The following is a 226299-nucleotide window of genomic DNA, read 5'->3' on the forward strand; positions in this document are numbered from 1 at the left end:
GGATCTTGGTCAGCTTTTCCTTGTTCTCCGGCTTGATGAGCTCTTCGACCGTGCCCTTGGGCAGCGCGTCGAAAGCTTCGTTGGTCGGAGCAAAAACCGTGAACGGACCCTTGCCCTGCAAGGTCTCGACCAGGCCGGCAGCCTTGACGGCGGCAACGAGCGTGGTGTGATCCTTCGAGTTTACCGCGTTCTCGACGATGTTCTTGTCTTCGAACATGGCCGCACCGCCGACCTTCGGGTTTTCGGCATAGGCGACCGTGGCGAGAGCGGAGAGCGCGACTGCGCCGGCGAGAATGGTGGAGGTGAATCTACGCATTTTGTAACTCCCTGGGTTATTCCACATTCGGTGGATGCAAGGAGTTACGGGGATGAAAAGAGTAAGTTTCGGCGCTTGCGAAAAAATATTTATTTCTTTCCGGAATTCATAAAATATCTCGCACCAATTCACGCCCTATATTTCCGCATATAATTAGCGTTACCTAATTATATATTCTCTTATACTTCACGATAGAGTGATAACGGCGAGAAGAGCTTTGTTTAAATATTCTTCAGATCGCCCGCTGCGACCACCGGCCCGGTCGGCTGGCCGGTCGGCGAACCGCCCGACGGCTCGAGGCTGACGGCCAGAACCGCGCCTGTGGCGAGCTTCTTCTGAAACTCGGGCGAGATCTTCAGATGAATGGTCGATCCGACCGGGATGACGCCCATGGAGACCGGCGCATTGGTTCCCTCGATCATCCAAAGCTCGAAATCGCGGCCCGCTGCGCGTTCACCCGATACGTGCGACAGACCCACATCGCCTTGAGCGGCATCATAGACGGCGAGGTAACGCACATCGCTGCCATCCGCGGCAAGCGAGGCGACGAGGCGCCTCTCAGGCACAGGAGCCGGCGGATTGATGTAGGGCACGGCGATATAGATCGCGAGCGCGGCGATGGCGGCGGCAGCCAAGCCACGCCAGAAGGCGAGGCTCGACCACATGCCGGCTTGCCGCGCGGCCTGGGATTGCGCGGCCCCGGAGAACAGCCGCCGGTCGACGGCGGGCTTCACGGACGTCGGCGCCTCGATTTCGGGATAGGCTTCGGCGAGCGGGGACAGGTGAACCTCCCAGCGATCGACGAGACGCGCGAACTCAGGCTCGCCGTCGATGCGGCGGGCAGCTCCCTGCCTTTCATCGTTCGGCAGAACGCCAAGAACGTATTCGGCAGCGATCATGGCGTCGCCGCCACGTTCCGGTTCGTTGTTGTCCGCCAGCGTCATCGCTCGAGGCATTCCCTCAGTTTAAGCAGGCTGCGGCGCAGCCAGGTTCGCATCGTGTTCAGCGGTACGCTGTAGCGCGCCGCCAGCTCGGCATAGCTTTCGCCCTTGAGATAGGCGCCCCGGACGGCCGCCGCCCGGTCCTTTTCCAGTTCTTCGAGACAGTGGTGGATGCGCTCGTTTTCGCCGCCAGCCACCGCCGCCGCCTCTGGCCCGGGCGCCGGATCGGCCACGTCGAGCGCGGCGTCGATATCGACGGCAGGCTGGCGTCGCGCCCGGATGCGATCGATCGCGTGATTACGCGCAACCGCCACCAGCCACGATATCGGGCTCAAATCCGAGACCGCAAAGCGATCGGCCTTCGTCCATATCTTGACGAAAACCTCCTGCAACGCTTCCTCGGCTTCTGCGCGATCGTTCAAGACACGCAGGCAGACGCCGAAAAGTTTCGCGCTCGTCTGCCGATACAGCAGGTCGAACGCCGCCCGGTCCTTCATCGATGTCCGGACGATCAGCTTTGTGATGTCTTGTGGCGTCATCGAAGCCAAACTAGGGCTTTGCAGTTGATTTGCAACGGCACAGACGCTGTTTCCGCGCCGGCGCGCAGGACAGCAATTTCAGCGCTGCTTCATCAGTTGCGGCAGCTCTTTCAGGAACATCTCCCGCACCTTCGGGCCTTTCGGAGAGTCGGCGCTGTCCGCGCCCACCTGCATGCGCGCGAAGACGACTTTACGGCCGTCCTTCTCAGCCCAGCCGACGAACCAGCCCAGAGGCTTGTTCCTGTTCGCCTTGCCTGCATCATCGCCGAGCCTGCCGCTGCCGGTCTTGCCGTGGACGGTCCAGCCGTCCTGCGAGGCGAAACTCGGGATGACCGCCCGGGTCATGTCGTTAGCCTTGCCTGAGACCGGCAGTTCGCCGGCAAGAAAGCTGCGCACGAGCGCCGCCTGTTCGTCCGGCGAGATCTTCAGCGACGACTTCAGCCAGGAGTGCGTCAGGCCATTGTTCTTGCCGGCATCGCCGGAGACATCCATGTTGCCGTAGCCGAGCTTTTTGACGTAGGCGGCGAATTTCTCCTTGCCGAGCCGTCGCGTGATTTCACGCGAAAACCAGAGAACGGAATCCTTCTCCAGATCGTCGGATCGACGGTCTTCCGGTCGCGCTTCACCGCATCGAATTCGGGCTTGTAGTCCCAGGCAGGCGTGTGTTCGCCCTCAAGTATTCCCGCGTCGTAGCCGATCAGCGCCAAGGGAAACTTGAAGGTCGAGAACGGGTTGAGACGCTTGTCGCAAACACCCTCGCGATAAACGACATCCCCCGAGGCGGCATCCAGTATCACCGTGCATTCGGGGGCTTTTTTCTGCGAAGCAGCCGCGGCTGGAAAGGTGAGGCCGGCCGCAAAGGCAAGCAAAAGCGCGGGCATCCTGAGTTTGTCGATCATTGTTCGAAATCCGTTCGGCTGGGTGCAGTGCAGGCCCGCACGGAACCGCTAACTGGTTACCGATGTGTTGACGCCGCTTCGGTTTGAACATCTATTTTCGCTTGACCTCAACTGCGCTTGAGGTCCTACAAACCCATTCGACCTATCGGGAAAGTCCCGAACCAGGGAGAATGTTATCATGCAAGCAGCAGTTCAGAACGACGACCTCGGCCCCGTCGTCTTCATCAACATCTTCACCGTGAAACCGGGCAGGCTCGACGATTTCATCGCGATCCAGAAGGCCAATCTCGATGGATCGGCGGGCGTCGTCAAAGGCTGGCGCGGCAGCCGCCTGCATCGCGCCACCGACGGCCGGACGGCGATCATAATGAGCGCCTTCGACACGATCGGCGACCACAAGCGCGTGCACGAAACCAGCCGTTTCGCCGAACACGTCCAGAAGGTCAGGCCGCTGATCGAAAGTGCGGGACCGGGTTATTACCAGGTTGTCCACGAAGTCGGACAGATATAGGCGGCGTGACGCGCGGCAAGCCGCCAACATCGCCCGATCTTCCCTTTCCTCCGCGAGCGGCTGCGGGCGCGCAATTTGCAAGGACTGTCCTGTTCGTTGTAGCCATTCTGATCGCTTGATCCTGGAGGAGGCGCAGCATGGACCGATTCACCGGCGGTTGCCTGTGCGGCAACGTCCGACTTGTGGCGTCGGGTACGCCTTACCGGGTCGGCATTTGTCACTGCCTCGACTGCCGCAAGCATCATGGTGCGCTTTTTTATGCTGCCGCGATATTCCCTCAGGAGGCGGTGACGATCGATGGCGAGACACGCGACTACGCCGGGCGGTTTTTCTGTCCTCGTTGCGGCTCATCCGTTTTTGCACGCAGCGGGGACGAAATCGAAGTGCACCTGGGCGCCCTGGATGCCCCCGACCAATTGATGCCAACCTACGAAAGCTGGACCGCGCGTCGCGAGTCCTGGCTGCCGCCATTTCCGCACATGAGACGATATGAGCGTGATCGTGAGGCGAAGGGTCGCTTTGAGGAGTAGGCGGCACGAAGGGTCCCGGTTTCAAGCTCTTTCACATACCACTTCTCAGTCAAACCAACCCCTGGAGACGTCCATAATCGCAGGAGAACTACTTATTCGCTTGCTCTCCTATTGTAGTTTTCAATGACATGTAGTGCGTAACCGTTCATCTTGAAATTGGCGCAGCCACAAAAGCATAAGAATAATTTCTCGAAGATCGCTCGTGAACGTATCAACTCGACGTAGGTCAGATTATGATCCGATATCAGTCTCCCGTGAACGATAGCGTTTCGTGCTCCAATCATACGCGCTAAGTTAACGAACAATTGGTTTGTATTGGAGTGAAGCTTATATCTCTTCGCCATTCTCAGAATCCGTTCTTCCAGTTCGAGACTCGGCGGATGGCTTAGTTGTTTTTTGAGTCGCGCCGCGACAGCGGCTCCTATCGGGAGAGTAGAAACGGTATCCTTGAGGACCTTAGCTAGAGGCTTCCACTCTTTAGTCGGGATCAGCTCGCGGGAAATCAGCATTGTTTTCTCGAAAACACTGACCAACCGTTCTATCGCCTCTACACAGCTGGTTAATCCCGCCTCCCACATCAGCGGGTCAAACGAATTTATATAGCCGTGTGCAGCAGCGTGGAGTAGTTCCTTTTGTTTTGAGTGGGTCGATAACGACACTGCTCCCCTCTTGAGATAAGTCTCGAGTCGTTGACCATAGTAGATGTTGTCGGCGGGATGTCCTGTTAGCCTCTCCCTCGGCCGAACCGCAACAGAGTGCCAAGTATTAGATACCTCATTCGGTGAAATTCGATCCTCTCGTAAGGTAGCGATGTGTTGTCGAAGTTCAACTGTAAGCAAGATTCGCAGCAAATGCCAAAGTTCATCTGATGAAGCGTAGAAAGTCTCTGGGCTTATGTTCGAGTCCGTTGGTTCAATCTGAATGCCAGGAATTTCCAAAGTTTCTTTTTCGATTGATAAACGTGGATCGTCGCGATCAAGTGACCACGAAATTACTCTGAACTTGAGTGGAAGGAACCCCAAAGAGGTCCAGTCACCAGTTTTATAAGCTCGATCTTTTTTTCCGAGGCTGCGGGGGTATACGCGCCAATGCCGAGGTCTTTGCAAAAACCAATAGGTCGCACGCAAAGCACCGCCAAGACCATCACCACGATAGCATTCAGTTGTCTTGAGAAGACGTATCTCAGCAACGGTCTGTATGGTCTCTTCATCGATATTTAGTCCGGCAGCCGCGCCGCTTGAGTAGAGATGTCCTGACCCTGTAGTCGTCGAGTCATAAGTATTGTCTGATCCATACGGCCAACTCGGGTTACTCGTGGCTTCCCATGTTAGGTCTCCTCCAACATCCAGTCTCATTGTCTCGAGTTCGGCTTCCCGATTGCCGAGAACGTATATGAGGTTAGGATGTAGATAATGCTGTTCTTGATGAAAAATCACAGAAGCAGAAATGGCACCATCATTTCCGAATATTCGTACTTTGGATGGAGTGTCATTGTCTCGTCTCGGCATGAGCAAAACCAGTAGTTCCCAAAAGCGTCAGTCAGTTGCGTCAAGGCACTAGCCTACAATCATCTCCACCGGCAAGAACAGCCTACAGTTCCTCTTGGTTACTCCAGGAGCGTCGAGCGGAGAAGATGTCTGCGTCGAAGCCTGCTCGACATGGCGTGCCCCGCATCACTCGGGCAGTCCCGCCTTGCGAAACCCATCCACGAAATGCTCGAGCGTCTTCGCGTCGCGGAAGGGCTCCGTCGCGGCCCAGTGGCGGGTCGTGAAATCCGGGTTGCTGACGAGGAACAGTTCGGCCTCTGCGCGCGCCTCGTCGAACCGGCCGAGTTGGGCAAGGCTTGCCGCCAGGAAGCGGCGTGAGCTTGTGTGGTAGGTCTCGTCCCGGCGTAGGGTCTCTACAGCGGCTTCGTATTCTCGGTGTGCATATTGCGCCTGGCCGAGCGTCAGATAGTACCAGCTTGCCGGAAACGGGTTCAGCCGGAACGCCTTGGCGATATGCTCGAGGCCGTGCTCGATCCGCCCGGCCAGCACCGCGATGTCGGACAATGCCGCCCAGGCGTCGGCCTCGTTCGGGTCGAGTGCGATCGCACGCTCGAACTCCGCGTCCGCCTCGGCGAAGCTGCGCTCATAGGCAAGCAGGTAAGCCAGGACCCAGCGGCAGCCGGCATCGTCGGGATCGATCGCAACAGCCTTGCGCGCCAGTTCCAGGGCAACGCTGCGGTCGGCTTCCGTTGGTCCGCCGGAATGCACCCATCCCATCCAGTGGTTCATGGCGAGCCAGCGATAGGCTTCGGCATATTCCGGATCGAGCGAGACCGCGCGCGTCAGCATCAGATGCGCTTCCCGCGCACTCTGCGGCGTGTCATCCATCAGCCTGCGCGCCCGCACGCAGAGATCGTAAGCCTCCAGATTTTCTGGCCGCTTGCGCGGTGGGAGTGCGCGCAGGCGGCCAAGCAACGCCTCCACGATCTTGGCCGTCACCTCGTCCTGAACGGCAAAGATATCTTCCAGGCTGCGATCGAAACGTTCCGCCCAGAGATGCTCGCCACTCACCGCGTCTACCAGTTGCGCGTTGATGCGCACGCGCCCGGCGGCGCGTCTGGCACTTCCTTCCAGCACGTAGCGCACGCCAAGCTCCTCGGCGATCGCGCGCACGGCAAGCGCCTTTCCCTTGTAGGCAAAGGCCGAGTTGCGCGCGATGACGAACAGGCCGGAGATCCTGGACAGGTCAGTGATCAGGTCTTCGGTCAAGCCATCCGCGAAGACGCCCTGCTCGGGATCGTTGCTGAGATTAAGGAAAGGCAGCACGGCTATCGATGGTTTGTCGGGCAGCGGCGAAGGTTTTCGCTTCGCGTCCATGAGCTGCTCGACGGCACCCGAGAAGCGGTAGCCGACACGCGGAACCGTGACGATCCATTCCCCGCCTTCAGCGGTAGGGCCAAGCAGCTTTCGCAGCTGCGCGATCTGGACGGTGAGGTTACCTTCCTCGACGGCCGTAGCCGGCCACGCCGCATCCATCAACTCGGCCTTGCCGAGGATTTCACCCGGCCGCCCTACGAGTGCGGCAAGCAGCTTCAGCGCACGGTAGCCAACGGCAACGGGAACATCGTCCCGAAGGAGCGTTCCCGCACCCGGATCAAGCACGAATGGACCAAAGGCAAAGCGCGATCCCTGCATGCGGCGCATCTTTAGCCCGTTTGGACATTTTTGCGAACTGCTGGAGAGCCTGCGCTTTTCCTATCCTGCTCGACCCATTTCAATTCGAGCGATGGGGCCAAAAGCGCCGCCCCGCTAGTCAAGCACGACCACCGCCTCCACCTCGAATAGCATAGGGTCGATTGCGAGCTTCGGCACGGGGATCAATGTCTGGGCCGGCAGCGCCTCGCCGAACATTTCCTTGACGTTCTCGGTCAGCACCCCAAGCTTCGACATATCGTGATCGACCACGAAGACCGTGAGCTTGGCAACCTGATCCGGCCTGGCACCGAGCGCGTCGAGGGCGGTGCGCAAATTTGCGTAGGCCTGCTTAACCTGGACCGCGAAGTCTGGAGACAAGGCTCCTGTGCCGTCTTGGCCGCCCTGTCCGGAGATGTAGGCCACCCGGGCTGCGCTGGGCACGATTACCGCCGTGCTGTAGCCATTCGGCGAAGGGTCATAGAGGTTTGGTGGATTGACGATGGTCAGCTTGAGATCATTCTCAGCCGCAGTCGCCGCAGCGGGAATTCCCATGGTCATGATGATTAGCCCTCCGACAAGCAGACGCTTGATTGCGCGTGACATGTTTTTCTCTTGGCTCTGCGGACTGCGAGCAACGTCCCCTCGCGGCCGGCATGATTGAACTTTTAGCCCATCGCCCATAGGACTCGTGCGATGTACGAGTCATCCTATGGTACGTCGTACGAGTCAAGCGTTCAAGATCGACATTCCTGACGTTGCCTGCCAAAATCGACGTTCTGAGCAGCGGGGAAGACGAATGGCAGCCAAACGCAGCGGCGCCCAGGGCAAACGATCTCAACGGAAAAGCGAGCGGCCGCTGCCCGTGCAGGAGCAGCGCGGTGAACCGCCGCTTTCGCGCGAACGTATCGTGGCCACCGCGGTAGACCTGCTGGATGCTCAAGGGCTCGACGGAATGACGATGCGTCGGCTGGCCGATCGCCTCGGCTCGGGCGTGATGAGCCTGTATTGGCATGTCGACAACAAAGAAGATGTCTTCGATCTGGCACTCGACTCGGTGCTCGAATATCGCGGACAGCCGCAAACGGCCGAGCCTCAAGACTGGCGCCAGGAAGTCGTTCATATGCTCGATGACTGGCGCGCCAGCATGCTGCGCCATCCCTGGTCGGTATCGCTGTTGCCGCGCCGGGCGCTTGGCCCGAACATCCTCAGTCTCCTGGAACTGCTGGGCAAGACCTTGTCCAAAGCCGGTGTAGCGGACGCAGATATGAACGCCGCGATATGGTCGCTCTGGAATTATGTGATGGGCGCTACCATAACCCGAGCGAGCTTCGACGTCTCGGACGACGACAGGGCGGCCGCGCAGCAGCGCCTTACACGTCGCAGCGAACTCTACCCGACGATCGAACGCTCGCGCCTGCTGTTGGATAACGATTGGGACGGTGCTTTCCGGAAAGGCCTCGGCTTCCTGCTCGATGGCCTCTCTCCAAAGCCGGGGCTCAAACCTGCCGGGCGATAGCGCCGATCGCGTTGACGAGAAGGCGCGCGGCGGTCAGGGCCGACAGGCCATCAATGTCGGCGGGCGGATAGAGCTCGACTAGATCGAATCCTGCGATCCTGGCGCGCCTGCCGAGGCCCGCGATCAGGTCGATAACCTGTGTGTAGGTGAGGCCGCCGGGCGTACGCGCCGCCACGCCCGGCATGATGCCGGGATCGAGGCCGTCGCAGTCGAGGGTGACGATGACACGGGCTCCTTGCGGAATATGCCGCAGAGCGGTGTCGATGCCCTCGGCATGAACCTCGCGGGCGGTGACGAAGCGGCTGCCGTAGCGCTGCGCCGCTTCAATCTCGGCGAGGCGCGCGCTGCCGACGCTGCGCAGGCCGACCTGCACCATGCCGGCGACATGCGCCATCTCGCTCGCCCGCCGCATCGGGTTCGAATAGCCGTAGCGCTCGCCCTTCACCTCATCGCGCCAGTCGATATGGGCGTCGATCTGCAGGATCCAGACCGGACCGTGCTCGGCGAAGCCGGCGAGGAAGGGAATGACCACGGAATCATCGCCGCCGATGAGGATCGGCACCGCCGGCAAGGCCAGGACCTCGCGCGTCTTGGCCTCGATCCGGGCCCGGTTGCCGGCATTGTCATGCATGGTGGTCGCGATGTCGCCGGTGTCGATGCAGCAGGCCGGCTTGCCGTCGAACAGCGGACCGCCGAGATCGAAATCCCAGTGCTCGACCAGCGCGGCATCCGCCTGGCTCGCAGCGCGGATGGCGTTGGCGGCCAACTCATAGCCGTTGCTGTCCTCGCCGGGATAGGTGCTGCCGTGAGCGGCTCCGAAGATGACCGCACGGGGCATGAGGCCATCAGCGAGGCGATCAGGAAGGCCGAGAAAGGAAGGTGAGCTGGTCATTTCTTGATGATCTTGATGATTGAGGGGCGGGATGGAGGCCCTTTGCGGCAGGGGCGAAATCCTGCGCCAAGCCTATGAAGTCGCAAGATTAGCCCGTTTGGAAGTTTTTGGAACTATTTGTGCGCGCTTAATTACGGCGCTGTTCGCATCCTGCAGAATTCAGCCTCTTTCAGGTCAAGGGCTCCGGCCCTCAACCATAGGAGGTTGCCATGAACGATACATTTGCGTCCGCCCCACGAAGCATCATCGCGACCTGGAGCGAGCGGATACGCTTTCGCTGGAACCTTGAGAAAATGGCGAAGGCCAATCCCCATTTGATCGAGGATATCGGCCTGACGAAACGACAGGCCGAGGCTGAGATCGCCAAGCGCTTCTGGCAAGCATAGGCGAATGCCGCAATGAAAGCCGGTCGCAGTTTCTACTTGCCGCTGTGGTTCGCCGGCAAGGTCTGCGAGACCGGCTCGTCGTTCAGCCGCCGCGAACCGCCAGCGCGATCGCCTCGCGCAGTTCCTCCATGCCGTCGCCCTTCTCCGAAGAGGTGGCGATGACGGTGGGAAAGGCAGCCGCACGCTTGCGAATCTTTTCCAGCGTCTCGGTGATCAGGCGCGGCACGCCGGCCGCCTTGATCTTGTCGGTCTTGGTCAAAACGATCTGGTAGGAGACGGCGGCCTTGTCGAGAAGGGTCAACACGTCCTCGTCATTCTTCTTGATGCCATGGCGCGCATCGATCAGGACATAGACGCGCTTCAGCGTGACCCGCCCCTTGAGATAGTCGAAGACTAGCTTGGTCCATTCGTCGACCTGATCCTTCGGCGCCTTGGCGTAGCCGTAGCCCGGCATGTCGACCAGCGCCATCGGCGGAAGATCGTCGCCCACCCCCGAAAAGCCGTCCGGCACGAAATAGTTGAGCTCCTGCGTACGCCCGGGCGTGTTGGACGTGCGCGCAAGGCCCTTCTGCCCGACCAGCCCGTTGATCAGCGAAGACTTGCCGACATTGGAGCGCCCGGCAAAGGCGATCTCGGGCGGACCTTCCGGCGGCAGGAACTTCATCGACGGGACGCCGCGGATGAAAATCCATGTGTTGGTGAAGAGGCTGCTCGCCACCGGCAGGCTCGACTTTGTGTATTCGCTCAATTCGCTTGCTCCAGCCGGGAAATGTCGGCGCCGCGTATGGCATCAAGGTTACGCGTCACCTTGTCAACCGGCCAATCCCACCAGGCCACCCTCAGCAGGCGATCGACGGTCCTTCTGTCGAAGCGCGTCTTGACGACTTTGGCCGGATTGCCGGCAACGATGGAGTAAGGCGGCACGTCATGAGTAACGACTGCACGCGCGGCAACGATCGAGCCATCTCCGATGGTGACGCCCGGCATGATCAGCGCCTCCATGGCGATCCAGACGTCATTGCCGATCACAGTATCGCCGCGCACCTCCTTGGACCATGTGGCGGGGTCAAACCCCTCCTCCCAGCCGTGGCCGAAGATGTTGAACGGATAGGTCGAAAAGCCGGACATGGCATGGTTGGCGCCGTTCATGATGAATTTCGCGCCTTCAGCGATTGCGCAGTACTTCCCGATGGTCAGCTTGTCGCCGATGAAGGGGTAATGATGCAGCACGCATTTCTCGACGAAGCGGTCGGGACCTTCGGGATCGTCGTAATAGGTGAAATCGCCGATTTCGATGTTTTCAGCGTCGACAAGCGCCTTGAGGAAGCCGACGCGCGGGTGAAGCGGCATCGGGTGTTTGATGGATGGATTGGGACCAGTCATGGCAAGTTCCGTCGAGATGGGTTCGCAAGGGGTGAAATGATGCGATCCGCTCCGGCGCATTTGACGCCTGACGAAAACGGATCTCGCTTAACCGACCATCGAAACAACTCCTGTTGGTGACCTGTTTAGCCGGGAGACCCCGGTGCGTCCACAATGAATTGCCGATCGCTGCAGGAACGGCATTTATGCGACCGCTGTTGCTTCTGGAGAATTTCGGCTACTTTCAGCGGCAAGTGCGCGGAAAATTCCATGCTCGCAATATCTTCAATAGCAGTTGCGCTCATCGTCGCCGGTCTTGTCATCGTGATTCTGACCGACATACGAACGGACGGCGCAGTGACCTGGATCGGTACGCTCCGGGAATGGCAAACCATGCTCGGAACGCTGATAGGCTTTGCGACGGCAGCGGGCATTCTGGCGCTAAGCACTGCTTTCCAGCAGGAAACGACGGCTCAGCGAAACGCCGAGGCAACCGTCCATGCCGGCCACGCACTCGCCGTTGAGGCCAGAAGCATGAACGACGTGCTTCAGAGGGTACGACAAACCGCGGCAACCTTTCACGCCGTCAGCGGCGATGCGGCGGCGGTCGGTTCAGCCGGCTGCTCCGGCGTCATCGAAGAACTGGACAACGCCTTCGTGCGGTCCACCCCGATCTACGATTCGATAGCACCCAAGCTGGCGGATTTCGGCGATCCCAACCTTGCTCTTTTCGTGAATTTCTACGCGACCCATTCCGGCATCCTCCGCGATGCCGACTACTACGTCAGCAAGGGATGCCCGCCTACCAGACCCGAGGTCGCCACGCAGTTCATGAAAAGGCTGGATGACGCCAACGACTATTATCAGCGGATCGCCAAGATCTACGGCATTAATTGAGCGGTTCAAGGAACGGCAATCCCTTGATGCTACGAAACAAAAAAGCCCCGGCATGCCGGGGCTTTTTCGATCGGGGGTCCCGCTATTCAGCGGGCGACGGTTTCTTCTTGAACAAGGCCACGAGGTTGTCCCAGAGCTCGATCTTGGCGCCCTGGCGCTTCATGATGATGCCCTGCTGCAGGATCGACAGCGAGTTGTTCCACGCCCAGTAGATGACGAGGCCCGCCGGGAACGATGCCAGCATGAAGGTGAAGATCACCGGCATCCAGGTGAAGATCATCGCCTGCGTCGGGTCCGGCGGCGTCGGGTTCATGCGCATCTGCAGGAACATGGTGACGCCCATGATGAGCGGCCATACGCCGATATGGAGGTACTGCGGCACCATGAACGGCAGCAAGCCGAACAGGTTGAACAGCGAGGTCGGATCGGGCGCGGCCAGATCCTGAATCCAGCCGAAGAACGGCGCATGGCGCATTTCGATAGTGATGTAGAGCACCTTGTAGAGCGCGAAGAAGACCGGGATCTGGATCAGCACCGGCCAGCAGCCGGCCAGCGGATTGATCTTCTCCGTCTTGTACAGCTCCATCATCGCCTGCTGCTGCTTCATCTTGTCATCCGCGTATTTCTCGCGGATTTCCAGCATCTTGGGCTGCACCATCTTCATGTTCGCCATGGACTTGTAGGACTTGTTGGCGAGCGGGAAGAAGATGGCCTTGACGATAACGGTGGTGGCGAGGATCGACAGGCCGAAATTGCCGAGCAGCTTGTAGAGCGTGTCGATCAGCCAGAACATCGGCTTGGTGATGAAATAGAACCAGCCCCAGTCAATCAGGAGATTGAACTGGCGGATGTTGCGGTCCTTCTCATAGCCATTGATCTTGGCCACTTCCTTGGCGCCGGCGAAGACCATGGTCTCAACGGTTGCCGACTGACCGGCATCGACGGTCAGCGGGTCGGTCATGTAGTCGGACTGATAGCGCGGGCGGCCTTCGCTGAAATAGCTGAAGCGCGGCTGAAACGCCTGCTTCTCGGAAGGCACCATGGCCACGGCCCAATATTTATCGGTGATGCCGAGCCAGCCATCATTCGACTTGCCGGGAACGACCTGCTTGTCCTTCTCGATCGCCGAATATTTGATCTCGTGCAGGCCGTCTTCGCCGGTCACGCCGATCAGGCCTTCATGCAGCACGTAGACGCTTGCCGTGGTCGGCTTGTCGAAGCGAATGACGCGGCCGTAGTTGGAGAGCGTCACTGGTGCCTGACCAGCGTTGGAGACCGTGTCGGAGACCGTGAACATATAGTCGGAATCGACGCTGATCGTGCGCTTGAACGTCAGGCCCTTGTCGTTGGTGTAGGTCAGCGTGACGGGCGATGTCGGGGTCAGCGTAGCGCCGGCGTCGGCGGTCCAGACCGTATCGGGACCGGGCACAGCCCCCGTTGCCTCGTTGCCGACGAAGCCGATCTCGGCGTAGTAGCCGTTCGGCAATGCGGCCGGATTGAGCAGATCGATCTCGGGCGAGCTGTTGTCGACCGTCAGGTGATAATCCTTCAGGAGAAGATCGTCGATGCGCGCGCCGGTCAGATTGATCGAGCCGGCAAGGCTCGGCGTGTCGATCTTGACGCGCTGCGAGGAACCAACGGTCTGGTCGCGGCTCACCGAGGTGGCGCCGTCGACGCCCGGAATAGCGGGAACCGCGCCCGGCGTAGCAGGAACATCAGCGCCCGTAGCGCCCTGACCGGCCGGCTGCTGGGCCTTCTTTTCGGCTTCGACGCGCTGGGCTTCGATCTGTGCGGTCTGACGCTCGCGCTCGATGCGCGGGTTCATGTAGAACACCTGCCACAGGGTCAGGATCAGCACCGAAAGCGCGATCGTGATGAAGAAATTCCGGTTGTTTTCCATCGAAAACCCTTAACGCGTTCCGCGAATTCGTCGTTTGAGCTCGGCAGCAAGCTCATCGAAAGGAGCCGTCAGGATATCTTCCCGCCCGACGATCACATAGTCCTTGCCAGGCTGCATGTCACCTGCGGCATGGACGCGAACCGCCTCCTTGAGGCGGCGGCGGATGCGATTGCGAACAACCGCATTTCCGACCTTCTTGGTGACCGTGAAGCCGACTCGCGGTGCTTCCGTCACGCCGCGATCCAGGACTTCCATGAGGAAAAGCCGCCCGCGGCGCTTTTCACCACGCCGGACGGCAAGAAATTCAGCTCGCTTGCGAAGCCGCAGCGGAGGCAGAAATTCTGACTTGCCGTTATCCGGCAACGGTCTCTTCTCTTCTTCTTATGCGGACAGCCGCTTGCGGCCGCGGTTGCGGCGAGCTGCGACGACGCCGCGACCACCCTTGGTGGCCATGCGCGCACGGAAACCGTGCCGACGCTTACGGACGAGTTTAGATGGCTGATAGGTACGCTTCATTTGTTTTAATACCGCGGTGTGCGGCCCTTCTTGTATCTGTCACTCATGTAACAGGAGCTGTGCCGGGCTTATCTTGGCGCAATGCAAATTGCGCCGGACGAAGGGCCCGAGCGTGTGCGGGCTTATAGAAAGAAGGTTTCGCTGAGTCAATCGCCGGATTTGCGGCTGCCACCGCACCGTAAAATGCGTCACGGCGGGGTGAGCATTTCGTGAAACGCGATCAACAGACGGTGAGTTTATACGAGAACTGCTTGCTTCGGCGGCTTTTGTCTATCAACTGAACCCAGGCGGACCGGCCTCTTGCCGCGGTAACCCGCGCAGGACGATGATGGAAGCGAGACGGTGAACCAAAAGGCTGCCGGAGCCAATATTAGCGGAAACTGCGATGGCGGCATGCCCGAACCGGGGCGCTGGCATTTTGTTCCGCTCGCAATCATAGCTGCAGGCCTCGTGCTTGGCTACGCACTGGGCTGGCACCAATATCTGTCGCTGGACTATCTTGGCCAAAGCCGGCAAGCCTTGAAGGCCTTCGTGGCGGCCAATCCTGTCATCGCGCCGCTCGGCTTCGTGGTCCTCTATACACTTGCCGTCGCCTTCTCCTTTCCGGCCGCTTCCGTCCTGACGATCTTCGGCGGCTTCCTGTTCGGCTGGCTGTTTGGCGGCGTGCTCGCCATTGTCGGCGCGACGGTTGGCGCCACGATCATCTTCATGGCAGCGCGCACCTTCTGCTCCGGCTATGTGAGAGAGCGCGTCGGCAGCGTGGCAACCAAACTCTCGCGCGGCTTCGAAAAGAATGCCTTTGCCTATCTCCTCGTGCTGCGGATAGCACCGTTCGTGCCGTTCTTCATCGTCAACATCGCCCCGGCGCTGTTCAAGGTACGCCTGCGCACCTACATCGTCGCAACCTTCATAGGCATCATGCCGGGCGCATTCGCCTATGCCTGGCTCGGGCAGGGCTGCGACAGCGTGCTCATCGCGGCCAGGAACGCCGGCCAGCAGGCAACCATACGCGACCTGGTCACACCGCAGATCACCATCGCCTTCGTGGCCCTTGCGCTTGTCGCGGCACTTGCCGCCGTCGTAAAGAAGGTATGGATATCACGCATGCTGTGACTCGCGGCAGCCGGAATTCGATCCGCATCCGCCTTCCTGCCCTGCTTTCACAAGGGACCTCATGACGCAAACGCTTACCCCGGACATCTGTGTGATCGGCGCCGGGTCAGGCGGTCTGTCGGTCGCGGCGGCAGCCGCTGCGTTCGGCGTCCATGTCGTTCTGATCGAAAAGGGCAAGATGGGAGGCGACTGCCTCAACTATGGCTGCGTGCCCTCCAAGGCACTGATCGCGGCTGCAAAACAGGCGCATGCCATGCGAGGCGGCGCCGGGTTCGGCATCGCTCCGGTTGAGCCGGAAATCGACTTCGAGGCGGTGCATCGACATATCCACGAGGTGATCGCATCGATCGCTCCCAATGATTCCGTCGGACGGTTCGCCGCACTCGGCGTCCATGTGATCCAAGCGGAAGCCCGCTTTAAGGATGCCCGGACGGTCATTGCCGGTGATGTCGAAATCCGCGCCCGGCGCTTCGTCGTAGCCACAGGCTCTTCGCCGCTGATCCCACCGATACCGGGGCTCGATTCAACAGATTACCTCACCAACGAGACGGTATTCGACCTCACGCAGCGCCCCGGCCATCTCATCATCGTCGGCGGCGGCCCGATCGGCATGGAATTGGCGCAGGCTTACCATAGGCTTGGTTCGGACGTGACGGTCATCGAGGCGGAGCGCGCGCTCGGCAAGGAAGACCCCGAGATTTCGGCTATCGCGCTCGCGCGTATCCGCGCCGAAGGCGTCGATATCCGCGAAGGTGCGAAGGTCACGCGCGTCGAAAGCCTTGGTGAAGCCGGTGTGCGCCTGTTCCTGGAGACTGCTGCCGGTGCGAAAAAGATCGATGGCTCGCATCTTCTGCTGGCGGCGGGACGCTCGGCCAATGTCGCCGGGCTCGACCTCGACAAGGCAGGCATCCTCCGCGACCAGAAGGGCATCAAGGTCGACGACACGCTGCGCAGCAGCAACCGCCGCCTCTATGCCGTCGGCGATGTCGCGGGCTCGCTGCAATTCACCCATGTCGCCAACTACCATGCCGGGCTGGTGATACGGGCCATGCTGTTCCGGCTCTCGGCGCGTGAGAACCTCGACATCATTCCGCGCGTCACCTTCACCGACCCGGAAATCGCCCATGTCGGCCTTTCCGAAGCCGAAGCCGCCAAAAAGCAAAAGACCATTCGCGTGCTGCGCTGGCCCTATGCCGAAAACGATCGCGCCCAGGCGGAGCGAAAGACGCATGGCCATATCAAGCTGGTGACCGATGGGAGAGGCAAAATCCTTGGCGTCTCGATCGTCGGTTCTGGTGCCGGCGAAATGATAAATTTCTGGTCGCTGGCGCTGTCGAAGAAGCTGGGCGTTCGCGACATCGCCGGCTTTGTCGCGCCTTATCCCACCATGGGCGAAATTGGCAAACGCGCCGCAATCACCTACTTTACTCCCGCCACGCGCAAGAAGCTGGTTCGGCGCCTGATCGCCTTTCTACGGTATTTCGGCTAGATAGGCGGCGAATCGAGAGTTTGAGACAGGTCGGATGGCAGACAAAACCGTTGGCGATGCCGATGAAAGCCCCGGCATGAAAACGGGACGCTCCGTGCCCCTTTCGCGCGGCCTGTCGACCAAGCTGCTCGTGCTGACCATCATTTTCGTGCTGATCGCGGAAGTGCTGATCTTCCTGCCGTCGATCGCCAATTTCCGCCTGCGCTGGCTGGAAGAACGGCTCGGCACCGCCGCCGCCGTTTCCATCGTGCTCGTTCAGACCGACCCCTCCGACCTGTCGCGCGAGGTGCAGCAGGACGTGTTGAGATCGATCGGCGCCAAGGCGATCGCTGTGCGCGACGGCGGCGTGTCGCGCCTTCTCGTCGTCGCGAAAATGCCGCCGCAGGTGGATGAGCATATCGACCTTGCCAATACCGGCCCGATGGAAGCGATGAACAGCGCGCTGAGCACGCTGTTTACAGGCGGCGACCGCATGCTGCGCGTGTTCGGTCCCGTCGGCGACAGCGAGAAGGAATTCGAGCTGATCATTCCGGACTACAAGCTGCGCAAGGCGATGCTGGTCTATTCGCGCAACGTCGCCTTCCTGTCGCTGCTGATCTCGCTGTTTACCGCAACGCTTGTCTTCTATGCGATCGACCGGATCATGATCCGCCCGATCCGCGCCATGACGCAATCCATGCTGGCCTTTTCGCAGGCGCCTGACGATCCAAGCCGCATCATCGAACCGGAAGACCGCGGCGACGAGATCGGCGTTGCCGAGCGCAAGCTTTCGGACATGCAGCAGCGCCTGCAAAAGACGCTCAACGAGCAGCGGCATCTCGCCGACCTTGGCCTTGCGGTCTCGAAGATCAACCACGACATGCGCAACATACTGGCCTCGGCGCAGCTGATGTCGGACCGGCTCGGGATGGTCCGGGACCCCACCGTTCAATCCCTCGTTCCCAAGCTGGTGCGCGCACTGGACCGCGCCGTTTCCTATTCGGAAGGCGTGCTGACCTATGGCCGCACGCAGGAAGCGCCGCCGTCGCGCCGGCGCCTGCGGCTGCGGCAGACCGTCGAGGATGTACAGGGCCTGCTCGGCATCGATCCCGAGGGCGAGATCGAGTTCATCAATGACGTCGAGCCGAATTTCGAAGTGGATGCCGATTCGGAACAGCTGGTGCGCGTGCTCACCAATCTGTGCCGCAACTCCATCCAGGCGATGGCCGCCGATACCGAGGGCGCCATCGTCCGGCGGCTCTCCATCTCTGCCGACCGCACCGGCAGCGTCAGCCGCATCCTGGTGACCGATACCGGCCCCGGCCTGCCGCAAAAGGCGCGCGAGAACCTTTTCGCCGCCTTCCGCGGCTCGGCGCGCAGCGGCGGCACCGGCCTTGGGCTGGCGATCGCCCACGAACTGGTGCGGGCCCATGGCGGCGCGCTCGACCTCGTCGAAAGCGTCGGCGGCCGCACGGTGTTCTCCGTCACCATACCCGACCAGCCCGTCCGCCTCGACGAAGCGCGCCATCACCTGCGCCGGCCGGCCTGAGACTAGGCGGCACGGACCGGCCACTGGTGCCGGCGCAACGTCGATACGACAGCATGTCGGATGCGCGCAGGCTGTGGACCGATTTCAACGACGAAAAAAGTTTGCCGGCACCCGCTTGCTTTTCATTCCTTCAATCGCTAGGTAGCACTTCTCATCGCGGTGGGGACAAAATCCCTGCCAGCGGCGATCGTGTGAAACACGGTCGATTGCGCGCCCGTAGCTCAGCTGGATAGAGCACCAGACTACGAATCTGGGGGTCAGAGGTTCGAATCCTTTCGGGCGCGCCAATTTTCTCAAACTTGACCGTTTGCCGCGCCGCTAAAATCAGAATTAGCACGCCGAATTTCTATATTTAGCTGCTGGCCCGCCTGAGGCCAACTGCGTAAAGCGCGCCGCCTCCCCTGGCTCCAACCTACTGCTCTGCATTCTCGCTTGACTCATTCATATCTCGGCGGTTATTGGTTTCAATCAATAGCCCATGAGTTATGAATTGCGATGACGCAGCTCCACGATGTCCTTTTCAGAACGCTTGCCGACCCGACGCGGCGGGCCATCTTCGAGCGGCTGTGTCGCGACGGAGCCCAGACGGTCGTCGCGCTGACGGCTCAGGCCGGGGTCTCGCAACCTGCCGTATCGAAGCATCTCGGGGTTCTGAAGCGGGCCGGGCTGGTGCATGACCGCCACGAAGGCCGCCAGACGCATTACAGCGCGCAGCTCGGCGCCCTGGCCCCGTTGATCGACTGGACAAACCAGATGGGCGGGTTTTGGCAAAGCCGGTTCGACGAACTCGAAGACCTGCTCAAAAGGATGGATCAATGAGTAATACAGCGACCGAAACCCTCTCCGTCATTGTCGAACGGGAGGTGCCTTTTGCACCGGAAAAGATCTGGCGCGCGCTCACCCAGCCGCACCTCATCGAGGAGTGGCTGATGAAGAACGATTTCAAGCCGGTCCTGGATCACCGTTTCAATCTCAGCGCAGACTGGGGCAGCGTGGATTGCCGGGTACAGACAGTCGAGCCGAACAGGAAGCTGTCCTACACCTGGGAGACCAAGGATCTCGAAAGTGTCGTCACATGGTCTCTCATCCCGACGAGCACGGGGACACGCCTGCGCATGGAGCAGACTGGCTTCCGGCCGGATCAGCAGCCTTACTACCGGGGCGCCACGGTCGGCTGGCAAAGGTTCTTTGCGGCCCTGGAGCAGGTCCTGGCACGGCCGGATTGAAGCGCACGTCCAAGCTTCGTTCATGTGAAAAGGAGGATCTCATGAAGTGGAATTTTTGGATTAGGCAGTTCCATCGCTGGACGTCGATCATCTTTACAGTGATCGTCGCCGCCATCTTCATCACATTGGGCGTGGGGAAGGAGCCCGTCCAGTGGGTGTATTTCCTGCCGTTGTTCCCGCTTGCCTTGCTCGTGTTCACCGGGCTGTATTTGTTCGCGCTGCCCTATGCCGCCAGGTGGCGCAACGGGCAAGGCACCACCAGTGAGGCGTGAACATAATGGCCGATGAAAAGCCCGGCACAGCGCGGAAACCGCCCGCCAAGCCGCGAAAACCAGCACCAAAGCCGGAGCCCGGCAAGGTCGTGCTTCTCTCGGGCGGCAACCCGCAGATCGCCAAGGGATATGGCGACGCCCCGGTGCAGGCCTATATCGCGGCCATGCCGGGCTGGAAAAGCGACCTCGGCCGCCGCCTCGACGCGCTCGTCGAACGCACCGTCCCCGGTGTGAGCAAGGCCGTCAAATGGAACTCGCCATTTTACGGCGTCGAGAGCGGAAGCTGGTTTCTGAGCTTTCACTGCATGACCAAGTACATCAAGGTTGCCTTCTTCAAGGGCGCGTCCCTGCATCCTCTCCCGCCCGGCACCTCCAAGCAGAAGGACGTGCGCTATCTCGACATCCACGAGGACGATCCGTTCGATGAGGCCCAGTTTGCCGACTGGGTGAAACAGGCCAGCCAATTGCCGGGCGAACGAATGTGAGCAGGAGGTGGCAAGGCGCGAGCGCAGCGTGAGCCAGTGACGTTCCGCCCAAGTCGACCGCTGTCCAAAAAAATTGAGGACCCGTGTCGGATTGACGAAACCCCGTTCGTCCTTGGAGCATAGACCGGCAAATCAGCTACAAGGATAAGCGACATGCCCAGCACTGTACGTTTGCATCGCGTTCTGGCAACCAGCCCGGAAAAAGTCTATCGCGCATTCCTCGAGGGAGATGCGCTCGCGAAATGGCTTCCGCCCAACGGCTTCACCTGCACGGTTCATCATCTGGAAGCAAAAGTCGGCGGCACCTTCAGGATGTCGTTCCGCAACTTCACAACGGGCGATAGCCACGCGTTCGGTGGCGAATATCTCGAACTCGTTGCGGGCGAACGCGTGCGTTATACGGACAAATTCGACGATCCCAACCTGCCGGGCGAGATGGAGGTGACGGTGACGTTGAAGAAAGTATCGGTCGGAACCGAGCTGGACATCACGCAGGCGGGCATCCCGGACCTCATTCCAGCCGAAGCTTGTTATCTCGGTTGGCAGGAGTCATTGCGAAACCTGGCACGGCTCGTCGAGCCGGAAATCAAACAATAGAACGCTGTCTCCAAGGTCGAAAGTCTCGCTGAAATCGACCAACTCCACTCCTGATCCGTGCAGTCAGGAGTGGCCAAAACAGCGAGCAGGCCGCACCCTGCCCTGCGACCGTATTAGGCGATGAAGTCGATGCACTCCTGCGGCCGTAGCGTCTGCGGCCAGGCCGAGACGCTGGACGCAGCTATCGGATCGGCGACGAGAGGAGAACACCATGACCCTTCCAATGCTCCCCACCATTACCGCCTTTGAACGGTCGCCCGACCGTGGCAAGGGCCTTGCGCGTGACATGCGCGTTCGCTGGGCGCTTGAAGAAGTGGGCCAGCCCTATGACGTGCGCCTTGTTTCGTTCGCCGGGATGAACGAGCCGGCACATCGCGCGCTCCATCCTTTCGGGCAGATTCCGACCTATGAAGAAGGCGGGCTTGCTCTGTTCGAGTCCGGGGCGATCGTGTTCCATATCGCGGAGCGCCACGCGGGCCTGCTGCCAGACGATGCGAATGCCCGGGCGCGCGCGATCACATGGATGTTTGCCGCGCTCAGCACGGTGGAACCGCCGATCGTTGACCTGCAGATCGCCAAGCTCGTAGAGCACGACAAGCCGTGGTCCGAGCAGCGCCTGCCTCTCGTCAAGAATCGCATCCGGGAGCGGCTGGGCGAACTTTCCGACCGCCTTGGCGATGCCGAATGGCTCGATGGTGCGTTCAGCGCCGGCGACCTGATGATGGTGCATGTGCTGCTCAGGCTGCGGGGATCGGGCATACTCGACGAATACCCGACCCTCTCCGCCTATGTCGCCCGCGGCGAGGCACGGCCCGCCTACAAGCGCGCTTTCGATGCTCAATTGGCGGTTTTCACCGCCGGATCGAACGGCTGACAAGCCTTCTTCGGCTCACCCGCTCATGGTGCCTGCACGGGAGAAAGCTGCCCGGCGGTTGACCAGAAAGAGGACGAGGTCCGTCTCCCGGGTCGCCGTCACCTCGGGCGCGAACTCATCGGCGCCGATGGTCAACGCTACATGCGTTTCGGCTTGCTTGTCTCCGACCGAGACCTCGCCACGGAACACATACAGCCAGCGATCGAACCCCGGCATCGTCGGCAGGTCGATGCTTTCCCCCGCCGACAAATGGGTGTCGTAGAGGTAGACGGCCTGGCGCACGAAGCTCGGTGCCGCCGAGCCCATAGGTCCCGCCAGCAGCCGCCAGCGATCTGTGCTCTCGGTTTCGTCGAGGCCGACGAACTGGACCCCTGGCTCCATATTGGCTGCTTCGGGCCGCACAAAGATCTGCAGCATTTCGATCGGATCATCCCCGATCACCGCTTCTTCATGCGAAAAGCCGGCACCGGCGTTCATCACCATCAAGCGATTGGGCGAGATGACCTCGCTGCGACCGGCGGAATCCGTGTGCTGCATGCGGCCTGAGCGCAGATAGCTGATGATCTCGTCGTTACGATGCTCGTGCATCCTGACGACCAGGCCGGGCTGCAACCGCGCATGGTCAATGAGGCCGAGCCCGCCGAAACCACCATCGTCTGGCCGGCCCAACGCAGCACCGGGGTGGATGCGGCGGAGTTTGAAGGGGCCGTGGTCCCTTACCAGATGGGTGTCGGGCGAGACGAATTTCACCGCCTCTTTGGTCGCTGTTTCTATAGTCATCTTCTTTACTCCGTAACTGCGTGCGAGCCCGCTCTTGAAACGGTCTTGCGGATCAGATCGGCGACGAATTCGGGCCTCTCTTCAGGCACCCAATGGCCGCAATTTTCAACGATCCCGGCATCGACTTTCTCGGCGACCAGCTTGGCAGCATTGCCCGAGTAGTCAGCCATCACCATTGCCCCGCCATAGGATGCGACGGGAACGGTAAGCTTTTGCGCGCTGAGTTCCTTGAGCTGCTCACCGATCTCGGGGATCGCGTGATACTGCATCAGGCTCGCGCGCAATGCGCCGACCCCGCTATAGGCGCGGATGTAGTCCGCGGCCTCGTTGGGCGTGATCGCATTGGGATTGAAGGCGAAGTCCCGGTAGAAATGGTTCAGATAGGCCGGGATATCACTCCCGATCATCTTGGTGGCCATATCCACATCCTGATGAAATTTCAGATGCCAGAACAACGTCGCCAAATCGGGTACCTCATCGCTGACGATGCCCCAAAGGGGCGCTTCGATCAGGGTGAGGGACTTGCAGCGATCGCGGTACTTTGCGGCGAAGGCGTAAGCCACCGGCCCGCCGAGATCATGGCCGACGAGATGGACGCGCCCGACACCGAAATGCTGAATGAGCGCCAGGATATCGTCGGCCTGGGTCAAAGCATCATAGCCTGTCATAGGCTTGAAACTGTCCCCACAACCGCGAAGATCAGGCGCAATAAGCCGGTAGTCGCCGTCGAGCAGGGCGCTGACGCGGTCCCACTCCCGGCTTGTCTGCGGCCAGCCATGCAGAAGCACGATCGTTTCATCGCCATGGCCGGACGACAAGGCATGCAAGAAGCCGCCCTCGACGGGAACGCGGTGACTGGTGCGGCTCATCACAAAGTCCTCCGCAACACGGCGTTTCGGCGGTCACAACATACATCGGTCATGGAATCTGATCCTTTTCGGTGGTTGCATTTGGCGCGCCGGGCGCGCCTTGGCGCAGGTCAGTCAATCGGCGGGCCGACGAATTCGACGCTGTATTTCGCAGCGATCTCGTTCACCCGGTCCATATCGTTCTGTGGCGACAGCCCCTCTTTTGCGACTTCGCGGAAGAAGCCTTCGCCGTGCCCCGGCGACAGCATGATGAGCACGCGGGACAGGCCGGGGCCGATGCCCTTGAAGGCGTGGCGCGCGCCGGGCGGGATCAACGCGGTTGTCCCCACCTCGGCCACGGCTTCCGTGCCGTCACAGTGGAACTTCACCGACCCGGACAGCACCGTGAACATCTCGTACTCGGTATGGTGTATGTGCAAAGGGGGCCCCGCCCCTTCCTCGATTTCCTCTTCGAACACGCAGAAGGCACCGCCCGTATCTTCGGGCGTGATCCGGAAATGGCGCTTGAAACCAAAGACGCTGTTGGGCTCGCCCGAAGCGATGGCATTGACGATCGGAAAATGTTTCTGGGTCATGTTCTTTCCAATTCCTTGATCGATGGTGGGTCGATGGGCGCATGATCTTCAACGCCCCGGTGACGATCCACCGTTCGGCGTCTCCTGCATCATACGCCGCGTCAATCACGCCGCGCGGTTACGCGTGGACAGGGGGCAAGACCTCGGTGAAGAGCAACTGGATGAGCTGCTGGCCCTTGGGCGAACCCCAGTTCTGGGCGAGTTCGGCGATCATGGTGTTGGTTGCGGTCAAAATGACGCCGGCGTCCTGCATGCGGCGGCGCGACATGTCCTCGGAAAGCTCGTACGGCGATCCCGAAGCGTCCATGACGGCCTGCACATTATAGCCTTCGCCGACCGCGTCGATCGCCGGGAACACCAGGCAGACGTCGGTGGTCACACCGGCCATGATCAGGTTCTTGCGGCCCGTCGCCTCGACAGCCGCCTTGAAGTTGGCGTCGGTCCAGGCATTGACGATGCCTTCGCGCTTGACGCGCTTGTCGAAGGCGTCGGGCAGGATCTCCTTCAGCTCCGGCAGCAGCGGACCCTGCAAACGGTCCTCCTGGCTGGAGGTGAGCACGGTCGGGATGCCGAGGATGCTGGCGGCCTTGGCCAGGGCGAGCGACATGCGCTTGGCCTGCTCGACGTCGATGTTCTTGATGAGCTGCATGGTGCCGACCTGATGGTCGATCAGCAGAAGTGCCGAGTTCTCTGCGGTGAATAGCGTGGTCATGTCTGATCTCCTCTGCCCGCGACGAGCTTGATTGCTCGTTGTGGAAGATACGGATGGAACGAGGTGTTGAGGAGACTTGATATTTGTCGTCATCACGTTCCATAAATGAAACATGAAGGCGGGTCGTCGTAACGTTGAGGTGTAACTGACGTTGGGCGCGCCGAGCCACCTGCCATATGGCAAAGCCTGAGCCGCTATTCAGGACAAGGATCGTTCGCCAATGCCTTCGACGACAATGCGGATGAGGCGCCGGATATCATCCTCACTGAACGGCCCACCGGAAAGGGCCGTAAGCATGGCCTGCGCATAGATACCGAGTAGAACCAGCGACATGAAATTGGGATCCTCGTCCTTGCGGATGACACCCTGTCGTTGACCAAGCACCAGAAGGTCTCTTACGAGCCGCTGGAACGTCGGGCGACCAGTCGGCGGTTCGAAAGACGGTCTCTCTGTGGGGGCAAGGGCAAGCCTTGCAATCGAGGGATTGGCCAGGCACCAGCGCGCGCTGTCGAGAAAGACAAGCTCCAGGAGAACAAATACGTCTTCGTTCGCCTCCATGTGGGCGCGATAGATTGCATCGCCCGCTTCCACGCGGGCGATAAGCTGCAAGGCGATTTCCTCTTTCGAGCTGAACAGATTGTAGACCGTCTTGCGGGTCAAGCCGGCGCGCGTTGCAATTTCCTCCACGGACGTGTCGGCAAACCCCAGTTCCCGGAATGCCAGGTCGGCGGCATCGAGGATGAGTGTTCGCGACCGTTCCGTTCGCTTCGGTATTGCCATTTTTATACTCTAGTGTAAATTTACTCATATGTAAATTTTTAGATCGATCGGGAACTTTGCAGGAAATGGTTGCTGTTCTCAAGGAATTCGGTCCCGATATCTGGATCGCAGACGGTCCAACCGTCACCGCCGCCGCCGGCTTTCATTACCCCACGCGCATGGCTGTCATCAGATTATCCGGCGGGGAACTCTTCATATGGTCGCCGACGCAGCTCTCAGACGATCTTCGCGCAGAGGTCGACGCTTTGGGCGAGGCGCGCTACCTGATCCCACCCAATTCTCTTCATCACGTATTTCTTGGTGACTGGCAGCGCGCCTACCCGGCCGCCAAGGTGTATGTGCCACCGGGCCTGCGGCAGAAGCGCAAGGACATCAGGTTTGATGGCGACCTGGACGATGTCGTGATTGCGGACTGGGTGAATGATATCGACCTGGTCATAATGCGCGGCAGCCGGATCACAACCGAAGTCGTCTTCTTTCACCGCAAAAGCGCAACGGTGCTGTTCACCGATCTCATTCAGCACTTCCGCCCCAAATGGTTCAAGGGCTGGCGAGCAATCGTAGCCCGGCTGGATCTGATGGTGGCCGCCGAACCATCAGTGCCGCGAAAATTTCGTGTCGCCTTTACCGACCGACACGCCGCGCGCGCCTCCATTCGGCGGATTTTGGCTTGGCCCGCCGAAAAAGTGCTGATGGCCCACGGAGACCCGATAACCGAAGGTGGCCAGGAATTCATCCGTCGCGCCTTCCGCTGGCTAACCGGTAGTCGTGCAGCATAAGCATCTCTATTCAGCCGCGGAGGCGCCAACTTAAAAAGTTAGCGGCACCTCCGCCGATCGCATGCGGCAGTGGATGACAATCGCTCACCCATCTCCCGCACTTGTCGTATCAAGGAGATACTTCCTCCAGTTGCCGACCTGACGTTTCGACTGCGAAAAGCATCGCAACGACGCCGCCGGCTATAGCGACGAGCGCGAGCATAGCGAAGACGACGTCGAGGCCGCCGCTGGCGATCAGGCTACCGATGATTGTCGGCCCTGCTATCGATGCAATGCGCAGCCAACTACTGGCTGCGCCCGAGGCGAAGGCACGCATGCGGGTCGGGTAAAGCTCCGGCGTATAGAGATAGAGCATGGTAGCCACCGATGCGATGAAGAAGTACCCGGAAGACGCCGTCATAAGAACGATGCGGACATCGCTGACGCCGACGAAGTAGGCCACGCTGAGCAGCACGCCACCAACGATCAGCCCCACGGTCATCCATAGACGCCGGCCGACCTTGTCGATCAGGAAAGCGCAAAGGGCCGATCCAAGGAAGCCGGCGAAGCTCGTGAGAAGCCCGTATTGCAGCGCCGTTTCGACGGGCAGCTTGAAGACCGTGCGATAGACCGTCGGCAGCCAGGCCGTGAGGCCATAGGTGATGAAATAAGCGCTGATCCATATAGCCCAGACCGTCAGTGTTCGGCCGAGATATGGAGCACGCAGGAGTTCCAGACGGCGTGGTGCCTGCACGTCGGGAGCGACGATCTGCATGGGCGCAGCAGCTGCTGCTGCGGCGTGAGACGGTGTCACGCCCGCAGACCGTTCGATCCGCTCAAGTGCGGCGCGGGCCTCCGTCAGGCGGCCCTTGTCGATCAGCCAACGGGGCGATTCCGGCAAAGCGCGGCGAAGGAACAGCGCCAGAAATGCGGGCAGCGCGCCGATAACGAACATGGATTCCCAGCCGAAACGCGGGACCAGCCAAGACCCCAATCCCGCCGCCAGCAACAGGCCAAGCGGGAAGATCAATTCATAGATCATGAAAAAGCGACCGCGGCCGCGGGCTCGGGAAAGCTCGTTGATATATGCCGCCGCGACCGGCACCTCACCACCGAGTCCGACACCCTGAATGAAGCGAAGTGCCAGCAGCCAGCCATAGCTGGGGGCAAAGGCGCAGGCGAGGCTGAAAACGCCGAAGATCGCGACCGTAACCGTTGCCACCGGCAGTCGTCCTACACGCTCGGCAAGCCAGCCGAAAAACAGGGCTCCGATCAACTGACCGGCAAAACCGGAGGAGATCAGCAAGCCGATTTGCTGCGGCGTCAGTTCCCAGAGGCCGACCAATGTCGGCAGTACATAGGCAATCGCCAGAACATCAAACGCATCGAAGAATGTCGCAACGCCGATTAGCACCCTGGCGCGCACCAGCACTCCGCGCGGCGGCAGGCTTTCCACCCGGGCAAGCAAGCCAACCGCGTCGCCTTGCTCACGCAGCACGCCGCGCGTGCCGGTGATCCCTCCCTCACTCATCAGTGCAGGGTTAGATATGGTCATGATTTCCCTCCCATGGGCATCTGCAGAGAACCCCGCGATGCGGGGCCGATTTACTGAACTGAATTCACCACGCGGCCTAAGCCCTGAATTTCCACCTCGACGACATCTCCCCCCTGAAGAAATATGCGAGGCGTGCGCCCGACCCCGACCCCCGCCGGAGTTCCGGTCAAAATGACGTCGCCCGGCCGCAGCACGTACCAGCGGGACAAATGCGCAATGATCTGCGCGACAGAGAAGATCATCAGGCGCGTATTGCTCTCCTGCATGACGCTTCCGTTCACGCGGGAGCTGATCGGCAAAACTTGAGGATCCGGGATCTCGTCGGCCGTCACCAGAACCGGGCCCAGGGGGCAGAAGGTCGGGAAAGATTTTCCCATCATGTTCCGGTCCCAATTGACGATCGGCTCCATGATTCCAGGATTCTGGAAAACAGGATCCAGCCAATCTCTCGCTGAGACATCATTGGCGACCATGTAGCCCGCCACATATGAGAGAGCGTCGGCTTCCGACACGCGATGGCACTCGACACCTATTACGACCGCCAGCTCCGCTTCCCAATCCACCATTCCTGTGTGGCCGACCGGCCGGGCGATCGCCGAACGCGGCCCCGTGATGGATGCAACGCTCTTGTGAAAAACATAGGCCTCTTTCGGAATCGGGCTGCCCATTTCCTCAAGATGATCGAGATAGTTCAGCCCGGCTGCAAACATGGTGCCGGGGATCGGGATGGGCGCCAAAAGAAGGTCTTCGTCATAAGGCCGCAATGCTCCTGCGGCGCGTAGCGTTGCAAGACGAGCTTTGTCATTGCCCAATCGCGCGATTGCGTCGGCCAGGCGCTGCATAGTCTCCGGGCCATCGTGCAACAGGCCGATCACGGTGCTCGGAAAGCCGGCAAGCTGCGGGTCGCCGTGATCGCCGGAAAGGACAAGCAGCTCGTCCCCTACCATCACGGCCGCCACGGGCCAGTTGCCTTCCTGGATAGTCGCCAGCTTCATCGAACCAATGCCCTCCGCACTCGATACTCGCTATCTCGTGAAATATTTCACGTAATTTGCGAAACGTCAAGTAAGGGCCGCCGCGCGCGGCGAAAACCGAAATGGCGAGGAGTGACCTCCGCTACCGCGCGAGACGGTTCGACCGCGCCTTCTCAGGTTGCAGACGGACATATGCTGGCATTGAAGAAGTAAGTACGATTGACGGCCGGGCAGGCCAGCGTCACACGCGTCGCGCCATCAATCGGGAAGACCTAGAGCAACCGCCCAGCTTGAGAGGCGGTTTTTAGCGGCAGATTCTCCACCGCATTCTTGAAGGCGTTTTCCGTCGCCTCCTGGGTTTGCGCATCGCGCATCCCCCTTGGAATGACGGTCGTCACGCAGCAGGCTACTTCGCCGCTGTCGTCGAACAGTGGCATGACTGCGCCGTTGTGCGAGATGATCGCACGGTTGCTCCAGTAGACGTCCGTCTTTCGGATTTCCTTCAATTGAGCCTCGATCCCGGCGACGTCGATCGAAATGCCGTCGCGGGCGGCCATCGAGACCTCTTCGTCGAACAAGGCTTGTGTCTTGTCCCGACTTGTCCAGGCCAGAAAAACAAGTCCGGTGATCGAGTCTGCCAATGGCAAAGCCGTGCCGGGCCGGATCATCACCGGGAAATAGTGGATGCCCTGCTCCGAAGCTATGAGGGTGGGGCCCCGGGGCGTCCAGACATAGAGATTGGTTTGATTTCCGGTCGCATTGCGGATCGCGACGGTCGCCTCTCTCACACCCCGGATAGGATCGTACCGCCTCAGAGCGGAAAGACCCAGCGCATAGGCTTGCGGGCCAAGATCATAAAGACCGGAGTTCTCGGCCTGGGAAAGAAAGCCCCTCTCCCGAAAGCTTACCAGATACCGGTGGAGCCTGTTCGGCTTCTCCCCCGTCAGGCGCGACAAATCTGAGAGACCTATCGCGCCGTGATGTTCCGAAATCACCCGGAGGATCTCGAGACCCACATCCAGCGCTGCAATTCCGGAAGGATTGTCGTCACTGGCGCGGGGGCGTCCACGCACCGGCGCCAGGCTTGTCATGGGACTGCGTATTGACATTGTCTCTCGTCCCTTATGGAGCGCGCGACGTCAACCCGGCTGGTACCCGTACGCCTCCATGGCATGGCTGAGACTGATGTATCCGTTACGAATATCAGCTTCAATAGCTTCGTGCGCTCTGGTGCGCGGATCGCCAAAACCTCCACCCCCGCCCGTCTCGACCCTGATCTTGTCACCGGGATTGAGAAGCACGTTTGCGACCTTGCCGGAATCCAGCTCCTGCCATTCACTATTTCGGTAAAGCGTCACGCGGTTGGCCATCGCATCGGCTGCCCCAAGGATGCCCCACGGCTTACATCGCGTACGCTCGACAGGTGTGCTGACCTCCACCGGCGAGAGCGCCTGGATAATGATGTCGGCGCCAAGGCCGCCGCGATATTGACCGGCTCCGCCGCTGTTCTCGCGCAGGCTATACCGCTCCACGAGCAGAGGATATTTCGCTTCGATGCGCTCGGTCGGACTGTTGTGCGTATCGCCGTCGTTGCTCGCGACGGTGACAGGGTGGCCATCTTCCTGGGCCTTGGCGCCCCACCCGCCACCAGTCGGGCCGATCGCCGCCACGAAATATCGGCCGGTCTGGGGATCGATGCCGCGAAACTCGATGACGGCAAGGTCGGAGTGGTGCCCTCCTGCGGCTCTTTGCGGTATGACCGGCGCAAGAGCCTTGATGATGGTATCGACCACGGTCATCGGTATGGCCATCCACCAGCGCATGGCGGCAGGACGCTTGGCGCTGACCACGGTTCCTTCAGGGCAGATCACCTTCAGGTTCCGGAAAGCGCCATCGTTGACCGGATAGACCTCTGGCGTGGTCAGGCATTTATAGGCAACCTGCGCACAGGCGATGCCTGTTGCTCCAGCGGAATTATAGTAACCGCGGACCTGTGGGCTGAGACCGGAAAGGTCGATCGTCACCTCGCCTTTTTTGACGATGACCTTGACGCGGATCGGGATCGGAACACCCTTGCTGATGCCGTCGTCGTCCATGAAGGATTCAGCTTCATAAATGCCGTCTGGAATTTCCGCTGCACGAGCGCGCGCCGTCCGGTCGCTGTGGTCCATGATGGCGTCGATGGACTGAAGCACGCTGTCGCCGCCGTAACGGGTCATCATCTCGAGCATGCGCCGCTCGCCGGTTTCCACGGCGGACAGCTGTGCCCGAAGATCGCCGATCGCCAGATCCGGCATGCGGACATTCATGCGGATGATGTCTACCAGCAGTTCGTTGACCTGGCCGTTGGAGATATATTTGCAGATCGGAACCTGCAGCCCCTCGGAGAAGATGTCGGAGGTGATGTCGCCTTTGGCTCCGCCGATATCCACCCAATGCGCCATGCAACAGGCGTAGGCCACGATCTGCCCGTTCCAGAAGATCGGCTTGGTCAAGGTAATGTGGTTGAGATGGCTTCCGGTAACGTAGGCATCATTGGTGACCAGAACATCTCCGGGGTGAATACCGTCCGGTCCGAAGTGCGCGATCTTGGCTTTCACGGTTTCTGACATGCCCCGAACAAAGCTCGGAAGCCCCAGGCCGATCGATACCGTTTCGCCCGTAGTGGAATAGAGGCCGACGGTGAAATCCAGCGCCTCGTAGATGATCATGTTGTAGGCGGTGCGCATCAGGTTGATCTTCATCTCCTCGGTCAAGGAGATGATGCCGTTGCGCACGATTTCGACGATGACGGGACTGACGTCGGCCGAAGCCGCCGGCAGCATGGATTCCTGTTTGACAAGCAGCATCAGATCTCTCCAATCGTTATGTCGATGTTGCCGAAGGCATCGATGACCAGCGCATCGCCGGGCCAGATGACGGTTGTCGAAGCGTGCTCCTCGATGAGCGCCGGGCCCTCGAGCTTGGCGCCGGGTACAAGGCTTTCCCGCAGGTGGACCGGAGTCTGAAGCCAGCCTGCCGCGCCGAAGTGCACAGGTTTCACGCGCGAGGGGACGATATCGCCGGGCACGTCCGAAAGCGGGCGCGGCTTGAGTTCCGGGGCCAGCATGCGCCCATAGGCGGTTACCCTGAGGCTCACGATTTCTGCCTCCTCGCGGGGAGCGGATGTGCCGTAGCGCTGTAGATGCTCCGCATCAAAGGCAGCTTTGATGCGATCGGCGTCACGCGAGAAGCTGAGTTCGGCAGGAAGGTCGACCGTCACGGCGTGTTCCTGGCCGCGGTAACGCATATCCGCCGAGCGCGCCAAAACCACCGGCAGTTCGCCCGCACTGGCGTTGTCGACGGCGGATCGCCCCTGCTCCTCGAGCACCAGGAATGCATCCTCCAGTTCACCAAGGATCGTTGGATCGAGTGTGCGGAACACCGAGCGCACGAAATCGTAGCGAAGATCGCCAAACAGCATGCCGTAGGCCGAGAAATGCCCTGGCGAATAGGGAATGATCACTCGGCCGATGCTGAGTTCACGTGCGATGGCCGAAGCATGCAGCGGCCCTGCGCCACCATAGACCAGCATGGCGAAACCGCCGGGATCGAGGCCCCGCTCCGTGGTCACGCCCTTGACCGCGTAAGACATGGTCGTCGCCGCGATCTGCAGGATGCCCTCGGCGGCCCCCTCTATGGAAATGCCGAGAGGATCCGCGATCTTTTGCCTGATGGCCTCGGTCGCCGCCTCGTGACTGAGCTTCATGGCACCGCCCAGGAAATGGTCCGGATCGAGACGGCCCAGCACCAGATTCGCGTCGGTCACCGTCGGCTCGGTCCCGCCTCGGCCGTAGCAGGCAGGCCCGGGCGCCGAACCGGCGCTGCGCGGACCGACGCGCAGCGCATTCATGGCCTCGACGCGCGCAATGCTGCCGCCGCCGGTTCCCACTTCGAAGATGTCGATCATGGGCAGTTGGATCGGCAGATCGCTGCCGTAAGCGCCGATTTTTGCGGAGCTCGTCGTGAGGGGCTGTCCATTGCGGATCAGGCCGGCTTTGGCCGTTGTCCCGCCCATGTCGAAAGCGATGGCATTCTTGAGATCGAGATGCTTGGCCACGGCGCTGACGCCGATGACACCGGAGGCAGGCCCCGACTCCAGCATGTTCACGCACATGCGGCGCGCATCCGAGACCGGGAAAAGACCTCCGGTGGACTGAACGGCAAAGAACCGCCCCTTGAAGCCATCATCGGTAAGATGAGATTCCAGTTCGCCGAGATAGCCCTGCACCCGCGGACCGACATAGGCATTCGCCACGACCGTGGAGGTCCGCTCGAATTCGCGGTACTCCTGGCTGAGCTCGGAGGATACGGAAACGAAAACGCCGGGAAGCTCTTCGGAAAGGATTTCCTTTACCCGATTTTCGTGCGCGGCATTTCGGTAGGAATGCAGAAGCGCAACCGCCACGGCCTCGACGCGACGCTCTTTCAGCTCTTTGGCGACGGAGCGAACCTGATCCTCATTGAGCGGCTTGAAGACCGCGCCGTTTGCCAGCAGCCGTTCCTCGATCTCGAAGCGATCCGCGCGCGCCACCAGCGGCTGATGTTTCTTGAAATGCAGGTTGTACGCATCGGGGCGGTTGATGCGCCCGATCTCGTAGATGTCACGAAACCCCTCCGTAATCAGGAGAGCGGTCCTGGCGCCGGTGCGCTCAAGAAGATTGTTGATGACGATCGTAGACCCGTGCAGGAAGAGAACCCCCTCGCCGGCATCGACCCCGGCCTCCGACATTGTGTCGGCGATGCCGCGAACAAGATCGTCGTAAGTCGAAAGCGCCTTGCCGAAAGCCAAGGTTTTCCCGCTTTCGTCGAAGGCTGCCAGGTCGGTAAATGTCCCGCCAATGTCGACCGCGATACGAAGTTTTCTGGTCGCCTGATTGTCCACTGTTGAGTCCTCCATTTTCTCGTGAAATATTTCACGAGAAAGAAAAAGTCAACGGCTGGCCGGCTCCTGAGCGAAACTGTACCGGCCATTACAACTGGAGTGCCGAAGGGCGCATTGCGGGGTTGAGATGGAAGCTCGCCTGGTCAGTCGCTCGCTGCGGTCAGGCTGCCCGCGCAATCCACCAGGGTCTCTTCTATCGGTCGCGGGACGATGCCGAGCACCCGCCGCGCCTTACCGGTATCCATCTCGAACTTTCGCCCAACCAGGGGTGCCAGAGTTCGAAGATCGGCCATGAATGGCACCAGGAGCCGCACAACCCAATTGGGCAGCACCCGCGTCGGCGTCTTTGCACCGAGCTTCTCTCTCAGGATCTTTGCGATTTCCGCCATCCACAGGAAGCTTCCGGCAACGATGAACCGCTCGTTCCCTGCCTTCGCTGAGGTCATAGCCCTTACGTGTGCGTCCGCCAGGTCGCGCACGTCCACGACCCAGAAGCCGAGCTGCGGCATCGCGGCCGGTCGCCCTGCCAGCAAGTCCTTGATGATCTTCACCGATCCGATGCTGCCCGTCGTGAGCACCGGGCCAAACACCGCTCCCGGAAGGATCGTCGCCAGCTCGGTCTTGCCGCCCGAGGCGCCGATGAATTCCCACGCCGCTTTCTCGGCCCTGATCTTTGACACCCGATAGGCATCGAACTGCGGGTCGGCAGGGTCGGCCCACATCGTTTCGTTGCTCACCGTGTTCGAGCTCAGCGGCTGGCGCGTCGTCGCCGAAGCCGACGTCATCACCACCCGCTCGACGCCTGCCTTAACCGCTGCGCGCAAGACCCGCAGGGTGCCATCCCTTGCCACCGGCACCAACGCCTCGCGATCGAGCAAGGCGCCCATCGGCAGCGGCGAGGCGACATGCAGAACATAATCGACGCCCACCATCGCTGCGTCCCAACCGCCGTCCTGCATCAGGTCAGCCACCACGAAGTTCAGCCGGTCTGTGCTGGTTTGCGTGCCGACCGCCGCGCGCGCCGTTTCTGCCTTGCCCATATCCCGAACGGTGGCTCGAACGGCAAAGCCCTGCCGGAGCAGCTCGACGATGCACCATCCCCCGACAAATCCGTTCCCGCCCGTTACCAGCACCGCCTGCGTCATCACGTTCACCATTGTTAGATAAGTCTACATGTGTATACTTCCGTTTGACAAATAAGTCTACACCTGTAGAGTTTCAAGATGACGATCAGACCAGAATCCCGCAAACGCAACGCCGCATCCACGCGCGAGGCGATCCTAACCTCGGCGCGCAAGGTCTTCGCCCGGGCCGGCTATGATGGGGCAGGCGTGCGCGAAATCGCGGCGGGAGCCGGCGTCACCGCGATGCTGGTCAACCGTTACTTCGGCGGCAAGGAACAGCTGTTTGCCGAGGCGATTGCGGCGGCAAACGCCACGCCCACGATCGCCACGGACGCTGTGTTTGGATCGGAACATCCGGGCGAAGCGATAGCGCGCGCGCTGGTCGAAATCACCCGCGCAGGCGACACGCCGCTTGAAGGTTTTCTTATTCTCTTGAATTCGGCATCGAGTTCACGCGCAGCCGAGATCGGGCGAGCGGCAATCGAAGCCGGCCACCAGAAAACGATCGCGAACGCACTTCAAGGGCGCCACGCAGAGCAGCGTGCCGCTCTGATCCTGTCGCTGGTCGCCGGGTTTCAGATGATGCGCCAGTCGATCCGCCTCGACGCGTTGGCTGAGGCCGATCCGGAGGTCCTGGCAAAGCTGCTCGCGCCATTGTTCGAGCAGTTGGTGAAGGGCGAATAGGTCGCCACGCCCTCCCCCATGCTGACCCCGAGTCTTCGGGTCAGCATGGAGGCGGGGAGTCCGCCGCAGCTTACTTGGCCCCGGCGGCCTCGAGGGCTTCTTTCGCGCTTTCCAGATCCTGGTCGGCTGCCTGGCGCCACCAATAGATCGCCTGGTCCGTATCCTGGGCGACCCCCAGCCCCAGATTATACATCACGCCGAGATTGTATTGCGACTTCGCATATCCTTGCTCGGCCGCCATCTGGAACAGGGTAACCGCCTGGGCTTCGTCCTTGGAGACTCCATTGCCGGCAGCATATTGGAGCCCCAGATTGTCCTGGGCTACGTCATAACCCTGGTCAGCCGCCTTTCGATACCATTCGACAGCCTGGGCTGCGTCTTCCGGCAATCCGCCGCGCCCTTCGAGATACATGTTGCCGATGCTCATCTGCGAGCGGGCATCGCCCTGTTCCGCTGCCTTGCGATACCAGATAGCCGCGTCTTCATCGCTTTGGGAAACGCCGTTGCCAAGCTCATAGGAAAGCCCAAGAGCGTTCTGGGCTTCGACATTGTCCTGCTCGGCCGCCTTGCGATACCAGGTCACCGCCTGCGCGTCGTCCTGCTCCACGCCGTAGCCGTTCAAATAGACGTTGCCGAGATAGTATTGAGCCCATGCATCATTCTGGTCTGCGGCCTTGCTGAACCACGTAAGGGCCTGCGCATCATCCTCCTCGACGCCAATGCCGTTCGAATACATGAAGCCGAGGTTACGCTGGCCCTTGGCCAGTCCCTGATCTGCAGCCTTGCGGAACCAGGCGACGGCTTGTGCCGGATCTTCTTCGACGCCGAGCCCTATCTGATACATATGACCCAGCGCGTTCTGCCCCAGGGCATATCCTTGGTCCGCAGATTTCCTGTAGAGATCGAGCGCCTTGGCGGCGTCCTGCTCGACACCGGTGCCGCCTTCGTACAAAAGCCCGAGACCATATTGCGCAGCCGCCTCGCCTTTGTCCGCTAACGGTTGCCAGTACTTTAGTGCTGTCTCATATTCACCCTTGTCGAAGGCCACCATGCCGTCATCGGCATGGGCATATGTCGCCAGGGAAAAAGCCAGACCAACGGCAAGAATCGCAACCTTCAGTTTCAACGTATTCACTCCATGACGCCAGGGATATCGGGCGTCATGCGCCTACAGATTCGCGCAGGAACCTGCAAGCCTGAAGGCGACAATCAGGCCGTCCAAGGCAGAGTAACGAGAAGTTGAAGCACCATGGCCTGATCACGGAAACGTTCTCCTGATTGCCCGATTTGCAGCACTTTTTGAACACGTTTTCGTCATCATGCAGTCGCGTGCAGCCTGCGTATGCCAGTGCATCGTTCAAGGCTGCTGACGCAACATTGAACGCCGTTCAAGCCATACTTAAATCCCGCATACGGGGATGAGCATCCAGCTTCGAGCGGGCGGCTGTCGCATGGCTGTCAGATTCAATTGTTGGCGTTCAGTGGGGTCCGGAAGAATGACCAGCAAGAGCTTGCGCATGGCTCGGCTTCGGAATGCGTTTTGATAACTGCAGTGGCTTCGTTGCTTGTTGAGGCAGCATCCGCCACTGAATGGAGGGCTCACGATGAACGTACCTGTCCGCTACCTTGAGTCTGCGCAGGCCGAGCGGCTCATCAGTCACGAGACAGGTGTGGAGTGGTTCAAGCAGCGCATGCGCATACTGAGATGCAATCCCGCTTTCGCGGCGGCGGCGTCGGACTATGCCCGCAATATGGTGGACCTGTACAAAGGGCGCTATCTGATCAACAGGGCGATCGCCAACGTGGCGCGACAGACGATCTGCACGGCAATCCTGTCCTTCTATTTCGAACAAACGGAAAAGACCGGCCCCTTTCTCTCCTCCATACAAAACCTGACAACCGCGATGAACCTATGCAGCAGGAATACCACCGCAGCAAACATCGTGCTTCTGGAGCGGGTCGGCCTGGTAACGCGCACGGAAAATTCCAGGGATCGCCGGTGGCGAAGCATTCGCCCCACCGAACAGCTCATAAAGGAGGTCGAAGGCTTTCTTCGTGCCAATCTCGCCGTCGCCGACGCACTGTTCCCCGCCAGAAGATATTGTGAACTGATCGATACGAATGAGGACGTGCTGGAGCGCTCCTTTGCCAACAGCATTCATTCTCTACTAATCACCAATTCGTTTACCCGCGACCTTCCAGGCTCACAGATATTCGACACTTCCGACGGCGGGAAGATACTGCTGCTCAAGCTGATGTCTCTGAAAGGTACGAGCCAATCTACTGCCGATGATATCGTCGAGTTCCCCTTCGAAGAAGTCGGGTCCCTGTTTGGACTGTCGAGAACACACGTAAGGCGCCTGATGAAAAAGGCGGAGGCCGGTGGGTTTGTAAGCCTGCTGGAAGACGGTGGCCGCCGCGTTCAGATATTGCCGCCGCTTGAGGCTTTCTTTGAGAACATCGTTGCACTGAATGTCGCGCGGGCGCAGTTCGATCTTCATCTCGCCAATGGTGACTATGACCTGCTTCCCATAGACCCATTTCGGGTTCATTAGAATCTTTCGCCCTAGACCCTGAAACGAAAGAAGCCCCGCTCAGGGAAGAGCGGGGCTTTGGTGCGTTGACTGGAGGTCAGAACGCATCAACCGCCTTCCAACTCAAGCAGTCCTTCTACGTGAGCCAGAGGCAAACTTATATTGCGCCCCTGCCTATGGCCAGTCAAAGGACATATTTGGTTGTTGTTTTTCAGAAAATACTCTGCCTGAGGAAATAAGTTAGACTACGATTGGCCAACTTTGAGTGCGCGGCGGTGGCCAAGCGCCTTCGCCTCCGGAGATCAGCGGCCGATCCAATGAAAGCCGCAGCCTTCGCCATTTTAGGAAATGTCTATTTTCGTCTATATTACATACACTTAATCCGCCTTAGGGTACGCTCGCCACGCTCCGATACGTTGCATAATTGTCACGCTTAGTGCTCCAGCAGATACCCCCAATCTTGTCCTTTGATCTAGCGCCAATGTTAAAGGTAGGCATTGAGTAGCGGCGGTTGGTCCGCTTGCGATTTTAACTGGAGGTTAATTGGTATGAATATTAGAGGGTTACTATTGGGATCAGTTGCGGCCCTTACCGCAGTCTCAGGCGCCCGCGCGGCTGACGCTGTCGTCGTCGCCGAGCCGGAGCCGATGGAATACGTTCGCGTATGCGACGTCTACGGCGCCGGCTTCTACTACATCCCCGGCACCGAGACCTGCCTGCGCGTCGGTGGCTATGTCCGTTACGACATCGGCATCGGCAAAGGTGATTACGGCGGCTTGACAGATGTGGCCGACAAGCTGGATCTCCTGGACGGCCGGGTCAAGCTGAACGACACCTACTACAAGCGCGCTCGCGCTGCTCTGCAGCTCGATGCTCGTTCGGAGACTGAACTCGGCACCCTGCGCGCCTACATGCACCTCAACTTCGACTGGGATTCCCGCAAGGTCGACGGTGAGCTTGCTGATGGCTCGATCGTCAGCCTCTCTGACGCCGGCGGTACCACGGCCAAGATGAACCACGCCTATATCGAACTCGGCGGCTTCCGCGTTGGTAAAACCGACTCGATGTTCACGACGCTGGTCAACAATCTCTATGCAGGCGACGTGATTGCTGATGACATGCTCGGCGGCTACGGTCCGTGGGACACGCACCAGATCTCCTACACCTACACTGGTGCCAACGGCTTCTCGGCTGCAGTCGCTCTTGAAGAAGGCACCGACGACTACACGCTCGACGACTACATTCCGCACGTCGTGGTCGGCGCAGCCTATACGCAGGGCTGGGGCGGCGTGTCCGGCGTCGTCGGTTACGACTCGGTCTACGAAGAATGGGCCGGTAAGGTTCGCCTCGACGTCAAGGCTACGGAGACCATCAACCTGTGGGTCATGGCCGGCTATGGCTCTGACGACAATGTCACCCGCAGCTGGTACAAGACCTGGGGCGGCAACTGGGCTGTCTGGGGTGGCGGTTCGGCCAAGCTGAACGAGAAGGCTACCTTCAACGTTCAGGCATCGTACTTCGAGAACGAAGACGTCACCGTTGCTGCCAACGTTGCCTACGAACTCGTTCCGGGCCTGAAGATCACCCCGGAAGTGACCTACTTCTCCGCTCACACGGACGACAAGGTCAAGCTCGACGACGGCTTCGGCGGCTTCCTCCGCTTCCAGCGCAACTTCTAATCGGCTTCACAGCCAAGGTTGAAGTGAGGCCCGTGACCACCAGGTCACGGGCCTTTTTTTTGTAAAGATGGTTTCTTGAGTACAAGCCAGGCTAAAAGCGCGAGCATATGCTGACTTCGCTTTAGTGCAGAAAGCACAAGCCACCTGAGCACTGTCACACAGCTTCGTGCTGCCAGGTGCCCGGACAAGCTAGTTCAGCGGAGCTCGAAACGCAGCAACCTTTTGCCGAGTACGCCGAAAAGCATGATGAGGACCGTGTCCATTGTCGCACGCTCGATGCCGGCTGCCACCCGCTGTCCGGCAAGCTCAAGAAGCTTCCGACGATAGGTTTCAAGGGCGCTCGCATTCGTCAGCGACATCAGGCACGAATGCAACTCTATCGGTTGCCTCTCGAGGTGCCGGCGTATCACCGCATAAGACGTCGTCGTGTCTTCGCTGGCCGCCCTTCCCTTTTCCGCGACCAGGAACACGGCGTCGATCGCTGCGATGGAGCGGTCGATCAGCGCCTCGATCAGGGATGCCTTGGACGGGAAATGATAGAGCACGCCGCCTTTGCTGAGGCCGGCTGCCTTGGCCACCGCATCGATGGTCAGCGCCGAACCACCGCGCTCGGCAAGTATCGCTTCGGCAACGGAAAGGATGCCGCCCCTGCTGTTGCGGGCGGCATCCGGCGTCGCCGATCCTTTGGGTCGCTTAGCCCGGCGCTGCTGTTTCTCTAGCAAGTCTGGTAGCCGGCAAACTCCGGCCCGCGCCCGGTCATTGGATGCTTGCCCCCACCTCATGCCCGCCGCCGACTGGCTGCGGTGCGACAACCCCCTTCTTGTCCCGGCCGCCGATCAGCTTGAAGAACAGCGGAATGAGGAAGATGGCAAGGAACGTTGCCGCGAGCATTCCGCCGATGACGCCGGTGCCGATCGAGTGACGGCTGGCCGAGCCCGCTCCCGTGCTGATCGCCAGCGGCAGCACGCCCAGGATGAAGGCAAGCGAGGTCATGATGATCGGACGGAAACGCAGGCGCGCAGCCTCGATCGCGGCGTCGAAGGCACTGAGACCTTCCTGCCGCTTCAGCACCGCGAACTCGACGATCAGGATGGCGTTTTTCGCTGCGAGGCCGATGAGCGTAACAAGGCCGATCTGGAAGTAGACGTCGTTGCTTAAGCCCCGCAGCCAGATCGCCACCAATGCTCCGAACAATGCGAACGGCACCGCAAGGATGACGGCAAGCGGAAGCGACCAGCGCTCATACTGGGCGGCAAGGATCAGGAACACCATGACGATGCCGAAGAGCAGCGCCTGCATGCCGGTGCCGCCGGTTTCGATCTCCTGATAGGCCGTGCCGGTCCAGGCAACGGTGTAGCCTTCCGGCAGGGCAGTGGCCGCGACCTTCTGGATCGCCTGCAATGCCTGACCCGACGAATAGCCGGGGGCAGGATCGCCCATGATCTTGGCGGCCGGGAAGTTGTTGAAGCGCTCGAGAAGATCAGGACCGATCACGCGCTTGACCTCTACCAGGCTGTCGAGCGGGATCATTGCACTGCTGGTTTGCGAGCGTACGAAGATCTGGCTCAGGTCCTCGGGCTTTTCGCGGAAGTTAGCCTCCGACTGCAGCTTGACCTGGAAGTTGCGGCCGTAGAGCGTGAAGTCATTGACATAGACATTGCCGAAGGTCGCCTGCATCGTCGAGAAGATCGACGAGAGCGGCACGCCAAGCGCGGTCGCCTTTTCGCGATCGACGTCGATCTTGTACTGCGGCACATTCATCGACATCGTCGTGCGCACATTGGCGAGTTCGGGATGTTCCGCAGCAGCGGCAACGACCTGCTGCGTCGCGTTCATGAGAGCCTGGGGGCCCGCGCCTGTCCGGTCCTGCACGTATAGCTCAAAGCCGCCGGTCGTGCTCAGCCCCTGGATCGGCGGTGGGTTGAAGGCGAGAACCATGCCGTCCTGTATGCCGGCGTTCATGCCCATGACCGCTCCGGGCAAGACACGCGCGTCGAGTTCCGGGGCCTTGCGTTCCGACCAGTCCTTCAGCTTGATGAAGGCAGCACCAGCGCTCGGCGATTGCGAGCCGGCCAGCAGGTCGTAGCCGGAAAAAGCCAGCACGTTCTCGACCGCCGGGTTCTGCATGACGTTGTCGCTGACAGTCGACATCACCTCATTGGTGCGCGAGAGCGCGGCGGCTGGTGGCAGGATGCCGACGGCAAGGATTACACCCTGATCCTCGTTCGGCACCAGCGCACTCGGCAGCGTGTTGAACAGATGTGCCATCGCGCCGACCATGATGGCAAACAGCGTGAGGGCAAGAAGCGCGCGCTTCAGGAAGAAGCGGACACCTGCCGTGTAGGCCGAGGTGAGGCTATCGAAAGCGCGGTTGAACCAGCGGAACGGCGCCCACGGCTCATGGTGGCCCGCCTTGAGCAGGATCGCGCAAAGGGCGGGCGTCAGTGTCAGTGCAACGACACCGGAGAGCGTCACCGAGACGGCGATGGTGATGGCGAACTGGCGGTACATTTCGCCGGCAAGACCGCCCATGAACGCGACCGGCACGAAGACGGAGACCAGCACCAGGACGATGGCGATGACAGGCCCGGTCACCTCACCCATCGCCTTGATGGCAGCTTCGCGCGGTGGAAGCTTCTCGGTCGTCATGATGCGCTCGACATTCTCCAGCACCACGATGGCATCGTCGACGACGATGCCGATGGCCAGGACGAGACCGAACAGCGTGAGCATGTTGATCGAGAAGCCGAGCAGGTACATGCCCGCGAAGGTGCCGAGGATGGAGACTGGGACGGCGATGAGCGGGATGATCGTTGCCCGCCAGTTCTGCAGGAAGACGAAGACCACGACCACGACGAGGACGAGCGCTTCGATGAAGGTCTTTATGACTTCATTGATGGATTCCTGTACGAACAGCGTCGTGTCGTAGGGAATTTCGTAGGTGACCCCATCGGGAAACCGTGTCGCCAATTCGTCAAGGCGTGCTTCAACCGCCGCCATCGTGTTGAGCGCGTTGGCGCCCGGTTGCAGGTAGATGCCGATCGGAACCGTAGGCTTACCCGCCTGTATGGCTCGGAAGCTGTAGTCCTGGGCGCCAAGTTCTATGCGCGCAACGTCCTTGAGGCGCAGCGTGGCGGCATTTTCATCGGCGCGCAGAATGATATTGCCGAATGCTTCCGCATCGGGCAGGCGTCCGTCAGTCGTCACAGCATAGGAGAAGGAGAGCTTGTTCTGCGTCGGCGGATCACCGACGCGACCGGCCGAATATTGAGCATTCTGCTCGCTTATGGCCGTAGCGACGTCTGTGGTGGTCAGATTGTATTGCGCGAGCTTGTCCGGCCTCAGCCAAACGCGCATCGAATAGTTCTCGCGGCTGAACAGGCTCGCATCACCGATGCCGGGTGTCCGCTTCAGTTCGTCGATGACGTTGAGCAGCGCGTAGTTGGCAAGATAGACGGAATCATACTGGGCATTCGATGAATTGAGCGAGATGACCGCCAGGATCGAACTCGATTGTTTTTTGACCGAGACGCCCAGACGCTGGACCTCCTGCGGCAGGGACGAAACAGCACGCTGCACGCGGTTGTTGACATTGATAGTGGCCTGGTCGGCGTCCGTGCCCGTAGCGAAGGTTACGGTCAATTGCATCGTGCCGGAGCCCGAATTGACCGACTGCATGTAAAGCATGTTTTCGACGCCGTTGATCTGCTCCTCCAGGGGAGCAGCAACGGTTTGCGTCAGGACCTCGGCGCTGGCGCCCGGATAGGTCGCCGACACCACGACCTGCGGCGGCGTCAATTCCGGATATTGCGCGATCGGTAGCACGCGCATGGCGACAACGCCGGCCAGCACGATGACGATCGATATGACCGCCGCAAAGACCGGCCGGTCGATGAAGAAACGATGGTTCATTACTCGGCCTGGGCTGTCTGGAGTATGGACTTGGTGGCTGCGACGCGCGTGCCGGGACGCACCTTGATGACGCCGCTGGTGACGATGCGGTCGCCCGCTTTCAGGCCATCGGTGACAATCCATCCATCTTCGACGGACCGGCCTGTCGTAATCGGCTGCATGGCCGCGGTCTGGCTATCGTCGACGGTATAGACGAACTTGCCGTCCGGCCCCTGCATGACAGCCACCTCCGGCACGACAATGGCCGAAGGCACCGTCAGGCCGCCAATCCTGATGCGGACGAACTGGCCCGGGATCAGGCGGGAGTCGGGATTGTCGAAGACGGCGCGAACCCGCATCGTTCCTGTCTGGGTGTCAAGGCTCGGCGCGGTGAAGTCGATCACGCCCTTGCGGTCGAGTGCAGTGCCGTCGCCGAAAACGATCGAGGCCGAGAGCCTGCCGTCATCCAAACCATTCTGGTCGATGATGCGCCGGATTTCCGCTGCATCTTCGCTGGCGTAGGAGAAGTTGACGTAGACGGGGTCGAGACGGGTGATCCGGGTCAGCAGGCTGTCGCTGCCGCCGGTGCCGATCAGGCTGCCTTCCGGCACGACATCGAGGCTGGTGACGCCGTCGATGGGCGCCCGCACCGTGGCGTGGTCGAGGTTGATCTGGGCAGTCTTCACCTGGGCTGCTGCCACCGCGACGGCGGCCTGCGCCAGTTCCACGGCGGATTTCGCGTCATCAAAGGTCTTTTGCGTGCCCACCTTGCGATCGAGCAGTTCGGAGGCCCGCTGCTGATCGCGCTTGGCCTGGGAAAGCTGCGCCTGGGCTGTCTGCAACTGCGCCGAGGCACGCGCGGCTTCTGCCTCGAAGCTGGCCGGGTCGATGCGGAAGAGGACGTCGCCGGCTTTCACCCGGGCGCCTTCCACATAGGCTCGTTCTTTCAGGATACCACCGACCTGGGCACGGACTTCGACTTCACGGAAGGCGGAGACACGGCCGGCATAGGTGTAATCGAGCGGCACCTCCCGCGCGGCAACGGTCGTGACCTCGACCGAGGGCGGCGGGGGCGCACCGGCTTGCTGGGCCGAGGAAATATTGGGCACTGCCGTTAGAAGACTGGTGCTGACAGCCAGGACGGCTATGGTTCGAGCAGTGGAGGACAACAATTTCATGATGCACCAGGTCAACGGAAGGGGTCGCTATATTGCGGTGCAACATATATACAAACAGAAATGTATGTAAAGGGAGGCCGAAATCATGCGACGCACGAAATCGGAGTCGGAAGAGACGCGGCAACATATTGTTGATGCCGCCGAGACGGTGTTTCTTGACATGGGCGTGTCGCGGGCTTCGCTGGAACGCATCGCCCATGAGGCCGGGCTGACGCGTGGGGCGATCTACTGGCATTTCTCCAACAAACAGCAGCTTTTCAACGCGATGACGGACCGTGTGCGCTCGCTTCACAGCGCACTGCTGGAAACGCAGATCGAAGAAACCTCGACCGATCCTCTCAGCTTTATCGAGGAACGCGCCTTCGAGATTATCAGGCTGTTCGAGGAAGACGAGCACACCCGCAAGGTCTATCAAATTATTGTGACGCGCTGCGAATATGTCGGTGAGATGCAGGAGGCCCTCGTTTGGCAGCGCTCTCTTCACGACACGATGGCGGCTGTGTTCGACCGAGCATTCGAACTGGCCGAATCAAGAGGTGAGTTGGCGAACGGCTGGGACGCCAAGTCGGCGTCGACCATGTTTCATTGCTTCATATCGGGCATGCTGAACGATTGGCTGCGCTACGATTTCAATTCGGAGTTCGCCAAATCCGTTCGGTGCTCGCTGCGGTGTCTCCTGAATTGCTTTGGCGTCAGCCCAAGGTGATTTGCGCTTCGGGTCGTTGAGTGCTTCCCGAAGCAGGCCGCTGACCCTGTGAGGTTCGCCAGAGCACTCCTGTCAAGCCGAGACTCGCAGCCCATTCCTGGCCATCCGGCCACGCGCCATGATGACGGACATGTGTGCGCCGTCGCCCTGCAGCAGGCTGATGTCGGACAGAGGATCGCCATCGACCACCAGAAGGTCGGCGGCGGCACCCGTTGCGATGACGCCGGCCTCTCCTTCCAGGCGACAGAGTCTTGCGCCGATGACGGTTGCAGAGCGAATGATCTCGGCGGGCGTCAGCACCTTGGCGAGAATCTCGAATTCCATGCAGTGATATTTGCGCAGCTGGCCGAGCAGGTCGGAGCCGAAGGCCATGGGCAGGCCGGCATCGCGCATGATTTCGAGCGACCGCAGGCCGCCATTGCGCACGATGTCGATCTTGGCGAACTCGGCAGCGCCCAGGCCCAACGCCTTGCCTTCCAGCGCCAGCGCGTCATAGGCAACCAGTGTCGGCACGGCGATGCAACCCTTCTCGGCAGCGAGACGCGCAGTCTCGGGCTCGATCAGATTGCAATGCTCGAGCGAATGGACGCCAAGCTCGACGCAGCGGCCGATCGACTTGTCGGTGTAGACATGCGCCGAGACATAGAGGCCGGCATTGTCGGCTTCCTCGACCATAGCCAGGATTTCGTCGCGCGAATACTGGATGGAATGGATCGGATCGTTCGGCGAGGAGACGCCGCCATTGGCCATGACCTTGATGAAATTCGCACCTTCCTTGATCATGGTGCGGCAGGCGGCGCGGACATTGTCGACGCCATCGACGATCAATCCCATCGAGCCGACGCGGTCGGAGAACAGGCCGGGCCGATCGTCGGTGCGGGTGCGCAGGTCGGCATGGCCGCCGGTCGTGGTCAGGCCCTTGCCGCAGATGACCAGACGCGGGCCGACAATCAGCCCTTCATTGACCGCGCGCACGAGGCCGTAGTCGGCGCCACCGAGATCGCGCAGCGTGGTGAAGCCTCGCATCAGCGCCTCGTTCATCACGCGCGCCGAGCGCAGTGCAGCCAACGATGACGGTGCCGTCATGTTGGCCCAGAGGTCGAGCGTTTCGGCGACGACATGGACGTGGCAGTCGATCAGCCCCGGCATGATGGTGCGGCCGCCAAGGGCGATTTCGGTCGTGTCGGATGGTGCGTGGATGGACGAGCCGACAGCGGCGATCCTGTCGCCGGTGACCAGTACATCGATGCCGTCGCGCAGCACGCCTGCTTCCGGATCGAGAAGGCGGCCGCCGGTGAAAAGAGTGCTCTGCGTCATGGCAAATTCCGAAGGGCTTGAGGTTACTTGTTGTGGCAGGCGACCAGCTGGCCGCCTTCCCGCTCGGTCAGCGCCGGCTCGACAGTGCGGCAGACTTCCGTCGCCAGCGCGCAGCGGGTGTGGAAGGCGCAGCCGGAGGGTTTGCGGGTGGCGCTGGGGATGTCGTCATTGCTGGCGCTGAACTTGTGGCGCTTGCGCGGGTCCATCGATGGCGCCGAGCTCATCAGCAGTTCGGTGTAGGGATGGACCGGCGCTGCAAAGATGCGTTTCTTGGGAGCTATCTCGACGATGCGCCCCAGATACATCACCGCCACGCGGTGGGAGATGTATTCGACGACGCCAAGATCGTGCGACACGGCGAGATAGGATACGCCGAGGTCACGTTGCAGATCGCTGAGCAGGTTGAGGATCTGCGCCTGAACGGACACGTCGAGTGCCGAGACAGGCTCGTCGCAGACGATGATATCAGGCTTGAGCGCAAGCGCGCGGGCGATGCCGATACGCTGGCGCTGACCGCCCGAGAACTGATGCGCGAAATTGTCGGCTTGGTCGGGGCGCAGGCCCACCCGCTGCATGAGCTCAGTGACGGTGGAGCGCCTCTCCTCCATGGTTCCGACATTGTGGATGTCGAGCGGGGCGCGGATGATATCGCGGACGCGCTGGCGCGGGTTGAGCGAGGAGAACGGATCCTGGAACACGATCTGCATGCGCTTGCGGTAGCTCTTGAGCGCCGCGCGACCGAAGCTTTTGATCTCCTGGCCATCGAAATGCACGGTTCCGCCGGTCGGCTTGACCAGCCCCATGAGCGCAAGGCCGGTCGTTGACTTGCCGCAGCCGCTTTCGCCCACGAGGCTGAGCGTTTCGCCACGGCCAAGGGTGAAGCTGACACCGTCAACCGCCTTGACCGAACCGACCTGGCGCTGAAACACGCCGGCGCGGATAGGGAAATGGACGGCGAGATTGTCGACGCTGAGAAGCGGGGCGCTATCAGGCTGCATCGGCGTGCTCCCAGCAGGCGGCCCAATGGCCGGGGCGCTTTTCTTCGAATGGCGGACGTTCTTCGAGACAGCGCGCAGAGGCATTCGGGCAACGCGGCGCGAAGGCACAACCCTTGGGCAAATCCCACAACGGCGGCACGGTGCCGGAGATGTCGGCGAGGCGGTCGTCTTCTTCGCTCGACGCGCCCGCGCGCGGCACGGCGCCCATCAGGCCGATCGTATAGGGATGGAGCGGCCGGTCGAAGAGATCGTAGATGCTGGCTTCCTCGACCTTGCGGCCGGCATACATGACGATCACCCGGTCGGCGACTTCGGAAACCACGCCGAGATCGTGCGTGATCAAAATCTGCGCCGTGCCTAGGCGCTTCTGCAGGTCGGAAATCAGCCCCAATATCTGCGCCTGAATGGTGACGTCGAGCGCCGTCGTGGGTTCGTCCGCGATGATGATCTTGGGATCGCAGGCCAGAGCCAGGGCGATCATGGCGCGCTGGCGCATGCCACCCGACAGTTCGTGCGGGAACTGCCCTGCCCTGCGGCGCGGATCGGGCATCTGCACCAGTTGCAGCGCCTCGATGGCGCGTTCATAGGCTTGTTTGCGGCTAACGTTGCGATGCTGCCGCACAGCTTCGGCAATCTGCTCGCCGATCCTGAGAACCGGATTGAGTGCCGTCAGCGGCTCCTGGAAGATCATGGCGATCTGCTCACCGCGCATATCCTCGACCTGCCGCTGGCCCATTGCCAGGAAATCCACGCCGTCGATCAGGATCTTGCCGGAAGCCACCTCCGCCGCATCGGGAAGCAGGCGCAGCAGCGACAGCGCCGTCATGGATTTGCCGCAGCCGCTTTCGCCGACGATGCACAGCGTTTCGCCGGTATGAACCGAGAAGTTCATGTCGGAAACGACCGCGAACGAACCGTTCGCCCCGCGAATCCGGATTTCGAGATCCTGGACCGCGAGGACCGGCGCTGTTGTCGCGTTGGGTGCAGCACTCATCGTTGTCTTTTCCCTGCGAGGGCACCGCAGCCGGAAAGCCGCGATGCCGGTGCCTGCCGTAGGTTCAGTCGGTCGCGCCTTCGAGGTTGCCGACCATGAAGCCATAGTCGCCGCTGGCAACGAGGTTGCGCGTCAAATGCTGCATGATCATCACGCCGTTTTCGAAGGGTGTCGGGATTTCCTCCAGCACTTCGAAGCTGTATGGGCTGACGACGCGGCCGAGCAGCTGGCCGCCCTTGATGACCTCGCCATTGGCCGGAGCCAGCGGTTCGAGCCAGCCTGCCTGGGTCGGGCGAATGCCGGCCAGTTCGTTGACCACGATCTGCTTCGGGTTCTGCCACGGGTCGCCCGGAATGGCTCCAGCGGTGCGCAGCATGTTGAGCACGCCATCGACCGTGCGCTTCAGGTACGGCGTCTGGTCGACGATGCCGCCGCCCAGCTCGATCACGGCAACCGGGATGTTGCGCGTGTCGATGGTCACAGTCTTGGTGGTGCCGCCGAACACGGTGCCCTGCTTGTTGTCAACCGGGCGATAGAGCAGCTTGGAGCCGAAGGCGCGCGAAAGTTTCTCGTCATTCCAGATATAGACATAGTCGACGGTCGGGCGGTCGGTGCCGGAATGAAGGTCGATATGCACGTCAATGACGTTGAGAAACCGCTCGGTCAGCGCATGGGCCAGTTGCTGGCTGTAGGTGCCCTTGGGATTGCCGGGGAACTGGCGGTTCAAGTCAACCTTGTCGATGGTGGAGAAGCGCTCGTTGACGGCAAAGGCATGAGGGTTGGCGACCGGCAGCAACAGGATGCGGCCCTTGAGCGGCGTGTCCATGAGGATGCGGAAGAGCTCCAGGATAGCCTGCGAGCCGGTGTTCTCGTTACCGTGGATCGAGGCCGAAATGCCGATGGTGGGACCATCCTGCTCGCCCACCAGTTCGTGCATGAACAGGACGGCGTCGCTGCCGTCGGCGTGGGTGGTGAACTTCGGACGAAGCTGGTTAATCGACTTGACCATACGATTATTCCTTCAGTGTTATTTGGCCTTGCCGGCCTTTGCCTCGCCACGCGAAAGCTGGCGTGGATCGAGAATGTCCCTCAGCCCGTCGCCGAGGAGATTGAAGCCGAGCACGGTGATCATGATGGCCGCACCGGCGATGATGGAGAGCCAGGGCGCATCGCGCATGAACTTGGTGCCGTAAGACAGCGTCCAGCCCCAGGTCGGCGTGGGCGGCGGCAGGCCGAAACCGAGGAAGCTCAGCGCCGATTCCGCGATGATGGCCGTGCCAAGCCCCAGCGAGGCAAGCACGATGATCGGCCCCAATGCGTTGGGCAGGATTTCCCTGAACAGAATGCGCGCCGGACTGGCACCGAGTGCGCGTGCCGCCTGCACATAGTTCTGCTCGCGCAACACCAGCGTGGTCGAGCGCACGACGCGGGCATATTCGGTCCATGCGACGACGATGATGGCGATGGAGACATTCAGCACGCCGGGGCCGAGCACCGCGACAATGGCCAACGCCAGCACGATCGCCGGGAAGCCCAGGAAGATATCGGTGATGCGCATCAACACCTGATCGACCCAGCCGCCGAAATAGCCGGCGACCAGACCGACCACCGTGCCGATGAGCGTCGAACAGAACACCGAGATCACGGCGATGGTCAGCGACACGCGCGCGCCGAAAACGGTGCGGGACCAGAGATCGCGGCCGAAATTGTCGGTGCCGAGCCAATGATCAAGCGACGGACCGGCAAAGCGGTTGCGCATATCCATCTGCTCGACGCCATGGGTTGCGACATAGGGAGCAAAGACGGCGCACAGGATGACGACGAGCGAGATCACCGCGCCGACGACGAAAGACGTGTTCCTGAGGGGTTTGGGGATGCGCATGACGGTCAGCTCAGGCGGATGCGCGGATCGACCGCGGCGTAGAGGAGATCGACCACCAGATTGACCAGCGCAAAGATGATGGCGAAGGTCAGCACGATGCCCTGAATGAGCGGCAGGTCGCGTTGCGATATGGCCGCGATGGTCAACTGGCCAAGCCCCGGCCAGGCGAAGATGCTCTCGGTCAGGACCGCACCACCCAGCAGCGCCCCGAAGCGCAGGCCGATGACGCTCAGCACCGGCAGAAGCGCATTGCGCAGGGCATGGCGGACGACGACACGGTGGCGGCGCAATCCCTTGGCGTAGGCGGTACGAACAAAATCCTCGCGCAGGACTTCCAGCATCGATGCGCGCACCAGCCGGGAAATGATGGCGGCCGAATTGGCGGCCAGCGCCAGTGCCGGCAAGGCAATGTGGCTAAGCGAATCCCAGAGCACCTGCGGCCGGCCGCTGAAAGCGGCAAACAAGGCCTCATGCAGTGGCACGCCCCGACCGATCGCCGGCAGCCAACCCAGCTTCACCGCAAACAGAAGCATCAGCAGCAGGCCGAGCCAGTAGACCGGCATCGAAACGCCGATCTGGGCGAAAAGCATGGTGACGGTGTCGACCCACGAGCCCTGGCGGATCGCGGCATAGACGCCAAGCGTGAGCCCGATGATCGCGGCCAGCAGGAGAGAGACGACGGCGAGTTCGATCGTCGGACCGAGGCGGCCGAGGATGATTTCCGACACTGGCTGGTTCTGGAAGATGGAGCGGCCCATATCGCCATGCAGCAGTGCGACGAAATAGTCCCACAGGCGGATATACCAGGGATCGTTCAGGCCCAGGCTATTACGCAGATTGACGATGGCCTCCGGCGTGGCGTCCTGTCCCAAAAGAACGGCTGCCGGGTCGCCGGGGATGAGCAGCAGCAGGCCAAAGGTGACGATGACCATGCCGATGGCCATCGGGATCAGCATCAGCAGCCGGCGGACTACATAGGCGATCATGTCGTCGGCTCCCCTTGGTTGGTCGGTTGAAGGACGGCGATCATCCCGGTCAGCCGATCACGACGTCTTCGATCCTGCGCGGATAATGGGTCATGGAGTCTGGCCCTTCCGCGGTGATCAGGACGGTGTCGGCGATGCGATATCCGGCAAAATCGGGCACGAAGATCGCCGGTTCACTGGAGGTGATCATGCCGGGCGTCAGGATGGTCTGGTCGCCCGCCTCGACCCAGGGCGGCTCGTGGAACATCACGCCCATGCCGTGGCCGACGCGGTGGAGCAGATAGTCGCTCATGCCGCTGTCGCGGATATAGGCCAGCGCCAGATTGTCGGCGGAAGCACAGGTGTGACCGGCAATCAGTGCAGCGGTAGCCATCCGCTGAGCCTCGAACGCGACGGCATAGTGGTCCTGCTGTTGCGCGGTCGGCTCGCCGATGAACAGAGTCCGCTCGCTTTCGGCAGCACGTCCGCCGACGCGGCAGCCGAGCGACAGGATGATGCTTTCTCCGCGCTTCACCGGATTGCCGGTAGGCATGCCATGCGGAAAGGCGGAACGTGCCCCGGAATAGACCAGCCCGCTCGCCAGTCCTTGCACCAGCATCACGTCGGCATGGTCCTCATGCATGATCTTCATGGCATGGCGCGAAACGAAGGATTCGATCTCGATTTCGCTCGGCAGCGTGCCACCCTTACGCATGGCCTCAGCGATGAGGCCGACGCCTGCAGTGACCATCTCGTCGGAAATCCGCGCGGCTTCCCGGTGCAGCACGATCTCCTCGGGATATTTGATCAGCCGCATCTTCTGGACGATGTCGGACGGGATCACGCGGGCAGCATTGGGAAAGGCCGCCTCGATCTGCCCGACACGGGCCAGCGAAATGGCGTGGCTGTAGGCAACCGTGCCTTTCATGTCGGGAAAAGCTCGGCCCAGAACGCTGAAGGGTCGGTCGACGCCCGGAAACTCGAAATAGACGATCGGTTCGGCGGCAATGTTCTGATGCGCGGCGTGGCTGCGCTCGAGTTCGGGCAACAGCAGGAATGCGCCGGTTCGGGTGATGGCAAAGACGACGGGGCGTTCGGTCGTGTAGTGCGAAAAGCCAGTCGTGTAGATCACATCGTCGTTGGAATCGAGCAGCAGCAGGTCAATGCCGGCTTCCTCCATGTGGCCGCGGATGTCCGCATGCACCTTGGCATAGTATTCGTGGCTGAGGACTTGATGAAAGGCCATCGCTGATCTCGCTGGAAACTGGAAAAGCCGGTCGGCATCAAGGCTGATGCCGACCGCGGGTGTCATCGCTCAATCGGCAAGCCCGATCAGCCCGCGCATGTTGCCGCGTGGCGTCGCCTGCACCTCGCCCAGCTTCTTCGAGTAGAACAGCTGGTAGCCCTGCGCCGAGACGATGAAGTAAGGCAGGTCCTTGGCCAGGATGGTTGCTGCATCCTGGTAAAATTTGGCGCGTCCGGCCTGATCGAGCGTCGAGCGCCCGGCCTGCAGGAGCTTGTCGACTTCCGGATTGGAGTAGCCGCCCCAGTTGGTCGAGCCGCCCGTCGTCAGCTGGGCAAACATCAGCCGGTCGGGATCGACGATGTTGAGCCAGCCGAGCAGTGCGATCTGGTGCTGGCTCTTTTGCACGTAATTGGTCGAGAAGGACGGCCAGTCGCTGATCTTGGCGTCCGCCTTCACGCCGGCCTGCTGGAACATCGCCTGCATGAATTCGATGGTCTGGACGCGGTTGGGGTCTTCGCTGTGGGTGGAGAGCGTCACCTCCAGCGGCTTGCCGTCCTTGTCGAGGATGCCGTCGCCGTTGCTGTCCTTCCAGCCCATCTCGTTGAACAGGGCGACCGCGCCCTGCACGTCGAAACCGGGCTGCGAAATCTTGTCCGAATAGGCCCAGGACGATGGCAGGATGATCGAATGCGCGACCTGATCGACGCCGTGATAGATGTCGTTGACGATCGTCTGCTGGTCCACCAGCATCGAGAAGGCTTGGCGCATCTTCGGGTCGGCCAGAAGCGGGTCCTTGGTGTTGAAGTTGAGATAGTTCACGCCCAGCCCGGCCGTGATGACATTGCCGAAGCGATCGTCGGCCTTGAGCCGCTCGATATCCTGCGGCGACAGCGGCGACTGGATGACGTCCAGGTCGCCGGCTTCGAAAGCCTGCGCGCGGGCAGAATTGTCGCCGATGATCTTGACGGTGGCCTTTTCGACTTTACCGGCATCACGCCAGTAATTTTCGTTGGCCTCAAGCACGATCTCGCTGCCACGGTTCCACGAGGCAAGCTTCATCGGGCCGGCGCCGACCGGCTTGAGGGCGATGTCCGCGCCACCCTCGACCAGCTTCTTGGGCACGATGCCGATGTCGAGATAGCTCAGCAGCGGCGCATAGGGCGCGCTCAGCGTGAACTTGACGGTCTGCGGATCGACGGCTTCGACAGCCTTGATCGGCGAGTACAGCGCACGCTGCGGCGCATTGAAGGCCGGATCGATGATGGTGGTATAGGTGAAGACCACATCGTCGGCGGTCAGCGGCGAACCGTCGGAGAATTTGAGATCGGGCCGCAGCTTGAAGATGAAGGTCTGCGGATCCGGGTTCTCCCAGCTCTCGGCAAGGTCCGGCACCGGCTCGAGCTTCGGCGTGATGTGGACCAGACCGGCATAGATAAGATCGCCGACGCGGGCGGCCGTGGTATCGCGGGCAAGACGCGGATCGAGGGTGCCGGCATCGACGTCGGTGCCGATGACGATGGCTTTGCCATCCTGGGCCATCGACGGCTGGATCGCAGCCAACGCCAGAGCCAGAACTGCACTGGTGGTCAATAGAAGTTTCTTCATTGTTTGTTCCCCTTTTTTTGTTTTGCGAGACGGCTTTCAGGCAATGACCGGCATTGCCGATGGCGCGCCGGGCTGAGAGCCGGCGTCCTGCGCGATCTTCATCTGCCGAAGCTCGGCGAGATGCGGGATCAGCGCATTTTCCAGCGCGCCCGGATCGGGCGCGTGGCGGTATTCGAAACAGGACACATTGGTCGGCACCAGGTCGGCGACATGGTCGGCGCCGGAGGCATAGATCACAGTGTCGCAACCGGCGATGATCTCGCGCAAATCCGGCGCGGACGACCATGTCACCCGGATATCCGAGACATGCGGCGCGAACTCGCGCACGCTGGGACGCATGATCGCGATGTATTCCTGAAAATGGGTGACGGCGGCAACGCGGGCGCGCGGATCGAGGCCTGCGAGGTTCTGCCGGGTGCGCTGCGACGGGATAAAGCGAAGGCTCAATATGTTGGCCGCGCCAACCAGCGATCGCACCTCTGCCTCGCGATGAAGAAAGGTGAGGACCAGATCGGCCTTTATGCAGGCTTCCCGCTCCGGGCCGGGATTGCTCAGACTATCGAGCGTCACAAGCTGCACGGTATCGCCGGCGCCCAGCTTGGGGCGGATTTGCTCGACATAGTCGCGCCCCGGACCCTCGAATATGCAGACGAAGACAATCGACAGAGCGGCACCCGGGCGACGCAGCTGCGCGCGGGCGTTGATCATCGAGACCAGCGCCATCGGCGACACACCCAGGGCCTCGGCCTTGGCAATGATCGCCTCGATGTCGCTGCGCAGCGCGTTGATCGGCAGCTTGTCGTCCGACTGCATGCGCGGATCGCGGGTGGTGAAGGCACCAAGCCCCTGGCGCATCTCGATCAGGCCCGCATCGCGCAGCTGCTGATAGACCAGACTGACGGTCATAGGCGCAATGCCGAGCTCGGCTGCGAGCTGGCGAACGGACTGCAGCTTGGTGCCGTAGGGCATGTCGCCAAAGGCAAGCGTATAGCTCAGCAGGCCATGGAGCTGCGTGCCCACCGGCACGGGCAGCGACTTGTCGATACTGGAGGCGTCAATGGGAAACATGTGTTCTACCAGTTCAGTACACCTAACCGTAACACCTGATTTTCTGAGCGCAATAGGGTCTGGGATTTTTTTGAACACGGTTTGCATTCGCCGAAATTCTATGCAGTTATGCCCGAGGAAATAAGGCTTTTTGGGCTGAAACGACGCCATAGGCCACGATTTCCTTATGGCCGAAGGCGAGCTTATGACTGCAAGAAGGGTGTTCTAGTGGAATATATCAACCTAGGTCGAACCGGCCTCAAAGTGTCGCGCCTGGCTTTGGGCTGCATGACTTTTGGTTCACCCGACTGGGCACCCTGGGTGCTGGACGAAGCCGGATCGCGACCGATCATCGACAAGGCGGTCGAACTGGGCATCAACTTCTTCGACATGGCCGACATGTATTCGCTGGGCGCAGGCGAAGAGGTGGTCGGCCGCGTGCTGGCAGGCCAGCCGCGTCACAAGCTCGTGCTGGCAACCAAGCTCTACAATCCGATGAGTAATGACCCCAACGACCGCGGCCTGTCGCGCAAGCACATCTTCGAGGCCGTCGATGGCAGCCTCAAGCGCCTTGGCACCGACTATATCGACCTCTATCAGCTGCACCGCTTCGACTACGAAACACCGCTGGAGGAGACGCTCGATGCGCTCGACGACGTCGTTCGTATCGGCAAGGTGCGCTATCTCGGCGCCTCGTCCATGCATGCCTGGCAGTTCATGAAGGCGCTCGGCATGCAGCGCGCCAATGGCTGGGCGCCTTTCGTGTCGATGCAGCCACACTACAATCTGATGTATCGCGAGGAAGAGCGCGAAATGCTGCCGCTGTGCCGCTCGGAGGGTGTCGGTGTCATCCCATGGAGCCCGCTTGCCCGCGGACGGCTTGCCGGACGGACCGGCGATGCGGCCAGCTCCCCGCGGGCGCAGACCGACAAGACGGCCGGCGCGCTTTACGATCGCTCGAGGGAGCAGGACGAGGCAGTGATCGCCGCCGTCCGCAAGGTTGCTGAGCGGCATGGCCGGCCGCCGGCGCAGATCGCCTACGCCTGGGTCGCCAGCCGGCCTGGCATCACCGCGCCCATCGTCGGCATCTCCAAGCTGCACCAGTTCGACGATGCCATCGCAGCACTGGAGGTGAAGCTGAGCGAGGAGGATGTCGCCGCGATGGAAGCGCCATACCAGCCAAAGTCCGTCGCCGGCCACCAATAGCGGCGGCATTCAAGACTCGGGAGGTCTCATGAAACTGGGCAAGGAACTGGCCGAGCTTACCGCCGGCATCGATCAACTCTATCGCGCCACGCCGCGCAGCGACGGCTTTCTCGACCGCGAGGGGCTCATTCCGGTGGCGGTAGCGCCTGTCGAGCCGCGCCCGTTGAGCGGCTATCAAGAAGCTGTCGAGGCCCTCACCTCCCTGCAGAAGCGGCTTGACGGCGAAGCCGAAAGCGCGCTCAGGCGCGACTATCTGGCGGAGATGATCGACTCGCTGCTCGCCCTCATCGCCACCTTCGGCGAGGAAGAAATTTCCTTCGCCGATCGGGTCCGCCGGCAGATCCGCGTCGACACGCAGTTGATCAACGACGCAGTCCTCGACGGCTATCGCGCGACGATCCGCGAGAAGCTCGACGAAATGTGCTTTTCCGGCGGCGGACTGGCGGAAGACCTGGCGCGGTGGGAGGCGAAGGTGCGGGTGCCGGTCGAGGCGGTGCTGGAGACGATGCGCGAGCTGACGCTTGAGGCCCGCCAGCGGGTGACCGCGACCATGTACCCAATGGACGACCAGTGGATGGAGCCGGAGGGCGTGCGCGCCACCCCGTTTTCCGCCTATTGCGACTATCCGGCCCGCAAGGTGCTGATGAACCTCGATTTTCCCTACACCCGCTTTGCGCTGAAACACCTCGCCACGCATGAGGTGTTTCCGGGGCATCTCGTGCATCTGGCGCTGCGCGAGCGTTACGCGGCTGAAGGCCGCATGCCGCTGGATGGTGCGCAGGTGGTCACCAGTTCGGCCAGCAGCGCGCTGTTCGAAGGCATAGCCGACAATGGCCTTGCCTTCCTCGACTGGATTGAAGGCCCGGAGGACGAACTCGGCATCGCATTGCAGCGCCTGCGGAGCGCGCTACGCTGCAATGCCGCCTGGATGATGCACGCACAAGGCAAGTCGCTTGACGAAATCGTGCCGGTTGTTGCCACAGGCGGTTTTCAGGACCAGGTCACAGCGCGCTCGCGGCTGGCCTTCCTCGGCCACGACCTGCGCGCGCCTTTCGTCTACGCCTATTGGTGTGGCGACATGGCCGTCGATGCGGTCTGGAAGACTGTGCCCCGCGAGCGACGTTCCGAATTCTGGGCCTATCTCTACGGCAACATGCATACGCCCCGGACACTGGCCAAGCACTGGACGCTGTGAATCAACAGTTGGGTTGATATACATTCAGCCATGCCTCGTTTCACGGATACCCATGTCTTTCGAGCACAGATTTTCAGTCTCGGCATCGATAACGAGACCGGAGGCTTCTATCTCTCGACACCCATAAACGAAGCGTTCAGGGCGGCTGAATTCGAAGCCTACTACGCGATTTCAGAGGCGGAGTATCGCCTGTTCGCCGGCGATCCGGCCCTTGCCGGTTCATTCACCGAAGATTGCCGGATGGGCCGCGGGAAATCGCGCCGCCTGGCCTGAGGAAATAGCGGATCCTGTTCCCAATCCTGTGCCTGCGTGTTCACGTTCACCCATCGCTCTTTCTTCATTTGTGACGAAGCGAATCTTGGTCTCGCCCACTTCTGCGGCTGAAACAGCGGCATCAAGCAAGGAGTTACGAGCCCATGATCGCTCACAAATTCGACCAGCCGCTGTCAATCTTCGTCGGCCTTGGCTTTCCCCGTGACGTCGAAACCGTATTGGACGCCTACGATATCCTGCTCGAATGGAACGGCATTCCCGACCTCGACTATCACGGTGCTCTTGAGGTTTGCCGCAAGGCCATCAATGGCGAGAGAACCGCGGCAGATGTGCGCGAGGCGTTCGAAAACTTCGCGCGCAACAAAGGTATCCTTTCAGAGGAAGCGCTCGATCGCGCTGCCAGCAGCCTTGCCCGCGAATGGGGACGACTGAGCGCCTGACGCTCTGCTCCATCAATAGCCGAAACGGAACAGTCAAAAAAACTGTCACACCCCGCGTGTAGGAACAGTGGTGAACATGAGCATCCGCGACTTCGCGGTCAGCGTTGGCCCGAAGGCCAGCCCCAGGCAACCAGGTTCTCCACACAGCGTCGCAGATCAAGAGGAGATATTCGCCATGGCATACATTCCCGGCACCGATAATGACGACACGCTATACGGCACCAACGATCCCGATCAGATCCTGGGGTTCGGCGGCAACGACCTGCTCGTCGGCCTCAACGGCAATGACGTGATCCAGGGCGGCAATGGCGACGACCGGCTGGAGGGTGGCGAAGGCGACGACGATCTCTGGGGCGATGCCGGCGTGGACACGCTCGTCGGCGGGGCAGGTCAGGACCGGCTGATCGGTGATGCAGACGGCGACAAGCTGAGCGGCGGCGATGGTTTCGACACCGCCGACTATGTTCGCTCCGGGGCGGCCATCACGGTCGATCTCGTGGCCGGCACCGCGATGGCTGCCGGTGGCACCACGCATGACCGGCTGGCCGGCATCGAGGCGGTCGAAGGCTCCTTCTACAACGACGAACTCTCGGGAAATGACGGCTACAACCTGCTGCGTGGCAATGGCGGCAACGACGTGATCCACGGTCTCGGTGGCGCCGACGTTCTCGACGGCGGCTTCGGCGACGATCAACTGTGGGGCGGCGACGGCGAAGACACGCTGACCGGAGGCGCTGGCAACGACAGTCTCTTCGGCGAAGCCGGCAACGATACGCTGAAGGGTGGCGACGGCAACGACGAGCTCTATGGCGGGGCCGGAAACGATAGTCTCGAGGGTGGCCTCGGCGGCGACCGGCTTGACGGCGGCGCCGGCATCGACACGGCGACGTACGGCTATTCCAACATCGGCGTGTCGGTGTCTCTCTGGGCCGGACGCGCAGATGACGGCGACGGTCCTGACGACGCTTTGCTCAACATCGAGAATGTCGACGGATCGGCTTCGGGCGACTCGCTGTCGGGAGACCAGAAAGCCAATATCCTCAAAGGCCTTGGCGGCAATGACTGGCTCGTCGGCGACCTCGGCAACGACACGCTCGACGGCGGCAGCGGCCGCGACAAGCTTTACGGCGACAGCGGCAATGACATCCTCGATGGCGGCGCCGAGGGCGACAAGCTGTATGGAGGGTCGGGCAACGACACCTATGTCATCGACAGCATCGATGACCGCGTCGACGAAAGTGTTGCCGATTCGCAGGGAGTCGCTTCCGGCGGCATCGACACGGTAAGATCGGGCTATTCGGTATCGCTCTCCAACGCCACGATCTTCAAGGGCGACATCGAGAACCTGACGTTGACCGGCACGGGCAATTTGAACGGCAGCGGCAACGGCCTTGCCAACATCCTGACCGGCAACACCGGGATCAACACGCTTGCTGGCGGCGCGGGCGACGACACCCTGGCAGGCGGGTTCGGCAACGACACGCTGATCGGAGGAGACGGCAGCGACACCTTCCTGTTCAACGCAGCGCTCAATGCCGTCAGCAATGTCGACACCATCACTGACTTTTCGGTGCTCGACGACACGATCAACCTTGAGAATGCGATCTTCACGGCATTTACCACGCTCGGCGCATTGGTCGCAGACGCCTTCCACATCGGCTCGGCCGCGCAAGATGCCGACGACCGCATCATCTACGATCCAACCACCGGTGCCCTGACCTACGATTCAAACGGCAATGCCGGCGGCGGAGCGGTCCAGTTTGCAACGCTCGGCGCCGGCCTTGCGCCGACCAACGCGGATTTCTTCGTGGTGTAGAAATCAGAAACGGCCTGGGATCGGAAGCTGTGGCAAGCGCGATGGCACAGCCCGATCCCGACCGAATTGTGCGCTGCGTGCAAGACATCTGGTGGATTCATGCCCCGAGTTCCCGCTCCGAACAGATTGGGACAATCGGACGCGGGCCATCTTCAAATGTCGGATCAATTCTTGTCTATCCTGTTACCGAAGCACGCTTGATTCCCGGTTTCGGCGCACTTGTTGAAGACGAGCAGCCCGCAATGCAGCCATGTTTTCAATTACATGACAACAATGTGGACCTGCGGCCTGAAAACACTTTGACCGCCGTCGGAACCATGGCGAGACGCCCTGCCAGGCCGGGCCGACGACCAACGACAAGCTGGTCGCCGTCCTCACCTCGCCTCTATTGGCCCGATAGAAAACGCCTGAAATCAAGCGTGATCGCGCGCCTATTGCAGTGCAGCATAGCGGCAATTAAATTGCTGCAGCGCGATCAGCGACGTGATCGGCAAGCACCGTCAGCTGAGTGCACGAGTACCCGACGCGCGGATTGCCGCCGCGTTCAATCCTGATTGGAGTACGGTTTGATACCGGCGGACATCGCTTTCACGACTGTCGATCTGAAGAGGATCAATCGATTTAAGATCGGATTCGCGGTGCGCGCAACCAGGACCACCATCGCCATATGACGAGCATCACCGGCCGGCTAATCAAGGGAAGCATGTGGCTGAGCCTGTCCCGCGCGATCGTGAACGGGCTGGCGACGCTGAGCACTTTCGTGCTCGCATGGAACCTGACGCCTTCCGATTTCGGCGTCGTCGCGCTGGGCACGACGATGCTGCTGATCGTCAGCACCGTCACCGAACTATCGCTGACCGAAGCGCTCATTCGCCACAAGGCTCCCGACGAATCGCATTTCAGTGCCGCCTGGACGCTCAACGCCACGCGCGGATTGCTGCTCTGCCTGCTTTTTGCGGTCTGCGCCTATCCGGCGTCGGTCCTGTTCGAAGAGCCGAGGCTTACCGGCGTCATGCTCGCGCTTGGCCTGAGCATGTTCATGGGCGGCCTGATCAATCCGCGCCGGATATTGCTTCAGCGCGACCTGATCTTCTGGCAGGAATTCGTCCTCAGCGTCTCGCAGAAGTTCACAGGCTTCATCGCCGCAGTTGCAATCGCGATGATCTATCACAGCTATTGGGCGCTGGTGATCGGAACGCTGGTGACACAGGCGACGAACGTCATCGTCTCCTATCTCGTGCTGCCGTTCCGGCCGAGGGTCACCTTCCAGCATATGCGGGAATTCTTTTCCTTCTCTGCGTGGCTCACAGCCGGCCAGATCGTCAATACGCTCAACTGGCGGTTTGATTACCTCCTGGTCGGCAAGATGCTCGGCGGGACGGCGCTCGGCTATTATTCGGTCGGCAGCAACCTCGCCATGATGCCGACGCGCGAAGCGACGGCACCGCTGACGCAGACGATCTATCCCGGCTTCTCCAGCATCAGCCACGATCCACCGCGCCTCGCCGCCGCCTATCAGCGCGTGCAGGCACTTGTCGCCGCGATCGCGCTTCCCGCCGGCATTGGGGTCGCGGTGGTCGCCGATCCGCTGGTCAGGCTCGCGTTGGGGGAGAAATGGGTGCCGATCGTGTTCGTCATCCAGTCTCTCGCGTCGGTCTTCGCGCTCCAGACGCTGGGCTCGCTGGTGCAGCCGCTGGGCATGGCAAAGGGCGAAACGCGCCTGCTGTTCATCCGCGATACGCAGATGCTGCTGGTCCGGGTTCCGATCATGGTCATCGGCCTGCTGCTCTACGGACTTCCGGGCATCGTCATCGGCCGCGTGTTCACCGGCCTGTTCAACGCGCTCGTCAACATGATCCTCGTCAAGCGCTTCATCGGCGTCACGGTGCTGAAACAACTCTCGGCGAATGTGCGTGCGCTTGCGAGCGTCGTGGTGATGGCGGCAGGTGTTACGCTCGCCGCGCGCTATCTGGGCCACACGGCCGACAAGATGATGCTCGTGCAGCAACTGGCGCTCCTGGTGACGCTGGGGGGCGCTTTGTATTGCGGGTCGAGCCTGCTGCTCTGGATATTGATGAAGCGACCGCCCGGCCCCGAGATGGAGATCCAGAAGATCCTTGGCAAAATCCTGTCGAAAGTTCGCCCCGCTTGAAGGCTACGCTGCAATTTCCCGCCGCATGCACGGCTTGCACGCCAGATGGAGAATGAGAAAATGAGCTCGAAATCAAATCTGGTCCTGATCGCCGAATTGCAGGACATGATCCACGATTGCCTGAAGGACTATGTCTCCGGCGACGAGCCGGTGGCGATGGTCGATTTCCCCGACTACAAGAATGTCGGCGATTCCGCGATCTGGCTGGGTCAGATGGCCTATCTCTCTTCCCGGTTCGACAAGGCGCCCACCTACATATCGTCGCTGCAGGACCACTCGCACGAGAAGCTGAACGATGCGGCCCCGTCCGGGCCGATTCTCATCACCGGCGGGGGAACGTTCGGCGACATCTGGTCGGGACATCAGGAGCTTCGCGAGAGCATCCTGGAGCGCTGGCCCGGCCGTCTGGTCGTGCAACTGCCGCAGTCCATTCATTACAAGTCGCAAGACCACGCCGATCGGATGGCGCGGGCGATCGCAAAGCACAAGAACTTCGTCCTGCTCGTGCGCGACGAGGAATCGAAGGCGTTCGCCGAAAAGCACTTCGATTGCCGCGTACATCTCTGCCCGGACATGGCGTTCGGCATCGGCCCGATCCAGCCGCTGGCCGCAACCGAATTTCCGGTGCTGGCAATGCTGCGGGCGGATCAGGAAAAGGCCTCGAATTACGATTTTTCCGCCTATCCCGATGTTCCCGTGGAGGACTGGATCAGCGAATCCCGCACCCCGGTGCGCATCGCCAAGGCGCTTGGTGCGGCGAAGGCAGTGGTTTCGCTGGATCCCGAGCGTATCCGCGGCGCCAAGCTCAACGCTGCCGCGCACAACCGCTTCCGCCGCGGCATCCGGCAGATTTCGCGCGGGCAGGCCATCGTCACCGACCGCCTGCATGTCCACATCTGCGCGCTGCTCCTCGGTCGGCCGCATGCCGTCCTCGACAACAGCTACGGCAAGGTGCGCCGATTCATGAACGCTTTCTCCGGCGGGACGGACCTGTCCTACAAGGCGGAATCGCTCGACGACGGGATCGCCTGGGCGCGCAGTCAGGCCGGCCTCGGAGCCGCCGCATGAGGCCGTGCGTCACGCGAACAGATATCCGCGGAGGTGAAATCCGATGACCACGGTCACCTTCATCATTCCGGTCCGCCATCAGGACAATGCCCGCGACTGGAGCCTTCTCAAGGCGAACCTTACCCAGACCATGGCCTCGATCTCGAACCAGACCAATGGAGATTGGCGCGGCATCATCGTGGCGAATGAGGGCGCCGATCTACCCGATTTGCCGGAGCGTTTCGAGGTGGAGCGCGTGACGTTTCCGCCAAACAATCTTCACGAAATCGACGAGGCCGACATCGAGGCTGTCTACGATGCCTTCCGCGCCGACAAGGGGCGCCGGGTGCTGATGGGCATGCTGCGCGCGCGCGACAGCCGCTTCTTCATGATCGTCGACGACGATGATTTCGTGAATGCCGGCATCGTCCAATATGCGTCGGAGAATCCCAACGCGAACGGATGGGCGATCGACCGCGGCTATATCTGGGACGATGGCGGCAAACTGCTGCTGGGGTATGACGAGTTCAACCATCTCTGCGGAACGTCATTGATCGTCCGCTCGGATCTCTATGGCCTGCCGGAAAGCTTCGAGGATGCCTCGCTCGACTGGATCAAGACGATGCTGGGCAGCCATGTCCGCATCGCCGACATCCTCGCGCAGCGCGGCACGCCATTGGGAACGCTGCCGTTCCGTGGCGCCGTCTACCGCGTCGCCCATGCGGGTTCGCACAGCAAGGCGCCCGGCATCCTGGTCAAATACTTCCTGAGCTGGGAAGCGCTCAAGCGGCCCCGCCGTCTGCTGCGCAATCTGGGCAAGCTCCGGCTGGTCGACGAGACCGCAAAGCGCGATTTTTTCGGCCAGCGCATCTAGCGCAAAGGCGCCGGACCGGGCTGGATGGCTCACTCAGGCGCTGGCTACGGGTCAGCCGTCAAGCGGCTGGATATCCGCGTCGGCCAGAACATAGGTCGCGTAGCGGAAATCGCGGATGTTCGCGACGTTTTCGCCGAGCCATTCAAGCAGCATGAAGCCGCGCACACCGGCATCCGGCGCCTGCGGATCGCGGATGAGGATGGCCGGCCGGCCATCGACGAAGCCGAGCGACAGGGCCCAGTCGTCGGCGCGGCTGTAATTGCCGTAATAGTTCGACACCTGCGCCTTGCCGCGCATGCGGGTGCGGTTGACGACTTCAAGCTGGATATCCTCGCCGACCAGCGCCCGCACCGCGTCGAAGTCGCGCGCGTTGAACAGGTCGACATAGCGGCGAAGGCGTCGCTCGTCTTCGGCGCCCAGCGTCGGCTTGACGACCTCTTCCGGTTCCTGCGCCAGCAGGCGAAGCTGTGCCCGCCCGCGATGCAATGCCGCTTTCGTTGCGGCAAGCGTCGCGCCGGTCGCCTCACAGGCTTCATGCAGGCTGAGGCCGAGCACGTCGACCAGGATCACGGCGCTGCGCTGCTGCGCGGAGAGATGCATGAAAGTGCGAAGGCCTATCTGGGCGATATGCCGGCTGTCGGCGGCAGCAGACGGGTCCTCGATCATGGATGTATCGGCCTCGCTCATGCGCGATCTTTCCCGGGTGCGTCGGCGCAGATAGTCATGGGCGGCATTGTGGGCGACGCGAAACAGCCACTGCTCCGGCTGCTCGACCGTGACATTACCGTCGAACGCCTGAAGCGCCTTCGCAAGCACCTCCTGCACGACATCCTCGCCGTCGATCACGGAACCCGCCATGCGGGCGCAGTAGCGATGCAGCCGGGGGCGTAGGTCGACCAGCATGGCCTCGAAAGCCGGCCGGTCCAGTTTCTGCGGTGTTGAGCTCATTGCGTCCCGTGCTGTTTCCGATTTTCTGCAATTTACCCTACCCGGGTCGGAACCCTAGGTCGTCGGTTTCGGCCCTGCAAGCATGCGGTAATTGCCCATGACCTTCGCCTGCGACCGCATCACCGGCGTAGAGCGTCGCTCAGCATGGTTTTCCGTGAACGCCTTGAAGGCGGCGAACCCGGGCAATGGCGAGGCAGCACTTTCGTCCTGCGTGCCAATAACGTGGATGAACTCCCCGTCATCCAGTTCGAGCGCGAGATATTGCAACGCTTGCGGCGCGGACCGGTCGAGTTCTTCGAACACACCTGCGATCAGCGCGCGGTTCTCCTCCAGCCTGCCGTCTTTCACGCTGTAGCGAATGACTGCGTAACCCATCGTCGTTCTCCTGATGCTTGTCCTGCTACCAAGACGCCGGAGGCCCGCAAAAAGATTCTCGAGGCCAGAGAATCTTTTTGGCCATTCGCATCGTCTTTCACGTGAAGGGGCCTGCAAGCGCAGGAAAACCGCTTCGAACAAAGAGGAGAGAAGAATGGCTTATATCGAAGGACGCGTCGCTGCGGTGCCCGCCGCCAACAAGGAAGCCTATCGCAAGCACGCCGCGGACGCCGCGGCAATCTTCAGGGAATACGGCGCAACCCGCGTCGTCGAGACCTGGGGCGACGATGTGCCGGATGGCACGATCACCGACTTCAAGGGCGCGGTGAAGGCAAAGCCGGACGAGATCATCGTCTTTGCCTGGCACGAATATCCTTCGAAGGAAGTGGCCGACGCGGCCAACGAGAAATTCATGAGCGACCCGCGCATGAAGCAACTTGGTGCAACGATGCCCTATGATGGCATGCGCATGATCTTCGGTGGCTTCACGTCGGTTCTCGACGAAAACGCCAAGGGCAAGATGGGCTATGTCGATGGCTCGCTGGTGCCCGTGCCCGCCAGCAACAAGGCTGCCTATCATGAACTGTCGGCCAAGCTTATCCCGGTTCTGATGGAACATGGCGCGACGCGTGTCGTCGACACCTGGGAAGACGCCATTCCCGACGGCAAGGTCACCGACTACAAGGGCGCGGTGAAGGCCGCAGGCGACGAGAAGGTCGTCTATTCCTGGATCGAATGGCCGTCGAAGGAAGTCCGCGACGCAGGCTGGGAGAAGGTGATCGCCGACCCGCGCATGTATGCGGATTCAGAGCCCTACGACAACAAGCGCAGGGTCCATGGCGGTTTCCTGCCGCTTATCGACGCCTGAAATTGCCCGTTGGATTCAGAGCAAACGTGCCGTCCATTCGGTGCGTTTGCTCGCATTGTTTCGTCGCGTTGGCTTGAGGCGTTCTGAGCCTTGCCCAAACTCAGACCCGGGGCATTCCCCTTGGCCGCATGTGCCGCTTCTGCGCGGCAATGCGGAAGGGAGCGTTGGCCGCGCCATAGCCCTTGTAGCCGCCGCGCCGCTCGACAATCTCGAAGATGAAGCCCTCGCCCCAGGTCGGGGCATAGAGCTGGAAATACTCGCCATGCTCATCGCGGTCGTAGAGCATGTTCTCCTCGCGCAGGCGGTCGGCAAGCTCGGGCTCCAACCCGAAGCGGGCTTCGACGTCGTCATAGTAGTTCGGCGAGATGGCAAGCGTGGCGAAGCCGTTCGCCTTCAGCGCGGCGGCCGTGGCGAAGATATCGTCGGTCGCAAACGCCAGATGCTGGGTGCTTGAGCCGAAACTCTCGGCGATGAAATGGCCGGCAAGCGTGCGCCGGTTTTCCGCGCCGTTGAGGGTCAGCCGCAGCGAGCCGTCGTCGTTTTCGATGACCTGGCTGCGCACGATGCCGGCCGGGTCGATGACGTCGACCATCGGCGTCTTACGCGTCCGGAAAATAGACGTGTAGAACAAAAGCCAGGTCAGCATCTCGTCATGGCCCATCGTCTGGCCGACGTGATCGATCTGCTGCAAACCGACCGGACGCGCGGGAACGGGATCGTCGGTTGGAACGAACTCGACTTCCCACACCCGCGCCAGTTCCGACGTGCGGTCGACAAAATGAACCACGCTGCCGCCGACGCCACGAATGGCGGGCAGCGTCAGTTCACCAGGCCCAACCGCCTGTTCAAAGGGTTCGGCGCCCAGCGCCCGCGCACGCGATACGGCCGCATGCGCATTTTCCACACCCAGCCCGATGGCGCAGACCGAAGTGCCATGCACGGTGAAGGAGGAATGGGCAAAACTCTCACGCTCGGTGTTGATGACCAGATTGATGCCGCCCTGCCGGTAGAGCGTCACGTTCTTGGAGACATGGCGGCCTTCCCTATGGAAACCGAGCGCGCCAAACATCGTCGCCAGGCTCGCCGCATCAGTCTCGTCGGCGGCGAACTCGACGAACTCCACGCCATGAACGCCGACCCGGTCGGGAATGTCCGGCGTGGCGAGCGCGATGTCGGGCTCCTCGCGCCGCACCTGGTCCATCAGGTAGACGAGCGAGCGGTGGCCGTCGACGGAGATCGACTTGGCCGAGCCGCCACGAAACTGGTCGTTGAATATCTCCAGCGAAAGATAGCCGTCATAGCCTGTCGCAGCGACCGCGCGCATGAAATCCTTGACCGGCAGGTCGCCCTCGCCCGGCATGTTGCGGAAATGGCGGCTCCAGTAGAGCAAATCCATGTCGATGGCCGGTGCGTCGGCAAGCTGGACGATGAAGATCTTGTCCTTCGGAATCGAACGGATCGACCCCACATCGATCTTGCGCGCCAGCGTGTGGAAGGAATCGAGGATGATACCGATGTTGGGGTGATTGGCGCGCCGCACGATCTCCCACGCGTCGCGATGGTCGTGGACGTGCCGGCCCCAGGCGAGCGCCTCATAGCCGACGCGCAGCCCCCGCTTTGCCGCCCGCTCGCCCAGCTCGAAGAAATCAGCCGCCGCGCGGTCGATGCCGCCGAGCGAAACCGGCGAGACGCTGGAGCAGACCAGCATCAGGTCCGTGCCCAATTCCTGCATGACGTCGAACTTGCGCTCGGCCCGGTCGAAGGCGCGGCCGCGCTGCGGCTCGGGCAGGCCTTCGAAGTCGCGGAACGGCTGGAACAGCGTTATTTCCAGCCCGGCATCGCGCACCATCGCGCCGACATCGCGCGGCGAGCCGTCGAAGGCCAGAAAATCGTTCTCGAAGATTTCGATGCCGTCGAAGCCGGCCGCCGCAATCGCTGCAAGCTTCTCGCCGAAATCGCCCGATATCGATACCGTCGCTATCGACGTCTTCATCATGCAAAAGTCTCCGAATAAAAGTACGAACCAGTTCGTCTAGAACAACGCCTGCACAAATGCATCCCGCAGCGATGCAAAACCAGCCGAGCCGCCATCACTCCACGAGGTTTTCGCTGCGCGTCGCGAAACGGACGACCATATCGACAGCATTGCGGCGCAGCCTTTCAAGCTGGTCCTCAGCGCCGAAATCACGGCCGAAAATCTTCGAGAAGGTGGCCCGGCAAGCACAGCCATTTACCGGCGACGCTCGGTCAAACACAAGAGCGGCAGACTGCCGCTTCGGCTATATCGCCTCGGGGAGGAGTTGAGTGCCCGTTTCTGGCGACAGGATCATCGACGTGCTGCGCGCACTGACCGCACATCAGGCCGACCGCCGCGATCGTGATCAGCCTGATCGGGCCACGCATGAACGCGAAGGCGCGCGGCGCGGCATGCGCCCAACGCGTCGGCGAATATCGAGCAGAGCCTTCGGCGTGCTTAGCCCCGCCGTTCGGGAAAGAGTTCGCGCAGGCCTTCGCGCGAGGCCTTGGCGACGCCGCGCTCGGTGATGAGGCCAGTGACCAGTCGCGCCGGGGTCACGTCGAAGGCGGGGTTACCGGCCGTAGTGCCTTCGGGCGAGACGCGCACCTGCGCGATTTCGCCCGAAGCCGTCTTGCCCCAGACCAGCGAAACCTCATCGCCGGAGCGCTCCTCGATCGGGATTTCCTTCAGGCCGTCGCCGACGGTCCAGTCGATGGTAGGCGACGGCAGCGCGACGTAGAACGGCACGTCATTGTCGCGCGCAGCAAGCGCCTTGAGATAGGTGCCGATCTTGTTGCAGACATCGCCGTCCGCCGTTGTGCGGTCGGTGCCGACGATGACCATGTCCACTGCGCCGCGCTGCATCAGGTGCCCGCCGGCGTTGTCGACGATCAGCGTGTGCGGCACGCCATGGCCGACCATCTCCCACGCCGTGAGCTGTGCGCCCTGGTTGCGCGGGCGCGTTTCATCGACATAGACGTGGACCGGAATGCCCTCCTCCGCTGCCAGATAGATCGGCGCGGTCGCGGTGCCATAGTCGACGGTTGCCAGCCAGCCGGCATTGCAGTGGGTCAGGATGTTGACGGTCTCGCCGGGCTTCTTCTTCGCCGCGATCGCGCGGATGATTTCGAGGCCGTTGCGGCCGATGCCGCGGTTGAGCTCGATGTCCTCGTCGGCGATCTCGGCGGCGCGCTTGTAGGCAGCCTTGGCCCGCTCGGCCTCGGACAGCGACCGCAGCAGATTGCGCATCTCATCGAGCGCCCAGCGCAGGTTGATCGCGGTCGGCCGCGTCTCGTGCAGCCTCTCCCAGGCAGCATCGAGTGCGGCGTCAGACGGGTCGTCAAGCGTCTGCAAGGCCATGCCGTAGGCCGCCGTCACGCCGATCAGCGGCGCGCCGCGCACCCACATGTCGCGGATCGCCGTTGCAATGCCGTCCACCGTGCCGACAGTCTCGATGCGAAAATCATGTGGCAGCCAGCGCTGGTCGATGATGTCGACGGATTTTCCGTCTTCATTCAGCCAGATCGTCCGGTAGTGGCGGTCTCCGACATTCACGCGACTTTCTCCTTTTCGATCAGACCGGCCAGCGCATTGATTTCATCGAGGCTGTGGATGTTGCGGCGGTTGACGACGAGATGCCGGCCGAACTTCAGCGCCTTCGTCTCGCAGGCCGCGCGCAGATCCTCATCCTCGATGGCCTCGAAATCGGCATTGTGGGCGAGGCCGAGAATGCGGCGGTGAATCTCGACGCCGGCAAAGCCCAGCATGTCGGTCCAGATGCCGTGCAGCACATGGTCGAGCGCCTGCTCGCTGCCGAAGACATCGCCGCGCTCCTCGAACAGGCTTTTGGCGTAGAGCATGCCGCTGCGTTCTGTGCGCCACAGATGCGCGAATTCGGTGCGGAAGACCGACCATGTCTCGACGATCACGCCGAGCAGATAAGCGCGCTGAGCCTCGCGATTGCCGTCCTGCTCGTGGCCGCGTTGCGAGAAGAACGCCATCCAGAAATTCGCCAGCAGCATGCCGACATCGAATGCCATTGGCCCATAGAAGGCGAATTCGGGATCGATGATCCGCGTGTCCTCGTCGGTCACCATGATGGAGCCCGAGTGGAGATCGCCATGCAGCAGCGTCTCGGCATTGGCCGCGAAGAGATGCTTCAGCCTCTGCGCCTCGACCTTGAGGTCGCGGTCGGCGCGCAACTCGGCGACGATGCCGTCGAGCTGCGGCGTGGTGTGGCGGTTCATCGCCGCTTCGAAATAGGGATCGGTGAAGACGAGATTCTCGGTGATGTCGCAAAGCTCGGCATTGTCGGCAAACAGCGCCAGATCCTCCTTGCGCGCCCGCGCCTTCATATGGAGGTCGGAGCCGCGGAACAGCGTGCGGGCCATGAACAGGCCGAGGTCGCGCGCGATCTTCGGCGGCGTGCGCCCCTCGATCAGCGCCCGGCGCAGAATGATATGCGGCGACAGATACTCCATGACGATCAGCGCCTGCGCCTCGTCGAAATGGTAGATCGCGGGCACCGTGCCCTTGCCGGCGCGGGCTTCCTGTCTTGTCAGCGCGTGATATTCGAAGAAGGACCGCTTGAGTGGCAGCGGCCAGCTGTCACCGACGAGCCGCACATAAGGCAGCGCCTGCTTGACGACCACGCTGCCCTTCTCGCCCTCGACGATGAAGACGAGATTGAGATTGCCGTCGCCAACCTCGCGTACCTTCCACTTGCCGGTGTCAGTGCCGATGCGTGCGGTGACCGCCTCCGTGCCACCCAGCCGCGACGCCAGCGTCTCGATCGACAATGCCTCGAATGTCATCACTTTCGTCACCGGTTCCTCCCGTCGCCTGCCTGCGCCAAGCATGACGGACCAGACAAGACCATGAAAGGGGTAGCTCACCATTCTGTCAAATGTCAATCGTATTGACATTTGATGATGCGCTTCATAGCATCCTTGTCATTGGGAGGAAATGAATGGTCGAGGGTGCCGTGTTCCGCGCTGCGGGCCTGAAGAAATCCTTTGGTCCCATTCAGGTGCTTGGCGGGGTCGGGCTGGAACTTCACGCGGGTGAGGTGACGGTGCTGATGGGCGCCAATGGCGCCGGCAAGTCGACGCTGGTGAAGATCGTCAGCGGCGTCTACAGCCTCGATGAAGGCGAAATCACCCTCGACGGAAAACCCTTTCAACCGGCCACTCCTGCAGAAGCCATTCGCGCCGGCGTGGTGACGGTGCACCAGAACATTGCCGACGGCGTGGTCGCGGCCCTCGATGTCGCCACCAACCTCACGCTCGACCGGCTGAACGGCAAGGGCGCTCCGCTGCTCTTCAATCCGCGCCGCGTGCGTCGTGAAGCGCGAAAAGTCGCCGATGCGATGGGCCTGTCGATTGACCTCGACGCCCAGATCGCAGACCTGTCGCTGGCCGACCGGCAGATGGTGGCGATTGCGCGCGCCATGGCGCATGAGCCGAAGGTGCTCATTCTCGACGAGCCGACTTCGTCGCTCTCCAGCGCCGAGGCGAACCGCCTGTTCAAGCTGATCGACCATCTGCGCGGGCGCGGCGTGGCGATCCTCTACATCTCGCATCGCATGTCCGACATCCGCCGGCTTGCCGACCGCATCATCAGCCTGCGCGACGGCGTCATTGCCGGTGTGTTCGGGGAAAAGCCGCTCGACTACGAAGGCGCGGTCAATGCCATGCTCGGCCAGAAGATCGGCCTCAGCGCGGTTGCCGTGCGCCATGCCGACGGGGCGATCTTCTCAGCCGAGCACCTGCGGATCGCCGAAGGATCAACACCCTTTTCGCTGACCCTCGGCGACGGCGAGATCGTCGCCATCACCGGCCTTGTTGGCGTCGGCAAAACGGCGCTGGCCGAAACGCTGTTCGGCCTGCGCAAGCCTTTGGCCGGCGACATGAATCTGAATGGCCAGTCCTATGCGCCGAAATCGACCAGCGAGGCCATCAATGCCGGTGTGTTTCTCGTCGCCAAGGACCGAGCCGAGAACGGCATCGTCCACGACTTCAATATCTACGAGAATATGAGCCTGCCCTTCCTCCAGCGCCTGTCGCGTTTGAGTGTGTTGAAGCGCGGCGCCGAACGCGTCACGGCGCGTCAGCAGATCGCCGATCTCGGCATCGTCTGCCGCACCGAGCGCGACGAGATGGGCACGCTTTCGGGCGGCAACCAGCAGAAGGTGATGGTGGCGCGCTGGATGTCGCAGACTGCACGGCTGTTCATTCTCGACGAGCCGTTCCAGGGCGTCGACATTGCCGCGCGCCGCGACATCGCCGCCAAGCTGCGGGCGAGTTCCGCCGGCCGCGCCACGCTCATCTTCGTCACCGAACTCGATGAGGCGCTGGAAACCGCCGACCGCATTCTGGTGATGTCCGAACACTCGATCGTCGGCGAACACCGCAATGCCGAAGTCGACATGGACCGGCTGCTCGCCGAGATCGCGGGCCAGCCGGTGCGGGGCGCGGCATGAGGCTGCAAATACACAGGAGCCAGGACGGAATGCATTTCATGACGATTTCGGCGCGCGCCGGCGGAGGCTGCGCAGAATGACAGTGCGTGACCTTGCAATACGCTACGGCTTCCTCGCGCTTCTGGCGGCGATGATCGCCTATTTCGCCATTTCGGCCAGCGGTTTCGTTTCGCCGCAAAGTGCGGTCTTCATCTTCCAGTCGGTGGCGATCACCGGCGTTCTGGCGCTCGGCGTCACCGCCACGCTGGTCGTCGGCGGCTTCGACCTGTCCATCGGCTCGGTCGCCACGACGGCAATGATGGCTGCCGCCTATGTCATGGTGGTGCTGGAGCAGAATGCGCTTGTCGCCGTCATCGTCTGCCTGGCCATCGGCGTCATCGTCGGCCTGATCAACGGCTTCCTGATCGTCTATATGCGCGTGCCGGACCTGCTTGCGACCCTCGGCATGATGTTCCTGCTGGTCGGCCTTCAGCGCATCCCGACCGAGGGCCGCTCGATCGCCACCGGCATGACCATGCCCGACGGTTCGGTGGCGAGCGGCACCTTCAGCCCGGCCTTCCTGGCGCTCGGACGCCACCGCTTCGATTTCTTCATTCCCAACCTCGTCCCGGTCTCGGTCGTGGTGCTTCTGATCCTCGCCGTGCTGATCTGGTTCTTCCTCGAATACACCCGTTTCGGGCGCATGATGTATGCGGTGGGCAGCAACGAACGCGCCGCCCAGCTCGCCGGCGCGCCTGTCAAGGCATACAAGATCTGGGCCTATGTGATTTCCGGCATTTTCGCCTCAATCGGCGGAATTTTGCTCGCGGCGCGACTTGGACGCGGCGACATCGCTTCGGGTAACAATCTGCTGCTGGATTCCGTTGCCGCCGCACTCATCGGTTTTGCCGTTCTGGGCGCTGCAAAGCCCAACGCCTTCGGCACCGCGATCGGCGCGCTCTTCGTCGGCATCCTGTTGCAGGGGCTGACGATGATGAACGCGCCCTACTACACGCAGGACTTCGTCAAGGGCGTGGTTCTGGTGGTTGCGCTGGTCTTCACCTTCGCATTGTCGAGGAGTGGCCAGAGATAGAGCATCGGACCGAAAAGTGGGTACCGGTTTTCGGTCCGATGCTCATTCTAAGTGCTAGATCGTCCTTTGTGCGTCCAAATGGACGCACGGCGATCTAGGTCGATACTTTGAAGTCAGGTTTTCAGTGGAGGAAAGTCATGAAGATCGATCGCAGAACTCTCGGTAAAATGGCAATGGGCCTGGTCGGCGCCACCTGCCTTATGCAATTGCCGGCCATGGCCCAGGAAAAGCCCGCGCCGTTCGACAATCCCGGCAACGTCAAGATCGCGCTGGTGCGCTATCTCTCGACCGGCGATTTCTTCCAGGCCTATCTGTCAGGCGTGGAAAGCCAGGCCAAGGCGCTGGGCGTCGACCTGCGCGTGCTCGACAGCCGGCAGGATGCCGCCCTGCAGGCCGACATGGTCGACCAGGCGATCGCGCTTGGCGTCAACGGCATCATCATCCAGCACGGCCTGACCGAATCCATGAAGGAAGCGGCACAGCGCGCTGTCGATGCCGGCATCAAGGTCGTGGCCTTCGACGTCAATGTCGAGAACGACAAGATCCCGCAGATCGAGCAGTCGGACCGCGACCTCGCCCGGCTGGCGCTGGAGCAAGCGATCAAGGACAATGGCGAAAGCTGGAAGGCCGGCTATGTCTATGTCGCCGGCATCGCCCCGCTCGACCGCCGCAACGAGACCTGGGTGGACTTCAAGAAGAAATATCCGGGCATCGAGGAGAAAGCGATGTTCGGCACGCTGGACAATCCGATCGCCAATTCGGTCGCCAACCAGGCCCGCTCGGTGATCACCGCCAATCCCGACATCAAGGTGATGTTCGCCCCTTATGACGAGTTCGCCAAGGGCGTGAAGATCGCGGTCGACGAGGCCGGCCTGTCCTCCGACATCAAGATCTACTCGGCCGATATCTCGACCTCCGACATCGCCGCGATGCGCGAGTCGGGCAGCGCCTGGGCCGCAACCGCCGCCACCAACCCAGCCGTCGTCGGCCAGGTCTCGGTGCGCGCGCTGGCACAGCTTCTGGCCGGCGAAGACCCGGGCAAGAGCGTCATCGTGCCGCCGACGCTGATCACCCAGAAGGACCTCAACGACAACGACATCAAGAACATGGAAGACCTGTCGGCCAAGCTGCCGCAATTCGCCCATGCCGATGTCGCCATGCCGGCCTGGATGCCGAACCCGAACAAGTGATCTCTTGCGAAATCGCAAGAAAAACGAGGGGCGGCCTGATTGGCCGCCCTTCTGCTTGTAGCGATTTGCCTTCAGAATTTCAGGCCGCACGCCTTTCTGATCGCGATCTGAACCGGTGATGGCGGCAGAGACGGATCGAACTCGCCCTTCGGCAGCAGCGGCGGCTGCGCCATGAAACGCGGCTGCGTTCCGCGATGCGGCTGCGCGGTGTGAACGATGAAGGGATGGCACAGGAACACCGTTCCGGCCCGGCCGGTCGCCAATACCTCGTCGCAGGTCTCCGCGCCGCCAAAGCCATCCTGCGCCAACTCCTGCAGCGTCATGCCTTCCGGCCCCCGAGGCAGGAGACGGCGCGCGATCATATGATGCGAGCCGACGCGAATTCTCGTCGGCGCATCGTCAGGCCCCACGTCCGAGAACAGGAACAGCATCAGCAACGCGCGTCCCGTGCTTGTGACATTGCTCCGCCACTGCATGAAATCCGGATTATCGGTTCCGAAGCTCATGTCGACATGCCATCCCGTGTCGCCCGGATCGTCGTGGGAGGGAAAGCGGACGGGAAATGTCCCAAGCCCTTGCGGCGGTATCCAGCGGCCCTCGCCCGCAAGCGCATCGTAAGCGGCGTGCAGGCGCGAGGTGTTGGCGGCCTCGACGAAGGGTTGCTGCGTCATGAAGCCCAGGCGAATGACGGGCTGCCTCCATTCTTCCGGACGATCCGGCGAGAGCCCCATTGCCGTCCACATAATGTCGCGGCACGCCCGGGCAACGCTGCTGCTGAAGGCACCCTCCAGCGCGACATAACCATGATCAATGAATTTATCGACCTGAGCTTCACTCAGGCCGTATTGGCTGGATTTCGGCATTGTCCAATTATCTCCGTTTGGCGACCAACCACGCGGCGCCATCAAAACCTGCTCGGCGCACAAGGCGCCCCGGAACGTTGCTCCGGTCAGGCCAGCGGGAAGAATGTGGACATAAACATCATGTACCCGACATAGGCCGGCGTTGCCTGCGAGGCAAGAGCGCCGGCCAGAGCCGTGGAGATTGCAGGCAGCACTCGGCTGCCCTCAAGCGATCATTACCGCAACGCCGCCGCGATATTCCCGCCGTCGACGGTGGTCACATCAGCCGTCGTGCGTTCGGCCAAGGCCTGATGCAGGAAGGCGAGTGCGACGTCCTCGGCTGTCACTTCCTGCCCGAGCAGATTGCCCGACATATAGTCCTTTTCCGACAGGCCGCGCGCGGTCGAGCGGCTGGCAATCATAGCGTCGGTGAGCAGGCCGGAGCGGATGCGGTCGGCGTTGACCGCGTTGGAGCGGATGCCGAGCGCGCCATATTCCAGCGCATATTGCCGTGACAGGAATAGCGTTGCCGCCTTGGGCAGGCCGTAGGCGCCGAATTTTGCGCCCGGATTGACCGCCTGCTTGGACGCATTGAACAGAAGTACGCCGCCTGTACCCTGCTCCCTGAAGATGCGCACGGCGTTCTGCGCCACGCTCTGGTGAGCGAAGAAGTTCAACTCGAAGCTCTTGCGCAGCAGCGCATCGTCGATGTCGCCGATAGCGCCTTCCCAGGCAGCACCTGCATTCGATACGACGATGTCGACGCCGCCATAGGTGGACACCGCCGCGTCGAAGGCTGCGCGAACGTCTTCCGGCTTGGTGATGTCGCCCCCGACACCGATGGAATTGTTGCCGGCCTTCTTGGCGACCTCTGCGGCCTTGGCCGCATCAAGATCGACGACCACGACATGTGCGCCGGTCTGCGCGAAGAGTTTCGCCGTCGCAGCCCCGATCGCGCCTGCACCGCCCGTCACCAGCACCACCTGTCCGGTCAGCGGCTTGGGCTTGTTGGAGGCAAGCTTGGCCTGCTCCAGCGACCAATATTCGAGGCCGAACAGTTCGGCCTGGCTGAGCGGGTGGAAGTCGCCGACGGCTTCGGCACCGCGCACCGCCTCGATCCACATCTCGCCGACATCGGAAGCGATTTTCGCATCCTTCAGCGTGCGGCCATGACCGAACATGCCGAGCCCCGGCACCAGCGACAGGCGCGGCATTGGATCGAGCATGGTGCGTTCGACATCGTCCAGCGCATTGTTGGTGTCGAAATAGCTGCGGTAATCCTTCTCGAAGGCTGCGACATGCTCGCGGATCGCCTTCTTGTAGTCGCCGAGTTTTTCGGCGTCCGGCGCCGGCAGCACCATCGGCCCGGTCTTGATACGGATCGACAGATCGGGCGTGCTGACGCCCTGCTTTGCAAGGGCCGCGAGATTGGGCCGGTTGAAGAACTCGACGATCGCGGGCGAGGTGCGGAAGTCACTGACCATGCGATCGAAGCGGCCCTCGCCACGGTCGAAGGCAACCGCGCCGCGCAGGAAAGAGGCAAAGTCGGCCGGCTTGGCGAGCGTCTTCGGAAGCTCGATCGGCTTCGGCGCAGGCTTGCCACTTTTGGCGATGAAATCCTCGGCTACCGTCACATGATGGATCATGCGATCGTAGGCTTCCTTCGCGTTGTCGCCGAAGGTGAAGATGCCGTGCTTGTCGAGGATCAGGCCTTCGACGCTGGTATCGGCCTCGAACACTTCGGCTGCCGCCTTGGCGAGATCGAAACCGGGCTTGATGTAGGGCACATAACCCATCTTCGGGCCGAACACCTTGCGGATCAGCGCCTCGCTGTTCTCGCCCTGATCGACGATGGCAAGGACGGCGGTCGAGTGGGTGTGATCGACAAATTTATGCGGCAGGAAGGCGTGCAGCAGCGTTTCCACCGACGGATTGGGCGACGAGGGATCGATGAGGTTGGCGCGCTGCAGCGTCACCATATCCTCGTCGGACAGTTTGTCGAGCGCACGCGCTTTCAGCAGCGATCCCATCTTCACCGCCGGCAAGCCCTGCGGCTCGATGACGGCCATGTCCCAGCCGCTGCCCTTGACGCACAGCACATCCCATTCGTCGCCGATCAGGTCCTTGACCCGCATCTTTGCCGAGGTGTTGCCGCCGCCATGCAGCACCAGCCGCGGCTCGCCGCCGAGCAGGCGCGTGGTATAGACGCGCAGCGCCAGATCGCGCGCGACGCCTTTCTTAACATAGACCTCGACAAGCGCCTCGGCGTCGGCGTCATTCCACAGGTTCTTCATTGTCTCTTCCCGTATTGCGTGTTCGCTTGAAGGTTTGTTGATTTTCGCGTCAGGCAGAGGCCCTGACAGAAGGCTTTGCGGCGCGTGCCAGCAGCCGCCGGGCCATTTCAGCGGTGATCACCAGATGGGAGCACAAGCCGCCGGCAAGGGCTGCGAGCAGCGGTTCGAGCTTGCTGTCTTCCTGGATCACCACCATGCGCCGCCTGATTGCCCGGATCGAATTGAGGTCTGCCGAAATGACCCGGCGATTGTAGTCGCAGTCTAGCAACTTTCCGTGACGGTCGATCATCTGGCCGGCGACGACGCCGGCCGCGCCATTGTCGCGCAGCGCATGCACCTCGCTCGGGCTCATCGCGCCGCATTTGACGACATGGCTATCCTCATCGACTGTGCCGATCGAATAGAGCGCCAAGTCGCAGTCGGCCACGCTTGCCAGCTGTTCGCGGATAACCGGCTCGTCGCGCAATTCCTGCGCCAGCCGCTCGGAGCTCAGCACCAGCGGCGCATAAAAGTTCAGGCCCTTGGCGTTGAGCCGGCGGGCGATCTCCATGGTGCACTGGTCGGGCCGGTAGGAATAGGGCGCGCCGAGATTGCCGCAGAGCTGCACGACCGTGACATCCTGAAGGTCGGCGAAGGGCATGACGTCGGCCATGGAGTAAACCGTGCGGCCCCAGGCCACGCCAATGCGCTGGCCGCGCTGGACCAGTTCGAGAAAGACGCTCGCCGCCACGACCGGCACTTCGGCAGCGGCATCAGGGGCATCGCGCTCGGGCGAGACCACCCAGACAGTATCGAGGCCGAAGGCGTCCTCGACCTCGCGCGCCAGCACGTCCTGGCTGAAAAGCTGCGTCGAAGTCGATATGGTGACGATGCCGGTGTCGCGCGCCTTGCGCAGATACATGGCGACCGAAGCGCGCGAAATGCCGAGCTGCTTTGCGACCTCGTCCTGGCGAAGGCCATGCGTATAATAGAGCCATGCGGCCTTGTGGATGATCTGATCTGTCGCCCGGATCGCCATCGCTCCGCTCTCCCATTTTTTACATTATTCACCGAGGCTGACAAAAGTCAATCGACCGCGCTTCGGTCGGGCGAAGGGTATTCTCCGACAGGTTTGAGTGGTGGAACCACCCCCACCCCTAACCCCTCCCCGCAAGGGGGAGGGGGACGATTTCGTCGTTTTAGCCACCACGAACGTTGACGATTGAGGCTGGGCGGGCGTGCAACAAAGTCCCCCTCCCCCTTGCGGGGAGGGGCTAGGGGTGGGGGTGGTTCCGGAGGCAATTGTTCTGTGATTGAGCGCGAAACCCACGCAACGCCAAGGCTTCCGGCGGTCTACTTCCGCTTCATCGCCTCGGCCAATGCCGCGCCGAAAGCGCCGTGCCCGCCCTTGTCGGATGAAGCCGGCTTGCTGAACGATTTGCCACCACCACGCGGTGGCGAGCGATCATCCCGGGACGGCGCTGCCGGTCTCGCCGCACCATCGTCATGCTTGCGCATGGTCAGGCCGATGCGCTTGCGCTTGATGTCGACATCGACGACGCGCACCTTGACCACGTCGCCGGCCTTCACGACCTCATGCGCGTCCTTCACGAAGCGGTCGGCAAGCTGCGACAGATGCACCAGCCCGTCCTGATGCACGCCGATATCGACGAAGGCACCGAAGGCCGCCACATTGGTGACGGTGCCTTCCAGCACCATGCCCGGCTTCAGGTCCTTGATGTCATCGATACCGTCGGCGAAGGTCGCGGTCTTGAATTCCGGGCGCGGGTCGCGGCCCGGCTTTTCCAGCTCGGCGATGATGTCGCGCACCGTCGGCAGGCCGAAGCGCTCGTCCACGAACACACGCGGGTCGAGCGCCTTGAGGGCGGCGCTGTCGCCCATCAGGGTGCGCAGGTCGCGACCGCAGGCCGCCACGATCTTCTTGGCGACGCCATAGGCTTCGGGATGGACGGCCGAAGCGTCGAGCGGCTCGGCGCCGTTCGGAATACGCAGGAAGCCGGCGCATTGCTCGAAGGTGCGCTGGCCGAGCCGGCTGACCTTCAAGAGGTCCTTGCGGCTGGCGAACGGCCCCGTCGCGTCGCGATGGGCAATGATGGCTTCGGCAAGCGAGGAACCAACGCCCGACACGCGCGCCAGCAGGGCGGCGGACGCCGTGTTGAGATCGACGCCGACGGCGTTCACCGCATCCTCGACCACGGCCTCCAGCGAGCGGCCAAGCCGATACTGGTCGACGTCGTGCTGGTATTGGCCGACGCCGATGGACTTCGGCTCGATCTTGACGAGTTCGGCCAGCGGGTCCTGCAGACGGCGTGCGATGGAAACGGCACCGCGCAGCGAGACATCGAGGTTGGGGAACTCGTTGGCGGCCATTTCGGACGCGGAATAGACCGAAGCGCCGGCCTCGCTGACGATCACCTTCAGCGGCTTAGGCGAAGGCATGTCCGACAGCATGTCTGCGACGAGGCGCTCGGTTTCGCGGCTGCCGGTGCCGTTGCCGATGGCGACCAGCTCGACCTTGTGCTTTGAAATCAGCCGCGCCAGTTCGGCCTGCGTACCACGCACATCATTGCGCGGCGGGAAGGGATAGACCGTCGTGGTATCGAGCAGCTTGCCGGTCTGGTCGATGATGGCGACCTTGACGCCGGTGCGGATGCCAGGATCGAGCCCCATCGTGGCGCGCGAGCCGGCAGGCGCGGCGAGCAGCAGGTCCTTGAGATTGCGGGCAAAGACCTTGATCGCTTCCTCCTCGGATTTTTCGCGAAGCTCGCGCATCAGGTCGAGCGAGAGCGAAAGCGACAGCTTCACCCGCCATGTCCAGCCGGCGACTTCGGCCAGCCACTGGTCGCCCGCCCCTGCCCGGCCGATGCCATAGGCGTCGGCGATCATGCGTTCGACCGGCTTTACCGGTGAGGTGTCGTCGGCATCGACCTCGATGTCGAGCGACAGGAAATCCTCGTTGCGGCCGCGCAGCATGGCGAGCGCGCGGTGGCTCGGCACATTCGCCCAGCGCTCGACATGCTCGAAATAGTCGGAAAACTTGGCGCCGGCCTCCTGCTTGCCGTCCACGACCCTGGCGCGCAGGAAGGCGCGTTCCTTCATGTGGTTGCGCAGGCGCCCCAGCAACTCGGCGTTTTCGGCGAACTGTTCGGAAATGATATCGCGCGCGCCATCCAGCGCGGTCTTCACATCCGGCACGTCGACGGTGATGTAGGCCGCCGCCAGTTCGGCAGGCACCGCCGCGCGATCGGCGAGGATCGCCTCGGCCAGCGGCGCAAGGCCACGCTCGCGGGCAATTTCGGCGCGGGTGCGACGCTTGGGCTTGTAGGGGAGATAAATATCTTCCAGCTCGGCCTTGGTGGTGATGGCGGCAATCGCCGTTTCCAGTTCCTCGGTCAGCTTGCCCTGGCTGCGGATCGATTCGATGATGGTGTCGCGGCGCGCATCGAGCTCGCGCACATAGATCAGCCGCTCGGCCAGAAGCCGCAGTTGCGTATCGTCGAGCCCGCCGGTCACCTCCTTGCGGTAACGCGCGATGAACGGCACCGTCGCACCCTCGTCGAGCAGGCTGATGGCTGCCGCGACCTGTTCGGCCCGCGCGTTGACTTCGGTGGCGATGATTGCGGCGATGCGTTTGACGTCTGCGGCCATGTCTTTCTCACTGTCGGCAATGGGGCGGCGACCATAGGTCGGTTCGCAGGCGAAAGCCAATCACGCAAAAGCGCCGTCAAAATGCCGCTCCACAGGAAAGCGCCGCGACATCGTGGTCGCTCCTCGGCAGGTGCCAGCACCCTGAAGCCACGCTATAGCTGAAACGACACCCGTTCTCACGCGATGAAAGCGAGAAAGATCATGCAGAAAGACGGTTTTCTAGTCGGGGCCGGCGGCCTGTGCGGCGTGGCCGGCGTAGCGCTCGCGGCATCGGCTGCCCATGCGGGCGGTGCGTTCACCGGCACGGTGTCGTCCTTCCTGATGACGCATGCGCCGGTGTTTCTGGCGATCGGCCTGTTTGCCGGCGGGCGGTTCCTGCGCATCGGCGCGATTGTGCTTCTGGTCGGGCTGGTGCTGTTTGCCGGCGATCTTCTGGCGCGCGATTTTCTCGGCGGGCGGCTGTTTCCCTTCGCAGCGCCCATCGGCGGTACTTTGCTGATTGTTGGCTGGGTTCTGATCGCGGCGTCAGCATTGCTGCCGTCTAGTGCCGAATAGGAGCCTACTCGACCCGCGCCAATCCACGTTTGGCGCGCCGGGTCGGCCTCCGTCCAAGAAGCTTTACGCCGACGATTGCAGCCACCGTGCCGCCGACCGTCATGAATATAGCTAGGCCGAGCCAGCCCGTCTCGGACATTGTGCGGATATCGGCCTCCATCAGGCCATGGACCGCCAAAAACCCGGGCGCGATCATCACCGGCGCCCAGACGGCGGCAGAAAACATGTTGGCAAGCTGGAACCGCCGGCTGTCCATGCCCATCATTCCGGCGACCACGGGAATCGTGCAGCGGATCGGCCCGAAGAAGCGCCCGAAAAACACCGCCGCAAAACCATAGCGCCGGAAGAACAGCCGCGCCCTGGCAATGCCTTCGCGATAATTGGACAGCGGCCAGCGGTAGACGAGGCCCGGGCCAAAACGGCGGCCCAGCAGATAACCGACGAAATCGCCGGCAACGGCGCCGGTAAAAGCGCCAAGCAGGACCGGCAGCGGATCGACCACGCCCGAAGCGATCAGGCCGCCGACCAGCAGCAGGAACGGCGTCGCCGGAATGAGGACGCCGACGATGATGGTCGATTCCCCGAAGGCGACCAGCGCCATGACGACACCGGCCCAGGCCTTGTTGGCCTCGATGAAGGTTCCGAGATCGGCCGCGAATTCCTGCACTGTTTCTCCACTCGCCGTTTCGCGAGCCAGGATGATCCGCGTTCGCGGCAGACAATCGGGAAGCGCACCCGCCGCGTCAAGGCGCTATAGGACGCATGCGCCAGCCAAAAACTTGACTTTTCAGCACTAGTTTTTGTAGAAATCAACCCAGGCAGGGCCGGAAACACAGCCAATGACATTCCATCCCAAAATGCAGAGCAGGATCGAAGGGATCACCGTCGTCGGCGACCTTCGCTGGCGTGCATGGAACGGGGTGATCGCCGATGTCTGGAGCGTCGAATGTACTGAGGGTGCGGGCGGCGAATATGTCTCGCCGGACCCGCGCCTCATCGTCGTGCTCGACAAGACAGGCGATGGCGGCATCGATGTCGTGACAGCGCCGGGGCGTTACCGGGGCGATCCCGCGGAAATCGGCAATCCGCTCTGCTATGTTCCGGCTGGCTTGCGGGTCTGGTCGCGGGTGGAGAACCTTCGCGCCCTCAGGCATCTCGACCTGCATTTCGACATGGCCACGCTCGGCGCCCGCTTTGCCGACGAACTCGACGGCCACGCGGTCGAGACGCCGCGCCTGATGTTTTCGGACGAAAGGGTGCAGAGCCTCGCCCGGTTGATTGCCGCCGAATGCACCAACCCAAGCGGCCTCAACGATCTCTATGGCGATGGGCTGACGACGGCGCTGTTCTTCGCTTTGCTCCAGATCGGGCAGCGGAAGGAGCGCAAGCGCAGCCAGCTGGCGCCCCGCCAGCTTCGCCGCGCGATCGACTACATCGAGGACAATTGCCTGCGCAACATCCGCCTCCAGGAACTGGCCGACCTGACCGGCCTGTCGCAATCCTATTTCAGCCACGCCTTCAAGGCCTCGACGGGCATGGCGCCGCACAAATGGCAGATGCGTGCGCGGATCGCTCGGGTGAAAAAACTGCTCGAGCGGCCCGAAACTTCGCTGACGGACGTGGCAACCGCTGCCGGCTTCGCCGACCAGGCGCATTTCACCCGCGTTTTCAAGCGCATGGTCGGAACCACGCCGGCAAGCTGGCAACGCGGTCACGCTGCGTAGAACAGCCCAAAAACGTTCAATCCGCGCCAGTAACGTTCAATCCCGTTCAAATAACTTGATATAGACACTCATCTTATATTAGTCAGGCCGCAGACGGTTCCCCTCGAGAGGTTCGGGGCCTTTCGGCCCTATTCCGGGGTGGGTGACAATGACGGGCATTTCCAGACGCAACTTTGCGACATTTCTCCTGAGCAGCACGGCAGCTCTTGCCGCGCTGTGGCCAATGGCAGCTTCGGCACAGCAGGCCGATAGTGCGATCGTCCTCGACCAGGTGGTCGTCGAGGGGCAGACGCAGGATGGCTCTGCCACCGGCCCGGTGAAAGGCTACGTCGCCAAGCGCACGGCGACCGGCTCCAAGACCAACACGCCGATCGAGGAAATCCCGCAATCGGTCTCCGTCATCGGCCGCGAAGAAATCGACGACCAGGGCGCACAGAAGGCCGACGAGGCGCTGCGCTATACGGCGGGCGTCTTCTCCCAGCCCTTCGGCCCGGACAGCGACACCAACTGGATTTTCATTCGCGGCTTCCAGGCGACCGCTACCGGCATCTATCAGGATGGCTTGCAGCAATACAGCTATGCCTTTGGCGGCGTCTTCGTCGACTCCTACAATCTGGAGCGCATCGAAGTGCTGAAGGGAGCCGCCTCGGTCCTCTATGGCGGCAGCAATCCGGGTGGCCTGATCAACTATGTCAGCAAGCGTCCGACCGGCGAGCGCCTTCGCACGATCGAAACCGGCGTGAACGACGCCGGCAACGTCTATCTCGGCTTCGACATCGGCGACAAGGCCAGCGACGTGGTCGATTACCGGGTGAGCGGCCGCATCGCCGGCGGCAACACCTATTCGGATTTCGCGGACGGATTTCGCGGCTCGGTTTCGCCAAGCCTGACCTGGAAGCCGGATGAACAGACCAGCTTCACTCTGTTGTCGAACTTCACCTATATCGACGAAATCCACAATGGCGGCGCCTTCCTGCCCTATATCGGCACCGTGGTCGATGCACCGTTCGGCCGCATCCCGCGTGACGCCAACTACACGGAGCCGAGCCTCGATTCCTATCTGCGCAAGCAGGCGTCGATCGGCTACGAATTCGAGCACACTTTCGACAATGACTGGACCGTGCGGCAGAACGCCCGCTACCTCCACGCCGACATCAGCGAAGTCAGCCTCTACCCCAACGGCTATGCCAGCCCCACCGAACTCGCCCGGATCAATTTCGGCCACGACACGCAGGTCAACAGCTTCCTCATCGACAATCAGATACAGGGGAAGGTGCAGACCGGCGCGATCGAGCACACGATCCTCGCCGGCATCGATTACAAATATTACAATATCGATCAGGTGCAGTCGTCGGCGATATTTGGCACGACCACGCCGATCGATGTTCTCGACCCCATCTACGGCGTGCCGCAAACCCCTCGCGTGAGTTACCTCAACCAGGATCTCAAGCAGAGCCAGCTCGGCCTCTATGTTCAGGACCAATTGCGCTTCGCAGACGGCTGGCTGGTCACGCTCAACGGGCGTTATGACCAGGTGTGGACCGACGCCAAGAACCGTCCCACATTCTACGCACCGACGCAGAACAACACGATCAGCAGTGATGATGGCGAGTGGTCCGGTCGTGCCGGTCTGGCCTACGAGTTCGACAACGGCATCACGCCCTATGCCAGCATCGCCACGTTCTTCAATCCTACCATCGGCACTAACGCGGCTGGTGCGCTTTTCCAGCCGGAAACCGGCACGCAATATGAGGTCGGCGTCAAATATGTGCCGACATCCTTCGACGGCCTCTTCACCGTCGCCTTGTTCGACCTGACCCGGCAGAATGTTCTGACTGCCGATCCAAACAATATCTTCGCGCAAGTCCAGACGGGTGAGGTCCGCTCACGCGGCATCGAACTCGAAGGCAAGGCAAACGTCACTGACAATCTGAAGGTGACGGCGGCATTCACCGCAATGGACATTCAGATAAGAAAAGACACGAATCCGGCAGTAATCGGCAAGACGCCCTTCATCGTGCCGGAGCAGCAGGCATCGCTCAGCCTCGACTACACTTTCGACCAGGATACTGCACTGGAAGGCTTCAGCGTCGGCGGCGGCGTGCGCTATGTCGGCTCGTCCTGGGCCGATAACGAGAACACCTTGAAAGTGCCGTCGGCAACCGTCTTCGACGCCAAGCTCGGCTACAAGAAGGACAATTGGGGTGTCGACCTCAACGTCACCAACGTCTTCGACAAGGCCTATGTGGCGAGCTGCCAGACGGAGCTCTCCTGCGGCTATGCCGAAGGGCGATCGTTCAAGCTGAAGGCCAATGTCAGCTGGTAACAAGCCATCATCCGAAGCTCTGCCGCGGGGACGGGTAACACCGTCCCCGATGGCTTATGGAAAAGGCCGGACTGCGATAACCAGACGCCAGGTCCTGGCCGCTGCGATGGGCGCATTTTTCATGCCGCTTCCTGCGCGTGGATCCGGCAGGCGCGTCGCGGCGATCGACTGGGCCGTCCTGGAAACAGCGCTTGCGCTCGGCGTCGTGCCGGTCGCTGCGACCGAACTCATCCAGTTCCGCAAGATCGTGGTGGAGCCGGAGGTTCCCGAAAGCGTCGCGGACATCGGCCTGCGCGGCACGCCGAATTACGAATTGCTGCGCACTCTGGCGCCAGACCTCATCCTCAGCTCCAATTTCTACGAAGGCCAGCGCGGCAGCCTGGAGCGCATCGCGCCGGTGTTTTCCGTGCCGGTCTATGTGCCGGGCACGCCACCTTATGCACTCGCCGAAGAAGCCACGCGCGCGCTCGGCAAAGCGCTTGGCTACGAGACGGAGGCCGACAGGCTGATCGCCGAAAGCGCCGACCAGATCGCAGGCCTGCGCCAGGCACTTGCCGAATATGCCGACCGCCCGGTCTTCGTCGTCAGCATCGGCGACGCACGCCATTTCCGCGCCTTCGGTGCCGATTCGATGCCGGGCGACGTGCTTGCGCGGCTCGGCTTCGAAAACGCCTGGAAGGACGCCACCAGCTATTCCGCCGCCGCACCCGTCGGCATCGAGGCGCTGGCGCGCGTGCCCGAGGCATCGCTGGTCATCGTCTCGCCGGTGCCGCCCGAAGCGCGCTGGACGCTCGGTGAAAGCGCGCTGTGGCAGGCGCTGCCAATGGTCCGCGAAGGCCGCGTGGCGACGATCGAACCGGTCAACCATTTCGGCGGCCTGCCGTCAGCGCGGCGTTTTGCCCGGTTGTTCGGCGAAGCGATGCTCGCACGCAAGGCGACTGCAAATGGCTGAGCGCGCAACGTTCGCCTTGCGGCCGCCGCTGCTCTGGGGCGCTCTCGCCGTGCTGGCAGCCGGCCTGCTCGGCGTGCAGGTTTCAAGCCATCTTGCGACAGCCCGCATCTCCGCGCCCGACATTGCCGCCCTCGACAACGTCATCCTGTTCTACAGCGTGCTGCCACGCGCCGCCGTCGCTCTCATAGCTGGGGCCGCACTCGGTCTTTCCGGCCTGCTGTTGCAGCGCGTGCTGCGCAACCCGCTGGCCGAGCCTTCGACGCTCGGCGTTGCGGCGGGCGCGCAACTGGCGATGGCGGCGGCAACCCTCTATGCGCCGGTGCTGATGGAGAATGCCCGCGAAGGGGTAGCGCTGGCAGGCGGCATCACGGCCGTCGCGCTCATCCTGGCGCTGACATGGCGACGCGGGCTCGAGCCCGTCTCGGTGGTGCTGGCCGGCATGATGGTGGCGCTGACGGCCACGGCTGCAAGTGCTGCGCTCATCCTCGCCAATGGCGAATACATGTTCTCGCTGTTCATCTGGGGCGGTGGCGCGCTTGCCCAGCAAAGCTGGGGGCCGACGATCGACATCGCCATCCGGCTCGTGCTGGCCGCAATCGCGGCAACCCTGCTTCTGCGCCCGCTCACCATTCTCGGGTTGGACGACGCCAATGCCCGCAGCCTCGGCGTCGCCCTGCACGCGACGCGTTTGCTTGTCATCGCCATTGCCGTTTGGCTGGCAACGACGGTGACGGCGCAGGTCGGCGTCATCGGTTTCGTCGGGCTTGCCGCGCCGGCGCTCGCCCATCTCAGCGGCGCGCGTTCGCCGCGCGAGAAGCTGATCGCCGCGCCCCTCATCGGCGCGATCCTGCTGTGGCTGGCCGACGGGCTGGTGCAGCTTTTCGCGGGCGGTGGCGGCGAGCGGGTGCCAACCGGTGCCGCGACAGCACTTCTCGGCGGACCGCTGCTGTTGTGGCTGCTGCCGCGCCTCAGGATGTTCGAATGGCCAGCTATCAATGCACGGCAGCAGATATCGCGCCGGACACATCGGCCATTCATCCTGCTCGCAGCTCTCGCTCTGTGCACATTGGCCTTTGCCGGCATCGCACTCGCCGTCGGCCGCGACCCGGCCGGCTGGAGCCTCGCGACCGGCGATCTCCTTGCCGACCTGTTGCCGTGGCGTGCGCCGCGCGTGGTGATAGCGGCTGCCGCAGGTGCCATGCTGGCCGCTGCCGGCACGATCCTGCAGCGCGTCACCGGCAATCCGCTTGCCAGCCCCGAAATCCTTGGCGTCGGCACCGGCGCTGGTGTTGGTCTCGCCGCCGTGCTTTTCCTGTTCGCCGCGCCCGGTCTCGATATCCAGCTGGCCGGGTCGGCTGTGGGCGCCATCGCGGTTCTGGCGGCGATGCTGGTCATCGCCGGCCGCAGCGGCTTCGGCCCGGAGCGCCTGCTGCTTGCCGGTGTCGCCATGGGCGCGCTGTGCAGCGCCGTGCTCACCGCCATCATCGCCACCGGCAACATGCAGGCGTTCAGCCTGCTGCGCTGGCTCAGCGGCTCGACCAATCAGGCGACGCCGGACCAGGCATGGTTCGCAGTGCTTGCCACCGTCCTGCTGCTGGCTCCGCTGCCGCTGATGGCGCGCTGGCTGGAAATACTGCCGCTCGGCTCGACAACGACGCAGGCGCTTGGCCTGCCCGCGCGCGGCAGCCAGATCGCGCTGACGCTCGCTGCCGGCCTGCTGACGGCAACCGCCTCGCTGTTCGTCGGCCCGCTCAGCTTCATCGGGCTGATCGCGCCGCATCTGGCGCGGCTCATCGGTCTTGTCCGCGTGCTGCCGCATCTGGCCGGCGCGATCCTCATCGGGGCAGCACTTATGATCCTTTCCGACTGGCTGTCGCGCATGGCGGCCTTCCCCTACCAGCTGCCGCTAGGCTTGTTCGCCTCGCTGCTCGGCGGTCCCTACCTCGTCTGGCTGCTCGGCAGAGGCCACAGCCAGAACTGACATGAAAGCTTTGCCATGAAAAACGAACCGATCTTCAAGGCCTCCGCCCGCGTCCTCCTGACCGCGCCGGGCGACGTCATGAAAAGGCTTTGCGACCACATGGCCGAGCATGGCGACGTTTCTTTCAGCGACCGCAAGGCGCGCATCGACACGTTCTACGGCTCCGCCGCTCTCGAGGCGCATGACGATGCGCTGACCCTTCATGCCGAGGGCGACGACGAGGTCAACTTTGCCTATGTGAAGCTGTCACTGGCCGAGCACCTGCTGGAATTCGCACCGGGCGAAAATCCTAGCATCATATGGTCCGGCGACAGCTTTGCCGGTGCGCCCCTGCCCTATTTCCGCGAAATGCGCGTCGTTCGCGCGCACAGCGTCACCCCGCATATGCGGCGCGTGACGCTTGCCGGCGAAAACCTTGCCCGTTTCGAGACCGGCGGCCTGCATATTCGGCTGCTGTTTCCGCCCAAGGGCGTCGAGACGCCGCAATGGCCGGTGACCGGCGAAGACGGCCGCCCAAGCTGGCCCAAGGGCACGGAGCGCCCGCAGGCGCGCGTCTACACCATCCGCGCCATCGATGCAGCGAAGGGCGAAGTCGAGATCGACATGGTCCTTCATGAAGGCGCGGACACGCCCGGCGCGACATTCGCCGCTAACGCCGTTGCCGGCGACATCGTCGGCATGACCGGTCCGGGCGGCGGCTGGATCGAGGAGGCCAATTGGCATCTGCTGGCCGGCGACGAGACCGCACTTCCGGCCATCGCCCGCATTCTCGAGCATCTGCCTGAGACCGCCAGGGTCACCGCACTGATCGAGGTCGCCGACGCAACGGAAGAACAGCCACTGCCGACATCCGCGAAGCTCGACCTGCGCTGGCTGCACCGCAATGGCGCGCAAGCCGGCACGACCACGCTGCTGGAAGACGCCATCCGCGCGGTGGAATGGCCGGCTGCCGAGGACGGCAAGCGCGTCTACGCCTGGGTCGGCTGCGAGCACAAGGCCTTCCGCGCCATCCGCAAATATCTGCGCAGCGAGCGCAAGCTTGCCCGGGAAGATCACCTCGTCGTGGCCTATTGGCGGCGCGGTTTCGATGGTGACAATGCGAGGAATGAAGAATAAGGCCTGTCCGTCAGCGTCACGGACGACGCCACATTCCAGCCAATCCGGACTGCCGAAACCACATCATGCTTCGCCGATTTTTCTCCTACTACAAGCCCTATAAAGGGCTGTTCATCCTCGACTTCTGCTGCGCGGTCCTTTCGGGCCTGCTGGAGCTTGGCTTTCCGATGGCGGTAAAGCTCTTCGTCGACGAGCTTCTGCCATCGCAGGAATGGACGTGGATCATCGCCGCCTCGGCAGCCCTCCTGGTGATCTATTTCGTCAACACCGGCTTGATGGCGGTGGTGGTCTATTGGGGCCACATGCTGGGCATCAACATCGAGACGGAGATGCGCCGCAAGAGCTTCGACCATCTGCAGAAACTCTCCTTCCGCTTCTACGACAACCACAAGACCGGCCATCTGGTCGCCCGCGTCACCAAGGATCTGGAGGAGATCGGCGAGGTCGCCCATCACGGACCGGAAGACCTGTTCATCGCAGTCATGACCTTCTTCGGCGCCTTCGCGCTGATGTTCACGGTCAATGCGAAGCTCGCCCTGATCACGGCGGCGATCGTGCCGGTGGTCGCCTGGGTGACCAGCCACTACGGCGCCCGCATGACGCGCAACTGGCAGGCGCTCTACGGTCGCGTCGGCGATTTCAACGTCCGCATCGAGGAAAATGTCGGCGGCATGCGCGTCGTCCAGGCCTTCGCCAACGAGGACCATGAGCGCAGCCTGTTTGCCCGCGACAACGCCAACTACCGCCGCACCAAGCTCGACGCCTACAAGATCATGGCTGCGTCGACCTCGCTCAGCTACATGAGCATGCGGCTGATCCAGCTCGTCGTCATGATCGCCGGCAGCTATCTGGTGCTCACCGGCGAGCTCAGCAATGGCGGCTTCGTCGGCTTCCTGCTGCTGGTCAACGTGTTCTTCCGCCCGATCGACAAGATCAACTCGGTGATCGAGACCTACCCGAAAGGCATTGCCGGCTTCCAGCGCTACACCGCCCTGCTCGACACCGAGCCGGACATTGCCGACGCGCCGGACGCGATCGTGGCACCGCAATTGACCGGCGAAATCCGCTATCAGGGCGTCACCTTCGGCTACAGCGGCGAGCGGCCTATCCTCAGAGGTATCGACCTCACCATCGAAGCCGGCAAGACCGTCGCCTTCGTCGGCCCCTCGGGCGCCGGCAAGACCACCATCTGCTCCCTGCTGCCGCGCTTCTATGAGGTCGATGGCGGCATGATCACCATCGACGGCATCGACATCCGCTCGATGACGCTGGCCTCGCTGCGCGGCCAGATCGGCATCGTCCAGCAGGACGTGTTCCTGTTCGGCGGCACCATCCGCGAAAACATCGCCTATGGCCGCCTCGATGCCAGCGAAGGTGAGATCATCGAGGCGGCGCGGCGCGCACGCCTCGGCGAGATGATCGACGCCATGCCGCTCGGCTTCGATACGGTAATCGGCGAACGCGGCGTAAAACTTTCCGGCGGCCAAAAGCAGCGGCTGGCGATTGCCCGCATGTTCCTGAAGAACCCGCCGATCCTGATCCTCGACGAGGCGACCTCGGCGCTCGACACCCAGACCGAACGCGAGATCCAGCAATCGCTGTCGGAGCTTTCGCAAGGCCGCACGACACTGGTCATCGCCCACCGTCTGGCGACCATCCGCAACGCCGATCGCATCGTTGTCGTCGACGATACCGGCATTGCCGAACAGGGCCCGCATGAGGAGCTGGTGGCAAAGCGGGGGCTCTACAGCAGGTTGCACAAGGCCCAGCATGGAAACTGAGCCTTCAACCGACGGCTCTCCCAAAGGGTTTGCTTTAAAGTTCGCATAAATATGACTGGTTTTATCCAGATTTTTCTTGTCGTCTGGGGCAAGGCGCATTAGAGCATGATCCCGAAATGCGACGAGCGGTTTCGGGATCGAGAGCCGACGGAGGGATAAGCTCCCGATTCGACACCAGCCGCCTTGCGCCGCAGGAACGAACACCTGATCGACAGGAAAAGCTTGTGTTGAGACGTCTGATTTTTGCCGCCGCCATCATCTCCTCTGCGGCCGTGTGCCTCCCCGCTGCCGGCCTCGCCCAGCAGGAACCGGTCAATCCGGCCCCGTCGGCCCAGCCGGCAACGCCAGCCCCTTCGGCAGAGCCCGCACCGCCAGCCATGACCGCTCCAGGCGCAACGACAGCGCCGGCAGCCCCTGCGCAGCCACAGGCCGCGCCCGAGGCCTCCAGCACCCCCGGCGCGGAAGCCGCGGCTCCGGCAGCGGAACCGTCGGCAGTGGAATTGAACCTCCCGCATGACCTTTCGCCCTGGGGCATGTTCATGGCCGCCGACATCGTGGTCAAAGGCGTGATGATCGGCCTGGCCTTCGCCTCACTCGTCACCTGGACCGTGTGGCTGGCAAAGTCGCTGGAGCTGGCAGGTGCCGTCATGCGCGCCCGCCGTGCCGTTGCCATCATCGTTGGCGCGCGCAGCCTGAGCGAAGCCAGCCGCCAGCTGAACGGACGTGGCGGCGCAGGCGCGCTGCTGCTGCGTGCGGCCGAACAGGAAGTGGAAATGTCGGCCGCAGCCATAGACCACGCCAAAGGCGATGGCCTGAAGGAGCGCGTTTCCTCGCGCCTGTCGCGGATCGAGGCGCAGGCCGGCCGGCGCATGTCGCGCGGCACCGGCGTGCTCGCCACCATCGGCTCGACGGCACCCTTCGTCGGCCTGTTCGGCACCGTCTGGGGCATCATGAACGCCTTCATCGGCATCAGCGAATCGCAAACGACAAATCTCGCCGTCGTCGCGCCCGGCATTGCCGAAGCGCTGCTCGCGACCGCGCTCGGGCTGGTCGCCGCCATTCCTGCGGTTGTCATCTACAACGTCTTTGCCCGCTCGATCACCGGCTATCGGCAGGTACTGGCAGACGCGTCGGCGGGCGTTGAGCGGCTGGTCAGCCGCGATCTCGATTTCCGTCACCTGCCCGTAAGAGCAGCGGCGTAGGAAAGGCTAAGACCATGGCCGGAAAAATCCGCGAGAGTTTTGGCGACGATCTCGAGGAAAACCACGAGATCAACGTTACGCCGTTCATCGACGTGATGCTCGTCCTCCTGATCATCTTCATGGTGGCGGCACCGCTCGCCACCGTCGACATCAATGTCGACCTGCCGGGCTCGACGGCCACGCCGGCACCCCGCCCGGAAGAGCCGCTGTTCCTGACGCTGAAGGACGATCTCAGCCTCGCAGTCGGCAATGAAATCGTCGACCGCCCCGCCTTCGGGCAGACGCTCGACCGGCTGACGAAAGGCGACAAGGAAACCCGCATCTTCCTGCGCGCCGACAAGGTCGTTGGCTATGGCGAACTGATGGAGGTGATGAATCTCCTGCGCAACAGCGGCTACCTCAAGATCGCTTTGGTCGGCCTGGAAACCTTGCCTGCCGGCGAGGCACCGGCAGCCGCGCAATGACGGCGCGGGCCGACACCCATATCGCCTTTCCGGCGCTGCCGAGCCTGCGGGAATTCAGCCTGTGGGCAGCAGCCGGTCTGGTGGTGCTGACCACGCACGCCTCCGTGGCCTATTATCTGTCCACCCGGCCGCCAGAGCTCAGCACCGAAGCAGCCGAGCCGGCGATGATGATCGAGCTCGCCCCGCTGCCCGTTTCTGTTCCGGAGGAAGTCGAGCCGGAGAATCTGGTCGAGGAAGCGCCCAACCAGACGATCGAACCGGTCGACGAGCAGCAGGAGGAAGTGGCCGAAACGCCGGTCGAAGAACCTGTCCAGCCCGACGAGGTGGAGCCCATTGAAACGCCTGAGCCGGAAACGGCGACCGAGGCCGAACCTGTTGAGGAAATCGAGCCGGAGGTCGTAGAGGCGATAACCCCGGAAGTGGCGATCCCCTTGCCGCAGCCTCGCCCTGTGGTCCGCGAAGAACCAAAGAAGCCGGTCGAGAAGAAAAAGGAAGTCGTCAAGAAGGAGAAGCCCGCGCCGAAGAGACAGGCAGACGTTGCCGAAAAGGAAACGAAGCCGACTGAAAAGCGCGTGGTTCAGAGACAGGCTTCCACGGCCCCAAGCGTCAGCCCGGCGAAGTGGTCATCGAAGGTGCAGGCGTGGATCGCGCGGCGTGCGCGAAGAAGCTCGGCCAAGGACACCGGCACAGCACAGGTGACGTTCAGGATCGACGTCAGCGGCAATGTCGTTTCGGCGAGGCTTGCCCGGTCGTCCGGAAGCAGCGAACTCGATCAGGCGGCGGTCGACCTGATATGGCGCTCCTCTCCAGTGCCGGCACCGCCGGAACCAGCCTTTGCCAGAAACCCGATTTCCCTCCCGGTGAAATTCCAGTGAAGTGAGCGCCGATCGATACTAGTCTCGGCGCTAGCGAGCGGCGTTAAGCCGCCCTCGGCAAGTCCTGCTCTACGATCGCCAGGTTGCGGCCGCGGTTCTTCGCCTCGTAGAGGCGGCGGTCGGCCACACGCATCAATTCCGAGACATTGGCATTGGCCGGACAGAGCGTTCCGCCGATGCTGACCGTCAGCGGGATCGTCCGTTCGTCGACGGGACGGAACCTCGTCAGCTCGACCTCGCGCCGAATCCTCTCCGCCACATAGGCCGCCTCCTTGTCGCTGGCGCCGATCAGGAAGGCGCCGAATTCCTCGCCGCCGATACGGCCGACAATATCGCCCGAACGCACGCCGCGCGTGATCGCCGCGGCGATTTCCATCAGCGCGTCGTCTCCGGTGAGATGGCCGAAGCTGTCATTGATCTTCTTGAAATGGTCGGCATCGATGATTAGCAGCGCGCCCCGGTCGGACTGGCGCCGCGTTGCATCAAGTGTGGCAAAAAAGCTCTCGCGGTTGAGCATGCCGGTCATGTCATCGCGGCTTGCCTTTTCCTCGAGACGCCGATGCGCGGCGGCAAGCTGGGCGTGGGTTCTTGCGAGTTCGCGGTGCGCCAGCTTGAGACGATCGCTCTGCCAGAAGGTGTAGGCGCTGGCCGGCCAGGCCGTCGCCAGCGGGCACAGGATGCACATCATCCAGGCATTGCCGTCGATCACGCCGCCCAGTGCGGGAACGACTGCGAGCACAATGAGGACGGAAGCAATAGCGGCGGAGACGGCAACAAGTGCCGACCTGAGAATTAGGCTCTTCATTGCTTTCCCCCTGCTACGGGCCTCGTTTGACAGGAAGCGTTGAAGGTCTCGTTTCAGGCTTGGCTAAAATTTGAACCATTGCGCGATCGGGTCGTCCTGGCTCACAAATTTTTGTCCCGAGCCCCGGCACAACCGCGCGGAACCGTGCCATAAGGCCTTTATGACACAGTCTCCCGAGCCCGCCCTCTTTGCCCATGTCACCGACTGGGTGTTCGACCTCGACAACACGCTCTATCCGCATCACACCAACCTGTTTTCGCAGATCGATGTGAAGATGACGGCCTATGTGTCGGAGCTGCTGCAATTGCCGCGCGAGGAGGCGCGCAAGCTGCAGAAGGAGCTCTATCTGGAATATGGCACGACGCTTAAGGGCCTGATGGAACGCCACCAGATCGATTCCGACGACTTCCTCAACAAGGTCCACGACATCGATTATTCCTGGCTGAAGCCCGACCCGGCACTGGGCGAAGCGATCAAGGCGCTGCCCGGCCGCAAGTTCATCTTCACCAATGGCGACCGCGGCCACGCCGAGCGCACGGCGGGCGAGCTCGGCATCCTCGACAATTTCGACGACATATTCGACATCGTCGCGGCGGGGCTGACGCCTAAGCCCGCGCCCGAAACCTATGACCGGTTCCTGGCGCTTCACGGCATCGCCGGGCCGAACGCGGTGATGTTCGAAGACCTCGCCCGCAACCTGATCGTGCCCAAGGCGCTGGGCATGAAGACCGTGCTGATCGTGCCCAACAATTTCGAGCCGACTTTTTCCGAAATCTGGGAACGCGACCCGGCTTTCGATGACGCGGTCGACTTCGTCACCGACGATCTCGCCGCCTTCCTGCGGACGATCGTCAATCCTGCGCAACCCTGATTCAGCCATATTGGCCCTGTTTCTGAGCATCAGAACGGGGACGAATCGAGTGGCTCGATCGCTGCATTTCTTTTGAGACGCTTCACATCGCTGGAAGCCCGCATCGACGCCGGCGCCCATGCCGTGCTCGACCGGCTGCCGGCCAGTGGGCTTTATGGCGGGCTGGTCGAGTTTCTCGTCTTTGGGCTGAAGCAGGCCTGGGCCTGCCTGTTCGGCGGCGCGATGCTGGCGCTGATCATCGCGACAAAACTTTTCTGGCCCGATGGCATCGCGCTCGCGCGCTACGATTTCCTGTTTCTGGCAGCCCTGGCCATCCAGCTTTCGATGCTCATCTTCAGGCTCGAGACCGTTTCGGAAGCCAAGGTCATCCTGATCTTCCACATCGTCGGCACACTGATGGAGATATTCAAGACGTCGGCGGGCTCATGGATTTATCCCGAGGAAAGCTTCTTCCGGCTTGGCGGCGTGCCGTTGTTCTCCGGCTTCATGTATGCCGCCGTCGGCTCCTATCTGGCGCGCGTCTCGCGCATTTTCGACATGCGCTACAGCAACTATCCGCCTCTATGGGCAACGGCGCTGCTGGCCGCCGCGATCTATGCCAACTTCTTCGCCCATCATTTCATTGCCGACATGCGCTACGGCCTGTTCGCCGTCACGGCGGTGCTTTTTCTGCGAACGACCGTGCATTACCGCGTCTTCCGCTTCCGCCATCGCATGCCGCTGCTGCTGGGTTTCCTGCTGGTGGCGCTGTTCATCTGGTTCGCCGAAAACATCGGCACATGGTCGCGCGCCTGGATCTATCCCGGCCAGCATGAGGGCTGGACGCCGGTTTCCATCCAGAAACTCGGCGCCTGGTATCTCCTGATGATCATCTCGTTCGTGCTGGTGACGCTGGTTCACAGACCGCAGCGTTACGAGATACCGGCGGCCACCTTGAAACCAGCGGCCGCCGAGTAGCGCGCAAACTTAGTGCTCGGAGTGATCGTCGCCGCCGGACGCAGCCTTGACCGGCAGCGTCACCTCGACCTTGCCGGCCTTCTCGAATTCCAGCGTGACGGGAACCGAGGCGCCTTGCTTGAACGGCTCCTTGACGGCCATGAACATCAGATGCTCCCCGCCCTGCTTCAGCTCGACGGTGGTGCCTGCCGGAATCTCCAGCCCGCCCTCGACCGGGCGCATCACCATGACATTGTCCTTCATCGACATGGTGTGGACCTCGACCTTGCCGGCGGCAGGCGAGGAAGCGCCGATCAGTCTGTCAGCGGCAGCACCCTTGTTGACGACCGTCAGATAGGCGCCGCCGGTCGGCTGGCCGGGCAGCATGGCGCGCGCCCAGGCGCCGTCGATTTCCAGATCGCCCGCCTTGACGGGAGCCGCCATATCATGACCGGCATGGCCGCCATGCCCGCTCTGCGCGGCCAGGATGGTCACAGACGGAGCCGGATGTTCGAGCGAATGCGGATCCTGTCCCTCAGCCGGCTCCTGGTCCCATGTCACCTGGCCCTTGTCGCAAATCTGCTTGGCCTTGAAGAACAGTGTCTGCCCTTCCTCGACGCCGGCCAGCGTGCCGCTGACGACGAACTCGTCGTAATACTCGTCCGGCAGGAAGCCGCCGCTCCAGGTCACGGATTTGACGCCGGACTTCACCTCCTGGCCGTGAAGCTTGTAGGTCTTGGCGAAATCACCCTTCTCGGTGGCGAGCGTCCAGTTCGCTTTCGGCATCGGCTTGGCGTCTATAAAACCTTCCGGGATGTCGATGCGCACCGTGGTGGTGGCCTGGCCGTCACAGCCATGCGGGATTTTCAGCACGGCCTTATAGGAGCCGGGCGTGGCCTCGCTCTTTTCGAGCGACGCATGGGCGTGGGCGGTGATGATCGAAGCGGCCGTCAGCGCGCAGGCTGCGGCAAATGGCAAGATAAGTCGGCGCATTGGGTTTTCCTCTCGCGTCCAAAAACAGTTTCTCCCGCATTCTGCGGAAGCAGGCTTGTTTCAGGCGAGAATGGATGGCGGTGCGCGGATTGCCGGCGGCGGCTCATTCAGCCGGTCCGGCGGAATTTTCGCTTCGAACGAGGCGAACAGCTGGCCGCGACTTTCGACCAGCGCCGGAAACGCCGCCTCAAAGGACGGCTCGATCTTGAGCGGTGCTGCCATGCCGGCGCACGGCCCGCCGATGCAGGTCGGGCAGTCGTCAGCGGCACCGATAGGCGGCAATTGCTTGCCGTCTGGCGTCGCCGTCTGCATCCCGAACGTGGTGCAGATGATCCAGGCGTTGGCGGTATTGGCAGCCCTCGCCTCGGCGAGCGGCTGGAACACATGCGCCACCAGAACCAGCGTTGCTGCAAGTGCAAACAGCCGGCGGTCGCGCCGAAGCGCGGCAAACCATCCCGTCGATGCTTGCTTCAATCCCATGACGAAAAGCTCTAGCCGAACGGGCAGCCGCTTTCCAGCGTTTCCCGATGCGGCATCGCCGCGCGGCCGGTTTCGGAGGGCAGTGCTGGGCAGAAATTGCCCTCGCTCTTGCCGGTAGGGCAATCGCACATGGCACAGCCTACCCCCACTCCGTCTCGGCTTCGCCGATCCACCTCTCCCCCTCAAAAGGGGAGAGGAAGGACGCCAACCTTGCAGACGTTTCCTCTCCCCCGTCGAACGGGGGAGAGGTGGATCGGCGAAGCCGAGACGGAGTGGGGGTCGAATTCTATGCAATTGGGCGAGGAAGTGGTCAGTCACCTCAGACCACCAAAACTCCCCCTAAAGCTTATAAAACTCGGCGATGATCTCCCACGCCTCGTCTGCCGTATCAACGAAGTCGATGATGTCCTGATCGCCGGGCGAGATCGTGCCTTGTTCGGCGAGGTAATCGAGATCGATGGCGCGCTTCCAGAATTCCTTGCCGAACAGGATCACCGGCACCCGTTCCATGCGGCCGGTCTGGATCAGCGTCAGCGTCTCGAAGAACTCGTCCATGGTGCCGAAGCCGCCGGGGAACACCGCCACCGCCTTGGCGCGCATGACGAAATGCATCTTGCGGATGGCGAAATAGTGGAAGTTGAAGCACAGTTCCGGCGTGACGTAGATGTTCGGCGCCTGCTCATGCGGCAGCACGATGTTGAGGCCGATCGACGGCGCGCCGACATCGGCCGCACCCCGGTTGCCGGCTTCCATGACGCCCGGTCCGCCGCCGGTCACCACGACATACTCGCGATAGTGGGATGCCTCCGAATGGCGCGAGCAGATCTGCGCGAATTTGCGCGCCTCGTCGTAATATTTGCTGTTCTTTTCGAGGTTCTTCTTCTGCGTCTCGTCCTTGGCGGCCCAGGCCTCGCCGCCCGGCTCGGGAATGCGCGCGCCGCCGAACAGGATGACTGTCGAGCGGATGCCGCGTTCGGCCAGGATCATTTCCGGCTTGAGCAGTTCGAGTTGCAGGCGTACCGCGCGCAGCTCGCGGCGCGTCATGAACTCTTCGTCGTTCCAGGCAAGACGATAGGTCGCGGCGCGCGTCTGCGGCGTGTCGGGAACCGCCTTTGACCGCTCCAGATCCTCGTCTGAATGCGGAAGCGGTGTCCATCCCGCCTTTTCCATAGGATTCATATGCTTTTTCCGTCCAATTCCTGCCCGCGAGGCGGTCCCCGCGACAATGCGATGATTGACCCTTTGTAAGCCCTGACATAGGGTCCGCGCGACCTTAAAAACAGTCTAACGGCCTGCGCCTTAACAGCACGTATCACGGAGCCTTTCATGTCGAAAACCGACCTTGCCAGCCTCGAAGCGACAATCGAAAAGGCGTTCGAGGAACGCGAGGCGATCACCACCGCCACGCGCGGCGAAGCGCGCGAGGCGATCGAGAGCGCACTGGATCTTCTCGACCGGGGTGCTGCCCGTGTTGCCGAGCGTCAGGATGACGGCGCTTGGAAGGTCAATCAATGGCTGAAAAAGGCGGTGCTTTTATCCTTCCGCCTTAACCCGATGGAGATCGTCAAGGGCGGTCCGGCCGATTCGGTCTGGTGGGACAAGGTTCCGTCGAAGTTTTCCGGCTGGGGCGCGATCGATTTCGAGAAGGCCGGCTTCCGCGCCGTGCCCAACTGCGTCGTGCGCCGCTCGGCCTATATCGCGCCGAATGCCATCCTGATGCCGTCCTTCGTCAATCTCGGCGCCTATGTCGATTCCGGCACCATGGTCGACACCTGGGCTTCGGTCGGCTCCTGCGCGCAGATCGGCAAGAATGTTCACCTGTCAGGCGGCGTCGGCATCGGCGGCGTTCTGGAACCGATGCAGGCCGGCCCGACGATCATCGAGGACAACTGCTTCATCGGCGCGCGCTCCGAGGTCGTCGAAGGCTGCATCGTGCGCGAGGGTTCGGTGCTTGGCATGGGCGTCTTCATCGGCAAGTCGACCAAGATCGTCGACCGTGCCACCGGCGAGATCACCTATGGCGAAGTGCCGGCCAATTCCGTCGTCGTCGCCGGCTCGCTGCCGGGCAAGCCTTTCCCCAACGGCGAACCGGGACCGGGCCTCTACTGCGCCGTCATCGTCAAGCGCGTCGATGCCCAGACCCGTTCCAAAACCTCGATCAACGAGCTGTTGCGCGATTGAGCGGGGCATAAGGGTGAACCGCCAGCAGATTCTCTGGGTCTTCTTCGGCTTTTCCGGCCGGATCAGCCGGCAGGCCTTCGCGCTTGCCGGACTGCTTCTCTATGTGATCAGGCTCTATCCGGTCTATCGCATGATCGCGGCGGAAGGGGACGAAACAGTGATAAATCACTGGGCAAGCGTGTTCATCGCCATGTTCGCCGTGCTGATCGTTTCCCATATCGCGCTCGCCGTGAAGCGGCTGCATGACTTCGACCGTTCCGGCTGGTGGAGCCTGCTCTTCCCGATCGGAGACATCATTGCCTTCATCCTCCTCTGCTTTCCCCCGGGAACCGCTGGAGCGAACCGCTATGGACAACGCACCGACTCGGCGAGCTAGAACCAACAGACAGTCATCCATCGGGCACAGCGCATGACAGGCTACCGCACGCTCGATCCGGCAAAGATCATCGCCACCGCGGAGGCGCTGGAGCTGCGCGTTGCCGAACGCTTCCCGGATTCGGGCCTGCGAAAAGTCGCGACCGAACTCGTTTCGCTGTCGCGCGACCTGACCGGCACGGCGAAAGCGCTTGAAGCGCCGATCTGGTGGCTGCGCGCGCTTATCGGTTTTGCCATCCTCGCCGGCGGTTCGGTCTTTCTGTTCGTCGGCACCTTCCTGTCCTTCGACCGCATCTCCACCGGCGCCTTCGATTTCGTCCAGGGCATCGAGGCCTCGCTCAACACGCTGATCCTCGCCGCCCTCGGCTTTCTGGCGCTCGTGCGCGCCGAGGAGCGCATCAAGCGCAAGCGCGTCTTTCGCGCCCTGCATGGGCTGCGCTCGCTGATCCATGTCATCGATATGCACCAGTTGACCAAGGACCCGGTTGTGCTGTCGGCCAATTTCAAGCCGACGGCAAACTCGCCGGCGCGCATCACCAACAAGGCCGATCTCGCCCGCTATCTCGACTACTGCTCGGAAATGCTGTCGATCACCGGCAAGCTCGCCGCCCTCTTCGCACAGTCGGTCAATGACGACGTGGTCGTCGATGCCGTCAACGACATCGAAAGCCTTGGCTCCAACCTGTCGCGAAAGATCTGGCAGAAGATCATGATGATCGAGGATACGGCCCGGACAAAAGCCGGCTAATCAACCGGCTTTCAGCGCCTCAATCAGCCCTGCGAGCTCTCCAAGATGCTCCAGTCGCCGGAACCGTGGCGCATCGGTCGGCTCGTCGACATGTTCCAGCACCCAGGTCAGGTCGTGCGGGACATAAACACCCCAGCTTCCAGCCTCGATCGCCGGAACGACATCGGATTTGAGCGAATTGCCGATCATCATCGCACGGTCCGGTCCGTCGCCATGGCGGGTAAAGATGCGCTCGTAAGTCGAGGCGGTCTTGTCGCTGACGATCTCGACGGCGTCGAACAGTTCGCCCAGACCCGACTGCGCCAGCTTGCGTTCCTGATCGAACAGATCGCCCTTGGTGATCAGCACCAGGCGGTAGGCTCCCGCCAGTTCCTCCAGCGTCTCGCGCACATTGGGCAAGGTCTCGACCGGATGGCTCAGCATATCCCGGCCGGCGGCCAGGATCTCGCGGATGACGCTGGCCGGTACGCGGCCCTCGCTGATCTCCACGGCCGTTTCGATCATCGACAGCGTAAAACCCTTGATGCCGAAACCGTAGAGGACGAGGTTGCGCTTCTCCGCCTCGAGCAGCCTTGCGTGGATGTCGTGACCCTCGGCATGCTCGGCCAGAAGGGAAGCAAAATGCTGCTCGGTCGTGCGGAAGAACTGTTCGTTCTGCCACAGCGTGTCGTCGGCATCAAAACCGATTGTGGTCAGCGGTTGTTTCGAGGGCAGAATCGTCATCGGCGCAACATATGTTTGCCGTCGCCCTGGCGCCAGTGGCAGTCGCCGTGCAACGGCCCTGCGGCCGGCGTGAAGGCGCAAAGCGCTAGCCGCCGGAAATGGCCTCCGGCGACAGCCCCGGCGGGCCGGCCTTTTTCGCTTCGGCGTCGTGGATCAGGGCGGCAACCCGCGCATTGACCGGCGCAGGCGTTCCGGTGTTGCGCGCCAGCGCCAGCACCTTGCCCTGCAGGTACTCGATCTCGGTCGGCCGTCCTCGCGCCAGATCCTCCCACATGGAAGAGCGCGCGGAGGGGTCCACTGCCAGCATTCGCCGCGCTAGCCGCAGAAACAGCCAGTTGGGCAGCCGCAACAGCGTGGGTATCAGCGCAGGCGGCGGTCCCGTGACCCTCCCCGGCTTGATGCCGGCAGCCCGCATCGTCGCAAGGCCCTCGGCCATCTGCGCCGCCAGCAACCGGCGCCAGCGCCGGTCGGACAGCATGGTCGCAAGCGGCAGGTCCGAGAGGGCGACGAGCGCGTTGCCGAGGTTGAACAGCAGCTTGCCCCATTGCACGGCTTTGATGTCACCATGCTCGGCGATGGCAAAGCCTTCGACATTCAGCAGTTCGGCGAGACCCTCGATCAGCACCGTTCCGCTGGTGGCGCGGTGGACGCGCAGGGGACGCTCGCTCTCACCGGACTGGATCACGTTGAACGGCACCATGCCCGCCAGAACATTGCGCCCGCCAAGCGCTAAGCGCAGCCTGTCGACATTGTCGACGCCATTCTGCAGGCTGACAATCACGGCCTGCTCGGGCGCATGAGTCGCGATCAGCCCGGCCATTTCCTCCGTCGCCCCGCTCTTGACCGTCACCAGAATGACATCGGCACCGGCAAGCGCCGCCTTCGGATCGTCTGTGACGGTTAAACTGCCGGCCGGCAGAAGCCGGTCCAATCCGTCGAGATCGGAGACTTGCAATCCGCCGTCCTCGATCGCCGAGACGACCCGCGGCCGCGCCAGCAGCGTGACCTTGCGCCCGGCCAGCGCCAGGCAGGCGCCGGCATAGCAGCCAATGCTGCCGGCACCGGCAATGACGATCGAAGCGCTGTTTGAGACCATCGGAAAATCCTGCTGCGCCGAAGACTATAGGGCGCAAGGACTTTTAAACACCATCCCAGACGCAACGCGAGGTCTGAGCGGCTTCCCGGAGCAAAGTCGTCAGGGGATCAGAACAACCTTGCCGGTCGTGCGCCGTTCCTCGATTGCCTTGTGTGCCTCAGCCGCCTGGTCAAGCGGATAGCTTACGCCTTGCAGAACTTTGAGCCTGCCGCTCGCGGCCTCCTCGAAGAGTTCCGCGAGATCGGATTTAAGGTTGGCTGGCGTCAGCAGAGGAAGCAGGGCGAAGCCGCGCAGAGACTGGTTCTTGTTGAACATTCCCTCCAGATCGGCGGCATCGAGATCGAACCTGCCCAGCGCCCCGAAGACAATTTCGCCGCACGGCGCCAGAGCCTCAAGAGAAGCCCTGGTGAGCGCCCCGCCGACAAATTCGTAGACGATATCGGCACCGATGCCGCCGGTCGCATCGCGGACACGGCCGGCCCAATCGGATGCGGTGTAATCGATCGGGATATCCGCGCCCAGCGAGCGCGCCAGATCGCGTTTCTCCTGCGTGCTCGCCGCAGCGATGACGCATTTCGCGCCGGCGCGTGTTGCCAGTTGCACGAGCAGCGAACCGACGCCGCCGGCTGCGGCATTCACCAGCACCGTCTTGTCCTTCGGCGGGCTCTGCCGGATGAGATGCAGTGCCGTCAGCCCCTGGATCATCAGGGCAGCCGCGTCTTCGAAGGACAGGTTGTCGGGCAGTCTCACCACGGAAGCGGCGTCGACGGCGACATATTCCGCATATCCGCCGGAGCCTCTGCCGATGGCGAACATCGGGACCGCGACGCGCGCGCCGATCTCGACGGAACCGACATCTGCCCCGAGCGCCTCGACGACACCGGCAACCTCGGCGCCGAAGATCATCGGCAGGTCCGGCGTCACGGCGTAACGATCCCGGCGCATCAGCACTTCGAAGAAGTTCACGCCGGAGGCGCGCACCCGGACCAGCACCTCGCCGGGAGCAGGAACCGGTGCTGGGACTTCAATGATTTCAAGGACATCCGGGCCACCGAAGCGGCTTAGCTGAACAGCTTTCATGGCAAATCGACCTCACGATATTGGCTTGGTGTTTGCCCTTACCTATGTGTACAGGCGTAGCCGGTTCTACACACCCTTTCGTTCCATACAGACCAGAAGGTAACCATGGCCGAGATCATCAAAAGGCTGCCGGCGCTTCCGGCAGAGCGAGCATTGAGGGTGATTTCCGGGCGTTGGAAGCCGGTGATCCTCTATCATCTGTTCGAAACGCCCAAACGGCTGTCGGAGCTCAAGCGGCTGATCCCGGATATCAGCCAGAAGGTCCTGATCCAGCAGCTTCGCGAAATGGAAGAGCACGGTCTCGTCCATCGCGAGATCTTCCGCCAGGTTCCGCCTCGCGTCGATTATTCCGCGACGGCCCTTGGACTTAGTCTGCAGCCCGTGCTGCTCGCGCTCTGCGAGTGGGGCCAGCGACATGCCGCCGAACTGAATGAACTGGACCGAATCGCCGAATGCGTGATCAAGCCGGTGCGCGCCGCCAGCGATCACTTTGACGGCCGAAATCGCCGCGAACCCCACACTTCGTTAACCTGACCCCGTGACAAGCCCCTGATGGACCAATGCCGGCGCCTCATCGTCCGTGACAGAACGCGCGCTTTGCATTATCTGCCTTGTTCATGAGCATGCCCAAAGATCCCGCCGAAAACCTCGCCGCCCTTATCCGCTGCCCGTCGGTGACGCCCGCCGAGGGCGGCGCGCTGAGCGCGCTCGAAACCTTGCTGAAGCCGCTCGGCTTCACGGTCGAGCGTCCGACATTTTCCGAGGACGGCACGCCTGACATCGAAAATCTCTACGCCCGGCTTTCCGGCAACGGCCCGCATCTGATGTTTGCCGGCCATACCGACGTGGTGCCGGTCGGCGACGAGGCCGCCTGGACGCACCCGCCCTTTTCGGCCGACATCCACAATGGCGAGATGTATGGGCGCGGCGCGGTCGACATGAAGGGCGGCATCGCCTGCTTCGTCGCCGCCCTTGCCCGCCATGTCGAGAAGCACGGCAATCCGAAGGGCTCCGTGTCGCTGCTGATCACCGGCGACGAGGAAGGCCCGGCGGTCAACGGCACGATCAAGCTGCTGGACTGGGCCGCCGGCAAGGGCGAGCAGTGGGACGCGGCGATCGTCGGCGAGCCGACCAATCCCGACAAGCTCGGCGACATGATCAAGATCGGCCGGCGCGGCTCGATCTCCGGCATCGTCACCGTGCATGGACGCCAGGGCCATGTCGCCTATCCGCATCTTGCCGACAACCCTGTGCGCGGTCTGATGACGCTGGTCGATGCGCTGACCAATCCGGCCTTCGACAAGGGCACCAAGGATTTCCAGCCGACCAACCTCGAAATAACCTCGATCGACGTCGGCAACCCTGCCGCCAATGTCATTGCCGCCAAGGCGACGGCGGCGTTCAACATCCGCTTCAACGACACATGGACCGCCGAGACCCTTCAGGCCGAGATCCACAACCGGCTCGATGTCGCCAGCGGCCGCAAGAAATACCGCAAGGGGCGCAAGGAGCCGATCGAGTTCGACATCACCTGGCGCGACCGGCCTAGCCATGTCTTCCTGACACGCGACGACAAGCTGATCGAAACGCTGAGCGGCTCGGTTCATGCCGTCACCGGAGCCAAGCCGGCGCTTTCCGCCTCAGGCGGCACCTCCGATGCCCGCTTCATCAAGGATTATTGCCCGGTCGTCGAGTTCGGCCTCGTCGGCAAGACCATGCACATGGTGGACGAGCGCGTACCGCTTGCCGACCTCGAAACCCTGACCGAGATATATGGCAGGTTCATTCAAGACTGGTTCGAACGGGGCTGACGCGATGCCGCCCGGCGACGACATCCAGCGATATCTGGCCGGGGCCTGGCGGCTGATGATGGGCAAGCGCGACGGCGTCGCCCTGCTCGATCTTTCCGCCGACGGCTTCTGGAATTCGTTCTTCGCCATCGTCATTGCACTGCCGCCGCTGTTCGTCGGCTGGGCCGGAACGGCAAGCGAGCTCGGCGCCGATCCGATGGCGTCGTCGAGCCGGTTTTCCTATTTCCTGCGTCTTGCTGCGGTCGATCTGGGCGCCTGGGTTCTGCCGCTGGTCGCACTGGCCTTCATCGCGCCCATGGCCGGCATCCGCGACCGCTTCGTGCATTATGTCGTGGCCACCAACTGGGCTTCGGTAATCCTGTCCTGGCTGGTGCTGCCGGCGGCACTCCTGCGGCTGTTCACGACAGCGGACTCACAATTGGTGGTCGCAGTATCCTTCGCCGTCTTCGTGCTTTCCATGGTGCTGACCTGGCGGCTCACCAATGCCATCATCGCCAAGGGACCGGCTGTCGGCAGTGCCGTCTTTGCCGGCATGTTCGTCGCCTCGGTCGTCGTGCTCATCGCACTTCAATCGCTGCTCGGAATATCATTTCCTCAGTAATCGACCTTGGTCAGATAGAGCCCAAAAGGCGGCGCCACTGAGCCGCAGGCGGCTCGATCCTTCGCCTCGAGCGCGGCTTTAACATCGGCAGCCGACCACGCGCCCTCGCCGACCCGCTTGATGGTGCCGACCATCGAGCGCACCTGATTGTGCAGGAAGGAACGCGCAGCCGCGTGGATTTCGATCTCGTCGCCTTTGCGCACGACATCGAAGCGCTCAAGCGTACGCAGCGGGCTCGAAGCCTGGCACTGCAGCGAGCGGAATGTCGTGAAATCGTGCCGCCCGACCAGAACCTGTGCTGCCTCATGCATGGCGTCGGCATCGATCTTCTTCTGCACCACCCAGACCCGGTTGCGCTCGAGCGCTGCCGGCGCGCGGCGGTTCAGTATGCGGTAGAGATATTGCCGGCCGGTCGCCGAAAAGCGGGCATCGAAATCGTCCGGCACGGCATATGCAGCGAGGATCGCCACGGCCGCCCCTGCCATCTGCAGATGAGCGTTGATGGCATCGCGCACCGTATCGTCGCGCCATGCCTTGGTGAGATCGACATGGCCGACCTGCCCGGTCGCATGAACGCCGGCGTCGGTGCGACCAGCACCGCGCAGCGTCACGTCCTCGCCGGAAAAACCCTTGATCGCCTGTTCGATCGCGCCCTGCACAGTGGCAGGCCCGTCCTGCCGCTGCCAGCCGGCATAGGCGGTGCCATCATATTCGATGTCGAGGCGGTAGCGCGGCATACTTTTAACTCACAACGCGCTGAAGGCAGGCGCGTAGATCAGCCTGCCGGTCGATGGCGCTTCGCTCCAGGCAAGCGCCTGCAACGCATCGCACTGATAGTCGCTGTCGAATTTCTCGGCGCCGGACCGGTGATAACCGAACCGGCCGTAATAGGCCGGATCGCCAAGCACGATCGAAAGCTTTTCGCCGGCCTGCTTCAGCCGTTCATGTGCTTCGCGAACCAGCGCACCGCCGATGCCCTGGCAGTGCAGATCGGGATCGACGGCAAGCGGGGCCAGCGCCACGGCGGCAAAGCCCTCGCCATTCTCTTCAACCGTTAGCCGGGAAAACAAGACATGGCCGACAATACGGTCTTCCTTTTCGGCGACCAGTTCCAGCACCACGTCGCCATCCGCCACCAGCCGGTCGACCAGCGTCGCTTCGCCAGCCTGGCCGAAGGCGCGTTCCTCGACTTGGTGAATACCCGCGCGGTCGCGTTCTTCTGCCGGCCTGATGACGACATCGTTCATAGGAGCCTCGCGCCCTTGCCGAGCTTTGCGCCGCGCAAAAACTCTTCCGCGTTGACCGCCTTGCCGCCTGCGCGCTGCACTTCCAGCAGTCGCACGGCACCGTCTCCGCAGGCAATGGCCAGACGTTCGTCCAGGATTTCGCCCGGAGCGCCCGAACCATTGGCCAGCGTCGTGCGCAGCAGCTTCAGCCGCTCCACCTTGCCGCCGGTCTCCATCTCGCACCACGCGCCCGGAAAGGGCGACAGGCCGCGAATGCCGTTGTGCACATCACGCGCCGGCTGATGCCAGTCGATGCGGGTCTCGGCCTTGTCTATCTTTTTCGCGTAGACCACGCCGTCTTCCGCCTGTGCGGTAAGCGGCAAGTTATTCTGCTCCAGCCTGCCCAGCGCCGCGACCATCAATTCCGCGCCGACGCTCATCAACCGATCATGCAGTTCGCCCGCCGTCATGTCCGGGCCGATCGTCACGCGTTCGGTCAGCGCCACCGGCCCGGTGTCGAGGCCGATATCCATCTTCATGACCATCATGCCGGTCTCGGGATCGCCCGCCATGATCGCCCGCTGGATGGGTGCCGCCCCGCGCCAGCGCGGCAGAAGCGAAGCGTGGCCGTTGTAGCAGCCGAGCCTTGTCCCCTCGAGAATCGGCTTCGGCAGCAGCAGCCCATAGGCGACGACGACGGCGACATCGGCATTCAACGCCCAGAACGCCGCCTGCTCGGCCTCGCCTTTCAGCGACACCGGAGAACGCACTTCCACGCCCAGCCTTTCGGCCTCGCGCTGCACCGGCGACGGCGTCAGTTCCAGCCCGCGCCGGCCCGCCGGGCGCGGCGGCTGCGTGTAGACGCAGACGATCTCGTGCCCGGCTTCAGCGATGGCGCGAAGCGTGGGCACGGAAAAATCCGGCGTTCCCATGAAGATGACGCGAAGGGGCATTCTGTCGTCCGGTTGTTCCTGTTGCGACGGCGCGGCCTTGACCGTGCCGTCACGCCCCCGCTTCAAACGGGTTTACGAGCTTCAGGTCAAGCCCGTCGAAGTCACGGACATTGCGCGTGGCCAGCGTCGCGTCATGCGCAAGGCAGATCGCGGCGATCATGGCGTCGGGCAGGCTTATCGGTCGTCCGGACTTTTCTCTTACTGCCCTCAGCTTTCCGGTAAGACGCGGAACCGAGCCGCTAAACTCGATAATACGGCCTGCGAACTGCTGGGAAACGACATGGTCGAGCACGCGGATATAACGGTCAGACCCCGTCCTGTTCAGGAACTTCTCGGCGCCGTAGGCTTGTTCCATGACCACCGGCCCGCAAAGATAAAGATCGAGAACGTCCTGTTTCTGGAACCAGATCAGAACATTCGCGTCGGGCTTGGGTTTGCTTGCCTCAGAAACGAGATTCGTATCGAGAACGATCATTGATCGTCATCGTCCCTGCCGAAATCCACCGGGCGGCCAAAGTCACGTTTCCGTTCCGCTTCGATCTCGTCCATGATTTTTGGGAACTCGTCACCAATGGCCCCTGCTTCCTCGAACGCGGAACGCAACGCATCCCACGCCGAACGGCCAGACGATGATGCACTGCGTTCAGCGACGATGCCCTTGTGCAAAAGCTCGATAGCCTTTGCGGACAGGCTCAAGCCACCTTGTTGTGCAGCCTGGGTAATCTCTCTTTTAAGTGGCTCGGGAATACCCCTGATCAGCATGTCGCCCATGACAGCCTCCATCGTTTGATATCAATGATATCAAACTTTGCGAAAATCGCAAACCGGGTGGAAATCAAGCGCGGGAGGCAGCCAGAAACGGCCGCCCTCACCCCACCATGCGGCTCGGCGGGCGGTCCTTGGCGAGTTTCTTGAACTTCTTCACCACCATGTCGCGCTTGAGCTTGGAGATGTGGTCGATGAAGAGCACGCCGTTGAGATGGTCGATCTCGTGCTGCAGGCAGGTGGCCAGCAGGCCGTCGGCGGTGACTTCCTGTTCCTTGCCGTCGCGGTCGAGGAATTTCAACCGCACCGAAGCCGGACGCTCGACCTCGGCATAATAATCCGGGATCGACAGGCAGCCTTCTTCATAGACCGAGCGCTCATCCGAACTTTCCAGCACTTCCGGATTGATGAACACCTGCGGCGCCGGCTTCTCGTCTTCCTTGGCGAGATCGATCACCAGCATGCGCAGCGGCTCGCCGATCTGGATCGCTGCCAGCCCGATGCCCGGCGCGTCATACATTGTTTCCAGCATATCGTCGGCCAGCTTGCGCAGCGAATCGTCGACGCGCTCCAGCGGCTTGGAAAGCTGGCGCAACAAGGGATCGGGAAGGATGATCAGCGGCTTTATCGTCATGTCGCCTCACCTAAGACGTCGCAAGAAAAGCGTCAACTGTTTGCCTTTCATGATGTTCTCGTTTTGATCTGGTTTCTACAAACGAATCGCGTATCCTGCGGCAATGACAGACCTGCTATCCGAGCCGATACTGCGTCTTGGTGCCAGCGTGTTCACGCTCGGCCAGTTGCTTGCCTTTGGCGGAGCGCTGTTTCTCGTCCTGTTTCTTGTGCTCGTCGCGGCACTCTGGCGGTCGGCAAGGGCGCGGGCTGAGGCCGCACTTGAAGCCGCCGATCGTGCTCACGAGGCCGACGCCCGTATGACCGCGATCCTGCAATCGCAGGCCGAGATGCAAGGCCGCATGGGCGCGATGGCCGAAGTGTTCGGCTCGCGGCAGGCCGAACTCACCCAGTCGCTCAGTCAGCGCCTCGACGCGATGACCGGCCGGCTCGGCCAGACCATGACCGAACAGACCAAGTCGACGCATGAAAGCCTCGCCAAGCTGCAGGAACGACTGGCCGTCATCGATACCGCGCAGGGCAACATCCAGTCGCTCGCCGGCCAGGTGGTGCAGCTGCAAGCCATTCTCTCCAACAAGCAGACGCGCGGCGCCTTCGGCCAGTCACGCATGGAGGCGATCGTCGCCGACGGCCTGCCGCACGGCGCCTTTGAGTTCCAGGCCACGCTTTCCAACGGCAACCGGCCGGACTGCCTGGTGAAGATGCCGAACGGCTCGCCGTCGCTGGTCATCGATGCGAAATTCCCGCTGGAAGCGTGGAACGCCATTCGTGCTGCGGAAGGCACTGAGGCGAGCAAGCTTGCGGCACAGGCCTTCCGTCGCGACGTCGAAATCCACATCCGGGATATTTCGGAAAAATACCTGATCAATGGCGAAACGCAGGACACGGCCTTCATGTTCGTGCCCTCGGAATCGGTGTTCAGCGAAATCCATGAGAATTTCGAGGCGCTGGTCCACCGCGCCCACCGTGCCCGCGTCGTCATCGTCTCACCCTCGCTGCTGATGCTGTCGATCCAGGTCATCCAGGCGATCCTGAAAGATGCGCGCATGCGCGAGCAGGCGCATCTCATCCAGGGCGAGGTCATTCGCCTGATGGAGGATGTGTCGCGTCTCGACGAGCGTGTGCGCAAGCTTCAGGTCCATTTCGGCCAGACGGCGAAAGACGTCGACGACATTCTCGTCTCATCCAACAAGGTCACCCGGCGCGGCCAGAAGATCGAGGCGCTGGAGTTCGGCGACGGCCACGCCGACGAAGCAGCCGCTCCGCCTCCGGCACCCGCACGAACCGCCGAATCCAAGACCGGGCAGTTGCGGCTGCGCGTCGTTGAAGAACGGGAATGAATTTTTCGACGTAAAGCTGTTGAAGACGGCAGTGACATGCAAGAAACAATTCCAGTATATGAATTGCATCGCATACAAATTCTCTGCACGAATCCAGTAACGACCTGACAATACTCGTTTCCGCATTTCGTCCCTCTGGAGGGAAGCGACGCAGTGAGCAGCAGTGAATCGGGCAAAGGCAGCAAACCGGGCAAGATCGAGATGCCCGAAGGGCCGGGCATTGCCGCCTACCATGCCGAACATCCGGACAATTGGTGGGGCGAAAAGAACCGGATGCGCACCGACCGCCAATCCATCCTCCAATACGAACAGCAGATCATTCGCCGGCGGCGCGCCAAGCATAAAAATGGCAGTTCTTCCGCTGCCCCGGCCGAAGGATCCCAACCCAAGCTGGTGGTCCAGAGCCCCGTAGGCACCAAGCCGGCAGAGGACCAGCCGGGCGACGAGCGCAAATTGCTCGACGATCTCACCGGCCTCGCGCTGTCGGGCGGCGGCATCAGGGCAGCGACCTTTTCGCTCGGCGTCCTCCAGGCGCTGGACCGCTACGGCATCATCAACCGTCTCGACTATCTGTCGACCGTCTCCGGCGGCGGCTATATCGGCAGTTCGCTCAGCGCGACGCTGGTCAAGGGAAACGGCGAGTTCGCCTTCGGCTCTTCACCGCAAGGCACCTCGCTCGGCGCCAAGCCCTCCAAGATGCTCAGCGCCTCCGAGCTTGCCGACAGCGACGCCGTCGGGCATCTGCGCAATTATTCGAACTTCCTCATTCCGAAAGGCCTGGGCGACGTGCTGACCGCGGCGGCAGTCGTGGTGCGCGGCCTTACCGCCAATGCGGCGCTGATCCTGTGGATTCCGCTTCTTCTGGCAGCCCTGACCGTCTTTTCCAATCCGACACGCGCCGATCTCGTCAAGTCGGACCTGTTCGGCTTCACGCTCTACTGGCCTCCCGTCCAGCATTTCGCGGTCACGCTGGTCTTCCTCGCCAGCGCCTTCATCTATTTCTTCGTCTGGGCGCTGCTGCGCTCGGCCGTGCGGGCGCAGATGCTCGCCGACGCGGTCGGGCGCGCGCCGTTTTACGGCGCGCTGGTGCTGATCGCGGTGGCGCTGGTGGCTTTCATCGAGTTCCAGCCCCTGGCGGTCAATGTGCTGTTCGACGCCATAGCGCCGCCCAAACCCATGCCCGGCGCGCCCGTAGCCGAAGGCGGAAGGAGCTTTCTCACCTGGCTTGGGCTGATGCTTGCGCCGATAACGGCCGTCATCACCTTCTTTCGCCAGACGCTGAAGTCCTATCTGGCCGATACCTATTACAGCAAGACCTACGCCGCATTGCTGGCGCGGGGAACGGCCACCCTGATCCTGTGGATCGGCGCGCTGGCACTGCCCTTGCTGATCTGGATCTTCTACCTGCATCTCAGCTACTGGGCGATCGCCGACGGCGACGACCCGGCCACGCGCTTCGCGCACAGCCCCAACTGGTTCCTGTGGCTCAAGGAGTATCTCGGCGGGATTGCCTGGGTACCCTATCTCGTGCTCGGCCTGCTGTTGTTCTTCTTTTCTTTCTGGCTGAAATCGAATGCCAATTCCCTGCATCACCTCTATCGCGACCGGCTATCACGCGCCTTCCATTTCGACCCGCAGTCGTTTCGTCCCGGCAAGCCGGACCCCGACAGCTATATTCCGCAACTGACGGAACTGGCATCGGAAGACACGCCCTATCACCTCATAAACACCGCCATAAACGTGCAGTCGTCGGCGGAGGCCAACCGGCGCGGGCGCAATGCCGATTTCTTCCTGTTCTCGCCACTGTTCGTCGGCAGCCGTGTCACCGGCTATATCCCGACGCGGGCCTATGCCCACAAGAAGATCGACAATCCGCTCGACGTAGCGACCGCCGTCGCGATTTCGGGTGCATCGGCATCGTCCAACATGGGATCGCAGACGATAAGGGCGCTATCGCCGACGCTTGCCATGCTCAATGTGCGGCTCGGCTACTGGCTGCGCAACCCGAGCAGCGTGTTGAAGCTTATCGGCGGCGAGCCGCTGGAAGAGACGGTGCCGATGTCGGACATGGTCCGCAAAAGCCGGTCATTCCTGCGAAAGCTCAAGGAAATCCTCGGCACCAATGGCCATTTCTTCCTGTTCTTCGAAATGTTCGGCTTCCTCGACGAGGAGAGCAGCTACGTCTACCTCACCGATGGCGGCCATATCGAGAATCTCGGCATCTATGAACTCCTGCGCCGCCGCTGCAAGGTCATCGTCGTCGTCGACGCCGAGACCGATCCGCAGATGCGCTTCGGTTCCTTCATCGCCTTGCAAATTCATTCACGGATCGATCTTGGCGTACGCATCGACCTGCCCATGGAAGCGATCCGCAAGGCGACGCTGGACACGCAGAAGACTATCTCCGCCGACGCCGCCGGCACCGCTCCCGCACCCCTGACGCCGGAAAAAGCCGCAGAAAACGGGCATGCCAAGCCTTTGATGCCGCATATCGCGATCGGCCAGATTCATTACGGCAAGAACCATTCCGGCACGCTCGTCTACATCAAGGCATCGCTGACCGGCGACGAGAACGACTATCTGCTGGATTATGCGCGGCGCAACCCGACCTTCCCACATGAATCGACCGGCGACCAGTTCTTCACCGAAGAGCAGTTCGAGGTCTACCGCGCGCTCGGCTTCCACATCACCGACCGGTTCTTCGGCGCGAAGGACGATGCCATTGCCATGACGGCCGACAAATGCGCTGCCCGCAAGGTCAAGGACACGATGGACCCGCGCATCGCCGACATCCACAACTGCCTGCTGCCGTAAGGCATCGACGACGAGCGCAGTGGGCAGGCCCCGGGGAAACCTACTGCGTCTCCACGGTCTCCATGGCCTCGAATTCCGGCAGCCAGTGCAGCGCCGAGCGATGCCAGAACTGCCTTCTCGGCACCAGCTCCTCGCGCTGCCTCACCGTGCCCACCCTTATTCCGTAGACCTTCGGCCCCTCGTCGGCCGAGGTGGCGAAGAGATGCGAGCCGCAGTTCTCGCAAAAACCCTGCGCGCGCCGGGCGCCGTTGGCGCCGATCTTGACGTATATCTTCGGCGTTCCCTTGGTGATCTCGTACTTGTCTTCCGGCGCCCGCACACTGACCCGGAAGGCCGTGCCGGTGAGTTGCTGGCAATCCGTGCAGTGGCAGATCGTCGTCTTCTCGGGATCGACCTCGGCCCGGTAGGTGATGGCGCCGCAATGGCATCCGCCGTCTATTCGCATCGTCGCTCCTCCTTGATAGTCGCTCGCGCGGCTATTCCTTCGCCTCGTCGACAATCGCCTTGCGCCGGCGCTCCCAGGTTCCCGTGGTCTGCGGCTTGACGAACAAGGCGGTGATCTGAGGCATCTCCTTGCGCAGCTTCGCCTCCAGGCGCTCGACGCAGGTTTCGATCTCCGGCGCCGTCATATGGTCCTCGAATTCGAGGCTGAGCGCGGCGACGATCTCTTCCGGCCCGAGGTGCACGGTCAGGATGCCATTGGCGCGCTGCACGGCGGGGTCTGCCTGCGCCAGCGCCAGCACCGCCTTCTGGACCTCCGGCAAGGCCGCCTCGCCCATCAGCAGGCCCTTGCTCTCGCGGGCGAGAAAGATCGCCGTCGATGCGAGGATGATGCTGATGCCGATGGAGGCGACGCCGTCGAGTTCCGGCATGGCGAATATCTGCGCGCAGAAAATGCCGACGAAAGCGATGATCAGCCCGAGCAAGGCAGCGCTATCCTCGAACAGCACCGTGAACACGCTCGGATCCTTGCTCTGGCGCACCGCGTCGAGATAGCCGAGCCGGCCCTTGGCCTGGCGGAACTCCTTCAGCGCCACCCACCACGATGCGCTTTCGAACAGGAAGGACAGGCCGAGCACGACATAGTTGACGGTCGGGTTGCGCACCGGCTCCGGGTCGAGGATGTGGATGACGCCCTCGTAGAAGGAGACGCCGGCGCCGAGCGCGAAGACCAGCAGGGCGACGATGAAGCTCCAGAAATAAAGCTCCCGGCCATGGCCGAGCGGGTGGGTCGCATCCGGCGGCCTGTTGGCGCGCCTCAGCCCGTAAAGCAGCAGTCCGCCATTGCCGGTATCGACCAGCGAATGCACGCCTTCCGACAACATGGCCGAACTGCCGGTGAAGAAAGCGGCTATGAATTTGGTGACCGCGATGGCGAGATTGCCGGCAAGTGCCGCGTAGATCACCTTCTTGGAGCCGGAATGCGCAGCCATGGCCTGTCCCTCGTTTAACGAGAGAGTAGCGCATGCACAGCTTTGCTCAAGACGCGGGCATCAGAACCCCTTGCCCTCGCCACGATCTGTTGTTTCACTCTGTCACCCGACAACAGGAGGAGCGAATCATGGCCAAGGGTCAAATGCGCAGCAACAAGGAAGCTCGCAAACCGAAAAAGGATGCGAAAAAGCCCGTAGCCGAACCGGCGCTGAAGGCGGCACCGGTTCAGGCGATACGGCTGAAAGAAAAGAAGTAAGGAATACGCGCACGAAAGCAGCGCGGCGGCCCGGGCCGTCGCGCTGTTGCCCGACATGACGTCAAGGCTGGATCAGTTTAGCCTTACGGCCTGGGCGGCAGCGGCATACGGCCGCCGCGTGCTTTGCGCGCGGCATAGCGCGCGTCGCGCTTGGCCTTGCGTTCGGCTTCGTCGGCGAGCAACCGCGTGATGCGGTCGGTCTCTTCCGCTTCGCGGATTTTCGCTTCCGCAGCCGCAGCTTCCTCTGCTGCGATGCGGGCAGCTTCAGCCGCCGCTTCGCGCTCGGCCTTTTCGATCGCCTCGCGAGCCAGCCGCTCCTGCTTCAGCTTTTCCTTTTCGGCATTGCGCTTTTCGCGCGCCTCGAGGATCGCCTGACGCTCGGCCTTGCGAGCCTGAACCTCCGGATCGTCTTCAGCCGGACGTGACTTGAAGCGTTCCAGCAGGGCTTTTCTTGCTTCGTTTGCGGCATTGCGCCGCTCGGAGAAATCTTGTTCCTTGTAGATAGCCAATTTTCGCCTTCAATTTTTTCTTATCAGTACGCGCCGCTTACATACGCACGAGAGCCAAGAGTTCAAGCGCCAATTCGGCATGTCTGCCATGTAATCGCCAGATGTTGCCCTGAGGGAACGGTTTACGGCGCCAATTCCGATATTCACTGTTCACAACCCGGCCACTGGCGAGCGAGCCGGGGCGTCGCTACCTGTAGCCCAACAAACCCCATTTTCGAGGACAGATCATGGAACTCGGCCTCTATACCTTCGCGGATGTCAGCCTGAAACCCGGGCCTGACGCCATCTCGCCACATCAGCGCCTACGTAACCTCGTCGAGGAAATCGAACTTGCCGACCAGGTCGGGCTCGACGTGTTCGGCCTGGGCGAACACCACCGCCCGGACTACGCGGCTTCCGCACCCGTCGTGGCGCTGGCAGCCGCTGCCGAGCGCACCAAGCGCATAAAGCTCACAAGTGCGGTCACGGTGCTGTCGTCGGACGACCCGGTGCGCGTCTTCCAGCAATTCTCGACGCTTGACCTGCTTTCGGGCGGGCGGGCCGAGATCATGGCGGGGCGAGGCTCCTTCATCGAATCCTTCCCGCTGTTCGGCTACAATCTGGAAGACTACGACCAGCTCTTCACTGAGAAGCTCGACCTGCTGCTGGCGTTGCGCGACAGCGAGCGCGTGACCTGGACGGGCGAGATGCGCGCGCCGATCAACGATCGCGGCGTCTATCCCCGCCCCTTCCAGGACAAGCTGCCGATCTGGATTGCTGTCGGCGGCACGCCGACTTCGGTGGCGCGCGCCGGCGCACTCGGCCTGCCGCTGGCGCTTGCCATCATCGGCGGCGAGCCGGCGCGCTTCGCACCTTTGTTCGACCTCTACCGTCAGGCGGCATCGCGTGCCGGTCACGATCCGGCGACCCTTGCCACCAGCATCAATGTCCACGGCTTCGTCGGCGAGACCACCGCGCAGGCGGCAGACGACTTCTACGAGCCGCAGGCCGAGGTGATGAACCGCATCGGCCGCGAGCGCGGCTGGGGTCCGACGTCGCGGGCGCATTACGACCAGTCGCGGTCCCAGAGCGGCGCGCTGTTCGTCGGCAATCCCGAGCAGGTCGCCGAAAAGATCGTCGCCAATCACAAGCTGTTCAAGAACGACCGCTTCCTGCTGCAGATGGCCATCGGCATCATGCCGCATGCCAAGATCATGAAGGCGATCGAACTGTTCGGCACCAAGGTCGCCCCTATCGTTCGGCGCGAGACGGCGGTGAAGGAGCTTTCGCTGGCCGAAGGCTGAGCCGCCTATATTAGAGGCTGCGGAACTTTCCGACTTCAGGCGCATTGTTGCGCCTGAAGGGATTTTCGCGTCGCCAGATCGTTCTGGCGTCCGCGAAGATCGGGGATCGACAATGAAAACTGAAACGGCCAGCCCTGCCGCCGATCCGTCGGCTGCGGCACGAACAGCGTCGGACACAAGGCTCATGCGCTCGCTGCTCATCGGCATCTTCATGTTCATGGCAATCTACGCGCTCTATTTTGGGCGCGATTTTTTCATGCCGGTCATTCTGGCCTGCCTGCTGGCGCTGATGCTGACGCCGATCGTGCGCTTCCTGCGCAAGCGCGGCATTCCCGAAGCCGTGTCTGCCACCATACTGGTCGTCGTTTCCGTGCTCGGCATCGGCCTCGCCGGCTATCTGCTCAGCGGCCCGGTGATCGCGCTGGTCAATGATGCGCCGGCGATCGGCCGCCAGTTGACCGAGCGCCTCGCCCATCTGCGCCACCCCTTCGAACAGATGATAAGCATTTCCCATCAGGTCGAGCGCGTCACCGAAACCGCGCAGGAGCCGGGCGTGCAGAAGGTCGTCGTCGCGCAGCCCGGCATCATATCGCAGGCAGCCGGCAACCTGCTGTCCGCCGGCACGACGACTGCCATCACCTTCGTGCTGTCGCTGTTCCTGCTCGCCTCGGGCACGATGTTTTATGAGAAGATCATCCAGTCCTTCACCCGCCTCAGCGAGAAGAAGCGGGCGCTGCGCGTGGTCTATGATGTCGAGCGCGAGATTTCGCGCTACCTGCTCACCGTCGCGCTCATCAATCTTGGTCTCGGCGTCGCTATCGGGCTTGGCCTGTGGGCTATCGGCATGCCGAACCCGTTCGTCTGGGGCGTCGCCGCCACGCTGCTGAATTTCCTGCCCTATATCGGCGCATTGATCACCATCCTGCTTGTCGCGGTGATCGCCATCGTCAGCTTCGACAGCCTGTCCTATGCGATGGTCGCACCGCTCTTCGTGGTCTGCTGCAACATCATCGAAGGCCAGTTCATAACCCCGCTCGTGGTCGGCCGAAGGCTGGAGATCAACGCGGTGGCGATCTTCGTCGCGGTTGCCTTCTGGTCATGGCTGTGGGGCTTCGTCGGCGCGCTCATCGCGGTGCCGCTGCTCGTCATCGTCAAGGTCTTCTGCGATCATTTCGAGAGCCTGCATCACGTCGGCAATTTTCTGGCCGCCCAGCAAACCGCCGAGCCGGAGGAAGAAGAGGCAGAGGAACCGGCAAAAGCGGCCTGATGCCCTTTGCGAAGCAGGCCGGGCGTTCCTATATCCGAGCTTCCTGCCGCCCGGAGACCTGCCCGTGATTCCACTTTCCGTTCTAGACCTGTCGCCGATCACCGAGGGCAGCACCGCCTCGCAATCGCTCGCCAACACGCTCGACCTGGCCCGCCACGCCGAGCGGCTCGGCTATAACCGCTACTGGCTGGCCGAGCATCACAACATGGCGGGCATCGCCAGTGCCGCCACCTCCGTGGTGATTGCCCATGTCGCCGGCGGCACCAAGACGATCCGCGTCGGTGCGGGCGGCATCATGCTGCCCAACCACGCCCCGCTGGTGATTGCCGAGCAGTTCGGCACGTTGGCTGCCCTTCACCCCGGCCGCATCGATCTCGGCCTTGGCCGCGCGCCGGGCACCGACATGAACACGGCCCGCGCGCTGCGCCGCAATCTCGAGGCCGGCGTCGACAATTTCCCGCAGGACGTGGTCGAGCTCATCAATTATTTCGCGCCTGCCGAGCCCGGCCAGCGCGTGCGCGCCGTGCCCGGAGAAGGCCAGAACGTGCCGGTGTGGATACTCGGCTCCTCCACCTATGGCGCGCAGCTCGCCGCCATGCTCGGCCTGCCCTATGCCTTTGCCTCGCATTTCGCCCCGGCAGAACTGGAGCATGCGATCGATATCTACCGCTCGCGCTTCCAGCCGTCGCAATTCCTGGACAAGCCTTACGTCATGCTCGGCCTGAACGTGTTTGCCGCCGAGACTGACGCGGAAGCAAAGTTCCTGTTCACCTCGCTGCAGCAGGCCTTCGTCAATCTGCGCACCGGCCACCCCGGCCCGCTGCCGGCACCTGTCGAGAACTACGACGCCGACCTCGACCCGATGGCCAAGGCCATGCTGGCGCAGGCGCTTTCCTGCGCCATCGTCGGTTCGCCGCAGACTGTGCGTACCGGCCTCGACGCCTTCATCCGCCGCACCGGCGCTGACGAGCTGATGGTGACGGCGCAGATGTTCGACCATGCCGCGCGGATCAGGTCGTTCGAGATCCTTGCGGAAGCGCATAAGGAGCTGTCGCAGGCGGCTTGAGGGCCGGCGCTCACCTCCCCCTTGAGGGGAGGTCGCTGACTGAGCGAAGCGAAGGAAGCGGGTGGGGTCGTCGCGGCAGTGCTCTACGTTCCTATGCGCCGAGCACTGCCGCGACGACCCCACCCGGCCCTTCGGGCCACCCTCCCCCCAAGGGGGAGGGAACTCAGCGCATCGCTTCAACCAACCCCTTGTCCGGATAACACGTCGCCGCGCGGCCGTTCTTGGCCTGCCAGACGCCGATCGAGCGGCGCGTCTTGAAGCCGGGCAGGCCGTCGGCGCTGCCGACATCGTAGCCGGCCTTTTCAAGACCGCGCTGCATCGCCGCCACGTCCGACCGGTAAAGCCCGCCGACCTTGCCCCAGGCACCGGAAAACCCCTTGTCGCCATGCGCGATGCGATCAGCACCATGGCCGATGAACAGCGCATAGAGATCGCTCATATTGTATTCCTTGAGCACATAGAAATTCGGCGTGACGATGAAGGCCGGGCCGCTGCGTCCCGCCGGCATCAGCAGGAAGCCTTCGGCCTTCAACTCACTGGCCGGAAACGGCTTGCCGCCGATGCGGGCAATGCCCATCGCCGCCCATTGCGATATTTTCTTGCCCTGATCCGGCCCTTCGAGCGAGCAAGAGACGCTGTCCGGCACGGTTACCTCGAACCCCCAGTCGCGGCCTTTCACCCAGCCGTAGTGGACGAGGTAATTGGCGATGGAGGCCAGCGTGTCGGGCACGGAGTTCCAGATGTCGGGATGGCCGTCGCCGTCGAAATCGACCGCATGCTTGAGGAAGGACGTCGGCAGGAATTGCGGCTGGCCGAGCGCGCCGGCCCATGACGATTTCATCTGGCCGGGATCTGCAAGCCCGCGCTGGACGATTTCGAGTGCGGCCAGCACCTCCTTGCGAAACATGTCCTTGCGGGTCGCCATGAACGCCTTGGTGCCCAGCACCTCGAAGGCGTTGTAGGGGATTTTCGCCGTACCAAAGCCCGACTCGCGGCCCCATATCGCCAATACCACCTCGCCCGGCACGCCGTAGCGCTTCTCGATCGCAGCCAGCGTCTTGGCATATTGCCCGGCGCGCGAGCGGCCGCCGGCGGTGACATTGCCGATCGGCGCGAAATAGCTGCCCGGCGAGCCGAACTCGGCCTGATGCTGCTTCTGCGGCGTCTTCGGCTTGGTGCCCGGCATGACCAGATCGGGCAGCTTCAGATCGGGCGAAACACCGGAAAAGGCAGCGTCGAAGGTCTTTTGGGAAATGCCGCGACTCTTGGCTTCGGGCCAAAGATCGCTCTTGAGCCATGCCTGGAACTGGTCATCGATCCTGGCGGCGGAAGCGGGAAAAGCAGCAAAGGCTACGGCAAGGGAGAACAAGATCGCGGTGAGATATCTCATCATTGGTTCCTGCCTCCAAATCTTGTCAAAACACCGTCCGCGATTTCAGCGCCGCTGCAAGCGTGCCCTCGTCCAGATAATCGAGCTCGCCGCCCACCGGCACGCCATGCGCCAGCCGGGTGATCTTGACGCCGAAATCGGCGAGCTGGTCGGTCAGGTAATGCGCCGTGGTCTGGCCCTCGACGGTGGCGTTGACGGCGATGATGATTTCCTTGATCTCGCCTTCGGAGACACGGCTGACGAGTTGCTTGATGTTGAGCTGGTCCGGGCCAATGCCGTCGAGCGGCGACAGCGTGCCGCCAAGCACATGATAGAGCGCGTTCATGGCGCCGGCGCGTTCCAGCGCCCAGAGGTCGGCGACATCCTCGACGACGATCAGCGTCGTGCCGTCGCGGCGCGGGTCGGTGCAGATGGTGCAGGGATCGACGGTGTCGACATTGCCGCAGTTGGAGCAGATGCGGACCTTGTCGACCGCCTCGCCCATGGCGTCGGCCAGCGGCACCAGCAACTGCTCCTTCTTCTTGATGAGATGGAGTGCCGCCCGCCGTGCCGAACGCGGCCCAAGCCCCGGCACCTTGGCCAGGAGCTGGATCAGGCGTTCGATTTCAGGGCCGGCGATTCGCTTGGACATGAGGGGGTTATAGAGTGAGTAGTGATCGAAGAGAATCCGCTACTCACTAATTCACTATTCCCTACTCACTAAAAGGGCAGCTTCATGCCGGGCGGTATCGGCAATCCCGCCGTCAGCGCCTTGGTCTTTTCCTGCATCACCGTCTCGACCTTGACCTTGGCGTCGTTATGCGCGGCAAGGATCAGGTCTTCGAGGATCTCGACATCGTCTTCCTTGAACAGCGACGGGTCGATCTTCAGCGACTTCATCTCGAACTTGCCCGAAATTGTCACCTGCACCAATCCGCCACCAGCCTGGCCGGTTGCCTCCAGCGTGGCGATTTCCTCCTGCATGGCCTGGAACTTGGCCTGCATTTCCTTCGCCTTGCCCATAAGGCCGAGAAGATCCTTCATGATCCCAATCCTTTGTTCGTCAGTTCTCGTCGTCGTCTTCGATCGGCGGCTCGGCCGGCATGTCGGCATCGGCTTCCGTATCCGGCGCATCGGGGATGCGCACGTCGATGATTTTTGCGCCCGGGAAACGGGCGAGGATGGCGGCGACCGTCGGGTCGGCCTTGGCATCCGAGAAGGCGTTATCGCGCTTTTCCGTTTCCATCTCGGAAAGCGTCTGCCCGCCCTCCTCGCGCGAAAGCGACACCATCCAGTGCCGTCCGGTCCAGGCCTTCAGCTTCACGGTCAGGTCGTTCAGCAGCGTCTTGGGCGCATCCGGCGTCAGGCTGACATCGAGCCGGCCCGGCTCGACCTTGACCAGCCGCACGCAGCGCTTGACCTGCACTTTTAGCGCCATGTCGCGGTTGGCGTCGCAAAGGTTTGCGACGTCCGCCAGCGATTTGATCGGAACGCTCGGCGTTTCCTCGACCACCGGCGAAGGCACGAAGGCTGCCGGGGCCGTTTCCGGCTCGCTCGCCACCAGCCGCATCGTCTGGCCGCCGCCATTGCTCGACGGCATCCGCGCCTGCGAGACGGCACTTGCGCCATTGCCGGGGCCGGAGGGTGCCGAAGACGTGGACGGACGCGGCGCAGCGCCATTGGAAGCTGTGCCGTCGCCGAGCGATTTGATCGCCTCGTCCAGCGTCGGCAAGTCGGCGGCATGGGCGAGCCTGATCAGCACCATTTCGGCGGCACTGATCGGACGGTTGGAAGACTGCACCTCGGGAATGCCCTTGAGCAGCATCTGCCAGGTGCGCGAAAGCACCCGTATCGACAGCGTCTGCGAAAATTCGCGACCGCGCACGCGCTCGTCTTCGGAAAGGGCGGCATCGTCACCGGCAGACGGCACAAAGCGCAGCCTGGTTACCAGATGGTTGAACTCGGCAAGGTCGTTGAGCACGGCGACGGGATCGGCTCCAACATCATACTGCGCCCGCAGATCCTGAAGGGCGGATGCCGCGTCACCCTTCATCACATGTTCGAACAGATCGACGATGCGCGCCCGATCAGCCAGACCAAGCATCGCGCGCACCGCTTCGGCGGTGACTTTGCCGGCGCCATGGGCGATTGCCTGGTCGAAGATCGACTGGGCATCGCGCATCGAGCCCTCGGCAGCGCGGGCGATCATCGAAAGCGCGTCATCTTCGACCTCGACGCTTTCCAGCCCGGCGATGCGTGCGAGATCGGCCTTGATCATCGACGCATCGATGCGGCGCAGGTCGAAACGCTGGCAGCGCGACAGGACCGTGATCGGAACTTTCCGGATTTCGGTGGTGGCGAAGATGAATTTCACATGCGGCGGCGGCTCTTCCAGCGTCTTCAACAGGCCGTTGAAGGCCTGCGTGGAGAGCATGTGCACTTCGTCGATGATGTAGACCTTGTAACGCGCCGAGACCGGGGCGTAGCGCACCTGCTCGATGATGTCGCGAATGTCGTCGATGCCGGTATGCGAGGCGGCGTCCATCTCGATCACGTCGACATGGCGGCCTTCCATGATCGCCTGGCAGTGTTCGCCGGGAATGGTGAGATCGACCGAAGGCTGGTTCACCTCGGCGGTCTTGTAGTTGAGCGCGCGCGCCAGAATGCGCGCGGTCGTCGTCTTGCCGACGCCGCGAACGCCGGTCAGCATCCAGGCCTGCGCAATGCGGCCGGAGGAAAACGCGTTGGTCAGCGTGCGGACCATCGGCTCCTGGCCGATCAGCCCGGTGAAATCGTTGGGACGGTATTTGCGCGCGAGCACGCGGTAGGCGGCGGTCTTGCCTGATGGTTGGTTTCCGGCTTCGCTCATCCGCCTGGCTTGCTCCCTTGGCCGCTCGGGTGCGACCGATTCCTCGGACAGAGTTTCGCCCGCACGGCTTGACGCCGTCAATGTCGCGGAAGAAGGGCGAAGAAGGTGGGAGGCTGGAACATGACCCGTTCCGGGCTCGTTAGGGCTGCTTCCTTCCGGACCTGACCCGGTTGGCGAGTGGATCGTCCACCACCAACCTCCCGGCTCTCATATCGGCAATTGCGCAATTAATTGCAAGAGCGAAGGCAAAAGCATGCGTCAAAAGCTTTCCCGGCCAATGAATCGCTTGCAGGTCGCAGGCCAGCACTCTAGCCTCCACGCAAAATTCGAGGAAACGCCAATGATGCCTGGCCTGAAGGCCGGATTTGAGCTGAACGCCCGACTGGAGGCGGACAGCGAGCCCCTGATGTGGCTCGGTCTGTGCGAGCTGCGCATCATGAATGACAGCCGCTGGCCCTGGCTCATCCTCGTGCCGCAACGACCCGGCATCGAAGAAGTGCATGACCTGACGCCGCTCGACCAGGCGATGCTGACCTTCGAGTGCAACACGGTGGCGCAGGCCCTCAAGAAGAGCACCGACTGCACCAAGATCAACACCGGCGCCTTGGGCAATATCGTGCGTCAGCTTCATATCCACGTCATCGCGCGATTCGAAGGTGACGCCGGCTGGCCCGGCCCTGTCTGGGGCCACGGCATGCGCGAACCCTATAAACGGTCTGACCTGCATGGTTTTTGCGAGAAGATACGGTCGGCACTACAGTAATCTTTTGAGCCATCATCGGACCCTGCATGACTTTTCGTCTATTCGACGCGCCTGAGCGCGAAGCGAGCCAATTCGTCGGCTTTGCCGGCAACCTCATAGATCGCCAGTCGGAAAACCGCAGCGACGATTCGGCCAGCAAGGCGCTGGCCGATCCGGCCGCGCGGCTGATGCTGGTGCGCGATGGGCGGCTTTTCCTGAAACTGACCGAGGGCGCCTTCGACGGTTATTTCAGCACCGACGAAATCCCCGCCTTTCAGCCGGTGCTGGATCAGGCGATCCTGCTCGGCTTTTCGGAAACCGGGCCGGTGCTGGCGGCTCCCGCCGGGCTCGACATCGAACAGCTTCCCGAAACGGTCAAGGCGATCGACTACCGCTCGGTCAACATGCAAGGCCTCATCGATCAGTCGGCGGTGGGCGCCATGGCGCAGGCTGCCGCGCTGCTTGCCTGGCATTCGACGCACCGGTTCTGCGGGCGCTGCGGCCACGAGACCGAAATGCGCGCCGGCGGCTACAAGCGCCATTGCCCGAACTGCAATGCCGAGCATTTTCCGCGCACCGACCCCGTCGCCATCATGCTGACGGTGACGCCGGAAAAATGCCTGCTCGGGCGCAGCAAGCATTTTGCGCCCGGCATGTATTCGGCTCTCGCCGGCTTCATCGAGCCCGGCGAGACGATCGAGGCGGCGGTGCGGCGCGAGACGCTGGAGGAAGCCGGCATCAGGCTCGGCCGCGTGGTCTATCACGCCAGCCAGCCCTGGCCGTTCCCCTATTCGCTGATGATCGGGTGCTTCGGCGAGGCGCTGAACGAGGATATCCGCATCGATGCCGAGCTCGAGGACTGCCGCTGGTTTTCCCGCGACGAGGTCCGCGACATGCTGGCCGGCAACCATGCCGGCGGCATTCTCGTGCCGCCGAAATCCGCCATCGCGCATCACCTGATCAAGGCGTGGGCCGAGAGCTGAACCGCCCCGGCCTATTTCGTCACGGAATACCGGACGATGAGGCTACCGTTCGAAAGTGGCCGCGATTCGGCCAGAGTAAGCTCGTGGCGAGCCCCCTTCTTGAACAAAAGCGTGCCTGATCCGAGAAGCCGCGGCACGACGCACAACAGGATCTCGTCGACCAGCCCCTGCTCCAGCAGCGAATGGATGAGGTCGGCGCTGCCGAAGACGTAGAGATCACGCTCGGCGTCCGCTTTGAGCCTGGCGATCTCGCCGCCGATGTCGGCCGTCACCCGCGTGTTGTTCCAGTTCGATGATGTGAGCGTGCGCGAAGCCACCAGCTTCGGCAAAGCGTTCATGAAGTCCTTGACGGGTCCTTCGTCTGTCGTGGTCGTCCAGTAGTCGCGCATGCCTTCATAGGTCACGCGGCCGAACACCAGGGCCTCGGCGCTGGCTCCGAACTCCAGCGACATTTTCTCGAGCTCCGGTCCCCAGGCCGTGTTGTGGAAATCGAGATCCCACTTCTTGTCGCCCTCGAAATAGCCGTCCAGCGTGACGAGGTTCCAAACGATAAGCTTTGCCATTTTTCTATTCCTCCAAAACCGGTTGCAAAACCAAATCGGTTTTCTTTGTAGCAAACTGATAGTGAATTGCAACCGGTTTTTGCAAACGTCGAACAGGAATTTGCGCCCGGCAGATTGCCTGACCAATGTCAGATAAATCTTGATCTCCATACATTGCCTGACTAAAGTCAGGTAATGAGCAAATCGCAAGTCGACCAGATCCGCAGCTTCAACCGCACGGTGACCCGCCGCATCGGCGCGCTGGAAGACAGCTATCTGCGCCGCGGTCGCCCGCTCGGCGAGGCGCGGCTGCTTTTCGAGATCGGGCCGGAAGGCGCGGGGCTGGGCGCGCTCCGCTCCCAGTTGGGGCTTGATTCCGGCTATCTCAGCCGCATGCTGCGTTCGCTCGAGACGCATGGCCTGGTTTCCGTCGACAAGCTTGACGGCGATGCCCGCAGCCGCCACGCGACCTTGACCGAAAAGGGCCGCGCCGAGCACGCGGCCTACGACGCCCTGTCGGACGATCTGGCGAATTCCATTCTCGAGCCGCTTTCGCCGGCAGCGCAGGACCGGCTCGTGGCCGCGATGGCGGAGGTCGAGCGCCTGCTGACCGCCGCTGCCGTCACCATCGGCGAGGAAGACGCCAATAGCACTGATGCCCAGCAATGCATGGCGCTCTATGTCGAGGAACTGGCGACGCGCTTCGAAGAAGGTTTCGACACCAGCAAGGGAAACAGCGTGAGGGGCGACGAGTTCATCCGCCCGCACGGCAGCTTCCTGATCGCCCGGCTCGACGGAAACCCTGCCGGCTGCGGCGCGGTACGCATGCTCGATGCCACGACGGCGGAGATCAAACGGATGTGGGTCGCACCCTCCGCGCGCGGGCTCGGCGTTGCCGGCCGCATGCTACACAGGCTGGAGGCGATAGCCCGCGAACTGGGCGCGCAAACGGTCTATCTCGACACCAACCGCGCGCTTAGGGAAGCGCAGTCGCTCTACAAGCGCGACGGCTATGCGGAAATCAAGCCGTACAACGACAATCCCTACGCCGATCACTGGTTCGCGAAGCGGCTGTAGATCATCGCTTCGGCGGGGCAATCGCATACGGCACAACAGACCCCCACTCCGTCTCGGCTTCGCCGAGCCACCTCTCCCCCTCAAAAGGGGAGAGGAAGGGAGCCAGCCTTGCGGCCGTGCGTTTCCTCTCCCCCGTCGATCGGGGGAGAGGTGGCTCGGCGAAGCCGAGACGGAGTGGGGGTCGAATTCTTATACGATAGCCTAAGCCGCCTTAGCTCAGTCGCTCATATTCCAGCTCTGGCGCTCGTCATTCGCCGGGTAGACGCCGAGAATGCGGACTTCCTTCGAGAAGAACCGCAGTTCCTCGAGCGCGTTCTTGAGACCCTGGTCTTCCGGGTGGCCTTCGACGTCGGCGTAGAACTGCGTCGCGGTGAAGGCGCCGAGCTGGTAGCTTTCCAGCTTGGTCATGTTGATGCCGTTGGTGGCGAAGCCGCCCATCGCCTTGTAGAGAGCGGCCGGCACGTTGCGGACGCGGAAGACGAAGGTCGTCATCATCTTGGCGTCGGGGCGCGGACGCTCCACCCACTGCTTGTTCTTGGTCAGGACGACGAAGCGGGTGACGTTGCTGTCGGTGTCCTCGACGTTTTCTTCCAGTATATCAAGGCCGTAGAGGCTGGAGGCCAGCCGCGGCGCCAATGCGCCCATCGTCCGGTCCTTCACCTCGGCCACCAGCCTGGCAGCACCCGCCGTGTCGCCGGCGACCACCGGCTTCCAGCCGTTCTTGCGGATGTATTTGCGGCACTGGCCGAGCGCGTGGATGTGGCTGTGGATCGTCTTGATTTCCTGCCGTTTCACGCCCGGCAGCACCATCAACTGGAAATGGATCGGCAGAAAATATTCGCCGACGATGTGCAGCTTCGATTCGGGCAGCAAATGGTGGATGTCGGCGACGCGGCCCGCGATCGTGTTCTCGATCGGGATCATGGCGAGATCGGCCTTGCCGGTTTCGACCGCGTTGAACGCATCCTCAAAGGTCGGGCACGGCAACGGCTCCATATCGGGATAGACGTTGCGGCAGGCCGTGTCGGAATTCGCGCCCGGCTCGCCCTGGAAGGAAATGCGGTTGGTCTTGTCGGGCATGGTCAGGCCTTGTCTTTATCTGGATAGAATTTCGCGGGCACGTTCGAGGTCTTCGGGCGTATCGACGCCCAGCGGCACGGTCGCCACGATCTCGGCATCGATGCGCATGCCGGCTTCCAGCGCGCGCAGTTGCTCCAGCTTTTCGCGCTTTTCCAGCGGCGACGGCTTGAGCTTGACGAAACGCTCCAGCGCCAAGCGGCGATAGGCATAGAGCCCGATGTGATGAAAAAGCGGCCCCTCGCCCCAGGGCGCGGTGGCGCGGGTGAAATAGAGCGCGCGCAGGCGATTTTCCGAAAGCGGCGAACCGACGATCTTGACCACGTTGGGATTGGTCTTCTCGTCGTTGCGGGTGATTTCGACGCCCAGCGTCGCGATATCGACCGCCGGGTTCTCGAACGGAGCAAGGGCCGCGCGGATCGTTTGCGGGTCGATCGTCGGCAGATCGCCCTGGACATTGATGATGGTCTCGACCGCACCGTCGGGGTCAACCGTCGTCAGCGCCTCGAAAATCCGGTCGGAGCCCGATTCGTGCTCGACGCGGGTCATGACGGCCTCGAAACCATGGGCGCGGACCGCATCCGCCACCTCCGCCGTATCCGTCGCCACCACGACGCGACCCAGTCCGCTTTCCCTGGCGCGCTCGGCAACATGGACGATCATCGGGCGGCCGCAGATGTCGGCGAGAGGCTTGCCCGGCAGGCGCGTGGCGCGCATTCGCGCGGGAATCAGGATGAGTGGTGACATGGAAGCTACAAATCGATCCGAAAGGGCAGTGGTTAAAGTGGCAAAAGGTCTCACTGGAACCGCCCTTATAGGTGTTGCAACGGTCGAGCAAAAGACCTAGTTTCCGCCCAATTCTGCCGGTCCCGACCGGTGGGGACGCAATGCCGTCGGCACCGGAAGCGACACTTCCGCTGGCAAGCCGGCCAAGGGAGACTGGGGCGAATGGACTCATTCGAATTCAACAAATTGATCGGCGGCCTCTTGGCTACCGTTTTCGTCGTCTTTTCGATCGCCCTCGCGTCCGATGCGATCTTCGCTTCGCCCGCTCCTGAAAAGCCCGGCTTCATCGTCGAGGCGGCCGAGGAAGCGCCTGCCGAAGGTGGCGCTGCCGCTCCGGCTGCCAAGCCGATCGCCGAGCTGCTTGCAACCGCCAATGCCGAAGCCGGCGCGGCCGTGTTCAAGAAGTGCCAGGCCTGCCATTCCGGCGAAAAGGGCGGCCCCAACAAGGTCGGCCCCGATCTCTGGGATGTCATCGACCGCCCCGTCGGCGAGCATGAAGGCTTTGCCTACTCGGCCGGCATGAAGGATTTTTCGAAGAACGGCGGCACGCACTGGACCTACGACAACCTCAACCACTTCCTCACCTCGCCCAAGGGCTTCGTGAAGGGAACGGCCATGGGTTTCGCCGGTATCAAGAAGGATGACGAGCGCGCCAACCTGATCGCCTATCTGCGCACGCTGTCGGACAGCCCGAAGCCGCTGCCTGAAGCGGGTGCGGCTCCGGCCGAAGGTGCGGCGCCTGCGGAAGGTGCGGCTCCTGCAGCCCCGGCTGAGGGTGCTGCTCCCGCCGCACCGGCACCGGCTGCTCCGGCACCAGCGCCCGCGCAGTAACGAAATAATCATCGCACAATCATGAAAAAGCCGGGTTCAGCCCGGCTTTTTTGTTAGCGTTTTCGCATATGGTCGCGAATACTGGACAAACATGGTTTCCATTTCGGCGCGACGCCCTACACTGAAGACCTGACGGAAAGGATGACGATGAAGGCAGGATTGACGCGAACGATCGGCAAACTCGGGCTTCTACCGGCCCTGCTCGCGGCAAGTCTTCTTTCGGCATCGGCCGACGAATGGCGGACATCGTCGACGCTCGGCGACGACACCAAATACGGCAGCGAATTCAAGCAGTACGACTACGTCAATCCGAACGCCCCCAAGGGCGGCACGCTGAACAGCATCGCGACGGGCACGTTCGACAGCTTCAACCCCTATATCGTGCAAGGTTCGCCTGCGGCCGGCTTTGCCGGCTTCGGCGGCGGCCTGCTCTATGAAATGCTGATGGAGCAGTCGATCGACGAGCCCGGCGTCAGCCATCCGATGATCGCAGACGCCTACAAATACCCGGACGACTATTCCTCGGCGACCTACCGGCTCGATCCCCGCGCCAAATGGCACGATGGCACGCCCATCACAGTCGACGATGTCGTCTGGTCGTTCAACACGCTGAAGGCCAACAGCCCGCAATACAGCCGCTATTACGTCAATGTGAAGGAGGCGGTCGCCATCTCGGATCGCGAGGTGGAATTCCGCTTCGACCAGAAGGGCAACCGCGAACTGCCCAAGATCATGGGCGACCTCGCTATTCTGCCCAAGCATTGGTGGGAAGGCACGGACAAGAACGGCAAGAAGCGCGACATCACCAAGCCGACGCTGGAAGCGCCGCTCGGTTCGGGCGCCTACAAGATCGAGAGCTTCAAGCCGGGCTCCGAAATCATCTGGAGCCGCGTGCCCGACCACTGGTCGGCCAATGTCGGCGTCAATGTCGGCCGCAACAATTTCGACCGCCGCCGCTACGTCTACTTCCTTGACGATACCGCCGCATGGCAGGCATTCACCAAGGGCGGTATCGAGGACATCGAACGGGAAGCCAGCGCGCGCCGCTGGATGACCGTCTACAACTTCCCGGCGCTGAACGCCGGCGATGTCATCAAGCGGGAATTCAAGGCGACCGGCCTGCAGAACATGCAGGCTTTTGCGATGAACCTGCGCCGGCCGCTGTTCCAGGATAAGCGCGTGCGCGAGGCGCTTACCTACGCCTTCGATTTCGAGACCATGAACCGCACCCAGTCCTTTGGCCTGAACGTTCGCACCAACAGCTACTTCATCGGCAGCGAGCTTGCCTCGAGCGGCTTGCCGCAGGGCAAGGAGCTGGAAATCCTCAACCAGTACAAGGACAAGCTGCCGCCGGAACTGTTCACGCAGGAGTTCAAGCTGCCGGTCTACGAGACGCCGCAGTCCGAGCGCGAGAACCTGCGCAAGGCGATCGCGCTGTTTGCCGAAGCCGGGTGGAAGATCCAGAACGGCAAGATGACCAACGAGAAAGGCGAGCCGTTTACCTTCGAGATCATGGACAGCCGGCAGGGCGTCGAGCCGACGATCAACCCCTACATCGCCATGCTGCGCAAGATCGGCGTGACCGCCTCGCTTCGCATCGTCGACACCAGCCAGTACATAAACCGCGTCAACGATTTCGATTTCGACATGATAACCACGGTTCTTCCGCAGTCGAGTTCGCCGGGCAACGAACAGCGCGATTACTGGAGCACCAAGGCAGCCGATTCTCCCGGTTCGCGAAACTACTCCGGCATCAAGGATCCGACCGTGGATGCGCTGGTCGACCGGGTCATCTTCGCCACCGACCGCGAAGACCTCGTCGCCGCCACCCACGCGCTCGACCGGGTGCTGTTGTGGAACTACTACTACATGCCGCAGTTCAGCCGGCCCGATGTCTGGCTGGCCTACTGGAACAAGTTCGGGGTCCCCGACAAGCAGCCTGACTATATCGGTCCCGACATCGATTCCTGGTGGATCGACCCCGAGAAGGAAAAGGCGCTGGCCGCAAAATACAAGAGCGGCAATTGATGGCGGCGAGGCTCGCTCGACGAACATTTCTGGCCGGGGCCGCATCGGCCGTTGCAGCGCCCCTGCTGCCCGGCCTTGCCTTCGCTGAAACGCCCACCGGCACCAGGCTGCACGGGCTATCAGCCTTCGGCGACCTCAAATATCCGGCGGATTTTACCCATTTCGACTACGTCAACGCCGACGCGCCAAAGGGCGGCATCTTCAATTTCTCGCCGCCCAGCTGGTTCTACAATCAGAGCCCGCTGACCTTCAACACGTTGAACTCCTTCACCGCCAAGGGCGACGCGCCGCCGCGCATGGAAATGTGCTTCGATTCGCTCATGACCGGCGGCATGACCGGCGCGCTCGATGAGCCCGACGCCGTTTACGGGCTGCTTGCGGAGAGCGTGACCCTTTCGGAAGACCGCAACACATTCGAATTCGCGCTGCGCCCCGAAGCAAAATTCAACGACGGCACGCCGCTGACGGCCGAGGACGTCGCCTTTACCTTCAACCTCTACAAGGACAAGGGCCACCCCGACCTGCTGCTGCCGCTGGCCCAGATGACGCAAGCCGTGGCCGTCGATGCCCGCACCTTGAGGCTCAGCTTTAACGGCAAGCAATCCGCCCGCACGATCCTCAACGTCGCCGGCTTCCCGATCGTGTCGAAGGCCTATTTCGAGGCCAATTCCTTCGACAGCGCCAATATGAAACCGCCGCTTGGCTCCGGGCCCTACAAGGTCGGCCGTGTCGCTCCCGGCCAGACCATCGAATATGAGCGCGTTGCCGATTATTGGGGCCGTGACCTTCCGGTCAATCGCGGCCTCTACAATTTCGACCGCATCCGCATCGAGTTTTACCAGGACCGGCAGGCCGGCTTCGAAGCCTTCAAGAAGGGCGACGTGCTCTATCGGCAGGAATTCACCGCTCGCGTCTGGGCGACAGGCTACGACTTTCCCGCCCTCAACCAGGGCAAGGTGGTCAAGCGCGAATTCCCGGCCGAGAAGCGTCCTTCCATGCAGGCCACCGCCATCAATCTGCGCCGCGAACGCTTCCGCGACAGGCGCGTGCGGCTGGCGATCAACATGTGCTTCGACTTCGAATGGACGAAGCGCAACCTGTTTTACGGTTCCTACGACCGTTCGCAGTCCTGTTTCGAGAAGTCGGACTATCGCGCCGAAGGCATGCCTTCGCCTGAAGAGCTGGCGCTGCTGGAGCCGCTGCGCGGGAAGATACCGGACGAGGCCTTCGGCGAGGCCGTCGTGCTGCCGGTGTCCGACGGCTCAGGCCGCGACCGCAAGCTGCTGGGTGCGGCCTCGAAGCTTCTGACTGAAGCCGGCTGGAAACGCTCCGGGCAGTTCCTCGCCAACGACAAGGGCGAGAGCCTCAGCGTCGAACTCCTCGTCGATGACGAAGGCTGGATCAGGATCGCTTCACCCTGGATCGAGAACATGAAGGCGATCGGCATCGACGCCTCGATCCGCAGCGTCGATTCGGCGCAATATGGAGCGCGGCAGGCGGAATTCGATTTCGACCTGATCGTGATGGCGCTGTCCTTCGATGCAACGCCGACGCGTGAAAGCCTGGAAGGCATTTTCCATTCGCGCTCGGCCACGCTTCCCGGCTCGCGCAATCTGCCTGGAACGGCCGACCCCGGCATTGATGCCCTGGTGGAGGCTGCCGGCACCGCGACAGACCGCAAAACGCTGACGACTGCACTGCGCGCACTCGACCGGGTCTTGCGCGCGCGGCAAGACTGGATTCCAAGTTGGTACCTGGCGAATCATCGGGCAGCCTTCTGGGACATGTTCGGCTACAAGGAGCCAAAACCCGACTTCGGCTTTCCGGTGGAAGCAATGTGGTGGTTTGACAAGGACAAGGCGGCAGCGATTGGCAAGGCCTAGGTTTATAGTTTTGGGAATAGACTGCATCCCTTCTAGCTCGTCGATGGGGCTTGCCTGATGGGCGCCTATATCCTCCGGCGCATTCTGCTGATGATCCCGACGCTGCTCGGCATCATGGCGATTTCCTTTGCGGTGGTGCAGTTCGCGCCGGGTGGCCCGGTCGAGCAGGTGATTGCCAAGCTGACCGGACAGGGCGGCGATTCGAGCGACCGCATCTCAGGCGGCAGCGGTGCGGATGCCGGCGTCACCAATTTCGACGCGAGCGGCGTCACCTCCTCCAAATATCGCGGCGCGCAGGGGCTCGACCCCGAATTCATCGCCAAGCTCGAAAAGCAGTTCGGCTTCGACAAGCCGCCGCTCGAACGCTTCGGCCTGATGCTGTGGAACTACGCCCGCTTCGATTTCGGCCAGAGCTATTTCCGCGATATCGGCGTGCTCGACCTCATCATCGAGAAAATGCCTGTGTCGATCTCGCTGGGGATATGGCTGACGCTCATCTCGTACCTGATCTCGATCCCGCTCGGCATCCGCAAGGCGGTGAAGGACGGCTCGACCTTCGACACCTGGACCAGCGGCATCATCATCATCGGCTACGCGATCCCTGCCTTCCTGTTCGCCATCCTGCTGATGGTCCTGTTTGCCGGTGGCTCCTTCTTCGACTGGTTTCCGCTGCGCGGCCTGACCTCGGACAATTGGGACCAGCTCTCCTGGGGCGGCAAGATCGTCGACTATTTCTGGCACCTGGCCCTGCCGATGACGGCCATGGTGCTGTCGCAGTTCGCGGTGCTGACGCTGCTCACCAAGAACTCCTTCCTCGATGAAATCCGCAAGCAATATGTCGTCACCGCCCGCGCCAAGGGGCTGACGGAACGCAGCGTGCTTTACGGCCACGTCTTCCGCAACGCCATGTTGATCGTCGTCGCCGGCTTCCCCGGCGCCTTCATCTCGGCCTTCTTCACCGGCTCGCTTTTGATCGAGAACATCTTCTCGCTCGATGGGCTCGGCCTGCTCGGCTACAAATCGATCCTCGACCGCGACTACCCGGTTGTCTTCGCCAATCTCTACATCTTCTCGCTGATCGGCCTGTTCGTCAGCCTGCTTTCTGATCTCACCTATACATGGATCGACCCGCGCATCGATTTCGAGCGGAGGGACGTCTGATGGCCGTCGTGGAGGACGTCACCACCCGCCCGGTTTCAAAGCCGTGGCTGTCGCCGCTCAACCAGCGGCGCTGGGCCAACTTCAAGGCCAACCGCCGGGGCTACTGGTCGCTGTGGATTTTTCTGGTCCTGTTCGTGCTGTCGCTGTTTGCCGAATTCATCGCCAACGACCGGCCGATTCTGGCCTCCTACAAGGGCGAAATCCTGTTTCCGGCGGTGATCGACTACCCGGAAGAAAAATTCGGCGGCTTCTACGCCGTCACCGACTATCGCGACCCGGTGATCAGCGACGAGATCACCTCGAACGGCTGGATAATCTGGCCGCCGATCCGCTACCACTACCGCACCGTCAACAACGAGGTCCCGGAAGCAGCACCGGCCAAGCCGTCCTGGATGTACGACAAGCAGACGCGCTGCCAGCGCTACCCGAAAGGGGTCGATGACGAGAACTGCAACATCGGCAACTGGAACTGGCTCGGCACCGACGACCAGGCCCGCGACGTGCTTTCGCGCTCCATCTACGGCTTCCGCATTTCGGTGCTGTTCGGCCTGATCCTCACCGCCGGCTCCGCCCTCATCGGCGTCTCGGCCGGCGCCATGCAGGGCTATTTCGGCGGCTGGACCGACCTTCTGTTCCAGCGCTTCATCGAGATATGGTCGGCCATTCCGGTGCTCTACCTCCTGCTGATCATCTCGGCGATCCTGCCGCCCGGCTTCTTCATCCTGCTCGGCATCATGCTGCTGTTCTCCTGGGTCGCCTTCGTCGGCGTGGTGCGGGCCGAGTTCCTGCGCGCCCGCAACTTCGAATATGTGAATGCCGCCCGCGCGCTCGGCGTGCCCAACCGCACCATCATGTTCCGCCACCTGCTGCCCAACGCCATGGTGGCAACGCTGACCTTCCTGCCCTTCATCCTCAACGGCTCGATCTCGACCCTGACCTCGCTCGACTTCCTCGGTTTCGGCCTGCCACCCGGCTCGGCCTCGCTTGGCGAGTTGCTCAAGCAAGGCCAGCGCAACCTCAACGCGCCCTGGCTGGCGCTGTCGGGCTTCGTCGTGATTTCGCTGATGCTGTCGCTGCTGATCTTCATCGGCGAAGCCACCCGCGACGCCTTCGACCCGAGGAAGACGTTCAAATGATTTCTCGTTCATGGTATAATTTCGCCAGTTTTCTACCATGGAGACGATCATGGGCATGAACATCAAGAGCGAAAAGGCACAACGCCTGGCACGGCAGCTGGCCGACGAGACCGGACAGAGCATGACGGCCGCCGTCGAACAGGCGCTGGAGGCCGAAATCGCGCGGCTGCATCTGCAACGGGATATTGCAGAGCGCAAACGGCGCGTTCGCGAGATCGTCAAGAGCTTCGGACCGGTTCCCGAAGGCGTAACCAGCGATCACTCTGACCTGTACGACGAATGGGGATTGCCAACGTGATCGTAGATGCGTCGGCACTTCTTGCGATCATTTTCGACGAGCCTGACGGCGAGCGCATGGAGAACATGCTCATCGAATCGCAGCAGCGTCCGGTGATGTCGCCGGTCAATTTCCTCGAAGCAACGGTTCGCGTCGATCAGATGAAGTCGGAAGCAAAGTCGCGGAAGCTGGACGAGCTCTTCAAAGCCCTGGCCATCGAGATCACGACAGTTACGCCCGAACAGGCTTATCTTGCCCGCGAAGCCTACCAGAAGTTCGGCAAGGGCAATCACATCGCCAAGCTCAACCTCGGCGATTGCTTCGCCTATGCGCTGGCCAAGGCGCGAAACGAACCGCTCCTGTTCAAGGGCGACGATTTCAGGAACACCGACATCGAGGCCGCCATTTGACCTCCCCCCTCCTCTCCGTACGCGATCTTTCCGTCGCCTTCACGCAAGGCGGCAAGACGCAGACCGCGGTCGACCGCATTTCCTTCGATATCGCCAAGGGCGAGACCGTGGCGCTTGTCGGCGAGTCGGGCTCGGGCAAGTCGGTCTCGGCGCTGTCGGTGCTGAAGTTGCTGCCCTACCCGGCCGCCAGCCACCCGTCCGGGCAGATCCTGTTCGACGGGGCCGACCTGCTCGCGCTCGGCGAGAAGGATCTGCGGCGCGTGCGCGGCAACAAGATCACCATGATCTTCCAGGAGCCGATGACCTCGCTCAATCCGCTGCACACGATTTCGCAGCAGATCGTCGAAATCCTGAAGCTGCATCGCGGCATGGCCGACAAGCCGGCGCGTGTGCGAACGCTGGAACTGCTCAACGAGGTTGGCATCCGCGATCCGCAGAAGCGCCTCGACGCCTATCCGCACCAGCTCTCCGGCGGCCAGCGCCAGCGTGTCATGATCGCCATGGCGCTCGCCAACGAGCCGCAACTGCTGATCGCCGACGAGCCGACCACCGCGCTCGACGTCACCGTCCAGGCACAGATCCTCGAGCTTCTCGACGGCCTCAAGAAAAAGAACGGCATGTCGATGCTGTTCATCACCCATGACCTCGGCATCGTGCGCAAGGTCGCCGACCGCGTCTGCGTCATGACCAAGGGCAAGATCGTCGAGACCGGCCCGACCAAGGACATCTTCGCCAATCCGCAACACGAATACACCCGCCATCTTCTGGCGGCCGAGCCGAAGGGCAAGCCGCCGCTCGCCGACGATACGGCAAAGACCGTCATGTTGGGTCGCGACATCAAGGTGTGGTTCCCGATCAAGGAAGGCTTCTTCCGCAAGACGGTCGATCATGTGAAGGCGGTCGACGGCATCGACGTGACGGTACGCGCCGGCCAGACGCTCGGCGTCGTCGGCGAATCCGGTTCGGGCAAGACGACGCTCGGTCTGGCGCTCGCCCGCATGATCTCCTCCAGCGGCAAGATCAATTTCAACGGCCGCGACATCAACCAGCTCTCCTTCAACGACATGCGCCCGCTGCGGCGCGAATTGCAGATCGTCTTCCAGGACCCGTTCGGCTCGCTCAGCCCGCGCATGTCGGTCTCCGACATCATCGAAGAAGGGCTGAAAATCCATGAGCCGAAGCTCTCCGACGCCGAGCGCGACAAGCGCGTGGTCGACGTTCTCAACGAAGTCGGCCTCGATCCCGAAACGCGCTTCCGCTACCCGCATGAGTTTTCCGGCGGCCAGCGCCAGCGCATCGCCATTGCGCGGGCCATGGTGCTGAAGCCGCGCTTCGTCATGCTGGACGAGCCGACATCGGCGCTCGACATGAGCGTGCAGGCGCAGGTGGTCGACCTGCTGCGCGAGCTTCAGGCCAAGCACGACCTCGCCTATCTCTTCATCAGCCATGATTTGAAGGTCATTCGGGCGCTCGCCAATGACGTCATCGTCATGCGCAACGGCCAGATCGTGGAATCCGGCCCTTCGCGCCAGATTTTCGAACAGCCGCAGTCGGACTATACTCGCGCCCTGATGTCGGCCGCGTTCAAGATCGAGACCGCGCCGGTCGGCGTCGTCAGCGAGTAGACACACAAGAAAAGCAACAGAACGGGGAAACGTCTGGCATGCAGAAGGGCCGCATCCTGCTTTCGGTCACCGGGTTCAATCCGCAACGATGGCACGAGCTTTTGTCAGCGAGCCGCGAGGTGGTGCTGAAACCGGATGGGCCGGAAGACCCCTCCATCACCTATGCGGTGGTGTGGAAGCAGCCGGCCAACATCCTGGCGAAACTGCCCAATCTGCGCGCGGTCTTCTCCATCGGCGCCGGCGTCGATCACCTCTTCAACGATCCCGGCTTGCCCGATGTGCCGATCGTGCGCGTGGTGGCCGACAATCTCACCCAGCATATGGTCGAATACATCGTGTGGCGGGTCATGGATCATCACCGCCAGGGCGCGCTTTTCCGCAACCAGCAGCAGAAGAAGATCTGGCACGAGCCGCCGCAGCGGCTGGCCGGCGACATTTCGGTCGGCATCATGGGGCTCGGCGAACTCGGGCGCGCTGCCGCAAGCGTGTTGCTCGGCCTCGGCTTCCGCGTCAATGGCTGGGGCCGCACCGATCGGCCGATGGCCGGCGTGGAGACCTATCACGGCGATGCCGGGCTGGTGCCCTTCCTCAACGCCACCGATATCCTCGTCGTGCTGCTGCCGCTGACGCCGGCCACCAAGGGCATCATCGACTACGGCGTGCTGCGCCAGCTGCGCCGCCGCAACGGGCTCGGCGGTGCTGTGCTGATCAATGCCGGGCGCGGGCGGCTGCAGAAGGACGTGGACATCGTCCGCGCGCTGGAAGACGGAACGCTGAAGGAAGCGAGCCTCGACGTGTTCGAGGTCGAACCGCTGCCCAAGACCAGCCCGCTGTGGTCGCATCCCAAGGTGTTCGTGACCCCGCATTCCGGCGCCACCTCCGACCCTGCCCATCTTGCAGCACCAATGCTGGCACAGATGGACGCCTTCGAGCGCGGCGAGCCGCTGCAGAACGTCGTCAACCGCGAGGCGGGCTACTAGGCGCGCACCTTACTGTGAATCCGAAAGCTGCGCTTCGATGGCGGCCTTGTCGATGATCGACCATACGTTCTCGATGCGGTTTTCCCGAAACTCATAGAATACGTTCTCGGCAAACGAGACCTTCTTGCCGTTTACGGGGAGGCCGAACAGCATGCCTTTCGGCGTGCAGTCGAACTGCAGGCGGCTGGCTATACGCGGCGGCTGCGCAATCAGCATCTTGATGTCGAAATAGAGATCCGGAATCGCCCGAAAATCGCCCTCCAGCATCTCGCGATAACCCGCCAGCCCGATCCGCTCGCCGTTGTAATGAGCCTCCTCGTGAACAAACTGCCCCAGATTCGCCCAGTCCTGCTTGTTCAGGCAGGCAATGTAGCCGCGGTAGATATCGGAGAGGTCGGGTGTCGTCATGGGTGTGCATTCCGTGCTGCCAAGGTTCCTGGTGCAAGGTAGGCGAGGACGCCACAACCGTCCAAAGCATTATGTGGCCGGTCCTGATGTTGACGCGCGTTCTGCGCCGTTGAGGCTCATGCTACGCCCGGGATGACGAAGAGACGGCGGCGCCTTTAGCGGGAACCTTGGCGATTAGCAGCGACAGCCATGAAGTCGTCATCCCGGAAACCGCAGCGAAGCGGAGGTTATCCGGGACCCATTGGCCTGATCGTCGTCAAGCACGGCCCGGTCCTGATATTGACGCGTTCTGCGCCGCTGAAGCTCTTTTGCATTCCGGCATGGATCCCGGGTCTCCGCTTCGCTCCGCCCGGGATGACGAGGTGGTGGGTGTCGCCGCTAATCGCAAACGTTGTTGACTGCCGCACAGCAGGCGCGGCTACCGCGCCGGAGACGTAACTGCCGCGCGCCAGCGTTGACGATTAGCGAAGACCTAACATGCCGTTCGTCATCCCGGGCGCAGCATGAGCGAAGCGCATGCGGGGGTCGCTCTTGCGACGGATCCATGCCGGACCATCGATGACGGCTGCTGCGGTGCAGAACTGCCGAAGCTGAAACCAGCGGAAACTGTGGGGGAAAGATTCACCGCAAATTTCCCGCCAACCCATTGTTTCCACTCACCCCACACATTTTTTCACTCCCAATCTTTCCACACCCTCAAACACCGCCCGCATAATCCCCCCATCGCTCCTGCGGGACCGGGTCTGGAACCGGGATCAAGGGGGAGTGGCGGTGACCTCCCGCCCTGGTGTGGTAGCCAGGGACCCGAGGGCCCGACACAGGTCGGCGTGGAACGAGCACGGCGCAAATGCCACTGCCCAAAACCATGCGGAGAACCCGCGGCGTCTTGTCCATGGAATGTACATGGAGCGGGCGTTGTGACCGGCCGACTTCGGGACAGACACCGAGACGGGCGCGGAAGTCGCGCCACGTACTAAACATTAGGAAGGCACGGCCAAGCGCCCCGCTTCCCGATCTTTGACAATGGCCAGATGCGAAAGCAGGCGTGGCGATGAACAGGTGCGTCCTTCGAGGCTCCCCTTCGACAAGCTCAGGATCGCACCTCAGGATGAGGGAGGGTGTGCCGGCAGAAGCCCCTTTTCATGAAGGGTAGGAACGTCTCAGGATCAGGAATAGCGCCAACCTCCCTCATCCTGAGGTGCGAGCAGAGCGAGCCTCGAAGGACGCGCCGGAATGCACCGGGGACAGGGCGTGGCGATGATGAAGTGCGCCTCTCCTTCTCCCCTTGTGGGAGAAGGAAGGGTGCAGCCTCAGCCCTACGGCCTTCTGAATCCCGTCGGCCCGCCATAGAGATAGCCGATGCGGGCGATGGCTTCTTTGAGTCCCTCGCGCGAAACCATCATGGTGTGGCCGTTGGCGTGGATCATGTTCTCCGTGTCGGTCATGATGGCGACGTGGCCTTTCCAGAAGACCAGGTCGCCGCGCCGCAGGCCCGAAAAATCTGGCCCGACGTCAAGCGGTTCGCCGAGCCCCGCCGCCTGCATGTCGGAATCGCGCAGCACGTCCCTGCCTGTCATGCGCATGGCCAGCTGGACAAGGCCCGAGCAATCGATGCCGAAGCCGGACACGCCGCCCCAGAGATAGGGCGTGCCGATGAACATCTCGGCGACGCTGACATAGTCGGCGGCAAATTCGCCGATCGGGCGCAGGTGGCCGGCGATCATCCCCTCGCCCGACGCCAGCACAGAATAGACCGTGCCGCGCGTTTCGGCGGCCCCGGTGACCGTGACCGTCGATCCCATCGACAGGTCGGCGGTGCGGGGGAAGCGCAGGTCCGGCCCCGGATAGACGAAGGTTCGCGCCACCGAAACGATATGCGTCGGCACGGCGTCGCGAGAAATCAGGGCCGTATCAGTGACATAGCCGACATAGCCGTCGCGCTCGGCCTGCACCCAGGCCCAGCCCTCTGCCTCCTCGAACACCGTAACATCGTCGCCAAGCAGCAGTTGCGTGTTGACGCCGGCGTCCGGCCGCGGCGCCTTTCGCATATCGGCAACCGGCACCGATATGCGCGCCGGCCTGCCGGACACGAAGCGCTCGGCTGAAACCTCGCCCTGCAGCCGGGCATCGGCAAGATCGGCACGGAAGGCATGCAGGCGGGCATCGTGGGCGGTCAAAGCGGCAACTCCATTGCTTTGGCAATGATAGCATCGCCCAGCCGCTCGACATAGAGCGCGCCCTCGATCGTGCGCTTGATCAGCACGTTGCGCTTGTCGAGTTCGTCGCGGTGGCGCGACACCAGCTTCATCGCGCCCATCGTGTCGAGGGCGCGGGTGATCACCGGCTTGGTGACGTTGAGCTTCGCGGCAAGGCCACGCACCGTGTGCGGCGGCGGATCGAGATAGATCGTGAGCAGGATCGCCGCCTGGCGCACGGTCAGATCAGGCGCATCGTCGCGCACTTCGAAGAGCATGACCTGCTGCCAAAGCCGCAAAGCCTGGCTGGGACGCAAATGGACTGACATCGCGCCAGCATGACGGCAAAACGTTTCGGTTCCGTTTCAGCCCGGCAAGAAGCGGCTCTGTTCCGGCTCAGCCGTAGCGATCCGAAATCACCTTCTCCAGCGCGCGAATCGCCTGCGCCTCACCGCCTGCCGGGCCATAGGACCGGTCAGCCGGGTTCCAGGCGTAGATGTCGAAATGCGCCCAGCTTGCCGCCTTCTCGACGAAGCGCTGGAGGAACAGGGCCGCCGTGATCGAGCCGGCGAAACCGTCAGCGGTGACGTTGTTGATGTCGGCGACCTTGGACGACAGCTTGGCATCGTAGGGCTTCCACAGCGGCATGCGCCACAGCGGGTCCTCGACGGAGAGAGCCGCCGCGGCAAGATCGGCGGCAAGCGCATCGTCGCCGGTGTAGAAGGGCGGCAGATCCGGCCCGAGCGCGACGCGAGCAGCGCCCGTCAGTGTCGCCATGTCGACCAAAAGCTGCGGCTCTTCTTCGTCGGCCAGCGCCAGCGCATCGGCCAGCACCAGCCGGCCCTCGGCGTCGGTGTTGCCGATCTCCACGGTGATTCCCTTGCGGCCGGTCAGGATGTCGCTCGGCCGGAAGGCATTCGCCGAGATGGCGTTCTCAACCGCGGGGATGAGCACGCGCAGGCGAACCTTCAGGCCGGCACTCATGATCATCGAGGCAAGGCCGAGCACATTGGCGGCACCGCCCATGTCCTTCTTCATCAGCAGCATGCCGCTCGAAGGCTTGATGTCGAGGCCACCGGTGTCGAAGCAGACGCCCTTGCCGACCAGCGTCACCTTGGGTGCATTCTTCTCGCCCCAGACGATGTCGATGAGACGCGGCGCTTCCGCCGAGGCGCGGCCAACGGCGTGGATCATCGGGAAATTCTGCTTCAGCAGATCATCACCCTTGATGACCTCGATCTTTGCCTTGTGCTTCTTGGCCAGCTTGCGCGCGGCAGCCTCCAGCGCGTCCGGTCCCATGTCGTTGGTCGGCGTGTTGACCAGATCGCGGGTCAGGAAGACGCCCTCCGCGATGCGGCTGACCTGTTCGAGGTCGGCGCCGGCGGGGAGTGAAAACCGCAGTTCCTTGCCGGGTTTCTTGCCGTAGCGGGTGAAGACGTAACCGCCGAGAACGAGGGCGAGCGACGCAAGCGCCGGGTTGCCGGGCGACGACGCAAAATGCCAGTCGCCTTCCGGCAGCGCCTTGGCAAGCGCGCCGATGGCAAGCGCGCCGTTGCTGTCGTCCGCCTTGCCGAGACCGAACAGCGCGCCGGCGATAGCACCGTCGGCGCCGGGAAGCACCAGCGTGCGGCCGGCCTCGCCCGAGAACCCGTTATGCTTGGCCCAGGCACTGGCCGCCGGATCAAGGCCTGCGGCTTCAAGCTCGCCCTTGGCGACGAGGTGGACCGGGTTCGAGTGCTTCAGCTTCTTCTCGGTGAGGTCGAGCGGCATGCGTGGTTCCTTGACTGTTCGACGGCGGCGCGAGCGGTTTTTTAACCGTCCGTTAGGGTTAACAGAATATTTCTCCAGAGGGGAAAGATGGCCGAAGCGTGGCCATCGATACGGATGGAGACGTGAGCCGATGTTGACCAATCACTCGCCGAACGCAACCGGGAAAAGGCTGGCGACGGCCGCTTTGCTTCTGGCACTCGCTGCAAGCGTCGCCGGCTGCGCCACCGACAGGATGACGACCGGCTCCGTGTCGCGCGCCTCCGGCAAGTCGGTGGACACCATGTCGTCAACCGAGCTTGGTTATGCCTCGGCCTCTCTCGGCCAAGCCTACACCAAGAACGTCAACGACAAGACCACGGCCCTGCGTTACGCCAGCGTGCTGCAGATGAACGGCCAGTCGGATCAGGCTTTGGCCGTCATGCGCAAGCTCGCCATCGCGCTGCCCAGGGACCGCGACGTGCTCGCCGCTTATGGCAAGGCGCTGGCTTCCGTCGGCCAGTTCGAACCGGCGCTGGACGCTGTGCGCCGCGCACAGACGCCTGAATATCCGGACTGGAAGCTGGTTTCGGCGGAAGGTGCGATCCTCGACCAGCTCGGCCAGTCCGACCAGGCGCGCCAGCTCTATCGCAAGGCGATGGACCTGAAGCCGAACGAGCCGTCGATCCTGTCCAACCTCGGCATGTCCTACGTGCTGTCCGGCGATCTCAAGACCGCCGAGACCTATATGCGTTCGGCATCCTCCGCGCCCGGCGCCGACAGCCGCGTGCGCCAGAACCTCGCTCTCGTCGTCGGCCTCCAGGGCCGCTTCCAGGAAGCCGAGCAGATCGCCCAGCAGGAACTGTCGCCCGAGCAGGCGCAGGCCAACGTCGCCTATCTGCGCAACATGCTGGCGCAGCAGAACGCCTGGAACCAGATCAAGAACGAAGACAAGAAGAAGCCGTCGACGAACTGAGCCGCGACGTCCAAACCGCCTTGCAAAGACCGCGCAGCATCTGTGCGGTCTTTAGTTTTTAGTGCGGAGTTTTCAGAAGATGCCGCGCTCGCTGACCTGAATGCCGGCGGGGCCGAGGATGACGGCAAACAGCACCGGAAGGAAGAAAAGGATCATCGGCACGGTGAGCTTCGGCGGCAGGGCTGCTGCTTTCTTTTCGGCGGCGTTCATGCGCATGTCGCGGCTTTCGCTGGCCAGAACGCGCAGGGCGTGAGCGATCGGCGTGCCGTAACGCTCGGCCTGGATCAGCGCCTGTGACACCGACTTGACCGATTCAAGACCCGAGCGGCTGGCAAGGTTTTCATAGGCCTGCCTGCGCTCCTGAAGATAGGAAAGCTCGGCATTGGTTAGTATCAGTTCCTCGGCCAGTTCCACCGACTGCGTGCCGATCTCGTCGGCTACGCGGCGGATCGCTGCCTCGATGGACATGCCGGATTCAACGCAGATCAGCATCAGGTCGAGTGCGTCCGGCCATGCCATCTGGATCGACTTCTTGCGCTTGGTGGCGCGGTTGTTGACGTAAAGGATCGGCGCGTAGAAGCCGGCATAGGCCACCAGAATGCACACGAACAGCTTCACGAAAGGTGGCTGATCCGGCAGACCGCCGAGAACGAGAATATAGACGCCGGCCATTATGAAGCCGACAAATGGGAGAACCAGCCGGAAGAACAGGAACTTGGTCAGAGGATTTTGACCGCGGAAGCCGGCGATCTTCAGCTTGTTCAGCGTGCCCTCATCAACCAGCGCGCGCTTGAGGTCCAGCCGCTCGACGATGTTGCGCATGCCGATCGATTGTTCTTCACGCAAGCCCTTGCGGCGGCGATCGGCTTCGGCGGCAAGGCGCATGCGCTGCTTGGCACGCAGTTCGTCGCGCTCCAGCGCCACGGACTTCATACGCGACTTCAGCGTATTGCCGCTCAGCGCCGGCAGTGCGGTGAAAATGGTCGCAAAGACCGCAACCCCCACCAGCAGGGCGATGAGGAAGGACGGATCGGTCAGGGCCTTGACGACTTGGTCGGTCATATCAGTCTAAACCTCGAAATCCATCATCTTGCGCATCACGAAAATGCCGATCGACATCCAGAAACCGGAAACACCCAGAATGAGATGGCCGGTGCTCGTGGTGAAGAGCGGCATGATATAGGCCGGGCTCGACAGGTAGACGAGGAAGGCAACGATAAACGGCAAGGCGCCGATGATGACGGCCGACGCCTTGGCTTCCATGGACAGCGCCTGCACCTTGGCCTTCATTTTCTTGCGGTCGCGCAGAACCTTCGAAAGGTTGCCCAGCGCTTCCGACAGATTGCCGCCGGCCTGGCTCTGGATCTGGATCACGATGCCGAAGAACCCGGCCTCCGGACAAGGCATGGTTTCGCCCATGCGCAATGCGGCGTCGGGGATGGACAGGCCGACCTGCTGCGCCTCGACGATGCGGCGGAACTCAGTCTTTACCGGTTCCGGCGATTCATTGGCGATAAGGCGAATGCCGTCATTGAGCGGCAGGCCGGACTTGACTGCGCGGACGATAACGTCGAGCGCGTTGGGAAATTCATTCAGAAACGCCTTGACCCGGCGCGCCCGCAGGAAGGAAACGAACCAGCGCGGAACACCGAACGCGCCGGCAAGCAGTGCGCCGGGCAGGACGAAAAGCGGAGCGCCAAGCATGTAGGTGGCGATGGTCAGCACAAGGCCGCAGATCACCGAATAGACATAGAACCTCTCGACCGTGACCTGCAGCCCCGCCTGCCGCAACTGGATGCGCAAAGGCGGCTTCTTGGTATTCTTGTTGTTGGCTTTCTGCTTTTCGTCGAGTTCCTTGAGCGAGTCCTGAACGGATTTGCGGCGCTTGGCGGCTTCGCTCACCCGATCCCGCGCAGCTTTCACGACAGACCGATCGGTCTCGGCGGCTTTGATTGTGTCGAGCCGCTTGCCAACGTTCTTCTCGTTTTCGATCGACTTGAACAGAAAGGCATAAGCGACCGCGCCGGCGCTGACGCCGGCCAGAAGAATGAAGATCAATACGGTGCTGTCTATGCCGAACATGCGGTTTTCGTCTCTCAGTCAGCCCGCTTTTCCATGGCTTCCAGTGCAGTTGCCAGGCGCTGCTCCTCGCCGTAATAGCGCGCGCGATCCCAGAAATGCGGGCGCCCGATTCCCGTCGAGACATGCTCGCCGAGCAGCCGTCCCGAGGCGTCCTCGCCCTTGATGTTGTAGAGGATCAGATCCTGCGTGATGATGACATCGCCTTCCATGCCGATCACTTCGGTAACGTGGGTGATACGGCGCGAACCGTCGCGCAGGCGGGCAGCCTGGATGATGATATCGACCGAGCCGACGACGATTTCGCGCACGGTCTTCTGCGGCAGCGTATAGCCGCCCATGGCGATCATCGATTCGATACGGTTGAGGCATTCTCGCGGCGAATTGGAGTGGATCGTGCCCATCGAGCCGTCATGGCCGGTGTTCATCGCCTGCAGGAGATCGAAGACCTCCGGTCCGCGCACTTCGCCGACGATGATGCGTTCGGGCCGCATGCGCAGGCAGTTCTTGACCAGGTCGCGCATGGTCACCTCGCCCTCGCCCTCCAGGTTCGGCGGGCGCGTTTCGAGGCGCACGACATGCGGCTGCTGCAATTGAAGCTCGGCCGAGTCTTCGCAGGTGATGACGCGCTCGTCGCGATCGACATAGTTGGTGAGGCAATTGAGCAGCGTCGTCTTGCCGGAGCCGGTGCCGCCCGAAATGATGACATTGCAGCGGACGCGGCCGATGATCTTCAGCACCTCCGCGCCTTCCGGCGAAATCGCCCCGAAGCGGACGAGTTGGTCGAGGGTGAGCTTGTCCTTCTTGAACTTGCGGATGGTGAGCGCGGTGCCGTCTATGGACAGCGGCGGCGCGATGACATTGACGCGCGAGCCGTCGGGAAGGCGCGCGTCGCAGATCGGCGAGCTCTCGTCCACGCGGCGGCCGACCTGGCTGACGATGCGCTGGCAGATGTTGAGAAGCTGCTGGTTGTCGCGGAAACGAATGCCCGTCTGCTCGACCTTGCCGTTGACTTCGATAAAGACCTGCTTGGCGCCGTTGACCATGATGTCGGCGATGTCGTCGCGGGCCAGAAGCGGCTCCAGCGGACCATAGCCCAGAACGTCGTTGCAGATGTCCTCGAGCAGCTCTTCCTGCTCGGAAATCGACATCGCGAAGTTCTTGATCGCGATGATATCATTGACGATATCACGGATTTCCTCGCGTGCGCTGTCGGGATCGAGCTTGGCCAACTGCGACAGGTCGATCGTGTCGATCAGCGCGGAAAAGACCTGCGACTTGGTATCGTAGTAGCTCTCGCTGCGTTCGCGTGGCGCCTTGCGCGGCTCTGGCGCAAGTGGCGGCGCTTCGACCGGGCGGCGCGCCGGTGCGGCAGACGTCCGTGCCTCGACGACCGGTGGCGGCGGAGCGGCAAGGATGACGCCAGCCGACGGCGCCACCGCTGCAGGTGAGCGGAACTCGGGCTTGGCCCGGCTTCCATCTTCATTGCCTCTTTTACCGAACATGCTCGACTACCGATCCGCTGCCTGACAATTATTTCTTGCGCTTGAGCCTGCCGAGAAGGCCCCCCAGACCGGCTTTTTTCCTGGACTTGATCTCGCTTCTGCCGGTCAGGACATGGGACATGTCGTTGATGATCTGCACGATCGGATTTTTCGCATCCATCTCGCCGAGCATCCGGCCATTGTTGGAAGCGTTGCCGAAGAGCAGCGGATCAAAGGGAATGACGGCCATCGGCGTGATGCCGAGCGGCTCGGCGAAATCCGACGCCGAGATCTCCGGCCGTTTCGGCACACCTGCCTGATTGAGAATGAGCTTCGGCGGCCCGTCATTGGGGCGAAGCTTCTTCAGCATGTCGATAAGGTTCTTGGTGTTGCGCAGATTGGCCAGTTCCGGCGTCGCCGTGATGACGATATCGTCGGCCTTCATCAGCGTGTTCTTCGACCAGCCGCTCCAGATATGGGGAACGTCGAGCACCAGAAGCGGCGCACTGCGTTGTGCGGTATCGATGATCTGGGCAAAGGCTTCCGGATCGAAATCATAGACGCGGTCGAGCGTGGACGGTGCTGCGAGAAGCGAAAGCCGTTCGGCGCATTGCGCCAGCAGGCGGTCGAGATAGACCTCGTCGATGCGCTCGGGCGCGAAGACAGCCTCGGCGATGCCTTGCGCCGGGTCCTGATCGAAATTGATGTTGGCGGTGCCGAAGGCGAGGTCGAGATCGGCCACCATCACTTCCGAGCTGAACAGCGTCGACATGCTCCAGGCGATGTTGTGCGCTATGGTCGAGGAGCCGACACCGCCCTTGGCGCCGATAAAGGCGATGGAGCGCCCGATGGGTTCGGCTTCGGGATCGACGAACAGCGAGGAGATGACGCTGACGATATCGACCATCGAGATCGGAGCGACGACATATTCGGAAATGCCCGACCGAATCAGCTCGCGATAAAGGCCCACATCGTTGTAGTGGCCGATGATCACGACCTTGGAACTTGGGTCGCAATATTCCGAAAGCTCCTGCAGCGATTGCAGCAGTGCCTTGGGCTCGCTGCGCGATTCCAGGATGATGAGGTTGGGCGTCGGGGCCGTCTGGTAGAACTCGATAGCCGTCGCCACGCCACCCATGTGAACTTTGAGATGGGCCTTGGCCATGCGGCGATCCTCGCCGGCACGCTCGATCGGGCCTGCGATGCTGTCGGTTTCGCAAAAGGCCTGGATCGAGATGCGCGGAACCGGCCGCATCGCGCTCATGGCGGCCACGTCCTGCTGAGCAGCGTCGCCACCGTCGGGGTTGGTGTCGTAAGCCAGGTTGTTCATGACCATTTTCTTTCCAAGACCCTTACTGGCTGTATTCCACTTCGGAGTTTCTCAGGAACTCGTTCGAAATATCCCTGTCGCGATAGACATCGATCACATTGCCCCGATTTGCGGCGTCGATTTCGCTCGGCTGGCGCGGCCCGAGAAGATCGGCCGGATTGGCGATCTGCGCGGCGAGATTGTTCTGATAGGAGCAGCCGAAATTCGCGTAGTGCTTGTTATCGCTGGTATCAGCAATGTCGGCAGGCCAGCGACCGCACGGACCGGTCTGGGCCTGCATCGCCGTATAGGTCACCCGTATCGGCGCCGAGGCCTCTATCGAAGACGGCTGATAGGGCGAAACGATGATGCGGCTTTCATGAACACCTCTAGACCGCGCGAAGCGTGCGAAGTCTCGTGCAGCATCAGTGGCTGCCACTGCATTCGGTGTTCCGGAAGGGGTCAAAATGGTGAGAACGGGTGCTGCACTCCGGTCATAATTGGCCAGGAACCCCTGCAGAGCCACACGCTGAACACGCGTCATGCCGCGCTCGCTGGCGCCGACGGGCAGGTCGAGCACCTGCTCCTTCTCGGCAATCACGATCGGATGATTGGTGCGATAGTCGTCCGGGATTGCGCCGACGGTGATGCTGTCGCGCTTTGCGGCGCAGCCGGCAAGCAGTGCGACCGCGATCGCGGCGAGCACCGGTCGCACTATCCACGCGCGGCGAGGGTGCCCAACCTCAGTGGTGATGCTGGTATCAAACGTTGCCTTTTCCATGCCCCGTTTCCCCGATCATTTGTAAATGTAGCCGACGACGCCGTGATAGCGGCCGTTCGGTCTGTTGGTCTGCATGGTGCCGTAAACGCGATTGACCTTGCCGAGGAACATCCCGGCGCCGTCGCTGGCGGCATTGAAATTGTCATCCGGCTTGGCGAGCGCGTTGCGGGCAACCGGCTTGGAAAGATAGGGCGTGATGATGATGACGAGTTCGGTCTCGTTGCGCACGAAATCCCGGCTGCGGAACAAGGTGCCGAGCACCGGAATCTTCGATAGGCCAGGCAGGCCATTGACCGCCTGGCGAACGTCATCGCGCACCAGGCCGGCGATCATCATCGAGCCGCCGGAAGGCAATTCGACGGTCGTGTCGGCAAGGCGCTTGCGGATGGAAATCAAGTTTGTGCCGATCATCGTGCTCGTTCCCCCCATCTGGACCGAACCTTCGTTTGTCGGCTCCGAAACAGAAGTTCGTACCTTCAAGCTGATACGACCCGGAGAAAGAACTACCGGCTGAAACTCTAGCCCAATACCGTATTCGAGCTTTTCCACTTTGTAAGCGACCGTACCGGTCTGATTCTCGTCAGAAACCGCATTTGTACGCTCGGTCACAAGATTAAATTCACCGCCGACCTTGAAAGTTGCTTTTTCACCCGAGACAGCCGTAAGCGTTGGTTCGGCGAGCGTTTTCATCACACCCGACTGTTCCATCGCGTTAATGTAGGCCTTAAGCATCGAGGTACCGATCTCAGCACCGCCCTGAGAAAGTGGCTTTCCTAACCCGAAAGCATTATCGCCGATGGCGCCCCATGTAATACCGTTGCTATCGCCCCCGGCGATCATGTTGACGCCGAGCTGCTTCATGACATTGCGGCTGACTTCGGCCACCGTGACCTTCAGCGTGACCTGATCCTCGCCGATGATCTGGAGGAGGTTGACGATCTTGCTGACGCGGCGTTCGGAGTCCGGATTGTTGATGTCAACGCCGCCGTAGGTGGAGCCGCCCGTCGCGGTTTGCGCATACTGGCCGGTCGTGGCTTCACCGCCCGAGACGAAAATCCCGGCAAGCTCGGCCGCGCGCTTTGCGTCCAGCGGCGTTTCGACGGTGCCGGTGAGGACGACGTTGTCGTTTATCAGTTCGACCTTGATCTCTGAGCCGGGAATGAAGCGCTTGATGTAATCTTCGAGACCGGCAACGTCGCGTTCGACTGCAAGCTCCAGGCTGACGATCTGTTCGCCGTTCGCGCCGAAGACGAAGATGTTGGTTTCGCCGACCGCCTTGCCGAAGAGATAGATGCGGCGTGCGGTGCGGGTGACGGCATCGGCGACCGCCGGGTTCGCAACGAGAATGTCATAAGCATCGGCTGGCAGGTCGATGACGATCGACTTGTTGAGGCCGAGCTTGACCCGCTGGTTTTCGCGCGTGGAAGATCCGACCTGCGCCTTGCCCGCTGCCTGGGCAACCGCGACGCCTTCCAGGCCCGCAGTGCCAAACAGCATCGCAAAGCTCGTGGCCAGCGTGACCGCGTGCCTCAAGGCACGTGTTCCAATGGCGGGATTTGACTTGCTCGAGCTCATTTCCTGGCTCCCACTTCGGTCACTTCGCCCGACTTGATCAGGCGTATGGTGCCGCGCCGACCATTTCCCGAAACGAGGTAGTCGGCCTCGTCGCCCGCTTTTTCCTGCGCATCGGCAACCGAGCGCAGGGAAAGGGTCAGCCGATCCGCCATCTGCTGGGCGACCGTTATGATCTCGGCCTGCTGCGGGGTCAGTTCGAGCGTTGCGGTCTCGCCAACCTTCACGCGCCGGCCTTCCTCGTCTTCCTGGATAGCCTGGTCGATCGCCAGGATCTTGATGTTCCTGAGGATGGTCTCGGTGATGAAGCCGGAGCCGGAATTGCTGGCGTCGGCGCGGCGGGTCATGATCACGTCGACGAAATCGTTGGGCAGAATGAAGCCGCCAGCCGAGGTATCGGCTGCGATGCGTGTGGCGATGGCGCGGGTGCCGGATGGCAGGATTGACGACATGAAGCTCTGGCCTTCGCCGACCAGCTTGGAGCGCCGCAGCGGCTCGCCGCTATACATGGCGACACGCGCCAGGGACGCCTTCAGCTTGTCGAGGGCTTCAGGCTCGGCTGCGCGTGTCACGAAGTTGGCATTGACGTTGTCAGCCGGCCAGGATTGCCAGGAAAGACGATCGCCCACCACCTCGCCCATCGGCACGTCGCCGGACAGGACGAGCACGTCGGCGAGCTGGATTGCAGGCTGCTGCGGGCCGGATTCGACCGCGATTTCCTGCGGCGGCGTCGCCATGTTCTTGGCAACGTAACCCGCGCCGCCTGCAGCGGCGACCGCCACGCTCAATATAATCAGTCTGGATGCAACCATTCGTCCAAACCTCGCCCTTTGCAACCCTCATAGCCAAGGCGGAGATTGCACAGCCAATCGTCAAATTAAGGTTAATGGATTGCTTATGGTCGTGATTAATTTAGTGTTTACGCAAGTAAGAGCTCTGGGCACAAACACTCCGTGCAACGGATTGTTTCGAGCCGTTGCGTCAGACAGTAGGTACAGGGAATTTACTTTGCGGCGAGCTGCCCCAACGCCCAGACCATCAGCGGGGAGCCCGGATAGGCAATCAGCCCGCCAAGCCCAAGCGCAATGCCGTAGGGGACGCCGACCGACTTATCGGCAAAGTTTCGCAGGAACATGTTCCTGGAACTGAACAGAGCCAATCCCGAGGCCCGGAAGCTCAGTATGGCTATCGTCAGCAAGCCGCCTAGAAAGGCGGATATGACGAGATATTCGACGAGATGCGTGCTCAGGCCCATCCACAAAGCGGTCGCAGCCAGCAGTTTCGCGTCGCCGCCGCCCATCCCGCCCAGGGCAAACAGGGCAAAGGTCACCAGCAATACGATGCCGCCTGCGGCGAAGTGCAGTCCGTAGGCCGCCCAGTCCATGCCGGTCAGTGGCGCCACGATGGCAAAGACGATCACGAGAACGATCGACACCGTGTTGGCGATCGTCATCGACAGCATGTCGGAGATTGCCGCGAAGAGCATGCAGAAAGGAAAGACGACGAAGATCAGTGCTTCAAGCATCGGCGCCACGCACGAAGTGAGTAAAACGGTCGAAACTCATCTTAAGCCGGTCCGATTAAGGATTGGTGAGTTGAGCGTCCGGCCGAAAACAAAAAGGCCGCCAATGCGGCGGCCCTTTCGTGCATTGAAATGCAGTCTTGATGCAGCTCAGGCGCCGTTCAGCGTCGAAGCGATGCTGTTGAACTTCGCGCTGATGGTGTTGCCGAGTGCGCCGGCGCCAGCCATGATGGCGAGAGCGATAAGGGCGGCGATCAGACCGTATTCGATGGCGGTCGCGCCGGATTCGTCTTTTACGAAACGTGCAAAGATCTTGGACATATGAGAGCTCCTACTCCACGTGTTACAGCACTTCCGTCAATTTTTCTGGTGCATTGATCGGATGATCACAATCTAGCGAGCAGCTCTTTCCATCGACTTAACAAACAGCCTTACCGAATTCTTTCCAGCTTCAGACAAGTTGTGTGGTTAATCACACGCTAAAGCTCAAAAGGCTCAAAAGCCGCGTAATGACCGGCATTTCGCGAAGTCCGTGAGTTCTCGAAGGCATCAAGGCATCGCCCCGGTGCCCGTAGAGCAGGTGTTGTTGCAACCATTTAACCGTTGGTTCACCAATATCGTTCATTTTCCGTTGAAGACTTCATTCATCGGAGCGCCGCATGGCCAGGTCGCAGTCATACATTTGTGTTGCCGGCGCTCTTGCCGGGCTGGTCGCCGCGATGGCCCTTGCCACGCCGGCACAGGCGGGCGCGGGCATAGAAGTCATCATGAACCAGGCCAAGATCGTCAAACTGTCCCGGCCGGCCGACACGATCGTCGTCGGCAACCCTGCGATTGCCGATGCTTCGGTTCAGGATTCCACCACCATCGTGCTTACCGGCAAAGGTTTCGGCGTCACCAATCTGGTCGTGCTCGACCAGCAGGGCAGCCCGATCGTCGACGAGCAGGTTACAGTCGGCCGCCACGACGCCTCCTCCGTGCGGATATATCGGCGTGCCGACGTGCAGACCCTTTCCTGCACGCCTTACTGCGAGAGTTCCTACAAGAGCGAAGCCGAGCGGACATCGGAAGTGGAGATGAGCTCCGGCCAATAAGGCCCGATCTCAGCATTCCATTTCGGGATATTGCCGCGACCGGCATGGTTTCTGCCCGGTAAACAAGCCCCCGCGAAATTTATACGTCATCCAAACCGGGCCTCAACGGATTTGCGTTAGGGTCTTTCCGATAGCAGATGGAAATCGGCGGGGAACGGGCATGAAAGACAACTCCGAAGCGGGGAGCGGCCCAGGTCGTGCAAGACGTCGCGGCGTCTTCGGGCGGTTCTGCCGTGACCGGAGCGGCGCGACCGCGATCGAGTTCGCGATGCTCGTCATCCCGTTTTCATTGCTTGTCTTTGCTATCTTGGAGAGCTGCATCGCCTTTGCGGCCCAGCAGGTCATTTCCAACGCCACCGACGACGTCGCACGGCAATTGCGCACCGGCCAGATCAGACCGGGCGTCGGAGCGGATAAGCTGGATGAAGCCAAGCTCAAGACATTGCTCTGCGACCGCATCAAGATCATGGTGGCCAAGGACTGCCCGGGCCTCGTTGTCGATCTGCGCAAATATGACACTTTCGCCGATGCGGCTGCTGCAGGTTTCAAGATCGTCAACAAGGAAATCGTCCTGACGAAGAATGGCGTAGCCGACCCGACGACGTTTTCCGTAGATCCGGGCGCATCGAAAACCAAGAACATGCTGCGCGTCTTCTACAAATGGCCGGTCATTACAGATTTCCTGCGGGCCTCGATGTCCAACCTCAGCAATGGCAAGACGCTGCAGTTCGCCACCGTGACCTGGCAGAACGAGCCTTTCAACGACTGAGCACGAGATGACGGGAAACGGTTCCAGTCAAATGAAGGGGCAAGGAATGTTCATGGGTGCGGGGGCACATTCAGTTCTGGCAAGGCTTTGCCGCAAGGCGGCAGGCCTTTGTTCGGATCGACGGGGACTGGCTGCGGTGGAGTTTGCGCTCATCGCGCCGTTGCTTCTGTCGATGTATTTCGTGACCATGGAAGTGTCGCAAGGCATCGAGGCCAACAAGAAGGTCGGACGCATCGGCAGCATGGTCGCCGACCTCGTCACACAGCAGACTTCGGTGACAAAATCGGTGCTGGAATCGATCATGCAGATCGGCCAGTCGAGCATCCAGCCCTACAACCGTTCGAAGCCGAAGATCATCGTGACCGCAATCGAAATCACGGACGAAGACTCCCCAAAGGTGCTTGTCGCGTGGTCGCGGCAGATGATCGATGGGGCCTTTTCCGAGCCATACCCGCCCAAGCCGGCGAAACAAGAGACCACGGTCCCGGCCGAACTCAAGATCAGGAATACGTTCCTTGTTCGGGTCGAAAGCGACCTCGGCTATAAACCACTCATCGTCTGGACGGCGGAGCAAAAGCCGGTGCTTGGGCTCGCGGCCGCCTTCGACGGCATCTCGATGAGCGAAACCTACTACCTGCGGCCTCGCATAACCAAGACCATCACCTGCACCGACTGCTGATCCGCGGCGTGGGTCTTTATCCCACGATAAAATGCCCTGGTGTTTCCGAATTGCCATTGCGCAAGAGCGCCCCTATGTCTTGCGGGTAACCTCGGTGATTGCACAACATGCCTGAACTGCCCGAAGTAGAAACGGTCCGGCGCGGATTGCAGCCGGTTCTGGAAGGCGCGCGCATCGTCAGCGTAGAGACGCGACGGCCGAACCTACGCTATCCATTCCCGGAGCGCTTCGCCGAGCGACTGCAGGGCCGGAGGGTAACCGCGCTCGGCAGGCGGGCGAAATACCTGACCGCCCATATCGAAGATGGACCGGTCCTCATCTGCCATCTCGGCATGTCCGGTTCGTTCCGGATCGAGGCGGACGGCGCCCTCGATACGCCCGGCGTCTTCCATCATGAGCGTTCCAAGGCTTCCGCGCATGATCACGTCGTCTTCAACCTGACCACGTCGAAAGGCGCCCCGGCCCGCATCGTTTTCAACGATCCCCGGCGCTTCGGCTTCATGCTTTTTGCCGAAGGCCTGGCTGAAGACCATCCGATGCTGGCCGGCCTCGGCGTAGAGCCCACCGGGAACGCGCTGGACGGTAAGCTGCTTGCCGATCTGTTTCGGGACAAGAAAACGCCGCTGAAGGCAGCCCTTCTGGACCAGCGCCTTATCGCAGGGCTCGGCAACATATACGTCTCTGAAGCGCTGTGGCGCGCCGGCTTGTCTCCCCTGAGGGCTGCCGGAACGATTGCCGTGCGCGGCAAGAAAGCCGCCGAGACAAGTGAAAAGCTGGCCGATGCGATCCGTTCGGTGATCGCCGATGCAATCGCGGCCGGCGGCTCCTCGCTTCGCGACTATGTCCACACCGACGGGTCGCTCGGCTACTTCCAGCATTCCTTTTCAGTCTACGACCGGGAAGGTGTCGCCTGCCCGACGCCTGGATGTGCCGGACATATCGAACGGGTTGTGCAGAGCGGCAGGTCCACCTTCTATTGCCCCTCCTGCCAGCGCTAGGTAAATCGGTACAAGGCCGTCTTCGGCTATCCGCAACAATCAGGAGGACTTCGCCAGATGGCTTATGAAACGATCGTCGTCGAAACGCGCGGCAAGGTCGGTCTTATCACGCTGAACAGGCCCAAGGCGTTGAATGCGCTGAACACGCAAGTGCTGACCGAGTTGCTCGCGGCAAGCCAGGCATTCGAGGAAAATCCCAGGATCGGAGCCATCGTCGTCACCGGTTCGGAAAAGGCCTTCGCCGCCGGCGCCGACATCAAGGAGATGCAGTCCAAAAGCTACATCGACGCCTATATGGAGGACTTCTTTTCCGGCTGGGAGGCTTTCACCCGCATCCGCAAGCCGGTTATCGCCGCAGTGTCGGGCTATGCCCTGGGCGGCGGCTGCGAGCTTGCGATGATGTGCGACTTCATCATTGCCGGCGACAATGCGAAATTCGGCCAGCCCGAGATCACGCTCGGCGTCATGCCTGGCATGGGCGGTTCGCAGCGGCTGACGCGTTTCGTCGGCAAATCCAAGGCGATGGACATGTGCCTTACCGGCCGGATGATGGACGCGGCAGAGGCTGAGCGTTCGGGCCTAGTATCGCGGGTGGTGCCGGCGGGCGAGCTTCTGGAAGAGGCGCTGAAAGCCGCGACGAAGGTTGCGGATTTCTCGCTGCCGGCCGTCATGATGGCCAAGGAAGCCGTCAATCGTTCCTATGAAACGACGCTGTCGGAAGGCCTTCGTTTCGAGCGCCGGCTGTTCCATTCGATGTTCGCGCTCGACGACCAGAAGGAAGGCATGGCGGCGTTCGCAGAAAAGCGCACGGCTAACTTCAAGAACCGTTGAGCGAGTGCGTGTCGCGGTCCGCAAAATCAGAGTCGAAACTGCGTTGACTGGCGAGAAAAGCTGCACTATAAGCCGCACCAACCGAGGCGGCCCCGTGGCTGCCCGATTGTTTTTTGCGCTCTGAGAATATTCTCCAGACGCTTTCACTGAGACACGAGAGAGGCATCATGGCCAATACATCCTCGGCCAAAAAGGCAACGCGTAAGATCGCCCGCCGCGCCGCGGTCAACAAGAACCGCCGGTCGCGCGTTCGCACCTACGTCCGCAAGGTCGAAGAGGCACTGGCCGCTGGCGACAAGACGGCAGCCGAAGCCGCCTTCCTGGCCGCACAGCCGGAGTTGATGCGCGCCGCCACCAAGGGCGTCCTGCACAAGAATACCGCATCGCGGAAAGTTTCCCGCCTTGCACAGCGACTGAAGACGCTTTCTGCCTAACAGCCATTGTTAGCATCGAATATCGAAACCCGGCCTAACCCGCCGGGTTTTTTCGTTTGCCGAACAACGGTTTGGAAAATCCATTCAGCAATGCCCCAGGGTAAGCTTTGGCAAGACGGAAATACTTTGCCGGCATATGCGCCTTTTCTTATGTTCAGGATCGGTGTTAGCGCCCGCAGCAAAAAATGCCCTGTCACAAATTATTGTTTTTTATCATAAGCTTACAGATGGTCATCCACAGCTTGTTCACGAGGGCGGCGGGCGCCGGTGAACAATTAGCTGTCAAGGGAAATATTTAAAATATTTTCCCAACAAGGGCCGAAATTCGTATGCGCCGGAAAAGGGATTGAATCGAAAGACTTTTGTCGATTCTCGCCTGCGAGCGGGGATGTGAGTCAAGCGTTTCCCTGATCAGATTCGTTAAAAAAGGGTTAGATGCGGCCTTGCCCTGTCCACAGCGTTTTTTGTAATGTCGCTTCATCAAAAGGGACGGGCCAACGGCCTGAAAGACCTAGCTGGAAATCTGAGGATTTTGGCGCAGACGAGTGTCTGCGGACGCGTATGGTTTGTCCTTTTGGACGTGAATAGCGAGTGGGGTAAGGCAGATTAAAACTGTGGAATTGCGTTCTGGCGTGTGCGCCGGAAAGGTTTTGTTTTGCCGCTTTGATTAAAGCGGCGGTCGCAGTTAATTGCGGCCTGCGTGTTTGAGTAGGCACGGTGCCAAGTGCGGTGGCAACGGTGTTTGAGTGTGGACTGCCATAGAGGGGGGTGCGGAATTACGCGTTCTCGGCAGGCCGAGTGAGTATGGAAGACGAGGGATTGTGAAAAATGCATAGCGGCATCGAGAAGGAAGCCAAATCTGGCTTTCTGTTTCCAGCAAATGTGATCGAGGGGAACGACATGGCGGCTTCAGGCGGCGCGGAGAAGGCATTCGACCGGGTCAAGGCACAACTGAAGGCACGCCTGGGAAGCGAAGTCTATTCGAGCTGGTTCGGCCGTATGAAGCTGACGGAGGCATCCAAGGGCCTGGTGCGGATCTCCGTGCCCACGGCCTTCCTGCGGTCTTGGATCAACAGCCACTATCTCGACCTCATCGCTGAGCTCTGGAAGCAGGAAGACCCTGAAATCCTGAAGATCGACATCGTCGTGCGCACGGCGACGCGGCTTGCCCCGATTTCCGACGAAATCGAGCAGTCAACGGCACGCAAGCCCGTCCGGCAGACGCACAGCGCCCTTTCGAATGGCACGACCGTCAGCGCACCCGGAATGGAGCGCTCGGCCTCGCCCCGCCCGCATACGGCGGACACCGATTTCCGCCAGAGCGTGCTCGGCTCACCGCTTGATGCGCGTTATACGTTCCAGTCCTTCATAGAGGGCCCGTCCAATCGCGTTGCCCTGGCAGCATCGCGGGCGGTTGCTGAATCGACATCGCGTTTCAACCCGCTCTTCCTTCACGCTACCGTCGGCCTCGGCAAGACCCACCTTTTGCAGGCGATTGCGGCCGAGTCGCTGAAGCAAAATCCGAAATCCCGCGTGGTCTATCTCACCGCCGAGTATTTCATGTGGCGCTTCGCAACGGCGATCCGCGACAACAACGCCCTGACCCTCAAGGAGCAGCTGCGCGATATCGACCTGCTCATCATCGACGACATGCAGTTCCTGCAGGGCAAGTCGATCCAGCATGAATTCTGCCACCTTATCAACATGCTGCTGGACAGCGCCAAGCAGGTCGTCGTTGCTGCCGACCGGCCGCCGGCAGAACTGGAATCGCTCGAGCCGCGCGTTCGCTCGCGCCTCAATGGCGGTGTGGCGCTCGAAATGTCGGCGCCCGACTACGGCATGCGACTCGGCATGCTTCAGTCGCGGCTGGCCAGCGCCAAGACAGACGATGCAAACCTGCATATCGACGAAGAGGTTCTCTCCCATGTCGCCCGCACCGTCACCGGCAGCGGCCGCGAGCTGGAAGGCGCCTTCAACCAGCTTCTCTTCCGGCAATCCTTCGAACCGCAGATCAGCATTGAGCGGATCGACGAGATTCTCGGCCATATCTACCGCTCGGGCGAGCCGAAGCGGGTGCGCATAGAGGACATCCAGAGGATCGTCGCGCGCCACTACAACGTGTCGAAGACCGAGCTTCTGTCGAACCGCCGCACCCGCACTATCGTCAAGCCGCGCCAGATCGCCATGTATCTGGCAAAGGTAATGACGCCGCGCTCGCTGCCCGAAATCGGACGGCGCTTCGGCGGGCGTGATCACACCACCGTCCTTCATGCAGTGCGCAAGATCGAGGACCTCTCCGGCGGCGACAACACGCTGGCGCAGGAACTCGAATTGCTCCGCCGGCTCATTACCGACCAGGCCTGAACAGGACAAATTGGCCGCTTTGCACAGGCGGCCACCTGTCGCAGCAAGGTTATCCCCAAAAAGCCCGCGGAACTGCTTTTGAGCAGCGTCGCGGGCTTGCCTTTCGCGACTTTTTCCTGTCAGTTTGACCGAAATCCGGCCCTGTTGGGACTTTCGCGGGAATCCGAGCCCGGAATTCCGTTTCTTCATTCAAGCGAGCTTGTTTCGTCATGCGTGTTATCCTGGAACGCTCAAACCTCCTGAAGTCTCTCAACCACGTTCACCGCGTGGTGGAACGGCGCAACACGATACCGATTCTGTCGAACGTGCTGTTGAGCGCCGACGGGGCGAGCCTGGAAATGAAGGCCACCGACCTTGACCTCGAGGTGACAGAGGCCACAGCGGCAAAGGTCGAGCAAGGCGGTGCAACGACGGTTCCGGCGCATCTTCTCTATGATATCGTGCGCAAATTGCCCGATGGTGCAGAAGTCATGCTGAAGACCGACGAAGACGGAAATGCGATGTCCGTCATCTCCGGGCGTTCAAGCTTCCGCCTGCAGTGCCTGCCGCAATCGGACTTCCCCGAACTCTCGGCCGGCTCTTTCTCGCATATATTCCGCCTCGAATCGGCTGCCATGAAGGGCCTGATCGAGAAGACCCAATTCGCCATCTCCACCGAGGAGACGCGCTACTATCTCAACGGCATTTACTTCCACGCCATCGAATCCGCCGGAAAGCTGAAGCTGCGCTCCGTCGCGACCGACGGCCACCGTCTCGCGCGCGCCGAAATGGATGCGCCGGCTGGTTCGGAAGGCATGCCGGGCATCATCATCCCGCGCAAGACCGTCAGTGAATTGCAGAAGCTGGTCGACGACCCGGACGTTGCCGTGACCACCGAACTGTCCGACACGAAGATCCGTTTCACCATCGGCAGCGTGATTTTGACGTCGAAGCTGATCGACGGAACCTTCCCGGACTACCAGCGCGTCATCCCGACCGGAAACGACAAGAAGCTGGTCATCGACCGCGAAAGCTTTGCCCGCGCGGTCGACCGCGTCTCGACGATCTCGTCCGAGCGCGGACGTGCCGTGAAACTCTCGATTTCGGAAGGCCAGGTGACGCTCGCCGTCAACAATCCGGATTCGGGCAGCGCCACCGAAGAGCTCGCGGCCGATTATTCGTCGGACCCGATCGAGATCGGCTTCAATGCGAAGTACCTTCTCGACGTGGCGGCCCAGCTTTCAGGCAGCGAAGCACGGTTCATGCTGGCCGATGCCGGCTCCCCAACGCTGATCCACGATATGTCCGATGAGGATGCGCTCTACGTGCTCATGCCGATGCGCGTCTAGCAGCGCGGCGGCTGAAACCGGGTCGGCAGGCAGGTAGACGGATTTGACGTCGACCCACATAAGTAAGCTAACGCTTACGAATTTCCGTAATTACGCCGCGCTTTCGCTCGATCTCAGACCGGGCGCGGTGGTTTTTACCGGCGATAACGGCGCAGGCAAGACCAACCTGCTGGAAGCTATCTCCTTCCTCACACCCGGCCGCGGCTTGCGCCGTGCGCCTTATGGTGACGTTGCGCGCGAGGGCAGCGAGAGCGGCTTCACCGTCCATGCCCGTGTCGAGGGGGAAAACGGCGAGGCGGAAATCGGCACCGGGACGGCAGGCAGCGATGCACCCGGAGAAGCGGGACGGCGCGTGCGCATCAATGGCGCCAATGCAAAATCGGCCGAGGACATGCTCGAATGGCTGCGCGTGATCTGGCTGACACCGGCCATGGATGCGCTGTTCACCGGTCCCGCCGGAGATCGCCGGCGCTTCCTTGACCGTCTCGTGCTGGCGATCGACGCCAGCCATGGCCAGCGCGCGCTGGATTACGAGAAAGCGATGCGCGGCCGAAACCGGCTTCTGTCGGAGGAATCGCGCGACCGCGGCTGGTTCGAGGCGATCGAGACGCAGATGGCCGAAACCGGCGTCGCGATAGCCGCTGCACGTGCCGAGATGGTGCGCCTGCTGGCCGCCATGATCGAGAAACTGCCGGCAACCGGGCCTTTTCCGCAGGCCGATATCAGCCTTGCCGGCACACTGGAAAACCAGATCGGCCTGCAGCCTGCCGTCGAAATCGAAGAGAATTTTCGCCGCATGCTGGCCGATGGCCGTGAGCGCGATCGCGCCGCCGGCCGCACGTTGGAAGGGCCGCATCGCAGCGACCTGATCGTCAGCCACAGGCCCAAGGCGATGCCGGCGGAACTCTGTTCGACTGGCGAGCAGAAGGCGCTGCTTGTCGGCATTATTATTTCGCATGCGCGGCTTTGCGGAGAAATGTCCGGCACTGTGCCGATCTTGTTGCTGGACGAGATCGCCGCGCATCTTGATGCCGGGCGGCGGGCCGCGCTGTTTGCGATCCTAGAAGAACTGGATTGCCAGGCCTTTATGACCGGCACGGAAGCAGCACTTTTTTCGAGCCTGCGCGGCAAGGCACAGTTTCTGACTGTCGATCATGGCTCGGTGCACCCGACGGAAGACGCCTGACAAGCTGATTGCCGGCCGATATGATCGCCTCATGAACGTTTCCAGCCCGCCCCCACTTAACGACGAAGAACTCGAACGCTACGCGCGGCATATCGTGCTGCCGGAGATCGGCGGCGCGGGGCAGCAGAAGCTGAAGCGCGCGCGTGTGCTGGTCATCGGCGCCGGGGGGCTGGGCGCGCCCGTGCTGCAATATCTGGCGGCCGCCGGCGTCGGCACGCTTGGCATTGTCGACGATGACACGGTCTCACTCTCCAACCTGCAAAGACAGGTCATTCACGATACCGGGGCGATCGGGATATCGAAGCTGGACAGTGCGAAGGCATCACTCCATCGCATCAACCCGAATGTTAGCGTTGAATTACACAATCTTCGCATGACCGAGGAAAACGCACCGAGCCTCGTTGCCGGTTACGATATGGTCGCAGACGGGTCCGACAATTTCGAGACGCGTTATGCGGTTGCCGATGCCTGCGCGGCGACAGGCCGGCCGCTGGTCCATGCCGCTGTCGGGCGGTTCGACGGCTCTGTCACCGTGCTGAAACCCTTCGAGACCAACGCAAAGGGCGTGCAAAACCCTAGCTACCGCGATCTCTTTCCCGAAGCGCCGCCGGCGGGACTGGTGCCATCCTGCGCCGAGGCAGGCATCGTCGGCGCGCTGACAGGCGTGATCGGCACGCTGCAGGCGATGGAGGTTATCAAGCTCATCACCGGGATCGGCGAACCACTTGTCGGACGGCTGCTGCTTTACGACGCGCTCGCCGCGCGCTTCGAAACCATGCGCTACAAGAGGCCTGCATGACCGCGGATGAATTGACCATCGAGCGAATTTCGCCGGATTTTCAGGACTGGGACGGCCTGCTGACGCTTATCCTGAACGCCTTCGCTTACATGAACGGCGTCATCGACCCGCCCTCTTCCGCACTGGCGCTGACGCCGGAAAGCTTGCGCGCGAAGGCAGCGCAGGAAACCGTCTTTCTTGCCACTAACGGCGAGCGATTGCTGGGCTGCATCTTCGTGGCAGAGAAGGCGGATCACTTCTATGTCGGCAAGCTAGCGGTCGATCCGGCAGCGCAGGGAAAGGGCATCGGCAGGCGCCTGCTCGAATCTGCCGAGCAGTACGCCCGGAAGCACGGCAAGGCCACGATCGAGTTGCAGACACGCATAGAGCTGACCGGCAACCACAAAGCCTTTCAGCAACTGGGTTTCCAGGAAACCGAGCGCACGGCCCATCCCGGCTATGGCCGCCCAACCTCCCTGACCATGCGAAAGGCGCTGCCTTGAGTCTCCAACTCTCCGATGCGGAGCGCGAGATTGCCGCCCGCAGCGACGGTCAGGCCATGGCCATGCGCATCGTCGTCGAAAGCGCCCGCTTGCTCGGCGCGGCGCGCCTTATCCCGGTAGCCTCGGCCCACATCGACGGCGCGCTATATCACGGCGATTCCGGCACGCTTTTTGCGGAAAAGCTTGTCGAAGGCGGCGCAGAGGTGGCGGTGCGCTCGACGTTGAATGTCGGAGCGCTCGACCTGATGGGCTGCTCGCGGGTGCGGCTGGAAGAGCCGGCGCGTGGCATGGCACGGCGCATGATGGACGCCTACCGCAAGCTCGGCTGCGAACAGAGCTGGACGTGCGCGCCCTACCAGGCCGGGCACCGGCCGGCCCTCGGCTCCGACGTCGCCTGGGGCGAGTCCAATGCGGTCGTGTTCTGTAACTCCGTGCTCGGCGCACGCACGAACCGCTATGGCGATTTTCTCGACATCGCCTGCGCCATCACCGGACGAGCCCCGGATTACGGCCTGCACCGGCCGGAAAACCGGCGCGCAACGCTTGCGTTCGATGTGTCCGCTTTGCCCGCCGCCTTCCTCGCCTCCGAAATCGCCTGGCCGGTTCTCGGCAGTCTTTATGGTCGCGAAGTCGGGAACGCCGTCGGTGTTGTGACCGGCGTATCGAAGCACCCCGGCGAGGATGCACTGAAGGCCTTTGGTGCCGCAGCCGCATCCTCCGGCGCAGTGGGTCTGTTTCATATCGCCGGCGTCACGCCCGAAGCGCCGGATCTGGCAGCCGCACTCCACGACGAAGCACCGGAAACGACGATCATTGTGACACCGGAGATGGCTCTGGATGCTCAACGACGACTATCGACAACGGAAGCCGCAAGCTCGATCGACGCCGTCGCCATCGGCAGCCCTCATCTATCCCTGTCCGAATTCGCAGCATTGGAGAGGCTGGTTGCCGGACGCCGGCTGGCGATACCCGTCTACGCCTGCACCGGACGGCATGTTCTCTCCGAATTGGAAAAGAACGGACAACGCAAGGCACTGGAAGCCTGTGGCGTCGTCATTGTTGCCGATACATGCGTGGTCGTCACGCCCATCCTGCCGGAATTGCGGAATGGTGTCCTGATGACCAATTCTGGAAAATTCGCCCAGTATGCGCCGGGCAATACCGGCTATGCAGTGCTTTACGGCTCGCTTGCAGACTGCGTTGAAAGTGCCGTCATAGGTAAGCCAATACCTACGGAATTAGCATCGTGAGTGCGCTGCAAGGCGACATTCTTGTTGCGGGCGATGCCGGCAAGGGTGAGGCACTGGTACTTACCGCGCCGATCTCTTTCTGGGGCGGCGTCGATCCGAAAACGGGGAAAATTGCGGATGTCCGTCATCCGCAACACGGCATGACGATTTCGGGCAAAGTGCTTTGCCTGCCCGGAACGATCGGCTCATCATCAGCCTCCGCGGTGCTTATGGAACTCGTGCACAACGGCCACGCACCTGCAGCGCTCGTTCTTCACGAACCCGATGCGATCCTGCTTCTCGGATTGATCGTCGCCCGCGAAATGGGCTGGCAGACGCCGATCGCAGTGAAACTTGACCGGGAAGGTTTCGACGCTTTCGCCAGCCGCTTTGTCGAGATTTCCGAAGAAGGCGCAATCACCGCCCTGCCCTAAGCGTATCAGACCCGGTTCGGCAGTACCCGGTCCGGCGGGCGATGGCCGTCGATGAAGGTGCGGATGTTGATGATGACCTTCTCGCCCATGTCGATGCGGCCTTCTATCGTCGCTGAGCCCATATGGGGCAGGATGACGACCTTGCCTTTGGCAGCAAGCTTGACCAGCTTGGGATTGACCGCCGGCTCATGCTCGAAGACGTCGAGACCGGCACCGGCCAGCTTGCCATCCTGCAGCAGCTTGACCAAGGCGTCCTCGTCGATCAGGTCGCCGCGCGCCGTGTTGACGAGATAGGCCGAGGGCTGCAGCAGAGCCAGGCGGCGCGCCGACAGAAGATGGAAGGTGGCCGGGGTCGAGGGGCAATTGACCGAAATGATGTCCATGCGGGCAAGCATCTGGTCGAGGCTTTCCCAATAGGTCGCTTCCAGCTCGTCCTCGACGCTTTTCAGCACGCGGTTGCGGTTGTGATAGTGGATCGACAGGCCGAAGGCCTTGGCGCGGCGCGCTACCGCTGTGCCTATACGGCCCATGCCGACGATGCCGAGGCGCTTGCCCCAGATACGGCGGCCGAGCATCCAGGTCGGCGACCAGCCGGCCCATTTCGTCCCGTTTTCAAGCACATTGGCGCCTTCAGCCAAACGCCGCGGCACCGCCAGCATCAGCGCCATCGTCATGTCGGCGGTGTCTTCGGTCAGCACATTGGGCGTGTTGGTGACGGTGATTCCTTTTTTCGCCGCAGCCGCCACATCGATCTTGTCTACCCCGTTGCCGAAATTGGCGATCAGCTTGAGCTTTTCGCCGGCCTGCTCGATGAGTGCAGCGTCAATGCGGTCGGTCACGGTCGGCACCAAAACATCCGCCTCTTTCACCGCTGCGACCAGCTCCGGTTGGCTCATCGGGCGGTCTTCGAGGTTCAGCCGCGCGTCGAAAAGCTCGCGCATGCGGGTTTCCACCTGATCCGGAAGCTTGCGCGTGATCACCACGAGGGGCTTCTTTTTAGCGGCCATTGTTTCCTCGAATCCGGATCCTGTTGAGACCTCTTTAACCAAGACGAGCGAAACTGAAAACCAGTCTTGGCGAGACTGACTGTGTATCAAGCAGTGTCGTCGAAGACAAAGAAAAAGGGCGCGGCCGCCAATGAGTGAGGTGCCGCAGAGCTTGCAAAGGAATGGCAGTGTTTGGGTTCGTGTCGCTTCGTATGTCGTTTGGTGCAGCCGTGCTCGGCCTCGCCCTCGTCTCGACGGGGGCCTTGATAACGGCTGGCCAGGCCGCAGCACCCGGCCAGGAGATCACCAGGGGGCCGAGCGGCCTGCCTTTGCCGCGCTTCGTCAGCCTAAAGTCGGGCAAGGTCAATTCGCGCATAGGCCCCGGCCTGAATTATGGCGTGGACTGGCTCTATATGAAGCCCGGCCTGCCGATGGAGATTATCCAGGAATACGACACATGGCGCCGGGTGCGCGATGCCGAGGGCTCGGAAGGCTGGATCAACCAGTCGCTGCTGTCCGGCCGGCGCACGGCGATAGCCGCACCATGGCAGCGCGGCAAGGATGCCAGGATTTCACTCATGGCCAAGCCGGACAACGAGGCGCGAGCGGTTGCCATCATCGAGCCGGGCGTGGTCGGAACGATCAAGTCCTGCAATGGCGATTGGTGCGAAATGACCTTCGACGGTCATACCGGCTGGATCAACCAGACGCAGGTCTGGGGCGCCTATCCCGGCGAGCAGGTCAAGGATTAGAGGTCAGGATTTATCGTGGCCAATGCGGCCAAGATGCGTGTCCTGAAAACTGGTCGCGAGCTTCAGCCCATAACCGAGCGCCCTGTCTATGGCGATATGGGCGATCCAGATGAACGCGATCTGCGTGACCAGGGCATGGCCGGCGGATAGACCGATCGCCAGCATCACCAGCGGCCAGATCAGGACATGCAGCATGTTGTAGACGAAGGCGCCGAAGCGCGGCCCTGCCAGATAACCCAGCATCGCAAGATCAGGCGCCAGAATCAGCAGCACAAAGAGCGGCCAAGAGCCGCCGGCAAAGGCATAGGCCGCTATCGCTCCAACAGCGACGGCAATCCATTCCGCTCTTACTATGAGATCAACGGGCCGCAACGAGCCCATGCGCGGGTCAGCCGCCCCGCTTGGGACGAAGGCGCACGACGATATCGACGTTGGCGATTTCCATGCCTTCGGGCGGTTCGGGCAGGTTTAGCACCTTCACCGGACCAGATGCGATGTCGAAGACCTTGTTCTCGCCTTCGATGAAGAAGTGATGATGGTCGGAGGTGTTGGTGTCGAAATAGGTCTTTGCGCCTTCGACAGCCAGAATGCGGAGCAGGCCAGCCTCGGTGAACTGATGAAGAGCATTGTAGACGGTCGCCAGCGACACCGGCACGCCGGCTGCAACGGCTTCTTCGTGCAGTTCCTCAGCGGAGAGATGACGGTCGCCCTTGGCGAAAAGCAGATTGGCGAGCGCGACACGCTGCCGCGTCGGGCGCAGACCCGCCTCGCGTACACGTTCGTCGACTGCAATCTTGTTCGGGACGGTCAAATCCATCAATCCGCCAAATCCAATTCATCTCATCTTGAAATTCACCACACGATTTTCGCGTGATAAAAGCCATACGTTCCTTGACATATATTCTGTCGGGGCAAACCGATCAATAGGCGCACATTGACCCAGGGAGACCGGCAGGCTAATCGCAAACGGCGGTTTCCGAGCGGAAACAGACTGTGTTAGTGAACTAGGACAAGCGGAGCGGAAGCTCCCGGAAGTCATACGGGGACGAGATTTCATGGCGGTTGCAAAATCCAGCTACGAATATGAGGAACTGCTCGCCTGCGCTCGCGGCGAACTGTTCGGGCCAGGAAACGCGCAGCTGCCGGCCCCGCCGATGCTGATGTTCGATCGGATCACCGAAATTTCCGAAACGGGCGGCGAGTTCGACAAGGGCTTCGTGCGCGCCGAACTCGATATCAAGCCGGACCTGTGGTTCTTCCCCTGCCACTTCATCGGCAATCCCGTCATGCCCGGTTGCCTCGGCCTCGATGCCATGTGGCAGTTGACCGGGTTCTTCCTAGGCTGGCTCGGCGAGCCCGGCAAGGGCATGGCGCTGTCCACCGGCGAGGTCAAGTTCAAGGGCATGGTGACGCCGAAGGTCAAAAAGGTCGAATACGGCATCGATTTCAAGCGTGTCATGCGCGGCCGGCTGGTGCTCGGCACGGCCGACGGCTGGCTAAAAGCCGACGGCGAGACTATCTACAGGGCAACGGACCTGCGGGTCGGTCTCGCCAAGCAGGAAGCAGCCTGACCGCGGGCACGCAGTCACGAAGGAGTACTTATGAGACGCGTCGTTGTCACGGGCCTTGGAATCGTATCGTCCATCGGAAACAATGCCCAGGAGGTCCAGGCCTCGCTGCATGATGCCAAATCCGGCATCAGTTTCTCCGATTCTTTCGCCGAACACGGCTTCCGCTGTCAGGTCTGGGGCGCGCCAACGCTCGACACCACCGAGCTCGTCGACCGTCGTGCCGCGCGTTTCCTGTCGCAGGGCGGCATGTGGAACCACGTGGCCATGAAGCAGGCGATTGCCGACAGTGGTCTCGAAGAGGCCGACGTATCCGGCAACCCACGCACCGGCATCATCATGGGCTCCGGCGGACCTTCGACGAAAACCATCGTCGAAGCATCGGAAATCACGCTGAAGAACAACAGCCCGAAGCGCATCGGACCCTTCGCGGTGCCAAAGGCCATGTCGTCGACCGCTTCGGCGACGCTCGCGACCTGGTTCAAGATCCACGGCGTCAATTATTCGATCTCGTCGGCCTGCTCGACGTCGGCGCATTGCATCGGCAACGCTGCCGAGATGATCCAGTGGGGCAAGCAGGACGTCATGTTCGCCGGTGGCCATGAAGATCTGGACTGGACCATGTCGAACCTGTTCGACGCGATGGGCGCAATGTCTTCCAAGTTCAACGACCGCGCATCGGTTGCCTCGCGCGCCTATGACGTGAACCGCGACGGTTTCGTCATTGCCGGCGGCGCCGGAGTGCTGGTTCTGGAAGAACTGGAACGTGCTAAGGCGCGCGGCGCCAAGATCTACTGCGAACTGGTCGGCTACGGTGCGACTTCCGACGGCTACGACATGGTCGCCCCGTCCGGCGAAGGCGCGATACGCTGCATGAAGCAGGCGCTGGCGACGGTTTCTGCTCCGGTCGACTATATCAACACGCACGGCACATCGACGCCGGTCGGCGATTCCAAGGAGATGGGTGCCATCCGCGAGACGTTCGGCGATAAAATCCCGAACATCACCTCGACCAAGTCGCTCACCGGCCACTCGCTGGGAGCTGCCGGCGTGCAGGAATCGATCTATTCGATCCTGATGATGCAGGGCGGTTTCATCGGCGAGAGCGCTCATATCGAAGAACTTGACCCGGAATTCGAAGGCATGCCGATCGTGCGCAAGCGCATCGACAACGCCAAGATCGACACGGTGCTGTCGAACTCGTTCGGCTTCGGCGGCACAAACGCCACGCTCGTTTTCCAGCGTCACAACGGCTAAGGATATTCTTCCGATGGAAGGTTTGATGAAGGGCAAGCGCGGCCTCGTCATGGGCGTCGCCAACGATCACTCTATTGCCTGGGGTATAGCCAAGCAGCTCTCCGCCCATGGCGCGGAGATGGCATTCACCTATCAGGGCGAGGCTTTCGGCCGCCGCGTGAAGCCGCTGGCCGAAAAGGTCAACGCTTCTCTGGTGCTGCCCTGCGATGTCGAGGACAGCGCATCCATCGCGTCGGTTTTCGAGACGCTGGGCAATGAATGGGGCGGCATCGACTTCATCGTGCACGCCATCGGTTTTTCCGACAAGAACGAGCTGAAAGGCCTCTACGCCAACACGACGCGCGAAAACTTCGTCCGCACCATGGTGATCTCCTGCTATTCGTTCACCGAGGTTGCGCGCCATGCCGCCGGGCTGATGAAGGAAGGCGGCTCGATGATCACGCTGACCTATGCCGGCTCGACCCGCGTCATGCCGAACTACAACGTCATGGGCGTCGCCAAGGCCGGCTTGGAGGCCAGCGTGCGCTATCTCGCCGACGACTACGGGCCGCGCGGCATCCGCGTGAACGCGATTTCAGCCGGACCCGTCCGCACGCTCGCCGGCGCCGGCATTGCCGATGCGCGGCACATGTTTTCCTACCAGCAACGCAATTCGCCGCTGCGCCGCACCGTCACCATCGACGAGGTCGGCGGGTCGGCTCTCTATCTCCTGTCGGACCTGTCGTCGGGCGTCACCGGCGAAATCCACTATGTCGATTCCGGCTACCACATCGTCTCCATGCCCACCCTTGAGGAACTGAAGCAGTCGGACGGCGGCAGCGAATAATTCCGGTTTCCTGTAAAATTAAACAGTTTAAGCGAAACCGATTTTAAGGGGATGTGTGCGAAAAGGCCCTGTAACTTAGGGACTTAGTGCATGCCAGCGGCCACAGATCCGAACCGCAGCCCGGTTTTCCGGCTCATTACCATTGCCGCCTCCGGCATGGGCAGCTTCATGCTGGGGATCTGGGGCCTGAAATTCGGCTTCGGTGACGGCCTCGCCGGCATGAATGCCGAAATGGTCATGGCGATCATCGCAGCACTCTGTGCACTGGCTGCCGCCGGATCGGCGATGTCCTTCTATGCCGGCGTCGATGAATCGGCCAGCTATGTCTATAATGAAACGCAATTCGACAAGCTGACCGGCCTGCACGCCCGCACCGCCATGATGAGCAGGATCGGCGAAGCGGCTTCTTCCACGGTGAAGAGCGGAAAGCCGGTCTTCCTCATCGATATCGACATCGATCGCTTCAAGCAGATCAACGATTCGATCGGCTACAGCCAGGGCGACGAGCTTATCAAGCGCTTCACCGAGCGCTTGAAGACCAACCTTCCGCGCGGCGTGGTGATCGGCAGGATCGGTGCCGGCGAATTCGCGATCCTTTATCCGGACCGTCCTGGTGTGATGTCGGTGGAAAAGCTGGTCGAGATCATGATCGATCGGCTGATGGAGCCCTATCATCTGAAGACGCATCTCCAGTCGATCAATCTCTCGGTTGGCATCGTTGCCCTGCCGAAAGACGGGCTGGACCCGGCGGTCATCCTGCGCCGGTCAAACCTTGCCCTTCAGCATTCGCGCGCCAGCGGCATCGGCAGCTGGTCGGTGTTCCACCCGGATATGGGCCTCGTGGCAGACCATCGCCAATGGGTCGAGGCCGAACTCCAGATCGCGTTCGACCGCGGCGACTTCGACCTCCACTACCAGCCGCAACTCGACCTTCCGACCGGGCGTATCGTCGGCTACGAAGCGCTTATCCGCTGGAAGCATCCCGAGCGTGGGATGATCCCGCCGATGGAATTCATCCCCATCGCAGAAGAGACGGGCATGATCGTGCCCATAGGCGAATGGGTTCTGCGCAGGGCCTGCAGCGACGCGCGGCATCTTCCAGATGATTGCTTCGTCGCGGTGAATATCTCGCCGGTCCAGTTCATGACCAAGGATTTCGTCGGCACCGTCCAGTCCGTGATGGAAAGCACGGGGATCAAGCCGCAGCGGCTTGAGCTGGAGGTCACCGAAACGGCGATGATGCAGGATCGCGACCGCGCCGGCGTCATCCTCAAGCAGCTTTCCGAGATGGGCATCTCGGTTGCCGTCGATGATTTCGGCACCGGCTATTCCAATCTCAGCTACCTGATGGATTTCCCCTTCGACAAGCTGAAGATCGATCGTTCCTTCGTCAGCCGCATCGACACGGAAAACAGCTCGGGCGCGGTCGTTTCGACGATCGTGGGACTGTCCCGCGCGCTGGGCGTGCGCACCATCGCCGAAGGCGTGGAAACCGAAAGCCAGGCAACCCTTCTGCGGGCTGCCGGCTGCGAGGTGGTGCAGGGCTATCTGTTCGGACGCCCGGCACCGCTGAAGATCGTCGGCGGCGGCAAGCTCGGCGTCGTCAGCGAGCGGCACGTCGCATAACGCGGTATCCGCCTGCCAATCTTCAACGGCGTGCGCCAAGCACCTTGAACATGCCCGTGCGACAAATTTCTTCCTGCATCGAGAAAGCTTCCGACAGCGTCTTTTCATAAGGAAGCTGCCGATTGGCAACCATCAGCAATCGTCCGCCGGGCTTCAGCGCAGCCGCAGCAGCGCGGATCATGCCTTGCCCGATATCCGGCTCGGCGGTCCGGCGCTGATGAAACGGCGGGTTCATGACGATCAGGTCGTAACGATGGGCCACCTGCTCGGCAGAGAGGTCGTGCCAGAAGAAACGCGGTGTAAGCCCTTCTCTGCTCGCGACATTGCGCCTGGCTGCCTCCAGCGAGGCAGAATCTGCCTCGTAAAGGTCGAGCCGCGATATCTTGGGGTAGCGAGCTGCGAGCTCGGCCGCGATGTAACCCCAACCGGCGCAGAAATCGGCAACGGCGCCTGTGATCTTTTTGGGCAGGTTCTCGACCAACAGCCTCGAGCCAGCATCAATCTCGCCTGCCGAAAACATACCGGGGGCGGTGTGGAAGCGCCCGTCCACGATCATTTCGCCATTGCCCGCACGCAGCAATTCAATTGCCTGTGCCACATCCGATGGCCGACGGAACCAGAACGCTATGCCGTGGTGCTTCGGAGCATGTCCGTCGATCGAAACGATCTCGTCCAGCCGCTTGCGCAGGCTGGCGATGCCGTCGTCCTTGCTGCCGGCAACCACAATCAGCCCATCAACGTGAACGCGCTCAAGGGCGTCAGCAACCAGCAACTCGTTCGCACCGCGATGACGGCCGCAGAGCACCAGCGCAGCATCGAAGTTTTCGCCCTCGGCGCGCGGCGAAACGGTGTAGCCGCCGGCTTCCAGACCCCGAACATAGGGGCGAAATCCCTGCACCATCGACAGATCGGCGTCAAAATCTTCGGGCCGTTGAACTCCCGGCTCGGCGCCGAGAAACAGCACCCTTTCGCCCTTGCCCGGTGCTGCGAGCAGCTCCGCCTCGAAGGGATGGAAAAGGGTCTTCAGTGCATCTCGGGACATGGCCTGCCTTGATATCGTGAGCGGAGCGTCAACGGCAAAAGAAAACGGGCGCGACCTTGCGGCGCGCCCGTCTCGTTTGAATTATCGCGTCGATCAGGCGGCGTTTTCTTCGCCGTCAGCCTTCTTGTCACGCGCGATTTCCTTGCCCGTCTCCTGGTCGACGACCTTCATCGACAGGCGAACCTTGCCGCGCTCGTCAAAGCCCATGAGCTTGACGAAGACTTTCTGGCCTTCCTTGACGACGTCCGACGTCTTGGCGACGCGGTCGTTGGCAAGCTGCGAGATGTGAACCAGGCCATCCTTGGGGCCGAAGAAGTTCACGAAAGCGCCGAAATCGGCGGTCTTGACGACCGTGCCTTCGTAGATCTCGCCGACTTCCGGCTCGGCCACGATGGTGTGGATCCACTTCTTGGCCGCCTCGATCTCCTTGGCGTTCGACGAAGCGATCTTCACCGTGCCGTCGTCCTCGATGTTGATCTTGGCGCCGGTCTTTTCGACGATTTCGCGGATGACCTTGCCGCCGGAGCCGATGACGTCACGGATCTTGTCGGTCGGGATGTGCATGACCTCGATACGCGGCGCGAACTCGCCGAGTTCCGAACGGCCCTCGGTGATGGCCTTGGACATCTCGCCCAGGATGTGCAGGCGGCCGTCCTTGGCCTGGCCGAGAGCGACCTTCATGATCTCTTCGGTGATGCCGTCGATCTTGATGTCCATCTGCAGCGCGGTGATGCCGCCCTGCGTGCCGGCCACCTTGAAATCCATGTCGCCGAGGTGATCCTCGTCGCCAAGAATGTCGGAGAGAACGGCAAAGCGCTCGCCTTCCTTGATCAGGCCCATGGCAATGCCGGCAACCGGCTTGGCCAGCGGAACGCCGGCATCCATCAGCGCCAGCGAAGTGCCGCAGACGGTCGCCATCGAGGACGAACCGTTGGACTCGGTGATTTCCGAGACGACGCGCAGCGTGTAGGGGAACTGCTCGGCAGCCGGCAGCATCGGGCGAATGGCGCGCCAAGCGAGCTTGCCGTGGCCGATTTCGCGGCGGCCGGGCGAACCCATGCGGCCGGTTTCACCGACGGAATAGGGCGGGAAGTTGTAATGGAGAAGGAACTTCTCCTTGTACATGCCCGTCAGCGAGTCGACATACTGCTCGTCTTCGCCGGTACCCAGCGTGGCAACCACGATCGCCTGGGTCTCGCCGCGGGTGAACAGCGACGAACCATGGGTGCGCGGCAGCACGCCGACTTCCGAAACGATCTGGCGAACGGTCGAGAGGTCACGGCCGTCGATGCGCGAACCGGTGTCGAGGATGTTCCAGCGCACGATCTTGGCCTGGAGTTCCTTGAACACCGTTGCGACCTGCTCGGAGGAATACTTCGCTTCCTCGCCCTCGGCCGGAGCGAACGCAGCCTTGACCTTGGCCTTGGCGGCGTCGACAGCGGCGTAACGGGCCTGCTTGTCGATGATCTTGTAGGCTTCGCGCAGATCGCCTTCGACGATCTTCAGCATTTCGGCTTCGAGATCGGCATAGCTCGGCGAGGTGAAATCGCGGGGGTCCTTGGCGGCAACTTCAGCGAGCTTGATGATCGCGTCGATGACCGGCTGGAAGCCCTTGTGGCCGAACATGACGGCGCCGAGCATGATGTCTTCGGACAGTTCCTTGGCTTCGGACTCGACCATCAGAACGGCGTCGCCGGTGCCGGCAACGACGAGGTCGAGCAGCGATTCAGGCATCTCGTCGACATGCGGGTTGAGCTTGTATTCGCCGTTGATGTAGCCGACGCGCGCGCCGCCGATCGGGCCCATGAAGGGCACGCCCGAGAGCGTCAAGGCAGCGGAGGTGGCGACGATCGACAGGATGTCAGGATCGTTCTCGAGATCGTGCTGGACGACGGTGACGACAACCTGGGTGTCGTTCTTGTAGCCGTCAGCGAAGAGCGGGCGGATCGGGCGGTCGATGAGACGGGAAACCAGCGTTTCCTTCTCGCTCGGACGGCCTTCACGTTTGAAATAGCCGCCCGGGATCTTGCCGGCGGCATAGGTCTTTTCCTGGTAGTTGACGGTCAGCGGGAAGAAGTCGAAGCCCGGCTTCGGCTCTTTCGCGGAGACGACGGTGGCCAGCACCATGGTCTCGCCGTAGGTGGCGAGCACTGCGCCGTCAGCCTGACGGGCGATCTTGCCGGTTTCGAGGATGAGCGGGCGTCCTGCCCACTCGATTTCCACTCTGTGTTGTTTGAACATGTCTTGTCCTTCAAATGCGGAAAGGCGGCGCAATGCATGCGCGCAGCGTTTCCTGGCTTGTTTCAGACGAGCCACGGGCAAGACAACGGGAGGTCTGGATTAACGGCGTTCGACAACGCCCCAGGCATCCTGCAATCCTGCCCCATGACTGGTCCCATGGGTGGTCTCGGCGCTGCCCTCTGCTGCAGCCGAAACCCTGCTTTGGCATCTGATCTGCCGGACAGGCGCAAGGCCCTCGGCATCTGGATGCATGGACCTGCAGTGGGCAGGCCCGAATAAGAAGACCGGCGGACTTTCAGGACGAAAATCCGCCGGTCAGGAGTTCAGCGACGCAGGCCGAGCTTCTCGATCAGCGTCTGGTAGCGGGCCTCATCCTTGCCCTTGAGATAATCAAGGAGGCTGCGGCGCTGCGAAACCAGGGCCAGAAGACCACGGCGGGAATGGTTATCCTTCTTGTGGTCCTTGAAGTGCTCGGTCAGGTTCTTGATCCGCTCCGAGAGGATCGCCACCTGGACTTCCGGCGAACCGGTGTCACCCTTGGCGGTAGCGAATTCGGAAAGCAATTCGGTCTTGCGTTCAGCAGTAATCGACATCGTGTTTTTCCTTTCAATTTGAGGAAACGGGACGCCCACGGCCGGGATGTCGTCCAGCAGGGGCCGGTGTACATGGCGCAATCTTGCGCGATGCTGCGGCGCATATAGTGCAAAAAGCCGATAAAGGCCATAGCGAATCGAAAACCGGCAAAAAGTCGGTCTTTTAACCCGCAAACACCCGCTTCGGCTTGAACATGCCCGCCTCGATCGCGCCGATCGCCACCAGTTTGCCACGTGCGGTGGCACAGGCTTCCTCGGCTTCCACGGGCGCATCGCGGCCGCGAATGATGACCGGGTTGCCGAGCCTTATCTTGGCCGCCGCATCATCGGTGATCGCCACTTGCGGCAGGCATTCGAGTGCAGCGCCGGTATCGACGATATAGGCATCGATCGCAGCGTAACTCAGTACCACCTCTTCCCCTTCCCGCGCCTGCGGGACCGCGGCTTCCAGTTGTTCCAGCGTGACCAGATCCTCGGCTGTAAAAGGATCGACTTCGGTGCGCCGAAGCGTTGCTATATGGCCGAAGCATTCAAGATCGCGGCCCATGTCGCGGGCCAGCGAGCGCACATAGGTTCCCTTGCCGCATTCGATTTCGAAGACCGAATTGCCTTCCGGCGTGGTTTCGATCAGTTCCAGCCGTCCGATTTCGATTTCCCGGGCAGGAATGTCGACCGTCTCGCCTTCGCGAGCCAGATCATAGGCGCGCTCGCCGGCGATCTTGATCGCCGAGAACTGTGGCGGTGTCTGCATGATCACGCCGGTGTATTTCGGCAGCAGCGCCAGGATTTCGGTTTCCGAAGGACGCTTCTCCGAAGTCTTCGTCACCGGGCCTTCGAGATCGTCGGTCGAACGCTCCTCGCCCCAGGCAACCGTGAAACGGTAGACCTTGGCGCCATCCTGAACATAAGGCACCGTCTTGGTCGCCTCGCCGAGCGCGATGGGCAGCATGCCGGAGGCCAGCGGGTCGAGCGTGCCGGCATGGCCGGCCTTCTCGGCCTGGAACAGCCACTTGATCTTGGAGACCGCTTCGGTCGAGCCCATGCCGATCGGCTTGTCGAACACCAGCCAGCCGGAAATCGGCCGGCCCTTCTTCTTGCCCCTGCGCCCCACTATTCCTGCTCCTTGTCGTCGTCGGCTTCCAGATCCCGCACGACCACCGGCGATTTCAGAAGTTCATTGATCTTGGCGAAATTGTCGTAGCTCGTGTCGAGCCGGAAGCGGAACTCCGGCATGTATTTCATCTGCCGCAGGGCCGACGAGACACGTCCGCGAATGAAGCGCGCATGCTTGTTGAGCGTCTCGATCACCGCCGCGTCGTCGCGCGCGCCAAGCGGCGAAACGAAGGCCGTCGCGATCTTCAAATCCGGCGACATGCGCACTTCCGAGATCGATATCACCGTCGTCTCGATGACGGGGTCCAGTATCTCGCCACGCTGCAGCGTCTCGGACAGGGCGTGGCGCACCTGTTCGCCGACGCGAAGCTGGCGCTGGGAGGGGCCGCTGGTTTGTTTGCTCATATCGTCTCTCAATCCGGAAGGTTGACTCGGCCATTCGCACCGAGGCGAGCCAGAACAGGTGGTGATGCTATCGGGCGGCCGGACCATTTCAGCACGCTGTCGCGAAAGGTCTGCCGTTCCTCGTCCGAGGTGAATATCCGGGCTGGCCAAGGATGGGCAAATGTCTTGGAAAGCCAGAAATAGAAGGTTCCCGCTTCCTCCTCGAGAGCATAGAGCGAGTTCCACGGACAACTCACCGTCTGACCCACGACCGTATAGCTGATCCCGTTCTCATCAACCGTCGCCTCGATCGGCTTGCCGAGCACGCCCATCTTCGTTAGCCGCCGGCGGTAGATACCCCGCAGCAAGCGGCGCATCGGCTGTAAAAGCAGGATCGTCAGCAACACACCTGCAATCACGCTTGCGACGACATAAATGGCGAATATGACGACGTCGCCAGCGCGCCATTTGTCGAAATTCAGGAACAGAGCACCGAACAGTACAATCAAAGCCATCGCGCCGACGGTCGGCCATAACGGCAGAAGTTGGCGCGTCGTGTACTGGATATCAAGATGATCATCCAGCTCCAACTCGAACGTCTTGTGAAAGCCGGATTGCGCAGCCGCGGGCCAGATTTTCGGAACGGAGGTACGGGACGGCCCGGACATACTATAAACCTAGCCGTTGCGGGGTGGGACCGCATCACGGTTGCAGCAAAGAGAGCGGCCGAAGCCGCCCTCCAGTTTCCATCAGCCTTTACAGCGTCCGGGTCACCATCTCGACGCGGAAGCACTCGATGACGTCGCCCTGGCGCATGTCTTCGTAGTTTTGGAAGGCCATGCCACATTCCTGGCCGACCGGAACCTCGGACACTTCGTCCTTGAAGCGCTTCAGCGTCTTCAGCGTACCTTCGTGGATGACGACATCGTCGCGGATCAGGCGTACGCCGGCACCGCGCTCGACCTTGCCTTCCGTGACACGGCAACCGGCGACCTTGCCGGTCTTCGTGATGTTGAAGACTTCCAGGATTTCCGCATTGCCGATGAAGGTTTCGCGGCGTTCCGGCGACAGCAGACCCGACATGGCCGCCTTAACGTCATCCACGAGATTGTAGATGATGTTGTAGTAGCGGATGTCGATGCCGGCCTGCTCGGCCGCCTGACGGGCCTGAGGGTTTGCACGCACGTTGAAGCCGATCATGGCAGCACCGGACGTCTCGGCGAGCGACACGTCGCTTTCCGTGATGCCACCGGCGCCTGCATGAACGATGCGGGCACGGACTTCGTCGGTGCCCAGCTTGTCGAGTGCTGCGATAATCGCCTCGACGGAACCCTGCACGTCGGCCTTGATGACCAGTGGGAACTCCTTGAGACCACTCGACTGCAGCTGCGACATCATATGTTCGAGCGAACCGCGCTGGCCAACATGGCGGGCAGCCGCCTTGTCGCGAGCAAGACGCTGACGGTACTCGGTGATCTCGCGCGCCTTGGCCTCGTTGGTGACGACAGCAAAGCGGTCGCCTGCCTGCGGCGTACCCTGGAGACCCAGGATTTCAACCGGGGTAGCCGGCAGCGCTTCCTTGACGTGCTCGCCATGATCGTCGACGAGGGCGCGCACACGGCCCCACTCGTTGCCGGCCACGACGATGTCGCCGACCAGCAGCGTACCGGTCTGCACCAGAACGGTAGCCACCGAACCACGGCCCTTGTCGAGCTTGGCTTCGATGACGACACCTTCGGCGGTACGGTTCGCATTGGCCTTGAGGTCGAGCAGTTCGGCCTGCAGCAGGATCGCTTCGAGCAGCTTGTCGAGATTGGTGCCCTTGGTCGCCGAAACCTCGACGTCCAGAACTTCACCGCCCATCGATTCCACGAAAACCTCGTGCTGCAGAAGCTGCGTGCGCACCTTCTGCGGATCGGCTGACGGCTTGTCGATCTTGTTGATCGCCACGATGATCGGAACACCGGCCGCTTTGGCGTGGCTGATGGACTCGATGGTCTGCGGCATCACGCTGTCGTCGGCAGCGACCACCAGGATGGCAATGTCGGTGGCCTGCGCACCGCGGGCACGCATTGCCGTGAAGGCGGCGTGGCCGGGCGTGTCGATGAAGGTGATCTTCTGACCGTTCTTCTCGACCTGATAGGCGCCGATATGCTGGGTGATGCCGCCGGCTTCGCCGGAAACGACATTGGCATTGCGGATCGCATCGAGAAGCGAGGTCTTGCCGTGGTCGACGTGACCCATGATGGTGACGACCGGCGAACGCGACTCCATGTCCTCGGGACGGTCGGCAACGTCGAACAGGCCTTCTTCGATGTCGGATTCAGCGACGCGGCGAACCGTGTGGCCAAATTCGGCAGCGATGAGTTCGGCCGTATCGGCGTCGATCACGTCGCCCGGCTTCAGGATCTGGCCCTGCTTCATGAAGTACTTGACCACATCCACGGCGCGCTCGGACATACGCTGAGCGAGTTCCTGGATGGTGATGGTTTCAGGCAGCACCACTTCGCGCACGATCTTCTCGCGCGGTTCCTGATGCATGGCGCGCTTGAACTTTTCCTGACGGCGGCGCATCGACGACAGCGAACGACCGCGGCTGTCTTCGTCTGAAGTAGCGCTGCTGAGCGTCAGCTTGCCGCGACGGCGATCTTCCTCGCCCTTGGTCTTTGCCGGGCGGGCGACTTCAGGCGTTACGATCCGCTTGATAGGAACGGCGCTGCGCGGGGAAGCCACGCTCTTGCTCTTGGCTTCCGGTTCATCAGCTACCAGGTCGGCGTGCTGAGGCGCACGGCGGCGCGCTTCTTCCTCGGCGCGACGGCGGGCTTCGGCCTCTGTCTGGAGACGAGCCTCTTCCTCGGCCTGACGGCGAGCCGATTCATCGCGCTCACGGCGGCGGCGCTCTTCTTCTTCCTGACGGCGCTTGGTTTCTTCCAGGGCGCGCTGGCGATCTTCGATCTCGCGGGCCTTGGAGCCCTCGAGCGCACGGCGGCGCGCTTCCATCTCGCTGCTCGACAGCTCGTTCAGAACCATGCCGGAACGCTCAGCCACAACCGGAGCGGGCGCAGGCGCGGGAGCGGGTGCCGGCGCAGGTGCGGCAACGGGCTTCGGCGCTTCCTGCACCACCGGTGCTGCTACTGCGACGGGCGCAGGCGCGGGCGCCGGCTTCGGCGTGAACACCGAGGCAACGGTCGGCTCCGGCTTGTCGCCAGGCATCGAGAATTTGCGCTTCTTGGTTTCGACGACGACGGCCTTGGTGCGCCCGTGCGAGAAGTTCTGCCGCACGGTGCCCTGCTCCACGCCTGGGCGCTTCAGCGTCAAGGTCTTCTTCGTGTTGACGCTCAACGTGTTGTCGTCACCCGATTTCGTATCGCTCATTCCATATCCTCTGCGGCTTCATCTTCGTCAGCAATTGCCGCAAACATTGCCCGGTCATCCGGGGATCCGCCCCGGTATCGGTCAAGCGCAACCATGCGCTTCAGCACCGCTTTTCCCGCGTCTTCCGCAAGAACGGCAGCATGTATCACATTTGTGCCCCCTAATGCCAAACTCAAATCGGCTTCCGAGAAAAGTTTGTAGGCATAGATTTCGGGGCCGCCGGCATAGGCGGTGGCGCGGCGTGCCTGGGTAATCTTGCGAAGGCCGTCTTCCGATGCTTCCACTGCGTGAAGAACGAGAAGCGCCTTGCCGCTGCGCACCGCACTTTCGACCTTTGTCGCGCCGAGTGCAATGGCACCAGCCTTGCGGGCCAGTCCGAGGACACCGAGGACAGATTTTGCCAGAAGCATATCCACCATCGCGCCAAGATCAGGCGAAACGGTGACTTCCTTCTTGAAGGCGCGGGCAAAGCTGTTCTTTGCCGCAGCCTTGTCCACATGTAGGCGGTCGCCGGTCACCCAGCAACCGCGCCCTGGAAGATTTCTTTTCAGATCGGGAACGACAGCAGAATCCGGCCCGACAACGAAACGGATCAGTTCATCCGGCTCGGCGGTCTTGCGCGTGACGATGCAGGTGCGATCGTTCATCTCGTCGTGGGTCAGGTCCCGTGCGATGCGTGTTCACCTCACGCACCAGCGGCTTCGGCAGTCGCTTCCTCAGCAACTGCTTCGTCCTCTGTGATCCAACCGGCCTTCAGGCGTGCAGCCAGGACCATCTGTTCAGCGTCGGTGCGCGAAATGGCGTAAGTGGCAAGAACGCCGGGGAAGAACTTGGTCTCGCCGTCCTTGCGTTCCTTCCAGCCGACGAGATCGTCGACCGCGTAACCGGCGAAGTCCTCGATCGTCTTCACGCCGTCCTCGCCGAGCGTCACCAGCATTGCGGTGGTGATGCCCGGGATTTCGCGCAGTTCGTCCTCGACGCCCAGAGCACGGCGCTTGTCGTCGTGCTCTGCTTCGATCTTCTCGAGATATTCGCGGGCGCGGGTCTGGATCTCGCTGGCGGTGTCCTCATCAAAGCCGTCAATCGAGGAAATCTCGTCGGCGTCGACATAGGCCACTTCCTCGACGCTGGTGAACCCTTCGGAGGCCAGCACCTGGCCGACCATCTCGTCGACATCCAGCGCTTCCATGAAGAGGTTCGAACGCTCGACGAATTCCTTCTGGCGACGCTCGGATTCTTCCTGCTCGGTCAGGATGTCGATATCCCAGCCGGTGAGCTGCGAAGCAAGGCGAACGTTCTGGCCGCGGCGGCCGATGGCCAGCGAGAGCTGGTCGTCGGGCACCACGACTTCTATGCGCTCTGCATCCTCATCGAGAACAACCTTGGCGACTTCAGCCGGCTGCAAGGCGTTGACGATGAAGGAGGCGGCCGAAGGCGACCACGGAATGATGTCGATCTTCTCGCCCTGCAATTCGCCGACAACGGCCTGGACGCGCGAACCGCGCATACCAACGCAGGCGCCGACCGGATCGATCGATGAGTCACGCGAAATGACGGCGATCTTGGCGCGGGAACCCGGATCGCGGGCCACCGACTTGATCTCGATGATACCGTCATAGATTTCCGGCACTTCCATGGTGAAGAGCTTGGCCATGAACTGCGGGTGCGTACGCGACAGGAAAATCTGCGGGCCGCGCTGCTCGCGGCGCACGTCGTAGACATAGGCACGGACGCGGTCGCCATACTTATAGTTTTCGCGGGGGATCAGCTCGTCGCGGCGGATGATCGCTTCGCCACGGCCGAGATCGACGATGACGTTGCCATACTCGACGCGCTTGACCGTGCCGTTGACGATCTCGCCGATGCGATCCTTGTATTCGTCGAACTGACGATCACGCTCGGCCTCGCGCACCTTCTGGACGATGACCTGCTTGGCCGACTGCGCGGCGATGCGGCCGAAATCCATCGGCGGGAGCTGCTCGGCAATGAAGTCGCCGACCTGTGCGTCGGGATTGCGCTCGCGCGCCGAGGAGAGCGCGATCTGGGTCGCGTAGTCATCGACCTTTTCCACGACTTCCATCAGACGCTGCAGCTTCATCTCGCCGGTGTTCGGGTTGATGTCGGCGCGGATGTTGGTTTCCTGGCCGTAGCGCGAGCGCGCGGCCTTCTGGATCGCGTCGGCCATGGCGGCGATCACGATTGATTTGTCGATCGACTTTTCACGCGCAACCGCATCGGCGATCTGCAGCAGCTCAAGCCTGTTCGCACTGACTACCATCTTCGTCTCCCTGAACAATGCCGGCGTCGACCGGCTGCTCAATCACTCTTCTGTTTCGATCTCGTCTTCCGCGTCGTCTTCATCTTCGCCGCGGTTTTTCTTGGCTTCCTTGCGGGCCCTGTTGTCCTTGCTCAGCGCATCCCGGATCAGGTCGTCTGTCAGGATCAGGCGGGCATCGGCAATCGTTTCGAACGGTATGCGCACGCTGGGCTCATCGCCGTAAGCGGGCTGGTCGCGCTCTATCAGAACGCTTTCGTCGTCGGTCTCTGCGATCTTGCCGCGAAAACGCTTGCGGTCTGCGACCAGGATCGACGTTTCCATCTTCACGAGATGACCGACCCAGGCGGAGAAATCCGACTTGCGCACCAGCGGGCGATCGATGCCCGGCGATGACACTTCCAGATGATAGGCCTTATCGATCGGATCGTCGACATCAAGCGCGGGAGAAACCGCGCGGCTGACCTCTTCGCAGTCCTCGACTGTCATGGTGCCGTCTTCACGTTCAGCCATGATCTGCAGCGTCAGGCCGTTCTGGCCCGAGAGGCGCACACGCACGAGCCGAAAGCCGATTGCACGCAATACCGGTGCAATGATCGATGCCACACGCGCATCGACACCGCTTTCGCGGATGATGCGATCGTCGCCGGCTATGCTGGATGTCTCTTCCGTCATTCCCTGTCCGAGGCTGGGCCAGGTAACAAAAAAGAGCGGGACCGGGTGGACCCACTCTTCGTCATACCGACCAAGAATTTGAATGGGATATAGCCCATTGGCCAGCCGGTTTCAAGTCCAAGACGGAATGCTCAGCCGCACAGCGTTCCGGACTACCGGTTTCCCAAGGATGCGCGGCACGCATGGCTCGCATGCAGGAAACCATCTGTCAGAAATATCAATGAGTTCCTATATATGCTGCATGGCAACAGAAAATTTGTTGCGATGCACAACTCGAAAGGAAGCTTTCAATGACCAAGCGAAGCACAATTTCGGTGATGAGCGATCTGTTCAGCGTATTCGGTAGCGCCGTGGCCGTGTCCCGTGCCGTCGATAACCGCAGGATGCCGAGCGAACATCACCTCCGCAATCTCGGCATCAACCCCGAGTCCTTCAAGAACATCCGGCACTTCTAAAGCCGGATGTTGATGATGAGACGAGGATCTATCAATCCTCGTCGGCGGCAAGCTGCGAAAGCACCTTGCCTCGCCCGCGTGCCCGCATCACCAGCGGCACGATCACGGCAGCAGCCGCAAGCGTCAGCAGCACGATCGAAATAGGCGAGTGCACCAGCACCGTCAGATCGCCTTGGCTGATCGCCAAAGCGCGGCGCAATTGCTGCTCGGCCAATGGCCCCAGGATCAAGCCCACGACGACCGGTGCGATCGGATAGCCGAACTGGCGCAGCAGATAGCCCAGAATACCGAACGTAAGGAGCATTCCCAGTTCAAACACCGACGGGTTGGCGCCTATGGTGCCGAGCGTCGCGAAGACCAGAATGCCGGCATAGAGCCAATGGCGCGGGATCGACAGAAGCCTGACCCACAGGCCGATCAGCGGCAGGTTCAGCACCAGCAGCATGAAATTGGCCACCAGCAGGCTGGCGATCAGGCCCCAGACCAGCGATGAATTGTTGGCGAACAGCAACGGTCCCGGCTGCAGGCCGAATTGTTGGAAGCCCGCCAGCATGATTGCCGCAGTCGCCGTCGTCGGCAGGCCGAGCGTCAGCAGTGGCACCAGCGTACCAGCGGCAGAGGCATTGTTGGCTGCTTCGGGTCCGGCAACGCCTTCGATCGCGCCATGGCCGAATTCTTCCGGCTTCCTGGCAAGCTGCTTTTCCACCGAGTAGGACAGGAAGGTGCCGATCTCGGCGCCGCCGGCCGGCATGGCACCAATCGGAAAGCCGATCGCCGTGCCACGCAGCCACGGCTTCCACGACCGCGACCAATCCTCTTTGTTCATCCAGACGGAGCCCTTCACCGGCTCAATGCGCTCGTCGCCGCTGCTGCGTGACGCCGCGACAGTCAATGTTTCACCGATCGCAAAGAGCGCGACCGCCAGCGTCGTCACCTCGATACCGTCGAGCAGGTCGGGGATACCGAAGGCAAGGCGCGCCTGCCCCGTCTGCAGGTCGATGCCTATGAGGCCGAGCGCGAGGCCGATGAAGAGGGCCGTCAGGCCACGCAGGGACGACTCGCCGAAGGCAGCCGAAACGGTCATGAAGGCCAGTACCATCAGCGCGAAATATTCGGCCGGGCCGAAGGACAGCGCGAATTTGACGATAAAGGGCGCGATAAGCGCCAGCCCGATCGTGGCGATGAGACCGGCAACGAAGGAGCCGATGGCAGCCGTCGCCAGCGCCGGCCCGCCCCTGCCCTTGCGGGCCATCTTGTTGCCTTCCAGCGCGGTGACGATAGAGGCGCTTTCGCCCGGCGTATTGAGCAGGATCGACGTGGTCGAGCCGCCATACATGCCGCCGTAATAGATGCCCGCGAACATGATCAGCGAGCCGGCCGGATCGAGCTTGTAGGTGACGGGCAGAAGCAGCGCCACGGTCAGCGCCGGACCGATGCCCGGCAGCACGCCAACGGCAGTGCCCAGCGTCACGCCGATCAGCGCGTAAAGAAGATTCATCGGCTCCAGCGCAACCAGGAACCCTTGTGCCAAAAGGCCGAACGTATCCATGCTCTAACCCCTTAGCCTAAAATGAGCCGCTCGAGCGGACCGGCGGGCAGCGACAGTTGCAGCCCCTTGGAGAAGATGAACCAGACGACGAAGGAAAGGACGATGCCGATCGGGATCGTCATCCATAGCGGTCCGCGCCCGAAGCCGCGCGCCGTGGCGGCAAACAGCAGGCCGGTGGCGATAGAAAAGCCTACGAACTTTAGAAGCAGCATCTGTGCGGCAAGGCCACCGACGATCCAGATGACGGGTCCGAACTGCTGTGGTTCGCGCTCCGGAAAATCATGGCGAAGAGCGGCAAACACCGTCCACACGGCCAGAATGAAAAGGGCTGCGGCGATCGCATAGGGGAAAGCCGTCGGGCCGAGGCGGGAATAGCTGCCGGCGCCACCCATATGCGCGGTGTTCCAGGCAATCACACCGGCGATGATCGCCAGAACCGCCGCTATAACGAACGCCGCCCGGTCAGGGCGGCGCTTGGTATCGGATGTGTTGTTTTCCGTCATTTGACGAGACCGATGTCCTTCAGGATTCCCGAGGTCGATTCAATGTCCTTGGCAAGCTGCGTCTTAAACTCGTCGCCAGCCAGGTAGGTGTCGGCCCAGCCCTTGGTGGCAAGCGCGTCCTTCCAGCTCTTCGACGTCACCATCTTTTCAACGTCAGCGCTGATCGCAGCCTTCTGCTCGTCGGTGATGCCGGGTGCTGCTGCAACCATGCGCCAGTTCTGGATGGAAACGTCAACGCCGCCTTCCTTGAAGGTCGGCGCATCGATGCCCGCGACCTTCTCGTCGCTGGAGATGCCGATGATGCGCAATTCGCCAGCCTTGATCTGCGATTCGAATTCGCCATAGCCGGAAATACCGACCGTGACCTGTCCGCCGAGGATAGCCGCAAGTGCCTCACCGCCGCCGGAGAAAGCGATGTAGTTGACCTTGGTCGGGTCGACGCCCACCGCCTTGGCGATCAGGCCCGCAGTGATGTGATCCGTACCGCCGGCCGAGCCGCCACCCCAGGACACCGAGCCCGGATCAGCCTTCAGCTTCGCGACGAGACCGGCCATGTCCTTGATGTCGGAAGTGGCGGGCACGACGATTGCTTCAAATTCGCCGGTGAGGCGGGCAATCGGCGTCACCTGATCGAGCGTGACAGGAGATGCATTGGTGAGGATCGCGCCGACCATGACATAGCCGCCGACGATGAGCTGCGAAGGATCGCCGCTCGCCTGATTGGCGAACTGGGCAAGGCCGATAGTGCCACCGGCGCCGGGAACGTTGTTGACCTGGACGCTGCTGGAAATCTTTTCGTCCTGAAGGGCCGTCTGCATGGTGCGGGCGGTCTGGTCCCAGCCACCGCCGGGCGCTGCGGGCGCCATGATCTTGTAGTCGGCAGCATGTGCCGGAAGGGCGAGCAAGCCACCCAGTATCGACGCGAGTACGAAATGCTTCACGATGTTTCCTCCTTGGTTCGGTGCGCCATCAGGAGGTGGCGCGCCAGATCTGACTGTCGAAGCCTCGTTTGCCCGGTTCATCACCGGCATCCGGGCTTTCTCTGGTTTGGAAGGTCTGGCAGGGCGTGGTCGTGCCACACCGCAGTCAAAATGCCCATTTTCCCTGCCGCAAGCCTTGAGACCGCGGACAAATATTCTGGGATATGGGCTTGGTTCCTCCCGAAACTCCCCGTTCTGGCTGCCTCCAACAGCCAAACCGACCGTCACATCACCACATCAACCTGACATAAGGCTGACATCCGGCAAGATCGTGCAGGCATTCTGTCAGTTCACTCTTGTCCTCGCAAGGCATCGTTCCAGCGCTTGATCAGCCGTGTGCGCTTGACCTGATCGAGATAGACCATCAGTCCGGGGCTTACCGGCACCGGCCGCAACTGGGCGCCCAGCGTTGTCTGCATCATGCTGGCGGTATTCTCGCCGGACACGTCGGGATTGACGGCTGCGATGTGCAATTGCCTGGCCATGATCGCCTGACCCTCGGCGGACATGAAGTATTCGAGATATCTGCGTCCGAGATCGGGAGACTGTGCCGCCTTCGGCACCAGTCCGATGCGCGACATGACCACGGTGTAGTCCTTGGGCAGCATGATCCCGACATCGGGATGGCGCGAAGCCCAATCGGCAGCGTAGGAGCCGAGAATGTTGTAGCCGAGCACGAAGCGGCCATCGGCGATACGCTCCAGAATGGCCGAACTCGTCGAATAGAGCTTTACGCCCGCTGCTCCCATAGCCTGGATCACCGTCCAGATATCGCCGAACTGTTCCTGGTCGCGGGACATGAACATGAAACCGACGCCAGAGCGCTCGATGTCATAGGTGGCGATACGGCCGAAAACGGCGTCACCCTGATGCTGCAGGTAATCCACGAACTGCTTGCGCGTGGCGGGCGGCTCCACGTCCTTGAAGCTCGGCTTGTGGTAGACGAAGACTGCCGGCTCGAATGTCAGCGCATAGGCCGTGTTGCGCCAGTTCGCCCAGCGCGGCCAGCGCTCACTCAGCGGAAGATCACTCTGCTGCGCATAGCCGTCATTGGCAAGCTTCACCTGCAGATCCATTGCCGACGAAAATGCCATGTCGGCGGTTTTTTGTCCGGCATCGGTTTCGCGGACGATGCGGTCGTAGATGTCGGAGGTCAGCATATCCTCGTAGCGGACCGCAACGCCCGGATTGGCCTTCTGGAAACCGGCAACCATCGGCTCGACCAGCGGCGTATCGAGCGAGGAATAGACAATCAGCGTGCGCGCGCTCGCGTTGCCGTCCAATGCCGGGAAGAGCACCTCTTGTGCCGTGGCAGGGAAAGCTCCAGAGAGCAAAAGAATGAGGAATGCAAGCAGCCGCATGGTCCACTGACCATGCAACAGGCTTACCGTGTTCACAAGCTTTCGCTCCCGCTCTAAGCTGCAGTAAAAAAGAGGATTTCGTGCGCATACTGGTGGTCGAGGACAACGTCACGCTGGCAAATGGCCTTGCCGCCGTATTGCGCGGCAGCGGCTATGCCGTGGATATCGTCGGTGACGGCGCATCGGCTGTAGCTGTGCTTGCGACCGAACGTTTCGATGTCGTCGTCCTCGACCTCAATCTCCCGGAGATGGACGGTCTCGACGTGCTGCGCACCATGCGGGCGCGCCAGAACAACGCAAGCGTGCTGATCCTGACGGCGCGCAGCGCCTTCGAGGACAGGGTCAAGGGCCTCAATCTCGGCGCCGACGACTACATGATCAAGCCGTTCGACGTCGGCGAGCTCGAAGCGCGCGTTCGCGTGCTTCTGCGCCGGCAGGCAGGCTTGAAAGCGGCGACCGTCACGTTCGGCGACGTGTCCTTCGACCAGAACTCGCGCAGCTTCTCAGCCGGCGGAATATCGCTCGACCTGCCGGCGCGCGAAATCAGCCTGCTGGAGACGCTGTTCCTGCGCGCCGGCAAGGTCGTCACGAAGCAGTCGATCATCGAGTCGCTTGCCGGTTTCGATGACGATCTGAGCGCCAACGCCATCGAGCAATATGTCAGCCGGCTGCGCAAGCGCCTGGCCCCGCATGGGCTGACGGTGCGCACCGCGCGCGGCATCGGCTACTATCTCGAAAAGACGCAAAGCTCCTGATGGCTGACGTATCGACCTATTCGCTGCGCCGCCGGCTCCTTCTCTGGCTGCTGCTGCCGCTGATCGCGCTTGGCCTGATAGCGCTGGTCGATACCTACGGAGAGGCCGTGCAGACGGCCAATGCCGTATCCGACCGCGTGCTTGCCGGCTCGGCGCTGGCCATCGCCGAGCGCGTGGTTGTCGCGGAAGACGGCTCGCTGGAGGTCGACATTCCCTATGTCGCGCTGGAGATGCTGACATCGGCAGCGCAGGATCGGGTCTTCTATCGCGTCGAGGGCCCGCCCGGCACATTCATCACCGGCTACCAGTCACTGCCGACAGTCGCCGTTTCCGTGCCCGAGCGGGCGGTTTATGCCGACGCCGAGTTTCGCGGCGAGCCGATCCGGCTTGCGGTATTGGCGCGCTCGGCCTCGACCGGCGTCAACTCCGTTCCCTTTGTCGTGACGGTCGCCGAAACCACGATCGCTCGCACGCGGTTGACCGAAACGATCCTGCTGCGCTCGGCGCTGCGTCTGGCGATCCTTATTGCGGGTGCGGCAATCATCGTCTGGTTTGCCGTCACCGCGTCGCTGCGACCGCTCTACCGGCTCCGCGAAGCCATCACCGAACGCAGCCCCGATGACCTGCGGCCGATCGAGCAGTCGGTGCCCAACGAGGTGCGAGGCCTGGTCGATTCTGTCAATTCCTTCATGGTCAGGCTTGCTTCGGCGCTCGATGCGCTGCGCCATTTCACCGGCAACGCCAGCCATCAGTTGCGCACGCCGCTGACCATCATCAGGACGCAACTGGCGCTGGCGGCGCGGGCAAACTCGCTCGATCAGGCGCGAGCAGCCGCGGCGACCGGAGACGAGGCGGTCGCCCATGCCGAGCGAATGCTCGCCCAACTGCTGCTGATGGCCAAGATCGACGAGGCCGCATCCCAACGCCTCAGGGATCTTGTTGCCGTCGATCTCACAGAACTCGCGCAAAGCTGCACCGCCGATCGCATTCCCAAGGCGCAAACGGCCGGCATCGATCTTGGTTTCGAAGGCGAAGAGGCACTCGTCATCCGGGGCGAGCCGTTGCTGCTGGGTGAGTTGATCGGCAACCTCATCGAAAATGCCATCGCCTATGCCGGCTCCGGCGCGATGGTAACGGTGCGCGTGCTGAGGGATGACGGCGTCATCCTGGAAATCGAAGACAACGGTCCCGGCCTCTCAGTCGAGCAGATCGAGACGGTAAGAAAGCGCTTTTCGCGCGGCGGCGACGGCTCGAAACCGGGCACGGGCCTTGGCCTGCCAATCGTGGAGGAAATCGCCGGGCTTTTCGGAGGAGAGCTTTCGCTGCTCTCGGCCGCAGGTGGGAGCGGGTTGCGCGCGCGGGTCAGATTTCCAGAAACCGAAATGCCTGCGGTAATCAGACCCTGACGAAGGTCATGTAGGCAGGGCGACGGCCTTCGCGAACGGCCTTCGCCTCGTAGCGGGTACGAATCCAGCCCTCATAAGGCTCGTGCCAGTCACCCGCATCGGAGGCCTGCCATTCGAACGCCTTGTGCGCGCGGCAATGCAGGAGCGTCCAGCTCACATAAGTGTCGATGTCGGAAGCGAAGCGGAATTTGGCGCCTCTTTTCAGCACCCGCGCGAAACGATCGAGATTGGCCTCGCTGACGAAGCGCCGCTTCCAGTGCTTCTTCTTCGGCCAGGGATCGGGATAGAGCAGGTCGATGCCCGACAGCGACGCCTCAGGCAGCCAGTCCAGCACACGCGTGGCGTCGTCATCGTAGACGCGCAGATTGGCGAGCGGCTTTTCGGCAAGCGACGTCATCAGGCGAGCCATGCCGTTGACGAAAGGCTCGACGCCGATGAAGCCGGTATCGGGATGAAGCGAGGCGATGTGGTGAAGATGCTCGCCGCCGCCGAAACCGATTTCCATACGAACATCGGCAACGGGCACGGGCACGGGCACGGGAAACAACTGGCGCAGATCGGCGGGTGCCGCTTGCGCCAGATCGAGCCGGTGTTTCTCCAGGCCGGTCTCAAGCGACGCGGCCTGGTAAGGGCTCATGGTCTTGCCATGCCGCCGACCGAAAAAAGCTTCGGTCGAGCGGCTGCGCCTTGCTTCGGCGTTCATAGCAACATCACCCCTGACGATCAGGCCGCGACCGCTTCCTTGAGCGCCTTGACGAGATCGGTCTTCTCCCAGGAAAAGGACCCATCGCGGCCGGCCTTGCGGCCGAAATGGCCGTAGGCGGCCGTGCGTGCGTAGATCGGCTTGTTCAGGTCGAGATGCTTGCGGATGCCCGACGGAGACAGGTCCATCACGCTGCGCAAGGCGGCTTCCACCACATCTTCGCTGACCTTTCCGGTGCCGTGCAGGTCGACATAGACCGACAGCGGCTGCGCGACGCCGATGGCGTAGGAAAGCTGGATCGTGCAGCGATCGGCAAGCTTGGCAGCAACGACGTTCTTGGCGAGATAGCGCGCTGCATAGGCTGCGGAGCGATCCACCTTGGTCGTGTCCTTACCGGAGAAAGCGCCGCCGCCATGCGGAGCTGCACCGCCATAGGTGTCGACGATGATCTTGCGTCCGGTCAGGCCGGCGTCGCCATCGGGTCCGCCGATCACGAACTTGCCGGTCGGGTTGATGTACCAGTTGCAGTCGGCGGCGACCTTGAGCGAGCCGAGCGCCTCAATGATGTAAGGCTCGACGACCTTGCGCACCTTCTTGGAATCCCAGCTTGCATCGAGATGCTGGGTCGAGAGCACGATCTGGGTCACTTCGGCGGGCTTGCCGTCGATGTAACGCACGGTCACCTGGCTCTTGGCGTCCGGGCCGAGCTTGCCAGCATCGCCTTCGCCCTTGTGGCGGGCAGCGGCCAGCAGTTCGAGGATCTTGTGGCTGTAGTAGAGCGGCGCCGGCATGAGGTCGGGCGTCTCGTTGCAGGCATAGCCGAACATGATGCCCTGGTCGCCCGCGCCTTCCTCGCCCTGCTTGTCGGCGGCGTTGTCGACGCCCTGGGCGATATCGGCTGACTGGCCATGCAGCAGGATGTCGATCTTCGCCTTCTTCCAGTGGAAGCCGTCCTGCTCGTAGCCGATCGCCCTGATCGCCTTGCGCGCAGCCGACTTGAACTTGGACGGGTTGATGATCGGGAATTCCTTGGCGTCTTCCAGGATGTTGCCGTCCTTGTCCTGCTTCAGCAGCGACTTCGGCACACGGACCTCACCGGCGATGACGACGCGATTGGTGGTGGCCAGCGTCTCGCATGCGACGCGCACCTCCCAGGCGTCCATCTGCGCCTCGCCATTGCCGTTTTTCTTCGCTGCTTCGCGATAAACCAGATCCACGATTTCATCGGAAATGCGGTCGCAGACCTTGTCTGGATGGCCTTCGGAAACTGATTCGCTTGTAAAGAGATAATTCTGCCGCGTCACGGGTGTCCCCTCTTGAAAGAAACGAACGGCAGAATGCCGCGTTCTGGCGGCACACGTGTTACCGAAGCCGCACAGAGCCCGTCAAGCAGACATTTTGCGTGGCGCAAGGCCTTTTTGGAATTGGCGACCTAAAAAGGTCGCCTAGCTTTCCTCATCGGACGCCAGCACCTTCACCAAATCGATGATCTTACGACGCACCTTGGCGTCACTGATCTTGAAGAACGCACGGTTAAGCTGCAAACCCTCAGGACTGGTCACGAAATCGAGGGCGAAAGTTGCTGACGACTCTTCGCCAAAACCTTTGCCTCCAGCAGCATCCTGGCTCACGAAATCTTCGAAGAAAAAAGAAACGGGCACGCCAAGGATAGAAGATATGGCCTGTAGCCTGCTAGCTCCTACTCTATTCGTTCCTTTTTCATATTTTTGTATTTGCTGAAAGGTAATCCCGAGCTTTTCACCCAAGTTTTCCTGACTCATTCCCAACATGTTCCGACGCAGGCGAATTCTGCTTCCGACATATATGTCTGTCGGGTTCGGCTTCTTCTTATTTTCCTTGTCGATCATTTTTTCCTCGCCGATTAACCGGCTTCTTCTATTTGATTTTATCACGACAATGTAGTGATTGTCCCCAATTCAATCGCCCATCATTCCACTTACATTGAGGCGGGCGCACTATGAATCTCTAATATACCGGCTGTCAATTCGACCGGAGCTTTTGTCCCACCCCCATTCCAAGGCCTAATGCTCCAAAGGCGAACAGGATAACCAAACCGTTAATACCGGGATATCCGAGCGTTAATTTGTCGTAGCGACCCAACGAAATGGTCGCGTCAACTACGCCGCGCGTATCCATCGCCAATGCGTCAATTATGCGGCCACGTTGGTCAATCACCCCTGAAACCCCCGTGTTGGCGGCACGAACGACAGGTAGCCCCGCCTCAACGGCACGGAGCTGCGCTTGTCGGAAATGCTGGTAAGGACCCGGCGTATCGCCGAACCAGGCATCATTTGTGACGTTCACAATAATGTCCGTTGACGTAGCGTCAACTGCCACAAGTTCAGGAAATATAATTTCATAACATATAAATGGAAGGGCCCGGATGCCCGACGGCATGGTGATTGCGTGACGCTCGATGCCGGGCGCCAGATTCATCGGTCCGGCGACGATCTGATCGAGGCCAAATCGCGCCAGCAAATCGGCAAAAGGCATGTATTCCCCAAAAGGGACGAGATGCACTTTGTCTACGGCGTCGACGATTTCACCCGAAGCATTGATGGCAACTACCGAATTGTAGTAGCGCGCATCACCTTTGGTGGAGTTGCCGCCCTCTTCGCGCATCGCACCGGCGATCAGCATCTGCCCTTCATCCAGGAGGGCACCGAGCGCCGTCAGGGCGTCCGGGCGCTCGGTGAAGAAAAACGGCACCGAGGTTTCCGGCCACAGGATCAATTGCGGCTTGGGCTTGTCCTTCTCGGGCGGTTCGGCCGACAAATCGAGGAGCGTGCGGAAAATCCGGTCGCGCACGCTCTCATCCCATTTTTCGGTCATGTCTATGTTCGGCTGAACGACACGCACCGAGATACCGCGTCCATCCGACTTGGCGGGCGCTGCCAGCCGAACATAGCCGAAACCGATATGGGCAAGGGCGAGGATGGCTGCGAGGGAGAGCCCCAGCCGGCGATGTTGACGTGCCGCAAGAAGCGCCAGCATGGCGAAGACGAACACAGCAAGCGTGTTCATGCCGATCATGCCGGTGACCGACACGCTCTGCATCATCAGGGGAACCGGTGTCGCGGCATAACCGATAGCGTTCCAGGGGAAGCCGGTGAAGAGGAAGGTGCGCAGCCATTCGGCCAGGCCGAAACCGAAGGCAAGTGCTGCGATGCGCCCCAGACCGTTGCTCCAGAACAGGCGAGCGACGGCGCAGGCAAAACCATAAAAGAAGGCAAGGATCAAAGGAATGCCGACCACGGCAAAAGGAAGGGCCCAGGCGAAGCTGTCGGCCTCCACCAGCATGGCGCCGCCGATCCACCACAACCCCGCCAGAAAATAGCCGAAGCCGAACCACCATCCGGTGGCAAATGCCGGCACGAGCCGCCGCAGAAATCCGCGCTGCGATGCGACAGTGGCGCCGTCGAGCAGCCAGACCAGAACCGGAAAGGAAACGAAACAGATTGCGAAGAAATCGTATGGCGCCTGGGAAAGAACTGCGAGAGCGCCAGCCAGAAAAGCCGTGATCGCCCGCCGCCAGCCCCACAGCAGAATTACCCGCCCTGCAAGGCGCTCCATAGGCTGCCCCTCGTCACCAGATCGCCGTGCGTCCCTTCGGACACACAAAGGACGATCTAACCCTTTAAATGAGCATCGGAATATTCCGAAAGCCGGATACCACCTTTCGGTCCGCTGCTAGAGAATCACGCGACAAGGTTTATCAGCATGCGCTGATCGTTCCAAACGCCGGCGATCAAGCCTGCTCGGCCCGCGCTGAACGGCGGCGGCGTTCGCTTTTTTGCGTTTCGACGATACGCACCCGCTTCACGCGCCGCGGATCGGCATCGAGCACATGGAATTCGAAGCCGGGAATGGCCTGCACGACTTCGCCCCGCGCCGGCACGCGGCCGAGCGTGTTGAAGATCATACCGCCGATCGTGTCGACATATTCGCCATGTTCGCCGGCGGCGAAATCCTCGCCGATCATCTTGGCGACATCGTCGATCTCGGCCTTTGCATCGACCACGAAAACGCCGTCGCCGGTCTGGGTGATCAGCGGCTCATCATCATCGTGCTCGTCTTCGATGTCACCGACGACCATCTCCACGATGTCTTCGAGCGATACCAGACCGTCGGTACCGCCATATTCGTCGATAACCAACGCCATCTGCGTGCGCGCCGCCTGCATGCGTGCCATCAGGTCGGACGCAAGCATCGAGGGCGGTACGAAAAGCACGGTTCGGATAAGATTGAGATCGCCAATCGTGCGAGTCAGGTCGACATTGGCGAAATCCAGCGCCACGCCGCCGACCACCGGCTTTTTCGACTGCCGGCCTTTCTTGGTTCGTGCGAGCTTCGTTATGTGTGCGAGAACATCACGGATGTGCACCATGCCGCGCGGATCATCGAGCGTTTCGGAATAGACCGGCATACGGGAATGGCCGGACTGCTCGAACACCGCCATGAGATCGCCGAGCGTCGTGGTGATCTCCACCGCTTCGACATCGGCGCGGGGGATCATCACATCTTCGACGCGCACTTCGCGCAGGCGCAGGATGTTGTTGAGCATCGCCCGTTCGCCGGGCGAGAACGATTCGGCATCCGTCGTGCTCTCGGCGAGAGCGTCCGTCAGATCATCGCGGAGGCTCGACCCGTTGCGCGACCGGAACAGGCCGGCAAGACGCTCCAACAGCGAAGGCCGTTCATGGGAAGGTTCGGTCGCCGCACCGGAAGACGCCGAACTGTGACTAGGACCGTCTTCGGTGTTTTCGTTGGCCGCTTGGCCGCTGCCGGCATCAGTCTTGGCGGCAGTCTCTGGGTTCTCGTTCATCATCGTCCGGTTGGTTGTCACTTCCTGTTACGCGTAGGGATCGGGAATGGCAAGCCTTGCGAGCGCACGGCGCTCCACAGCCTCCATTTCTTCAGCCTCTGCGTCGGTCTCGTGATCATAACCCAGCAGGTGCAGGAAGCCATGGATCACGAGATGGGTAATATGATGATCGAGCGGCTTGGCTTCCAGTTCTGCTTCCCGCGCGACGGTCTCGGCAGCAAGGATTATGTCGCCAAGCAAGGGCGGAAGCGGCGCGCCCCGCGCGAACGGGAATGCCGGGAACGACAGGACGTTGGTCGGCTTATCCTTGTCGCGCCATTGGGCATTCAACGTCCGGATTTGGGTGTCGTCGGCAAAGACCAGGCTGAGTTCGGTGCCGTCGGGTGCCGTATCGCCCGTCTCGGCAAGGGCGGCGGCCACAGCATTGCGAGCCAGCCCCTCCAGCTCGGCCTGCGCCGGCCAGTCGCCGGCCTCGATCATGACATCGATCTCGACAGGAAGCGTCTCAGTGCCACGCGCGGCAGCTTTTTTCATCGCGAAAATCTGGCCTATCAGCTTTCCGACGAGCCCAGGCCCTGCGCGATCTTGCCGTCGCGATCATAGGCGCGGACGATTTCGGCAACCAGCGGATGCCTGACCACGTCGGCGTCGTTGAAACGCACCGTGACCGCGCCTGGAACCCCGTCGAGAATGCGAAGCGCCTCGACCAGGCCGGACTTGGTGTTCGGCGGCAGATCGATCTGCGTCGGGTCGCCGGTAATGATCATGCGCGAATTCTCGCCGAGACGCGTCAGGAACATCTTCATCTGCATCGAGGTCGTGTTCTGGGCCTCGTCGAGAATGACGGCTGCGTGCGCCAGCGTGCGGCCACGCATGAAGGCCAGCGGCGCGATCTCGATGACCTCGGCAGCGATAGCGCGCTCGACCTTGTCGGCCGGCATCATGTCGTAGAGCGCGTCATAGAGCGGGCGCAGGTAGGGATCGACCTTTTCCTTCATGTCGCCCGGCAGGAAGCCGAGCCGTTCGCCGGCCTCCACGGCCGGCCGCGACAGGATGATGCGCTCGACCATGCCGCGTTCGAGCAGCATGGCGGCATGCGCAACCGCCAGATAGGTCTTGCCGGTGCCGGCGGGGCCGATGCCGAAGACAAGCTCCGAGCGCTCCAGCGCGCGCATATAGGCATCCTGGTTGAGCGTGCGGGCATAGATCGTGCGCTTGCGCGTGGCGATCTGTGCGGCGGCAACCTTGCCCTTGCGCTCCAGCGTCGGCAGCGTCAGCTGGTCGTCGGCGGCGATCGCCATCCTGACGGCGCCATCGACATCCGACTGGGCGATCTCGCCGCCCTTCTGCAGGATGCCGTACAAATGATCGAGCGCCCGGCGCGCCTGCTCGGCTGCGGTGGCGCTTCCCTTGATCTGCAGCTGGTTGCCGCGCGAATTGATATCGACGCCGAGCTTCTGCTCCAGCCGGGCCAGATTCTCGTCGAATTGCCCGTACAGCGCGCTGGCCAGCTTGTTGTTGTCGAAGGTCAGTACGATGTGCGCCATGTCCGAGGCCCCGGAGGGCACGTTCTTCAGGTCAGTCGTGGCGTTCAAACGTCTCTCCTCATCTGCCGAAGCCGTCAGGCTCGTTCGGCGAACAGGCTGGCATGGCCCGTTCCAGTGATTCGTGCCCTGATAATGTCACCGATTTCGCCGGCAGTTTCATCAAGAATAACGGGCTGCAGCCAAGGTGATCGACCGACGATCTGTCCGGCCTGCCTGCCGGGCTTCTCGATCAGCACTTCGACCGTCTTGCTGACGAGGCTGGTGCCGAATGCGCGCTGCTGATCGAGCAGGAGCGCCTGCAGGCGCTGGAGCCGTTCGTCCTTAACGTTTTCAGCGACATGGTTCTTCATATCAGCGCCCGGCGTGCCGGGACGCGGCGAATATTTGAACGAAAAGGCCAGCGCATAGTCGACCGCCCGCACCAGTTCCATCGTCGCCTCGAAATCGGCATCCGTCTCGCCGGGAAAGCCGACGATAAAGTCACCCGACATGGCAATGTCCGGGCGCACAGTCCTGATGCGCTCGATGAGCCGCAGATAATCCGCCGCCGTATGCTTGCGGTTCATCGCTTTGAGGATGCGGTCCGAACCGGACTGAACCGGGAGATGCAGGTAGGGCATCAGCGACGGCAGATCGCGATGGGCGGCGATCAGCTCGTCGTCCATGTCGCGCGGGTGGCTGGTGGTGTAGCGCAGCCGCGCCAGCCCCGGAATCTCGGCCAGCCGGAACAGCAGGCGGCCAAGACCCCATTCGCTGCCGTCAGGCCCGATGCCGTGCCAGGCGTTCACATTCTGGCCGAGCAGCGTCACCTCGCGCACGCCGGCCTCGGCCAGCTTTTCGGCCTCGGCAATGATCTGCGCAACGGAGCGCGACACTTCGGAGCCGCGCGTATAGGGCACCACGCAGAAGGTGCAGAACTTGTCGCAGCCTTCCTGCACAGTCAGGAATGCCGTGACGCCACGGCTGATGACGTCGGCGCGCTTCGGCTGCGGCAGGTGGTCGAACTTGTCTTCCAGCGCATAGTCGGTCTCGACGACCTTCTCCCCGCCGCGAACCTTCCTCAGCGCCTCAGGCAGGCGATGATAGGTCTGCGGGCCGATGACCAGATCGACGGCCGGCGAGCGGCGGATGATCTCGCGGCCCTCGGCCTGCGCGACGCAACCGGCAACGCCGATAACCATCTCGCGACCGGCCTTTGCCCGCTCGGCCTTCATATCGCGCATGCGGCCAAGCTCGGAATAAACCTTTTCGGCGGCCTTCTCGCGGATATGGCAGGTGTTGAGCAGCACCAGATCGGCATCGTCGATGGCGTCGGTCGCGACATAGCCGTCGGCGGCCAGCGCATCGGACATGCGCTGCGAATCGTAGACGTTCATCTGGCAGCCATAGGTCTTGAGGAAGACCTTCTTGGCCGGGCCGGTCGAAACGTCCACCTTGTCCTTAGAAATCTCGTTCAGTTCCATTGGGCGGCTTCTAGCGCTTTTCGGTGTCAAAAAACAGACGATTCTTGTTCACGATCCGCCGCGCGGATTGCGCAGTGCCGCCTGCATCATCGCGTGCACCTGCTTCTCGACCTTTCGGGCTGTCTCCTTGCGGCTGGTGCCGGCCGAAAACTCCAGCGGCTCGCCGAAATGAATCTCGACATCGATGCCGCCTTCGGCAAGCAATTCCTTCATATGCGGCACCAGATCCATGTCGCCGATCCACGCCGCAATCGTGCGATGCTGACGCCCCATCGGCAAGCCGTGAAGGCGCGTATAGGCGATCGCCACCGGCTGAATGAAAACCTTGTCGACACCGCTGTCACGAAGCGCCATTTCAGCCGCGCCGAACAGCGTGCTCTTGAACGGCAACAGCAGATTGCCGTCGCCGGTGCTGCCTTCGGCAAACAGCACCATGGCGTCGCCGGCGGCCATGCGGCTGGCGATCTCGCTCGCCTGCTCGCCGGACTTGCGCCGCTGTTCGCGCTCGATGAAGACCGTGCGCTGCAGGCGCGACAGCCCGCCGATCAGCGGCCAGCCGGCCATGTCCGACTTGGCAATGAAGGCAACGTCGTTGAACGATCCCAGCGCCATGATGTCGGTCCAGGAAATGTGGTTCGACGCTACCAGCAGCGGGCGCTTTTGCGACATCTCGCCATGTGCATGGACCCGAATGCCGAGCGCGGACAGGATAATCTTGTGCCACAGGCGCAGGATGACATGCTCGCGCCAAAGCCCGGTCTTTCTGGCGAACAACTGCAACGGCACCAAAATAGCAGTGCTGACGGCGACGAGGAGAAGCGCAAGACCTGTGCGGATCCAGCCGATTACTGCTCCAAATCTTCCCTCATCAGCCTGCATGTGACGGCTAACGAAGGTCGCGGCGCATGACGAGCGCGCTGGATGTGCCGGCATCCCCGGTCTTGTAGTAACCAGGGCGCTTGCCGACCTGGATGAAGCCGAGCCGGCGATAGAGCGCGATCGCCGCGACATTCATTTCGTCGACCTCGAGGAACAGCGCATCAGCGCGCTGGCCGTGGAGTTCGCGCAGCACCGCGTCCATCAGCCGCCAGCCCAGCCCCTGCCGGCGGTGTGTGCGGGCAACGGCCACGGTCAGGATTTCGCCCTCGCCAGCGACAAGCCGCGCCAGCACAAAGCCGACGGGCGGTGCCTTGCCCCGGCCGACTTCGCGCGCCGCGAAGCCGAAGACCGTATTTTGCGACAGAAGATCGGCAAATTCGCCGCCGCTCCAGGGACGGACGAAATCCTCGTGATGAATAAGGGCAACGGCGTCGGCATCCTTGCCCGCAAGCGGCTCCAGCGAATAGTCACGCGAGCGCGAATGCAGGAAAGGTATGCGCATCAACTGCTCCTCGGGAGAATAAAACCCGCCTGTGGCTTGGCGTCCGGCTCGCGCAGATAGAGCGGCTTTGGTTTCTCGCCCGGTTCCTTTGCCGCGGCGAGCCGCGCATAGACGGCAATATCGGCGGTTGTCACCAGCGGGCCAAGGCTGAATTCGTGCGACGGCATTGCCGATGCAATCATCTGCGCTGCCGTGCCCGCGAGCGCCGGCGAAAACTGCGCCGCCAGTTCCGTCGCACGGTTCAAATCGATCACGGCGGGCGCAAAGAGCACTGCACCGGCCTCGTCATAGACCGCCGCCTGGATTTCGCCGCGCCCGCCATCAAGAGCGGCAAGCACATTGCGGGGACCGAGCTTATCACGCGTCTCGGCAGCAAGCGCTTCCAAGGTCGTCACGCCGACCGCCGGGATGTTGAGCGCCAATGCAAGCCCGCGCACCGCCGACACGCCAACGCGCACCCCGGTGAACGAGCCCGGGCCGATGGAAACGGCGACCCTGCCAAGGTCGGGAAATGCAATGTTGGCGGCATTCAGTGCCTCATCGATCACCGCCATCAGGTGCTCGGCATGTCCCTTGCCGAGATCGAGCACCTTGCGGCCAAGTTCCATGCCCGCGTCAGCGTCGCAGACGCAGACGGCGCACAGGCTGGCGGAGCAGTCTATGGCGAGGATGTTCATTGGACGCTGGCGTCCTGAAAGCCGGACCATATCGAGAAGTGACGAGCTCTGCTACGACCACCCCCTCTGCCCTGCCGGGCATCTCTCCCTCAAGGGGGGAGATCAGCCGCTTGGCCGCCCCGCTCGCTCCGTCACGCCTCCGATTGGCGAAGGTCAAGCAGCCGACCAATCTCCCCCCTTGAGAGGGGTCCAAAGGACGGACCGAGACCCGCGGCTCGGGCCAGGGCGTCCGGCAGGGCAGAGGGGGGTGGGCAAGCGCAATGGTCAAATTAATTGCCCGCCCGGTCCCGCGCCTTGAGCTCGAGCCGGCGCGCATGCAGGACCGGCTCGGTGTAGCCGTTGGGCTGGGCGCGGCCTTGAAACACCAGGTCGCAGGCGGCGAGGAAGGCGATGGAGTTTTCGAAGTCCGGCGCCATCGGGCGATAGAGCGGGTCGGCCGCATTCTGGCGATCGACGATGCCGGCCATGCGCTTCATGGTTTCCATCACCTGCGTGTCGGTGCAGACGCCGTGATGCAGCCAGTTGGCGATGTGCTGGGAGGAAATGCGCAGCGTGGCGCGGTCTTCCATCAGGCCGACATCGTTGATATCAGGCACCTTCGAGCAGCCGACGCCCTGGTCGATCCAGCGCACGACATAGCCGAGAATGCCCTGAGCGTTGTTGTCGAGTTCGTGCTGGACTTCCTCCGGCGTCCAGTTCGGGCGCACCGCGACCGGCACCGACAAAATATCGTCGAGCCTGGCCTTTGCCCGGTTCTTCAGGCCGGCCTGGACCTCCTGCACATTGACCTTGTGGTAGTGCGTGGCATGCAGCGTCGCAGCCGTCGGAGACGGCACCCAGGCGGTGTTGGCGCCGGCCTTGGGATGGGCGATCTTCTGTTCCAGCATCGCCGCCATCAGATCGGGCATGGCCCACATGCCCTTGCCGATCTGGGCATGGCCGGAAAGGCCGCATTCAAGCCCGGTGTCGACATTCCACGCTTCATAGGCGGAAATCCACGGCGCCTGCTTCATGTCGCCCTTGCGGATCATCGGGCCGGCTTCCATCGAGGTATGAATCTCGTCGCCGGTGCGGTCGAGGAAGCCGGTGTTGATGAAGACGACGCGTTCTTTCGCGGCGCGAATGCATTCCTTGAGGTTCACCGTCGTGCGGCGTTCCTCATCCATGATGCCCATCTTGATGGTATTGCGCTTCATGCCGAGCAACGCCTCGACCCGGTCGAAGAGCTCGACGGCGAAGGCAACCTCTTCCGGCCCGTGCATCTTCGGCTTGACCACATACATCGAGCCGGCGCGCGAATTTTTCCGCGCACCGCTTGGGCCGACATCGTGGATCGCGATGAGGGCCGTGATCGCCGCGTCCATAATGCCTTCCGGCACCTCATTGCCGTCGCGATCGAGAATGGCCGGATTGGTCATGAGGTGGCCGACATTGCGCACCAGCATCAGCGAGCGGCCGGGCAGCGTGACGTCGCCGCCATCAGGGGCGGTGTAGGTGCGGTCGGGGTTGAGCTTGCGGGTAAAGGTCTTGCCGCCCTTTTCGATTTCCTCGGCAAGGTCGCCCTTCATCAGGCCAAGCCAGTTGCGGTAGACGACGACCTTGTCCTCGGCATCGACGGCGGCAACGGAGTCTTCGCAATCCTGGATCGTCGTCAGCGCCGATTCCAAAACGAGGTCGGCAATGCCGGCAGCATCGGTCTTGCCGATCTGGCTATCGCGGTTGATGACGATCTCAATGTGCAGGCCGTTCTGCCTCAGCAGGACGGCCGACGGTGCACCAGCATCGCCGCGATAGCCGGCAAACTGCGCCGGATCGGCAAGCTCGCCCGTTCCGACGGCGAGTTTCCCGTCCTTGACGGCAAGAGCGCCGGCATCCGTCCACGAACCCGTCTTGAGCGGCACGGAGGCGTCGAGGAACGCCCTGCCCCAGGCAATGACCTTTGCACCGCGAACCGGATTGTAGCCCTTGCCCTTCTCGGCGCCATCCGCTTCCGGAATGGCATCGGTGCCGTAGAGTGCATCATAGAGCGAACCCCAGCGTGCATTGGCGGCGTTGAGCGCATAGCGCGCATTCATCACCGGCACGACCAACTGAGGGCCGGCGACCACCGCGATCTCGGGGTCGACATTTTCCGTCGACACCTGAAAGGCCGGGCCTTCCGGCACGAGATAGCCGATCTCCTTCAGGAAGGCCTGATAGGCGCCCATATCGACCGGCGCGCCATTGTCGCGGTACCAAGCGTCGATCCGTTCCTGGATATCGTCGCGCTTCGCCAGAAGTGCCCTGTTCTTCGGCGCCAGATCGTGGACGATCGCCGAAACACCGGCCCAGAAAGCCGCAGGGTCGACACCAGTGCCCGGCAGCGCTTCCCGCTCCACGAAATCATGAAGCTCACGCGCAATCCGCAGCCCCGACACGTCCAACATTTCGTTCATATTTTTCTCCAGACACCCAAGCCTTGGAACCACAATTTGCGGCCTTTGACCATGTCGGGGTGACAGGGTCAATTCACCCTAAGTTTCACAAGCCGGCTTCCTCGAAAAATAAAGCCGGAATCATGCACGGGGAAAAAGGTTTTTCGCTCAAACGGCGATGCGGGGCCGCCCGGTGGCAACGGCCATGATCTGCGCCTCGATGAACATGCGCTGGCCTTCCACCGTGGAGGTGCGGAACTCGCGGATAATCTCGATTTCGGCAGCGTCTGTGCCGGCATCCTTCGCCCTGCCGGCTGCTATTGCCCTGATGTCGGTTTCGGCCGCCAGGACGGCATCGTCCTCACTCAGGAAATCGCGCACCTGATCGCCTGACGTCACCCGGAAAAGCCCTTCCTTGGGCTGGCTGACGCGCGCCTCGACCGAAACGCGCACCTGCCCGACCACCGCGCCGAGCGCATTGGCGACGTCGGTGTCTTCCGGCACGACGCATTCATTGCCGACGAGCGGCGGCAGGCCGGCATAATGCAGCGGCGCGGAGGCGCCGAGGCCAATGACAGGCCGGTCGAGCGCCACGGTGAAGCGGGCGATGCCGGGATGCGCATCGACGGCACGCTGCACCAACGCATGTGCCACGGTCGCCGCACCATCAAGCCCGTCTTCGGCGAAGGCGGTTTCGAGGATCACCTCGGCGGAGTTGCGGGTGAGCGTCAGAAGCACGCGCTCGGCAATCGCTTCGGGCGAGCTAGCGATCGACTGGCCGCGACCGTCGCGCTTGCGGGCGAAAAGTTCTGCGCCCAGCCGCGCAGCCTTCGCATCCCAGTTGCCCTGCCGGCCAAGCACATGGGCGGCATCAGACGGTGTAAAGCCGACAATGTGAACAAGCCCGCGCGATACCAGCCGGTTCAAGGTTGCGTTCTGCGCATTCGAGGTCAGCAGGCCATCCAGGGGCAAAGGCACCGGACCTATGCCCTCGTAGAGCTTCGCTTCAGGAGGCGTCAGGCCTGCAGCGAGGCGCTCCGGCACGCCGGTGCGGACCGCGAAACGCGCATCCATGCGGCCCGGATTGGCCGCGCGCAGCTGGCGTTCGAGCTGGCCGAGAACCGCCTCGCCATGCGCCATGCCGGCGAGCGCTAGCGGCACGACGCGGCGGGGGCCGAGCAGGATGCGCGGGTTGAGCGCGCCGTCTTCCAGCGCGACCTCGGAATCGCCGCCGAGACCGAAAGTCCGCATAGCGACAGCCTCGACCATGGTGCGAAAGCCGCCAACGGTGGCGCCTTCCGGATCGAGCCTGGGACGGCCGTTGTCGAGCACGGCAACGTCGGTCGTGGTGCCGCCAATGTCCGACACGACCGCATTGTCGAGCCCGGTCATGTGGCGGGCGCCGACGAGGCTTGCTGCCGGTCCCGACAGGATCGTCTCGATCGGGCGGGCGCGGGCGAAGGCGGCCGAGACCAAAGCTCCATCGCCGCGCACGACCATCAGCGGCGCTTTTATCCCGCGCGCGGCGAGAAAGCCTTCGGTGGCGGCGACCAGCCGGTCGATCATCGAGATCAGGCGGGCGTTGAGCAGGGTCGTCAGCGCCCGGCGCGGGCCGCCTAGCTTGGCCGAAAGCTCGTGGCTGGCGGTGACGGGCAGGCCGGTCTTTTCGCGGATGAGGTCGCGGGCGGCGATCTCGTGGGCCGGGTTGCGGGTGGCGAAATAGGCGCAGACGGCAAAGCCCGACACCGATTTCGCCAGTTCCGGCAGCGCTTCCTCCAGCGCGCCGAGTTCCAGCGGCCTGGCGTTGCCGTGGACGTCGTGGCCGCCGCCGCAGAAGACGACCGGGTCGGTGCCGAGTGCCATCTTTAGCCCGTCGCGGGCGAGATCGGCCTCGGAAAAGCCGATCATGACCAGGGCCACACGCCCGCCCTGCCCCTCGACCAGCGCGTTGGTGGCGAGCGTGGTCGACATCGACACCAGCTTTATCGCGGCCGGGTCGGCGCTTGCCTGCGCCAGCACCGCATCGACCGCGCCGGAAATGCCGACCGCCAGATCGTGCCGCGTGGTCAGCGACTTGGCCTTGGCGTGGACCACACCCCTTGGCCCCCCCGTCTCGGACCACAACACGGCGTCGGTGTAGGTGCCGCCGGTGTCGATACCGAGAAACAAGGGAGACGGCGCGGGCGTGGCATTCATGGAGCGGGCTATCCGGCAAGCGTTAATTCACCTGCCGTTTAGCCCATCGACCCCGCCCGCGAAAGCCGCTGGCGCGACCTCCTCTTACGCCACGACGCCGGCCTCAGCCTTTCGCCTTGCCTGCCGCCGATCCGCCGGCCTTCGCCTTCTCCTCCGCCTCGCGCCGCTGCAAGGCCAGGATCTTCGGGGTGATTTCCCGGATCATCTCGCGCACCGGCTCGGTGCGGTCCTTGCGGTCGCAGCAGGGCGGCATCATCGGGCCGGGAAAGATCGTCCAGTCATCCTCCAGCCGCCGCGAGATGCATTTGCCGGCGCGCCGGCAGGCGCGGACCTTGCAATCGCGAAAATGGCCGCGATACGTCGCAGCTTTCTGCGACATGTAGAGATAGACGCCGAGCGCACGAAAATGCCGCTCGGTCGAGCGCCGCGAGGCCTCATACTGCTTGTCCGTCTGGTCCGGGTCGCGCTTATGGTGCGGTATCCTGAAACGCGGGCCGACTTCGTCCGGCCGGAACGGAAAATATTCGTAGACATCGGTGACATCGTAACGGCTCCAGTCACGCGGCACATATTCATGCTTGACCGCATAGCGGTCGATCGGCGGCGTTGGCTGTCCATGGAGCGCGCGCGGTTTTTCCCTTTCGTCTGCCATGTCTTTTGTCTCCCTTCGGGGTGAAAGCGGGATGCAGCCGCGCGAAAGCGCTCTCGCGCCGCGCGGCCGAGTTTTGAATGGAAGGTCGGGAAGACGGGCGGTCGCGGGATCGCTCATCTAAGGTTTTAGTGCGATCTCGCGACCGCCCGTCCGGCGATTTCTGTTCCCGCCCGTTCCGCTGCTCCCCGCCAACCTTTCGGCAAACGGGTCCTATGTGCTCGTCCAGCACGCGCGGGCCGTAATACCCGCAGGGGAACCCTCGGACGGAACCTCCCCGGGCCCGCCGCTACGTTTGCGGAGAACCGGAAGCGCCGGCCCCTCCCCACAGACCGCCGTCGCGACCGGCCTTCCCGCAGGAGGAGCAGCCGCCATTATGCGAGCGGTGTCTTGGGTGGGGATAAAGATTTTTGAAATAATGCGGCGCTTTTTCTCTCGCCGTGAGGGAGGGCTCAAGGATTTCAAGGGCTTGGCCGGGAGCAAAGCGCAGGCCAGGTGCTGGAAATCGCAAATGAGGGGGATTTTTATCCCCGCCCCCGCGAGCTTCGGGCTACTGCCCGATCTCTTCTTCCTGCTCCTGCGTCAAAGGCTTTATCTCCGGCGGCAAAGGCTCGACCGTCGGCTGCACCTCGGCCGGAGGTGCCGGGCGGGGTGAGGCGCAGGCGGAGAGGAGGATAAGCGCTAGGAGGATGGGGAGGAGGTTCATAAAGTGGGCGATAAGCGGCTGAATGGCGGTAGCAGTAATAAGGCCCCTGGGCGAATAATCTTATACGTTGAAAAAAGTCTCACTTGAAACCGGCAGCAACAATTTCCAACGCGAAACTAATTGCGTTCTCCGCTGCCCTTCTCTGAGATTTCTTGTCTTTCTTTTCACCAAAATCCGCAATCCCTTTGATCATCGAGAACCCCACCCCAGCCTGTACACAAACAACCGCCAGTCCTGCGGCTTCCATGTCACCCGCAATCGCCTTGTCCTCAAAATCGAGCAATGAATCTCGAAATTCTGGATTATCAATTAGCTTGTCTCCGCTCACTGTCGGCCCGACGTGTATCGTACAATCTCTAGGAACAACTCGTAGGCTTCTGGCACGAGATACTACTTCAGAGCATGCCGGAATCTTATCTCCCCTATAAGTTGTCGTTCCATCCAAATTAATCCTGGAAGACTCATAGTGTGCAACTCGCTCAGAGACGACGATATCTCCTGCTTTTTGCTTGGAAGGGTCATATCCAAAGCAAATTCCAACGGATATAACCTTTATTGGGGTAATATTACTTAGAATAGATTGCATGGTTACAAGAGAACCGTTCGATGTACTTGTCCCAGCCGACGATCGAACCAGTAATAACTCCGGATTCCCACTAGATATATAACGATTATAAGATACCTTTCCAGAAGACCTTGTTTCCAAATATGTCCACCCTCTTGCCGGTATAAGCTCTCTAACAACCTCCTCCTCTAAATCTGTTGCAATATGAATAACTACTTTTTCTCTCAAAGATCTCTCCAACGATTCTCCTCTCTCGTACTCTTCTGAGAAATATTGGATCTTCTCCTTCGCCAATTCTGCCAAACGAGCGATCCCTGAGTACATTGCTGCCGCGTTTCCTAAGTCAATTCTAGATATTTGACTTCCAAAGCTTGCACCAACCTTCTTGATAAGCGTTGTTATACTGTGACTTGGATAGGCATCACACCTGCTTGAACGTAGAAGAGACTTATGTATCGCATCTACGAACGCCTCACGCGCGTCACAAAAATCAACAAAATGACGGTCACCGATCAGGGAGCACAACAACAATGCATCTTCGTGATTGTTTATCAGCGCGCCTGCCCCAAGCGTATCCATAAGCTGGCCGTGGACTGCAATATCAAACAGTGGATAATGATCCATATCTTCTAAAAATGGATCATTATATACACCCGTCATCACTACAGAATCTGAGTATTCCGCATGATGTCTAACATATATTCTTGAGGATATTTCACCCAAAAATATTACTTCCGCAGGCTTTGGTTCTATTGGATGCTCTTGATAAACAGAGAAGGTCGCCGCAATGTCGGTAGAGTCCAATGTCTTACGTATAAATTCTCCCTGACGTCGTATTCTTTCTACCTCTACTGAAGACAACAAGTTTGAGGAACCGCGCCCCACCACAGCGTCGGATAGAACTGACTTAATTTTATTCGTCGGCGAAAGCCCCGGAAGTCTCCGATAGTCTTGCTCGTGCGTTAACGGCGACCCGCTAAAATAAAATGAATATTTTTCTTTCACCGCTCCGTATAGCGCTACACGACTACTCTTAAACTGATAAGCATCTCGCGCCTCGTTATGCAGTAAAAGCTTATTCTCAGCACAAAGCGTACTAACAAGGCGTTGAATCGCGGGAATATTGTTGTATTGCTCATGAACCTGCGAGAATGGCGCACAAAGGTATCCTGACGACAGCGTCGCCGCGATTCTAAAAAGTTCGTTGTGCCGCCGCGAATTTATGGTTTGCGATGTTGATTTATTAAGTTCCCGATTCGCAAAATGTAAGAATATGTTCCTTGCCGTCACGAAGACACCTTCATCTGACAAAGCGCCATAAATAAGTATTTAGACCAGTTCTCAAGACTATGATAATTGTTAGAGTGCGAATGAAGCGTTACCCACTCTAAATCTCTTGCACCTTTAATATCGTCGAAATCAAAATACTTAGAAAGATTCGCTACAAAAACCAGAGCAATTATACCTCGGTTCCTTTTGTCAGAATCATCATTTATGAAACCAAGAAAATCCACATCGATTTCGATATTACCTTCCGATCCGAAAATTGTATTCGCATCCGCAAATATAGATGCGCTTACGTCATATCCAACTCGCGAAAACATCGAGATATGGTTTTCAGTAACCCAGCCATCAAATCCAATAGCGCGATTGCCCGAACGCCCTTCATGCCGCATATCAAATTCCGACCTTCGATAGCGGACAACTTGATCTCGATGTCGAAAGCAATAGTAGTACCTAAGCCTCTTGATGCCTTGGGGCCAATCGTTCGTAGGCGTATTCTTCTCCACCAACCGAATATCCAGATGCCTAAGCAAGGCCAGTGGAAAGTGTTCGCTCGAGAGGAACCCACGCCTGGTCCATAAGGCTGTGCCGCCTGTTGACACGCAAGCGGTATAAGAATGTGAAAGCTCCCGACGGCGTCGACGCCAAAACAAATACTTTTGGCTATAGCGAGCCGGATACTCGCCAGCGTCAAGTTTATGTTTTAGGCCGTATACTGCAGGCGCAAATCGAAAAAAACGAGACCCTCCTCGCGCCTCGAGAATGTCAACAGAGAGGCGAGCCTGAACGGTTTTACTCGGAGTTTTTCCGCGTAGCCAATCCCTCAGGCTCGGATCATTGCGGATGGTTTCAGCTATCTCAGAGGCCGATGTAGGATAGTTCTTTTTACTCAGAACATATTCAAACACATCCAGAGCCGTCTGGAAGTTGTTGCGTTCTTCTGCCATTGGCAGTCCGGCCACAAAGGCACCTCAGTTAGTTGCCAAAAGGGTATTTTTGCGCTGCCCAGTTCTCACGGTCAACTCACTGAGATGTAGGAATATAATTTTTCAACCCTTCTTGCAAAGAGTTGTGCTTCACTCTGTGGAGGGCCGACAGCGCGCATCCCCGATATTCTGCATCTAAATAGCTCGCCCAACGCGATCACTATGCCGAATTCACAAGGAAAGAGGTGCTAGTTGTCCCCCATCTTCAGCGCCTGAATAAACGCTTCCTGCGGGATATCGACCTTGCCGAACTGGCGCATGCGCTTCTTGCCCTCTTTCTGCTTTTCAAGCAGCTTGCGCTTGCGGGTGACGTCGCCGCCGTAGCATTTGGCGGTCACGTCCTTGCGCAGCGCCGAGAGCGTTTCGCGGGCGATGACCTTGCCGCCGATGGCGGCCTGGATCGGGATCTTGAACATGTGCTGCGGGATCAGCTCCTTCAGCTTCTCGACCATGACGCGGCCGCGCTTTTCGGCTGCCGTGCGGTGGACCAGCATCGACAGCGCGTCCACCGGCTCCTCATTGACCAGGATCGACATCTTGACCAGATCGCCTTCCTTGTAGTCGGTGAGGTGGTAGTCGAAGCTGGCATAGCCCTTGGAGATCGACTTCAGCCGGTCGTAGAAATCGAACACCACCTCGTTGAGCGGCAGGTCGTAGACCAGCATGGCGCGCTTGCCGACATAGCTGAGATCGGCCTGCACGCCGCGCCTGTCCTGGCAGAGCTTCAGGATGCCGCCGAGATAGTCGTCGGGGGTGAGGATGGTGGCGCGTATCCACGGCTCCTCGATATGGGCGATCTTGACCACGTCGGGCATGTCGGCGGGGTTGTGCAGCTCCTTCATCGTGCCGTCGTTCATGACCATGCGGTAGACGACGCTGGGGGCTGTGGCGATGAGGTCGAGGTTGAACTCGCGCTCCAGCCGCTCCTGGATGATTTCGAGATGCAGCAGGCCGAGGAAGCCGCAGCGGAAGCCGAAGCCGAGTGCGGCGCTGGTTTCCATCTCGAAGGAGAAGCTGGCGTCGTTGAGGCGCAGCTTGCCCATGGCGGCGCGCAGATCCTCGAAGTCGGCGGCGTCGACCGGGAACAGGCCGCAGAACACCACCGGCTGGGCCGGCTTGAAGCCGGGCAGCGCGTGTGCGGTCTGGCGGCGGTCCTCGGTGATGGTGTCGCCGACGCGGGTGTCGGCCACTTCCTTGATCGAGCCGGTGATGAAGCCGAACTCGCCGGGGCCGAGCTCGTCGACCTGGATCATCTTGGGCGTGAAGACACCGGTGCGCTCGACCAGATATTTTGCGCCGGTCTCCATCATGCGGATGGTCTGGCCCTTCTTGAGCTTGCCGTCGATGATGCGCACCAAAACGATGACGCCGAGATAGGTGTCGTACCAGCTGTCGACCAGCATCGCCTTCAGCGGCGCGTCGATGTCGCCCTCGCGCGGCGGCGGCAGCTGGTTGACGATGGCCTCCAGCACATCAGGAATGCCGAGGCCGGTCTTGGCCGAGATGTAGACGGCCTGGCTGGCGTCGATGCCGATGACCTCCTCGACCTGCTCCTTGATGCGCTCGGGCTCGGCGGCGGGCAGGTCGATCTTGTTCAGCACCACGACGATCTCGTGGTTGTTGTCGATGGCCTGGTAGACATTGGCCAGCGTCTGCGCCTCGACGCCTTGCGAGGCGTCGACGACCAGCAGCGAACCCTCGCAGGCCGACAGCGAGCGCGACACTTCGTAGGCGAAGTCGACATGGCCGGGCGTGTCGATGAGGTTGAGGATGTAATCCTGGCCATTGTTGGCGCGGTAGTTGAGGCGCACGGTCTGGGCCTTGATGGTGATGCCGCGCTCGCGCTCGATATCCATCGAGTCCAGCACCTGCTCCTTCATGTCGCGCAGCTCCAGCCCGCCGGTGGACTGGATCAGCCGGTCGGCCAGCGTGGATTTGCCATGGTCGATATGGGCGACGATGGAGAAATTGCGGATGTGGGACAAAGGTGTGGTCATGGCCGCGCATTTAGCAGGGGCAGCGGGGGTTAACAAGCGTGGCGGATCACTTGTCAATCATAGGTCAGGTCCGACGCCTTGCCGCCGAAAACGCGGTAGGCAAAGATCGAGTAGCCGATGATGACCGGCAGCACGACCAGCGTGCCGGCGAGGATGATGGCGAGGCTTTCGGTGGCGGATGCCGCCTGCCAGATCGTCAGCTTGTCGGGCACGACATAGGGGTAGAAGGAATAGGCCAGACCGACGAAGCCGAGCGCGAAGACTGCGGCCAGCGTTATGAACGGGGCGAGGCTGAAGCGGTCCTTCTCGTCCGGCAGGTGGCCGCACAGCCACCACAGCGCGCCAAACAGGCCGAGCGTCACCAGCGGCAGCGGCGCCAGCAACAGGAAGTCGGGCATCGAGAACCATTTTGCGAAGATGCGCGGCGAGGCCAGCGGCGTTGCGGCGGAAATGACGGCCATGCCGAGCGCGGTGAACAAAAGCGCATAGCGCAGCCAGCGCACCGCCCGTTTCTGCAACTCGCCCTCGGTCTTGTAGATCAGCCAGGCAGCGCCCATCGCCGCATAGGAAGCGGCAAGACAGGCGGCGACTAGAGCGCCGAAGGCGAAGGCCGCCAGCCCTTCCTCCAGGCCAAGCACATAGACGCCGAGCATATAGCCCTGCGCCAGCGAGGCGATGAGCGAACCGGCAAAGAAGATCCTGTTCCAGCGGCCCTTGCGATGAACCGGCACCTTGGCGCGGAAGTCGAAGGCGACGCCACGCAGGATGAGGCCGAACAGTAGCACGAAGACGGGGATGTAGAGCGCCGTCAGGATGGTGCCGTGCGCCATCGGGAACGCGACCAGCAGCAGGCCGACGGCCAGCACCAGCCATGTCTCGTTGGCATCCCAGAAAGGGCCGATTGCCGCGATCATCGTGTCCTTCTCGTGATCGTCGGCGGTGGCGAAGAGGATGCCGATGCCGAGGTCGAAACCGTCGAGCACGACATAGATGAGGATCGACAGACCCATCAGCCCGGCGAAGATGAGGGGGAGGATTACCGGCCAGTCCAAGCTAGACATGATCTCACTCCGTTCCGTGAACCGGTTGCGACAGCGGCCTGTTGAGCACGCCGGGCAGCGGCGATTCATCGCCGTCCTTGGCAGCCTTCAGCGCCAGATGCACCAGCGTGCCGAGATAGACGACGATCAGCACCGCATAGAGCGCCAGATAGATGGCAAGGGTGAAGGCGACATGGCTGCCGGGCACCGCACCCAGTGCCTCGTCGGTGCGCAATATGCCGGTGACCAGCCATGGCTGGCGGCCGATCTCGGTGGTGTACCATCCGGCAAGTGTGGCCAGCCAGCCCGACAGCGTCATCGGCACCATGAGATAGGCGAGCGGCCTAGGCAGCGCGCGGCGGCGCAGGAGATACCATGAGGCGGCCCAGGAGACGGCGAGCATGGCGAGACCGGTGCCGACCATGATGCGGAAGCCCCAGAACACCGGCAGCACCGGCGGATGGTTGCCGACATAATCATTCAGGCCCGGCACGACGCCATCAGCGCTGTGGCGCAGGATGAGGCTGGCGCCGTTGGGTATGGTGATTTCGTATTTGTTTTCCTTCGCCGCCTCATCGGGAATGGCGAACAGAACCAGCGGCACATTGGGGCCGGTGTTCCAGTTGGCTTCCATGGCCGCGACCTTCTGCGGCTGGTGCTCCAGCGTGTTGAGGCCGTGCTGGTCGCCGGCGAATATCTGGATCGGGATGAGGATCGCGGCGGTGTAGACGCCGGTGCGCAGCGCCTTCATCATCGAATCGGAGCGGTCGCCGGCGAGATAGCGCAGCGCCGACAGGCCGGCGATGAAGAAGGACACCGTCAGCCCCGAGGCCAGCAGCATGTGGATGAGCCGATAGGGGAAGGACGGGTTGAAGACGATCGCCCACCAGTCGGTGGCGTAGGCGACACCGTCGCGGACCTCGAAACCGGCGGGCGTCTGCATCCAGGAATTCAGCGCCAGGATCCAGAAGGCCGACATCGTCGTGCCGAAGGCGACGAGGAAGGTGGCCGCCGTGTGGACCTTGTTGGAAACGCGGCGGAAGCCGAACAGCATGATGCCGAGGAACACCGCCTCGAGGAAGAAGGCCGTCAGCACCTCATAGGCGAGCAGCGGGCCGGCGATGTTGCCGACCTTTTCCATGTAGCCCGGCCAGTTGGTGCCGAACTGGAAGCTCATGGTGACGCCCGAGACGACGCCGATCGCGAAGGACAGCGCGAAAACCTTCACCCAGGTGAAGTAGGCGCGCATCCAGGCGGCGTCGGAGGTGGCATTGTAGCGGAGCTTGAAGAAGAGCAGCACCCAGCCGAGCGCGATGGTGATTGTCGGAAACAGGATGTGGAACGAAATGTTCGCAGCAAACTGTATGCGCGACAGGATGAGCGGGTCCATGAAGGAAGCTCCTGCTGTTTCTTATGCAACCGAGAATAGGCCTGTCGGCGCAGGCCGTCAAAGCGGCTGCATGGCGCAGAGGCGCAGTGTCGCAGGAGACGCTGCGCAAAACGGGAGATGTGTTAGCCGGCGAACGATGCCGGATGCACCTCAACGGTAACATGCGACAGGCCCGGCATGGTGGCGAGCCGGGCCTTGTAGCGCTCCGGCACCTGCGGCTTGGCAGAGACCAGCGAGACGATCAGCGCCATGTGACCCGGCCCGACCCGCCACAGATGGAGATCGGCAACGCGGTCGCCGTCGCGTTCCAGCAGCGAGCGGACCTTGCCGGCGAGCGATGCATCGGCGCGGGCGTCGAGCAGCACGGCGCCGGAACCGCGCAGAAGGCTCCAGGACCAGCGGGCGATGACGACGGCACCGACGATGCCCATCAGCGCGTCCATCCACAGCCAGCCGTAGAAGCGGCCGGCGAGCAGGCCAGCAATGGCCAGGACCGAAGTCAGCGCGTCAGCAAGGACGTGAAAATAGGCGGCGCGCAGATTGTGATCGTCATGGCCGTGGTGGTGGTGATGATCCTCGTCGTGGTCGTGCGCATGAGCGTCGTGGTGATCATGTCCGTGATCGTGGTGGCCGCCACCATGCAGCAGCCAGGCGCTGGCGATGTTGACGAGCAGACCCAGGGCTGCCACCGCGATCGCCTCGTCGAAGCGGATCGGCACAGGCGCGGTCAGCCGCAGCGCAGACTCAAAACCGATCATCAGCGCGACGACGGCCAGTACCACCGCACTCGTGTATCCGGCGAGCTCGCCCATTTTGCCGGTGCCGAAAGCAAAGCGTTCGTCGCGGGCATGGCGGCGGGCATAGGCATAGGCGACGGCGGCGATGGTCAGTGCGCCGGCATGGGTCGCCATATGGAAACCGTCGGCCAGCAGCGCCATCGAGCCGTAGAGATAACCGGCGACGATTTCGCCGACCATCATCGCAGCCGTCAGGGCAATGACCGCAAAAGTGCGCCGCGCATTGCGATCATGGGCTTCGCCGAGGAAGACGTGCTCATGCTTGAAGCGTTCGATCGAGGCGGTGCTCATCGGCATATCCTCACAGATATTTGGTGATCTCGCGGAAGACCGACAGCTTGTCCTTCATCTCGGCCGGCAGGTCTGAGGCGCCGGCGCCGAGATGATGGTCGATATGATCGATGATAAGGAGCTGCTTGGTCTTTTCCAGCGCCTTGATCACCGCCTGCATCTGCTGGGCGATGACGAGGCCGTCGCGGCCTTCGGCAACCATCTTCACGACAGTGGCAAGATGGCCTTCGGCGCGGCGCAAGCGCTTGTGGATTTCGGGATCGTTGACATGGCTCATGCCATATCCATATCCCCCGGTAGGGGATATGGCAAGGGCGGCAGAGGCATCGCCTGCCGGCGCTTCACTGGGTGCAGGGCAGCCTTAGTTGAAACACCCCCACCCCTGGCCCCTCCCCGCAAGGGGGAGGGGGACGATGTCGTCGCCGCACAGCAAAGTTCCCCTCCCCCTTGCGGGGAGGGGCTAGGGGTGGGGGTGGAGAAGAACGAAACGCTGACTCTGACGCCTAGACAGCCTTGCACAGCCGCAGCAGGCCGGTCATCTCCATGACGGAACCCTTCCTGAAGGCGATGTAGGTCGGCTCTTCCTCGCCATGGAAGCGGCGCTTGAAGGCGGCCTGGCCCTGCAGGTTGAAGATGCGGCTGTTGACGCTCTTGGAATCATAGGCGCGTGCGAACATCGTTCGCCAGAAGCCGCTTTCGGGAAAGCCGCTGGCCTTGATGTCGGCGAGCGGCGAGAGGCCGAGGGTGACGACGCTGTGGCCTTCCTTACGGAAGCGGTCGACGGCGAACTTGGTCAGGCCGACTTCGGCGTGCGGCGTGGTGCCGACCAGCTTGCGCTTGAAGGAGGTGGTGTAGCCGATGACTTCGCCGTCGCGATGCAGCGGGTCGAAATCCAGCAGCGCCACCGATTGCCCCTCGGGATCGACGAGCGTGAAGCGGCGCATGCCCTGGCCGGCAGCGGCGTCGAAGGGACGGTTGAGAAAACGCATTTCCCAGCGCTTGACGATGCGCTCGGCCAGCCACTCTGCCGACAGTTTCTTGACATGCTCGAGCGAGGCGACGCCGCCATCGTCCTCGATGATCGAATAGCCCTTCTTGAACAGCCAGCGCTCGGAATAGCGCACCGTCTCGTTGCGCGAGCCGGAAAAATCATGCCTGGCAAGGTCGAGCCTGGTGTCGATGCCCATGCGATTGACGCGGTAGCCAAGGCCGGAAAGCGTGCGGGCGGTGTCTTCGCCGACCTGGACGAACCAAGGCGTGCCTGCCGCCTTGACGAACCGCCTGATGTAATCTGCACGATCCTCCGGCGCCGCCACCGGATCGCCGAGCGCGAAATGCCCGCCCATTTTGGAGGCAAAGGCGACATAGCCATTGTCGTCGCCGAAATAGGAGAGTCCGTTCTGGATCGCGGTGGAATAGGCAAGCGAGAAATCGCCATGGCGGCACAGCAACCTCAGCCGATCTTCCAGCGCAAGATCGAGGGTCGGCACCTTGGCGGCCCTGCCCTCCATGAAAACGTCGAACCTATTGCGCAGGGAGGGCATTCGTCAGTCCTTGGTCGCTAAGCGTAACAACGTGCCCCTACCGCATCTCAAACCCACATGCGAGCCGCTTGTTCCACCGCACTCTTGCTCAAATTGCGCTGCTGCGCCACAAGGCTTGCCGATTGCACCCGCCAAGGACACCAGATTTCCGGTGAATGAGGAATGACTGCAACAAAAATCGAGGACGTGATCGTGATCGGCTCGGGAGCCGCCGGGCTGGCTGCAGCGTATGCGCTGGCCAAGGCCGGGCTTTCCCCGCTGATTCTGGAGCAGGAAGACCGAATCGGCGAGCCATGGCGGCGGCGGCACAAGAACCTGCGGCTGAACACGCACCGCGACCTGTCCCATCTTCCCAGCATAAAATTTCCACGCGGCACGCCGGCATTTCCCTCCCGGGTCGAGGTGATCGACCACCTCACCGCGTTCAATGAGCGCGCGAAGCTTCCCATAGAATTCGGCATTTCGGTCGAGGAGATTTTTCGCGACGGCGATGCCTGGGCGGTGAGGACCGACAAAGGTGTGCGCCATGCGCGCGACGTGATCGTGGCTACCGGGCGCGACCGGAAACCCTTCATTCCCGCGTGGCAGGGGCTGGCGGATTACGGCGGCAGGGTGATCCATTCGGCCGATTTCGGCGAGGCGGCCGACTATACCGGCAAGAGCGTGCTGGTGATCGGCGCGGGCAATTCGGGCTTCGATGCGCTCAACCACCTGATTCGCGCCGAGACCGGGCCGCTCTGGCTGTCGGCACGCAGCGGCCCGACCGTCCTGCCCAAGCGCATCGCCAGCGTGGCGGTGCACAAGGTTTCGCCCCTGACCGCCGCTTTGCCGGTGAAGCTGGCGGACATGGTGATTGCGGCGACGCAGCGGCTGGTGTTCGGCGACATGACCAGATACGGCCTGCCGAAAGCGGCAGCCGGCGGCGTGAGCCGGCTTGGCTCCGACTATACGGCGATCGCCGCCGACGACGGAGCCATGGCGGAGATCAAGAAAGGGCGCATAACGATCGTGCCCGGCGTGCGCGAATTCACGGCGGACGGCGTGGTGCTCGCCGACGGACGGACGATCGTCCCCGACGTGGTGATCGCCGCCACCGGCTATCGCACCGGGCTGGACGAGATGGTCGGCAAGCTCGGCGTGCTCGACCGCAACGGCACGCCTCTCTTCAATGGCCCGCAGGCGGCACCCGGCCGGCCGGGGCTGTGGTTCACCGGCATGCGTCCAAGCCTGCGCGGCTGCTTCCGCAACGCGGTGATACAGGGTGAAGGCATTGCGAAGGCGGTGGCGCGGTCGCGGCGCGCCTGAGGCGTTACCCCCTCTCCGTCTCGGCTTCGCCGAGCCACCTCTCCCCCATTTCATGGGGGCGAGGAACCGGCACTCACCGAGGTCGCAGCATTGCAGGACTTGGGTTCCTCGCCCCCGCAACGCGGGGGAGAGGGGGGTACTACACCGACTTCGTTATCCCGCCATCAATCCGGATGTTCTGGCCGGTGATGTAGCTGGAACGGTCGCTGGCCAGGAAGGCGATGAGTTCCGAGACTTCCTCGACGCGACCGTAGCGGCCCATAGGGATGCGCTCGCGCCGCTCGCCGGCTTCGGGCAGGCTGTCGATGAAACCCGGCAGGACGTTGTTCATGCGGATGTTTTCGCCCGCATATTTGTCGGCGAAAAGCTTGGTAAAGGAGGCAAGCCCGGCGCGGAACACGCCGGAGGTTGGGAACAGCGCCTCGGGCTCGAAGGCAGCGTAGGTCGAGATGTTGACGATGGAGCCGGATTTCTGCGCCTGCATGACCGGGGTGACCAGACGGGCGATGCGCACGGCGTTGAGCAGGTAGGTTTCCATGCCGAGATGCCAGTCCTCGTCGGTGATCTCAAGGATCGGCGCGCGCGGGCCGTGGCCGGCGCTGTTGACGACCGCGTCGATGCGGCCCCATTTCTCGACTGTCGCGTCGACGAGCCGCTTGAGGTCGTCGTTGGAGCGGTTAGAGCCGGTGACGCCGATACCGCCGAGCTTTTCGGCCAGCGCCTCGCCCTTGCCGGACGAGGAGAGAATCGCGACCTGAAACCCTTCTTCGGCAAGCCTGCGCGCCGCATCCGCACCCATGCCGCTACCGCCTGCGGTGACGATCGCCGTCTTCAGTTCCGACATTTTTGTCTTCCTCTCGTGACCTGGCTGTCCGTGGGCCGGTGAAAATCCACCCCAACAGCCGATGCATTGCCCAAGAGGTATCGGTGACGCCCGTGCAGGGCAAGACGCTGGTCCAACAGATGGCGAACGACACTGGCCCATGGCCGCGGCGCGCCAGCATCTTGACGCAGCCCCAGCTTTGCCCGAGAGATCGCGAAAAGGGGCTGGATGCCGGGCGACAAGCCTCGGGCGCGACCATGTGCCCATGGAGAACGAATTGTCCCTGTCCGGCTTCGCCCAACTCATCGCCTCGACGGTGATCTTCCTGCTCGCCGCAACCGGCGCCAAATACTGGGCGCTGGCACCGAGCATTCCCAAGCTGCTGCTGACGCTGGCGCTCTATTCGCTCGGCAATCTCATCATGCTGCGGCTGGTACGCGAATTCGGCATGGCTTCGGCCTTCAGCCTGTCGGCCGTGATCCAGCTTGTCGCGGTCAATGTAATCGCGCTGGCGTTTTTCGGCGAGAAATTGAGCCTTGTTCAGAGCGGCGGGATCGTGCTGGCGATCGTGGCCGTTGGGCTGATCACGCTCGGTCCGGCAGCGGGCGGGCAGTAAGAATTTTTGAGGCGGGCGCTGCCTCTCATCCGGCCCTTCGGGCCAGCTTCTCCCCGTAAACGGGGAGAAGGAAGAAGCTCGGGCAACCTCAAACCGCGATCTTGCCGCCGCCCTGCTTGGTGATGGCGACGACGGCCGGACGTACCGGCATATCGTCCTTGAAATCAGGCCAGCGGGTCGACAGGTCTTCGTAGTAGGACGGGCGGCCAAAGCCTTCCCAGTCCTCGCCGCCATCGCCCGGATGCTGGACGGCGACGAACATCGACTGCATGTCGGGCGCCAGCAGCGGGCCGCACATTTCGGCACCCACCGGCACGCGGAAGAACAGTTTCGAGGTCGCCCTCGCCTCGCCTTCGGTGTCGACCGCCCAGATGCCGTCGGTGCGGCCGGTGGCTTTCGGCGAATTGCCGTCGGTGGCGACCCAGAGGCGGCCATCGGCGTCGACGGCGCAGTTGTCGGGCATGCCGAACCAGCCGTTGGCAGTCGTCGCCGTCGAGAAGGATGCGCCGACCTCGGCCACCGAAGGGTCACCGCACTTCAGCAGCACTTCCCACTTGCCCTTGGTCGCGGCGAAATCGCCGCCCTCTTCCACCAGTTCAATGAGATGGCCGAAGGCGTTTTCGGCGCGCGGATTGGCGGCGTCGACCTGATCGGCCTTGCGCTTGGTGTTGTTGGTCAGCATGACATAGACCTTGCCGTTGACGGCATTGGGCTGAATGTCTTCGGGGCGGTCCATCTTGGTCGCACCGAGCAGGTCGCCGGCGCGGCGGGTCTCGATCAGCACGTCGGCCTGGCTGGCAAAGCCGTTTTCGGCAGTCAGCGGGCCCTGGCCGAACACCACCGGCAGCCATTCGAACGAGCCGTCGTCGGCGAATTTGGCGACATAGAGCGTGCCTTCGTCGAGCAGGTCGAGATTGGCGGCGCGATCGTCAGGATTGAACTTGCCGGCGGTAACGAATTTGTAGACGTAGTCGAAGCGCTCGTCGTCGCCGAGATAGAAGACGACCTGGCCGTCCTTGGCGACGATCGATTCGGCGCCCTCATGCTTGAAGCGGCCCATGGCGGTGCGCTTCTTCGGCAGCGAGTTCGGGTCGTTGACGTCGACCTCGACGATCCAGCCAAAACGATTCGCTTCGTTGGGCTCCTTGGACACATCGAAGCGATCGTAGAAATTGGCCCACTGATAGGTGCCTTCGGGAATGCCCATGCGCTTGTAGTTGGCAGCTTCCTTGTGGTCAGCAGGCAGCTCGCCGGCGAAATAGCCGTGGATGTTCTCCTCAGCCATCACATAGGTGCCCCAGGGCGTGACGCCGCCGGCGCAGTTGTTGAAGGTGCCGAAGACTTTCGTGCCGGTTGCGTCTGCGCCGGTCTTGACGCGGTCATGGCCGGCGACCGGGCCGGAAAGCTGCATTTCGGTGGTGGAGGTGATGCGGCGGTTGAGCTTGCCGTCCTTGACGGCCTGCCACTTGCCGCCTTCCTTCTTGATCTCGACGATGGTGCCGCCATGGGCCGCCATTTCGATGTCGACGCGCTTCTGGTCAGCGTCGGCAACCTTGATCTTGCCTTCGGCCACCGTGACGATGCCGGGGAACATCAGGTGCTCATTGGTGTATTCGTGGTTGACGACGAGAAGGCCATGCTCGGAAGAGCCTTCGAGTGGAATGAAGCCGACATAATCGTTGTTGTAGCCGAACTGTTTTGCCTGGGCCTCAGCCGACTGGTTCTTCGGGTCGAATTCTGGCGCATCGGCAAACAGTGGATCGCCCCAGCGCAGCAGCACGTCGGCGTCATAGCCGGCGGCAACGTGGTGCTTTTCATCGATACCGGCCTCGATCTCGTCGAAGTTGAAGGCGGAGCCGCTTGCGGCGCGCGCATTGTCGGCGGTGATCAGCGCGAGCGGGCTGACGGTGGCGGCGATGGCCGAAACGGCGAGCGAACCTTTGAGGAAGCCGCGGCGCGAGAAACGCGAGGCGATGATTTCGCCCATGGTCGGGTTTTCCGTCGGATTGTGGCCGGGGCCGTCATTCTCCTCGAGCTGGCTGGTGCGGAAAACGGCTTCCGGGGGAAAATGATCGTTCATCAGCGTGTCCTCTGGCTTGATCGGTGGCTTGGGGATGAAACCGACGGCTAAAGCGGCTGCGTAACAGGAAGATGACGCTATCGCGCCGTGAGTTCAAATAACAATGCGCACGGCCTCATCTGCTTGACGGACCATCGGAATTTCCGAAAACCGGGCATGAAAAAAGTTGCGGCATTTGCGCCGGCCCGCTTGCCCGCCTATTGAAGGCACCGCATCTATTGTGCCGACGAAACAGCCTGGGGTTTTCATGCCGACATTTCTGGCAAATCTGCGCGGCAAGGTGGAGTTCACCGTGCTGCCTGCGGCGATCATCATCGCCGGCGGGCTGTGGGGCTTCGTCGAGTTGATGGAGGTGGCGCGCGATGCGGCCCCTCACGGCTTCGACACGCAGATCCTCCTGGCCTTTCGCACGCCGGGTGACCCGAGTACGCCGATCGGACCGTTCTGGATGGAGGATGTCATGCGCGACATCACCAGCCTCGGCGGCGGGGCCATCCTCGTGGCCATCGTCACCGTCACGATCATTTACCTCCTGATCACACGCCGCATTGCGACGGCATTGTTCGTCTTCGTTGCCATCACCGGCGGCCAGGCGCTGAACGGCCTGCTGAAGCTTGGCATCGACCGCCCGCGCCCGGAACTGGTATCGCATCTGGTCAATGTGCACACGCTGAGCTTTCCGAGCAGCCATGCGATGATGTCGGCGGTGACCTTCCTGACGCTGGGCACGCTGCTGGCGCGGCGGATGACCGGGCGCGCGACCAAGATCTATGTGCTGTTCGTCGCCGTTCTGCTGACTTTCCTGGTGGGGCTGAGCCGCATCTATCTCGGCGTTCACTGGCCTTCGGACGTGCTGGCCGGATGGTGCGCCGGCTCGGCCTGGGCGATGCTGTGCTGGCTGGTCGGGCGCTGGTTCCTGCGGCAAGGCACTCCGGAAGACGCCGCATCCGGACCCGCCTGATGGATTTACACCTCATATTCATGCTTGAAACATCATGATAACTGTATCATACATTCATATTGCGGACTCAGACGGGAGTTCTGACCAGTGATCACAGCTGCGCAAATGCGCGCCGCACGGGCGCTGGCCGGGAT

At 61.9% G+C, this 226299-nt stretch carries 216 protein-coding genes, 1 tRNA gene, 1 other RNA gene and 1 pseudogene (1 of these 219 only partly in view); 94 read left to right on the forward strand and 125 right to left on the reverse strand.

Annotated elements, in window-relative coordinates:
• The 4 genes and pseudogenes from DZG07_RS00005 to blaOXA form a co-directional block, all read right to left on the reverse strand.
• Positions 1 to 316 (reverse strand): fasciclin domain-containing protein (locus DZG07_RS00005; RefSeq protein WP_133304705.1); only part of this gene is annotated, 316 nt, incomplete at its 3' end.
• A 221-nt stretch (positions 317 to 537) separates the two neighbouring features.
• Positions 538 to 1260, reverse strand: a complete 723-nt coding sequence (locus tag DZG07_RS00010; protein WP_119813437.1) for an anti-sigma factor — start codon at positions 1258 to 1260, stop codon at positions 538 to 540.
• Positions 1257 to 1796: a sigma-70 family RNA polymerase sigma factor gene (locus tag DZG07_RS00015; protein ID WP_091916334.1), complete on the reverse strand. Its 540-nt coding sequence runs from the start codon at positions 1794 to 1796 to the stop codon at positions 1257 to 1259. The genes DZG07_RS00010 and DZG07_RS00015 overlap by 4 nt, the downstream gene beginning before the upstream one ends.
• Positions 1797 to 1874: 78 nt before the next feature.
• Positions 1875 to 2677, reverse strand: a pseudogene (gene blaOXA / locus DZG07_RS00020) (class D beta-lactamase).
• Positions 2678 to 2873: 196 nt separating this feature from the next.
• Here blaOXA and DZG07_RS00025 point away from each other — a divergent pair.
• The gene (locus DZG07_RS00025; protein ID WP_119813438.1) at positions 2874 to 3206 is read left to right on the forward strand and encodes an antibiotic biosynthesis monooxygenase; all 333 of its coding nucleotides are present in this window, start codon (positions 2874 to 2876) and stop codon (positions 3204 to 3206) included.
• A gap of 137 nt (positions 3207 to 3343) precedes the next feature.
• The gene (locus DZG07_RS00030) at positions 3344 to 3736 is read left to right on the forward strand and encodes a GFA family protein (protein WP_119813439.1); all 393 of its coding nucleotides are present in this window, start codon (positions 3344 to 3346) and stop codon (positions 3734 to 3736) included.
• A gap of 92 nt (positions 3737 to 3828) precedes the next feature.
• On the opposite strand, the gene DZG07_RS23670 is transcribed toward DZG07_RS00030, so the two are convergent.
• The 3 genes from DZG07_RS23670 to DZG07_RS00045 all read right to left on the reverse strand — a co-directional run bounded on the left by DZG07_RS23670 (position 3829) and on the right by DZG07_RS00045 (position 7521).
• Positions 3829 to 5244 carry a hypothetical protein gene (locus DZG07_RS23670; RefSeq protein WP_133304706.1) on the reverse strand — a complete coding sequence of 472 codons (1416 nt, stop codon included), beginning with the start codon at positions 5242 to 5244 and terminating at the stop codon, positions 3829 to 3831.
• 165 nt (positions 5245 to 5409) lie between these two features.
• A complete protein-coding gene (locus DZG07_RS00040) occupies positions 5410 to 6927 on the reverse strand; it encodes a winged helix-turn-helix domain-containing protein (RefSeq protein WP_197716828.1) in 1518 nt (505 codons plus the stop codon).
• A gap of 105 nt (positions 6928 to 7032) precedes the next feature.
• Positions 7033 to 7521 (reverse strand): RidA family protein, encoded by a 489-nt coding sequence (locus DZG07_RS00045; protein ID WP_119813441.1) that lies wholly within the window; start codon positions 7519 to 7521, stop codon positions 7033 to 7035.
• 193 nt (positions 7522 to 7714) lie between these two features.
• Here DZG07_RS00045 and DZG07_RS00050 point away from each other — a divergent pair, with 193 nt between their 5' ends.
• Positions 7715 to 8434 (forward strand): TetR/AcrR family transcriptional regulator C-terminal domain-containing protein, encoded by a 720-nt coding sequence (locus DZG07_RS00050; RefSeq protein ID WP_119813442.1) that lies wholly within the window; start codon positions 7715 to 7717, stop codon positions 8432 to 8434.
• Here DZG07_RS00050 and DZG07_RS00055 read toward each other — a convergent pair.
• Positions 8415 to 9326: an agmatinase gene (locus DZG07_RS00055; protein WP_119813443.1), complete on the reverse strand. Its 912-nt coding sequence runs from the start codon at positions 9324 to 9326 to the stop codon at positions 8415 to 8417. The two genes, DZG07_RS00050 and DZG07_RS00055, sit on opposite strands and share 20 nt — an antisense overlap.
• Positions 9327 to 9535: 209 nt before the next feature.
• Here DZG07_RS00055 and DZG07_RS00060 point away from each other — a divergent pair, with 209 nt between their 5' ends.
• Entirely contained in the window at positions 9536 to 9712 is a 177-nt protein-coding gene (locus DZG07_RS00060; RefSeq protein WP_119813444.1) for a DUF1127 domain-containing protein, read from the forward strand.
• Positions 9713 to 9794: 82 nt separating this feature from the next.
• Here the strand turns inward: DZG07_RS00060 and yihA are convergent, their stop codons facing one another.
• Both yihA and DZG07_RS00070 read right to left on the reverse strand, forming a co-directional pair.
• Complete coding sequence (gene yihA / locus DZG07_RS00065) at positions 9795 to 10460, reverse strand: ribosome biogenesis GTP-binding protein YihA/YsxC (RefSeq protein ID WP_162931519.1); 666 nt, start codon at positions 10458 to 10460, stop codon at positions 9795 to 9797.
• A complete protein-coding gene (locus tag DZG07_RS00070; RefSeq protein ID WP_119821245.1) occupies positions 10457 to 11095 on the reverse strand; it encodes a CatB-related O-acetyltransferase in 639 nt (212 codons plus the stop codon). Before DZG07_RS00070 ends, yihA begins: the two co-directional genes overlap by 4 nt.
• A gap of 249 nt (positions 11096 to 11344) precedes the next feature.
• On the opposite strand from DZG07_RS00070, the gene DZG07_RS00075 reads away from it, so the two are divergent.
• Positions 11345 to 11971 (forward strand): hypothetical protein, encoded by a 627-nt coding sequence (locus tag DZG07_RS00075; protein WP_091916325.1) that lies wholly within the window; start codon positions 11345 to 11347, stop codon positions 11969 to 11971.
• An 82-nt stretch (positions 11972 to 12053) separates the two neighbouring features.
• On the opposite strand, the gene yidC is transcribed toward DZG07_RS00075, so the two are convergent.
• The 3 genes from yidC to rpmH are packed head-to-tail and all read right to left on the reverse strand — an operon-like array spanning position 12054 to position 14387.
• Positions 12054 to 13871, reverse strand: coding sequence for a membrane protein insertase YidC (gene yidC, locus DZG07_RS00080; protein ID WP_091916324.1), 1818 nt, complete (start codon positions 13869 to 13871; stop codon positions 12054 to 12056).
• A 9-nt stretch (positions 13872 to 13880) separates the two neighbouring features.
• Positions 13881 to 14234, reverse strand: coding sequence for a ribonuclease P protein component (rnpA, locus tag DZG07_RS00085; protein WP_091916323.1), 354 nt, complete (start codon positions 14232 to 14234; stop codon positions 13881 to 13883).
• A gap of 18 nt (positions 14235 to 14252) precedes the next feature.
• Positions 14253 to 14387, reverse strand: coding sequence for a 50S ribosomal protein L34 (rpmH, locus tag DZG07_RS00090; protein WP_008833937.1), 135 nt, complete (start codon positions 14385 to 14387; stop codon positions 14253 to 14255).
• Between the two features lie 342 nt (positions 14388 to 14729).
• Here rpmH and DZG07_RS00095 point away from each other — a divergent pair, with 342 nt between their 5' ends.
• The 10 genes from DZG07_RS00095 to DZG07_RS00140 all read left to right on the forward strand — a co-directional run bounded on the left by DZG07_RS00095 (position 14730) and on the right by DZG07_RS00140 (position 21971).
• A complete protein-coding gene (locus DZG07_RS00095) occupies positions 14730 to 15500 on the forward strand; it encodes a TVP38/TMEM64 family protein (RefSeq protein WP_245429555.1) in 771 nt (256 codons plus the stop codon).
• Positions 15501 to 15561: 61 nt separating this feature from the next.
• A complete protein-coding gene (locus DZG07_RS00100; RefSeq protein WP_119813446.1) occupies positions 15562 to 16989 on the forward strand; it encodes an FAD-dependent oxidoreductase in 1428 nt (475 codons plus the stop codon).
• A gap of 34 nt (positions 16990 to 17023) precedes the next feature.
• Positions 17024 to 18517, forward strand: a complete 1494-nt coding sequence (locus tag DZG07_RS00105; protein WP_119813447.1) for a HAMP domain-containing sensor histidine kinase — start codon at positions 17024 to 17026, stop codon at positions 18515 to 18517.
• A gap of 210 nt (positions 18518 to 18727) precedes the next feature.
• A tRNA-Arg gene (locus tag DZG07_RS00110) sits at positions 18728 to 18804 on the forward strand.
• Positions 18805 to 19012: 208 nt separating this feature from the next.
• On the forward strand, positions 19013 to 19336 hold the full coding sequence (locus DZG07_RS00115) for a metalloregulator ArsR/SmtB family transcription factor (protein ID WP_119813448.1): 324 nt from the start codon (positions 19013 to 19015) through the stop codon (positions 19334 to 19336).
• The gene (locus DZG07_RS00120; protein WP_091916310.1) at positions 19333 to 19743 is read left to right on the forward strand and encodes an SRPBCC domain-containing protein; all 411 of its coding nucleotides are present in this window, start codon (positions 19333 to 19335) and stop codon (positions 19741 to 19743) included. The genes DZG07_RS00115 and DZG07_RS00120 overlap by 4 nt, the downstream gene beginning before the upstream one ends.
• A gap of 41 nt (positions 19744 to 19784) precedes the next feature.
• Positions 19785 to 20015: a hypothetical protein gene (locus DZG07_RS00125; protein ID WP_119813449.1), complete on the forward strand. Its 231-nt coding sequence runs from the start codon at positions 19785 to 19787 to the stop codon at positions 20013 to 20015.
• Positions 20016 to 20020: 5 nt separating this feature from the next.
• On the forward strand, positions 20021 to 20500 hold the full coding sequence (locus DZG07_RS00130) for a DUF1801 domain-containing protein (RefSeq protein WP_119813450.1): 480 nt from the start codon (positions 20021 to 20023) through the stop codon (positions 20498 to 20500).
• A gap of 153 nt (positions 20501 to 20653) precedes the next feature.
• Positions 20654 to 21097 (forward strand): SRPBCC family protein, encoded by a 444-nt coding sequence (locus DZG07_RS00135; RefSeq protein ID WP_091916307.1) that lies wholly within the window; start codon positions 20654 to 20656, stop codon positions 21095 to 21097.
• A 223-nt stretch (positions 21098 to 21320) separates the two neighbouring features.
• Positions 21321 to 21971 (forward strand): glutathione S-transferase family protein, encoded by a 651-nt coding sequence (locus DZG07_RS00140; RefSeq protein WP_119813451.1) that lies wholly within the window; start codon positions 21321 to 21323, stop codon positions 21969 to 21971.
• Positions 21972 to 21986: 15 nt separating this feature from the next.
• On the opposite strand, the gene DZG07_RS00145 is transcribed toward DZG07_RS00140, so the two are convergent.
• The 5 genes from DZG07_RS00145 to DZG07_RS00165 all read right to left on the reverse strand — a co-directional run bounded on the left by DZG07_RS00145 (position 21987) and on the right by DZG07_RS00165 (position 25687).
• Positions 21987 to 22751 carry a pirin family protein gene (locus DZG07_RS00145; RefSeq protein ID WP_119813452.1) on the reverse strand — a complete coding sequence of 255 codons (765 nt, stop codon included), beginning with the start codon at positions 22749 to 22751 and terminating at the stop codon, positions 21987 to 21989.
• 5 nt (positions 22752 to 22756) lie between these two features.
• A complete protein-coding gene (locus tag DZG07_RS00150; RefSeq protein WP_119813453.1) occupies positions 22757 to 23620 on the reverse strand; it encodes an alpha/beta hydrolase in 864 nt (287 codons plus the stop codon).
• Positions 23621 to 23730: 110 nt separating this feature from the next.
• Entirely contained in the window at positions 23731 to 24195 is a 465-nt protein-coding gene (locus DZG07_RS00155) for a cupin domain-containing protein (protein WP_119813454.1), read from the reverse strand.
• Between the two features lie 118 nt (positions 24196 to 24313).
• A complete protein-coding gene (locus DZG07_RS00160) occupies positions 24314 to 24907 on the reverse strand; it encodes an isochorismatase family protein (protein WP_119813455.1) in 594 nt (197 codons plus the stop codon).
• Positions 24908 to 25105: 198 nt separating this feature from the next.
• Positions 25106 to 25687 (reverse strand): TetR/AcrR family transcriptional regulator, encoded by a 582-nt coding sequence (locus DZG07_RS00165; protein WP_119813456.1) that lies wholly within the window; start codon positions 25685 to 25687, stop codon positions 25106 to 25108.
• A gap of 65 nt (positions 25688 to 25752) precedes the next feature.
• On the opposite strand from DZG07_RS00165, the gene DZG07_RS00170 reads away from it, so the two are divergent.
• The gene (locus DZG07_RS00170) at positions 25753 to 26466 is read left to right on the forward strand and encodes a DUF4336 domain-containing protein (RefSeq protein WP_119813457.1); all 714 of its coding nucleotides are present in this window, start codon (positions 25753 to 25755) and stop codon (positions 26464 to 26466) included.
• Positions 26467 to 26575: 109 nt separating this feature from the next.
• On the opposite strand, the gene DZG07_RS00175 is transcribed toward DZG07_RS00170, so the two are convergent.
• The 6 genes from DZG07_RS00175 to DZG07_RS00200 form a co-directional block, all read right to left on the reverse strand.
• The gene (locus DZG07_RS00175) at positions 26576 to 28000 is read right to left on the reverse strand and encodes an MFS transporter (protein ID WP_119813458.1); all 1425 of its coding nucleotides are present in this window, start codon (positions 27998 to 28000) and stop codon (positions 26576 to 26578) included.
• Positions 28001 to 28050: 50 nt separating this feature from the next.
• A complete protein-coding gene (locus tag DZG07_RS00180; protein WP_119813459.1) occupies positions 28051 to 28995 on the reverse strand; it encodes a fumarylacetoacetate hydrolase family protein in 945 nt (314 codons plus the stop codon).
• 251 nt (positions 28996 to 29246) lie between these two features.
• Entirely contained in the window at positions 29247 to 30065 is an 819-nt protein-coding gene (locus DZG07_RS00185) for a helix-turn-helix domain-containing protein (protein ID WP_162931520.1), read from the reverse strand.
• 48 nt (positions 30066 to 30113) lie between these two features.
• Positions 30114 to 31799 carry a hydantoinase B/oxoprolinase family protein gene (locus DZG07_RS00190; RefSeq protein WP_119821247.1) on the reverse strand — a complete coding sequence of 562 codons (1686 nt, stop codon included), beginning with the start codon at positions 31797 to 31799 and terminating at the stop codon, positions 30114 to 30116.
• Between the two features lie 23 nt (positions 31800 to 31822).
• Positions 31823 to 33898 (reverse strand): hydantoinase/oxoprolinase family protein, encoded by a 2076-nt coding sequence (locus tag DZG07_RS00195; protein WP_197716830.1) that lies wholly within the window; start codon positions 33896 to 33898, stop codon positions 31823 to 31825.
• A 143-nt stretch (positions 33899 to 34041) separates the two neighbouring features.
• Entirely contained in the window at positions 34042 to 35043 is a 1002-nt protein-coding gene (locus DZG07_RS00200; protein ID WP_119821249.1) for an aldehyde reductase, read from the reverse strand.
• A gap of 78 nt (positions 35044 to 35121) precedes the next feature.
• On the opposite strand from DZG07_RS00200, the gene DZG07_RS00205 reads away from it, so the two are divergent.
• Positions 35122 to 35706 (forward strand): TetR/AcrR family transcriptional regulator, encoded by a 585-nt coding sequence (locus tag DZG07_RS00205; RefSeq protein WP_119813462.1) that lies wholly within the window; start codon positions 35122 to 35124, stop codon positions 35704 to 35706.
• Between the two features lie 70 nt (positions 35707 to 35776).
• On the opposite strand, the gene DZG07_RS00210 is transcribed toward DZG07_RS00205, so the two are convergent.
• Positions 35777 to 36832 (reverse strand): tetratricopeptide repeat protein, encoded by a 1056-nt coding sequence (locus tag DZG07_RS00210; RefSeq protein WP_119813463.1) that lies wholly within the window; start codon positions 36830 to 36832, stop codon positions 35777 to 35779.
• 478 nt (positions 36833 to 37310) lie between these two features.
• Here DZG07_RS00210 and DZG07_RS00215 point away from each other — a divergent pair, with 478 nt between their 5' ends.
• A complete protein-coding gene (locus DZG07_RS00215; protein ID WP_091917439.1) occupies positions 37311 to 38261 on the forward strand; it encodes a helix-turn-helix domain-containing protein in 951 nt (316 codons plus the stop codon).
• Between the two features lie 527 nt (positions 38262 to 38788).
• On the forward strand, positions 38789 to 39919 hold the full coding sequence (locus DZG07_RS00220) for a porin (protein WP_119813464.1): 1131 nt from the start codon (positions 38789 to 38791) through the stop codon (positions 39917 to 39919).
• Between the two features lie 194 nt (positions 39920 to 40113).
• Here the strand turns inward: DZG07_RS00220 and DZG07_RS00225 are convergent, their stop codons facing one another.
• The 3 genes from DZG07_RS00225 to DZG07_RS00235 are packed head-to-tail and all read right to left on the reverse strand — an operon-like array spanning position 40114 to position 44988.
• Positions 40114 to 40641 carry a TetR/AcrR family transcriptional regulator gene (locus DZG07_RS00225; RefSeq protein WP_245429556.1) on the reverse strand — a complete coding sequence of 176 codons (528 nt, stop codon included), beginning with the start codon at positions 40639 to 40641 and terminating at the stop codon, positions 40114 to 40116.
• A gap of 34 nt (positions 40642 to 40675) precedes the next feature.
• Positions 40676 to 43831 (reverse strand): efflux RND transporter permease subunit, encoded by a 3156-nt coding sequence (locus DZG07_RS00230; protein WP_119813466.1) that lies wholly within the window; start codon positions 43829 to 43831, stop codon positions 40676 to 40678.
• Entirely contained in the window at positions 43831 to 44988 is a 1158-nt protein-coding gene (locus DZG07_RS00235; protein ID WP_091917435.1) for an efflux RND transporter periplasmic adaptor subunit, read from the reverse strand. The genes DZG07_RS00230 and DZG07_RS00235 overlap by 1 nt, the downstream gene beginning before the upstream one ends.
• An 85-nt stretch (positions 44989 to 45073) precedes the next feature.
• On the opposite strand from DZG07_RS00235, the gene DZG07_RS00240 reads away from it, so the two are divergent.
• Entirely contained in the window at positions 45074 to 45694 is a 621-nt protein-coding gene (locus DZG07_RS00240) for a TetR family transcriptional regulator (protein WP_119813467.1), read from the forward strand.
• 72 nt (positions 45695 to 45766) lie between these two features.
• Here the strand turns inward: DZG07_RS00240 and DZG07_RS00245 are convergent, their stop codons facing one another.
• The 9 genes from DZG07_RS00245 to DZG07_RS00285 all read right to left on the reverse strand — a co-directional run bounded on the left by DZG07_RS00245 (position 45767) and on the right by DZG07_RS00285 (position 55769).
• Complete coding sequence (locus DZG07_RS00245) at positions 45767 to 47011, reverse strand: amidohydrolase family protein (protein ID WP_119813468.1); 1245 nt, start codon at positions 47009 to 47011, stop codon at positions 45767 to 45769.
• 23 nt (positions 47012 to 47034) lie between these two features.
• Entirely contained in the window at positions 47035 to 48009 is a 975-nt protein-coding gene (locus DZG07_RS00250; protein WP_091917432.1) for an oligopeptide/dipeptide ABC transporter ATP-binding protein, read from the reverse strand.
• Positions 47999 to 49003, reverse strand: coding sequence for an ABC transporter ATP-binding protein (locus tag DZG07_RS00255; RefSeq protein WP_119813469.1), 1005 nt, complete (start codon positions 49001 to 49003; stop codon positions 47999 to 48001). The genes DZG07_RS00250 and DZG07_RS00255 overlap by 11 nt, the downstream gene beginning before the upstream one ends.
• A gap of 64 nt (positions 49004 to 49067) precedes the next feature.
• The gene (locus tag DZG07_RS00260) at positions 49068 to 50012 is read right to left on the reverse strand and encodes a succinylglutamate desuccinylase/aspartoacylase family protein (RefSeq protein WP_119813470.1); all 945 of its coding nucleotides are present in this window, start codon (positions 50010 to 50012) and stop codon (positions 49068 to 49070) included.
• 18 nt (positions 50013 to 50030) lie between these two features.
• A complete protein-coding gene (gene nikC / locus DZG07_RS00265; RefSeq protein WP_119813471.1) occupies positions 50031 to 50885 on the reverse strand; it encodes a nickel transporter permease in 855 nt (284 codons plus the stop codon).
• 5 nt (positions 50886 to 50890) lie between these two features.
• Positions 50891 to 51871 (reverse strand): ABC transporter permease, encoded by a 981-nt coding sequence (locus DZG07_RS00270; RefSeq protein ID WP_119813472.1) that lies wholly within the window; start codon positions 51869 to 51871, stop codon positions 50891 to 50893.
• 49 nt (positions 51872 to 51920) lie between these two features.
• Positions 51921 to 53096: a Xaa-Pro peptidase family protein gene (locus DZG07_RS00275; RefSeq protein WP_119821250.1), complete on the reverse strand. Its 1176-nt coding sequence runs from the start codon at positions 53094 to 53096 to the stop codon at positions 51921 to 51923.
• Between the two features lie 69 nt (positions 53097 to 53165).
• Positions 53166 to 54701 carry an ABC transporter substrate-binding protein gene (locus DZG07_RS00280; RefSeq protein WP_119813473.1) on the reverse strand — a complete coding sequence of 512 codons (1536 nt, stop codon included), beginning with the start codon at positions 54699 to 54701 and terminating at the stop codon, positions 53166 to 53168.
• A 36-nt stretch (positions 54702 to 54737) separates the two neighbouring features.
• Positions 54738 to 55769, reverse strand: a complete 1032-nt coding sequence (locus DZG07_RS00285) for a GntR family transcriptional regulator (protein WP_091917426.1) — start codon at positions 55767 to 55769, stop codon at positions 54738 to 54740.
• Positions 55770 to 55976: 207 nt separating this feature from the next.
• On the opposite strand from DZG07_RS00285, the gene DZG07_RS00290 reads away from it, so the two are divergent.
• From DZG07_RS00290 to DZG07_RS00325, 8 genes are all read left to right on the forward strand, one after another.
• Positions 55977 to 56954, forward strand: coding sequence for an aldo/keto reductase (locus tag DZG07_RS00290; protein WP_119813474.1), 978 nt, complete (start codon positions 55977 to 55979; stop codon positions 56952 to 56954).
• A gap of 28 nt (positions 56955 to 56982) precedes the next feature.
• Entirely contained in the window at positions 56983 to 58149 is a 1167-nt protein-coding gene (locus DZG07_RS00295; protein ID WP_119813475.1) for a hypothetical protein, read from the forward strand.
• A 30-nt stretch (positions 58150 to 58179) separates the two neighbouring features.
• On the forward strand, positions 58180 to 58422 hold the full coding sequence (locus tag DZG07_RS00300; protein ID WP_119813476.1) for a hypothetical protein: 243 nt from the start codon (positions 58180 to 58182) through the stop codon (positions 58420 to 58422).
• A 143-nt stretch (positions 58423 to 58565) separates the two neighbouring features.
• Positions 58566 to 58862 (forward strand): DUF982 domain-containing protein, encoded by a 297-nt coding sequence (locus tag DZG07_RS00305; RefSeq protein WP_119813477.1) that lies wholly within the window; start codon positions 58566 to 58568, stop codon positions 58860 to 58862.
• 175 nt (positions 58863 to 59037) lie between these two features.
• On the forward strand, positions 59038 to 60678 hold the full coding sequence (locus DZG07_RS24315) for a calcium-binding protein (protein ID WP_162931521.1): 1641 nt from the start codon (positions 59038 to 59040) through the stop codon (positions 60676 to 60678).
• Between the two features lie 667 nt (positions 60679 to 61345).
• On the forward strand, positions 61346 to 62830 hold the full coding sequence (locus DZG07_RS00315; RefSeq protein ID WP_119813479.1) for a lipopolysaccharide biosynthesis protein: 1485 nt from the start codon (positions 61346 to 61348) through the stop codon (positions 62828 to 62830).
• Positions 62831 to 62890: 60 nt separating this feature from the next.
• Positions 62891 to 63898 carry a polysaccharide pyruvyl transferase family protein gene (locus DZG07_RS00320; protein WP_119821252.1) on the forward strand — a complete coding sequence of 336 codons (1008 nt, stop codon included), beginning with the start codon at positions 62891 to 62893 and terminating at the stop codon, positions 63896 to 63898.
• Positions 63899 to 63941: 43 nt separating this feature from the next.
• On the forward strand, positions 63942 to 64751 hold the full coding sequence (locus DZG07_RS00325; RefSeq protein ID WP_119813480.1) for a galactosyl transferase: 810 nt from the start codon (positions 63942 to 63944) through the stop codon (positions 64749 to 64751).
• 51 nt (positions 64752 to 64802) lie between these two features.
• Here the strand turns inward: DZG07_RS00325 and DZG07_RS00330 are convergent, their stop codons facing one another.
• Both DZG07_RS00330 and DZG07_RS00335 read right to left on the reverse strand, forming a co-directional pair.
• Positions 64803 to 65699, reverse strand: a complete 897-nt coding sequence (locus DZG07_RS00330; protein ID WP_119813481.1) for a sigma-70 family RNA polymerase sigma factor — start codon at positions 65697 to 65699, stop codon at positions 64803 to 64805.
• Between the two features lie 54 nt (positions 65700 to 65753).
• On the reverse strand, positions 65754 to 66074 hold the full coding sequence (locus tag DZG07_RS00335; RefSeq protein ID WP_245429557.1) for a hypothetical protein: 321 nt from the start codon (positions 66072 to 66074) through the stop codon (positions 65754 to 65756).
• A gap of 154 nt (positions 66075 to 66228) precedes the next feature.
• On the opposite strand from DZG07_RS00335, the gene DZG07_RS00340 reads away from it, so the two are divergent.
• The gene (locus DZG07_RS00340) at positions 66229 to 66942 is read left to right on the forward strand and encodes a DUF1428 domain-containing protein (RefSeq protein WP_119813482.1); all 714 of its coding nucleotides are present in this window, start codon (positions 66229 to 66231) and stop codon (positions 66940 to 66942) included.
• Between the two features lie 100 nt (positions 66943 to 67042).
• Here the strand turns inward: DZG07_RS00340 and DZG07_RS00345 are convergent, their stop codons facing one another.
• From DZG07_RS00345 to mtnK, 3 genes are all read right to left on the reverse strand, one after another.
• Positions 67043 to 68935 (reverse strand): bifunctional sugar phosphate isomerase/epimerase/4-hydroxyphenylpyruvate dioxygenase family protein, encoded by a 1893-nt coding sequence (locus DZG07_RS00345; RefSeq protein ID WP_119821256.1) that lies wholly within the window; start codon positions 68933 to 68935, stop codon positions 67043 to 67045.
• A 480-nt stretch (positions 68936 to 69415) separates the two neighbouring features.
• Entirely contained in the window at positions 69416 to 70513 is a 1098-nt protein-coding gene (mtnA, locus tag DZG07_RS00350; protein ID WP_119813483.1) for an S-methyl-5-thioribose-1-phosphate isomerase, read from the reverse strand.
• Complete coding sequence (gene mtnK / locus DZG07_RS00355) at positions 70510 to 71784, reverse strand: S-methyl-5-thioribose kinase (protein WP_119821258.1); 1275 nt, start codon at positions 71782 to 71784, stop codon at positions 70510 to 70512. The genes mtnA and mtnK overlap by 4 nt, the downstream gene beginning before the upstream one ends.
• A 143-nt stretch (positions 71785 to 71927) precedes the next feature.
• Here mtnK and DZG07_RS00360 point away from each other — a divergent pair, with 143 nt between their 5' ends.
• The 3 genes from DZG07_RS00360 to DZG07_RS00370 all read left to right on the forward strand — a co-directional run bounded on the left by DZG07_RS00360 (position 71928) and on the right by DZG07_RS00370 (position 75701).
• A complete protein-coding gene (locus DZG07_RS00360) occupies positions 71928 to 73439 on the forward strand; it encodes a sugar ABC transporter ATP-binding protein (protein WP_119813484.1) in 1512 nt (503 codons plus the stop codon).
• Between the two features lie 76 nt (positions 73440 to 73515).
• The gene (locus DZG07_RS00365; protein WP_119813485.1) at positions 73516 to 74511 is read left to right on the forward strand and encodes an ABC transporter permease; all 996 of its coding nucleotides are present in this window, start codon (positions 73516 to 73518) and stop codon (positions 74509 to 74511) included.
• A 137-nt stretch (positions 74512 to 74648) separates the two neighbouring features.
• A complete protein-coding gene (locus DZG07_RS00370; RefSeq protein WP_119813486.1) occupies positions 74649 to 75701 on the forward strand; it encodes a substrate-binding domain-containing protein in 1053 nt (350 codons plus the stop codon).
• A 71-nt stretch (positions 75702 to 75772) separates the two neighbouring features.
• On the opposite strand, the gene DZG07_RS00375 is transcribed toward DZG07_RS00370, so the two are convergent.
• The 4 genes from DZG07_RS00375 to DZG07_RS00390 all read right to left on the reverse strand — a co-directional run bounded on the left by DZG07_RS00375 (position 75773) and on the right by DZG07_RS00390 (position 82485).
• Positions 75773 to 76564 (reverse strand): phytanoyl-CoA dioxygenase family protein, encoded by a 792-nt coding sequence (locus DZG07_RS00375; protein ID WP_119813487.1) that lies wholly within the window; start codon positions 76562 to 76564, stop codon positions 75773 to 75775.
• A gap of 215 nt (positions 76565 to 76779) precedes the next feature.
• Positions 76780 to 78837, reverse strand: a complete 2058-nt coding sequence (locus DZG07_RS00380) for a bifunctional aldolase/short-chain dehydrogenase (RefSeq protein ID WP_119813488.1) — start codon at positions 78835 to 78837, stop codon at positions 76780 to 76782.
• A 49-nt stretch (positions 78838 to 78886) separates the two neighbouring features.
• Positions 78887 to 79855 (reverse strand): sugar-binding transcriptional regulator, encoded by a 969-nt coding sequence (locus tag DZG07_RS00385; RefSeq protein ID WP_119813489.1) that lies wholly within the window; start codon positions 79853 to 79855, stop codon positions 78887 to 78889.
• 314 nt (positions 79856 to 80169) lie between these two features.
• Positions 80170 to 82485 carry a Tex family protein gene (locus DZG07_RS00390; RefSeq protein WP_119821260.1) on the reverse strand — a complete coding sequence of 772 codons (2316 nt, stop codon included), beginning with the start codon at positions 82483 to 82485 and terminating at the stop codon, positions 80170 to 80172.
• Positions 82486 to 82686: 201 nt separating this feature from the next.
• Between DZG07_RS00390 and DZG07_RS00395 the strand changes: the two genes are divergently transcribed.
• Complete coding sequence (locus DZG07_RS00395) at positions 82687 to 83040, forward strand: DUF423 domain-containing protein (RefSeq protein ID WP_119821262.1); 354 nt, start codon at positions 82687 to 82689, stop codon at positions 83038 to 83040.
• Between the two features lie 4 nt (positions 83041 to 83044).
• On the opposite strand, the gene DZG07_RS00400 is transcribed toward DZG07_RS00395, so the two are convergent.
• Positions 83045 to 83707 carry a DedA family protein gene (locus tag DZG07_RS00400; protein ID WP_119813490.1) on the reverse strand — a complete coding sequence of 221 codons (663 nt, stop codon included), beginning with the start codon at positions 83705 to 83707 and terminating at the stop codon, positions 83045 to 83047.
• Positions 83708 to 83879: 172 nt separating this feature from the next.
• Here DZG07_RS00400 and DZG07_RS00405 point away from each other — a divergent pair, with 172 nt between their 5' ends.
• The 9 genes from DZG07_RS00405 (at position 83880) to DZG07_RS00445 (ending at position 95461) form a co-directional block, all read left to right on the forward strand.
• A complete protein-coding gene (locus tag DZG07_RS00405) occupies positions 83880 to 84764 on the forward strand; it encodes an AraC family transcriptional regulator (protein WP_119813491.1) in 885 nt (294 codons plus the stop codon).
• A gap of 148 nt (positions 84765 to 84912) precedes the next feature.
• Positions 84913 to 87090, forward strand: a complete 2178-nt coding sequence (locus DZG07_RS00410) for a TonB-dependent siderophore receptor (RefSeq protein WP_119813492.1) — start codon at positions 84913 to 84915, stop codon at positions 87088 to 87090.
• A 121-nt stretch (positions 87091 to 87211) separates the two neighbouring features.
• Entirely contained in the window at positions 87212 to 88042 is an 831-nt protein-coding gene (locus tag DZG07_RS00415) for an iron-siderophore ABC transporter substrate-binding protein (RefSeq protein ID WP_245429558.1), read from the forward strand.
• Positions 88035 to 90023, forward strand: coding sequence for a Fe(3+)-hydroxamate ABC transporter permease FhuB (gene fhuB, locus DZG07_RS00420; protein ID WP_119813494.1), 1989 nt, complete (start codon positions 88035 to 88037; stop codon positions 90021 to 90023). Before DZG07_RS00415 ends, fhuB begins: the two co-directional genes overlap by 8 nt.
• Positions 90024 to 90038: 15 nt before the next feature.
• Positions 90039 to 91139, forward strand: coding sequence for a siderophore-interacting protein (locus tag DZG07_RS00425; RefSeq protein WP_119813495.1), 1101 nt, complete (start codon positions 90039 to 90041; stop codon positions 91137 to 91139).
• Between the two features lie 65 nt (positions 91140 to 91204).
• Positions 91205 to 92920 (forward strand): ABC transporter ATP-binding protein, encoded by a 1716-nt coding sequence (locus DZG07_RS00430; RefSeq protein ID WP_119813496.1) that lies wholly within the window; start codon positions 91205 to 91207, stop codon positions 92918 to 92920.
• Positions 92921 to 93144: 224 nt separating this feature from the next.
• Positions 93145 to 94122, forward strand: a complete 978-nt coding sequence (gene exbB, locus DZG07_RS00435; protein WP_162931522.1) for a tonB-system energizer ExbB — start codon at positions 93145 to 93147, stop codon at positions 94120 to 94122.
• 14 nt (positions 94123 to 94136) lie between these two features.
• On the forward strand, positions 94137 to 94586 hold the full coding sequence (gene exbD / locus DZG07_RS00440) for a TonB system transport protein ExbD (protein WP_091917397.1): 450 nt from the start codon (positions 94137 to 94139) through the stop codon (positions 94584 to 94586).
• The gene (locus tag DZG07_RS00445) at positions 94583 to 95461 is read left to right on the forward strand and encodes an energy transducer TonB (protein ID WP_119813498.1); all 879 of its coding nucleotides are present in this window, start codon (positions 94583 to 94585) and stop codon (positions 95459 to 95461) included. The genes exbD and DZG07_RS00445 overlap by 4 nt, the downstream gene beginning before the upstream one ends.
• Positions 95462 to 95504: 43 nt before the next feature.
• Here DZG07_RS00445 and DZG07_RS00450 read toward each other — a convergent pair whose 3' ends face one another.
• The gene (locus tag DZG07_RS00450; RefSeq protein WP_119813499.1) at positions 95505 to 96266 is read right to left on the reverse strand and encodes a GGDEF domain-containing protein; all 762 of its coding nucleotides are present in this window, start codon (positions 96264 to 96266) and stop codon (positions 95505 to 95507) included.
• Between the two features lie 160 nt (positions 96267 to 96426).
• Between DZG07_RS00450 and DZG07_RS00455 the strand changes: the two genes are divergently transcribed.
• Both DZG07_RS00455 and DZG07_RS00460 read left to right on the forward strand, forming a co-directional pair.
• The gene (locus DZG07_RS00455) at positions 96427 to 97137 is read left to right on the forward strand and encodes a pyrimidine 5'-nucleotidase (protein ID WP_091917394.1); all 711 of its coding nucleotides are present in this window, start codon (positions 96427 to 96429) and stop codon (positions 97135 to 97137) included.
• Positions 97138 to 97209: 72 nt separating this feature from the next.
• Entirely contained in the window at positions 97210 to 98094 is an 885-nt protein-coding gene (locus DZG07_RS00460) for a DUF817 domain-containing protein (RefSeq protein ID WP_119813501.1), read from the forward strand.
• Between the two features lie 9 nt (positions 98095 to 98103).
• On the opposite strand, the gene DZG07_RS00465 is transcribed toward DZG07_RS00460, so the two are convergent.
• The 3 genes from DZG07_RS00465 to DZG07_RS00475 form a co-directional block, all read right to left on the reverse strand.
• On the reverse strand, positions 98104 to 99066 hold the full coding sequence (locus DZG07_RS00465) for a DUF1775 domain-containing protein (RefSeq protein ID WP_119813503.1): 963 nt from the start codon (positions 99064 to 99066) through the stop codon (positions 98104 to 98106).
• Between the two features lie 60 nt (positions 99067 to 99126).
• Positions 99127 to 99546, reverse strand: a complete 420-nt coding sequence (locus tag DZG07_RS00470; protein WP_119813505.1) for a hypothetical protein — start codon at positions 99544 to 99546, stop codon at positions 99127 to 99129.
• 339 nt (positions 99547 to 99885) lie between these two features.
• On the reverse strand, positions 99886 to 100725 hold the full coding sequence (locus DZG07_RS00475; protein WP_091917390.1) for an LOG family protein: 840 nt from the start codon (positions 100723 to 100725) through the stop codon (positions 99886 to 99888).
• A 147-nt stretch (positions 100726 to 100872) separates the two neighbouring features.
• Between DZG07_RS00475 and dapD the strand changes: the two genes are divergently transcribed.
• From dapD to DZG07_RS00490, 3 genes are read left to right on the forward strand one after another with little or no spacing between them, the layout of a single operon-like run.
• A complete protein-coding gene (gene dapD / locus DZG07_RS00480; RefSeq protein WP_119813506.1) occupies positions 100873 to 101727 on the forward strand; it encodes a 2,3,4,5-tetrahydropyridine-2,6-dicarboxylate N-succinyltransferase in 855 nt (284 codons plus the stop codon).
• A 13-nt stretch (positions 101728 to 101740) separates the two neighbouring features.
• Positions 101741 to 102103 carry a DUF805 domain-containing protein gene (locus DZG07_RS00485; RefSeq protein WP_162931523.1) on the forward strand — a complete coding sequence of 121 codons (363 nt, stop codon included), beginning with the start codon at positions 101741 to 101743 and terminating at the stop codon, positions 102101 to 102103.
• Positions 102104 to 102136: 33 nt separating this feature from the next.
• Positions 102137 to 102850: a hypothetical protein gene (locus DZG07_RS00490; protein WP_119813510.1), complete on the forward strand. Its 714-nt coding sequence runs from the start codon at positions 102137 to 102139 to the stop codon at positions 102848 to 102850.
• On the opposite strand, the gene DZG07_RS00495 is transcribed toward DZG07_RS00490, so the two are convergent.
• From DZG07_RS00495 to DZG07_RS00505, 3 genes are all read right to left on the reverse strand, one after another.
• On the reverse strand, positions 102851 to 103573 hold the full coding sequence (locus DZG07_RS00495) for an HAD family hydrolase (RefSeq protein ID WP_119813512.1): 723 nt from the start codon (positions 103571 to 103573) through the stop codon (positions 102851 to 102853).
• A gap of 85 nt (positions 103574 to 103658) precedes the next feature.
• Positions 103659 to 104669 (reverse strand): 2-dehydropantoate 2-reductase, encoded by a 1011-nt coding sequence (locus DZG07_RS00500; RefSeq protein ID WP_119813514.1) that lies wholly within the window; start codon positions 104667 to 104669, stop codon positions 103659 to 103661.
• Between the two features lie 99 nt (positions 104670 to 104768).
• Positions 104769 to 105749 carry a zinc-binding dehydrogenase gene (locus DZG07_RS00505; RefSeq protein WP_119813516.1) on the reverse strand — a complete coding sequence of 327 codons (981 nt, stop codon included), beginning with the start codon at positions 105747 to 105749 and terminating at the stop codon, positions 104769 to 104771.
• Between the two features lie 105 nt (positions 105750 to 105854).
• Here DZG07_RS00505 and DZG07_RS00510 point away from each other — a divergent pair, with 105 nt between their 5' ends.
• The 3 genes from DZG07_RS00510 (at position 105855) to DZG07_RS00520 (ending at position 108161) form a co-directional block, all read left to right on the forward strand.
• A complete protein-coding gene (locus tag DZG07_RS00510) occupies positions 105855 to 106283 on the forward strand; it encodes a helix-turn-helix domain-containing protein (RefSeq protein WP_119813518.1) in 429 nt (142 codons plus the stop codon).
• 83 nt (positions 106284 to 106366) lie between these two features.
• Entirely contained in the window at positions 106367 to 107560 is a 1194-nt protein-coding gene (gene dapE / locus DZG07_RS00515) for a succinyl-diaminopimelate desuccinylase (RefSeq protein WP_119813520.1), read from the forward strand.
• Between the two features lie 4 nt (positions 107561 to 107564).
• Positions 107565 to 108161, forward strand: a complete 597-nt coding sequence (locus DZG07_RS00520; protein WP_119813522.1) for a transporter — start codon at positions 107565 to 107567, stop codon at positions 108159 to 108161.
• Here the strand turns inward: DZG07_RS00520 and truA are convergent.
• The 6 genes from truA to def form a co-directional block, all read right to left on the reverse strand.
• Complete coding sequence (gene truA, locus DZG07_RS00525; RefSeq protein ID WP_119813524.1) at positions 108155 to 108898, reverse strand: tRNA pseudouridine(38-40) synthase TruA; 744 nt, start codon at positions 108896 to 108898, stop codon at positions 108155 to 108157. The two genes, DZG07_RS00520 and truA, sit on opposite strands and share 7 nt — an antisense overlap.
• Positions 108899 to 108907: 9 nt before the next feature.
• Entirely contained in the window at positions 108908 to 109408 is a 501-nt protein-coding gene (locus DZG07_RS00530) for an N-acetyltransferase (protein WP_119813526.1), read from the reverse strand.
• A complete protein-coding gene (gene fmt / locus DZG07_RS00535) occupies positions 109405 to 110340 on the reverse strand; it encodes a methionyl-tRNA formyltransferase (protein ID WP_119821264.1) in 936 nt (311 codons plus the stop codon). The genes DZG07_RS00530 and fmt overlap by 4 nt, the downstream gene beginning before the upstream one ends.
• Before the next feature lie 49 nt (positions 110341 to 110389).
• Positions 110390 to 110815, reverse strand: a complete 426-nt coding sequence (locus DZG07_RS00540) for a type II toxin-antitoxin system VapC family toxin (protein ID WP_091917377.1) — start codon at positions 110813 to 110815, stop codon at positions 110390 to 110392.
• Positions 110812 to 111111: a plasmid stabilization protein gene (locus DZG07_RS00545; RefSeq protein WP_162931524.1), complete on the reverse strand. Its 300-nt coding sequence runs from the start codon at positions 111109 to 111111 to the stop codon at positions 110812 to 110814. Before DZG07_RS00545 ends, DZG07_RS00540 begins: the two co-directional genes overlap by 4 nt.
• A 97-nt stretch (positions 111112 to 111208) precedes the next feature.
• A complete protein-coding gene (def, locus tag DZG07_RS00550) occupies positions 111209 to 111739 on the reverse strand; it encodes a peptide deformylase (RefSeq protein WP_119813527.1) in 531 nt (176 codons plus the stop codon).
• A gap of 103 nt (positions 111740 to 111842) precedes the next feature.
• On the opposite strand from def, the gene DZG07_RS00555 reads away from it, so the two are divergent.
• Positions 111843 to 113078, forward strand: coding sequence for a DNA recombination protein RmuC (locus tag DZG07_RS00555; RefSeq protein ID WP_119813529.1), 1236 nt, complete (start codon positions 111843 to 111845; stop codon positions 113076 to 113078).
• Positions 113079 to 113231: 153 nt separating this feature from the next.
• Positions 113232 to 115892, forward strand: a complete 2661-nt coding sequence (locus DZG07_RS00560; RefSeq protein ID WP_245429559.1) for a patatin-like phospholipase family protein — start codon at positions 113232 to 113234, stop codon at positions 115890 to 115892.
• Positions 115893 to 115932: 40 nt separating this feature from the next.
• On the opposite strand, the gene DZG07_RS00565 is transcribed toward DZG07_RS00560, so the two are convergent.
• Both DZG07_RS00565 and DZG07_RS00570 read right to left on the reverse strand, forming a co-directional pair.
• Complete coding sequence (locus tag DZG07_RS00565) at positions 115933 to 116337, reverse strand: GFA family protein (RefSeq protein WP_119813531.1); 405 nt, start codon at positions 116335 to 116337, stop codon at positions 115933 to 115935.
• Between the two features lie 31 nt (positions 116338 to 116368).
• Positions 116369 to 117325: a cation diffusion facilitator family transporter gene (locus DZG07_RS00570; RefSeq protein ID WP_091917372.1), complete on the reverse strand. Its 957-nt coding sequence runs from the start codon at positions 117323 to 117325 to the stop codon at positions 116369 to 116371.
• 32 nt (positions 117326 to 117357) lie between these two features.
• Between DZG07_RS00570 and DZG07_RS23675 the strand changes: the two genes are divergently transcribed.
• Entirely contained in the window at positions 117358 to 117582 is a 225-nt protein-coding gene (locus tag DZG07_RS23675; RefSeq protein ID WP_133304707.1) for a hypothetical protein, read from the forward strand.
• A gap of 83 nt (positions 117583 to 117665) precedes the next feature.
• On the opposite strand, the gene DZG07_RS00575 is transcribed toward DZG07_RS23675, so the two are convergent.
• Positions 117666 to 118091: a DUF6481 family protein gene (locus DZG07_RS00575; protein ID WP_091917370.1), complete on the reverse strand. Its 426-nt coding sequence runs from the start codon at positions 118089 to 118091 to the stop codon at positions 117666 to 117668.
• A 227-nt stretch (positions 118092 to 118318) separates the two neighbouring features.
• Here DZG07_RS00575 and DZG07_RS00580 point away from each other — a divergent pair, with 227 nt between their 5' ends.
• The 3 genes from DZG07_RS00580 to DZG07_RS00590 all read left to right on the forward strand — a co-directional run bounded on the left by DZG07_RS00580 (position 118319) and on the right by DZG07_RS00590 (position 121707).
• Entirely contained in the window at positions 118319 to 119374 is a 1056-nt protein-coding gene (locus DZG07_RS00580) for an LLM class flavin-dependent oxidoreductase (RefSeq protein WP_119813533.1), read from the forward strand.
• A gap of 112 nt (positions 119375 to 119486) precedes the next feature.
• Positions 119487 to 120641 (forward strand): AI-2E family transporter, encoded by a 1155-nt coding sequence (locus DZG07_RS00585; RefSeq protein ID WP_091917368.1) that lies wholly within the window; start codon positions 119487 to 119489, stop codon positions 120639 to 120641.
• Positions 120642 to 120705: 64 nt separating this feature from the next.
• Positions 120706 to 121707: an LLM class flavin-dependent oxidoreductase gene (locus DZG07_RS00590; protein ID WP_119813535.1), complete on the forward strand. Its 1002-nt coding sequence runs from the start codon at positions 120706 to 120708 to the stop codon at positions 121705 to 121707.
• Positions 121708 to 121870: 163 nt separating this feature from the next.
• Here DZG07_RS00590 and DZG07_RS00595 read toward each other — a convergent pair whose 3' ends face one another.
• The 5 genes from DZG07_RS00595 to ffs all read right to left on the reverse strand — a co-directional run bounded on the left by DZG07_RS00595 (position 121871) and on the right by ffs (position 126147).
• Complete coding sequence (locus tag DZG07_RS00595) at positions 121871 to 123100, reverse strand: lytic murein transglycosylase (RefSeq protein WP_119813537.1); 1230 nt, start codon at positions 123098 to 123100, stop codon at positions 121871 to 121873.
• Positions 123101 to 123122: 22 nt separating this feature from the next.
• Positions 123123 to 123728, reverse strand: a complete 606-nt coding sequence (recR, locus tag DZG07_RS00600) for a recombination mediator RecR (RefSeq protein ID WP_119813539.1) — start codon at positions 123726 to 123728, stop codon at positions 123123 to 123125.
• 68 nt (positions 123729 to 123796) lie between these two features.
• Entirely contained in the window at positions 123797 to 124120 is a 324-nt protein-coding gene (locus DZG07_RS00605) for a YbaB/EbfC family nucleoid-associated protein (RefSeq protein ID WP_091917364.1), read from the reverse strand.
• Positions 124121 to 124139: 19 nt separating this feature from the next.
• Entirely contained in the window at positions 124140 to 125945 is a 1806-nt protein-coding gene (locus DZG07_RS00610) for a DNA polymerase III subunit gamma/tau (protein ID WP_119813541.1), read from the reverse strand.
• A gap of 104 nt (positions 125946 to 126049) precedes the next feature.
• Positions 126050 to 126147: signal recognition particle sRNA small type (gene ffs / locus DZG07_RS00615), an RNA gene on the reverse strand.
• Between the two features lie 138 nt (positions 126148 to 126285).
• Between ffs and DZG07_RS00620 the strand changes: the two genes are divergently transcribed.
• Complete coding sequence (locus DZG07_RS00620) at positions 126286 to 126708, forward strand: HIT family protein (protein ID WP_091917362.1); 423 nt, start codon at positions 126286 to 126288, stop codon at positions 126706 to 126708.
• Positions 126709 to 126734: 26 nt separating this feature from the next.
• Complete coding sequence (nudC, locus tag DZG07_RS00625) at positions 126735 to 127670, forward strand: NAD(+) diphosphatase (protein ID WP_119813543.1); 936 nt, start codon at positions 126735 to 126737, stop codon at positions 127668 to 127670.
• A gap of 11 nt (positions 127671 to 127681) precedes the next feature.
• On the opposite strand, the gene DZG07_RS00630 is transcribed toward nudC, so the two are convergent.
• The gene (locus tag DZG07_RS00630) at positions 127682 to 128233 is read right to left on the reverse strand and encodes a dihydrofolate reductase family protein (RefSeq protein WP_119813545.1); all 552 of its coding nucleotides are present in this window, start codon (positions 128231 to 128233) and stop codon (positions 127682 to 127684) included.
• 174 nt (positions 128234 to 128407) lie between these two features.
• Between DZG07_RS00630 and DZG07_RS00635 the strand changes: the two genes are divergently transcribed.
• The gene (locus tag DZG07_RS00635) at positions 128408 to 129289 is read left to right on the forward strand and encodes a helix-turn-helix domain-containing GNAT family N-acetyltransferase (protein WP_119813547.1); all 882 of its coding nucleotides are present in this window, start codon (positions 128408 to 128410) and stop codon (positions 129287 to 129289) included.
• Between the two features lie 216 nt (positions 129290 to 129505).
• On the opposite strand, the gene DZG07_RS00640 is transcribed toward DZG07_RS00635, so the two are convergent.
• Positions 129506 to 130369 (reverse strand): prephenate dehydratase, encoded by an 864-nt coding sequence (locus tag DZG07_RS00640; protein WP_091917358.1) that lies wholly within the window; start codon positions 130367 to 130369, stop codon positions 129506 to 129508.
• A gap of 15 nt (positions 130370 to 130384) precedes the next feature.
• Positions 130385 to 131113: a 3-deoxy-manno-octulosonate cytidylyltransferase gene (locus tag DZG07_RS00645; protein WP_119813549.1), complete on the reverse strand. Its 729-nt coding sequence runs from the start codon at positions 131111 to 131113 to the stop codon at positions 130385 to 130387.
• Positions 131114 to 131314: 201 nt separating this feature from the next.
• On the opposite strand from DZG07_RS00645, the gene DZG07_RS00650 reads away from it, so the two are divergent.
• The 9 genes from DZG07_RS00650 to DZG07_RS00690 all read left to right on the forward strand — a co-directional run bounded on the left by DZG07_RS00650 (position 131315) and on the right by DZG07_RS00690 (position 141483).
• On the forward strand, positions 131315 to 131983 hold the full coding sequence (locus DZG07_RS00650) for a cytochrome c family protein (RefSeq protein WP_119813551.1): 669 nt from the start codon (positions 131315 to 131317) through the stop codon (positions 131981 to 131983).
• Positions 131984 to 132130: 147 nt separating this feature from the next.
• Positions 132131 to 134011, forward strand: a complete 1881-nt coding sequence (locus DZG07_RS00655) for an extracellular solute-binding protein (RefSeq protein ID WP_119821268.1) — start codon at positions 132131 to 132133, stop codon at positions 134009 to 134011.
• Positions 134011 to 135894: an extracellular solute-binding protein gene (locus DZG07_RS00660; RefSeq protein ID WP_119813553.1), complete on the forward strand. Its 1884-nt coding sequence runs from the start codon at positions 134011 to 134013 to the stop codon at positions 135892 to 135894. Before DZG07_RS00655 ends, DZG07_RS00660 begins: the two co-directional genes overlap by 1 nt.
• 57 nt (positions 135895 to 135951) lie before the next feature.
• Positions 135952 to 137055, forward strand: a complete 1104-nt coding sequence (locus tag DZG07_RS00665; RefSeq protein ID WP_091917354.1) for a microcin C ABC transporter permease YejB — start codon at positions 135952 to 135954, stop codon at positions 137053 to 137055.
• A complete protein-coding gene (locus DZG07_RS00670; protein WP_119813555.1) occupies positions 137055 to 138191 on the forward strand; it encodes an ABC transporter permease in 1137 nt (378 codons plus the stop codon). The genes DZG07_RS00665 and DZG07_RS00670 overlap by 1 nt, the downstream gene beginning before the upstream one ends.
• 49 nt (positions 138192 to 138240) lie before the next feature.
• Complete coding sequence (locus DZG07_RS00675) at positions 138241 to 138489, forward strand: type II toxin-antitoxin system VapB family antitoxin (protein ID WP_162931526.1); 249 nt, start codon at positions 138241 to 138243, stop codon at positions 138487 to 138489.
• Positions 138486 to 138878: a type II toxin-antitoxin system VapC family toxin gene (locus tag DZG07_RS00680; protein ID WP_119821270.1), complete on the forward strand. Its 393-nt coding sequence runs from the start codon at positions 138486 to 138488 to the stop codon at positions 138876 to 138878. Before DZG07_RS00675 ends, DZG07_RS00680 begins: the two co-directional genes overlap by 4 nt.
• The gene (locus tag DZG07_RS00685; protein WP_119813559.1) at positions 138875 to 140503 is read left to right on the forward strand and encodes an ABC transporter ATP-binding protein; all 1629 of its coding nucleotides are present in this window, start codon (positions 138875 to 138877) and stop codon (positions 140501 to 140503) included. Before DZG07_RS00680 ends, DZG07_RS00685 begins: the two co-directional genes overlap by 4 nt.
• A 38-nt stretch (positions 140504 to 140541) precedes the next feature.
• On the forward strand, positions 140542 to 141483 hold the full coding sequence (locus DZG07_RS00690) for a glyoxylate/hydroxypyruvate reductase A (RefSeq protein ID WP_119813561.1): 942 nt from the start codon (positions 140542 to 140544) through the stop codon (positions 141481 to 141483).
• A 9-nt stretch (positions 141484 to 141492) separates the two neighbouring features.
• Here DZG07_RS00690 and DZG07_RS00695 read toward each other — a convergent pair whose 3' ends face one another.
• The 4 genes from DZG07_RS00695 to DZG07_RS00710 form a co-directional block, all read right to left on the reverse strand.
• Positions 141493 to 141891 carry an ester cyclase gene (locus tag DZG07_RS00695; RefSeq protein WP_119813563.1) on the reverse strand — a complete coding sequence of 133 codons (399 nt, stop codon included), beginning with the start codon at positions 141889 to 141891 and terminating at the stop codon, positions 141493 to 141495.
• Positions 141892 to 143207: 1316 nt separating this feature from the next.
• Positions 143208 to 144068 carry an NlpC/P60 family protein gene (locus tag DZG07_RS00700; protein WP_119813565.1) on the reverse strand — a complete coding sequence of 287 codons (861 nt, stop codon included), beginning with the start codon at positions 144066 to 144068 and terminating at the stop codon, positions 143208 to 143210.
• Positions 144065 to 144415 carry a MarR family transcriptional regulator gene (locus DZG07_RS00705; protein ID WP_119813567.1) on the reverse strand — a complete coding sequence of 117 codons (351 nt, stop codon included), beginning with the start codon at positions 144413 to 144415 and terminating at the stop codon, positions 144065 to 144067. The genes DZG07_RS00700 and DZG07_RS00705 overlap by 4 nt, the downstream gene beginning before the upstream one ends.
• A gap of 67 nt (positions 144416 to 144482) precedes the next feature.
• Positions 144483 to 145856, reverse strand: a complete 1374-nt coding sequence (locus DZG07_RS00710; RefSeq protein ID WP_119813569.1) for a leucyl aminopeptidase family protein — start codon at positions 145854 to 145856, stop codon at positions 144483 to 144485.
• Between the two features lie 130 nt (positions 145857 to 145986).
• Here DZG07_RS00710 and DZG07_RS00715 point away from each other — a divergent pair, with 130 nt between their 5' ends.
• Complete coding sequence (locus DZG07_RS00715) at positions 145987 to 146808, forward strand: tetratricopeptide repeat protein (protein ID WP_091911160.1); 822 nt, start codon at positions 145987 to 145989, stop codon at positions 146806 to 146808.
• Positions 146809 to 146880: 72 nt separating this feature from the next.
• Here the strand turns inward: DZG07_RS00715 and DZG07_RS00720 are convergent, their stop codons facing one another.
• From DZG07_RS00720 to DZG07_RS00760, 9 genes are all read right to left on the reverse strand, one after another.
• Positions 146881 to 147870, reverse strand: a complete 990-nt coding sequence (locus tag DZG07_RS00720; protein WP_091911161.1) for a type II secretion system F family protein — start codon at positions 147868 to 147870, stop codon at positions 146881 to 146883.
• A 6-nt stretch (positions 147871 to 147876) separates the two neighbouring features.
• Positions 147877 to 148890, reverse strand: coding sequence for a type II secretion system F family protein (locus DZG07_RS00725; protein WP_091911163.1), 1014 nt, complete (start codon positions 148888 to 148890; stop codon positions 147877 to 147879).
• A 14-nt stretch (positions 148891 to 148904) separates the two neighbouring features.
• On the reverse strand, positions 148905 to 150392 hold the full coding sequence (locus tag DZG07_RS00730; protein ID WP_119813571.1) for a CpaF family protein: 1488 nt from the start codon (positions 150390 to 150392) through the stop codon (positions 148905 to 148907).
• A 28-nt stretch (positions 150393 to 150420) separates the two neighbouring features.
• Complete coding sequence (locus tag DZG07_RS00735; RefSeq protein WP_197716897.1) at positions 150421 to 151701, reverse strand: CpaE family protein; 1281 nt, start codon at positions 151699 to 151701, stop codon at positions 150421 to 150423.
• A 22-nt stretch (positions 151702 to 151723) separates the two neighbouring features.
• Positions 151724 to 152461, reverse strand: coding sequence for a CpaD family pilus assembly protein (locus DZG07_RS00740; RefSeq protein WP_119813575.1), 738 nt, complete (start codon positions 152459 to 152461; stop codon positions 151724 to 151726).
• Between the two features lie 15 nt (positions 152462 to 152476).
• The gene (locus DZG07_RS00745; RefSeq protein ID WP_119821272.1) at positions 152477 to 153958 is read right to left on the reverse strand and encodes a type II and III secretion system protein family protein; all 1482 of its coding nucleotides are present in this window, start codon (positions 153956 to 153958) and stop codon (positions 152477 to 152479) included.
• 74 nt (positions 153959 to 154032) lie between these two features.
• Positions 154033 to 154845 carry a Flp pilus assembly protein CpaB gene (gene cpaB / locus DZG07_RS00750; RefSeq protein ID WP_119813577.1) on the reverse strand — a complete coding sequence of 271 codons (813 nt, stop codon included), beginning with the start codon at positions 154843 to 154845 and terminating at the stop codon, positions 154033 to 154035.
• A 191-nt stretch (positions 154846 to 155036) separates the two neighbouring features.
• Entirely contained in the window at positions 155037 to 155558 is a 522-nt protein-coding gene (locus tag DZG07_RS00755; RefSeq protein ID WP_119813579.1) for a prepilin peptidase, read from the reverse strand.
• Between the two features lie 147 nt (positions 155559 to 155705).
• Entirely contained in the window at positions 155706 to 155876 is a 171-nt protein-coding gene (locus tag DZG07_RS00760; RefSeq protein WP_091911174.1) for a Flp family type IVb pilin, read from the reverse strand.
• A 338-nt stretch (positions 155877 to 156214) separates the two neighbouring features.
• On the opposite strand from DZG07_RS00760, the gene DZG07_RS00765 reads away from it, so the two are divergent.
• From DZG07_RS00765 to DZG07_RS00825, 13 genes are all read left to right on the forward strand, one after another.
• Complete coding sequence (locus DZG07_RS00765) at positions 156215 to 156649, forward strand: pilus assembly protein N-terminal domain-containing protein (protein WP_119813581.1); 435 nt, start codon at positions 156215 to 156217, stop codon at positions 156647 to 156649.
• A 160-nt stretch (positions 156650 to 156809) separates the two neighbouring features.
• A complete protein-coding gene (locus DZG07_RS00770) occupies positions 156810 to 157418 on the forward strand; it encodes a TadE/TadG family type IV pilus assembly protein (protein WP_119813583.1) in 609 nt (202 codons plus the stop codon).
• A gap of 136 nt (positions 157419 to 157554) precedes the next feature.
• Positions 157555 to 158097, forward strand: coding sequence for a TadE/TadG family type IV pilus assembly protein (locus DZG07_RS00775; RefSeq protein ID WP_348626402.1), 543 nt, complete (start codon positions 157555 to 157557; stop codon positions 158095 to 158097).
• A 107-nt stretch (positions 158098 to 158204) separates the two neighbouring features.
• Entirely contained in the window at positions 158205 to 159095 is an 891-nt protein-coding gene (mutM, locus tag DZG07_RS00780) for a bifunctional DNA-formamidopyrimidine glycosylase/DNA-(apurinic or apyrimidinic site) lyase (protein WP_119813587.1), read from the forward strand.
• 57 nt (positions 159096 to 159152) lie between these two features.
• A complete protein-coding gene (locus DZG07_RS00785; protein ID WP_091911180.1) occupies positions 159153 to 159926 on the forward strand; it encodes an enoyl-CoA hydratase in 774 nt (257 codons plus the stop codon).
• Positions 159927 to 160093: 167 nt separating this feature from the next.
• A complete protein-coding gene (gene rpsT, locus DZG07_RS00790; protein ID WP_091911182.1) occupies positions 160094 to 160360 on the forward strand; it encodes a 30S ribosomal protein S20 in 267 nt (88 codons plus the stop codon).
• Positions 160361 to 161188: 828 nt separating this feature from the next.
• On the forward strand, positions 161189 to 162724 hold the full coding sequence (gene dnaA / locus DZG07_RS00795; protein WP_091911184.1) for a chromosomal replication initiator protein DnaA: 1536 nt from the start codon (positions 161189 to 161191) through the stop codon (positions 162722 to 162724).
• A gap of 209 nt (positions 162725 to 162933) precedes the next feature.
• The gene (gene dnaN, locus DZG07_RS00800) at positions 162934 to 164052 is read left to right on the forward strand and encodes a DNA polymerase III subunit beta (RefSeq protein ID WP_091911186.1); all 1119 of its coding nucleotides are present in this window, start codon (positions 162934 to 162936) and stop codon (positions 164050 to 164052) included.
• A 43-nt stretch (positions 164053 to 164095) separates the two neighbouring features.
• Complete coding sequence (recF, locus tag DZG07_RS00805; RefSeq protein WP_091911188.1) at positions 164096 to 165238, forward strand: DNA replication/repair protein RecF; 1143 nt, start codon at positions 164096 to 164098, stop codon at positions 165236 to 165238.
• A gap of 31 nt (positions 165239 to 165269) precedes the next feature.
• The gene (locus tag DZG07_RS00810) at positions 165270 to 166037 is read left to right on the forward strand and encodes a molybdopterin-synthase adenylyltransferase MoeB (protein ID WP_119813589.1); all 768 of its coding nucleotides are present in this window, start codon (positions 165270 to 165272) and stop codon (positions 166035 to 166037) included.
• Positions 166034 to 166519, forward strand: a complete 486-nt coding sequence (locus tag DZG07_RS00815) for a GNAT family N-acetyltransferase (RefSeq protein WP_119813591.1) — start codon at positions 166034 to 166036, stop codon at positions 166517 to 166519. Before DZG07_RS00810 ends, DZG07_RS00815 begins: the two co-directional genes overlap by 4 nt.
• A complete protein-coding gene (locus DZG07_RS00820; RefSeq protein ID WP_119813593.1) occupies positions 166516 to 167769 on the forward strand; it encodes an aconitase X catalytic domain-containing protein in 1254 nt (417 codons plus the stop codon). Before DZG07_RS00815 ends, DZG07_RS00820 begins: the two co-directional genes overlap by 4 nt.
• Positions 167766 to 168182: a DUF126 domain-containing protein gene (locus DZG07_RS00825; protein WP_091911195.1), complete on the forward strand. Its 417-nt coding sequence runs from the start codon at positions 167766 to 167768 to the stop codon at positions 168180 to 168182. The genes DZG07_RS00820 and DZG07_RS00825 overlap by 4 nt, the downstream gene beginning before the upstream one ends.
• A 5-nt stretch (positions 168183 to 168187) precedes the next feature.
• On the opposite strand, the gene DZG07_RS00830 is transcribed toward DZG07_RS00825, so the two are convergent.
• Complete coding sequence (locus DZG07_RS00830; protein WP_091911197.1) at positions 168188 to 169189, reverse strand: D-glycerate dehydrogenase; 1002 nt, start codon at positions 169187 to 169189, stop codon at positions 168188 to 168190.
• A gap of 167 nt (positions 169190 to 169356) precedes the next feature.
• On the opposite strand from DZG07_RS00830, the gene DZG07_RS00835 reads away from it, so the two are divergent.
• Positions 169357 to 169920 (forward strand): SH3 domain-containing protein, encoded by a 564-nt coding sequence (locus tag DZG07_RS00835; protein WP_091911712.1) that lies wholly within the window; start codon positions 169357 to 169359, stop codon positions 169918 to 169920.
• 3 nt (positions 169921 to 169923) lie between these two features.
• On the opposite strand, the gene DZG07_RS00840 is transcribed toward DZG07_RS00835, so the two are convergent.
• A complete protein-coding gene (locus tag DZG07_RS00840; protein ID WP_348626403.1) occupies positions 169924 to 170301 on the reverse strand; it encodes a DUF4260 domain-containing protein in 378 nt (125 codons plus the stop codon).
• A gap of 7 nt (positions 170302 to 170308) precedes the next feature.
• The gene (irrA, locus tag DZG07_RS00845) at positions 170309 to 170737 is read right to left on the reverse strand and encodes an iron response transcriptional regulator IrrA (RefSeq protein WP_091911198.1); all 429 of its coding nucleotides are present in this window, start codon (positions 170735 to 170737) and stop codon (positions 170309 to 170311) included.
• A 238-nt stretch (positions 170738 to 170975) separates the two neighbouring features.
• Here irrA and fabA point away from each other — a divergent pair, with 238 nt between their 5' ends.
• From fabA to DZG07_RS00865, 4 genes are all read left to right on the forward strand, one after another.
• Positions 170976 to 171491, forward strand: a complete 516-nt coding sequence (gene fabA / locus DZG07_RS00850; RefSeq protein ID WP_091911200.1) for a 3-hydroxyacyl-[acyl-carrier-protein] dehydratase FabA — start codon at positions 170976 to 170978, stop codon at positions 171489 to 171491.
• Positions 171492 to 171521: 30 nt separating this feature from the next.
• A complete protein-coding gene (gene fabB / locus DZG07_RS00855; protein ID WP_119813595.1) occupies positions 171522 to 172745 on the forward strand; it encodes a beta-ketoacyl-ACP synthase I in 1224 nt (407 codons plus the stop codon).
• Positions 172746 to 172758: 13 nt separating this feature from the next.
• Positions 172759 to 173571, forward strand: coding sequence for an enoyl-ACP reductase FabI (fabI, locus tag DZG07_RS00860; RefSeq protein WP_091911203.1), 813 nt, complete (start codon positions 172759 to 172761; stop codon positions 173569 to 173571).
• A gap of 90 nt (positions 173572 to 173661) precedes the next feature.
• Complete coding sequence (locus tag DZG07_RS00865) at positions 173662 to 175197, forward strand: bifunctional diguanylate cyclase/phosphodiesterase (RefSeq protein WP_119813597.1); 1536 nt, start codon at positions 173662 to 173664, stop codon at positions 175195 to 175197.
• Positions 175198 to 175219: 22 nt separating this feature from the next.
• Here the strand turns inward: DZG07_RS00865 and DZG07_RS00870 are convergent, their stop codons facing one another.
• The 10 genes from DZG07_RS00870 to rimP form a co-directional block, all read right to left on the reverse strand.
• The gene (locus DZG07_RS00870; RefSeq protein WP_119813599.1) at positions 175220 to 176239 is read right to left on the reverse strand and encodes a class I SAM-dependent methyltransferase; all 1020 of its coding nucleotides are present in this window, start codon (positions 176237 to 176239) and stop codon (positions 175220 to 175222) included.
• Positions 176240 to 176332: 93 nt separating this feature from the next.
• A complete protein-coding gene (gene pnp, locus DZG07_RS00875) occupies positions 176333 to 178480 on the reverse strand; it encodes a polyribonucleotide nucleotidyltransferase (RefSeq protein ID WP_091911210.1) in 2148 nt (715 codons plus the stop codon).
• Between the two features lie 323 nt (positions 178481 to 178803).
• Positions 178804 to 179073, reverse strand: a complete 270-nt coding sequence (gene rpsO, locus DZG07_RS00880; protein WP_091911211.1) for a 30S ribosomal protein S15 — start codon at positions 179071 to 179073, stop codon at positions 178804 to 178806.
• Between the two features lie 163 nt (positions 179074 to 179236).
• Positions 179237 to 180184 (reverse strand): tRNA pseudouridine(55) synthase TruB, encoded by a 948-nt coding sequence (truB, locus tag DZG07_RS00885; RefSeq protein WP_119813601.1) that lies wholly within the window; start codon positions 180182 to 180184, stop codon positions 179237 to 179239.
• Positions 180184 to 180591, reverse strand: coding sequence for a 30S ribosome-binding factor RbfA (gene rbfA / locus DZG07_RS00890; RefSeq protein WP_091911214.1), 408 nt, complete (start codon positions 180589 to 180591; stop codon positions 180184 to 180186). The genes truB and rbfA overlap by 1 nt, the downstream gene beginning before the upstream one ends.
• A gap of 8 nt (positions 180592 to 180599) precedes the next feature.
• Complete coding sequence (locus DZG07_RS00895) at positions 180600 to 181160, reverse strand: YcxB family protein (protein WP_245429560.1); 561 nt, start codon at positions 181158 to 181160, stop codon at positions 180600 to 180602.
• 166 nt (positions 181161 to 181326) lie between these two features.
• Positions 181327 to 183945, reverse strand: a complete 2619-nt coding sequence (infB, locus tag DZG07_RS00900; protein WP_091911218.1) for a translation initiation factor IF-2 — start codon at positions 183943 to 183945, stop codon at positions 181327 to 181329.
• Positions 183942 to 184592: an RNA-binding protein gene (locus tag DZG07_RS00905; RefSeq protein ID WP_091911220.1), complete on the reverse strand. Its 651-nt coding sequence runs from the start codon at positions 184590 to 184592 to the stop codon at positions 183942 to 183944. The genes infB and DZG07_RS00905 overlap by 4 nt, the downstream gene beginning before the upstream one ends.
• Before the next feature lie 38 nt (positions 184593 to 184630).
• Positions 184631 to 186223, reverse strand: a complete 1593-nt coding sequence (gene nusA, locus DZG07_RS00910) for a transcription termination factor NusA (protein ID WP_091911716.1) — start codon at positions 186221 to 186223, stop codon at positions 184631 to 184633.
• A 42-nt stretch (positions 186224 to 186265) separates the two neighbouring features.
• The gene (gene rimP / locus DZG07_RS00915) at positions 186266 to 186895 is read right to left on the reverse strand and encodes a ribosome maturation factor RimP (RefSeq protein WP_119813604.1); all 630 of its coding nucleotides are present in this window, start codon (positions 186893 to 186895) and stop codon (positions 186266 to 186268) included.
• Positions 186896 to 187185: 290 nt separating this feature from the next.
• On the opposite strand from rimP, the gene DZG07_RS23680 reads away from it, so the two are divergent.
• The gene (locus DZG07_RS23680; RefSeq protein WP_162931527.1) at positions 187186 to 187350 is read left to right on the forward strand and encodes a hypothetical protein; all 165 of its coding nucleotides are present in this window, start codon (positions 187186 to 187188) and stop codon (positions 187348 to 187350) included.
• Between the two features lie 31 nt (positions 187351 to 187381).
• Here the strand turns inward: DZG07_RS23680 and DZG07_RS00920 are convergent, their stop codons facing one another.
• The 4 genes from DZG07_RS00920 to DZG07_RS00935 all read right to left on the reverse strand — a co-directional run bounded on the left by DZG07_RS00920 (position 187382) and on the right by DZG07_RS00935 (position 191743).
• Positions 187382 to 188899 (reverse strand): tripartite tricarboxylate transporter permease, encoded by a 1518-nt coding sequence (locus tag DZG07_RS00920; protein WP_119813606.1) that lies wholly within the window; start codon positions 188897 to 188899, stop codon positions 187382 to 187384.
• An 11-nt stretch (positions 188900 to 188910) separates the two neighbouring features.
• Positions 188911 to 189402 carry a tripartite tricarboxylate transporter TctB family protein gene (locus tag DZG07_RS00925; protein ID WP_091911226.1) on the reverse strand — a complete coding sequence of 164 codons (492 nt, stop codon included), beginning with the start codon at positions 189400 to 189402 and terminating at the stop codon, positions 188911 to 188913.
• The gene (locus tag DZG07_RS00930; protein ID WP_091911228.1) at positions 189399 to 190343 is read right to left on the reverse strand and encodes a tripartite tricarboxylate transporter substrate binding protein; all 945 of its coding nucleotides are present in this window, start codon (positions 190341 to 190343) and stop codon (positions 189399 to 189401) included. Before DZG07_RS00930 ends, DZG07_RS00925 begins: the two co-directional genes overlap by 4 nt.
• Before the next feature lie 329 nt (positions 190344 to 190672).
• Positions 190673 to 191743 (reverse strand): ABC transporter substrate-binding protein, encoded by a 1071-nt coding sequence (locus DZG07_RS00935; RefSeq protein WP_091911230.1) that lies wholly within the window; start codon positions 191741 to 191743, stop codon positions 190673 to 190675.
• Positions 191744 to 191823: 80 nt separating this feature from the next.
• Between DZG07_RS00935 and DZG07_RS00940 the strand changes: the two genes are divergently transcribed.
• A complete protein-coding gene (locus DZG07_RS00940) occupies positions 191824 to 192498 on the forward strand; it encodes a response regulator transcription factor (protein ID WP_091911232.1) in 675 nt (224 codons plus the stop codon).
• Complete coding sequence (locus tag DZG07_RS00945) at positions 192498 to 193904, forward strand: sensor histidine kinase (protein WP_119813608.1); 1407 nt, start codon at positions 192498 to 192500, stop codon at positions 193902 to 193904. Before DZG07_RS00940 ends, DZG07_RS00945 begins: the two co-directional genes overlap by 1 nt.
• On the opposite strand, the gene DZG07_RS00950 is transcribed toward DZG07_RS00945, so the two are convergent.
• From DZG07_RS00950 to DZG07_RS01065, 22 genes are all read right to left on the reverse strand, one after another.
• The gene (locus DZG07_RS00950) at positions 193894 to 194607 is read right to left on the reverse strand and encodes a tRNA (guanine(46)-N(7))-methyltransferase TrmB (protein ID WP_119813610.1); all 714 of its coding nucleotides are present in this window, start codon (positions 194605 to 194607) and stop codon (positions 193894 to 193896) included. The two genes, DZG07_RS00945 and DZG07_RS00950, sit on opposite strands and share 11 nt — an antisense overlap.
• Before the next feature lie 20 nt (positions 194608 to 194627).
• Positions 194628 to 195911, reverse strand: a complete 1284-nt coding sequence (gene metK, locus DZG07_RS00955; protein WP_091911237.1) for a methionine adenosyltransferase — start codon at positions 195909 to 195911, stop codon at positions 194628 to 194630.
• Positions 195912 to 196052: 141 nt separating this feature from the next.
• Positions 196053 to 196475 carry a helix-turn-helix transcriptional regulator gene (locus DZG07_RS00960; protein ID WP_175544256.1) on the reverse strand — a complete coding sequence of 141 codons (423 nt, stop codon included), beginning with the start codon at positions 196473 to 196475 and terminating at the stop codon, positions 196053 to 196055.
• Between the two features lie 133 nt (positions 196476 to 196608).
• The gene (gene lnt / locus DZG07_RS00965) at positions 196609 to 198201 is read right to left on the reverse strand and encodes an apolipoprotein N-acyltransferase (protein WP_119813612.1); all 1593 of its coding nucleotides are present in this window, start codon (positions 198199 to 198201) and stop codon (positions 196609 to 196611) included.
• 175 nt (positions 198202 to 198376) lie between these two features.
• A complete protein-coding gene (locus tag DZG07_RS00970; protein ID WP_091911720.1) occupies positions 198377 to 199453 on the reverse strand; it encodes a hemolysin family protein in 1077 nt (358 codons plus the stop codon).
• Between the two features lie 27 nt (positions 199454 to 199480).
• The gene (gene ybeY / locus DZG07_RS00975) at positions 199481 to 199987 is read right to left on the reverse strand and encodes an rRNA maturation RNase YbeY (protein WP_119813614.1); all 507 of its coding nucleotides are present in this window, start codon (positions 199985 to 199987) and stop codon (positions 199481 to 199483) included.
• A 17-nt stretch (positions 199988 to 200004) separates the two neighbouring features.
• Positions 200005 to 201000, reverse strand: a complete 996-nt coding sequence (locus DZG07_RS00980) for a PhoH family protein (RefSeq protein ID WP_091911722.1) — start codon at positions 200998 to 201000, stop codon at positions 200005 to 200007.
• Between the two features lie 74 nt (positions 201001 to 201074).
• Positions 201075 to 202463: a tRNA (N6-isopentenyl adenosine(37)-C2)-methylthiotransferase MiaB gene (miaB, locus tag DZG07_RS00985; protein WP_119813616.1), complete on the reverse strand. Its 1389-nt coding sequence runs from the start codon at positions 202461 to 202463 to the stop codon at positions 201075 to 201077.
• A 48-nt stretch (positions 202464 to 202511) separates the two neighbouring features.
• Entirely contained in the window at positions 202512 to 203342 is an 831-nt protein-coding gene (locus DZG07_RS00990) for a 1-acyl-sn-glycerol-3-phosphate acyltransferase (RefSeq protein WP_119813618.1), read from the reverse strand.
• A gap of 7 nt (positions 203343 to 203349) precedes the next feature.
• Positions 203350 to 203844, reverse strand: a complete 495-nt coding sequence (locus DZG07_RS00995; RefSeq protein WP_119813620.1) for a GNAT family N-acetyltransferase — start codon at positions 203842 to 203844, stop codon at positions 203350 to 203352.
• Positions 203844 to 204521, reverse strand: a complete 678-nt coding sequence (gene tsaB / locus DZG07_RS01000; RefSeq protein WP_119813622.1) for a tRNA (adenosine(37)-N6)-threonylcarbamoyltransferase complex dimerization subunit type 1 TsaB — start codon at positions 204519 to 204521, stop codon at positions 203844 to 203846. Before tsaB ends, DZG07_RS00995 begins: the two co-directional genes overlap by 1 nt.
• Positions 204522 to 204790: 269 nt before the next feature.
• Entirely contained in the window at positions 204791 to 206956 is a 2166-nt protein-coding gene (locus DZG07_RS01010; protein WP_119813623.1) for a malate synthase G, read from the reverse strand.
• Positions 206957 to 207103: 147 nt separating this feature from the next.
• Positions 207104 to 209131 carry a hydantoinase/oxoprolinase family protein gene (locus DZG07_RS01015; protein WP_119813625.1) on the reverse strand — a complete coding sequence of 676 codons (2028 nt, stop codon included), beginning with the start codon at positions 209129 to 209131 and terminating at the stop codon, positions 207104 to 207106.
• 103 nt (positions 209132 to 209234) lie between these two features.
• On the reverse strand, positions 209235 to 209783 hold the full coding sequence (locus DZG07_RS01020; RefSeq protein WP_119813627.1) for a hypothetical protein: 549 nt from the start codon (positions 209781 to 209783) through the stop codon (positions 209235 to 209237).
• A 782-nt stretch (positions 209784 to 210565) separates the two neighbouring features.
• Entirely contained in the window at positions 210566 to 212341 is a 1776-nt protein-coding gene (locus tag DZG07_RS23685) for a hypothetical protein (RefSeq protein WP_133304708.1), read from the reverse strand.
• On the reverse strand, positions 212338 to 213282 hold the full coding sequence (locus DZG07_RS01035; protein ID WP_119813633.1) for a winged helix-turn-helix domain-containing protein: 945 nt from the start codon (positions 213280 to 213282) through the stop codon (positions 212338 to 212340). The genes DZG07_RS23685 and DZG07_RS01035 overlap by 4 nt, the downstream gene beginning before the upstream one ends.
• A gap of 227 nt (positions 213283 to 213509) precedes the next feature.
• Positions 213510 to 215318 (reverse strand): translation elongation factor 4, encoded by a 1809-nt coding sequence (lepA, locus tag DZG07_RS01040; protein ID WP_119813635.1) that lies wholly within the window; start codon positions 215316 to 215318, stop codon positions 213510 to 213512.
• 53 nt (positions 215319 to 215371) lie between these two features.
• The gene (locus DZG07_RS01045; RefSeq protein ID WP_119813637.1) at positions 215372 to 216379 is read right to left on the reverse strand and encodes a cytochrome d ubiquinol oxidase subunit II; all 1008 of its coding nucleotides are present in this window, start codon (positions 216377 to 216379) and stop codon (positions 215372 to 215374) included.
• Between the two features lie 4 nt (positions 216380 to 216383).
• Complete coding sequence (locus tag DZG07_RS01050; protein WP_091911265.1) at positions 216384 to 217748, reverse strand: cytochrome ubiquinol oxidase subunit I; 1365 nt, start codon at positions 217746 to 217748, stop codon at positions 216384 to 216386.
• A gap of 122 nt (positions 217749 to 217870) precedes the next feature.
• On the reverse strand, positions 217871 to 218836 hold the full coding sequence (gene dmeF, locus DZG07_RS01055; RefSeq protein WP_162931528.1) for a CDF family Co(II)/Ni(II) efflux transporter DmeF: 966 nt from the start codon (positions 218834 to 218836) through the stop codon (positions 217871 to 217873).
• 10 nt (positions 218837 to 218846) lie between these two features.
• The gene (locus DZG07_RS01060; RefSeq protein ID WP_091911269.1) at positions 218847 to 219113 is read right to left on the reverse strand and encodes a metal-sensing transcriptional repressor; all 267 of its coding nucleotides are present in this window, start codon (positions 219111 to 219113) and stop codon (positions 218847 to 218849) included.
• Between the two features lie 226 nt (positions 219114 to 219339).
• Complete coding sequence (locus DZG07_RS01065) at positions 219340 to 220380, reverse strand: phosphatidylglycerol lysyltransferase domain-containing protein (protein WP_119813641.1); 1041 nt, start codon at positions 220378 to 220380, stop codon at positions 219340 to 219342.
• Positions 220381 to 220542: 162 nt separating this feature from the next.
• Between DZG07_RS01065 and DZG07_RS01070 the strand changes: the two genes are divergently transcribed.
• On the forward strand, positions 220543 to 221685 hold the full coding sequence (locus DZG07_RS01070) for an NAD(P)/FAD-dependent oxidoreductase (protein WP_119813643.1): 1143 nt from the start codon (positions 220543 to 220545) through the stop codon (positions 221683 to 221685).
• A gap of 139 nt (positions 221686 to 221824) precedes the next feature.
• Here DZG07_RS01070 and DZG07_RS01075 read toward each other — a convergent pair whose 3' ends face one another.
• Entirely contained in the window at positions 221825 to 222529 is a 705-nt protein-coding gene (locus DZG07_RS01075) for an SDR family oxidoreductase (RefSeq protein ID WP_091911276.1), read from the reverse strand.
• A gap of 256 nt (positions 222530 to 222785) precedes the next feature.
• On the opposite strand from DZG07_RS01075, the gene DZG07_RS01080 reads away from it, so the two are divergent.
• Entirely contained in the window at positions 222786 to 223124 is a 339-nt protein-coding gene (locus tag DZG07_RS01080; RefSeq protein WP_119821276.1) for a hypothetical protein, read from the forward strand.
• Between the two features lie 88 nt (positions 223125 to 223212).
• Here DZG07_RS01080 and DZG07_RS01085 read toward each other — a convergent pair whose 3' ends face one another.
• Positions 223213 to 225204, reverse strand: coding sequence for a PhoX family phosphatase (locus DZG07_RS01085; protein WP_119813645.1), 1992 nt, complete (start codon positions 225202 to 225204; stop codon positions 223213 to 223215).
• Positions 225205 to 225451: 247 nt separating this feature from the next.
• Between DZG07_RS01085 and DZG07_RS01090 the strand changes: the two genes are divergently transcribed.
• A complete protein-coding gene (locus tag DZG07_RS01090; RefSeq protein ID WP_119813647.1) occupies positions 225452 to 226165 on the forward strand; it encodes a phosphatase PAP2 family protein in 714 nt (237 codons plus the stop codon).
• An 87-nt stretch (positions 226166 to 226252) separates the two neighbouring features.
• A protein-coding gene (locus DZG07_RS01095) for a helix-turn-helix transcriptional regulator (protein WP_091911282.1) crosses the window boundary here: on the forward strand, positions 226253 to 226299 show its 5' end (the start). The gene runs 229 nt beyond the window's last position; only the first 47 of its 276 coding nucleotides appear in the window; its start codon is at positions 226253 to 226255; its stop codon lies beyond the right edge, outside the window.

Source organism: Mesorhizobium sp. DCY119, assembly GCF_003590645.1.
In the GTDB taxonomy this organism is placed as follows: Bacteria; Pseudomonadota; Alphaproteobacteria; order Rhizobiales; family Rhizobiaceae; genus Mesorhizobium_M.

What these genes read in the sequence shown, in the direction of transcription:
- DZG07_RS01060 (WP_091911269.1), bottom strand. Translation starts at nt 219,113, where the DNA reads ATGAGCCATGTCAACGATCCCGAAATCCACAAGCGCTTGCGCCGCGCC.
- DZG07_RS00745 (WP_119821272.1), bottom strand. Translation starts at nt 153,958, where the DNA reads ATGCTGTTTGGCACTGCGGGCCTGGAAGGCGTCGCGGTTGCCCAGGCA.
- DZG07_RS00735 (WP_197716897.1), bottom strand. Translation starts at nt 151,701, where the DNA reads ATGAACAACCTGGCTTACGACACCAACCCCGACGGTGGCGACGCTGCT.
- DZG07_RS00935 (WP_091911230.1), bottom strand. Translation starts at nt 191,743, where the DNA reads ATGCGGCTGCTTGCATTCCTCATTCTTTTGCTCTCTGGAGCTTTCCCT.
- DZG07_RS00470 (WP_119813505.1), bottom strand. Translation starts at nt 99,546, where the DNA reads ATGGGATTGAAGCAAGCATCGACGGGATGGTTTGCCGCGCTTCGGCGC.
- DZG07_RS00150 (WP_119813453.1), bottom strand. Translation starts at nt 23,620, where the DNA reads ATGAGCCGCACCAGTCACCGCGTTCCCGTCGAGGGCGGCTTCTTGCAT.
- DZG07_RS00275 (WP_119821250.1), bottom strand. Translation starts at nt 53,096, where the DNA reads ATGGCCTTTCATCAAGTCCTCAGCCACGAATACTATGCCAAGGTGCAT.
- DZG07_RS00705 (WP_119813567.1), bottom strand. Translation starts at nt 144,415, where the DNA reads ATGTCAGTCCATTTGCGTCCCAGCCAGGCTTTGCGGCTTTGGCAGCAG.
- DZG07_RS00055 (WP_119813443.1), bottom strand. Translation starts at nt 9,326, where the DNA reads ATGACCAGCTCACCTTCCTTTCTCGGCCTTCCTGATCGCCTCGCTGAT.
- DZG07_RS00725 (WP_091911163.1), bottom strand. Translation starts at nt 148,890, where the DNA reads ATGTTCGGCATAGACAGCACCGTATTGATCTTCATTCTTCTGGCCGGC.
- DZG07_RS00540 (WP_091917377.1), bottom strand. Translation starts at nt 110,815, where the DNA reads ATGATCGTTCTCGATACGAATCTCGTTTCTGAGGCAAGCAAACCCAAG.
- dnaN (WP_091911186.1), top strand. Translation starts at nt 162,934, where the DNA reads ATGCGTGTTATCCTGGAACGCTCAAACCTCCTGAAGTCTCTCAACCAC.
- DZG07_RS00610 (WP_119813541.1), bottom strand. Translation starts at nt 125,945, where the DNA reads ATGAGCGAAGCCGGAAACCAACCATCAGGCAAGACCGCCGCCTACCGC.
- DZG07_RS00305 (WP_119813477.1), top strand. Translation starts at nt 58,566, where the DNA reads ATGATCGCTCACAAATTCGACCAGCCGCTGTCAATCTTCGTCGGCCTT.
- DZG07_RS00130 (WP_119813450.1), top strand. Translation starts at nt 20,021, where the DNA reads ATGGCCGATGAAAAGCCCGGCACAGCGCGGAAACCGCCCGCCAAGCCG.
- pnp (WP_091911210.1), bottom strand. Translation starts at nt 178,480, where the DNA reads ATGTTCAAACAACACAGAGTGGAAATCGAGTGGGCAGGACGCCCGCTC.
- DZG07_RS00410 (WP_119813492.1), top strand. Translation starts at nt 84,913, where the DNA reads ATGACGGGCATTTCCAGACGCAACTTTGCGACATTTCTCCTGAGCAGC.
- dapE (WP_119813520.1), top strand. Translation starts at nt 106,367, where the DNA reads ATGAGCATGCCCAAAGATCCCGCCGAAAACCTCGCCGCCCTTATCCGC.
- DZG07_RS00135 (WP_091916307.1), top strand. Translation starts at nt 20,654, where the DNA reads ATGCCCAGCACTGTACGTTTGCATCGCGTTCTGGCAACCAGCCCGGAA.
- mutM (WP_119813587.1), top strand. Translation starts at nt 158,205, where the DNA reads ATGCCTGAACTGCCCGAAGTAGAAACGGTCCGGCGCGGATTGCAGCCG.
- DZG07_RS01020 (WP_119813627.1), bottom strand. Translation starts at nt 209,783, where the DNA reads ATGGCAGACGAAAGGGAAAAACCGCGCGCGCTCCATGGACAGCCAACG.
- DZG07_RS00165 (WP_119813456.1), bottom strand. Translation starts at nt 25,687, where the DNA reads ATGGCAATACCGAAGCGAACGGAACGGTCGCGAACACTCATCCTCGAT.
- DZG07_RS00475 (WP_091917390.1), bottom strand. Translation starts at nt 100,725, where the DNA reads ATGAATCCTATGGAAAAGGCGGGATGGACACCGCTTCCGCATTCAGAC.
- DZG07_RS00185 (WP_162931520.1), bottom strand. Translation starts at nt 30,065, where the DNA reads ATGACAAGCCTGGCGCCGGTGCGTGGACGCCCCCGCGCCAGTGACGAC.
- exbD (WP_091917397.1), top strand. Translation starts at nt 94,137, where the DNA reads ATGGCCGGAAAAATCCGCGAGAGTTTTGGCGACGATCTCGAGGAAAAC.
- DZG07_RS00255 (WP_119813469.1), bottom strand. Translation starts at nt 49,003, where the DNA reads ATGAGTGCTGCACCCAACGCGACAACAGCGCCGGTCCTCGCGGTCCAG.
- DZG07_RS01045 (WP_119813637.1), bottom strand. Translation starts at nt 216,379, where the DNA reads ATGTCTAGCTTGGACTGGCCGGTAATCCTCCCCCTCATCTTCGCCGGG.
- lnt (WP_119813612.1), bottom strand. Translation starts at nt 198,201, where the DNA reads ATGGAGCGCCTTGCAGGGCGGGTAATTCTGCTGTGGGGCTGGCGGCGG.
- DZG07_RS00115 (WP_119813448.1), top strand. Translation starts at nt 19,013, where the DNA reads ATGACGCAGCTCCACGATGTCCTTTTCAGAACGCTTGCCGACCCGACG.
- DZG07_RS00340 (WP_119813482.1), top strand. Translation starts at nt 66,229, where the DNA reads ATGGCTTATATCGAAGGACGCGTCGCTGCGGTGCCCGCCGCCAACAAG.
- nikC (WP_119813471.1), bottom strand. Translation starts at nt 50,885, where the DNA reads ATGCGCATCCCCAAACCCCTCAGGAACACGTCTTTCGTCGTCGGCGCG.
- fabB (WP_119813595.1), top strand. Translation starts at nt 171,522, where the DNA reads ATGAGACGCGTCGTTGTCACGGGCCTTGGAATCGTATCGTCCATCGGA.
- DZG07_RS00405 (WP_119813491.1), top strand. Translation starts at nt 83,880, where the DNA reads ATGACATTCCATCCCAAAATGCAGAGCAGGATCGAAGGGATCACCGTC.
- DZG07_RS00465 (WP_119813503.1), bottom strand. Translation starts at nt 99,066, where the DNA reads ATGCGCCGACTTATCTTGCCATTTGCCGCAGCCTGCGCGCTGACGGCC.
- DZG07_RS00270 (WP_119813472.1), bottom strand. Translation starts at nt 51,871, where the DNA reads ATGATCGCCTATGTAGTCCGCCGGCTGCTGATGCTGATCCCGATGGCC.
- DZG07_RS00970 (WP_091911720.1), bottom strand. Translation starts at nt 199,453, where the DNA reads ATGAACGAGAACCCAGAGACTGCCGCCAAGACTGATGCCGGCAGCGGC.
- DZG07_RS00240 (WP_119813467.1), top strand. Translation starts at nt 45,074, where the DNA reads ATGCGACGCACGAAATCGGAGTCGGAAGAGACGCGGCAACATATTGTT.
- DZG07_RS00155 (WP_119813454.1), bottom strand. Translation starts at nt 24,195, where the DNA reads ATGACCCAGAAACATTTTCCGATCGTCAATGCCATCGCTTCGGGCGAG.
- DZG07_RS00395 (WP_119821262.1), top strand. Translation starts at nt 82,687, where the DNA reads ATGCAGAAAGACGGTTTTCTAGTCGGGGCCGGCGGCCTGTGCGGCGTG.
- ybeY (WP_119813614.1), bottom strand. Translation starts at nt 199,987, where the DNA reads ATGAAAAAAGCTGCCGCGCGTGGCACTGAGACGCTTCCTGTCGAGATC.
- DZG07_RS00170 (WP_119813457.1), top strand. Translation starts at nt 25,753, where the DNA reads ATGGTTGCTGTTCTCAAGGAATTCGGTCCCGATATCTGGATCGCAGAC.
- DZG07_RS00635 (WP_119813547.1), top strand. Translation starts at nt 128,408, where the DNA reads ATGAGCAAATCGCAAGTCGACCAGATCCGCAGCTTCAACCGCACGGTG.
- DZG07_RS00510 (WP_119813518.1), top strand. Translation starts at nt 105,855, where the DNA reads ATGGCCGAGATCATCAAAAGGCTGCCGGCGCTTCCGGCAGAGCGAGCA.
- fabI (WP_091911203.1), top strand. Translation starts at nt 172,759, where the DNA reads ATGGAAGGTTTGATGAAGGGCAAGCGCGGCCTCGTCATGGGCGTCGCC.
- DZG07_RS00415 (WP_245429558.1), top strand. Translation starts at nt 87,212, where the DNA reads ATGCCGCTTCCTGCGCGTGGATCCGGCAGGCGCGTCGCGGCGATCGAC.
- DZG07_RS00990 (WP_119813618.1), bottom strand. Translation starts at nt 203,342, where the DNA reads ATGCAGGCTGATGAGGGAAGATTTGGAGCAGTAATCGGCTGGATCCGC.
- DZG07_RS00295 (WP_119813475.1), top strand. Translation starts at nt 56,983, where the DNA reads ATGAAACTGGGCAAGGAACTGGCCGAGCTTACCGCCGGCATCGATCAA.
- DZG07_RS00500 (WP_119813514.1), bottom strand. Translation starts at nt 104,669, where the DNA reads ATGGTCTCAAACAGCGCTTCGATCGTCATTGCCGGTGCCGGCAGCATT.
- DZG07_RS00370 (WP_119813486.1), top strand. Translation starts at nt 74,649, where the DNA reads ATGAAGATCGATCGCAGAACTCTCGGTAAAATGGCAATGGGCCTGGTC.
- DZG07_RS00660 (WP_119813553.1), top strand. Translation starts at nt 134,011, where the DNA reads ATGGCGGCGAGGCTCGCTCGACGAACATTTCTGGCCGGGGCCGCATCG.
- DZG07_RS00145 (WP_119813452.1), bottom strand. Translation starts at nt 22,751, where the DNA reads ATGACTATAGAAACAGCGACCAAAGAGGCGGTGAAATTCGTCTCGCCC.
- DZG07_RS00315 (WP_119813479.1), top strand. Translation starts at nt 61,346, where the DNA reads ATGACGAGCATCACCGGCCGGCTAATCAAGGGAAGCATGTGGCTGAGC.
- DZG07_RS00770 (WP_119813583.1), top strand. Translation starts at nt 156,810, where the DNA reads ATGAAAGACAACTCCGAAGCGGGGAGCGGCCCAGGTCGTGCAAGACGT.
- dnaA (WP_091911184.1), top strand. Translation starts at nt 161,189, where the DNA reads ATGCATAGCGGCATCGAGAAGGAAGCCAAATCTGGCTTTCTGTTTCCA.
- nudC (WP_119813543.1), top strand. Translation starts at nt 126,735, where the DNA reads ATGACTTTTCGTCTATTCGACGCGCCTGAGCGCGAAGCGAGCCAATTC.
- DZG07_RS00285 (WP_091917426.1), bottom strand. Translation starts at nt 55,769, where the DNA reads ATGTTTCCCATTGACGCCTCCAGTATCGACAAGTCGCTGCCCGTGCCG.
- DZG07_RS00865 (WP_119813597.1), top strand. Translation starts at nt 173,662, where the DNA reads ATGCCAGCGGCCACAGATCCGAACCGCAGCCCGGTTTTCCGGCTCATT.
- DZG07_RS00585 (WP_091917368.1), top strand. Translation starts at nt 119,487, where the DNA reads ATGAAAACTGAAACGGCCAGCCCTGCCGCCGATCCGTCGGCTGCGGCA.
- DZG07_RS00645 (WP_119813549.1), bottom strand. Translation starts at nt 131,113, where the DNA reads ATGTCACCACTCATCCTGATTCCCGCGCGAATGCGCGCCACGCGCCTG.
- DZG07_RS00120 (WP_091916310.1), top strand. Translation starts at nt 19,333, where the DNA reads ATGAGTAATACAGCGACCGAAACCCTCTCCGTCATTGTCGAACGGGAG.
- DZG07_RS00555 (WP_119813529.1), top strand. Translation starts at nt 111,843, where the DNA reads ATGACAGACCTGCTATCCGAGCCGATACTGCGTCTTGGTGCCAGCGTG.
- DZG07_RS00810 (WP_119813589.1), top strand. Translation starts at nt 165,270, where the DNA reads ATGAACGTTTCCAGCCCGCCCCCACTTAACGACGAAGAACTCGAACGC.
- DZG07_RS00570 (WP_091917372.1), bottom strand. Translation starts at nt 117,325, where the DNA reads ATGGCTGCGCATTCCGGCTCCAAGAAGGTGATCTACGCGGCACTTGCC.
- DZG07_RS00425 (WP_119813495.1), top strand. Translation starts at nt 90,039, where the DNA reads ATGAAAAACGAACCGATCTTCAAGGCCTCCGCCCGCGTCCTCCTGACC.
- DZG07_RS23680 (WP_162931527.1), top strand. Translation starts at nt 187,186, where the DNA reads ATGACCAAGCGAAGCACAATTTCGGTGATGAGCGATCTGTTCAGCGTA.
- nusA (WP_091911716.1), bottom strand. Translation starts at nt 186,223, where the DNA reads ATGGTAGTCAGTGCGAACAGGCTTGAGCTGCTGCAGATCGCCGATGCG.
- DZG07_RS00300 (WP_119813476.1), top strand. Translation starts at nt 58,180, where the DNA reads ATGCCTCGTTTCACGGATACCCATGTCTTTCGAGCACAGATTTTCAGT.
- DZG07_RS01010 (WP_119813623.1), bottom strand. Translation starts at nt 206,956, where the DNA reads ATGAACGAAATGTTGGACGTGTCGGGGCTGCGGATTGCGCGTGAGCTT.
- DZG07_RS00650 (WP_119813551.1), top strand. Translation starts at nt 131,315, where the DNA reads ATGGACTCATTCGAATTCAACAAATTGATCGGCGGCCTCTTGGCTACC.
- DZG07_RS00815 (WP_119813591.1), top strand. Translation starts at nt 166,034, where the DNA reads ATGACCGCGGATGAATTGACCATCGAGCGAATTTCGCCGGATTTTCAG.
- DZG07_RS01070 (WP_119813643.1), top strand. Translation starts at nt 220,543, where the DNA reads ATGACTGCAACAAAAATCGAGGACGTGATCGTGATCGGCTCGGGAGCC.
- DZG07_RS00545 (WP_162931524.1), bottom strand. Translation starts at nt 111,111, where the DNA reads ATGGGCGACATGCTGATCAGGGGTATTCCCGAGCCACTTAAAAGAGAG.
- DZG07_RS00070 (WP_119821245.1), bottom strand. Translation starts at nt 11,095, where the DNA reads ATGACTGGTCCCAATCCATCCATCAAACACCCGATGCCGCTTCACCCG.
- DZG07_RS01090 (WP_119813647.1), top strand. Translation starts at nt 225,452, where the DNA reads ATGCCGACATTTCTGGCAAATCTGCGCGGCAAGGTGGAGTTCACCGTG.
- yidC (WP_091916324.1), bottom strand. Translation starts at nt 13,871, where the DNA reads ATGGAAAACAACCGGAATTTCTTCATCACGATCGCGCTTTCGGTGCTG.
- infB (WP_091911218.1), bottom strand. Translation starts at nt 183,945, where the DNA reads ATGAGCGATACGAAATCGGGTGACGACAACACGTTGAGCGTCAACACG.
- DZG07_RS00785 (WP_091911180.1), top strand. Translation starts at nt 159,153, where the DNA reads ATGGCTTATGAAACGATCGTCGTCGAAACGCGCGGCAAGGTCGGTCTT.
- DZG07_RS00945 (WP_119813608.1), top strand. Translation starts at nt 192,498, where the DNA reads ATGGCTGACGTATCGACCTATTCGCTGCGCCGCCGGCTCCTTCTCTGG.
- DZG07_RS00905 (WP_091911220.1), bottom strand. Translation starts at nt 184,592, where the DNA reads ATGAACGATCGCACCTGCATCGTCACGCGCAAGACCGCCGAGCCGGAT.
- DZG07_RS00765 (WP_119813581.1), top strand. Translation starts at nt 156,215, where the DNA reads ATGGCCAGGTCGCAGTCATACATTTGTGTTGCCGGCGCTCTTGCCGGG.
- DZG07_RS00390 (WP_119821260.1), bottom strand. Translation starts at nt 82,485, where the DNA reads ATGGCCGCAGACGTCAAACGCATCGCCGCAATCATCGCCACCGAAGTC.
- fabA (WP_091911200.1), top strand. Translation starts at nt 170,976, where the DNA reads ATGGCGGTTGCAAAATCCAGCTACGAATATGAGGAACTGCTCGCCTGC.
- DZG07_RS00375 (WP_119813487.1), bottom strand. Translation starts at nt 76,564, where the DNA reads ATGCCGAAATCCAGCCAATACGGCCTGAGTGAAGCTCAGGTCGATAAA.
- DZG07_RS00215 (WP_091917439.1), top strand. Translation starts at nt 37,311, where the DNA reads ATGAACGTACCTGTCCGCTACCTTGAGTCTGCGCAGGCCGAGCGGCTC.
- DZG07_RS00445 (WP_119813498.1), top strand. Translation starts at nt 94,583, where the DNA reads ATGACGGCGCGGGCCGACACCCATATCGCCTTTCCGGCGCTGCCGAGC.
- DZG07_RS00015 (WP_091916334.1), bottom strand. Translation starts at nt 1,796, where the DNA reads ATGACGCCACAAGACATCACAAAGCTGATCGTCCGGACATCGATGAAG.
- DZG07_RS00520 (WP_119813522.1), top strand. Translation starts at nt 107,565, where the DNA reads ATGCCGCCCGGCGACGACATCCAGCGATATCTGGCCGGGGCCTGGCGG.
- DZG07_RS00870 (WP_119813599.1), bottom strand. Translation starts at nt 176,239, where the DNA reads ATGTCCCGAGATGCACTGAAGACCCTTTTCCATCCCTTCGAGGCGGAG.
- DZG07_RS00925 (WP_091911226.1), bottom strand. Translation starts at nt 189,402, where the DNA reads ATGACGGAAAACAACACATCCGATACCAAGCGCCGCCCTGACCGGGCG.
- DZG07_RS00655 (WP_119821268.1), top strand. Translation starts at nt 132,131, where the DNA reads ATGAAGGCAGGATTGACGCGAACGATCGGCAAACTCGGGCTTCTACCG.
- DZG07_RS00565 (WP_119813531.1), bottom strand. Translation starts at nt 116,337, where the DNA reads ATGCGAATAGACGGCGGATGCCATTGCGGCGCCATCACCTACCGGGCC.
- DZG07_RS00695 (WP_119813563.1), bottom strand. Translation starts at nt 141,891, where the DNA reads ATGACGACACCCGACCTCTCCGATATCTACCGCGGCTACATTGCCTGC.
- DZG07_RS00620 (WP_091917362.1), top strand. Translation starts at nt 126,286, where the DNA reads ATGATGCCTGGCCTGAAGGCCGGATTTGAGCTGAACGCCCGACTGGAG.
- DZG07_RS00950 (WP_119813610.1), bottom strand. Translation starts at nt 194,607, where the DNA reads ATGAACGCCGAAGCAAGGCGCAGCCGCTCGACCGAAGCTTTTTTCGGT.
- rbfA (WP_091911214.1), bottom strand. Translation starts at nt 180,591, where the DNA reads ATGAGCAAACAAACCAGCGGCCCCTCCCAGCGCCAGCTTCGCGTCGGC.
- DZG07_RS00665 (WP_091917354.1), top strand. Translation starts at nt 135,952, where the DNA reads ATGGGCGCCTATATCCTCCGGCGCATTCTGCTGATGATCCCGACGCTG.
- DZG07_RS00670 (WP_119813555.1), top strand. Translation starts at nt 137,055, where the DNA reads ATGGCCGTCGTGGAGGACGTCACCACCCGCCCGGTTTCAAAGCCGTGG.
- DZG07_RS00595 (WP_119813537.1), bottom strand. Translation starts at nt 123,100, where the DNA reads ATGATGAGATATCTCACCGCGATCTTGTTCTCCCTTGCCGTAGCCTTT.
- DZG07_RS00675 (WP_162931526.1), top strand. Translation starts at nt 138,241, where the DNA reads ATGGGCATGAACATCAAGAGCGAAAAGGCACAACGCCTGGCACGGCAG.
- DZG07_RS24315 (WP_162931521.1), top strand. Translation starts at nt 59,038, where the DNA reads ATGGCATACATTCCCGGCACCGATAATGACGACACGCTATACGGCACC.
- DZG07_RS00640 (WP_091917358.1), bottom strand. Translation starts at nt 130,369, where the DNA reads ATGCCCGACAAGACCAACCGCATTTCCTTCCAGGGCGAGCCGGGCGCG.
- DZG07_RS00030 (WP_119813439.1), top strand. Translation starts at nt 3,344, where the DNA reads ATGGACCGATTCACCGGCGGTTGCCTGTGCGGCAACGTCCGACTTGTG.
- def (WP_119813527.1), bottom strand. Translation starts at nt 111,739, where the DNA reads ATGACGATAAAGCCGCTGATCATCCTTCCCGATCCCTTGTTGCGCCAG.
- DZG07_RS01035 (WP_119813633.1), bottom strand. Translation starts at nt 213,282, where the DNA reads ATGGCAGAAGAACGCAACAACTTCCAGACGGCTCTGGATGTGTTTGAA.
- DZG07_RS00175 (WP_119813458.1), bottom strand. Translation starts at nt 28,000, where the DNA reads ATGACCATATCTAACCCTGCACTGATGAGTGAGGGAGGGATCACCGGC.
- DZG07_RS00260 (WP_119813470.1), bottom strand. Translation starts at nt 50,012, where the DNA reads ATGGTCAAGTCGATTAACCAGCTTCGTCCGAAGTTCACCACCCACGCC.
- DZG07_RS00360 (WP_119813484.1), top strand. Translation starts at nt 71,928, where the DNA reads ATGGTCGAGGGTGCCGTGTTCCGCGCTGCGGGCCTGAAGAAATCCTTT.
- DZG07_RS00230 (WP_119813466.1), bottom strand. Translation starts at nt 43,831, where the DNA reads ATGAACCATCGTTTCTTCATCGACCGGCCGGTCTTTGCGGCGGTCATA.
- DZG07_RS00245 (WP_119813468.1), bottom strand. Translation starts at nt 47,011, where the DNA reads ATGACGCAGAGCACTCTTTTCACCGGCGGCCGCCTTCTCGATCCGGAA.
- DZG07_RS00690 (WP_119813561.1), top strand. Translation starts at nt 140,542, where the DNA reads ATGCAGAAGGGCCGCATCCTGCTTTCGGTCACCGGGTTCAATCCGCAA.
- DZG07_RS00010 (WP_119813437.1), bottom strand. Translation starts at nt 1,260, where the DNA reads ATGACGCTGGCGGACAACAACGAACCGGAACGTGGCGGCGACGCCATG.
- DZG07_RS00180 (WP_119813459.1), bottom strand. Translation starts at nt 28,995, where the DNA reads ATGAAGCTGGCGACTATCCAGGAAGGCAACTGGCCCGTGGCGGCCGTG.
- DZG07_RS00205 (WP_119813462.1), top strand. Translation starts at nt 35,122, where the DNA reads ATGACGATCAGACCAGAATCCCGCAAACGCAACGCCGCATCCACGCGC.
- DZG07_RS00380 (WP_119813488.1), bottom strand. Translation starts at nt 78,837, where the DNA reads ATGAAGAACCTGTGGAATGACGCCGACGCCGAGGCGCTTGTCGAGGTC.
- DZG07_RS00345 (WP_119821256.1), bottom strand. Translation starts at nt 68,935, where the DNA reads ATGAAGACGTCGATAGCGACGGTATCGATATCGGGCGATTTCGGCGAG.
- DZG07_RS00490 (WP_119813510.1), top strand. Translation starts at nt 102,137, where the DNA reads ATGACAGGCTACCGCACGCTCGATCCGGCAAAGATCATCGCCACCGCG.
- DZG07_RS00455 (WP_091917394.1), top strand. Translation starts at nt 96,427, where the DNA reads ATGACACAGTCTCCCGAGCCCGCCCTCTTTGCCCATGTCACCGACTGG.
- DZG07_RS01015 (WP_119813625.1), bottom strand. Translation starts at nt 209,131, where the DNA reads ATGAATGCCACGCCCGCGCCGTCTCCCTTGTTTCTCGGTATCGACACC.
- rpmH (WP_008833937.1), bottom strand. Translation starts at nt 14,387, where the DNA reads ATGAAGCGTACCTATCAGCCATCTAAACTCGTCCGTAAGCGTCGGCAC.
- miaB (WP_119813616.1), bottom strand. Translation starts at nt 202,463, where the DNA reads ATGGAACTGAACGAGATTTCTAAGGACAAGGTGGACGTTTCGACCGGC.
- DZG07_RS00190 (WP_119821247.1), bottom strand. Translation starts at nt 31,799, where the DNA reads ATGCTGCCGGCGGCTTCGGCCGACGTCAGTCCCGTCATCGTCGAAATC.
- rpsO (WP_091911211.1), bottom strand. Translation starts at nt 179,073, where the DNA reads ATGTCGATTACTGCTGAACGCAAGACCGAATTGCTTTCCGAATTCGCT.
- DZG07_RS00755 (WP_119813579.1), bottom strand. Translation starts at nt 155,558, where the DNA reads ATGCTTGAAGCACTGATCTTCGTCGTCTTTCCTTTCTGCATGCTCTTC.
- DZG07_RS00605 (WP_091917364.1), bottom strand. Translation starts at nt 124,120, where the DNA reads ATGAAGGATCTTCTCGGCCTTATGGGCAAGGCGAAGGAAATGCAGGCC.
- DZG07_RS00715 (WP_091911160.1), top strand. Translation starts at nt 145,987, where the DNA reads ATGTTGACCAATCACTCGCCGAACGCAACCGGGAAAAGGCTGGCGACG.
- DZG07_RS00325 (WP_119813480.1), top strand. Translation starts at nt 63,942, where the DNA reads ATGACCACGGTCACCTTCATCATTCCGGTCCGCCATCAGGACAATGCC.
- DZG07_RS00280 (WP_119813473.1), bottom strand. Translation starts at nt 54,701, where the DNA reads ATGAAGAAACTTCTATTGACCACCAGTGCAGTTCTGGCTCTGGCGTTG.
- DZG07_RS00840 (WP_348626403.1), bottom strand. Translation starts at nt 170,301, where the DNA reads ATGGGCTCGTTGCGGCCCGTTGATCTCATAGTAAGAGCGGAATGGATT.
- DZG07_RS00025 (WP_119813438.1), top strand. Translation starts at nt 2,874, where the DNA reads ATGCAAGCAGCAGTTCAGAACGACGACCTCGGCCCCGTCGTCTTCATC.
- DZG07_RS00235 (WP_091917435.1), bottom strand. Translation starts at nt 44,988, where the DNA reads ATGAAATTGTTGTCCTCCACTGCTCGAACCATAGCCGTCCTGGCTGTC.
- DZG07_RS00200 (WP_119821249.1), bottom strand. Translation starts at nt 35,043, where the DNA reads ATGACGCAGGCGGTGCTGGTAACGGGCGGGAACGGATTTGTCGGGGGA.
- DZG07_RS00330 (WP_119813481.1), bottom strand. Translation starts at nt 65,699, where the DNA reads ATGAGCTCAACACCGCAGAAACTGGACCGGCCGGCTTTCGAGGCCATG.
- truA (WP_119813524.1), bottom strand. Translation starts at nt 108,898, where the DNA reads ATGCCGCGCTACCGCCTCGACATCGAATATGATGGCACCGCCTATGCC.
- DZG07_RS00250 (WP_091917432.1), bottom strand. Translation starts at nt 48,009, where the DNA reads ATGCAGCCTGATAGCGCCCCGCTTCTCAGCGTCGACAATCTCGCCGTC.
- DZG07_RS00320 (WP_119821252.1), top strand. Translation starts at nt 62,891, where the DNA reads ATGAGCTCGAAATCAAATCTGGTCCTGATCGCCGAATTGCAGGACATG.
- DZG07_RS00335 (WP_245429557.1), bottom strand. Translation starts at nt 66,074, where the DNA reads ATGGGTTACGCAGTCATTCGCTACAGCGTGAAAGACGGCAGGCTGGAG.
- DZG07_RS00505 (WP_119813516.1), bottom strand. Translation starts at nt 105,749, where the DNA reads ATGAAAGCTGTTCAGCTAAGCCGCTTCGGTGGCCCGGATGTCCTTGAA.
- fmt (WP_119821264.1), bottom strand. Translation starts at nt 110,340, where the DNA reads ATGCCCCTTCGCGTCATCTTCATGGGAACGCCGGATTTTTCCGTGCCC.
- tsaB (WP_119813622.1), bottom strand. Translation starts at nt 204,521, where the DNA reads ATGAACATCCTCGCCATAGACTGCTCCGCCAGCCTGTGCGCCGTCTGC.
- DZG07_RS00385 (WP_119813489.1), bottom strand. Translation starts at nt 79,855, where the DNA reads ATGGCGATCCGGGCGACAGATCAGATCATCCACAAGGCCGCATGGCTC.
- DZG07_RS00760 (WP_091911174.1), bottom strand. Translation starts at nt 155,876, where the DNA reads ATGTCCAAGATCTTTGCACGTTTCGTAAAAGACGAATCCGGCGCGACC.
- DZG07_RS00140 (WP_119813451.1), top strand. Translation starts at nt 21,321, where the DNA reads ATGCTCCCCACCATTACCGCCTTTGAACGGTCGCCCGACCGTGGCAAG.
- DZG07_RS01050 (WP_091911265.1), bottom strand. Translation starts at nt 217,748, where the DNA reads ATGGACCCGCTCATCCTGTCGCGCATACAGTTTGCTGCGAACATTTCG.
- DZG07_RS00995 (WP_119813620.1), bottom strand. Translation starts at nt 203,844, where the DNA reads ATGCGCATACCTTTCCTGCATTCGCGCTCGCGTGACTATTCGCTGGAG.
- DZG07_RS00050 (WP_119813442.1), top strand. Translation starts at nt 7,715, where the DNA reads ATGGCAGCCAAACGCAGCGGCGCCCAGGGCAAACGATCTCAACGGAAA.
- rimP (WP_119813604.1), bottom strand. Translation starts at nt 186,895, where the DNA reads ATGACGGAAGAGACATCCAGCATAGCCGGCGACGATCGCATCATCCGC.
- DZG07_RS00160 (WP_119813455.1), bottom strand. Translation starts at nt 24,907, where the DNA reads ATGACCACGCTATTCACCGCAGAGAACTCGGCACTTCTGCTGATCGAC.
- DZG07_RS00710 (WP_119813569.1), bottom strand. Translation starts at nt 145,856, where the DNA reads ATGCCGCTCGACCTCACCGAGAAGAAGCTGAAGCACTCGAACCCGGTC.
- DZG07_RS00365 (WP_119813485.1), top strand. Translation starts at nt 73,516, where the DNA reads ATGACAGTGCGTGACCTTGCAATACGCTACGGCTTCCTCGCGCTTCTG.
- DZG07_RS00060 (WP_119813444.1), top strand. Translation starts at nt 9,536, where the DNA reads ATGAACGATACATTTGCGTCCGCCCCACGAAGCATCATCGCGACCTGG.
- fhuB (WP_119813494.1), top strand. Translation starts at nt 88,035, where the DNA reads ATGGCTGAGCGCGCAACGTTCGCCTTGCGGCCGCCGCTGCTCTGGGGC.
- DZG07_RS00580 (WP_119813533.1), top strand. Translation starts at nt 118,319, where the DNA reads ATGGAACTCGGCCTCTATACCTTCGCGGATGTCAGCCTGAAACCCGGG.
- lepA (WP_119813635.1), bottom strand. Translation starts at nt 215,318, where the DNA reads ATGACCACACCTTTGTCCCACATCCGCAATTTCTCCATCGTCGCCCAT.
- DZG07_RS00450 (WP_119813499.1), bottom strand. Translation starts at nt 96,266, where the DNA reads ATGAAGAGCCTAATTCTCAGGTCGGCACTTGTTGCCGTCTCCGCCGCT.
- irrA (WP_091911198.1), bottom strand. Translation starts at nt 170,737, where the DNA reads ATGGATTTGACCGTCCCGAACAAGATTGCAGTCGACGAACGTGTACGC.
- DZG07_RS23675 (WP_133304707.1), top strand. Translation starts at nt 117,358, where the DNA reads ATGCACAGCTTTGCTCAAGACGCGGGCATCAGAACCCCTTGCCCTCGC.
- DZG07_RS00220 (WP_119813464.1), top strand. Translation starts at nt 38,789, where the DNA reads ATGAATATTAGAGGGTTACTATTGGGATCAGTTGCGGCCCTTACCGCA.
- recR (WP_119813539.1), bottom strand. Translation starts at nt 123,728, where the DNA reads ATGTCCAAGCGAATCGCCGGCCCTGAAATCGAACGCCTGATCCAGCTC.
- DZG07_RS00740 (WP_119813575.1), bottom strand. Translation starts at nt 152,461, where the DNA reads ATGGAAAAGGCAACGTTTGATACCAGCATCACCACTGAGGTTGGGCAC.
- DZG07_RS01075 (WP_091911276.1), bottom strand. Translation starts at nt 222,529, where the DNA reads ATGTCGGAACTGAAGACGGCGATCGTCACCGCAGGCGGTAGCGGCATG.
- DZG07_RS00045 (WP_119813441.1), bottom strand. Translation starts at nt 7,521, where the DNA reads ATGTCACGCGCAATCAAGCGTCTGCTTGTCGGAGGGCTAATCATCATG.
- DZG07_RS00830 (WP_091911197.1), bottom strand. Translation starts at nt 169,189, where the DNA reads ATGGCCGCTAAAAAGAAGCCCCTCGTGGTGATCACGCGCAAGCTTCCG.
- DZG07_RS00105 (WP_119813447.1), top strand. Translation starts at nt 17,024, where the DNA reads ATGGCAGACAAAACCGTTGGCGATGCCGATGAAAGCCCCGGCATGAAA.
- DZG07_RS00630 (WP_119813545.1), bottom strand. Translation starts at nt 128,233, where the DNA reads ATGGCAAAGCTTATCGTTTGGAACCTCGTCACGCTGGACGGCTATTTC.
- DZG07_RS00495 (WP_119813512.1), bottom strand. Translation starts at nt 103,573, where the DNA reads ATGACGATTCTGCCCTCGAAACAACCGCTGACCACAATCGGTTTTGAT.
- DZG07_RS00730 (WP_119813571.1), bottom strand. Translation starts at nt 150,392, where the DNA reads ATGTTCGGTAAAAGAGGCAATGAAGATGGAAGCCGGGCCAAGCCCGAG.
- DZG07_RS00980 (WP_091911722.1), bottom strand. Translation starts at nt 201,000, where the DNA reads ATGGCGCACATCGTACTGACCTTCGACAACAACAAGCTGGCCAGCGCG.
- rpsT (WP_091911182.1), top strand. Translation starts at nt 160,094, where the DNA reads ATGGCCAATACATCCTCGGCCAAAAAGGCAACGCGTAAGATCGCCCGC.
- DZG07_RS00075 (WP_091916325.1), top strand. Translation starts at nt 11,345, where the DNA reads ATGCTCGCAATATCTTCAATAGCAGTTGCGCTCATCGTCGCCGGTCTT.
- DZG07_RS23670 (WP_133304706.1), bottom strand. Translation starts at nt 5,244, where the DNA reads ATGCCGAGACGAGACAATGACACTCCATCCAAAGTACGAATATTCGGA.
- DZG07_RS01085 (WP_119813645.1), bottom strand. Translation starts at nt 225,204, where the DNA reads ATGAACGATCATTTTCCCCCGGAAGCCGTTTTCCGCACCAGCCAGCTC.
- DZG07_RS00920 (WP_119813606.1), bottom strand. Translation starts at nt 188,899, where the DNA reads ATGGATACGTTCGGCCTTTTGGCACAAGGGTTCCTGGTTGCGCTGGAG.
- DZG07_RS00530 (WP_119813526.1), bottom strand. Translation starts at nt 109,408, where the DNA reads ATGAACGATGTCGTCATCAGGCCGGCAGAAGAACGCGACCGCGCGGGT.
- DZG07_RS00430 (WP_119813496.1), top strand. Translation starts at nt 91,205, where the DNA reads ATGCTTCGCCGATTTTTCTCCTACTACAAGCCCTATAAAGGGCTGTTC.
- DZG07_RS00720 (WP_091911161.1), bottom strand. Translation starts at nt 147,870, where the DNA reads ATGACCGACCAAGTCGTCAAGGCCCTGACCGATCCGTCCTTCCTCATC.
- DZG07_RS01065 (WP_119813641.1), bottom strand. Translation starts at nt 220,380, where the DNA reads ATGCCCTCCCTGCGCAATAGGTTCGACGTTTTCATGGAGGGCAGGGCC.
- cpaB (WP_119813577.1), bottom strand. Translation starts at nt 154,845, where the DNA reads ATGGTTGCATCCAGACTGATTATATTGAGCGTGGCGGTCGCCGCTGCA.
- dmeF (WP_162931528.1), bottom strand. Translation starts at nt 218,836, where the DNA reads ATGAGCACCGCCTCGATCGAACGCTTCAAGCATGAGCACGTCTTCCTC.
- DZG07_RS00100 (WP_119813446.1), top strand. Translation starts at nt 15,562, where the DNA reads ATGACGCAAACGCTTACCCCGGACATCTGTGTGATCGGCGCCGGGTCA.
- DZG07_RS00960 (WP_175544256.1), bottom strand. Translation starts at nt 196,475, where the DNA reads ATGATCGACAAGGAAAATAAGAAGAAGCCGAACCCGACAGACATATAT.
- DZG07_RS00125 (WP_119813449.1), top strand. Translation starts at nt 19,785, where the DNA reads ATGAAGTGGAATTTTTGGATTAGGCAGTTCCATCGCTGGACGTCGATC.
- dapD (WP_119813506.1), top strand. Translation starts at nt 100,873, where the DNA reads ATGTCGAAAACCGACCTTGCCAGCCTCGAAGCGACAATCGAAAAGGCG.
- DZG07_RS00040 (WP_197716828.1), bottom strand. Translation starts at nt 6,927, where the DNA reads ATGCGCCGCATGCAGGGATCGCGCTTTGCCTTTGGTCCATTCGTGCTT.